The organism is Desertivirga xinjiangensis (assembly GCF_024436435.1).
Taxonomy (GTDB): Bacteria; Bacteroidota; Bacteroidia; order Sphingobacteriales; family Sphingobacteriaceae; genus Desertivirga; species Desertivirga xinjiangensis.
The window spans coordinates 230,686-461,371 of record NZ_JAFMZP010000001.1 but is presented as its reverse complement, the minus strand read 5'-3'; the positions used below and the strand labels follow the sequence as shown (position 1 = coordinate 461,371).

Annotated in this window: 200 protein-coding genes and 1 other RNA gene (2 of these 201 running past the window's edge); 89 read left to right on the top strand and 112 right to left on the bottom strand. The window is 43.0% G+C overall.

Annotation, left to right across the window (positions count from 1 at the left end; genetic code table 11):
• The 3 genes from J3P37_RS01980 to J3P37_RS01970 form a co-directional block, all read left to right on the top strand.
• A protein-coding gene (locus tag J3P37_RS01980; protein WP_256009313.1) for a sensor histidine kinase crosses the window boundary here: on the top strand, positions 1–376 show its end. The gene continues 992 nt to the left of window position 1, outside the view; only the last 376 of its 1,368 coding nucleotides appear in the window; its start codon lies beyond the left edge, outside the window; it ends in the stop codon at positions 374–376.
• A 235-nt stretch (positions 377–611) separates the two neighbouring features.
• A complete protein-coding gene (locus J3P37_RS01975; RefSeq protein ID WP_256009312.1) occupies positions 612–1,100 on the top strand; it encodes a hypothetical protein in 489 nt (162 codons plus the stop codon).
• 26 nt (positions 1,101–1,126) lie between these two features.
• On the top strand, positions 1,127–2,044 hold the full coding sequence (locus J3P37_RS01970; RefSeq protein WP_256009311.1) for a bestrophin family protein: 918 nt from the start codon (positions 1,127–1,129) through the stop codon (positions 2,042–2,044).
• 63 nt (positions 2,045–2,107) lie between these two features.
• On the opposite strand, the gene J3P37_RS01965 is transcribed toward J3P37_RS01970, so the two are convergent.
• From J3P37_RS01965 to J3P37_RS01955, 3 genes are all read right to left on the bottom strand, one after another.
• Complete coding sequence (locus J3P37_RS01965) at positions 2,108–3,109, bottom strand: multidrug resistance efflux transporter family protein (RefSeq protein ID WP_256009310.1); 1,002 nt, start codon at positions 3,107–3,109, stop codon at positions 2,108–2,110.
• A gap of 62 nt (positions 3,110–3,171) precedes the next feature.
• Positions 3,172–4,053, bottom strand: coding sequence for a helix-turn-helix domain-containing protein (locus tag J3P37_RS01960; RefSeq protein ID WP_256009309.1), 882 nt, complete (start codon positions 4,051–4,053; stop codon positions 3,172–3,174).
• 14 nt (positions 4,054–4,067) lie between these two features.
• Positions 4,068–5,408 (bottom strand): deoxyguanosinetriphosphate triphosphohydrolase, encoded by a 1,341-nt coding sequence (locus J3P37_RS01955; protein ID WP_256009308.1) that lies wholly within the window; start codon positions 5,406–5,408, stop codon positions 4,068–4,070.
• Positions 5,409–5,516: 108 nt separating this feature from the next.
• Between J3P37_RS01955 and J3P37_RS01950 the strand changes: the two genes are divergently transcribed.
• Positions 5,517–6,152, top strand: a complete 636-nt coding sequence (locus J3P37_RS01950) for a hypothetical protein (RefSeq protein WP_256009307.1) — start codon at positions 5,517–5,519, stop codon at positions 6,150–6,152.
• Between the two features lie 69 nt (positions 6,153–6,221).
• Here J3P37_RS01950 and J3P37_RS01945 read toward each other — a convergent pair whose 3' ends face one another.
• On the bottom strand, positions 6,222–8,162 hold the full coding sequence (locus J3P37_RS01945) for a KUP/HAK/KT family potassium transporter (RefSeq protein WP_256009306.1): 1,941 nt from the start codon (positions 8,160–8,162) through the stop codon (positions 6,222–6,224).
• Positions 8,163–8,423: 261 nt separating this feature from the next.
• Here J3P37_RS01945 and J3P37_RS01940 point away from each other — a divergent pair, with 261 nt between their 5' ends.
• The 4 genes from J3P37_RS01940 to bcp are packed head-to-tail and all read left to right on the top strand — an operon-like array spanning position 8,424 to position 11,856.
• The gene (locus tag J3P37_RS01940) at positions 8,424–8,984 is read left to right on the top strand and encodes a T9SS type A sorting domain-containing protein (protein WP_256009305.1); all 561 of its coding nucleotides are present in this window, start codon (positions 8,424–8,426) and stop codon (positions 8,982–8,984) included.
• A 58-nt stretch (positions 8,985–9,042) separates the two neighbouring features.
• Positions 9,043–9,654: a fumarylacetoacetate hydrolase family protein gene (locus tag J3P37_RS01935; RefSeq protein WP_256009304.1), complete on the top strand. Its 612-nt coding sequence runs from the start codon at positions 9,043–9,045 to the stop codon at positions 9,652–9,654.
• The gene (locus J3P37_RS01930; RefSeq protein WP_256009303.1) at positions 9,641–11,389 is read left to right on the top strand and encodes a M23 family metallopeptidase; all 1,749 of its coding nucleotides are present in this window, start codon (positions 9,641–9,643) and stop codon (positions 11,387–11,389) included. The genes J3P37_RS01935 and J3P37_RS01930 overlap by 14 nt, the downstream gene beginning before the upstream one ends.
• 2 nt (positions 11,390–11,391) lie before the next feature.
• A complete protein-coding gene (gene bcp, locus J3P37_RS01925) occupies positions 11,392–11,856 on the top strand; it encodes a thioredoxin-dependent thiol peroxidase (RefSeq protein ID WP_256009302.1) in 465 nt (154 codons plus the stop codon).
• Positions 11,857–11,949: 93 nt separating this feature from the next.
• Here bcp and J3P37_RS01920 read toward each other — a convergent pair whose 3' ends face one another.
• From J3P37_RS01920 to J3P37_RS01905, 4 genes are read right to left on the bottom strand one after another with little or no spacing between them, the layout of a single operon-like run.
• Positions 11,950–13,917 (bottom strand): OmpA family protein, encoded by a 1,968-nt coding sequence (locus tag J3P37_RS01920; protein ID WP_256009301.1) that lies wholly within the window; start codon positions 13,915–13,917, stop codon positions 11,950–11,952.
• A 10-nt stretch (positions 13,918–13,927) separates the two neighbouring features.
• Positions 13,928–14,902, bottom strand: a complete 975-nt coding sequence (locus tag J3P37_RS01915) for a PorP/SprF family type IX secretion system membrane protein (protein WP_256009300.1) — start codon at positions 14,900–14,902, stop codon at positions 13,928–13,930.
• 1 nt (position 14,903) lies between these two features.
• Positions 14,904–16,112 (bottom strand): T9SS type B sorting domain-containing protein, encoded by a 1,209-nt coding sequence (locus J3P37_RS01910; protein WP_256009299.1) that lies wholly within the window; start codon positions 16,110–16,112, stop codon positions 14,904–14,906.
• Positions 16,113–18,623, bottom strand: a complete 2,511-nt coding sequence (locus J3P37_RS01905; RefSeq protein ID WP_256009298.1) for a phage tail-like protein — start codon at positions 18,621–18,623, stop codon at positions 16,113–16,115.
• 200 nt (positions 18,624–18,823) lie between these two features.
• Here J3P37_RS01905 and J3P37_RS01900 point away from each other — a divergent pair, with 200 nt between their 5' ends.
• Entirely contained in the window at positions 18,824–19,669 is an 846-nt protein-coding gene (locus tag J3P37_RS01900) for a transketolase (protein ID WP_256009297.1), read from the top strand.
• Between the two features lie 97 nt (positions 19,670–19,766).
• Positions 19,767–20,723, top strand: coding sequence for a transketolase family protein (locus J3P37_RS01895; RefSeq protein ID WP_256009296.1), 957 nt, complete (start codon positions 19,767–19,769; stop codon positions 20,721–20,723).
• Between the two features lie 159 nt (positions 20,724–20,882).
• On the opposite strand, the gene J3P37_RS01890 is transcribed toward J3P37_RS01895, so the two are convergent.
• On the bottom strand, positions 20,883–21,539 hold the full coding sequence (locus J3P37_RS01890) for a phosphatase PAP2-related protein (RefSeq protein WP_256009295.1): 657 nt from the start codon (positions 21,537–21,539) through the stop codon (positions 20,883–20,885).
• A gap of 180 nt (positions 21,540–21,719) precedes the next feature.
• Here J3P37_RS01890 and mazG point away from each other — a divergent pair, with 180 nt between their 5' ends.
• The 4 genes from mazG to J3P37_RS01870 all read left to right on the top strand — a co-directional run bounded on the left by mazG (position 21,720) and on the right by J3P37_RS01870 (position 25,136).
• The gene (gene mazG, locus J3P37_RS01885; RefSeq protein ID WP_256009294.1) at positions 21,720–22,526 is read left to right on the top strand and encodes a nucleoside triphosphate pyrophosphohydrolase; all 807 of its coding nucleotides are present in this window, start codon (positions 21,720–21,722) and stop codon (positions 22,524–22,526) included.
• An 88-nt stretch (positions 22,527–22,614) separates the two neighbouring features.
• A complete protein-coding gene (locus J3P37_RS01880) occupies positions 22,615–23,181 on the top strand; it encodes an RNA polymerase sigma factor (RefSeq protein ID WP_256009293.1) in 567 nt (188 codons plus the stop codon).
• A complete protein-coding gene (locus J3P37_RS01875) occupies positions 23,165–24,544 on the top strand; it encodes a hypothetical protein (protein ID WP_256009292.1) in 1,380 nt (459 codons plus the stop codon). The genes J3P37_RS01880 and J3P37_RS01875 overlap by 17 nt, the downstream gene beginning before the upstream one ends.
• Positions 24,545–24,698: 154 nt before the next feature.
• On the top strand, positions 24,699–25,136 hold the full coding sequence (locus tag J3P37_RS01870) for a hypothetical protein (RefSeq protein ID WP_256009291.1): 438 nt from the start codon (positions 24,699–24,701) through the stop codon (positions 25,134–25,136).
• Positions 25,137–25,188: 52 nt separating this feature from the next.
• On the opposite strand, the gene J3P37_RS01865 is transcribed toward J3P37_RS01870, so the two are convergent.
• Positions 25,189–26,409: an ABC transporter permease gene (locus tag J3P37_RS01865; protein ID WP_256009290.1), complete on the bottom strand. Its 1,221-nt coding sequence runs from the start codon at positions 26,407–26,409 to the stop codon at positions 25,189–25,191.
• A gap of 151 nt (positions 26,410–26,560) precedes the next feature.
• Between J3P37_RS01865 and J3P37_RS01860 the strand changes: the two genes are divergently transcribed.
• The gene (locus J3P37_RS01860) at positions 26,561–27,718 is read left to right on the top strand and encodes an exo-beta-N-acetylmuramidase NamZ family protein (protein WP_256009289.1); all 1,158 of its coding nucleotides are present in this window, start codon (positions 26,561–26,563) and stop codon (positions 27,716–27,718) included.
• Between the two features lie 30 nt (positions 27,719–27,748).
• On the top strand, positions 27,749–28,669 hold the full coding sequence (fmt, locus tag J3P37_RS01855) for a methionyl-tRNA formyltransferase (RefSeq protein WP_256009288.1): 921 nt from the start codon (positions 27,749–27,751) through the stop codon (positions 28,667–28,669).
• 99 nt (positions 28,670–28,768) lie between these two features.
• Here fmt and J3P37_RS01850 read toward each other — a convergent pair whose 3' ends face one another.
• Entirely contained in the window at positions 28,769–31,177 is a 2,409-nt protein-coding gene (locus J3P37_RS01850) for an alpha-ketoacid dehydrogenase subunit alpha/beta (RefSeq protein ID WP_256009287.1), read from the bottom strand.
• 140 nt (positions 31,178–31,317) lie between these two features.
• Here J3P37_RS01850 and J3P37_RS01845 point away from each other — a divergent pair, with 140 nt between their 5' ends.
• The 3 genes from J3P37_RS01845 to ssrA all read left to right on the top strand — a co-directional run bounded on the left by J3P37_RS01845 (position 31,318) and on the right by ssrA (position 33,443).
• A complete protein-coding gene (locus J3P37_RS01845; protein WP_256009286.1) occupies positions 31,318–31,710 on the top strand; it encodes a DUF1573 domain-containing protein in 393 nt (130 codons plus the stop codon).
• A gap of 67 nt (positions 31,711–31,777) precedes the next feature.
• Positions 31,778–33,007: a pyridoxal phosphate-dependent aminotransferase gene (locus J3P37_RS01840; protein ID WP_256009285.1), complete on the top strand. Its 1,230-nt coding sequence runs from the start codon at positions 31,778–31,780 to the stop codon at positions 33,005–33,007.
• A gap of 37 nt (positions 33,008–33,044) precedes the next feature.
• Positions 33,045–33,443: a transfer-messenger RNA gene (gene ssrA, locus J3P37_RS01835) on the top strand.
• Between the two features lie 50 nt (positions 33,444–33,493).
• Here ssrA and pdxA read toward each other — a convergent pair.
• Positions 33,494–34,549 carry a 4-hydroxythreonine-4-phosphate dehydrogenase PdxA gene (gene pdxA / locus J3P37_RS01830; protein ID WP_256009284.1) on the bottom strand — a complete coding sequence of 352 codons (1,056 nt, stop codon included), beginning with the start codon at positions 34,547–34,549 and terminating at the stop codon, positions 33,494–33,496.
• A 233-nt stretch (positions 34,550–34,782) separates the two neighbouring features.
• On the opposite strand from pdxA, the gene rsmA reads away from it, so the two are divergent.
• Together rsmA and J3P37_RS01820 are read left to right on the top strand one after the other, a co-directional pair.
• A complete protein-coding gene (rsmA, locus tag J3P37_RS01825; RefSeq protein ID WP_256009283.1) occupies positions 34,783–35,562 on the top strand; it encodes a 16S rRNA (adenine(1518)-N(6)/adenine(1519)-N(6))-dimethyltransferase RsmA in 780 nt (259 codons plus the stop codon).
• Positions 35,563–35,625: 63 nt separating this feature from the next.
• Positions 35,626–36,564, top strand: a complete 939-nt coding sequence (locus J3P37_RS01820) for an NAD(P)-dependent oxidoreductase (protein ID WP_256009282.1) — start codon at positions 35,626–35,628, stop codon at positions 36,562–36,564.
• A 43-nt stretch (positions 36,565–36,607) separates the two neighbouring features.
• Here J3P37_RS01820 and J3P37_RS01815 read toward each other — a convergent pair whose 3' ends face one another.
• The gene (locus J3P37_RS01815) at positions 36,608–36,895 is read right to left on the bottom strand and encodes a hypothetical protein (RefSeq protein WP_256009281.1); all 288 of its coding nucleotides are present in this window, start codon (positions 36,893–36,895) and stop codon (positions 36,608–36,610) included.
• Positions 36,896–37,230: 335 nt separating this feature from the next.
• On the opposite strand from J3P37_RS01815, the gene J3P37_RS01810 reads away from it, so the two are divergent.
• Positions 37,231–39,444: a bifunctional alpha,alpha-trehalose-phosphate synthase (UDP-forming)/trehalose-phosphatase gene (locus J3P37_RS01810; RefSeq protein ID WP_256009280.1), complete on the top strand. Its 2,214-nt coding sequence runs from the start codon at positions 37,231–37,233 to the stop codon at positions 39,442–39,444.
• On the opposite strand, the gene J3P37_RS01805 is transcribed toward J3P37_RS01810, so the two are convergent.
• The 5 genes from J3P37_RS01805 to mnmL form a co-directional block, all read right to left on the bottom strand.
• Positions 39,429–40,331: a ComEA family DNA-binding protein gene (locus tag J3P37_RS01805; protein WP_256009279.1), complete on the bottom strand. Its 903-nt coding sequence runs from the start codon at positions 40,329–40,331 to the stop codon at positions 39,429–39,431. The genes J3P37_RS01810 and J3P37_RS01805 overlap by 16 nt on opposite strands.
• A 165-nt stretch (positions 40,332–40,496) precedes the next feature.
• Positions 40,497–41,711 carry a Na+/H+ antiporter NhaA gene (gene nhaA / locus J3P37_RS01800; RefSeq protein ID WP_256009278.1) on the bottom strand — a complete coding sequence of 405 codons (1,215 nt, stop codon included), beginning with the start codon at positions 41,709–41,711 and terminating at the stop codon, positions 40,497–40,499.
• A 73-nt stretch (positions 41,712–41,784) separates the two neighbouring features.
• Positions 41,785–42,831 carry a porin gene (locus tag J3P37_RS01795; protein WP_256009277.1) on the bottom strand — a complete coding sequence of 349 codons (1,047 nt, stop codon included), beginning with the start codon at positions 42,829–42,831 and terminating at the stop codon, positions 41,785–41,787.
• A 72-nt stretch (positions 42,832–42,903) separates the two neighbouring features.
• Positions 42,904–44,262, bottom strand: coding sequence for an ammonium transporter (locus tag J3P37_RS01790; protein WP_256009276.1), 1,359 nt, complete (start codon positions 44,260–44,262; stop codon positions 42,904–42,906).
• A 404-nt stretch (positions 44,263–44,666) separates the two neighbouring features.
• The gene (mnmL, locus tag J3P37_RS01785) at positions 44,667–45,623 is read right to left on the bottom strand and encodes a tRNA modification radical SAM protein MnmL/YtqA (RefSeq protein ID WP_256009275.1); all 957 of its coding nucleotides are present in this window, start codon (positions 45,621–45,623) and stop codon (positions 44,667–44,669) included.
• 137 nt (positions 45,624–45,760) lie between these two features.
• Between mnmL and corA the strand changes: the two genes are divergently transcribed.
• From corA to J3P37_RS01770, 3 genes are all read left to right on the top strand, one after another.
• Positions 45,761–46,714 carry a magnesium/cobalt transporter CorA gene (corA, locus tag J3P37_RS01780; RefSeq protein ID WP_256009274.1) on the top strand — a complete coding sequence of 318 codons (954 nt, stop codon included), beginning with the start codon at positions 45,761–45,763 and terminating at the stop codon, positions 46,712–46,714.
• A 48-nt stretch (positions 46,715–46,762) separates the two neighbouring features.
• Positions 46,763–47,497, top strand: coding sequence for a DUF72 domain-containing protein (locus tag J3P37_RS01775; protein WP_256009273.1), 735 nt, complete (start codon positions 46,763–46,765; stop codon positions 47,495–47,497).
• A gap of 131 nt (positions 47,498–47,628) precedes the next feature.
• Positions 47,629–48,510: a manganese catalase family protein gene (locus J3P37_RS01770; RefSeq protein WP_256009272.1), complete on the top strand. Its 882-nt coding sequence runs from the start codon at positions 47,629–47,631 to the stop codon at positions 48,508–48,510.
• Between the two features lie 98 nt (positions 48,511–48,608).
• On the opposite strand, the gene J3P37_RS01765 is transcribed toward J3P37_RS01770, so the two are convergent.
• From J3P37_RS01765 to J3P37_RS01700, 14 genes are all read right to left on the bottom strand, one after another.
• Entirely contained in the window at positions 48,609–49,142 is a 534-nt protein-coding gene (locus J3P37_RS01765) for a hypothetical protein (RefSeq protein WP_256009271.1), read from the bottom strand.
• 66 nt (positions 49,143–49,208) lie between these two features.
• On the bottom strand, positions 49,209–50,132 hold the full coding sequence (locus J3P37_RS01760) for a DUF58 domain-containing protein (RefSeq protein WP_256009270.1): 924 nt from the start codon (positions 50,130–50,132) through the stop codon (positions 49,209–49,211).
• Between the two features lie 110 nt (positions 50,133–50,242).
• A complete protein-coding gene (gene trxA / locus J3P37_RS01755; RefSeq protein WP_256009269.1) occupies positions 50,243–50,563 on the bottom strand; it encodes a thioredoxin in 321 nt (106 codons plus the stop codon).
• Positions 50,564–50,648: 85 nt separating this feature from the next.
• Positions 50,649–51,269, bottom strand: a complete 621-nt coding sequence (locus J3P37_RS01750) for a hypothetical protein (protein ID WP_256009268.1) — start codon at positions 51,267–51,269, stop codon at positions 50,649–50,651.
• 134 nt (positions 51,270–51,403) lie between these two features.
• Positions 51,404–54,979, bottom strand: a complete 3,576-nt coding sequence (gene dnaE, locus J3P37_RS01745; RefSeq protein WP_256009267.1) for a DNA polymerase III subunit alpha — start codon at positions 54,977–54,979, stop codon at positions 51,404–51,406.
• Positions 54,980–55,125: 146 nt separating this feature from the next.
• Positions 55,126–56,487 carry a GH1 family beta-glucosidase gene (locus tag J3P37_RS01740; RefSeq protein ID WP_256009266.1) on the bottom strand — a complete coding sequence of 454 codons (1,362 nt, stop codon included), beginning with the start codon at positions 56,485–56,487 and terminating at the stop codon, positions 55,126–55,128.
• Between the two features lie 317 nt (positions 56,488–56,804).
• The gene (locus J3P37_RS01735) at positions 56,805–57,524 is read right to left on the bottom strand and encodes a DUF4198 domain-containing protein (protein WP_256009265.1); all 720 of its coding nucleotides are present in this window, start codon (positions 57,522–57,524) and stop codon (positions 56,805–56,807) included.
• Positions 57,525–57,554: 30 nt separating this feature from the next.
• Complete coding sequence (locus J3P37_RS01730) at positions 57,555–58,835, bottom strand: PepSY-associated TM helix domain-containing protein (RefSeq protein ID WP_256009264.1); 1,281 nt, start codon at positions 58,833–58,835, stop codon at positions 57,555–57,557.
• A 98-nt stretch (positions 58,836–58,933) separates the two neighbouring features.
• The gene (locus J3P37_RS01725; protein ID WP_256009263.1) at positions 58,934–59,572 is read right to left on the bottom strand and encodes a carotenoid biosynthesis protein; all 639 of its coding nucleotides are present in this window, start codon (positions 59,570–59,572) and stop codon (positions 58,934–58,936) included.
• Positions 59,573–59,793: 221 nt separating this feature from the next.
• Positions 59,794–60,909, bottom strand: coding sequence for a hypothetical protein (locus J3P37_RS01720; RefSeq protein WP_256009261.1), 1,116 nt, complete (start codon positions 60,907–60,909; stop codon positions 59,794–59,796).
• A gap of 29 nt (positions 60,910–60,938) precedes the next feature.
• Positions 60,939–62,519, bottom strand: coding sequence for a DUF4397 domain-containing protein (locus J3P37_RS01715; RefSeq protein ID WP_256009260.1), 1,581 nt, complete (start codon positions 62,517–62,519; stop codon positions 60,939–60,941).
• A gap of 3 nt (positions 62,520–62,522) precedes the next feature.
• Positions 62,523–65,891: a carboxypeptidase-like regulatory domain-containing protein gene (locus J3P37_RS01710; RefSeq protein WP_256009259.1), complete on the bottom strand. Its 3,369-nt coding sequence runs from the start codon at positions 65,889–65,891 to the stop codon at positions 62,523–62,525.
• A 157-nt stretch (positions 65,892–66,048) separates the two neighbouring features.
• A complete protein-coding gene (locus J3P37_RS01705; RefSeq protein ID WP_256009258.1) occupies positions 66,049–67,059 on the bottom strand; it encodes a FecR family protein in 1,011 nt (336 codons plus the stop codon).
• A 77-nt stretch (positions 67,060–67,136) separates the two neighbouring features.
• Positions 67,137–67,715 (bottom strand): RNA polymerase sigma-70 factor, encoded by a 579-nt coding sequence (locus J3P37_RS01700; RefSeq protein WP_256009257.1) that lies wholly within the window; start codon positions 67,713–67,715, stop codon positions 67,137–67,139.
• Between the two features lie 145 nt (positions 67,716–67,860).
• Here J3P37_RS01700 and J3P37_RS01695 point away from each other — a divergent pair, with 145 nt between their 5' ends.
• The 5 genes from J3P37_RS01695 (at position 67,861) to J3P37_RS01675 (ending at position 77,530) form a co-directional block, all read left to right on the top strand.
• Positions 67,861–68,463 carry an RNA polymerase sigma-70 factor gene (locus tag J3P37_RS01695; RefSeq protein WP_256009256.1) on the top strand — a complete coding sequence of 201 codons (603 nt, stop codon included), beginning with the start codon at positions 67,861–67,863 and terminating at the stop codon, positions 68,461–68,463.
• 101 nt (positions 68,464–68,564) lie between these two features.
• Entirely contained in the window at positions 68,565–69,611 is a 1,047-nt protein-coding gene (locus J3P37_RS01690; protein ID WP_256009255.1) for a FecR family protein, read from the top strand.
• A 140-nt stretch (positions 69,612–69,751) separates the two neighbouring features.
• Positions 69,752–73,111, top strand: coding sequence for a SusC/RagA family TonB-linked outer membrane protein (locus tag J3P37_RS01685; protein ID WP_256009254.1), 3,360 nt, complete (start codon positions 69,752–69,754; stop codon positions 73,109–73,111).
• Positions 73,112–73,161: 50 nt separating this feature from the next.
• The gene (locus J3P37_RS01680; RefSeq protein ID WP_256009253.1) at positions 73,162–74,946 is read left to right on the top strand and encodes a RagB/SusD family nutrient uptake outer membrane protein; all 1,785 of its coding nucleotides are present in this window, start codon (positions 73,162–73,164) and stop codon (positions 74,944–74,946) included.
• Between the two features lie 52 nt (positions 74,947–74,998).
• Positions 74,999–77,530 carry a CehA/McbA family metallohydrolase gene (locus J3P37_RS01675; RefSeq protein WP_256009252.1) on the top strand — a complete coding sequence of 844 codons (2,532 nt, stop codon included), beginning with the start codon at positions 74,999–75,001 and terminating at the stop codon, positions 77,528–77,530.
• Between the two features lie 60 nt (positions 77,531–77,590).
• Here the strand turns inward: J3P37_RS01675 and J3P37_RS01670 are convergent, their stop codons facing one another.
• The 11 genes from J3P37_RS01670 to J3P37_RS01620 form a co-directional block, all read right to left on the bottom strand.
• Positions 77,591–79,006 (bottom strand): alpha-L-arabinofuranosidase family protein, encoded by a 1,416-nt coding sequence (locus tag J3P37_RS01670; RefSeq protein WP_256009251.1) that lies wholly within the window; start codon positions 79,004–79,006, stop codon positions 77,591–77,593.
• 29 nt (positions 79,007–79,035) lie between these two features.
• Positions 79,036–80,049, bottom strand: coding sequence for a metallophosphoesterase family protein (locus J3P37_RS01665; protein ID WP_256009250.1), 1,014 nt, complete (start codon positions 80,047–80,049; stop codon positions 79,036–79,038).
• A 178-nt stretch (positions 80,050–80,227) separates the two neighbouring features.
• Entirely contained in the window at positions 80,228–82,000 is a 1,773-nt protein-coding gene (locus J3P37_RS01660) for a RagB/SusD family nutrient uptake outer membrane protein (protein WP_256009249.1), read from the bottom strand.
• Between the two features lie 3 nt (positions 82,001–82,003).
• Positions 82,004–85,144, bottom strand: a complete 3,141-nt coding sequence (locus J3P37_RS01655) for a SusC/RagA family TonB-linked outer membrane protein (protein WP_256009248.1) — start codon at positions 85,142–85,144, stop codon at positions 82,004–82,006.
• Positions 85,145–85,162: 18 nt separating this feature from the next.
• Positions 85,163–86,830: a RagB/SusD family nutrient uptake outer membrane protein gene (locus J3P37_RS01650; protein WP_256009247.1), complete on the bottom strand. Its 1,668-nt coding sequence runs from the start codon at positions 86,828–86,830 to the stop codon at positions 85,163–85,165.
• A 12-nt stretch (positions 86,831–86,842) separates the two neighbouring features.
• Positions 86,843–89,665, bottom strand: coding sequence for a SusC/RagA family TonB-linked outer membrane protein (locus J3P37_RS01645; protein WP_256009246.1), 2,823 nt, complete (start codon positions 89,663–89,665; stop codon positions 86,843–86,845).
• Positions 89,662–89,904 (bottom strand): hypothetical protein, encoded by a 243-nt coding sequence (locus J3P37_RS01640; protein ID WP_256009245.1) that lies wholly within the window; start codon positions 89,902–89,904, stop codon positions 89,662–89,664. The genes J3P37_RS01645 and J3P37_RS01640 overlap by 4 nt, the downstream gene beginning before the upstream one ends.
• Before the next feature lie 63 nt (positions 89,905–89,967).
• Entirely contained in the window at positions 89,968–90,459 is a 492-nt protein-coding gene (locus J3P37_RS01635) for an SRPBCC family protein (RefSeq protein ID WP_256009244.1), read from the bottom strand.
• 2 nt (positions 90,460–90,461) lie between these two features.
• A complete protein-coding gene (locus tag J3P37_RS01630; protein WP_256009243.1) occupies positions 90,462–90,779 on the bottom strand; it encodes an ArsR/SmtB family transcription factor in 318 nt (105 codons plus the stop codon).
• 170 nt (positions 90,780–90,949) lie between these two features.
• Entirely contained in the window at positions 90,950–92,074 is a 1,125-nt protein-coding gene (locus J3P37_RS01625) for an acyltransferase family protein (protein WP_256009242.1), read from the bottom strand.
• 26 nt (positions 92,075–92,100) lie between these two features.
• Positions 92,101–92,937, bottom strand: a complete 837-nt coding sequence (locus tag J3P37_RS01620; RefSeq protein ID WP_256009241.1) for a VOC family protein — start codon at positions 92,935–92,937, stop codon at positions 92,101–92,103.
• Positions 92,938–93,127: 190 nt separating this feature from the next.
• Here J3P37_RS01620 and J3P37_RS01615 point away from each other — a divergent pair, with 190 nt between their 5' ends.
• Together J3P37_RS01615 and J3P37_RS01610 are read left to right on the top strand one after the other, a co-directional pair.
• Positions 93,128–94,789: a pectate lyase family protein gene (locus J3P37_RS01615; protein ID WP_256009240.1), complete on the top strand. Its 1,662-nt coding sequence runs from the start codon at positions 93,128–93,130 to the stop codon at positions 94,787–94,789.
• Between the two features lie 135 nt (positions 94,790–94,924).
• Positions 94,925–97,540, top strand: coding sequence for an outer membrane beta-barrel family protein (locus J3P37_RS01610; RefSeq protein WP_256009239.1), 2,616 nt, complete (start codon positions 94,925–94,927; stop codon positions 97,538–97,540).
• Positions 97,541–97,543: 3 nt separating this feature from the next.
• On the opposite strand, the gene J3P37_RS01605 is transcribed toward J3P37_RS01610, so the two are convergent.
• From J3P37_RS01605 to J3P37_RS01590, 4 genes are all read right to left on the bottom strand, one after another.
• Positions 97,544–98,332, bottom strand: coding sequence for a LytR/AlgR family response regulator transcription factor (locus J3P37_RS01605; RefSeq protein WP_256009238.1), 789 nt, complete (start codon positions 98,330–98,332; stop codon positions 97,544–97,546).
• A 26-nt stretch (positions 98,333–98,358) separates the two neighbouring features.
• Positions 98,359–99,426 carry a sensor histidine kinase gene (locus tag J3P37_RS01600; RefSeq protein WP_256009237.1) on the bottom strand — a complete coding sequence of 356 codons (1,068 nt, stop codon included), beginning with the start codon at positions 99,424–99,426 and terminating at the stop codon, positions 98,359–98,361.
• 34 nt (positions 99,427–99,460) lie between these two features.
• A complete protein-coding gene (locus J3P37_RS01595) occupies positions 99,461–100,696 on the bottom strand; it encodes a hypothetical protein (RefSeq protein WP_256009236.1) in 1,236 nt (411 codons plus the stop codon).
• A 185-nt stretch (positions 100,697–100,881) separates the two neighbouring features.
• Positions 100,882–101,463, bottom strand: a complete 582-nt coding sequence (locus tag J3P37_RS01590) for a superoxide dismutase family protein (protein ID WP_256009235.1) — start codon at positions 101,461–101,463, stop codon at positions 100,882–100,884.
• Between the two features lie 119 nt (positions 101,464–101,582).
• Between J3P37_RS01590 and xth the strand changes: the two genes are divergently transcribed.
• Positions 101,583–102,359, top strand: coding sequence for an exodeoxyribonuclease III (gene xth, locus J3P37_RS01585; protein WP_256009234.1), 777 nt, complete (start codon positions 101,583–101,585; stop codon positions 102,357–102,359).
• 360 nt (positions 102,360–102,719) lie between these two features.
• Positions 102,720–103,178 carry a GNAT family N-acetyltransferase gene (locus tag J3P37_RS01580; RefSeq protein ID WP_256009233.1) on the top strand — a complete coding sequence of 153 codons (459 nt, stop codon included), beginning with the start codon at positions 102,720–102,722 and terminating at the stop codon, positions 103,176–103,178.
• A gap of 34 nt (positions 103,179–103,212) precedes the next feature.
• Here J3P37_RS01580 and J3P37_RS01575 read toward each other — a convergent pair whose 3' ends face one another.
• Positions 103,213–103,437, bottom strand: coding sequence for a hypothetical protein (locus J3P37_RS01575; RefSeq protein ID WP_369414040.1), 225 nt, complete (start codon positions 103,435–103,437; stop codon positions 103,213–103,215).
• Between the two features lie 123 nt (positions 103,438–103,560).
• Here J3P37_RS01575 and J3P37_RS01570 point away from each other — a divergent pair, with 123 nt between their 5' ends.
• Entirely contained in the window at positions 103,561–104,280 is a 720-nt protein-coding gene (locus tag J3P37_RS01570; protein ID WP_256009232.1) for a phytanoyl-CoA dioxygenase family protein, read from the top strand.
• A 15-nt stretch (positions 104,281–104,295) separates the two neighbouring features.
• Here J3P37_RS01570 and ispG read toward each other — a convergent pair whose 3' ends face one another.
• From ispG to J3P37_RS01550, 4 genes are all read right to left on the bottom strand, one after another.
• Positions 104,296–106,293, bottom strand: coding sequence for a (E)-4-hydroxy-3-methylbut-2-enyl-diphosphate synthase (ispG, locus tag J3P37_RS01565; RefSeq protein ID WP_256009231.1), 1,998 nt, complete (start codon positions 106,291–106,293; stop codon positions 104,296–104,298).
• An 85-nt stretch (positions 106,294–106,378) separates the two neighbouring features.
• Positions 106,379–107,311 carry a toast rack family protein gene (locus tag J3P37_RS01560; protein WP_256009230.1) on the bottom strand — a complete coding sequence of 311 codons (933 nt, stop codon included), beginning with the start codon at positions 107,309–107,311 and terminating at the stop codon, positions 106,379–106,381.
• A gap of 32 nt (positions 107,312–107,343) precedes the next feature.
• Positions 107,344–107,862: a PspC domain-containing protein gene (locus J3P37_RS01555; protein ID WP_256009229.1), complete on the bottom strand. Its 519-nt coding sequence runs from the start codon at positions 107,860–107,862 to the stop codon at positions 107,344–107,346.
• An 11-nt stretch (positions 107,863–107,873) separates the two neighbouring features.
• Positions 107,874–108,575, bottom strand: coding sequence for an SDR family oxidoreductase (locus J3P37_RS01550; RefSeq protein ID WP_256009228.1), 702 nt, complete (start codon positions 108,573–108,575; stop codon positions 107,874–107,876).
• 56 nt (positions 108,576–108,631) lie between these two features.
• Between J3P37_RS01550 and J3P37_RS01545 the strand changes: the two genes are divergently transcribed.
• From J3P37_RS01545 to msrA, 5 genes are all read left to right on the top strand, one after another.
• Complete coding sequence (locus J3P37_RS01545; RefSeq protein ID WP_256009227.1) at positions 108,632–109,366, top strand: MlaE family ABC transporter permease; 735 nt, start codon at positions 108,632–108,634, stop codon at positions 109,364–109,366.
• On the top strand, positions 109,363–110,115 hold the full coding sequence (locus tag J3P37_RS01540; protein WP_256009226.1) for an ABC transporter ATP-binding protein: 753 nt from the start codon (positions 109,363–109,365) through the stop codon (positions 110,113–110,115). Before J3P37_RS01545 ends, J3P37_RS01540 begins: the two co-directional genes overlap by 4 nt.
• Before the next feature lie 106 nt (positions 110,116–110,221).
• Entirely contained in the window at positions 110,222–111,106 is an 885-nt protein-coding gene (locus J3P37_RS01535; protein ID WP_256009225.1) for a class I SAM-dependent methyltransferase, read from the top strand.
• A 15-nt stretch (positions 111,107–111,121) separates the two neighbouring features.
• Positions 111,122–112,171: a hypothetical protein gene (locus J3P37_RS01530; protein WP_256009224.1), complete on the top strand. Its 1,050-nt coding sequence runs from the start codon at positions 111,122–111,124 to the stop codon at positions 112,169–112,171.
• A gap of 39 nt (positions 112,172–112,210) precedes the next feature.
• Positions 112,211–112,759, top strand: a complete 549-nt coding sequence (gene msrA, locus J3P37_RS01525) for a peptide-methionine (S)-S-oxide reductase MsrA (protein ID WP_256009223.1) — start codon at positions 112,211–112,213, stop codon at positions 112,757–112,759.
• Positions 112,760–112,880: 121 nt separating this feature from the next.
• Here the strand turns inward: msrA and J3P37_RS01520 are convergent, their stop codons facing one another.
• Both J3P37_RS01520 and J3P37_RS01515 read right to left on the bottom strand, forming a co-directional pair.
• The gene (locus J3P37_RS01520; RefSeq protein ID WP_256009222.1) at positions 112,881–115,604 is read right to left on the bottom strand and encodes a DNA gyrase/topoisomerase IV subunit A; all 2,724 of its coding nucleotides are present in this window, start codon (positions 115,602–115,604) and stop codon (positions 112,881–112,883) included.
• Between the two features lie 113 nt (positions 115,605–115,717).
• Positions 115,718–118,252: an ATP-dependent Clp protease ATP-binding subunit gene (locus tag J3P37_RS01515; RefSeq protein WP_256009221.1), complete on the bottom strand. Its 2,535-nt coding sequence runs from the start codon at positions 118,250–118,252 to the stop codon at positions 115,718–115,720.
• 189 nt (positions 118,253–118,441) lie between these two features.
• Here J3P37_RS01515 and ettA point away from each other — a divergent pair, with 189 nt between their 5' ends.
• On the top strand, positions 118,442–120,124 hold the full coding sequence (ettA, locus tag J3P37_RS01510; RefSeq protein WP_256009220.1) for an energy-dependent translational throttle protein EttA: 1,683 nt from the start codon (positions 118,442–118,444) through the stop codon (positions 120,122–120,124).
• A gap of 30 nt (positions 120,125–120,154) precedes the next feature.
• On the opposite strand, the gene J3P37_RS01505 is transcribed toward ettA, so the two are convergent.
• The gene (locus J3P37_RS01505) at positions 120,155–120,976 is read right to left on the bottom strand and encodes an ion transporter (protein WP_256009219.1); all 822 of its coding nucleotides are present in this window, start codon (positions 120,974–120,976) and stop codon (positions 120,155–120,157) included.
• A 79-nt stretch (positions 120,977–121,055) separates the two neighbouring features.
• Here J3P37_RS01505 and J3P37_RS01500 point away from each other — a divergent pair, with 79 nt between their 5' ends.
• Positions 121,056–122,393, top strand: a complete 1,338-nt coding sequence (locus tag J3P37_RS01500) for a Gfo/Idh/MocA family protein (protein ID WP_256009218.1) — start codon at positions 121,056–121,058, stop codon at positions 122,391–122,393.
• A gap of 403 nt (positions 122,394–122,796) precedes the next feature.
• On the opposite strand, the gene J3P37_RS01495 is transcribed toward J3P37_RS01500, so the two are convergent.
• Complete coding sequence (locus J3P37_RS01495; RefSeq protein ID WP_256009217.1) at positions 122,797–123,669, bottom strand: prolyl oligopeptidase family serine peptidase; 873 nt, start codon at positions 123,667–123,669, stop codon at positions 122,797–122,799.
• A gap of 145 nt (positions 123,670–123,814) precedes the next feature.
• Here J3P37_RS01495 and J3P37_RS01490 point away from each other — a divergent pair, with 145 nt between their 5' ends.
• Together J3P37_RS01490 and J3P37_RS01485 are read left to right on the top strand one after the other, a co-directional pair.
• A complete protein-coding gene (locus J3P37_RS01490) occupies positions 123,815–124,288 on the top strand; it encodes a ribonuclease H-like YkuK family protein (RefSeq protein WP_256009216.1) in 474 nt (157 codons plus the stop codon).
• 122 nt (positions 124,289–124,410) lie between these two features.
• On the top strand, positions 124,411–126,585 hold the full coding sequence (locus J3P37_RS01485) for a S46 family peptidase (RefSeq protein WP_256009215.1): 2,175 nt from the start codon (positions 124,411–124,413) through the stop codon (positions 126,583–126,585).
• A 262-nt stretch (positions 126,586–126,847) separates the two neighbouring features.
• Here the strand turns inward: J3P37_RS01485 and J3P37_RS01480 are convergent, their stop codons facing one another.
• The 4 genes from J3P37_RS01480 to J3P37_RS01465 all read right to left on the bottom strand — a co-directional run bounded on the left by J3P37_RS01480 (position 126,848) and on the right by J3P37_RS01465 (position 130,181).
• On the bottom strand, positions 126,848–127,327 hold the full coding sequence (locus J3P37_RS01480) for a hypothetical protein (RefSeq protein ID WP_256009214.1): 480 nt from the start codon (positions 127,325–127,327) through the stop codon (positions 126,848–126,850).
• A 40-nt stretch (positions 127,328–127,367) separates the two neighbouring features.
• A complete protein-coding gene (cysM, locus tag J3P37_RS01475; RefSeq protein ID WP_256009213.1) occupies positions 127,368–128,240 on the bottom strand; it encodes a cysteine synthase CysM in 873 nt (290 codons plus the stop codon).
• A 15-nt stretch (positions 128,241–128,255) separates the two neighbouring features.
• The gene (gene epsC / locus J3P37_RS01470; RefSeq protein WP_256009212.1) at positions 128,256–129,068 is read right to left on the bottom strand and encodes a serine O-acetyltransferase EpsC; all 813 of its coding nucleotides are present in this window, start codon (positions 129,066–129,068) and stop codon (positions 128,256–128,258) included.
• Between the two features lie 90 nt (positions 129,069–129,158).
• On the bottom strand, positions 129,159–130,181 hold the full coding sequence (locus J3P37_RS01465; protein WP_256009211.1) for a threonine aldolase family protein: 1,023 nt from the start codon (positions 130,179–130,181) through the stop codon (positions 129,159–129,161).
• A gap of 129 nt (positions 130,182–130,310) precedes the next feature.
• Between J3P37_RS01465 and J3P37_RS01460 the strand changes: the two genes are divergently transcribed.
• Positions 130,311–131,165 carry an N-acetylglucosamine kinase gene (locus J3P37_RS01460; protein ID WP_256009210.1) on the top strand — a complete coding sequence of 285 codons (855 nt, stop codon included), beginning with the start codon at positions 130,311–130,313 and terminating at the stop codon, positions 131,163–131,165.
• A gap of 59 nt (positions 131,166–131,224) precedes the next feature.
• Here the strand turns inward: J3P37_RS01460 and J3P37_RS01455 are convergent, their stop codons facing one another.
• Entirely contained in the window at positions 131,225–131,923 is a 699-nt protein-coding gene (locus J3P37_RS01455) for an NUDIX hydrolase (protein ID WP_256009209.1), read from the bottom strand.
• A gap of 124 nt (positions 131,924–132,047) precedes the next feature.
• Between J3P37_RS01455 and pfkA the strand changes: the two genes are divergently transcribed.
• From pfkA to gap (J3P37_RS01440), 3 genes are read left to right on the top strand one after another with little or no spacing between them, the layout of a single operon-like run.
• Entirely contained in the window at positions 132,048–133,031 is a 984-nt protein-coding gene (pfkA, locus tag J3P37_RS01450) for a 6-phosphofructokinase (RefSeq protein ID WP_256009208.1), read from the top strand.
• Between the two features lie 5 nt (positions 133,032–133,036).
• Positions 133,037–133,885, top strand: a complete 849-nt coding sequence (locus tag J3P37_RS01445) for a hypothetical protein (protein WP_256009207.1) — start codon at positions 133,037–133,039, stop codon at positions 133,883–133,885.
• 4 nt (positions 133,886–133,889) lie between these two features.
• Positions 133,890–134,888 (top strand): type I glyceraldehyde-3-phosphate dehydrogenase, encoded by a 999-nt coding sequence (gap, locus tag J3P37_RS01440; protein WP_256009206.1) that lies wholly within the window; start codon positions 133,890–133,892, stop codon positions 134,886–134,888.
• A gap of 362 nt (positions 134,889–135,250) precedes the next feature.
• Here gap (J3P37_RS01440) and J3P37_RS01435 read toward each other — a convergent pair whose 3' ends face one another.
• The 4 genes from J3P37_RS01435 to J3P37_RS01420 are packed head-to-tail and all read right to left on the bottom strand — an operon-like array spanning position 135,251 to position 139,642.
• Positions 135,251–135,436, bottom strand: a complete 186-nt coding sequence (locus J3P37_RS01435) for a CsbD family protein (protein WP_256009205.1) — start codon at positions 135,434–135,436, stop codon at positions 135,251–135,253.
• Positions 135,437–135,488: 52 nt separating this feature from the next.
• On the bottom strand, positions 135,489–137,396 hold the full coding sequence (acs, locus tag J3P37_RS01430; RefSeq protein WP_256009204.1) for an acetate--CoA ligase: 1,908 nt from the start codon (positions 137,394–137,396) through the stop codon (positions 135,489–135,491).
• 24 nt (positions 137,397–137,420) lie between these two features.
• A complete protein-coding gene (locus tag J3P37_RS01425) occupies positions 137,421–139,361 on the bottom strand; it encodes a sodium/solute symporter (RefSeq protein WP_256009203.1) in 1,941 nt (646 codons plus the stop codon).
• On the bottom strand, positions 139,358–139,642 hold the full coding sequence (locus tag J3P37_RS01420) for a DUF485 domain-containing protein (protein WP_256009202.1): 285 nt from the start codon (positions 139,640–139,642) through the stop codon (positions 139,358–139,360). The genes J3P37_RS01425 and J3P37_RS01420 overlap by 4 nt, the downstream gene beginning before the upstream one ends.
• A gap of 301 nt (positions 139,643–139,943) precedes the next feature.
• Here J3P37_RS01420 and rpmB point away from each other — a divergent pair, with 301 nt between their 5' ends.
• From rpmB to J3P37_RS01385, 7 genes are all read left to right on the top strand, one after another.
• Positions 139,944–140,177 (top strand): 50S ribosomal protein L28, encoded by a 234-nt coding sequence (rpmB, locus tag J3P37_RS01415; protein ID WP_256009201.1) that lies wholly within the window; start codon positions 139,944–139,946, stop codon positions 140,175–140,177.
• Between the two features lie 22 nt (positions 140,178–140,199).
• On the top strand, positions 140,200–140,382 hold the full coding sequence (rpmG, locus tag J3P37_RS01410) for a 50S ribosomal protein L33 (protein ID WP_256009200.1): 183 nt from the start codon (positions 140,200–140,202) through the stop codon (positions 140,380–140,382).
• An 82-nt stretch (positions 140,383–140,464) separates the two neighbouring features.
• Complete coding sequence (locus tag J3P37_RS01405) at positions 140,465–140,632, top strand: DUF4295 domain-containing protein (protein ID WP_256009199.1); 168 nt, start codon at positions 140,465–140,467, stop codon at positions 140,630–140,632.
• Between the two features lie 120 nt (positions 140,633–140,752).
• Positions 140,753–141,715 carry a signal recognition particle-docking protein FtsY gene (gene ftsY, locus J3P37_RS01400; protein ID WP_256009198.1) on the top strand — a complete coding sequence of 321 codons (963 nt, stop codon included), beginning with the start codon at positions 140,753–140,755 and terminating at the stop codon, positions 141,713–141,715.
• A gap of 18 nt (positions 141,716–141,733) precedes the next feature.
• On the top strand, positions 141,734–143,065 hold the full coding sequence (rimO, locus tag J3P37_RS01395) for a 30S ribosomal protein S12 methylthiotransferase RimO (RefSeq protein ID WP_256009197.1): 1,332 nt from the start codon (positions 141,734–141,736) through the stop codon (positions 143,063–143,065).
• A gap of 49 nt (positions 143,066–143,114) precedes the next feature.
• A complete protein-coding gene (bshC, locus tag J3P37_RS01390; RefSeq protein ID WP_256009196.1) occupies positions 143,115–144,707 on the top strand; it encodes a bacillithiol biosynthesis cysteine-adding enzyme BshC in 1,593 nt (530 codons plus the stop codon).
• A 1-nt stretch (position 144,708) separates the two neighbouring features.
• Positions 144,709–145,791, top strand: coding sequence for an Ldh family oxidoreductase (locus J3P37_RS01385; protein ID WP_256009195.1), 1,083 nt, complete (start codon positions 144,709–144,711; stop codon positions 145,789–145,791).
• Between the two features lie 95 nt (positions 145,792–145,886).
• Here J3P37_RS01385 and glgB read toward each other — a convergent pair whose 3' ends face one another.
• Together glgB and J3P37_RS01375 are read right to left on the bottom strand one after the other, a co-directional pair.
• Positions 145,887–147,866, bottom strand: coding sequence for a 1,4-alpha-glucan branching protein GlgB (gene glgB, locus J3P37_RS01380; protein WP_256009194.1), 1,980 nt, complete (start codon positions 147,864–147,866; stop codon positions 145,887–145,889).
• Positions 147,867–147,881: 15 nt separating this feature from the next.
• Entirely contained in the window at positions 147,882–150,344 is a 2,463-nt protein-coding gene (locus J3P37_RS01375) for a glycoside hydrolase family 31 protein (RefSeq protein ID WP_256009193.1), read from the bottom strand.
• A gap of 354 nt (positions 150,345–150,698) precedes the next feature.
• Between J3P37_RS01375 and J3P37_RS01370 the strand changes: the two genes are divergently transcribed.
• Entirely contained in the window at positions 150,699–151,664 is a 966-nt protein-coding gene (locus tag J3P37_RS01370) for a LuxE/PaaK family acyltransferase (RefSeq protein ID WP_256009882.1), read from the top strand.
• A 43-nt stretch (positions 151,665–151,707) separates the two neighbouring features.
• Here the strand turns inward: J3P37_RS01370 and tyrS are convergent, their stop codons facing one another.
• Positions 151,708–152,994 (bottom strand): tyrosine--tRNA ligase, encoded by a 1,287-nt coding sequence (tyrS, locus tag J3P37_RS01365; RefSeq protein WP_256009192.1) that lies wholly within the window; start codon positions 152,992–152,994, stop codon positions 151,708–151,710.
• A gap of 236 nt (positions 152,995–153,230) precedes the next feature.
• Between tyrS and J3P37_RS01360 the strand changes: the two genes are divergently transcribed.
• The 6 genes from J3P37_RS01360 to dapA all read left to right on the top strand — a co-directional run bounded on the left by J3P37_RS01360 (position 153,231) and on the right by dapA (position 159,761).
• Positions 153,231–153,800, top strand: a complete 570-nt coding sequence (locus J3P37_RS01360) for an NUDIX domain-containing protein (protein WP_256009191.1) — start codon at positions 153,231–153,233, stop codon at positions 153,798–153,800.
• A gap of 59 nt (positions 153,801–153,859) precedes the next feature.
• Positions 153,860–154,534, top strand: a complete 675-nt coding sequence (locus J3P37_RS01355; RefSeq protein ID WP_256009190.1) for an ACP phosphodiesterase — start codon at positions 153,860–153,862, stop codon at positions 154,532–154,534.
• Positions 154,534–155,628 (top strand): putative type IX sorting system protein PorV2, encoded by a 1,095-nt coding sequence (locus J3P37_RS01350; RefSeq protein WP_256009189.1) that lies wholly within the window; start codon positions 154,534–154,536, stop codon positions 155,626–155,628. Before J3P37_RS01355 ends, J3P37_RS01350 begins: the two co-directional genes overlap by 1 nt.
• 3 nt (positions 155,629–155,631) lie before the next feature.
• Complete coding sequence (locus J3P37_RS01345) at positions 155,632–156,633, top strand: MBL fold metallo-hydrolase (RefSeq protein ID WP_256009188.1); 1,002 nt, start codon at positions 155,632–155,634, stop codon at positions 156,631–156,633.
• Between the two features lie 82 nt (positions 156,634–156,715).
• On the top strand, positions 156,716–158,728 hold the full coding sequence (gene ligA, locus J3P37_RS01340) for an NAD-dependent DNA ligase LigA (protein WP_256009187.1): 2,013 nt from the start codon (positions 156,716–156,718) through the stop codon (positions 158,726–158,728).
• A 160-nt stretch (positions 158,729–158,888) separates the two neighbouring features.
• A complete protein-coding gene (gene dapA, locus J3P37_RS01335; RefSeq protein ID WP_256009186.1) occupies positions 158,889–159,761 on the top strand; it encodes a 4-hydroxy-tetrahydrodipicolinate synthase in 873 nt (290 codons plus the stop codon).
• Between the two features lie 87 nt (positions 159,762–159,848).
• Here the strand turns inward: dapA and J3P37_RS01330 are convergent, their stop codons facing one another.
• The 17 genes from J3P37_RS01330 to gap (J3P37_RS01250) form a co-directional block, all read right to left on the bottom strand.
• A complete protein-coding gene (locus J3P37_RS01330) occupies positions 159,849–160,043 on the bottom strand; it encodes a BF3379 family histone-like protein (protein WP_256009185.1) in 195 nt (64 codons plus the stop codon).
• A gap of 284 nt (positions 160,044–160,327) precedes the next feature.
• Positions 160,328–161,569 carry an aminotransferase class I/II-fold pyridoxal phosphate-dependent enzyme gene (locus tag J3P37_RS01325; RefSeq protein ID WP_256009184.1) on the bottom strand — a complete coding sequence of 414 codons (1,242 nt, stop codon included), beginning with the start codon at positions 161,567–161,569 and terminating at the stop codon, positions 160,328–160,330.
• A 192-nt stretch (positions 161,570–161,761) separates the two neighbouring features.
• The gene (gene ftsZ / locus J3P37_RS01320) at positions 161,762–163,423 is read right to left on the bottom strand and encodes a cell division protein FtsZ (RefSeq protein WP_256009183.1); all 1,662 of its coding nucleotides are present in this window, start codon (positions 163,421–163,423) and stop codon (positions 161,762–161,764) included.
• A 125-nt stretch (positions 163,424–163,548) separates the two neighbouring features.
• Complete coding sequence (gene ftsA / locus J3P37_RS01315) at positions 163,549–164,898, bottom strand: cell division protein FtsA (protein WP_256009182.1); 1,350 nt, start codon at positions 164,896–164,898, stop codon at positions 163,549–163,551.
• A gap of 4 nt (positions 164,899–164,902) precedes the next feature.
• Complete coding sequence (locus J3P37_RS01310; RefSeq protein WP_256009181.1) at positions 164,903–165,778, bottom strand: cell division protein FtsQ/DivIB; 876 nt, start codon at positions 165,776–165,778, stop codon at positions 164,903–164,905.
• Positions 165,771–167,129, bottom strand: a complete 1,359-nt coding sequence (gene murC / locus J3P37_RS01305) for a UDP-N-acetylmuramate--L-alanine ligase (protein ID WP_256009180.1) — start codon at positions 167,127–167,129, stop codon at positions 165,771–165,773. Before murC ends, J3P37_RS01310 begins: the two co-directional genes overlap by 8 nt.
• 61 nt (positions 167,130–167,190) lie before the next feature.
• Positions 167,191–168,300: an undecaprenyldiphospho-muramoylpentapeptide beta-N-acetylglucosaminyltransferase gene (murG, locus tag J3P37_RS01300; protein WP_256009179.1), complete on the bottom strand. Its 1,110-nt coding sequence runs from the start codon at positions 168,298–168,300 to the stop codon at positions 167,191–167,193.
• A gap of 36 nt (positions 168,301–168,336) precedes the next feature.
• On the bottom strand, positions 168,337–169,515 hold the full coding sequence (locus tag J3P37_RS01295; RefSeq protein WP_256009178.1) for an FtsW/RodA/SpoVE family cell cycle protein: 1,179 nt from the start codon (positions 169,513–169,515) through the stop codon (positions 168,337–168,339).
• A gap of 40 nt (positions 169,516–169,555) precedes the next feature.
• Complete coding sequence (murD, locus tag J3P37_RS01290) at positions 169,556–170,947, bottom strand: UDP-N-acetylmuramoyl-L-alanine--D-glutamate ligase (protein WP_256009177.1); 1,392 nt, start codon at positions 170,945–170,947, stop codon at positions 169,556–169,558.
• An 11-nt stretch (positions 170,948–170,958) separates the two neighbouring features.
• Entirely contained in the window at positions 170,959–172,200 is a 1,242-nt protein-coding gene (mraY, locus tag J3P37_RS01285; RefSeq protein WP_256009176.1) for a phospho-N-acetylmuramoyl-pentapeptide-transferase, read from the bottom strand.
• Between the two features lie 47 nt (positions 172,201–172,247).
• Positions 172,248–173,711 carry a UDP-N-acetylmuramoyl-L-alanyl-D-glutamate--2,6-diaminopimelate ligase gene (locus J3P37_RS01280; protein ID WP_256009175.1) on the bottom strand — a complete coding sequence of 488 codons (1,464 nt, stop codon included), beginning with the start codon at positions 173,709–173,711 and terminating at the stop codon, positions 172,248–172,250.
• Positions 173,712–175,832 (bottom strand): PASTA domain-containing penicillin-binding protein, encoded by a 2,121-nt coding sequence (locus J3P37_RS01275; protein WP_256009174.1) that lies wholly within the window; start codon positions 175,830–175,832, stop codon positions 173,712–173,714.
• A gap of 28 nt (positions 175,833–175,860) precedes the next feature.
• The gene (locus J3P37_RS01270; RefSeq protein ID WP_256009173.1) at positions 175,861–176,262 is read right to left on the bottom strand and encodes an FtsL-like putative cell division protein; all 402 of its coding nucleotides are present in this window, start codon (positions 176,260–176,262) and stop codon (positions 175,861–175,863) included.
• Positions 176,263–176,315: 53 nt separating this feature from the next.
• Positions 176,316–177,221 (bottom strand): 16S rRNA (cytosine(1402)-N(4))-methyltransferase RsmH, encoded by a 906-nt coding sequence (gene rsmH, locus J3P37_RS01265; RefSeq protein ID WP_256009881.1) that lies wholly within the window; start codon positions 177,219–177,221, stop codon positions 176,316–176,318.
• Entirely contained in the window at positions 177,211–177,675 is a 465-nt protein-coding gene (gene mraZ, locus J3P37_RS01260; RefSeq protein ID WP_256009172.1) for a division/cell wall cluster transcriptional repressor MraZ, read from the bottom strand. Before mraZ ends, rsmH begins: the two co-directional genes overlap by 11 nt.
• Positions 177,676–177,854: 179 nt before the next feature.
• Positions 177,855–179,045, bottom strand: coding sequence for a phosphoglycerate kinase (locus J3P37_RS01255; RefSeq protein WP_256009171.1), 1,191 nt, complete (start codon positions 179,043–179,045; stop codon positions 177,855–177,857).
• A gap of 160 nt (positions 179,046–179,205) precedes the next feature.
• Positions 179,206–180,204 carry a type I glyceraldehyde-3-phosphate dehydrogenase gene (gap, locus tag J3P37_RS01250; protein WP_256009170.1) on the bottom strand — a complete coding sequence of 333 codons (999 nt, stop codon included), beginning with the start codon at positions 180,202–180,204 and terminating at the stop codon, positions 179,206–179,208.
• 126 nt (positions 180,205–180,330) lie between these two features.
• On the opposite strand from gap (J3P37_RS01250), the gene J3P37_RS01245 reads away from it, so the two are divergent.
• The gene (locus tag J3P37_RS01245; protein ID WP_256009169.1) at positions 180,331–180,558 is read left to right on the top strand and encodes a hypothetical protein; all 228 of its coding nucleotides are present in this window, start codon (positions 180,331–180,333) and stop codon (positions 180,556–180,558) included.
• 104 nt (positions 180,559–180,662) lie between these two features.
• Positions 180,663–180,878, top strand: a complete 216-nt coding sequence (locus tag J3P37_RS01240; RefSeq protein WP_256009168.1) for a hypothetical protein — start codon at positions 180,663–180,665, stop codon at positions 180,876–180,878.
• A 280-nt stretch (positions 180,879–181,158) separates the two neighbouring features.
• On the opposite strand, the gene lepB is transcribed toward J3P37_RS01240, so the two are convergent.
• The 5 genes from lepB to J3P37_RS01215 all read right to left on the bottom strand — a co-directional run bounded on the left by lepB (position 181,159) and on the right by J3P37_RS01215 (position 185,897).
• Positions 181,159–182,682, bottom strand: a complete 1,524-nt coding sequence (gene lepB / locus J3P37_RS01235; protein ID WP_256009167.1) for a signal peptidase I — start codon at positions 182,680–182,682, stop codon at positions 181,159–181,161.
• 3 nt (positions 182,683–182,685) lie between these two features.
• Positions 182,686–183,432, bottom strand: a complete 747-nt coding sequence (gene dapB / locus J3P37_RS01230) for a 4-hydroxy-tetrahydrodipicolinate reductase (protein ID WP_256009166.1) — start codon at positions 183,430–183,432, stop codon at positions 182,686–182,688.
• Between the two features lie 64 nt (positions 183,433–183,496).
• Entirely contained in the window at positions 183,497–184,180 is a 684-nt protein-coding gene (locus J3P37_RS01225; RefSeq protein ID WP_256009165.1) for a DUF5683 domain-containing protein, read from the bottom strand.
• Positions 184,180–185,094: a ParB/RepB/Spo0J family partition protein gene (locus J3P37_RS01220; protein ID WP_256009164.1), complete on the bottom strand. Its 915-nt coding sequence runs from the start codon at positions 185,092–185,094 to the stop codon at positions 184,180–184,182. Before J3P37_RS01220 ends, J3P37_RS01225 begins: the two co-directional genes overlap by 1 nt.
• Positions 185,091–185,897 carry a ParA family protein gene (locus tag J3P37_RS01215; protein ID WP_256009163.1) on the bottom strand — a complete coding sequence of 269 codons (807 nt, stop codon included), beginning with the start codon at positions 185,895–185,897 and terminating at the stop codon, positions 185,091–185,093. The genes J3P37_RS01220 and J3P37_RS01215 overlap by 4 nt, the downstream gene beginning before the upstream one ends.
• A gap of 172 nt (positions 185,898–186,069) precedes the next feature.
• On the opposite strand from J3P37_RS01215, the gene J3P37_RS01210 reads away from it, so the two are divergent.
• Positions 186,070–186,594: an NADPH-dependent FMN reductase gene (locus tag J3P37_RS01210; protein ID WP_256009162.1), complete on the top strand. Its 525-nt coding sequence runs from the start codon at positions 186,070–186,072 to the stop codon at positions 186,592–186,594.
• A 142-nt stretch (positions 186,595–186,736) separates the two neighbouring features.
• Here J3P37_RS01210 and J3P37_RS01205 read toward each other — a convergent pair whose 3' ends face one another.
• From J3P37_RS01205 to J3P37_RS01195, 3 genes are read right to left on the bottom strand one after another with little or no spacing between them, the layout of a single operon-like run.
• Positions 186,737–187,474, bottom strand: a complete 738-nt coding sequence (locus tag J3P37_RS01205) for a LytR/AlgR family response regulator transcription factor (RefSeq protein WP_256009161.1) — start codon at positions 187,472–187,474, stop codon at positions 186,737–186,739.
• Positions 187,471–188,511: a sensor histidine kinase gene (locus tag J3P37_RS01200; RefSeq protein WP_256009160.1), complete on the bottom strand. Its 1,041-nt coding sequence runs from the start codon at positions 188,509–188,511 to the stop codon at positions 187,471–187,473. Before J3P37_RS01200 ends, J3P37_RS01205 begins: the two co-directional genes overlap by 4 nt.
• A 13-nt stretch (positions 188,512–188,524) precedes the next feature.
• Entirely contained in the window at positions 188,525–189,466 is a 942-nt protein-coding gene (locus tag J3P37_RS01195; RefSeq protein ID WP_256009159.1) for a LiaF transmembrane domain-containing protein, read from the bottom strand.
• A gap of 221 nt (positions 189,467–189,687) precedes the next feature.
• On the opposite strand from J3P37_RS01195, the gene J3P37_RS01190 reads away from it, so the two are divergent.
• From J3P37_RS01190 to J3P37_RS01170, 5 genes are all read left to right on the top strand, one after another.
• Positions 189,688–190,914 carry a PAS domain S-box protein gene (locus tag J3P37_RS01190; protein ID WP_256009158.1) on the top strand — a complete coding sequence of 409 codons (1,227 nt, stop codon included), beginning with the start codon at positions 189,688–189,690 and terminating at the stop codon, positions 190,912–190,914.
• A 149-nt stretch (positions 190,915–191,063) separates the two neighbouring features.
• Positions 191,064–191,714: a response regulator transcription factor gene (locus tag J3P37_RS01185; RefSeq protein ID WP_256009157.1), complete on the top strand. Its 651-nt coding sequence runs from the start codon at positions 191,064–191,066 to the stop codon at positions 191,712–191,714.
• Between the two features lie 240 nt (positions 191,715–191,954).
• Positions 191,955–192,335, top strand: coding sequence for a response regulator (locus J3P37_RS01180; protein ID WP_256009156.1), 381 nt, complete (start codon positions 191,955–191,957; stop codon positions 192,333–192,335).
• Positions 192,328–192,609 (top strand): hypothetical protein, encoded by a 282-nt coding sequence (locus J3P37_RS01175; RefSeq protein WP_256009155.1) that lies wholly within the window; start codon positions 192,328–192,330, stop codon positions 192,607–192,609. The genes J3P37_RS01180 and J3P37_RS01175 overlap by 8 nt, the downstream gene beginning before the upstream one ends.
• Before the next feature lie 212 nt (positions 192,610–192,821).
• Entirely contained in the window at positions 192,822–193,340 is a 519-nt protein-coding gene (locus J3P37_RS01170) for a DUF4142 domain-containing protein (protein WP_256009154.1), read from the top strand.
• Positions 193,341–193,497: 157 nt separating this feature from the next.
• Here the strand turns inward: J3P37_RS01170 and J3P37_RS01165 are convergent, their stop codons facing one another.
• The 3 genes from J3P37_RS01165 to J3P37_RS01155 form a co-directional block, all read right to left on the bottom strand.
• On the bottom strand, positions 193,498–194,199 hold the full coding sequence (locus tag J3P37_RS01165) for a DUF421 domain-containing protein (RefSeq protein ID WP_256009153.1): 702 nt from the start codon (positions 194,197–194,199) through the stop codon (positions 193,498–193,500).
• Positions 194,200–194,306: 107 nt separating this feature from the next.
• Entirely contained in the window at positions 194,307–194,999 is a 693-nt protein-coding gene (locus J3P37_RS01160; protein ID WP_256009152.1) for a DUF421 domain-containing protein, read from the bottom strand.
• 52 nt (positions 195,000–195,051) lie between these two features.
• Positions 195,052–195,765: a YqjF family protein gene (locus J3P37_RS01155; RefSeq protein WP_256009151.1), complete on the bottom strand. Its 714-nt coding sequence runs from the start codon at positions 195,763–195,765 to the stop codon at positions 195,052–195,054.
• 154 nt (positions 195,766–195,919) lie between these two features.
• Between J3P37_RS01155 and J3P37_RS01150 the strand changes: the two genes are divergently transcribed.
• From J3P37_RS01150 to J3P37_RS01105, 10 genes are all read left to right on the top strand, one after another.
• Positions 195,920–196,777 (top strand): cyanophycinase, encoded by an 858-nt coding sequence (locus J3P37_RS01150; protein WP_256009150.1) that lies wholly within the window; start codon positions 195,920–195,922, stop codon positions 196,775–196,777.
• A 249-nt stretch (positions 196,778–197,026) separates the two neighbouring features.
• Positions 197,027–197,809 (top strand): SGNH/GDSL hydrolase family protein, encoded by a 783-nt coding sequence (locus J3P37_RS01145; protein ID WP_256009149.1) that lies wholly within the window; start codon positions 197,027–197,029, stop codon positions 197,807–197,809.
• 195 nt (positions 197,810–198,004) lie between these two features.
• Positions 198,005–199,714 carry a sensor histidine kinase gene (locus tag J3P37_RS01140; protein WP_256009148.1) on the top strand — a complete coding sequence of 570 codons (1,710 nt, stop codon included), beginning with the start codon at positions 198,005–198,007 and terminating at the stop codon, positions 199,712–199,714.
• A gap of 311 nt (positions 199,715–200,025) precedes the next feature.
• Complete coding sequence (locus J3P37_RS01135; RefSeq protein ID WP_256009147.1) at positions 200,026–200,601, top strand: RNA polymerase sigma factor; 576 nt, start codon at positions 200,026–200,028, stop codon at positions 200,599–200,601.
• A 136-nt stretch (positions 200,602–200,737) separates the two neighbouring features.
• Positions 200,738–201,946, top strand: coding sequence for a FecR family protein (locus tag J3P37_RS22990; RefSeq protein ID WP_256009146.1), 1,209 nt, complete (start codon positions 200,738–200,740; stop codon positions 201,944–201,946).
• 201 nt (positions 201,947–202,147) lie between these two features.
• Complete coding sequence (locus J3P37_RS01125) at positions 202,148–205,531, top strand: TonB-dependent receptor (RefSeq protein ID WP_256009145.1); 3,384 nt, start codon at positions 202,148–202,150, stop codon at positions 205,529–205,531.
• Between the two features lie 21 nt (positions 205,532–205,552).
• Positions 205,553–207,124, top strand: coding sequence for a RagB/SusD family nutrient uptake outer membrane protein (locus J3P37_RS01120; protein ID WP_256009144.1), 1,572 nt, complete (start codon positions 205,553–205,555; stop codon positions 207,122–207,124).
• A gap of 63 nt (positions 207,125–207,187) precedes the next feature.
• Positions 207,188–208,852, top strand: coding sequence for a hypothetical protein (locus J3P37_RS01115; protein WP_256009143.1), 1,665 nt, complete (start codon positions 207,188–207,190; stop codon positions 208,850–208,852).
• Positions 208,853–208,894: 42 nt separating this feature from the next.
• Positions 208,895–209,911 (top strand): glycosyl hydrolase family 18 protein, encoded by a 1,017-nt coding sequence (locus J3P37_RS01110; protein ID WP_256009142.1) that lies wholly within the window; start codon positions 208,895–208,897, stop codon positions 209,909–209,911.
• Position 209,912: 1 nt separating this feature from the next.
• Positions 209,913–211,463: a beta-N-acetylhexosaminidase gene (locus J3P37_RS01105; RefSeq protein WP_256009141.1), complete on the top strand. Its 1,551-nt coding sequence runs from the start codon at positions 209,913–209,915 to the stop codon at positions 211,461–211,463.
• 195 nt (positions 211,464–211,658) lie between these two features.
• Here J3P37_RS01105 and J3P37_RS01100 read toward each other — a convergent pair whose 3' ends face one another.
• Genes J3P37_RS01100 through J3P37_RS01090 form a run of 3 tightly spaced genes read right to left on the bottom strand, consistent with a single transcriptional unit; the run spans position 211,659 to position 213,177 of the window.
• Positions 211,659–212,627 (bottom strand): HipA domain-containing protein, encoded by a 969-nt coding sequence (locus tag J3P37_RS01100; protein WP_256009140.1) that lies wholly within the window; start codon positions 212,625–212,627, stop codon positions 211,659–211,661.
• Positions 212,620–212,952: a HipA N-terminal domain-containing protein gene (locus tag J3P37_RS01095; RefSeq protein WP_256009139.1), complete on the bottom strand. Its 333-nt coding sequence runs from the start codon at positions 212,950–212,952 to the stop codon at positions 212,620–212,622. Before J3P37_RS01095 ends, J3P37_RS01100 begins: the two co-directional genes overlap by 8 nt.
• Positions 212,953–212,958: 6 nt before the next feature.
• Positions 212,959–213,177, bottom strand: coding sequence for a type II toxin-antitoxin system Y4mF family antitoxin (locus J3P37_RS01090; protein ID WP_256009138.1), 219 nt, complete (start codon positions 213,175–213,177; stop codon positions 212,959–212,961).
• Between the two features lie 178 nt (positions 213,178–213,355).
• Here J3P37_RS01090 and J3P37_RS01085 point away from each other — a divergent pair, with 178 nt between their 5' ends.
• The 4 genes from J3P37_RS01085 (at position 213,356) to J3P37_RS01070 (ending at position 216,504) form a co-directional block, all read left to right on the top strand.
• Positions 213,356–213,832, top strand: a complete 477-nt coding sequence (locus J3P37_RS01085; RefSeq protein WP_256009137.1) for a cupin domain-containing protein — start codon at positions 213,356–213,358, stop codon at positions 213,830–213,832.
• Positions 213,833–213,862: 30 nt separating this feature from the next.
• Entirely contained in the window at positions 213,863–214,297 is a 435-nt protein-coding gene (locus tag J3P37_RS01080) for an FYVE zinc finger domain-containing protein (protein ID WP_256009136.1), read from the top strand.
• 107 nt (positions 214,298–214,404) lie between these two features.
• Positions 214,405–215,772, top strand: coding sequence for an amidohydrolase family protein (locus J3P37_RS01075; RefSeq protein ID WP_256009135.1), 1,368 nt, complete (start codon positions 214,405–214,407; stop codon positions 215,770–215,772).
• Between the two features lie 165 nt (positions 215,773–215,937).
• Positions 215,938–216,504 (top strand): Crp/Fnr family transcriptional regulator, encoded by a 567-nt coding sequence (locus tag J3P37_RS01070; RefSeq protein ID WP_256009134.1) that lies wholly within the window; start codon positions 215,938–215,940, stop codon positions 216,502–216,504.
• Positions 216,505–216,588: 84 nt separating this feature from the next.
• Here J3P37_RS01070 and J3P37_RS01065 read toward each other — a convergent pair whose 3' ends face one another.
• From J3P37_RS01065 to J3P37_RS01030, 8 genes are all read right to left on the bottom strand, one after another.
• The gene (locus J3P37_RS01065; protein ID WP_256009133.1) at positions 216,589–217,152 is read right to left on the bottom strand and encodes a dihydrofolate reductase family protein; all 564 of its coding nucleotides are present in this window, start codon (positions 217,150–217,152) and stop codon (positions 216,589–216,591) included.
• A 15-nt stretch (positions 217,153–217,167) separates the two neighbouring features.
• The gene (locus tag J3P37_RS01060) at positions 217,168–217,695 is read right to left on the bottom strand and encodes a hypothetical protein (protein ID WP_256009132.1); all 528 of its coding nucleotides are present in this window, start codon (positions 217,693–217,695) and stop codon (positions 217,168–217,170) included.
• Between the two features lie 216 nt (positions 217,696–217,911).
• Positions 217,912–218,487: a hypothetical protein gene (locus J3P37_RS01055; RefSeq protein WP_256009131.1), complete on the bottom strand. Its 576-nt coding sequence runs from the start codon at positions 218,485–218,487 to the stop codon at positions 217,912–217,914.
• Complete coding sequence (locus tag J3P37_RS01050) at positions 218,484–219,137, bottom strand: CHAP domain-containing protein (RefSeq protein WP_256009130.1); 654 nt, start codon at positions 219,135–219,137, stop codon at positions 218,484–218,486. The genes J3P37_RS01055 and J3P37_RS01050 overlap by 4 nt, the downstream gene beginning before the upstream one ends.
• On the bottom strand, positions 219,056–219,421 hold the full coding sequence (locus J3P37_RS01045; protein ID WP_256009129.1) for a hypothetical protein: 366 nt from the start codon (positions 219,419–219,421) through the stop codon (positions 219,056–219,058). Before J3P37_RS01045 ends, J3P37_RS01050 begins: the two co-directional genes overlap by 82 nt.
• Before the next feature lie 229 nt (positions 219,422–219,650).
• A complete protein-coding gene (locus J3P37_RS01040; RefSeq protein ID WP_256009128.1) occupies positions 219,651–220,268 on the bottom strand; it encodes a DUF6266 family protein in 618 nt (205 codons plus the stop codon).
• A gap of 92 nt (positions 220,269–220,360) precedes the next feature.
• Positions 220,361–220,996 carry a DUF6266 family protein gene (locus J3P37_RS01035; protein ID WP_256009127.1) on the bottom strand — a complete coding sequence of 212 codons (636 nt, stop codon included), beginning with the start codon at positions 220,994–220,996 and terminating at the stop codon, positions 220,361–220,363.
• Between the two features lie 767 nt (positions 220,997–221,763).
• Positions 221,764–221,961: a hypothetical protein gene (locus tag J3P37_RS01030; protein WP_256009126.1), complete on the bottom strand. Its 198-nt coding sequence runs from the start codon at positions 221,959–221,961 to the stop codon at positions 221,764–221,766.
• 245 nt (positions 221,962–222,206) lie between these two features.
• Between J3P37_RS01030 and J3P37_RS01025 the strand changes: the two genes are divergently transcribed.
• The 4 genes from J3P37_RS01025 to J3P37_RS01010 all read left to right on the top strand — a co-directional run bounded on the left by J3P37_RS01025 (position 222,207) and on the right by J3P37_RS01010 (position 224,515).
• A complete protein-coding gene (locus J3P37_RS01025; protein ID WP_256009125.1) occupies positions 222,207–223,097 on the top strand; it encodes a LytR/AlgR family response regulator transcription factor in 891 nt (296 codons plus the stop codon).
• A gap of 270 nt (positions 223,098–223,367) precedes the next feature.
• Complete coding sequence (locus J3P37_RS01020) at positions 223,368–223,577, top strand: hypothetical protein (RefSeq protein WP_256009124.1); 210 nt, start codon at positions 223,368–223,370, stop codon at positions 223,575–223,577.
• Between the two features lie 83 nt (positions 223,578–223,660).
• Positions 223,661–224,116 carry a MauE/DoxX family redox-associated membrane protein gene (locus J3P37_RS01015; protein WP_256009123.1) on the top strand — a complete coding sequence of 152 codons (456 nt, stop codon included), beginning with the start codon at positions 223,661–223,663 and terminating at the stop codon, positions 224,114–224,116.
• A gap of 99 nt (positions 224,117–224,215) precedes the next feature.
• Positions 224,216–224,515: a hypothetical protein gene (locus tag J3P37_RS01010; protein WP_256009122.1), complete on the top strand. Its 300-nt coding sequence runs from the start codon at positions 224,216–224,218 to the stop codon at positions 224,513–224,515.
• Between the two features lie 60 nt (positions 224,516–224,575).
• Here the strand turns inward: J3P37_RS01010 and J3P37_RS01005 are convergent, their stop codons facing one another.
• The gene (locus J3P37_RS01005) at positions 224,576–225,052 is read right to left on the bottom strand and encodes a hypothetical protein (RefSeq protein ID WP_256009121.1); all 477 of its coding nucleotides are present in this window, start codon (positions 225,050–225,052) and stop codon (positions 224,576–224,578) included.
• A 294-nt stretch (positions 225,053–225,346) separates the two neighbouring features.
• Positions 225,347–225,682, bottom strand: a complete 336-nt coding sequence (locus tag J3P37_RS01000) for a hypothetical protein (RefSeq protein ID WP_256009120.1) — start codon at positions 225,680–225,682, stop codon at positions 225,347–225,349.
• A gap of 156 nt (positions 225,683–225,838) precedes the next feature.
• Here J3P37_RS01000 and J3P37_RS00995 point away from each other — a divergent pair, with 156 nt between their 5' ends.
• The gene (locus J3P37_RS00995; protein ID WP_256009119.1) at positions 225,839–226,078 is read left to right on the top strand and encodes a hypothetical protein; all 240 of its coding nucleotides are present in this window, start codon (positions 225,839–225,841) and stop codon (positions 226,076–226,078) included.
• On the opposite strand, the gene J3P37_RS00990 is transcribed toward J3P37_RS00995, so the two are convergent.
• The 3 genes from J3P37_RS00990 to J3P37_RS00980 all read right to left on the bottom strand — a co-directional run.
• Positions 226,075–226,326 carry a hypothetical protein gene (locus J3P37_RS00990; protein ID WP_256009118.1) on the bottom strand — a complete coding sequence of 84 codons (252 nt, stop codon included), beginning with the start codon at positions 226,324–226,326 and terminating at the stop codon, positions 226,075–226,077. The two genes, J3P37_RS00995 and J3P37_RS00990, sit on opposite strands and share 4 nt — an antisense overlap.
• Before the next feature lie 151 nt (positions 226,327–226,477).
• Positions 226,478–227,842 carry a RagB/SusD family nutrient uptake outer membrane protein gene (locus J3P37_RS00985; RefSeq protein ID WP_256009117.1) on the bottom strand — a complete coding sequence of 455 codons (1,365 nt, stop codon included), beginning with the start codon at positions 227,840–227,842 and terminating at the stop codon, positions 226,478–226,480.
• 33 nt (positions 227,843–227,875) lie between these two features.
• Positions 227,876–230,686: the 3' portion of a SusC/RagA family TonB-linked outer membrane protein gene (locus tag J3P37_RS00980; RefSeq protein WP_256009116.1), read on the bottom strand. 447 nt of this gene lie beyond the right edge of the window; 2,811 of the gene's 3,258 nt are visible here — the last part of the coding sequence; its start codon lies beyond the right edge, outside the window — the gene reads right to left on this strand; its stop codon occupies positions 227,876–227,878.

The window sequence follows — 230,686 nt, the reverse complement described above, 5'->3', positions numbered from 1 at the left end:
GCTTCCACAAAATGAAGCTCATATGTGTACCGAGGGAAATACGAACCTCTTGCATCTGGCAATCAGCAATATCGTGTTGAACGCATGCAAATATTCGAATAATCAATTGGTAACTATAAAACTAAGTTCTGAGAATGGTAGAATATTACTTTCTGTAACAGACAAGGGCATTGGTATTCCGGAGCAGGAACAACAGCATATATTCGAGCCATTTTTCCGAGCCTCTAATACCTCAGAATTCGAAGGCTACGGTATCGGCCTGCCACTTACTCTTAATATCATACGGCTTCACAAAGGTTCTATTGGCATTCGCTCGGAAGAACGAGTAGGAACTGAAATGATGATTTTACTGCCCGTACTTCAAGAAAAAGCTTAATCTTCCCGATTAAATTCCACACACACCTCTTTATTTTCTAAGAACTTTCTAATAAGTATTATTTTAATACCTTATTATTCCAAAAATCCATCAATTTTACCTGTATAATGCAAAATACAACCTGCTAAACTCTAATAATTCTAATGAAATTCTAATATTCATCTTAAAAGTCCTTAATGAACCGGCGGTAATATTGTATCAAACAAAATTAATTTAAAAATTTATTTTTTTGATCATGAAAAACATACTTATCCCAACTGATTTCAGCGCTAATGCCTTTGACTGTATTCCCTCCTTATGTTCACAGTTTAAAGGGCAGGACTTGCACCTATGCTTCATACACCTTTTCAAGCTCTCCGACTCCATTAATGAACTGTTACTTCTAAGCAGGAGAAGTAAAGAATACGAACATGTAAAAGATAGCTTCTATACAGAATGTGAAAAGTTAAAAAAGGAATATCAAGAAATACGGTCAATAAAGATTGATTTTTTCTATGGTAGTACTCTGGGACAGTTTAAAAATTACCTGGCAGCAAACGAGATAGATTTCATTCTTCATCCTGCAGATTGTTCTACCTCAAAGCTAAATAAAACGAGTATCGATCCTTCAATTCTAACCGATCGCTGCGACACTCCTCTGTTGAGGGTGCAGAAGGAAAAACAACTAGTACACACTCTGCAAACTGAAAAAACCAGCGAGGTGGAGATCCTGGCAGAAGCTTAATGAGGTTTATTTAAAGAAAAACAGCTATGCTATTAAAAGAAAACATTCCAATCAGCTACATTTTCGGTAAGATCCGAAAAGAGATTATCATGGTAACAATATATGCTGTATTGATAGCCATTTGCTATAATACGTTTCATTTTACCAGAATTTCGATTCCAATTGCCGTACCAACGATCCTTGGTACTGTTATTTCTCTTTTGTTAGCGTTCAAGTCAAATCAGGCATATGACCGGTGGTGGGAAGCGAGAACAATCTGGGGAGCTATCGTTAATGATTCCCGGTCATTGACCAGGCAGTTACTTACATTTGTTGATACCCATATGGGAGCAACGGAAGAGAGGATCTTTTGCGAGAGATTTGCTAAGAGACAGATTGCCTGGTGCTATTGCTTAAGCAGGCATTTGAGGAGAGAAGATCCCCTGGAAGGTTTAGAGAATCTTATTTCCAGTGAAGATCTGGAGTATATCAAAAATTACAGTAATGCCCCGCTTGCCCTGCTTGAATTGCAAGGGTCAGATCTGCGTAATGCCTTTAAGCTTGGATGGATAAACGAATATCAGCAAGTTGAGATCGACAAAACGCTGACGCGGTTTTCAAACCACATGGGGGGCTGCGAACGAATTAAGAACACTGTATTTCCTGCTACTTACAGTGTTTACATCCATTTTGCGCTTGTGCTTTTTGTAATTCTCTTACCCTTCGGACTTATTGAATTTTTCGGGGTTGTAGAGGTTCCCCTGGTTCTGGCAATTGCATCGTCATTCTTCCTGATAGAAAAGATGGCAATCCATCTTCAGGATCCTTTTGAGAATAAGCCTACTGATACGCCCACTACGACAATTTCAAAAACAATAGAACGGGATATCAGACAGATGCTGAAGGAAAACTATAAAACAGAAGAAAAATCGTCAGTTTCTGCGAAGGTGTTTTACATCCTTTAAATTGTAACGATAATACTGGTACCTCTTTAAAAAACCAGTATTATTGTTCTTATTTTCATTCCATCACGGTGTTTTGAACGCCGGAATTAATTTGTTGATCTTGCTGAATGCTGCAACACTAGTTCCCCGTAGGATGTTTATGAAGTGAACGCCTATACCCAGAAGCACAACCAGCATTCCAAGCACACCATAAAATCCTGGAAAGGATGCTCCAGTCAGCATCATCTCCCCGATAAGAGCAAAAAAGATTTCGAAAACCTGGGTAGCCTCAACTGCAGCAAGCGCCGCAGGCTGATTTTTCACCATTTGAGTGGCATGATAGAATCCTACGCCACCTAAAAATCCGGAAAACAAAGCAGAATAAAAGGATGCCTCACACTGACTAAAAGCAGGCAGTCCGGCTTTTGCAAAACCCAATAAGCTTAGTGCTAACAACAAAGGCAGGCTTCCCATGGTCATCCCGAAAACCCTTTGTGTAGCATCAAGACGGATACCATTCTTTTCCAGATCAACGAGAAGCTTTCGATTTCCAACAGGCCAAACCACCGCTCCCGCCAATACCAGTATAAAACTAAGGACGGCAGCCTGAGCTGAATGAACTTGATTAAGTTTTTCAAGTTGCATAATAAATACACCGGTGACAATTAATGCAGAGATTAGAAGCGGTTTTTTGGGAACATTTCTGCGGTGATCGGTATAAATGTAAGGAGACAAAAGCATCCCAGCCAAAATGTTTATCTGGAATACAGCTGCTACCATCCAGCCGGGAGAAAAGAAGGATGCGAGCGCCAATGAGGTGTATAAGACTCCGAATCCCAGAATCCCCCACCGGATAAAAATCATTGGTTGTATCCTTATGACAGCTAGTAGTGGCTTAAGTTTCCCCGAAAAGAGAAGCACTACCCCAAGTATGGGGATAAGGAACAAGCTCCTCAATACAGCTGTCCAGGCCCAATAACCGCCAGAGTCAGCAAGTACACTATTAATGATAAAAGTTGATGATAAAAATAAAGAAGCTATAATTCCGCATCCAACAGCTCTCAGAGCATTTTTCTGTTTGTTCATTTTAATGCAAAATTAGCGCCGCCTCATTTTGCATTATGGTACATTTCAGGTAGTTTTCGGTATTATAGTAAACGGTTCTGCCTGAAAGCTGCAGGACTTATGTTAACATGGTTTCTGAAGAAACGCCCGAAAAAAGCGGGATCGTTAAACCCAAGCTGATAACTTATTTCCTTAACAGAAAGATGGGAAGTCTGGAGAAGGATCTTACTTTCGGTAAGTAAACGTTCCTGCAATAGCTTATATACTGTAAATCCGGTTGCCTGCATGCAAACCTTATTAAGCACTTTGATATCTGTGCGCAGGCTTTCAGCATAAAACGAAGCCTGATGGTGTTCTCTATAGCTCTGTTCTATAAGCCTTTTAAGTGAGTGCAGCAGTTCTTTTTGTTTTGGTGAAACAAACTGCACAGGGTGCTGGGTCACATGTGCCCTGTTGGCATGTAACAGCAATAATGAGCAGTAGTGAAGCAGAATTTCGGCATCAGGTTTCTCAGATTGAAGCTCCAGCTTAGCCTGATTGATTATAAAGTTAAAAAGCTCCAATAATCTTTCTGAAAGATCTGCATAAGGAGTTGGAGAATAAGAATCCAGAATTCCGTATTCATCTTCGTTTGGATGAAGGTTTAAAAAGCGCTTAAATAATTCTTCACCAAACAACACCAACCATCCATCCCTTTCAAAGTCTTCTATAAGGTGCACCTGACCAGGGTGTAAAAAGAACGCTCTGCCCGGGATGAGTTCATATGATTTAAAATTTATAGAATGCTGGCCCTGGCCCGATCTGACGATCATCAGTTCATAATGGTCATGCCGGTGAGGAACAACCGAAAGACTGTTAAGATCTTTATGCAAGCGGTATATCCGGAAGTATTCGCCTTCCAGTAAGGCTTGTACGGGTACTTTCTTAGTTTTCTTTCGCTTAAGCTGCACTCCTTGCACTTTCATCCGGATACCTGAGTTTAGCTGATGGAAGGAAAAGATATGCCCTTAATTTTCCTGAACAGTTCTACTGCATAAATATCAGTCATTCCTGATACAAAGTCCAATACCGATAAGATCTTAAGATAGGTGTCTGAACTTTCTGTTAAAAACTGCCGCGGGATAAGTTCCACTAGTTTTTTATGATACTTGGAATCGTATCTAAGGTAGGCTGGTATAAACTCTTCCAATAAACCGCCAATAACTTTGTATCCTGCAACCTCGATCTGGGCAACTGACGAATAATTATAAATACGCTTTATGGATACCTCTTCTATTTTTTTCCAGGCGTCATACAATTGCGCCGGTAAGGCGTCTGTAAGCGACTTGTTAAAATCTCCGCTTAAAAGAGCTGCCTGTTCCTTATAAAAGATTTCCGAGCAGGCCTTTACCATAGCTCCAATGGATCGTGCTCTAAGCAGTCCCAGACGAGCATCCCCGTCCTCAATCTCATTTAAGCGTGCAGGGAGATTCTCACTGTAACATAAAGGCAACAATAGATCTTCAACCTCCTGGTAAGAAAGGATCTTGAGGCGATGAGCATCTTCGAGATCAATTATATTATAGCAGATGTCATCAGCCGCTTCAACCAGGTAAACGAGAGGATGACGCTTATAAATCAATGGATCATCCTGAACCTTAGCCAGTTCAAGTTCTTCTGCAATTTTGATGAAGGTCTCCTGTTCTGACTGAAAAAAGCCATATTTTTTGGTGTGGATATTTGCTTTATTATGGCCGACCGCTGAAGCACAAGGATATTTGACAATAGATGCCAGCGTTGAATAGGTCAGTGCAAAACTTCCATTCCCTTTACCCGAAAAGGAATGAGTGAGGATACGCAAGGCGTTAGTATTTCCTTCAAAATTAATCAGATCGTGCCACTGGCTCTCAGTAACCTGTCCCTTAAAGACGCGACCCTCACCCTCCCTGAAATAATGAGAGATGGCCGACTCGCCCGAATGGCCAAAAGCCGGATTACCCATATCATGAGCTAGAGCTGCAGCTGCAACAATGTCGCCAACCTGACTCATCAGGGGCAGACGGTCGTCGATGCCCGGATCATCTTTTTTAAGCCTGTTGTAAAATATGGTACCCAAAGATCTTCCCACACTGGCCACTTCGAGGCTATGGGTAAGCCGGTTATGGACAAAAACGCTGCCCGGAAGAGGGAATACCTGTGTTTTGTTCTGCAGACGCCGGAAAGGAGAAGAAAAGATCAGGCGGTCGTAGTCTATTTGAAACTCAGATCTGGCATCCTCCTGAGTAAGAACTTTCTCTTTAGAACCCCAGCGCTTTGCTGAGAGTAATTTTTCCCATTGCATGCTGCAAAGTAAACCAATGTTAAGAAGATTTTAATGACTGGTGAAAATTAAATCGAAAATAGACATAGCAGAATTTTATCTAAGTTTGTGCAGAAATTTTTGCAGACAATGGACTTAGAATCGCTGATAAGAGTTATAGTACAAGATAATGATGTGCATTGCCGCTGGTTAAACACTCTTTCGATCATGGAGAATACCGGCGCCCGTAAAATATCGGCTTGCGAACATAAAACAGATGTAACTCTGATTATACTTAAACATGCAGCTGAAGAGCACCGGCATGCTTACTATCTGAAAAAGCAGATCAGTAAATTATCAGAGACCGGATACTTAACCTACGCAGATGATGCACTTTTAGCTCCTGGAGATAGCCGGTTTTACCTGAATAAGCTGGATGTTGAGGTATGTAAGTACCTAAAGACTGAGCTAAGTTTGTCGGGTTATGATCTGAAATTTGCCGCATACCTGCTGGTGACCTATGCCATAGAAGTGAGAGCTGATGAGCTTTATCCAGTTTACCAGGCGGCACTGGATGAGGTAAAGAGTAAGGTCAATGTAAAATCAATTATCCTTGAAGAAGAAGGTCACCTGGAAGAGATGCTGGCCCAGCTAAAGAATTTTTCTCCGGACTGGGAGCAACATGCGAAGAAAGCTGTAGAGATCGAGTCTGGATTATTTAATAACTGGGTTGATGCACTTGAAACGCAGCTTCAGGTCTCTGGTAACCTTGCGGAACAGAGATAATAATTTGTCATACTGCTTCAGCTGGACCTTTAAATTAAAAACCGGCAGGAAATCCTGCCGGTTTTTAATTTACTGAATTCTTTTCAGTTTAATATCCTCCGGAGGGGTAACGATAAGCGGAACCTTTTCTACTGTTACGAAGCTAAGATCCAAACCAAACCCTCGCTCTTCAGATAAGCTGAATCGCTTCAAAATAAAATAGTAGGCCATTACCAGCCTATCTCTAAAGCTAAGGTTATTAGACCTGGAAAGCACTTTTTCCAAGATGATAAACCTAAAATCACCGATGATCTTGTGCTTGTTCAGGGAGGTGTATTTACTGGTGATGTCTACTTCTCCTTTTCTAACGAGCTCTTCGACAACTAGTCTGTACAAAACGTTAATACGTTGTTCGATGCGGAAACCCAGTTTGAAATCGATACGAATGAGTTTTCCTGGAACAAGAAAGTCGACTTTGTATTCTGTTGTATAAGGTTCATCGGTAACATCAACATGGACGAGCCAGTAAACGTCTGCCCGCTTAGGCTGTTTCTGGAGGATAGAGTACATTATTTTTGACTCTATTTCTGAATTGAAATTAGAACTTGTTAAATAGATGAGCTGTGAAGCGTACTTTGGAACAGAAGAGTCTTCAGTAAGCTCGCTGATTATGGGGAAATAGTCCTCAATCTCTACAAATTTTACGTAGCGGTTCTTGATTCTGCGAGCACGGGCCCATGACCACATCACGGAAAAAATTATACAAGACAATAACATGGTAAACCAGCCGCCATGTAAAAACTTGGCCATATTACCGAAGAGAAATGTTATTTCGAGTAAGCCGTAAATTGAAGCGAAAGTTACTATAAGGTACGTTGGAAATTTCTTTCGCTGCAGATAAACACACACTAAAATAGTGGTCATCATGAAAGTAAGCGTAATAGCAAGACCATAAGCTCCTTCCATTGCCTGCGATCTCTGAAAGATAAGGATTACCACGATACATCCTATCCACAATAACCAGTTGATAGAGGGTACATACAACTGCCCTTTCTGGTTCGATGGATAATTAATTTTAACCTTTGGCCATAGATTCAGGCGGACAGCCTCCGAGATCAGGGTAAACGATCCGGTAATCATTGCCTGGCTTGCGATAACAGCCGCCATAGTTGCAATACAAATTCCCGGGATCAGGAACCACTCAGGCATGATGAGGAAAAAAGGATTCTGATCGGCATTTAAAGTTTGGCCCATATGCTGCCATAACCAAACACCTTGTCCGAAATAATTAAGCAATAAACAGCTTTTAACGTATATCCAGCTGATCCGGATGTTAGATCGTCCGCAATGACCCAGATCCGAGTACAGGGCTTCTGCTCCTGTAGTACACAGAAACACTGCACCTATAATAAAAAGGGCATTAGGGTTGGTTACCAGGATATGGTAGGCATAATAGGGATTAATAGCTTTTAAGATCTCAGGAAACTGAAAGACCCAGCTGGCTCCCAACACGGCCATCATGCTAAACCAGACAGACATAATAGGTCCGAAAGCCTTACCAACAAGCGATGTTCCAAATTGCTGAATAATAAAGAGCAGGGAAATGATGACCATCACGATCGGCACTGTTGGCAGATTCTCATCAAAAATCTGAAGCGCTTCTATCGCTGCTGAAACTGTAATGGGCGGTGTGATCATCCCGTCGGCAAGCAGAGAAGCTCCTCCTACCATCGCGGGAATAACCAGCCATTTGGCTCGCCTTTTTACCAGCGAATACAAGGAAAAGATTCCTCCCTCCCCCCTGTTATCCGCTCTGAGCGTTATAATTACATATTTTATTGTAGTTTGGAGCGTAAGTGTCCAGAAGATACATGAAAGCCCTCCTAAAATGAGGTCAGGAGTAATACTCCAGTTGCCCACGATTGCTTTAAAAACATACAATGGGGAAGTTCCAATATCACCGTAAATGATTCCCAGACTGATTAGTAACCCTGCTGCTGACAGCTTGTGTAGATCTTTTGGATGTGCCACTTATCTTGTTGTAAACGGCGACAAATGTACATTTTGATTAACACATTAGCAACGTTGTTTTTTCCGGGAAATATCAAGGGCAAGTATATTTAAATCAGTCAATTAAAAAAATTATCATTTCAGGGTGATTTGTAAAAAAAAGCGCCCGGTACAGCAACAGGTGGCTCTATTTTTGTTAAATTTTGTTAAATACCACCAGACAATTATTCGACGATAAAGTATTACGGTCTTTTATACATAAATTTGTTTAATCACACTTGAATGAATAAACTTTACTCAATAGCACTCATCTTCTGTTTTCTGCTTGTCAATGCACAAGCGTACACCTCGGCTTATGTTTTTTGGGTAAGGAGCCCTGAGAAAACCGATACGACAAAAAAGCAAGCTAGCCGTCCTGCGAAAATTACAGACACCCGGAGGGAGAAACCTGCTTACCTGAAAAATGGTGTTAACGTCACAATAACCCCCTTTAAGCCCGGTTCTGGGACTAAGCAGGCAGACGCCGGAGGCTCTTCTGCCGCAGCGGTATCGTCGAAAGCAGTACAACCGCAAGAGATCAAGGTTTTAAGTAATGTAAAAGTTTATCCTAATCCTGTAGGCGAAGAATTAAATCTTTCCTATTTTGTTAATAAGGATTCGAACGTTACTATTAAGATTATGGACGTCCTGGGTAATGAGATTGCTACTCTCCTTTCGCAGCGAATTCCTGCCGGAGAACAGACCAATACATTCTCTATAGCATCAAAACTTAGCAGCGGTTTTTATTTCATCCGTCTGATTGCTGGCAATGAGACTGTCGTTAAGCGGGTTTCCATCCTTTAATTCGTGGTTAATGTTCCGTTATTAATATCTTCGCGTATTAATAACATATAAATATCCAATGAAGATTATAGCGGTTGGACGTAACTATTCAGAACATGCTAAAGAATTAAATAATCCGGTACCTGCCAGTCCGGTTATATTTCTCAAACCTGATACTGCTGTTCTAAAAGATAATAAACCCTTTTACTATCCTGATTTTTCCACGGATATACAATACGAGCTCGAGGTCATTCTGAAAATATCGAAAGAAGGCAAGCATATTTCTGAGAAGTTTGCAAGAACTTATTTTGATGAAATTGGCCTGGGTATTGATTTTACAGCCAGAGACATACAGCAGAAGCATAAAGAGAAAGGATTACCCTGGGAACTTGCGAAGGGATTTGATAATTCGGCTCCTGTCAGCAGATTCATTCCTAAAACTAGTTTCGCCGATCTTTATAACCTGAATTTTCGCCTTGAACTGAACGAAAAAAGAGTTCAGGAAGGAAACACAAAAGATGTACTTTTTTCGTTTGAGAAACTGATTGCCTACGTTTCACAATATATAACCCTTAAAAAAGGTGACATTATCTTTACAGGTACACCTTATGGTGTTGGTAAAGTTAACATTGGAGACAGGCTCTGCGGATATTTGGAGAACGAAAAATTACTCGACTTTGAGATTAAATAGAACAACTAGTACTTTAACCTATTTTATTGCTTTCTTATCGGGCACCGTCCTGTTTTTATTTAGCACAAAAGCTCTTTCACAAAGTTTGTCAGCGGATAATACTACCTATCCGTCCGATTTCTTCAGGCCTCCACTTGATCTACCTCCAGCTTTAGCGGGATCTTTCGGAGAGATCAGAGGCAACCATTTTCATTCCGGACTTGATTACCGGACCAATCAGAGAGAAGGGTATCCGGTGTATGCCGTTGCCGATGGTTATATTTCAAGGCTGAGGGTGCAAATAGGCGGCTTTGGAAACGCGCTGTATATAACCCATCCTAACGGCTTTACGTCTGTATATGCCCATTTACAGAGGTTTAACGACAGGATAACTCAAACGCTAAGGGATCTTCAATACAGGAAACAAACCTATGATGTAGATTTCCCTCTTCTGCCCATTGAGATCCCGGTTAAGAAGGGCGAGATCATTGCCTGGTCGGGTAACACTGGCAGTTCTGGCGGGCCACATCTTCATTTTGAAATAAGAGATACGCAAACCGAAGAAACGATTAATCCTCAATTATTCGGAATTGATATTCCAGATAAGGTGAAACCACAGATCACTAGTCTGGTAATCTATCAGTTGAATGGCATCCCTTTTAATCCCGGCACATCGAAAAGATCGTTGGCGGTGAGCGGGTCGAACGGAAATTATCAGCTATCTGTGCCTGTGATTCACATTAATGGGGAAACAGGCTTTGGTATTGTCACCTACGATCAGCAGTTTAGCGGAGGCAATAAAAATGGAGTCTATTCTATTGAACTGGAACTAGACGGCCAGCTCATTTATGCTTCTGTCCTTGAACGTTTCGCCTTTAGTAATTCCCGGGCAATTAATTCGCATATAGATTATCCTGCACTCTTACTGAGCCGGAGTACTATACAGAAAAGCTTTATAGAGCCGGGAAATCCTCTAGGCATTTACAAAAAGGAAATAAACAGGGGCGTTATACATTTAACCGATGATGCTATCCATGAGATGCGGTACATCATTAAGGATGTTAAAGGGAATACCAGTGTACTGGAATTCAGAGTTAAGAACGATCCAGACTTGATAATAAAGTCAAAGGAAGCGCCTGGCGTGAAAAAGTTTTCGTATAACACTGATAATGAATTTATTGGGGAAACCATAAAACTGCGGATTCCTAAAGGCTTACTTTACAATGATATCAATTTTGCCTATTCTAAAACAAGCCATAGTCCGGGCTTTTCAGACCGGCACACGCTGCATTCAAGGCTGACACCTTTACACTCCAATTTTAATCTTTGGATCAAACCCACTAAAGAGATCCCGGCACACTTGAAAAACAAAGTCTTACTGCTTAACACCAGCGGCGGAGCATCGGTTGGCGTTTACGAAGACGGTTATGTTAAGGCTAGTCCGAGGGCTTTTGGCACTTATTACATTGCCCTGGATACTATTGCTCCAAGGATCACTCCTTTGAACATCAGTGATGGTAAGCAAATGACCGGAATCAGTAAAATGTCATTTAAGATATCGGATAACCTGTCAGGCATTCAGACCTTTCGGGGCACTGTGGACGGCCAGTGGATATTGATGGAATATGATTTGAAAACTTCTACCTTATGGCATACCTTTGATTACCGGACGGCACCAGGTAAGCACCTTTTACAGCTAACGGTAATTGACCGGCAGGAAAACACAAGAACATATACCGCATCATTTTATAAATAATTATGGCACAATTGAAAGAAGGCGATAAAGCTCCCGGCTTTAGCGCTAAAGACCAGCATGGAAACACGGTTTCGCTTAGCGACTTTATCGGTAAAGAACTTATTTTGTATTTCTACCCGAAAGACGACACCCCGGGATGTACGGCTGAAGCCTGCGATTTCAGAGATAATTATCAATCCTTACAAGTGAAAGGTTTCACTGTAATCGGTGTAAGTACTGACGATGAACAGTCGCACTCGAAGTTTGTCAGCAAATATCAATTACCTTTTACACTGATCTCTGATACTGAAAAAGAGATCGTTGAGGCTTATGGTGTGTGGGTTGAAAAAAACATGTATGGTAAAACTTATATGGGAACTGCCAGGAAAACCTTTATCATCGATGCAGAAGGCAATATCAAAAAGATCATTGATAAAGTTGATACTAAGGAATCATCTAAACAGGTTTTAGAAGTTCTGGGATTATAAAAATATATTGCCTATAGCTTACTTAGGCAAGAGCTCTCCGGTTCTTGGCACACGCGGCACGCGTGTGCCAAATACTTTTTGACCCTATTTCTTTTACTTAGTATTTATCCTCACGATCTTGAATTCAGTACGCCGGTTTAACCTGTGCTCCTTCACCGAACATTTTATCCCATCCCTGCACCGGTTAAGTAATTCGGTTTCTCCCAGCCCAACAGCACTCAACCGAGCTTGTGCTACCCCTTTCCTAACCAGATAATTTACCGCTGATTGTGCTCTTTTTTGTGATAACCACTTGTTGTATATCGCTTTGCCTCTGGAATCAGTATGTGAACGGAGCTGAATGCTGGATGCAGGCACCGTTTTGAGGAACGAAACAACCTTATTCAACTGTAATGCAGCATCGGGCCGGATATTCCATTTATCAAAGTCATAATAAATATTATTAAGGCGAACGATGTAGGAGTTGTCTGACCTTTCAAGTTCAAACTTAACCGAGAAGATAGTGGATTGCTTTAAGCCTATTGTCGAAATGACTGCTTCTTGCCGGGAGATAAACTTCTTTCTGTCTCCACTGATCACATACTCTGTTTCTGGTTGTAACGTAAAACCAAAATTACCTAGCGAATCAGAAATAGACACAGATTGTTCTCCTGTTTTTTTATTTAAAAGGATCACCTCCGTGTTACTCAAAATCTTTCCTGTGGATTTTTCTACCACCTGCCCTTCTATCGCAAATATGAGTACTTCCGGTGACCTTATAGATTCCGTTTCTTCAAGCGGCTTAATGCTGAAGTTGTAAATATCGTCCAATCCTTTTCCTCCATTTCTGTTTGATGACAGGTATCCATTCATATCATCCTTAAAAGATATGCCAAAATCGTCTTTCGAGGAATTCAGTGGTGCTTTTAAGTTTTCAGGAAGAGAGAAAGAGTCGAATGATCCTTCGCATGTGAAAATATCCAATCCTCCCATGCCGATATGGCCTTTTGACACAAAATAAAAGCGACCGTCGGCTCTGACTGAAGGAAATACGTCGTCCTCATCGGTATTAACATTAGGCCCGCAATTAACGGGCTGTCCCCATGAGCCGCCAGCTTGCTTTTTTGATGCATAAATATCCATCCCACCAAAACCTCCGGGCATATTTGAAGCAAAGTATAAGATCGAGCCATCAGGTGAAAGTGCCGGGTGCTGAACGGAATAGGAAGCGCTATTCAGGTTCAGGGGCAGAGGGGTCGACCAGTCCTGTCCGTTTTTTACCGCATAGAAAATCTTTTTGCTGATAAAAGGGAGTTTTTTATTCTTCCCTTTAGGCGCTTCTGTACGGGTAAAAAATATAGTATCCCCTTTGGGACTGAAAGCTGCCGGTCCATTGTGATACTGCTGGTTGATCACACCGGATAACAATTCGATGGTTGCAGAGGCGTCCTCTCCCTTAACATAATACAGTTTGAGGAAGGGATTGCCGGTCCAGCCAAATACATCATTTTTCTTATTAGATGCAGACCTTGTTGCAACAAACCAGCGATCGGATGTAAAAACCATCCCGTCCAAATACTTAACTGGCGAAAAATCAGAATTCGAGCTATTAATAAAATCCAGATTTGTAAGCCGAACGTTGTCATCCGGATTCTCACTCCACATTTTTGCGACGTCGCTGGCATTTGCCAGCTTCAGAGCCTCGTCTGAACGGGCTGGCAAACTTTGTCCGTATAAAAGGTAATTGGCCCTGGCCTCATCAAATTTGCCATTCTGTTTTAAGGCATCAGCATAGTATTTGTAATTGAGGGGATCAAAGCCAGGAAATGAAAGTACACGGTAGTAGGCTTTTTCAGCCCCTTCGGTATCGTTAATAAAACGATAACAGTTAGCGAGCTTCTGAGCAACCTCCAGGCTGGGGCGTTTTTGCATCACCTTTTCGTAGATGTCTAGAGCCAGCTTATAATCGTATTTTTCGTAATACTTGTCAGCCTTCTTGACATTATCTGAAAAGATATTTCCCGGAATCAAAAAAGAAAGAGAAAAGAATACAGCAGTAAGCAGAAACTTTTTATAATTCATTAAGCAAACGTTAAAAGTATCGGGGCGTAAGCAGCGCCGTACTTTTCCTGTTGCCATTTAATATCATACCTAAAGATATCTCATGTGTTCCGTTAGTATTATTACCCAATTTGGTTAGCGAATAATCGTAAGCATATCCTAACCGGAACTTGTCAAGAAAAAACGTCTCTACCACACCCACCAACGAATTTTGCTTAAATGATCCGGTATTCAAATTACTTTTTTTCCACAAATTAACACCAGTGCGATAAGAGGCCCCCAACCATAGGGATTGTTTTAGCAGGAAGAATGAATTTATATCTAAGCTGGTAGGCCCCTTTGTATCTTCTTTGAAAAGAAAGGAAGGTTTAAACTTCAAATCCGGATTAAGGTCAACAAGGTAGCCGGCAGTGACAAAAAAGTGCCTTCCCTGCCTCGCAATTGTGTTTTTCCCGACCTGGTTATAGTTTATTGACCTGGACAGAAGGTTCGTCACCGAAGCACCTGCATAAAGTTTATCGTTACTAAAGTGCAATCCGAACCGTGCATCAGGGACAAAATATGTTCTTCTGTCTTGAAAATTTGGATCATCCAAATCTCCGATACTGGCATCAGAAGTGTTCAAAACAAATTGGGCAACGCCGAGGGATAAGCCAAATGAGAGCCTTGCATTCTCGGCGCCAACAGGTAAACGATACGCATAATTTGCATGTGCGGATGATTGGCGCTGCAAACCGATCTTGTCGTTTACAATAGACAGGCCCAGCCCGACACGGTTATCCGTTCCTAAAGCACCATCAATCACCACAGACTGAGTTTTAGGAGCGCCTTCAAAGCCAGACCATTGGTCGCGGTGTAACATACTCACATTCAAAGCCTCCCGGTATCCCGCATATGCAGGATTAATGACCAGGCTGTTGAACATATACTGGCTGTACTGAGCATCTTGCTGGGAGTAGGCTTTAGCGAACAGCAAAAGAAATATCAGAGGCAGATAGAATTTCATTTTAATTTCCTTTAACCATGGTTATAAACCCTTTGAAGGTTTGTTTATCCCCGTTAACATTTACATTTAACACATAAAAATAAGTACCTGACTGCAGCCCGCTTCCATCCCATGGCCTGGCATTAGAATAGGAACTTGCTTTGAAGACCTCATCTCCCCACCTGTTAAAAATGGTGAGATTGTTATCAGGATAAAGATCAATATCAGGAATCAGCCATGTATCGTTTCTGCCATCTCCATCCGGAGAAAAGGCATTGTAAAATTTCAGGGGCTGTGCAGTTGTGGCCACACTTGCGAACGTTACCGGAAGATCGCGTATCCCGGCACCGAAATTATGAGAAAGTACGCGATTGAAACCGTTGAACATTCCGTCCTGAAGATCGGTAGATAATTTTTCCCATACAGACAGCGTTCTGTTCCAATCCACAATTGCTGTATTGTTTTCAACCGCAGTGTTCTGGTAAAAATTCACTTTCGCCTTTGAGATACCCGACACCTGACTGAGAACAAAAAAATACCTGTCCGACACGTTCTTAAGGCTACTGCCCAGATTATTTCTTGAAAATTCAGCGTTAGGATCATAGTTGTTAAGGCTTGCCGCGAAAGTATTATTCCGGGAATCTTCCGGTACAAAACTTAGGGGCCTGAACAATGGATTCGTATTTGGGTAAAGAGGATTCGCTTCTGTAGACCCTAACGGGAACATATAAGTTTGAGCCGAATTGGTATTTCTTAGAAGAAATCCCCGGTCGTCCGTGGTAATAAAGCCTGATCCACGGCTGATCGCATTCACATCCGGGCTCAATACAGATAATGAATACCTGCGTACATGCAGGTTAAGGTCGTTGAGAGATAAAGAGCCTGAGATTTCTGTATCGGTACCCAGAGACTTGTCTGCAGAACCAGAAATGCGTAAGTTAGGGAACGCTGTTTTGGTTCCGTTTATAGACTGTGATCCTCCCACAAAGGACACTGTCACTGTTCCTGCCCGGAGAAAGACTTTATCTGACGACGAATTGGTCCAGTCGCCGGTTAGTTTAATATCACCTTCACCTAAAATTAAGCCGGATTTATGCACATAATTACCGTCGATGTATAGTAATCCATCATTCTCAACATGAATAAGCTGGTTGTTATTTACCAGTTGTGCCTTCAACCCCAAAACGGAAGAAGAGCTTATCACCAGAAAGATAAATACTAACTTTTTCATTTACTGAACTACGGTAAAATTGAAATTTATAGCAGGGGCATCCACGGGAGAGCCTTTGACATTAAAAAACTTGATCTCCACGGTATTAGTTGCAGATATCCTTGAATAAGAAACCATTATCCCATCCGGAAGTTCTGCCGCAGGGGTCACAGTCACCGTACCTCCTACATTAAAGCTTGCTGAAGTACTGGTCGGAGGACTGTAAATCAACTGATGTTTGTATGCAGTACCGCCAGCCAGAGAAGGTAGATCGATCGTGCCGGTATGACGGATTATTTGATTAAGGATTGTGCCTCCCTGACCTAAAACGAAATTACCATTTACATCCAGCTTCGCGCGGGGAGTATTTGTTGCTATACCAATATCACCTGAACTTGCCCTAACCCTAATTCTTTCTGCCTTGAATGTTCCAATTACAAGATCTTTATTATCACTCGTTCCCAGGAAAGAACCGGTAGTTCCTGCAATAGCCGGATTAGTTCCCGAGTTTCCGTTTAATTTCCAGATATCTGAAGGCATTAGGTTAGCAATAGGATCTCCCCAACCAGTGCTTTGTTTGACGTATACATCACCAGTAAGGTTATCTAAATAAAGATCATCAACTTCACCAACGTTCGGAGCAGGGGAATTGCTGCCTACATGCCATTTGGAGCCATTAGTACCATCTACTCCCGGCTCACCTTTTGTTCCCTGAGGACCTGTGGCTCCCTGAGGACCTACAGGACCAACCGGCCCTTGCGGACCAACCGCCCCGGTTTCACCTTTTGCACCCTGCAAGCCCTGAGGGCCTGTATCTCCTTTTGGCCCGGTCAATCCTGGCTCGCCTTTCACGCCCTGTGGGCCTATCGGACCGGCATCGCCTTTGGGCCCCTGAGGACCTGTTAAACCAGTGGCCCCAGTTGCTCCCTTCTCACCTGTTGGCCCCTGTTGCCCTGTTGAACCCTGAGGACCGGCAGGACCGATATCACCCTTTTCACCTTTATCTCCTTTTAAGCCCTGAGGACCGATTGGACCAGCATCGCCTTTCTCGCCACGGGGACCAGTAGCTCCCTGAGGACCGGTACTCCCTGTCGGACCAACGGGACCAATCGGACCGGTTAAACCTTGAGGCCCCGCGGGGCCGGTATCGCCCTTTTCACCTTTATCTCCTTTATCTCCTTTTAAGCCCTGAGGACCTGCGGCGCCGGTATCCCCTTTTTCACCCCGGGATCCCGTAGCTCCCTGAGGCCCGGTATTTCCTGTCGGACCAACAGGACCAATCGGACCGGTTAGACCTTGAGGGCCCGCGGGACCAGTATCACCCTTTTCACCTTTATCACCTTTTAAACCCTGGGGACCTGCTGCGCCGGTATCTCCTTTTACACCACGGGGGCCGGTAGCACCCTGAGGCCCGGTAGGTCCTGTTTGACCAATAGGACCGATAGGACCAGGTGCACCTTGTGGACCGGCAGGACCAGTCTCACCTCTCGTCCCCTGAGGACCTGTAAGTCCGATAGGCCCCATGGGACCTACATCGCCTTTTTCACCTGCATCCCCCTTAAGTCCAGTCAGTCCCTGGGCCCCTTGAGGACCAACAGCTCCCTGAGGTCCCTGCGGCCCCTGTGGACCAGTTGGACCGGCAGGACCGGTTAATCCGGCTGGCCCAGCGGGCCCCACTGGGCCAGCCGGCCCCATAATGCCTGTAGTTAGGTTGGCAATAGAAGTCCAGGTACCATCCGAATTTCTTTTATATACCGAACCTGTATTAGTATTAAGATACATATCACCCGCCTTTGAGTCCGTTGGTTCAGAGGGAGCCAAAGGCGGATTAAGCGCTCCGCTATACCACTGTGCACCTGCAGGCCCTACAGGACCAACCACTCCGGTGGTCAAGTTAGCAACTTGCGACCAGGAGCCATTGGCACCTTTTTTGAAAACTTTTCCGTTGTTATTATTTAAGTAAAGATCTCCCTCGCGGACACCTGCCGGCTCAGTGGAAGCTGCGGGGCCGTCTAAGGTTCCACTGAACCACACTGCGCCTTTCTCACCCGGAACGCCCTGAAGGCCCTGAAGACCGTTAACGCCCTGAGGGCCCTGTTCGCCCTGTACCCCCTGAATACCCTGCGGTCCTTGAGGCCCGGTTGTGCCTGGTTCTCCCTGAGGACCTCTTGGTCCCGGAGCTCCTGCTGGCCCGGGTATACCCTGTGATCCCGTCCCTTCAATAGGATTCCACTTATTATCTAACCAAAAATTAAACTTGTTTGTCGTTTTATTATAAATCAGTAGGCCGTTTATCTGAGAATTAAAGACTCCATCCTGCTGAAGCTGGTTCCTCTGCGCCTCATCTAGTCTGGGAATGAGGAGTCCTTTGTTATCTGACTGAATATCAAGGATCGCTTTTGCATTAGGACTAGATGTGCCAATTCCCACAGATCCGGTCTGAGCATTGGATTCAACAAAGACCATTAGTAAAGCTGCGATGGGAATTAAGGTTCGTTGTATCTTAAGCGGTTTAAGTAATGTTTTTATCATAATTCAACATATAACACGTTTAACAGAGCAAAACGGCGATTGTTAATAAAAAAGTTTTTCTTTTCTGGTAAAAAATTGTCCCTTTTTTACGGATAGATTTTTGAAAGGTTTCAGTTATTCACATGTGATTGTTAATAATTTTAAAACCTAAATCTGTGGTATCCAATTGAAATAATTATTTTTGGACCTTTGACAATAAAATGAGCATAGAGATCAATAACTTACAGGATATCGCTACCCAGGTTCGCCGCGATATTGTACGCATGGTGCATCAATGCCAGTCGGGACATCCCGGGGGGTCTTTGGGCTGTACCGACTACCTGGTAGCTTTATATTTCCATGTTATGAACCACAAACCTGAGTTCAATATGGATGGCAAGGGAGAAGATCTGTTCTTTCTCTCCAATGGACACATTTCTCCGGTATTTTACAGTGTACTTGCCCGTTCAGGATATTTTGATGTGGCAGAACTCGCTACCTTCCGTAAACTGAACTCCCGGTTACAGGGGCATCCTACCACCCATGAAGGCTTACCAGGGGTTCGTATTGCATCAGGTTCTTTAGGACAAGGTATGTCGGTAGCTATCGGTGCTGCACAGGCTAAAAAGCTTAACGGCGATAAATCACTGGTATTCTCTCTTCACGGAGATGGAGAATTACAGGAGGGTCAGATCTGGGAAGCTGCCATGTATGCTCCGCATAATAAAGTAGATAACCTGATCTCAACCATCGACTTCAACGGTCAGCAGATCGACGGGCCTACAGAAAAAGTTCTTTCTTTAGGAAACCTTCGTGCTAAATGGGAAGCATTTGGATGGGACGTAATGGAAGCGGATGGCAATGATCTTCAAAACATAATTGCTGCTTTGGAAGAAGCGAAATCAAGAGCTTTCCAAGGCAAACCGATCATGATCCTGATGAAAACTAACATGGGGCATGGAGTGGATTTCATGATGGGATCGCACAAATGGCATGGTGTTGCTCCGAATGATGAGCAGTTACAACAGGCATTGGATCAATTGCAGTCAAGTTTAGCCGATTATTAATCGCAGATCCTGAAGAAACAAAACGATGGAAACCTGCATGAGGTCGGCACAGAAGCCGACGTTTGTGCAAGCTTCATCCCTAAAACAGATTATTCTAATGAAGAAATACACTTTTACAGAAAAGAAAGATACACGTTCAGGATTCGGCGCAGGCTTACTGGAAGCTGGAAGAAATAATCCTGAAGTTGTTGCACTATGTGCCGACCTGGTAGGCTCCCTGAAAATGGAAGCCTTTATCAAGGAGTTCCCAGAGCGTTTCTTCCAGATCGGTATTGCAGAAGCAAACATGATGGGAATTGCAGCAGGAATGACTATCGGCGGAAAAATTCCTTTTACAGGAACTTTCGCCAACTTTTCAACCGGCCGAGTTTACGATCAAATCCGTCAGTCTATTGCTTATTCAGATAAGAACGTAAAGATCTGTGCTTCGCACGCAGGTTTAACCCTGGGAGAGGACGGCGCAACCCACCAGATCCTGGAAGATATCGGTTTGATGAAAATGCTTCCCGGTATGACAGTGATCAATCCCTGTGATTATAACCAAACCAAAGCTGCTACCATCGCTATTGCCGAACATCATGGTCCGGTATACCTGCGTTTTGGACGCCCGGTGGTTCCTATCTTTACAGATGCTGATCAAAAATTCGAAATAGGTAAAGCATGGATGGTGAACGAAGGTGCCGATGTAAGTATTTTTGCAACAGGCCACCTGGTTTGGGAAGCTATTCAGGCAGGAGAGAAACTGGCTGAACTGGGCATTGATGCAGAGATCATCAACATCCACACCATTAAACCTCTGGATGCAGAGGCGGTATTGAAGTCGGTAGCTAAAACACGCTGTGTAGTCACTGCTGAAGAACATAACCGCTTAGGTGGTTTGGGCGACAGCATAGCTCAATTACTTGCTCAGAACAATCCTACTCCTCAGGAATATGTTGCGGTAAATGACTCCTTCGGTGAAAGCGGAAAACCTGCCGAACTGATGACTAAATATGGTCTGGATGCGGATCATATTGTGAAAGCAGCGCAGAAAGTGATTGCTAGAAAAGGATAGGAAACTTTGCCCAGGAAAGGCTTGGAACACGCGGCACGCGTGCGCGCCAGCAAGAGCAGCGAGAGATTGGCTCTTTTTCATCTAGGGACAGTATATACGAAAAAAGGCTTCTGCTATCGCAGAAGCCTTTTTTCGTATATGGAACTATGATATATCGATTTATATATTTATCGGTGATCTAACAAACCTTCTGGCTATTACATAGCATATGTAAGCAAAAAACGGCGCACAAACCACATCTATGGTGAAATGCACATGCTGGATCAACACCAGAATACCCATGGCTATCGTTCCAAATAAAGCCATAGCTTTTTCGGACTTTTTATTAAGGACCAGGTAAAAAAGAAACTGTGTTGCTGTATGTCCGGAAAAGAAAAGATCCTTGGTAACGTAACTTTTACCGTAAAAAAGATTACTTATAGGATCTGAAATCGGGATCAGCCCATGGGGCGGATCAAAAGGCACTAGCCCTATTGTGAAAAATCTTACCACATTAATGGTTATAAACCCATACATAAACACGATAAACATTTCAGGTTTTTGCAGGGCCCTGACAATGGTCAGTACCCCCATTATCCAGGTGATAATAAATATCGGCATTGATACGTCAATAGCGGGCAAAAGATGCAATACCGCATCATGTTGATCATAGCCATTCCGCGACTGTATAAACTGATAAAAGATCGGGAAGACCGGTAGCAAAGTAGCGAACAGACCGGCACCTAATAAAAACTTTTGTTTAAAATGCGTATCTTGCCAGGCAAGTTCCCATCTACCTACCGAAGCGCTTATTATTTTAACTCTGCTGTTACTCATTTACAAAAAGATAACCTAAACTTTACGTTGTATTTAAGGCGGTGCAAATATATTGTATTATCTAATTGTTTTTTAATCTTTCTTTAAGATTTGGCAGAACTACGGTTAATACATTAGCATTTAAGCAGTCAATTTTAGCAATCAGCAGATAAACAGTATTTTTACAAAAATTTCTAGAGAATGCCACAAAATATTGCTCCCGATACGGCTTATAGTTCAAGTGCCGCTTTTGAACGTCTTCTTACTATAATGAATACACTAAGAGAGCAATGCCCATGGGATAAAAAACAGACCATGGAAAGTTTACGGCACTTAACCATTGAGGAAACCTATGAGCTGTCGGATGCTATACTCGAAGGAGACACTTCTGAAATTAAAAAGGAATTAGGCGACATTATGCTACATCTGGTATTTTACGCCAGGATCGGGTCTGAAACGAATGATTTCACGATTACTGATGTGTTGAATGGGATCTGTGACAAATTAATTTCCCGGCATCCGCATATTTACGGCGAAACTGAGGTAAATGACGAACAAGATGTAAAGCGTAATTGGGAACAACTAAAACTCAAGGAAGGAAATAAATCAGTTTTAAGTGGCGTACCGGTGTCTCTGCCAGCATTAGTTAAGGCTTCCAGGATACAGGAAAAGGCCAGGGGCGTAGGATTCGACTGGGAAGAAAAAGAACAGGTCTGGGAAAAAGTCGAAGAGGAAATGCGGGAGTTCAAAGAAGAATTCGACGCCGTTGATGAGCGGTTTATTGATAAAGAAAGAGCTGAGAGTGAATTTGGAGATTTATTGTTTTCGCTCATTAATTATGCCCGGTTCATTGACATCAATCCCGAAGATGCCCTCGAAAAGACCAATAAAAAGTTTATTAAACGCTTCCAATATCTGGAGAATAAGGCAGCCTCGCAGGGAAAAAACTTAAAAGATATGACCCTGAGCGAGATGGACATCTACTGGAATGAAGCAAAAAAAATATAATAGCAGTTTTTTGTAGCGTCAACGGTTGTTATTCCGTAATAGAAGAAAAGAATTATAAATCTAAGCTCTAATTAAAATAGATTTTTAAATGTTTAAGAAGCCTCCCCTTTCTGAAACAGAATTGGTTCAGAAATGCAAATCCGGCGATTTAAAGGCTCAGGAAAAGCTATATAAGCATTTCTATGGATACGCTATGGGGGTAGGTATGCGATACCTGTCGGACAAAGACGATGTTCTGGAAGTAGTGAATGACTCTTTCATCAAGGTATTTAAAGCTATCCAGTTTTATAAAGATAACCAGCCTTTCCGGGCGTGGTTGCGTAGAATTGTGGTCAATACAGCGATAGACCAGCAAAGAAAGAATTTAAAGTATCAGAACAATGTAGATATTGAAGAAGCAGTTTATGTAGGTAAGCCTGCCGAAGCCGTAGATCATTTGTCAGCAAAAGATATATTAAAGCTGCTTGACAAATTACCGGAAATACACCGCATGGTATTCAACCTTTATGAAATTGATGGTTACAGCCATGACGAAATTGCTGAAATGCTGGCCATTCCGGTAAGTACTTCGCGCGTATACCTTAGCCGCGCAAAAGAAAAATTGAGAAAATACTTGAACCAACAAGAGGATATAAGCTATGTACGATCAGTTTGATGATAAGCTTAGTGGTAGAATAAAGGACGTGTTCGAGAATTTCGAAGATGACACTGCCGACTATGGCTGGACCGAACTAAGAAAGAGATTTCCGGGAGAGGAGAAGCGACGCGCTATACCAATTTGGTGGTGGCAGTCGGCTGCCGCAGTGTTATTAATAACCCTAGGAACTTTTGCTTACTATTGGAGAGATTCTGAAAAGGTTTATCTTACTGGCAAGAATCTGAAACCACATACCGAATCAGAAATGGTACAGAAAGCAGTACCTTCCGACTATCCGGATACAAGGCCCTTAAAAGAGCTCAATGCAGCTGGCACTGAAGCTGCTTTAATTAGCAGGGCCAGACATAACGGTACAGCTAAAGCCCGGTACCATACTATTTCAGGGGAAGATATACATCAACAGCCAGCATTTACAACACCCGAACCGAACGCTGTATCAGACAGCAGTTCAGCAAAATTCAAGGAGCTGGCCAGTTCTCTCGCGTTTCAGGAAGAACAACGCGTGGTATCTGTAACTTCAGAACAAGAAAAGCCTGCTGCAACAGTAATAAATGAGAGTAGCAGCAATGCCCTTGAGAGGGCCGTTGTGGCCGATATGCTTATGCAAAGGAATAATTCGCAGGCCTCGGCACTTGCCTCAATTGAACAAACACCGGATGCGCCTAAAAAAGAATCAAAGAAATCCAGGCAACTAACAATAGGTATTTTTGCAGGCAGTTATTTTAACTACTCTGATGGAAGCGAATCCGGAATGAATACAGGAGTTGGACTTTCTTCTGAAATTAGCATTTCCAAGAGACTTAAGATTTCAACCGGCATATCCCTTGCTCAAAACACACTTAAATATAGCGACGCAATTCCGCAAAGCGCGGCTGCTGATTTTAAATCTGTTGCTGCTTCGTTTGACGATGCAAATACCACTTTGAAGTCAGAAATGGCCAGCATGGTACCTGCTATTCAAACCACATATAATATAAACAATTACAATGCTTCGCTTTTAGGCCTCGATATCCCGGTAAACCTTAAATACACCGTTTTGCAAAGCCAAAACGAACTCTATGTCAGTGCTGGTTTAAGCTCAAACTTCTTTATTGAGGAATCTTATTCTTACTCGTATGAGTTAAACAGAGGGGCAGGTTCAACCACTTCTACTCAGGAAGATAATAATGCTACTTCAAAATTCCAGAACTTTGACCTGGCCAGAATACTCAATGTTTCTATTGGATTCGGCCATCCGGTAGGAAAACAAAGCCGGCTTTCTTTTGAGCCGTTTGTCAAATACCCTCTTGGAGGACAAGGCGCCAGGGATCTGCGCTTTGGAGCTGCAGGCATGAACCTTAAACTGAATTTTGGAATGTAAATCAAAACTGGCTCGTTTGTAAAACAGTTTCTGTTCAAAAATCACTAATATTGCTTTTGCTTTTGTGAATAAACATCTGCCATGACGGTTTTTCCAAAGCATTAATATGTCGGACCAAGTTGGCCTTCATTTTTAATAACCAGAACCTGAGTTCATGAAGTCTATTATTTGTGTATTCTTTTTAGGGATACTTACATTATCCTGTAAAAAGGAAGATACAGCGGGATTAAAAGAATATTCTTTTAATATGCCTGCATTTGCTAAAGCGACTGAAAAAATCCTTGTCAAAGACACTGAAGCGGCTATTACTGTTGAACTAATATCCGTTCTTGATTCAAGATGCCCGGCTGCAACCAACTGCGATGATCCGGGTAACTGTATTGTCAAAATAAAAATATCAAATATAAATCACTCCTGGAGCGAATCAATTCTTAGCATCGGAGATACAGAAAGCAATAACAAGGACGAGGTATTTGTTGTTATGGGAAAAATGATCTACCAGATCCGCCTGATCAATGTGAACCCAAAGCCTGGTGAAAATGCCGGCACAGAAAAAGTTGCCGAATTTATTGTAAGCAGGGAAGATTTTTAGTTTGGTTTGTAAGTTATAAGTTGAACTACCCGTTGCAGATTACTTAATATCATTATTTAAAGGTTATTGTTTTCACTGGTGAGATCCGTGTTACCAGCATAGAAGGAATAAACAATACCATAAGGCAAACCGATAGTGTTCCTATGTTTAAAAAAATAATTTCAGATACGCTAAGCTCTACAGGAACAAAGGACATATAATACGACGCCTGATCGAGCTGAAAGAACTGCGTATGTACCTGTAACAAACCAAGGCCGATTCCAACTAGATTGCCTAATAATAAGCCAAGGCCAATAAGGTAGGCGGCATTATTTAAGAATATCTTTTGAATATCCCAATTACTGCTGCCAAGAGCCTTTAGAATACCAATCATATTGGTACGTTCAAGTATAATTATCAGCAAGGCAGAGATCATATTGATAACAGCTACTGCCATCATCAGCACCAGGATCACCTCAGTGTTTACATCCAGCAGGGAAAGCCATTGAAAAATGGCAGGATGCCACTCTTTAACAGAGTAAGTTCTAATAGCTACAGCCATATTGTTATTCACCTCTGCGGTGACGGCCTCAAGCTTGTTAAAATCCTTAACCCGAAGTTCATAACCACCAACCTGGTCAGGCTGCCACTTATTTAGCCTTCTTATCACGGAAATATCGCCAATAATAAAGGTCTTATCTACTTCTTCTACACCTAGGTTATAAATCCCCACAATCTCAAATTTTCTTTTTAGCAAGGATTGCTGAATAAAGTACATGAGAAAATCGTCGCCCACCTTCAGTTTTAAGCGGTCGGCTAAAAACCTTGAAATGAGTATTTGTTTTGTTGCCTTAACCGAATCAGAAAAATCAATAACCTTTCCCGCGACCAGTATGTTCTGGAAATAAGCCCAATCGTAATTTTTGTCAACACCCTTCATTACCACGCCTTCTACTTCATCGTTGGTGTTAATGATGCCGGTTTTTGTTGCGTATGGTTGTGCGTGACTTATTCCAGGTAAAGAGCTCAGTAGTTCCAAGGTATCTTTGCTAATTCTGAAGGGGGAATTATCATATGAGGAATTTAAGTCATATTTCATCAATATAACATCTCCGGAGAAGCCTCTTACCTTTTCTCTGATCTCGGTTTTAAAGCCTCTAACAACAGCTAATGCGAGAATCATTACTGCCAGACTCAACATTATTCCTATTATTGCAATACGAACACTCAATTTCGAAAATGTTCGTTTGGAATTAAAAGTAATTCTCTTGGCTATAAAAGCTGGCAGATTCAAGTGCGTCTAAATTTGTGTTAACAAATATGCAAAAAATTCCGCCGGTTGATCAAAACGTAATTAAGCACATTCTATGAATAAGTATTTAATAACCCTATTGTTTCCTCTGCTTAGTGGTTTTAGCTGCAGCTCTTGCAACAAATCAATAACAATGCCTGCCAAAACTGTAACGACAGCCGAAATAGCTCCAAAGGCGGGATTTAAAACCGGTGCCGACCAAACCGAACAATACCTCGGTTACCTGAAGGACAAAAAAGTGGGAATGGTTGTCAACCAAACCTCTATAATTGGCAATAAGTTAAGCGTAGACAGTTTAAAGAAATTAGGTGTTAATATCACAAAAGTATTTGGTCCGGAACATGGTTTCAGAGGTCAGGCAAGTGCTGGAGCCAAAGTTCACAGCAACATCGACCCGAAAACAGGCATAAGAGTAGTTTCTTTATATGGCTCTAACTACAAACCGTCAAAAGAAGATTTACAAAACGTCGATCTGGTAGTATTTGACATTCAAGATGTTGGAGCGCGGTTTTACACTTACATCTCAACTTTACATTATGTTATGGAAGCTTGTGCTGAAAGTGGTATTGAAATGCTGATCCTCGACCGTCCTAATCCAAACCCTTACGTTGACGGACCGGTACTTGAGGCAAAACATAAATCTTTTATAGGCATGCACCCTATTCCCATTGTTCATGGAATGACAATAGCCGAGTATGCGCAAATGATCAATGGAGAGGGATGGTTAAAAAACAAGGTCAGATGTAAAACTAAAATCGTCAAGATGCTTGATTACAAACATTCAATGCCTTATACTTTACCGGTCAAACCTTCACCGAACCTAAACACACAGCAATCAATATTGCTCTACCCCTCTCTATGCCTGTTTGAGGGAACGATCATCAGTCAGGGACGGGGAACCTATTTTCCATTTCAGGTTCTTGGTGCCCCCAGGTTAGCCGGCAAGTATACATTTAACTTTACACCAGTGAGTATCAAAGGCATGAGCGAAAGCCCCCTGCATCAGGATCAAAAATGCTATGGCCTGGACCTAAGAACATACGATACCGCTAAATTGAAAAAACAAATAAACCTGGGATGGTTAATAGAACTCTATAGGACATATCCCGACAAGGAAAGATTCTTTGATCAAAAGCAAAGCAAACAGATCAACAACTTTGACCGCTTAGCGGGGAATGAATCGCTAAGGCAGCAAATCATCGCAGGTAAAACAGAAGACGAAATCAGAAAGAGCTGGAAACCTGCCTTGTCTGATTTTAAATTTATGAGAAAGAAATATTTACTTTATTAATCTTTTATCTTTTTAATCTAAACGATAACAATGCGTATAATCTTCATGGGAACACCTGACTTCGCCGTAGCATCGCTTGATGCTTTAGTGCAGGCAGGTTTTGAGATAGTGGCTGTGGTAACGGCTCCGGACAAACCTGCAGGCAGGGGTCAGAAGCTCAGTGAATCAGCGGTAAAAAAATATGCGACCGATCATGATTTACCAGTACTTCAGCCTGTTAGATTAAAAGATCAGACTTTTCTCGATCAACTGAGGTCCTATAAGGCAGATTTGCAGGTTGTAGTCGCATTCAGAATGCTTCCAGTAGCTGTTTGGGATATGCCAGCCAAAGGAACGATCAATCTCCATGCTTCGCTGCTGCCGGCTTATCGCGGCGCCGCCCCTATCAACTGGGCTGTAATAAACGGGGAAAAACAAACTGGTGTAAGCACCTTCTTTTTACAGCATGAGATTGATACCGGCAACCTGATCTTTTCCGAAAGTATACCTATCGGCGATAACGATACGGCGGGGGAAGTTCACGATAAATTGATGGTCACCGGTGCGAAACTTCTTGTTAAAACTGTTAGAGCGATTGAGGAGGGAAACTACACCGAAACTCCCCAGGACGAAATTTCGGGCAGTACAATAACCCATGCACCTAAAATATTTAAAGAGGATTGCCTGATCAATTGGTCCTGTCCCGTTCATCAAGTATATAATCATATCAGGGGATTGAGTCCGTACCCTGCAGCTTATACCATCTTCAAAGACAAGACTTTTAAAATCTTTTCAGCCGACCTATCCGCTGAAAAGCCGGAAAAGCAGCCCTCGGAATTCCTAAGTGATGGAAAAACGTTTTTAAAGTTCGCCTGCCAGGATGGATGGATATCAGTAAAAGATGTGCAGCTTGAAGGCAAAAAGAGAATGAGTGTAGAAGAGTTTTTAAGGGGTTTCCGTATTTCAGAGTAAAATTTAGAGATTACCTGGTCGCAATCTCTAAATTTTTAACGCTTAGTAAACCCTGCAGGCGCACGCGTGCCGCATGTACTAAGAACGCATTCTGAAACCTTAGTAAAAAGACGGGTATTTTGATGGATTAGTTTCATTCATCATTTCATACACAGTTTCTATAACATCATCCGGAGACGGCTTGGTAAAATAGTCCCCATCCGTACCGTATGGAGGGCGGTGTTCTTTCGCTGTTATGGTGCGCGGAGCGCTATCAAGGAGATAATACCCTTTTTGCCTTTCAATAATTTGTTGTAAGATATAGGCTGTAGCGCCGCCTGGCACGTCCTCGTCGACCACAAGCAGCTTATTCGTTTTCTTTAAAGACTTAAGGCATACCTGGTTCAGATCAAAAGGATGGAGCGTTTGCGGATCAACTATTTCAACCGAAATGCCCAGATCCTCAAGCTCCTGGGCCGCCTCTTCCACCACCCGCAAAGTAGAGCCATAAGAAACTATGGTAATATCTGTACCTTCTTTTATTACTTCAGCCATCCCTAGAGGTACGGTGAATTCGCCAACATTTGATGGAACTCGCTCTTTCAAACGGTAGCCATTTAAGCACTCTATCACGATAGCCGGTTCATCAGCACGTAAAAGTGTATTGTAGAGCCCGGCCGCTTGTGTCATATTCCGGGGTACACAAATATGGACTCCGCGCATTGCGCCTAAAATTGTAGCCATGGGAGACCCAGAATGCCATATCCCTTCAAGCCGGTGTCCCCTGGTTCTGATAATTACCGGGGATTTCTGCCCCCCCTTGGTTCGATAACTAAGGCTTGCTAAGTCATCACTTATAACATTGATGCAATACAACAGATAGTCAACATATTGAATTTCAGCTATAGGTTTCAAGCCTCTGAGAGACAAGCCAATTCCCTGGCCCATAATGGTACTTTCCCGAATGCCCGTATCAGCTACACGAAGCTGTCCGTATTTGGATTGGAGGCCTGCAAATCCCTGATTAACATCACCGATGCTGCCTACATCTTCACCAAAAGCGATTATCCTGGGGTCCCGGGCTATGTTTTCGTCGAAACATGCATTTAGTATCTCACGTCCGTCAATCCACTTTGCGTCATCCTGATAAACAGCAGGCACAACAGGTACAGCCGAAGGAGAATCAATTCCATCTGTAAACAATTTTGAATTATATCGCTCGCTGTTTAATTCAAACTCTCTTTTGTACCAGGTTAACAGGTTTGACTTTGCTTCCGACGGTTTCGTAATGCGAATCGCCTTGCGAATAGCAACAAACAGGTCGCGTCTTGAAAGCTCGGAGGAAGATAAAAGGGATGAAGCCATTTTATCCAATTCCTCAATTCCAAAATCCTTTAACAGTTGAGCCACTTCCCGGGTTTCGGACTTTAGTTTGTCTTGCACTGTAGTCCAGGCCACCTTCTGACACTCGCGCACATACGATTTTGCGCTTGCTTCGATTTCTACAAGCTCATCCTCGGTGCAAATGGCTGAATCCAGGATCCATTTGCGCATTTGTACTAAACAGTCGTATTCTGCTTCCCAGTCTAAGCGCTCTTTGTTTTTATACCTCTCATGCGAACCAGAGGTTGAATGTCCCTGGGGCTGAGTCATTTCACAGACATGGATCAATGCGGGGATATGTTTCTCCCTGCAGATCTGTATGGCTTTTTCATATATTTCGCACAAGCCGGGGTAATCCCAACCTTTCACCTTGAAAATTTCAAAGCCCTCTCCTTTTTCATCTCTTTGAAAGCCTTTTAGTATTTCCGAGATATCCATTTTGGTAGTTTGGAGCTCCGAAGGTACGGAGATTGCATAACCGTCATCCCAAACCGATATTGCCATTGGAATCTGCAGCACTCCAGCGGCATTCATTGCTTCAAAGAAAACCCCTTCTGAAGTTGAACCATTTCCAATGGTGCCAAAGGCGACTTCGTTTCCTTTCACCGAAAAATCGCTAAGGTATTCAAGATCTGGGTTCTGCCGGTAGAGTTTAGAAGCCCATGCCAGACCGACCAATCGGGCCATCTGTCCGCCGGTGGTTGAAATATCCGCTGAGGTATTTTTCTGATCAGTATGACTTTTCCAGGAACCGTCTTGGTTTAGGATACGCGTTGCAAAATGAGCATTCATTTGTCTTCCGCCCGAAAAAGGATCAAATTCGATATCAGTATTCCCATATAACTGAGAGAAAAACTCCGTTATGGTCGCCATCCCGGCGGCAAACATAAACGTTTGGTCACGATAATATCCCGCCCGCCAGTCGCCTTTCTTAAAGGCTTTTGCCATAGCCACCTGGGCAACTTCCTTACCGTCGCCAAAAATGCCGAACTTGGCTTTGCCTGTAAGTACTTCTTTCCGGCCTATTAAACTGACCTGCCTGCTCTCAAAACATATCCGGTAATCTTTCAGGACAATATTTTTAAAGTCGTTAAAGCTTAGCTCGGAAACATCAAATTGGTTAGTAACATTCATTTCTTCTGGCATATCCTCAAAGTCAAACCTTCCAAAAATATGTAAAATATTAGGTGTTATGAAACCTTAAGATTTTTGTTACGTACAACTGGTATGTTTTTTGAACATAAAATCTTACTTTTACCTTTGTAGACAAACTTCGAGATTTAGAAATGAAAAAGCTATTAACAATATGTGCAGTTATTTTAGGTTTCGCCTTCTTCACTGCCATGCGGGCGGATGTTGCCGGTGAATTCAAATTCGAAAAAGAAACTAACGACTTTGGGAAGATTCCTCAGGGCAAGCCTGTGAGTTTTGATTTCAAGTTTACGAATATTGGCGACCAGCCTTTAATTATAACAAATGTTGAGTCAACCTGCGGATGCACTGTTCCTAAGTACACCACTACTCCAATCAAAAAAGGTGAGGTAGGAGTTATTTCGGTTACATACAATGCAGCGGCCGTCGGCTCATTTACAAAACCGCTGACTATTAAGTCAAACGCCAAAACACCGGTAAAATATCTTTACATTAAAGGTGAAGTTGTAAGCGGCACATCGAAATAAAAAATAAACAGCTTAAAAGATTTAAAACCTCTCTGTAAGCAGAGAGGTTTTTTTATTTTTGCGCACTATGCCACAAATTTCAAATAAGGGGAAGCTGATGCCGGCCTCTCCTATAAGAAAGCTCACTCCTTTTGCTGAAGGAGCAAAACAACAGGGAAAGAAGGTGTATCATTTAAATATCGGGCAACCAGATATTGAAACGCCAGAAGTGATGCTTAATGCAATAAAGAATATTGATTTCAAGGTTTGGGCCTATACCCAGTCTGAGGGAACATTATCATACCGTAAAAAACTGGTCGAATATTATAATCGTGCAAATTATAATGTAACAGTCGACGACATCTTGGTAACTACAGGTGCATCAGAGGCTATCACAATAGCTATGCAAACCTGTTTGGACTCTGACGACGAGGTGATCATTCCGGAACCTTTCTATGCTAATTACAATGCTTTTGCATGGATGAGCAGTGTGAAAATTAAACCGGTTCTCTCTCATATCGAAAATGGCTTTGCATTGCCGCCTATCAGCGAATTTGAGAAACTGATCACAACGAAGACCAGGGCGATCTTCATTTGCAATCCGAATAACCCGACCGGCTATTTATACTCGTATGAGGAAATGGTTGAATTAAAAAACCTTTGCCTTAAATACGATCTGTATTTATTTGCGGATGAAGCCTACAGGGAGTTTTGTTACGATGGCAGTAAGTTTTACTCGCCCATGCATCTCGACGGTTTAGACGAACACGTTATTGTATTCGATAGCGTATCAAAAAGATATAGTGCCTGCGGAGCCCGCTTAGGTTGCTTTATAACCAAAAACAGGAAGGTAATTGAAACCGCCTTAAAGTTTGCACAAGCCAGGTTAAGTCCGGGAATGGTGGCTCAACTAGCCGGGGAAGCTGCAGTTGACACACCTCAATCTTACTTTGACAATGTTAACAAAGAATACACCGAAAGAAGGAACATGCTGGTTTCATCACTAAATAAGATGGAAGGTGTATATTGTCCAAATCCTGGTGGCGCATTTTATGTGGTTGCAAAGTTCCCGGTCGATGATTGCGAAGCTTTCTGCCAGTGGATGCTGGAGGAGTTTGACTATGACAATCAGACAGTAATGATGGCACCTGCGGCCGGATTCTACAGTTCTGAGGACGCTGGCAGAGATGAGATCAGGTTGGCATATGTTTTGAATAAAGAAGATTTAGCTAACGCGATGATCTGTCTCGAAAAAGCTTTAAAGGAGTATCCGGGCAGAAAAACGGTTGGCAGTTTGCAAATTGGTGTAGAAAGCTAATTATTTAGCTTAAATTTGTAAGCGCAATACAACACTTGGGCCCGACCGGAATTGACAGGATGGATGATAAGTGTGTAAGCATGCAGCGCATTGAGAATACAGCGCTATAATCAGGGTTCTCAAACAACAACAGGCGAAAATAACTACGCTCTTGCTGCTTAATCTTAACGGAGTTAAGATTTGCCTTTGTTACACTTTAGAAGTGTAAGCGAGATGTTTCCCGGGAGCCAGGTCTGGCGGCACCCGATCCGGAAGCACGGAAAAGCCGGAATAAGGATAAAGGAGCTTTGACTTTATCTCGAAAACCAAAGAAGCTAAGGATTGAGCAGGATGTTTGCGGCCAACTCAATCTCTAAAACCAAACGCAAAATAAGCATGTAGAAAGCGCATCTGGTCCCATGTTTGGACGAGAGTTCGAATCTCTCCGGGTCCACATTTTAAAAGCCGCCATTAAGGTGGCTTTTTTTATATCATACTTTTCTTTTTTTAATCCCTGTCTTTCGATAGCTTCGTAATTTTCAACGGATTTGACGTAAGTTCAGCCATTTCCCTGCGGCGTTTAACAACATTAATCGCAGTGAATAAAGCTTCCCGGAAAGAATTCTCAGATGCCAGATTTTTTCCGGCAATATCGTAACCTGTTCCATGATCCGGCGAAGTGCGCACCACGGGTAAACCGGCCGTGAAATTCACCCCATTATGAAAGGCAATATATTTAAATGGAATCAGGCCCTGATCATGATACATCGCTAGCACAGCATCAAATTTGAGGTGAGAGCCATTAGCGAAAAATCCGTCAGCCGGGTAAGGGCCAAAGGCAAATATTCCTTTTTCTTTGGCCTCCTCAATTGCAGGAACGATAATTTCATTCTCTTCCTTCCCTATTAGACCATTGTCTCCCGCATGCGGATTAAGCCCCAAAACAGCGATCCGCGGTTTTTGAATCCAAAAATCACTTTTCAGACTACTCTTCATCAACTCGAGCTTCGATACTATGCTTTCCTTAGTAATGCTCATCGCGATCTCTCCTACCGGGATATGTCCCGTAACCACTCCGGTTTTAAAATCCTCACTTACGAGAAACATCAGAGAGTCTGCAGCGTTGGTCCGATGCTGAATGTATTCAGTATGACCGGGAAAACTGAAGTTATCACTTTGGATATTATGTTTATTTATTGGGGCTGTAACCAGGGCATCGATGCTACCAGCCAGCAGATCGGTAACCGATTTTTCGAGTGAGATAAAAGCATATTTACCACCCGCTTCAGTTACCACGCCAGGCTCAATTTTAACATCCTCCTCCCAGCAATTGATCATATTCGCCCGTTTAGCGTTTGCCTGGTTCGGATGGCTGATGACATTGAAACTGAAGTCATTTATAGATAATGCTTTGCGATAAAATGAAGCAACTTTTGTATTTCCATAAACAACAGGAGTACAATAATCCAAAATCTTATGATCAGACAAGGTTTTAATGATCACTTCCAATCCGATGCCGTTTATATCCCCTACAGAAATTCCTACTTTTATTTTATCGCTCATATTATCTAAAGATGCCCTTACCAAATTTCATATATTTATACAAACTTATATAAAAGTTCATATGCATTATGGATTTATGTTAAAAATATAAAATGTTATATAAAACTTAGCCTGCAAATTTTACATTCTTCATATATGAGATATGGATAAAGAACCTTCGAAATAAATGCACCGGGCGGTACCAACCTTTAAGCCCATCTTTTTTACGTAATTTTGCCCGAAAATAAGCGTTGATGAGTTCTGTTAGAGCAAAGAAGCACCTGGGTCAGCATTTCCTGACCGATAAAAATATCGCTGCAAAGATCGTAAATAGCCTTCGGCCCGAGGGTAAATACACTGAAGTACTGGAAGTAGGGCCAGGCATGGGCGTCTTATCAGACTTTTTATTGCAAAAGACAGAGTACCAAACTTCCCTGATAGACCTCGACGTGGAATCGTATCAGTTTCTTCAAAAGCAATATCCACAGCTGGGCAAGCGGCTGATAAACGGCGATTTTTTAAAGCTGGACTTTAAAGATGCCATTTCCGGGCAGTTTGCCATTATCGGAAACTTCCCATACAATATATCATCTCAAATACTATTTAAAATTTTGGACAATAGGGAGCTCATTCCCGAGATGGTTGGCATGTTCCAGAAAGAAGTGGCTGAACGATGCACTGCTGAAGCGGGCAATAAAGAATATGGCATTCTAAGCGTTCTTGTGCAGGCCTACTACAATGTAGAATACCTTTTTACAGTTAAAGCCGGAGTATTTAATCCCCCGCCGAAAGTGCTGTCAGCTGTAATACGGTTAACGCGAAAAGAACAACTACAACTTGATTGTGATGAAAAATTATTTTGGCGGGTAGTAAAGGCAGGCTTCAATCAAAGGAGAAAAACCCTTCGCAATGCCTTGTCAGCAGTAATACCAAAAGAAAAAATGACGGAAGACCCTGTACTTGATCTAAGGGCCGAGCGGTTGAGTGTTGAAGACTTTGTAAACCTGACTAAATGGGTATCCCGGCGGCTTTGAAATGCGAAGATTACATTTGAATGTAATTGCTTTATTTAATTTTGGCAAAAGATTTACCGTTTGATGCAGAACAAAAAGATTCTTATAGTAGATAGATTACATCATGTTTTTAAAGAAGAAGCGTTTAAACTTGGTTATCAAGTTGATGATCTCCCTGATCTTACAAGGGAACAGACGCTCGAAGTTTTACCTGAATACCATGGCATCGCTGTACGGACAAAATTCAAGATCGACCGGGAATTACTTGACAGGGGATTAAACCTAAAGTTTGTTGCGAGAGCTGGTGCAGGTCTGGATAATATTGATGTAGATTACGCTAAAAAAAAAGGCTTAGCTCTTTTAAATGCTCCTGAAGGTAACCGCGACGCGGTAGCAGAACATGCGATAGGAATGTTGTTATCGCTGCTAAATAATTTACGAAGGAGTGATATCGAAGTAAGGAATGGCTTATGGAATCGCGAAGGAAACCGCGGCCTTGAACTGAAGGGTCGTACAGTGGGTATAGTTGGTTATGGATTTATGGGCCAATGTTTTGCCAAAAAACTGAAAAGCTTCGACGTGAATGTTATTGCGTACGACAAATATAAAACGGGATTTACTGACGAGTTCGCTTCTGAGGTTAGCATGGAGCAGATCGTTCGGCAATCGGATATACTTAGTTTACACATCCCACTAACCCGTGAAACACGGCAATTAGTTGACGATGAATATCTGTTTCATTTCAGAAAACCTATCTTCTTTCTTAATACAGCGCGGGGTGAAATAGTGAATACAATGTCCATTCTAAAAGCTATTAGAGAAGGTAAAATACTTGGGGCCGGCCTGGATGTACTGGAAATTGAAAAGTTTCCGGCCCTGAGTCAGCAAGATTGGTTCTCAGATCTTATTAAAGAAGGCCGCGTACTGCTCAGTCCTCATGTAGCAGGCTGGAGTGTTGAATCTTTTCAACGTATTTCAGAAGTACTTGCAGAGAAATTAAAAGGGATCGCCGAAAAACCATAGGTCCGACGGAAAGTTAATCTTATCCGCCGGACGAACTTAGTATTCACGCTAAATTCGGCAACACATTGGGATTATAATTTAAAAATTCTTCGTAAGCTTTGCTTAGATCGTTTACAGAGTTTACTTCAATATTATCACCCCAGGGAGTCCAGGAAATAAACTTTTCTTTCTTTTCCGCATTTTTGGGCGAAATTTCTTCATAAATTCCAAAATTACCCAGGGTATAATACTTGATTTTCCTGGTACGGCGATCAAGAAGATGGGATTTCGTAAGTTGGAACCCCATATTTTTAATCCAGTTCCTGATAGATAAAGCCCTGTTCCGTGTCATGACAATTCTGTTTTTTTAGTTTTTCATTCGGTTTTTTAAATAATCAATTTTCGAACACCGGTCCAATTACACTGATTAACAACTTTTTAACACCCTCTTTCCCACAGTGTTCTCAAAAAATTAACTTTTTATTCATATTATGTGGATAACTTGTGTGGATAAACAAGAGCAAAGCCAGTGAAGAAACGGACCTATAGTCATTATTATTTCCCTTAAAAATAATAAAGTCTTACATTTGGGTGTCTGCCTAAGCCAGCCTTCATTCTGAAGTTCACAATTTCAAAACACTAATACCCCTATTTGCCTTTTATAAATGGCCTAACAAGGAAAAAACTATGAGTAAAACCATCATTATATCAAACAGACTGCCGGTAAAGATCACCAAAGACCATGAAGAGTTTATCCTTAAACAAAGTGAAGGAGGCTTGGCAACCGGGTTGGGTTCGATATACCGTCAGGGGAATAATGTTTGGATTGGCTGGCCTGGAGTAGAATGTTCGTCGGTGGAAGAAGAAAAACTAATATCAGAAAAACTGTCTGAGATCAACCTTCTTCCCGTTTTTCTGACTCAGGAAGACATCAATCTGTACTATGAAGGTTTCTCAAATGAAATACTCTGGCCCGTGTTCCATTATCATCCAACGTATGCTGTCTATGAACAATCATACTGGGATAGCTATGTAAGTGTAAATAACAAATTCAAAGATGCAGTGCTGGCAATTTCAGAACCGGGTGATATTATTTGGATCCATGATTATCAGTTACTGCTACTCCCCGGATTGATCAGAGCAGAGCAGCCTGACCTAACTATCGGTTTTTTCCAACACATCCCCTTCCCTTCTCATGAACTGTTCAGGTTAATACCATGGAGAAAAGAAATCCTGGAAAACATGCTTGGAGCAGATCTTATAGGTTTTCATACTTTTGATGATGCCCGGCACTTTCTAAGTGCCGCTACCAGGGTGCTTCCCGTACAGTCATCGGCTAACGTGTTAAGCTATAATGAAAGACAAATAGTGATTGAATCATTCCCAATGGGAATCGATAATAATAAGTTCGAACAACTTACATACGAACAACTGGTACAGGACAATATTGAGAAGCTGAAAAAAAGCTTTCAATACTCAAAAGTGATATTGTCTATTGATCGCCTTGATTATAGCAAAGGCATCCTGAACCGTTTGCAGACTTACCAGATGCTACTGCAAAAGAATCCTGAATACATCGGCAAGGTGGTTCTATACATGATCATAGTTCCATCCAGGGATACGGTAAAACAGTATAAAGAACTGAGGGATGAAATTGATAAAGTGGTCGGCAACATAAATGCACAATACCGGACGCTTAACTGGCTGCCAGTGCATTACTATTACAGGTCATTTGAAATCGAGATGCTCGCTGCCCTGTATAACCTTGCAGACATCTGCCTGGTAACACCTATGCGCGATGGCATGAACCTGGTGAGCAAAGAATATATTGCCTGCCGGACAAACAATACCGGGGTGCTTATCCTCAGTGAGATGGCGGGTGCCGCCAAAGAGCTTATCGACTCGATCATTGTGAATCCGAATAATATAGGAGAAATGTACAGGGCCATTATAGAAGGCCTGGACATGCCCGAGCCGGAACAACAGCGACGAATGACCCAAATGCGAGATATTGTTTCAAAATTCAATATCAGACACTGGGTAAAAATTTATATGGACAGGCTACAAGAGGTGAAACTCATGCAGGCTTCGCTCCAGGCGAAACATATCGGCTCCCAAAGGCGTCACATTATAGAAAAAGAATACTCAGCTGCTTCTAACAGGATTTTATTCCTCGACTATGATGGCACCCTGGTTGGATTTGATACAAATATCAACAAAGCATCTCCGGATACTGAACTAATGAGCATCCTTCATCAGCTAAGCTCTGATCCATCCAACACGGTAGTGATCATTAGTGGAAGAAAACACGAGAATCTGGAAGAGTGGTTTGGACACCTACCTATCGACATCATTGCAGAGCATGGTGCATGGCAAAAGAAACATAGAACCGAATGGGTGGAGCAACCCGGACTATCAAATCACTGGAAACAGGATATTTTCCCTATACTGGAAACTTTCACAGACAGAACACCCGGTTCCTTCATTGAAGAGAAAACCTATTCCCTTGTCTGGCATTACAGAAAAGCAGAAAAAGATCTTGGAGAACTGAGAGCTAATGACCTCATGGCAAATTTACGATACATCACAGCAGACAAAGGCCTCCATATGCTCCCTGGAAATAAAGTTGTAGAAGTAAAGAACATGGAAGTTAACAAGGGAAAAGTGGCACTTACCTGGCTTAGTAATGACTCGTATGATTTTGTGATGGCCTTGGGTGACGATCATACAGATGAAGATATGTTCAAAGCATTTTCTCATGACTCGGTTACTATAAAAGTGGGCAGCAACATTTCTGCAGCCAGGTTTTACCTCAATGACTACAAAGAGGTAAGGCAGCTCCTACGTACACTGGCGGAGAAAAATGATGTGGAATCGACTGAAAATCAAAATTCTAAGTAAGGAGATAACCTGTTAATAAGGTCTTCGTTTAATAAAACGACGTTCTTCAGGTCGGCCGCAGACTTGTATAAGCCATGCTGTGTCCTGTATTGAATAATTGCATTGATCTGCTTGTATTTAAGGAATGGATATCTTTTCAGATCGTCAAAATCTGCGGCATTGATGTTCAGCTTCCTAATGGCCTGACCGTTGACCGTGACCTGGTTTTTCAGTCCTGCAAATCTCGAGGAATCAAGACCGTATACCTCCATTAATTGCTCTTTTCTGTAAAAGCCACCAACCCGGTCCCTATACTTCACTATACGACTGGCAAAAGCAGGACCGATTCCCTTCAGAGATTCAAGCTGGGCTGAGTCGGCACTATTCAGCTCTATCATGATCATCTCTTTTTTTCCTGTGAAGCCGGTTCTCTTTTTCTCCCAGGCACCAGCATAGCTTTTTGGAGGAATGTTTATATATGGCTTCAGACGCAAATAATCGTTAAGGCTTATAGAATATATTTTCTTTAGATCCTCTTTCTCGTAAAATCTTCCGCCTTTGGATCTGTAGTTATTAATAACCCTGATTTGCTTGTCGCTTAGCCCCAGTTTTTTCCATGACTGTTCAGGCAGATTATTTGGATCAAATTTGAAATATACAGGCTTAGATACTGTTTCGTTCTTTTTCTTAGAATACCCAGGATAAGACCTGTGAGAATTTTCACGCGCAGATTCTTTGAAAGCATTTACCTCTTTTTCAAACTCGTCATACCTATAAACCTGTGGAGGATTGAAATAAGCATATATGTAGGGAGCGAGGGCAATAAGTAAGAGCAGAAAACAGAAAATTATCAATCCGTTAAGCTCTTTCTTGGTAAAACTTAGGAATTCTTTTAACGACTCTTTCATAACAAATTGTGATGAAAGTAAGACATTGTTCTGGCACTGCCTATGACCAAGGTCATCTTGAGAGTCTTTGATCCAGCGCAAAAAAAGGAAGAGGGCTGCTTACGCAAAACCCTCTTCACAACACTAAACCAAAATTAGTTTTTTTATATAGAGAACTTCAGATGATTAAGCCGTTCTTAACGTTAGTTCAGCAGGTGATTGGTCGAGCGACACCTTTTTTGCTGAACTGGATTTTTTTTCGATCAAAGCGAACATCGCCCAAGCTATGGCAACTGAACAGATCATACCGAACAGAATGGCTATTTTAGCGCTATCCTTAGCAGCTTCACTGGTAAAAGCGAGATTCGTTGTAAAGATGGACATGGTGAAACCTATTCCGGCAAGCGTTCCCATACTAAACACCTGGTTCCAGCTAATATTTTTTGGTAATGAAGCGACTTTCAGAAGAACCAGGATACGGCTGAAAAGATAAATTCCTATTGGCTTACCTGCTACCAAACCCAGTATTACTCCTAGACTCAAGGTACTACCTAAAGATCCTAAAATATCAGAGGGAAGCAGTATTGCGGTATTTGCAAGAGCAAACAGCGGCAGTACCAAAAAATTAACCGGTTTGTGAATTTCCTTTTCGATAGCTGGAAGTGTTTTAACGGGCATGGCAAACGCAATTAATACACCCGCAATACTTGCTTCAATTCCCGCTTTAAACACAGTAAACCACAATATTAAAGATAGGATGACCTGAAGCGGTGCAAAGTTAACCTTGCGGGACGATGCTACTAAAAGCATCATGTAAACTACCACACTTAAGCTTAAAAACAACCAGCTTACATTGCCGCCATAAAACAGGGCGACAATCATTATAGCACCCAGATCATCAATAATAGCAAGGGCCATAAGAAATATTTTCAGGCCAGTTGGAACTCGCTTACCAAAAAGAGAAGCAATTCCAAGCGAAAAAGCAATATCTGTAGCTGTTGGAATACCCCAACCACTTTGGTAAGCAGAATTTAAGTTAAAAAGCACAAAAATAAGTGCAGGAATCACCATTCCCCCCAAGGCTGCACCTACAGGCAGGATTGCCTTTTTAAAGGAAGAAAGTTCACCACTTACCAACTCCCGCTTAATCTCCATTCCAGCCAAAAGGAAAAAGAAAGACATCAGGAAGCTATTGATCCATTCAAAGAAATTAGCAGGCAATGATAACTCATGCAGAGAATGACTCTCGAAATGCCAGAAATGCCTGTAGGTTACCCCACTCGAAGAGTTTGCCAAAAGTATAGAGATACAGGTGGACAATATTAGCAGAACACCAACGGTCCTGGTATCCTCGATTAAAGCTTTTAATGGATTAAAGGTTCTTCTAATAATCTTTTTCATTTCCTCTAAATCAAATCAGGTCTCTGGATATAGGTAAAGACCAAAACGAGCTGGTCTCTACCTTAAGAAGTTTTTAGAATGCGTAAACTACAGCAAGTGAAAACTGAGAAGCGGATTTAGTATCTGCTCCCATACTTGTTTTCTTCTTCATAAACACATCTTCAGAAGCATTATCTAATCTTAGTTCGGGAATAAATGTTAATCCACCGGCTTTAAGATTTGCAGAAAGAGTCAACGATGTTATTGATTCATCTGGACTTACAAAGATGGCTCCTGCCGCATCATCTTTTTTGACTTTGAAATACTCGCCTCTTAGTCCTAATGCGAAGTTGTCGCTTAAGCTATACTGAGGATATAGTGCAACGCCAGTGTAACCTCCGCCATCACTAGGCATAGTGCGATCTGCAGCATTAAGACCTAACTTAAATGCATCTGTCAACTGATATGTTGTTGTTAAATCAATTATTGTTCCTGATGGATAGCCTGTTAAAAAGTTGATGTATGCATTCCATCCTTCAACAGGAGCCAGTGAAAGCTGAGCACCAAAATCAGAAACACCATTCAGATCCTGATAAGTATTCCAGTCATTGAATAATCCAACCATAACTCCTACTTTATCCGACACAGCATAGTTAGCCTTAATACCAGCATTCTGGAAAGGACCGGCACCAAACAGATAAGATGTAGAATAATTGAAGTTAGCGACAGGAGAAATCACTTCGTATCCTACAAAAGTTCCCATATAACCGGCAGTCATACTGAACTTGTCAGTGAATGCATAGTTCACATACAAGTTTTGGATATGGAATGTATTTGAAGGATCAGTGTCATCACCGGTAGGAATAGACTGATATTGTCCACGCGGGCCAAACGACAACTCACCAACAAATGAAGCCTTCCCTGTTGACTTTTTAAGAGCGACATCGATCATTCCTAATGATATAGAATTCTGATCACTGTTAAAGTATGTAGGAATATTACCCACTCCCGAAAAATCATACTTATAATAAGTGTCAACAGATCCGGATATTTCTAAAGGTGAAGAAGTAGATGTAGTGTCTTGAGCATGGGCATAAGACGTCCCAGCAATTGCAACAATGGCTAATAATTTTTTAATCATGTGATTTTGTTTGTTAAATAAGGTTGTTGTTGATTTTATTTCAGTTAATAGTGTTGTTTGATTAATAGTGATCTAGGCAAACACTTCTTTTTCAGATTCAGTAGCTGAAGCCTCAAGGGACAATACTGCAGGAATAGAATAAGCATCGATACCGTGTTCGTAGATATCCAGACCTTCCACTTCTTCCTTTTCAGAAACTCTCAAACCGATGGTGTATTTCAATATGGCAAATATTGCGAAGGCAGAAACAAAAGCAGCAACGCCGTAGATAGCTACACCCTGAAGCTGGGCAATGAACGACTTACCTTCTCCAAAAATCCCTACAGCAAGTGTACCCCATATACCACAGAATAAGTGAACAGGCACGGCACCTACAACGTCATCTAATTTTAAAGCGTCAAGCAACTTAACACCCAATACAACTAGCACACCTGCAACCAGTCCGATGATAATCGATTCCATAGGAGTAATTACGTCAGCACCTGCTGTGATACCAACCAAACCAGCAAGAATTCCATTTAATGTCATGCCGAAATCGTAAGTTTTGTTGACGAAATACGCCGCAAGAGCTGCAGCTACTGCGCCGCCGCAAGCACCTAAGGTTGTAGTAACCAGTACTAATGAAGTCATGCCGGGATCCGCTGAAAGCACAGAGCCTCCGTTAAATCCAAACCAGCCCAACCAAAGAAGAAAAGTACCAGCAGTTGCCAACGGAAGATTAGATGCTGCAAAGGTTTTCACTTTGCCGTTTGCATATTTTCCTTTACGTGCTCCTAATAGCATAATACCTGCTAGAGCTCCCCAGCCGCCCACAGAGTGAACCAGGGTTGAACCTGCAAAATCATGGAAACCCATATCATTTAATGCTCCGTACCCCCATTTCCAGCTACCTAGAATCGGGTAGATCAACCCGGCAAATACCACTGTAAAGGCGATATATGCACCGAATTTAATACGTTCGGCTACTGCTCCTGATACAATAGTTGCACAAGTTGCGGCAAACATTGCCTGGAATAAGAAATCGGTCCAGTAAGTATACCCGCCACTAGCATAATCAGCGGTAATACCGTTTTCTGGTGCTGCAATTCCGGTTCCTGAAAAACCAAACCAGCTGTAAGAACCTTCAGCAAAACCAGGATACATTAAATTAAATCCTACCAGTGCATAAATGAGGATACCGAGGACTGGAGTAATAGTATTCTTAAATAAAATATTTACCGTGTTTTTGGTTTGAGAAAATCCTGCTTCAACACTTGCGAATCCAAGGTGCATAATAAATACAAGTGCAGTAGACAACATCATCCAGATATTGTTACTTGTCAGCATGGCATTCGCAATTTCTGACGCTACTCCTGCTTCTTCTACAACAGCCAGGACATTCATCATTGGCAGATGGCTTGACATTTCAATAACTGCGTTAAAATTTTCCATAATCTTTTGGTTTTAGCTGTTAAATATTCGTTTGTTTATTATTTTTTAATCTTTCGTACGATTTGATGATAAAATTAGTAACAAAAATCAATATTTCAAGTACTTTTTTAAAAAAAGTATTAAAAAAATCATAAAATGCGGTGGATTGTCTAAAAAACAAGCAAATAAAAACCAACAAAACGAAAATACAGGCCAAAACAATCACTGAATTCGAATAATTAAGAATAAAATAGACTCAAACACAACACTGACAATCTATTATTCTGAAAAAACCGAGCAAGACACTAGAAGAAATTAGCCAAGAGCATTAACAAAACATTAGAAATAAAAAAAAACGCAGTAAAGCAAACCACTTCACTGCGTTATTCTATTTTAAAACTGACTTGGGGGGGTACTCGAAGAAATTATATTATTGCGAGATACTCTGATCCCTGCACAACACCTTTAGACTCGAGTCTTTTATCGATATAGGTTTGAATCTGCGATTTTTTCATCCCCCAATTAGGAGCTATCAGCAGATCGTAGTCGGCAAGGCCGAATAAACGCTGCACAACAATATCAGGGCGCAACAAAGGAATAAACTCAGCAAGAAAGTCAGTGTATTCTTCAATTGAAAACACTTTAAATGGATTGCGTTTATATTGCACTCCCATTATGGAACCTTCTACAATATGCAAATGGTGAAGTTTAACGAATTTAATCTGAGGAAAACGGTTGATCTCATCAGCATATTTCAACATCATTTCCTTACTTTCCCATGGAAAGCCAAAAATAGTGTGAACACATATATCAAGCCGCGAGTTCTCAACGAGATTAAGCGCCTGTACTAATTCTTCATGACTGCACCCCCGATTAATCTGATTGAGCGTATCATTATAGATAGACTCCATACCCATTTCAAGATCGACATGAAGGCCGCGATCTACGTAACTTTCGAGCAGGGCGACTTTTTCAGCATCAATACAGTCCGGGCGGGTTCCCACCGATAGCCCCACCACATTTTCTGGCGCTATACTCAAAGCTTCATTATACATCATTTTTAAAAAATGTGCTGGAGCATAGGTATTCGTGTTCGGCTGGAAGTAAATGATAAATTTCTCGGCTGCATATCCCTTAACCGCCCTTTCAATCCCCTTTTCGATCTGCTCTCGAATCACAGGTGTTTTCCGGGAAAGTTCTGGCGTAAACGAGTCGACGTTACAGTATGAGCATCCACCGTATCCCTTACTACCATCCCGGTTCGGACAAGTAAATCCTCCATCCACAATAATCTTAAACACACGCTTGCCGTCATATTTATTTTTCAAATATGCACCGTAATGATTGTAACTTCTTTGGCCGAAATCTACCGGAGTACCCATTATATAGCTTAGTTTTATAAACTGTATTTAGTTAAACCCTTAAATCCACTCAAAATACCGTTTTTTATATTTAACTTTTTACTTTTAAAACTTCTGCAAAGGTAACAATAAGGCTTGGTAAAATTTAACTGAATTAAATGCTGCGTATATATTATAAAAAAGACCGGAGACTAGCCAAGGAGACCGACCTTGACGAGCTCCGCGAAATTCCAATGGAAAGCATGATCTGGGTCGACCTTCAAAACCCAACAGCTAAAGAAAAAGCAACCATTGAAACGTACTTCGATATTAAATATTCATCCGAAGAACAGTCCCAGGAAATTGAAAGCTCCTCGCGTTTTAGTGAAATGGAAGATGAGCTGATCATTAATTCCAATTTCTTGTCAATACGTGAAAAAGGATTTGTGTACTGTCCGGTTTCCATTATAGTTGAAAAAGGAATTCTATTCACCTATCGGGATGACGATTTAAAAACCTTCGGTGAATCTGTGAAAAAGATAAAAGCCAGTCCGGCATCATACAGTAATGGGTTTCAGATCTTCCTTACCATCCTTGAAACTTCTATTGATCAGGACGCGGACCTTATTGAGAGCCTGGCAAAACGAATCGCCGAACTGAACCAACAGCTTACGCTGCGAAAAGTGAGTCCTGATGAGGAGATCCTGATTCAGATTTCATCGTTTCAGAATGAAACCATGTCGCTAAGAGAAAACATCATCGACAAACAACGCCTTATATCTGCCTTAATGAAAAGCAGTATTTTCCCAGAGGAATACATGGGTGTTTTGAGGATCATGATTAAGGACATTAGTTCTCTCCTGGAACATAACAAATTCTCTTTTGAACGTCTGGAATACCTCCAGGACACCTTTATGGGTTTTGTGAACATTGAACAAAATCGTATTATTAAAATTTTCACCGTTGCAACCGTCGCCTTTATGCCGCCTACGCTTATTGCTAGTATTTATGGTATGAATTACAAGGTAATGCCCGAACTGGACTGGGAATATGGTTATCTTTTTGCTATAACATTAATGTTCATTTCGTCAGCAGGAACACTTATATACTTTAAGAAGAAAAATTGGTTATAGCAATTTTAAACTAAGCAGCTTTATCCGTGTTCCTGAAAGAAAAGCAATATGATAAAGTGGCATATCGGGTGCTCAGGATTTTACTATAAACATTGGAAAGGTAGTTTTTATCCTGAAGGGTTGGCTCAAAGCAAATGGTTTGACTATTACTGTAAGCATTTTAATACTCTTGAATTAAATGTCACATTCTACCGGTTTCCCCGGATTTCTTTACTGCAGAGCTGGTACGGCAAGAGCCCGGCAGACTTTCGCTTCGCTGTAAAGGCGCCAAGGGCCATCACGCACTTCAAACAATTTATAGGTGTAACCGATATGCTTGCTGATTTTTATTCCACTGCAGCTGAAGGGCTACAGGAAAAACTAGGCTGCGTCCTTTTTCAGATGGGTCCGAGGTTTGTTTACAAACCAGAACGACTTGAGCGTATCCTTACCAACCTGGATAGCTCATTCCTTAATGTGGTTGAATTCAGGGATCCCAGTTGGTGGCAGGAAGACGTTTTTAAACAATTGCGCAGTAAAAACATCAGCTTTTGCGGAATGAGCCATCCCACCCTACCCAAAGATATCGTAATAAATGCCCCGCTTTTATATTACCGGTTGCATGGAGAAGGAGAATTGTACGCATCTGATTACAAAGAGGAGCAACTCCAGGCGCTCGTTGACGTTGTAAAGAATGAAAACCGGACCGAAGATGCCTACATCTTCTTTAATAATGATATCCATACCTATGCCGTATACAATGCCCTCTCATTACAGAAACTCACTTCTGGGCTAAATACTTAAGCCATTTCACTTAAACGACTCTTCGTTTTCTGAAAATCGCTTTCTTCAGATTACAATTTCAAAAACCTTAAACATCGCTTTTCATAACATGTTAGGTTTTAGACAGTTATTAACATTAAATCATCTACACTATGTTTTATCATGACAAAAGACTGCAGTACCAAGTACGCGTCGACAAACCAGATCCACAATTTGCAAGATTATTGCAACAAGCAATTGGCGGTATTGAAGGAGAAATCCGGGTGTGCCTTCAATACCTATTTCAGGCTTGGGGATGCCGCGGCCCCGTGAAATACCGCGACATGCTACTGGAAACAGGCACCGAAGAAATCTCGCATATTGAAATGCTTTCAACGGCTGTTGCCTTGAATCTCGAAGGAGCTTCGGGCAATATGGTAGAGAAAATGGTGAAAGAAAACCCTGTGGTCGGTGAGATCATGGGAGGAATGGACCCTCGCCATTATTTGTCAGCCGGCCTGGCAGCAATGGCCACAGATGCGAACGGAGTCCCCTTTAATGGCTCCTGGGTAGTTGCCAGCGGTAACCTTGCAGCCGACATGTATGCAAATGTCATGGCAGAATCTACAGGCCGGGTACTGGCTACCCGCTTATGGAAATCCACCAACGACCCTGGCATGAAAGACATGCTTTCCTTTTTAATTGCCAGAGATACCATGCACCAAAACCAATGGCTGGCTGTAATAGAGGAGTTAGGTGGTAAGGAAGCTGTTCATCCTATCCCGAATACCTTTCCCCAAACAGAAGAAAACACCAACGTCAACTATTCCTTTGTTTCTACCAACATTGGCACTGATCCTCTTACGTACGAAGGGGCACGCTGGACGACAGGAACATCTGTGGATGGTAAAGGTCAGTTTAGTGTGGTCACTGCTGAGCCTATGGGAGAAGAACCGAAACTAGCTCCACCGGCGCCCGAAGGGTTTGCACAAAAAGAGCAAATGGCAGATACTAACGGCATACTGGGCACCTTAAGTGACATGGTAAGTAAGTAAGTGTCTTATTATTATAAAAGAAGAGTTCTTTAGAGAACACTTCTTTTATAACAACAGAGACGTTCGGGGCCGAATGTCTTTATGTCTCTATTGAAATGTTATTTCTTCCAGGCATCCAAAACTGGCCCGTTTTCACCGAAAACAGGATCCGTGGATGGCAAAGGCACTTTTGCTATATTCTCCAGAACCTGAGGCCGCTCTTCTGCTTTTCCATAATTCATATCGTAGTCCGCCCCATCCGGATAAGCGCTGACGCACAAAAAGTCCTGGCTCGACTTTAGATTTTTATGAGCCACACCTGCGGGGATAACCACAATATCCCCCCTGTGAATTTCAACACAGGTTCCTTCCGGCCCGCCCAATTGAACATCAGCAGTTCCACAAAACACTCCAAGAACTTCATGTGTAGTGCTATGATAGTGGTGATAATCTAATATCCCATCCTTCCACGCATTGGTCCAGTTATTTTTCTTAAAAAGTTCAACGATACAGTCGGCATCGTCATCCGGATGCAAATGTAAGGCACCTTTTATTACAAGTGCAGGGAGATGCGGATTGTTGGGAAAACTTCCATCGTCTTCAAAAATATGAGTAGCAAGATGACCATGGAGTACATCTGATATATTATTCATAAGCTGTTGATAAGAATACAGAGAACTAACAAGTAAATGGCCATTCGGATTTTACGAATTGTATTTTTAAGCTACTTTATTTCTTTTGATAAGATAAGAATGCAGGATCTGATAAAAACCAGCGTTTATATCAGCATCGATCAGATCAATGGAGTATTGCGCGCATTTTAGCTTTAACTCTTTTCTGAATGCATTCACAGAGGCCGTATATTGTTCCTTAACCTGCGAAGGATGCACTTTCAACTCCTCTCCGCTTTCCATATCCACAAACTGATACGGTCGATTTTCAAAGTCAAATTCCAGCTCATGTTTAAAATCGAGCACATTAAATATTATGATCTCATGCTTATTATATTTCAGGTGCTGCAAAGCGGCGAAAATATCAGAAAGCTTCTTTTCGTCAGCACCCGGATCTAGCATGTCACTAAAAATAATCACTAAAGAACGCTTATGAACAAGTTCTGCAATTTCATGCAGGGCCGAGGCAACTGACGTAGCTTTACCTTTGCTTTCACGGCTCAATAAAATTTCGAGTTCATTAAAAAGGAATTTTTGATGGACCGCTGTCGATTTACAAGGCGTTGAAAGTTCCAGTTTATCAGAAAAAAGGCTTAGTCCAAAGGCATCCCTTTGTTTTTTAAACAGATACATTAAAGAAGCGGCAGAGTAGATGGAGAATAGCAACTTATTATTTTCCTTATGGGGATAATACATAGAAGAGGACACATCCAATACTAACTGACACCTCAGGTTTGTTTCTTCTTCGAAGCGCTTTACGAACATCTTTTCTGTGCGTCCATAAAGCTTCCAGTCAATATTCTTAATAGAATCGCCGCTGTTGTACAAGCGGTGTTCGGCAAACTCCACCGAAAAGCCGTGAAACGGACTTTTATGCAATCCCGTTATAAAACCTTCCACAACCTGCCTGGCCAGCAGCTCAAGGTTGCCAAAGTCCTGTAAGTCCTTGTATGTATTTAAATCGGGTTGCATAAGGGCAATTTACAATTTTAAAGATAGCGGTTTACTATTTACCGGCTTTCTATAAACAAAAAATCCATCCGCATTTCTACGGATGGATCGCAATATAAAATATTAATTGTTTATGCTATTTGTTTGCTAAGCTTATCTGCCAAAACAGATTTAGGCACAGCTCCAATTTGCTTATCAACAATTTCTCCGTTTTTGAAAAATAACAAAGCAGGGATATTGCGGATACCAAATTTCATTGATACACCAGGATTGTGGTCAACATTTACTTTACCAACAATCGCTTTGCCTTCATATTCTTTTGAAAGTTCTTCGACTACTGGACCAACCATACGGCAAGGGCCGCACCATTCTGCCCAAAAATCTATAAGAACTGGTTTATCTGATTTCAGCACCACTTCGTCAAAGTTTGCATCTGTAATTTCTAAAGCCATAATTTTAATGTTATTGAATTCAAATGTACTAATACAATTATCTTACCACAAAATTCACAAGACAATCTGACAGGGCTATGATTAATCAGAAAAGGAAGTAAATACTGAAACCAAGATCATTAATGGCGCCAGTGCTTGATATATTCAAATTAGTCTGAGTTGATTTCAATCCCAAATTATTATATGTTGATTTAGAATAGCTAAAGTCTGCCGATAAAAGCTGCACCTCAAACGCAAACCTTTTTGATAAAAAGAAAGCAGCACCTCCGTATGCCCCAATCCCATAGAAATTACTTTCCATTGAAATCTCACTTGAGTTCTCACTTTCAGATTTATCTTTTGAATACATATACCTACCTCTACCCCCAGCAAATGCATAAAACTTCTTAAACAGTGGATAGTATTTCTGATAATGCAAGGCACCTCCGTATCCTTCACTTTTCGTTTCCAATCCGGAATATTCGGAGCTTCCATCCGAGTGAAACGCAGTCACGCCTATACGCGCATTCTCATTAATAAAATGTCCGTATGTCAGAGAATATCTTGTGGATTTTTGTTCGCTATTGATCATGCTGCTTGATTCGTTCTCATTTTTTGTAGTTTGAGAAGAAACTCCAAATCCAATAACGTTGGTCCCTGTTGTTTGTGATTGGGCAGTCCAGGTACAGGCGGTCAGCAATAGCGCCGCAATTAGGTAAGTTTTCATAAATTTTTTCTTTCTAGATTAGAAACTAAGTGTGTTTAATGGAAGCATTTTAACAATTACTTCAACCAGCCCAAGTAAAAAGAAAAAAATTATGATATTTTAACAACTATTTAACTGTTACTATCCGAGTCAACTCAATTCAGCTTATAATGAAAGTTATGCTCTTTTAACTTCTCAAGAAACTCATTACTTGGAAAGATCTTAAAGCTTTTTGAAGGCATCTCAATAGCTATAGTCTCTTCCTTTTCCCTGTCAAAAACAGTAAACTTTAGCTGACAATTCCGGTTAGGATTTTGTTCAGCGTTCGATCTGAACAATTCATCCAGCTCGTCAATCATTTTTGATGAGACCTCCTGCAAAGGCAATTGAATGGTCAGACTTTTTGACATCTTGTCCCGCAGATCAGACAACAGGGTTATTGAAGTAATCTTAAACTCCCAGTTATCTTTTTGTCTGAACCGCTCAGAAACAGTACCACGGATCTGAAGGAAGTATCCATCAGTAAAAAACTGTTTAAGTTTAACATAATCCTCTCCGAAAAGAACGAGTTCAAAAGCCTCGTTATAATCTTCGAACATCATCGCACCAAAAGGTTTACCCATTTTAGTGGTCCGATGCTGTACATTGGAAGCCAATCCACCTATCACCAACTCCCTGTTTTTTATCTTATTAAACTCTTCTGCATCTGCTTCAGCCATCTCTCCGCTTTTTGCTTTATTTATTAATGAGAGATGGCGCACCTGATGTGTACAGAAATGATCCATTTCAAACTTATAGTTATCCAGCGGATGTCCGGTCAGATAAATCCCAATCATATCCTTTTCATATTTCAACCTTTCGATCAGTCCCCATTCCGGACAATCGGATAGCTGTGGTTCAGAAATATCAGCATCAGACGTCCCACCGAAGAGCGAAGCCTGGGAGGTATTCAGACTATTCTGATAATCACTATTATATTTTATCAGGCGCTCAATTCCATTGTACTGAGAACCTTCCGGGCGGAAAAAGAACTGAGCCCGGTGAAAGCCAAAACAATCAAAAGCTCCGCTGTATACCAGGTTCTCATACACTTTTTTATTCACTGTCCGGGAGTTCACCCGTTTGGCGAAATCGGTAATGTCAGCATAAGGACCATTGATCCGGCGTTCATCGATAATGCTCTCCACCGCCTTTTCACCCACTCCTTTAATTCCCGACATTCCGAAACGTATCTCACCTTTCTTGTTGACGCCAAAACTCAATTGCGACTCATTAATATCCGGACCGAGTACTGCCAGGTCCATTTTACGACACTCTTCCATAAAAAGAGAAATCTTCTCAATATTTCCTTGGTTATTCAATACCGCAGCCATGTATTCAGAAGGATAATGAGCCTTCAGATACGCGGTTTGATAGGCAACTAATGCATAACAAGTGGAATGCGATTTATTGAAGGCATAGGATGCAAAAGCTTCCCAGTCGGTCCATACCTTCTCAAGTACTTTGCCGTCATGCCCCTTAAGTTTCGCGTTTTCAATAAACTGAGGTTTCAGCTTATCCAGGGTTTTACGATCCTTCTTACCCATCGCTTTACGCAAAACGTCGGCATCACCCTTGGTAAAGTTCGCCAGTTTCTGCGAAAGAAGCATCACCTGCTCCTGGTATACGGTGATCCCGAAAGTATCCGCCAGATATTCTTCCATATCCGCCAGATCGTAATTCACTACTTCGCGCCCGTGTTTACGGGCAATAAAGGTTGGAATGTACTCTATTGGCCCGGGACGATACAGGGCGTTCATCGCAATCAAGTCTTCAAACTTATCCGGCTTTAGCTCCCGGAGATACATCTGCATTCCGTCACTTTCAAACTGGAAGGTACCGTTAGTATCACCCCGCTGATAAAGCTCAAAAGTTTTTTCGTCCGTAAGCGGGATATAGTCTATGTCGATTTCAACACCATGGTTCTGTTTAATTAAACGCAGGGCATCCTTTATAATGGTAAGGGTTTTAAGCCCCAGGAAGTCCATTTTGATTACACCAGCATCTTCGATCACACGACCATCGAACTGCGTAACCAGCAAGTCTGAATCCTTGGCCGTAGCCACCGGGATAATATTGGTAAGGTCCTCTGGCGCAATGATGATACCAGCAGCATGTATACCGGTATTTCGTACCGAGCCCTCTAGCTTTTCAGCTTCCTGCAGCACCTTTGCCCGGACGTCATTACCTTTTAGTATCTCTTTTAATTCGGGGACCTGATCAAAGGCATCTTTTAGGGTAATTCCCAATGTTTCGGGAACTAGCTTTTTCAGGGCACTTACTTCGGCCAGAGGAACATCAAGCACCCTGGCAACATCCTGAATACTGGTTCGCGCAGCCATAGAACCATAAGTAATGATCTGCGCAACCTGGTTTTTTCCATACTTATCTACCACATAGTCGATCACCTTTTGCCGACCCTCGTCGTCAAAGTCGGTATCAATATCGGGCATTGACTTTCTGTCGGGATTCAGGAAACGCTCAAACAGGAGATTATATTTAATCGGGTCAATGTTAGTGATCCCGATACAGTAAGCCACTGCAGAACCCGCAGCAGAACCCCGGCCTGGTCCAACGAATACTCCCAGATCCCTGCCGGCCATAATGAAGTCGGATACAATAAGGAAGTACCCGGCGAAACCCATGATCTTAATGGTGTTCAATTCGAAATCAAGGCGTTCCTGGATGTCGGGAGTGATTTCTTTATAGCGCTCCCTGGCGCCAGTCATGGTAAGGTGACGCAGGTACTCCCACTGGTTTAAAACGTCGTCTGCATGGAGCCTGAACTCAGGAGGAATAGGAAAGTTAGGGAGCATGATATCCCTCTTCAACTTTAGGTGCTCTACCTTATCAACGATCTCGTTAGTGTTGTCGAGAGCTTCAGGCAGATCATGAAAGAGTTGAGCCATTTCTGCCTGCGTTTTGAAATAGAACTGATCGTTCGGGAATCCAAAGCGATAACCCTTCCCTCCCTCTTCATCCGTAGCGATAGGAGTACTTTGCATATCCCCTGTATTTACGCAGAGTAAAATGTCGTGGGCGTTTGCATCCTGCTGATCCACATAATGCGAATCATTAGAACAAATAATTTTAACGTTATATTTTTTAGCGAACTTAAGGAGAACATTATTTATCACCGCCTGCTCGGGGATTTCATGCCGCTGAAGCTCGATATAATAATCCTCACCGAATATATCCAGCCACCATTTGAATTCGATTTCCGCTTCTTCTTCGCCTTTTTTAAGAATTGCCTGCGGAACGGAAGCACCGATGCAGCAGGTAGTTGCAATTAAGCCTTCATGATGTTTAAGGATCAGCTCCTTGTCGATTCGCGGCCACTTACTGTAGAGCCCCTCCATAAATCCATAGGAGCATAACTTCACCAGATTTTGATACCCCTTAGGATTTTTAGCCAGGAAGAGCTGATGGCAGCGAATATCTTTGTTCTCTTTTGTGAATTGTTTTTTGTGCCGGTCTTCCACTACATAGAACTCGCATCCTACAATTGGCTTAACATTGTGTTTTGCTGCCTCGGCCACAAACTTAAACACCCCGAACATGTTTCCATGATCGGTAATAGCAAGGGCCTTCATCCCATCCGCCGCTGCTTTCTTGTAAAGTTTTGATATATCGGCTGCTCCGTCGAGCAACGAAAACTGTGTATGTACGTGTAAATGAGAAAATTCCGGCATCGCTGATCGTTCAAAAAGACAATTCCGAATTTAAGGAAATATTGTGATTTGGAAGGGATGAATTTTAAACAGTTGTATTAGTAACCACAGAGTACACGGAGGAGGCACAGAGGTTCATAGACGAGAATTCTCTGTGCCCTCTGTGGTTATAACCCTTCTTTTAGGAAATCCCTATACCACTTTCCAGAATCCTTCACTATCCTCTTCTGGGTTTCAAAATCCACGTGAATTAAGCCGAATCGTGGATGATAACCTTCAGCCCATTCAAAGTTGTCTGTTAAGGTCCATACAAAATAGCCGGCCACTTTACATCCATCGTTTTTAGCACGAAGTACCTGGCTAATATGATCTTGTAGATACTGCACCCTCATATTGTCATGCACCTCATTATTTTCCACCTGGTCTGAAAATGCAGCACCATTCTCAGTAATGATGATCTTTTTAATTTGCGGATAGGCGTCAAATTTCCTGATAATATTATATATCGCTTCAGGGTAGACCTCCCAGCCCATGGTAGTCAGCGGTACTTTTCTCTTTTCAGCCTTTACCAAACTAGCGCCGATGTAAGGAGTAAAAAAAGATGATTTTACGATCTCGCGGGTATAATTTTGAAGCCCTATGAAGTCAAAGTCGAATACCATACTTTCCTCATCCCCCGGCTTCATATATTTTTCAAGTTTTCTTAAAACCGGAAGATCTGCAGCTGGATATCCTAAACCCAGTACCGGCTCTATAAACATCCTGTTAAGTAAGGCATCTGCTCTTTTTGCTGCAGCCTGGTCTTTTAATGATGGTGAATACGGTTCTACATGAGAGCATGAAAAGGTAGTACCAATCTCCGCTTGGGGAAGCATTTCTCTTAATACCCTGCCTCCTTCTGCCATACAAAGTGTAGCATGATGTATAGCCGGAAGAAAATTGCCCATACCTCTTCTTCCGGGTGCATGGATTCCTAAAAAATAACCAGCACCGGTAAAGACCGCCGGCTCATTCATCACCATCCAATGTTTTACCCGGTCGCCGAAATGTTTTGCACAAAGTTCAGTAAAGTCAGAGAACCAGCCTACAATGTCGCGGTTGGTCCAGCCCCCTTTTTGCTCAAGTGCATAAGGTAAATCCCAGTGATAGAGCGTTAGCCAGGGGTTTATTTGATTTTCAAGGCAAAAATCGATTACCCGGCTATAATAATCAAGGCCTGATCGGTTGACAGGGCCTTGTCCTGAAGGCATGAGACGCGACCAGCTGACAGAAAATCTAAAGTCAGGAATATGGAGCTGTTTGATCAGCTCTATGTCGCCTTTAAAACAATTGTAAAAATTGCAGGCCACCTGGCCGTGATGGCGACTTTTAATTTTCCCTCTTCGGGAAGTGAAAACATCCCAAATTGAAAGGCCTTTACCTTCCACATCAAAAGCACCCTCAATCTGATAAGCGGCGGTAGATACGCCCCAGCGAAATTCCGCACCAAATTGCGCTTTGAGTAGACCTGCTCTATCTGTTTCTTCCATTAAGGCATTAATATATTCAGCCAATATCGGCAAAGAAATAAATTAATGACGAAAAGATGAACGCATGGCTTTCAGAAACAGCCATTCTTTGAAAGATGTCAATATTTGAAAGAGACCGAATTTCATACCGTTGATTATTAAATGTTGATGCAATATCACTATTTAATGTTCCCCCTGGATGTATTGGACATTATGAAATCGTTAAGTATGAGGGAGATCGTGAGAGTAAAGCCTGACTTTATTGCTAAAGCTCAAGATAATTAGTGCCTGTATTACCCGCAAACTAACCAAAGCGAGCGGGTAAACAGGACTTAATATTATTTGCTTACTTCAAAACTGGAGGTAGCCCCCTGCCATGAAGCACTGTATGCTTTACCGTTATGATCTCCTGAGACTTTTTCGAAGTTGCTTACTTCCAGAACATACCTCCCGGGCCATATAGGGTTGAAGCTTATATTGCCATTTTCATCTGTAGTATACTCTTTGCTCCATCCTTCAGGAGAAAAAACCGACACATGTTTTTTAGCCAGAGGTTTGCCATTAAGCAAGGCTTTTATTTGTACCGGCGCGTTCGTTTTATAGATCTTAGCTTCATTTGCAGAAACTTTAAGTGAATTGGTAACAGGACTAAGATCTATTGCATTCGCTTTTCCAACAGCAACCGAAGCCACTGATAAAAACTCATACTTAGTAGTGCCTCCCAGTTCCTTTGCAACATGACTCACAGTAAGGTGATATAAACCATCCTTTTCAGGTGTAAATGTGGCCGAGTAAAAATTCTCGCCCGGAACTGTGGTTAACTTTATCTTCTCTTTTCCTGGGGTCGTAAGCCAAAGAGTAAAGTCTTTTACATCCGAATACCATTTGCCAGTCTCCTCACGCTCATTGGTAGCATACTCGCCATAAAATACTTTTACTTCCTGTGCTTGCCCTACTTTCCCGGTCGACTTCGCTTCAATCCAAAGCGCATGCGCCATAAGCTGGCTTGCACTTAAAAAAAACAATGCAGTAAGCACTGCTAACCTTAATTTATTCATCTTGATCATTTTGATTTGCAATGTTGTAATTTATTCGCCCTTAGGCGACTGCACATGAACGGTATTTAGTACTAGCTCAGGTTTCGCAATAGTGCCTGTACGCGCAGGAATTTTAACAGGAACGATTGGGCCAGTCGCCTCCATGTGCCCCGACTTATCTCCGCTTTTAACTCTTTTATTTTTTCCGAACTTCCGGCCCCACCAGATAAGGAAACCTGTAACCGGCAATGACGCTCCAATTAAGGTTACTAAGAAAGCCAGCACCTTGCCGGGGAAGCCTAAAATGCTGCCAACATGAATATCATAATTCATTTTCCGAAGCTTGGCACCGAAGGGTGCCTCCTCGAAAGAGGCTTCATACACGTCCCCGCTCTTGAGCTCCTTTAAAGTATGTTGATCGAACTTATAACTCTTACTGTTATAAAACTGCCCTTTACTTGGGTATATCGACACGAATATAATTGATTTGGGCTTTGACGTGTCCGGAAAAGAATAGTAGAATCCCTGTGCCTCCGGATGTTTACTGATCACTTTTTCAAATGCCAGATCCATCGCCTGTTCGGGCTTGTACAAGGTATTTATCATCAGAGAGTCCGACTCGAGCCTCCCACGTTCTATAAGTGATTGTCCACCAGAAGTTACCCAATATAATCCCTTACTGTACCATTCAATTCCCCACACCATCCCGGTTAAAGCAATGGCTAACAGGAACAGCAGTGAATAAAAACCAAGGACATTGTGGAGATCAAGATTTACCCTCTTAAAGGAAGCGCCCCATTTAATTTTGAAACTCTTTTGACGCGTGGTTTTGTTCCATCTTTTGGGCCACCACCAGATGAGACCGGTTATCAGAAGAATAACGAAAACCAGTGTTGCATAATTTACAATTGGGCGGCCTATCTCGTAAGGCAGCCATAAGGCACGATGACCATTTAGTATAAACCTAAAGAAGTCAACCTCACCTTTTTTACTTTCTGTTTTATTTACCAGTTCTCCGGTGTAAGGATTAAGCTGTAAAGTTACGCCATCTTTTCTCCTGTCGCCTAAACCAACATAAGCTGTTCTCCCCTGCTGATAAGTAACATAAGCTACACTTAGATTAGGAAAATGCTTACGGGCAGCATCCTGTAATTGAGAAGGAGTCATTACCGGCCTGTTTTGACTTTCAATACTGGTTTCAGGATGTAACATGGCTGTAATCTCCTCATTAAATACCCAAATGCAGCCAGTTAAACATACCACGAAGACAATTATCCCTGAAATAAGTCCCAGCCATAAATGCAGCCAGTTATTGATTTTTTTGAAAGTCATACCTTCGTTATTTAGACTGGTTAAAAACAGTGCGAAGATAAAGACTCAAAACAGATTTCCAAAGATTATTTAGAATTAATCCGAATAACGGTAAAGCATCAGAGAATAACCAGATTTAAAACCAGGAAAAAGAAAAACTGCGCAATAAATAAAACGGACGCAACAGAATTTCTTTTATTAAAGTCGAGCTTATTAAAAAGCAATAACATCAGGAAAGAAAAAACAAGCCAGGCAACATAGTTTTGAATGGGTATTACCTCCCCCGACCAGGACCAGTAATCGTGAAGAACTGCCACCGGTTCTATTAATAAATCGAGGATCACGACAAGCAGCGCAGCCAGCCCGGCACGGACTAAAGGTTTCTTCAAGGGCAAAGTGTTTACGAAGCAACCAACAGTAAATAAGATTAAGATCCAGTTAACTCCGATCAGAAGGGGAACTTCCGCCAGCTTAAAGCCCAGGGTAGTTTCATATTGGTAAGAACCGAAAATGTATCCGGTATGCACCCCCAGTAATTCTATTCCATAACCGAAGATGTAAGTTAAAACCATAAATTTCCAGAAGTCCGAATTCTTGCCGGTTTGACTTACCAGGAGGATAACGAACATAATTAGCAGATGAAAAGGAACCAGATCTCGCCAGAGTTTTGACAATGATGGAATCGCAAAGCCAGCCAAACCTATGATATGGAACAAGATAACCAGAATGCTAAGAGGTTTGACTTTAGTGCTGTTCATCGCGTAAAATTAACCATTCTCTTAACTTTCGGAAACTTTGATGTGTAAGACCTCTTGTAAAGCGAGCCTGAAGAGCCGGGCAATTAACTGCAACAACAAAGCAGGCTACTATTGTAACCTGCTATATCAACGCATCAACGATAATCTTAATATTCTGCCTGGCTAAAAAATCTTACAAGACAGATTGCCTAATTCAGCTTCCTGTCTTGTTTTTTTAATTATTACCTGCGAATTATTCTCTTAACTCCATGGGCATAAAATCGAATGTCCGAAACGGGTGCTCCCCAGGAATAATACCGGAAATTACATAGTTGAATTTTTCTGATATCTCCACCAATCAACTCAGGCAGACCATTGTTAAACGGAGCGCCTGCATAGAAGCTGTTCCATCTCATAAGAGGAGTATGTCCTCCGGCTTTACTTTCTCCTTTCCTATAAATTGTAAACACACTAAAAGGCTTTCTTCTGATTTCACCGGCAGGAGAAATATTATAAAACATTGCAGGATAATCAAGAGGTACCCAAGCAGACTGATTATCTTCATCCTGGGAGAAACGCGAATTCAGAGTTGTTACAAATTCCTCAGTCGAAATCACTTCCTTGTAGCGACTGTTAACGACTCCAGGGTTTAAATACTGAACATACCAATAGGAATGATAAATATCGACCTCCGATGCTGGTAACGCTGCGGGGTCGGTCATCGCACTAAAAAAAGACATATAGATCTTTGTACTATCACTAAAATCCTGCGACATATTCTCCTTAAGCACCTGAAGCCGGTATTTAGTATGATCTTCCATATCGATGCTTGCAGACTGCAGGGTGTAATACTGACCAGCGTCCAGGTTTAACACCGTATCGAGTACAACAGCGGCCTTTTTATACCGGTACGGCCTTTGCGATTCGTCGTATTGAAGAAAAGTGATGCGATGCTTTCCAGGTTCTATTTGCATCCAGGCGCTTAGATCGGCCTCTTTTATAACCGGCCCTACGGGCTTGAAGGTCTTGTTTCCCGGAAACTCGGTTGTTGATGTTCCTGAATAACGGTAATAACCGGCTTGAAAATTGCTTCGTGGCCATAGAACCTCTGCGAAACTTCCACCGAAGGGATGCTGATCCTGAACTGAGAAATCTGCATCGATAATAAAATAGAGTTTTGGGTTGCCGGTCGGGATACCTGTAGCCCCCATCGGCCCTTCGCCGGGACCAAAATTCGTTTGGCCTTGAAATGCCCGTATATATGCAGCATTAGGGAGAGGTTTTAGATCATCCTTCTTACAGGAAGCAAAAAGTAATACTGCAACTATCTGGCTAAGTAAATATAAATTCTGTTTCATCGTAGTTCGTTTTAATGGTATAATCATCATCACTTATTTGAATGAGGGATAACAATAATCCTTGCTTTATCCTCTGGTAACGTGGAGTTCGTTCTGCCCACCAGAAACACAGAATAAATATCCGGATCAGCTTTGTCAGGCCCCATGTGCGTATAGTTGAAGGGATATTCCAACTCCACTCCATTAACCTTCGTACCCGGCAGAGGTGCATTTATTGACGTATTGAGAAAAACGGAGAGCCTGACGGGGAAATAATCACTCCAAGGCTCGAAGTCGAAGCTTGAATACTCCACGAACCAATCATCAATCTGTTTCTGTTCCTTAAGTGTTTTGCCCTGCTGCAGGTAAGTACTCTTAGTATCCGACGGTTCCCACTGGGTATTCGTGATCGCTTCATCGTTGTTCTTCCTGAAGGTGATCATCGGAGCATCTGAAAAATTAAAATACTGAGTTTTAACTCCAGCGAGTTCTGAACCTGGTTTAAGGACATTCTGAATAACCTTTAAGGCAGGCTTTCGATCTTTTTCATAGAGCACTAAGCTTAAATTATCACCGGGCTTAAGTTGAACTTTTTCTTCAACGATAGTGACACCGCCTGCTTTAACTGAAATCGAATGTTCTCCGGCTACTAATGTTGCATATCGAGAATAGCTGCCAAAAGTAACAAGTCCGGTTTGAGTTGTACCTAAAACCATTTCCGCTCCTGAAGAAGAGGGCAAGGCATTAAGAAACAGAACCTTGCCATACTGATCCTGTGGAAATATTTTATCTTCGATAATATCGAACATGTGGTAACCTTGCGTATAACTAGATACCGAAATACATACCACGGTATAATTTCCACCAGGTTTGAAGTATACTGGAGTCGTTGCTGCTCTGCCCCCTGCAATTTCGGGTAAAAAACTGCTTAATACCTGCGACCTGATATTTCCGTCATTATCTGTTACAGACAAACGGTAAGTACCATAAGGAAGTTCAATATAATCAGACCGTGAGCCCAGAGCCACGTCCTTTATTAGTTCACGCCCATCGCTCAGTTTCAAAGTACAAAATTGCGCAGGGGCCGCTGTCACCGGAAATGTAGAGCCATAATCAAGATTCAAAAGTCTGATCTTAAATTTACCCGGAGCCGGCATTTCATTCTGTTTTTGAAATTCTTTCAGGTCATAGGATGCTGAACGAGAGTTATTGTGTGTAACACGCCCGCCTGAGGCGTAATAGTAGATATCTTTTTCTCCCTTAGACACGAGATGATTGACTACAGGAACACCGGTTTGAAAAATGCGAAGGCGCAACGTATCGTTAATGAATGCAGCACCGGGAATATTAACAGGGTTACCGGGTTTGACCGACAGCTGATTTGAAGAGGCTATTCCAGTGCTTTCATTCCACATCCCGATCTGGAAGTCAGTGTGCAGCCTGGGTTTTCCCGTAAGCGGATCTTCTTCGTAATTGACACGGTGAATGCCCTCGTTCTCGCCTTTTGCTACATTATACAGGGTTACGCCGGACTTTTCAATATCTCGCACTTCAAAAAGATCTTTTGACTTTTTACAGGAAAGAAGGGAAGCGACCGCGATGAATATTATCAGTAAAAAAAATCTTTTCATAAATTAAAAATTATAGTTCAGGCCAAGCATAAATTCAGCTCCCCTGCGGTATTTCCTCCTCACATATTCTTCGTTGTAGGTACCATACCTGCCACCCCTCCCGGGCTTGGCATACACCCGTTTGAAATCAGGATCCAGGATATTCTTAGCAAAGCCCGTTAATTGCAGTCCTTTAAAAATCTTTTGCTTAATTACAGCATCTAATACGCCCGCTGGCTGCTCATATACATCCGGGCCCCCGTTTAGCTGTACTTCCACCAGGCGTTCTCCTATCTGATTAAATTGAAGGTTGAATACGGAACCCAACTTTTTATTGTCATAAGACACACTGGTATTGATCACATATGGAGGCTGCTCAAATACAGGACTTTTGTCAGGAGCATAACGATCTATCAACCTGGCTGAGTTCAGACGGTCCTTATTTAGTTTTACAGAACTGTTCGCCAGCATTAACGACGCGTTGATACTGAAATTTCGCATTCCTCTCCCTAACAGACCCAGGTTTTTCTGAACCTCAAATTCAAATCCCATAACCCTGCCGGTTTCGGTATTGTTCTGATAAGATATCGAGGGAGTGAATGCCGGGCCATTGGCCGCTACGCCGGCAGGTCCGCTGAAAACTTTTTCCAGTTGGTTCTCAATCTTTTTGTAAAATACCGATATAGACAATACATCTGAAAGGGAGGGAAACCATTCCCATCTGAAATCGAGATTCTGAGCAGAGGAGTTTATAAGCTCACGATTTCCTTTAACAAAAGCATTTTCGAAAGCATCAAATTGAGTGGTTGGCACAAACTCCCGGATCTCGGGCCGCTGTAAGGTTCTGGAATAAGCCGCCCGGAAATTCATCTTTGCGTTATGACGATAAATAAAAGTTCCAGACCAGAACGGTTTGAAACCGGTGTTGTACAAACTTCCAGAAAGGGAATCCTTCTGTAATTTACTGAAATTGGTTTGATCAATACCAATACCCACCGTATCCACATCGCCACGCATCAGCGTTTGTTCAAATCGTACCCCTCCTACCAGCTGAAACTTATCCAAATATCTCAGATCTATCATTTGATACATGGCATCCACTTTCTGCGAACCGGTGTAATTGTTTCTTGTGGGTTTTATATTGTACAGATGCGCAGTTTCTAGTGATGTACCTTCAGCTCCCTGAGCACCTTCCCTGATCCCGATATTGCCAGGAGATACCAATGCATTTAAATCACCATTCAGATACATTAGCTGACCTGCATCTGGCAACCCTAATACCTGTTCATTATAGTTTCTCGAGCGCTTTAAAAAGAAATAACCGAATTTGAGATTGATCTGTAAATCGTTGTTAACTTTGAATTCGCGCGAGAGATCAGCAAAATAATTCCTGTTCTTTTCCTTCATGTTCCTGAAATACCGGCCGCTAAGTTCATCACCATCCGGAAAACTGTATTCAGGATAAGTTGTCCTGTTCACTTCATAAATCTGATTAGTATCAATTACTAGATTAACACTTCTGAAGTCGGGGTCATTTTGGAGAGCATTGGATCCACTGGCATTCCAGTTGAACCTCCAGGCAGATGCTCCCTTCCCTAATTTATGTTCTCCTTTAAGCTGAAGGGTGTGGAAATCACGTTCCGTAGTTCTTAGATTGTAAATTTGGTTACCTATACTGAACTTCTTCTCCGATATAAGGTTAGACGAAGGATATCCACCGATCATATTCATTCCCGTTGCTTCGGCCCCCTTGGTTCCGACATAGTGGGCGCTAACTTCGTGCTGTTCAGAAATTTTATATGCTAGAGCTGCGAGACCGCCATACGTTACCTGCTGTGTCCCGCTATGTTCCTTGTAACTTTGATACGGCAGTAGTTTTATATTGTTCGGTGTTATAAAATCAGGTATTTCAGTACTGGTGTTATACCCTCCTGTTGCAGCACCGCCATAGAAAGAATAGGTATTAAATTCACCTCCCTGATTGGCATCTGTACGGCTGAAATAATTAGCTCCTAGTATTACACCTAGCTTTCTATCAAGTACTGTATAGTTGTTTCCTATCGTGAAAGAATAAAGCTGGTTTGCCTCTGCCTTTTTCAAAGAGGTAGTGAGCACCGGGTCAAAATCTTCCATCAGACGATTAATTCTCAGGGCCTCCTGAAAATCGCCCGGACTATTGGCGCTGTTCTTAAAAGCCGATTGAATTCCACCTTCCACGTTCATATACTGATAGCGCAGATCTTTAAACTCGCCGGGAAGATTCCTCTTACCTGCGAGTTGACCAAAGCTTCCCAGGTCACTACCTTCAAATGAGGTGTAACTTCCACCGGCGCCTATTCTGTTATTAAGACCGCTTGAAGCAATAATATTTATGGTTAATCGCTCAGGAATCGACTTAGTCTTTAACTCAACCACCCCAGCTGTGGCATCAGCCGGTTTGTCTGGAGTAAGGGTCTTTATCACCGAGATATTATCCAGGAGCGTTGCTGGTATCAGGTCCAGAGGAACAGCACTTCTATCCGCATTAGCCGTGGAAAGTCGCGCGCCGTTCAATTGAGCAACAATATTCCGGTCGCTCAAACCCCGGATCGCTACGTATTTTCCATCCGATACCGAAACCCCGACAACTCTTTGCAAAGCTTCCGAGGTATTTATACTGCCGGCTTTTGCAATACCTTCTGAACTTATGCCATCCTGAACAGCTGTCGACTTTCTCCTGTCGGATAAAAGGGCAACATCTGATGCACTTGAGCGACGTCCGTGAATCACAACTTCCTTCAATCCCTGATTAGACTCTTTAAGTTGTACAATAATCTGTTGCTCACCTGAATAGGTTAAAACCCGCGTCTCAAAGCCAAGAAACTGGAACACCAGCTTATCACCGAGCTCTGCAGGAATAGAAAAAAGTCCGTTAATATCCGTAACGGTGGACCGTAATTTACCCTCTGACTTTATCGAAACACCTGGAAGCGAACTTCCTTTAAGATCGGTTACTTTGCCTTTAAGCACTTTCGGGGGCTGTACCGGTATTTTTTCTTCAATCACCACATAATCTCTTACCAGTTTATAGTCAAGATTGGTTCTATCCAGGATCAGTCGTAAAACACCCCCTACAGTAATCCCCTTCTGATCGATACTAACTTTTTTCTTCTCCTTAGACACTAACTGATTCAGGAAAGAGATCTGTACGCCACTTTGTCGTTCAAGTGCCAAAAATGACTGAGCGATACTGGCATCCCGGATCACAAAATCTATTTTAATCTTATCGATATTTTGTTCATTGAAGGAATTTGCATACAGCAAAGACGAGCATTTAAAAAATAAAAACAGGACAAGCACCAGCTTGCTCCTAATAAAACGAATACTATTGTACTGATCTAGTACTTTTTGCATATTTTTGATATTGTAACGGGACTATAATTTGAAACTGTTATATCTGAAGTTTCCTTCAGGTCAAAAGCTGGCTTAACCCGAGGCTGTCAATCCGTTGGTTAAGCAAGGCATCTCCGTCCGCTTCTATGCGGACGGTTTATTTGTATTTTTTCTTAACTCATTTTCCTCCTTCTTTTTGAATCAAAACTGTTTTATTGCCGCTTATTGAATAATTAATATTTGCAGTACTCGCTATAATTTCCATAACATGGCCTAGTGGCTGCATGGCATTTACTGACAACGTGAACCTGTACTTCTCCAGCTCAGCATCATTTACGAGAATTTTTACACCATACCAGTACTGCAGTTGTTCGGCGATAGATTTAAGTGGTGTATTATTGAAAAAGATTTTACCCTCTTTCCAGGCAACTAGTTCATATGGCGCAACAGTGTCTCCGATGCTTACCCGGCTTAATTGATTAAACGAAATTCTGCTACCAGGCAGCAGCTCTGCAAGAGGAGTGGTTTTAGTGCCATCTGTTACACTTACACGCACCTTCCCTGTTGCAACAGACACAATTACATCACGTTCCCTGGAATCAACCTTAAACGATGTTCCCAAAACCCTTGTTCGTACCCTGCCAGTGTGTACCGTGAACGGCCGCTTAACATCTTTTCTAACTTCAAAAAATGCCTCGCCTTCCAGGCTCAGCTCCCTTTTGCTCTCGTTGAATTCTTCCGGAAAGGAAAGGCAGCTTGCGGGACCAAGATAGACTACGGAGCTGTCCGGAAGCAGGATCTTTGATCGCTGTCCTGCAGGATTATATTTTTCAATTAATTTAACTGACTTTGTTTCAGAGTATCTATTTACTTTGCTCTGCCAGAACAAGGTAAAGCAGGCAAGCACAACACACGCAGCAGCTGCATAAGATATAAAGGAGTAAAGGTTTTTACTTTTGAAACGCTCGTTGAGACGCTTCTGATAAAAAAAGCGGGATTTCCAGCGTATCAATGTTTCATCGGCTGTTTCTGAGTCAGAGAAGCCTGCCCAATCTTCATCCAGTAATCTTTCAAGCTCCGCTTTACCTGATCGTCGCTTTAGCAACTGCCGGACTACCTTAAGTTCTGCTGAACTACATTGCTGATTTATATATTTTTTAAGTATTTTCCTTCTATTGTTTTCTGTCATAATCTGGCTGGTCTTCGTACCAGCATTCATCATGACGAAAAAAGAAAGGGAAGCCCCCAATAACTTCTCGTTTTTTTTTACTTAAGCAGGAAAAGGAAGAAACTGGCAATGCCGATCTTTTTGAGATGTTGTCTTAAAAAGTTCAGTGCAGCAGTCATATGATTTTCCACAGTCTTAGGAGAAATGTCTAGACGTTCAGCCACTTCAGAAACAGACAAGTGCTCATGCCTGCGCAACTCAAATACCCGTCGGCGCTGCTCACTTAATTGACCGATCCCCTGCAGGTAGGCATCCCTGGTCTCCTTAAGTTGTGTATATGCATCAGTACTGTCGCAGGCGCTCAACGAACTAATCGCTTCTTCAATAGGCTCCGTCAGCAAAACCTTTTTCCGATAGTGATCTGCGATTTTATTTTTCACGCTTCGGTACAGAAAAGCATCTATATTATCAATGGTAATAAGCTTTTCTCTTTTTTCCCAAAAGGAAAGGATTACATCCATTAATAGGTCCTCTGCGAGATGATCGTCGCGAAGATGTTTCCGCGCAAAAAGAAACAATTTATGAAAGTACTTCCTAAAAAGAAGATCGAAAGCTTTACTCTCGTCCTCTTTCAGATACTTTAAAATCAACTCTCCTGAACTATCTTTTACTGACATACCAATTCTCAGCCAAACTATAATATTAGCTTTGCTAATACATTAAGTTAAGGTTAAAATTTAGCGTACTAGTTCAATTGGCCTCTGTTGGGTACATTGATGTTCTAAACTGGAATTCTTCACCTTATATCAACGTTCTATTAACATGCAAGACCTTCCTTTGCAGAAGGATTTCACGAAATATCACACATTGAAACAGAATTTGAGCGATCTGGTCGGGCAGAAAGATTACAGAAAAGTTTATCGTTATCTGTGGGATGAATACTTTAGCACTCTCTCCGGTTTCGCTGAATCTTACATAAAGTCTAAGGAGACTGCCGAAGAAATTGTCTCAGATGTCCTTTTCCAGGTTTGGAGCAAAAAGGAAGACCTCGAGACAATACAGCATCTAAAAGTATATCTTTTTACTGCGGTTAGACATAAGTGCTTCCGGCATCTTTCGAAGCAAAAGAAACAAGAGGAAGTTTTATTATATACTGATGAACCGGCTGAAAATTTATCACAGGATACCGCTGCTGATCCGGAAACACAACTGCTCTCGGCTGAACTCAAAAAGATCATAGCATCTGTCGTTGACAACCTGCCTCCCAGGTGCAAACTGATCTACCAGTTAATACGCGAACAGGGACACAGAAATAAAGATGTGGCTGTCAGGTTAAAAATTTCAGTTAATACGATTGATGCACAACTTGCTATCGCAATAAAAAAGATAAGTTCTGCAATAGCTTTATATGGCCTCGAAAAATAATTTCACAGAACTTAGTATATTGTCGGCCCAAACGACTCTATTAATAAAAGTGCGTTTCAGCAGCATGTCTGATATTGCCTGAAACAACCCTAAACCTTTAAATGGCTGACGATAACAGAATCTGGCTTCTGATAAGTAAAAAGCTATCAGGTACTTTAACCTCTCCTGAGGGGGATGAGCTGGATTCTCTGTTTAAAAGCCATCCGGATGCCTGGTATACATTCGAGGTGCTTTCTGCTATTGGTCCTGGAGAGCAGGTTCCTGAACATTTGCTCGAAGAGATCCGGGCGATGCTTAATACTGTACCTACAGATGCTGATACCGTAACTGAGAATACCTATGAGCTTCCGGATCAGAAAAAGAAACAGCGATTTAATTATAAACTGCCGGTTTTTGCAGCCTTAATCGCCCTCGTTATGGCTGGAGGACTTTACTTCCTGCTAAAGGGCAGTCGTGGAATCACATCCCTTAACAAGATCTACGCAGGAAAAGGCAAAAGTACAGAAGTGACCTTGCCGGATGGATCACGCGTTAAATTAAACTCAGGATCTTACCTGACATATCCTTCCGATTTTTCTTCTTCGAATACCCGTGAAGTAAATTTGGAGGGCGAAGCCTTTTTCATTGTGGACCATGATGAGGAACGTCCTTTTATCATTCACACCAGGGACCTGGATATAAAAGACCTTGGAACTACTTTTAATGTCCGATCGTATCCCGCTGAGAACATCACTGAAACAGCATTGATAGAAGGTGCCGTAGAAGTTGTAATCAAAGGCAACCCGGCAACAAAAAGAATCTCCCTGAAGCCGGCTGAAAAGCTTATTTATTATCATGAGGCCAAAGCCGGACAGAAAAAATTTGAAGTAATGGACATGGATCCCGGTAGCGGCACGAACGACTTTTCCGAAATTGCCTGGATATCAGACAAACTGATTTTCAAAGCTGAAAGACTGGAAGATCTGGCTGGTAAACTGGAGCGACGATATGACGTGGCGATATCCATACATGATGAAAGCTTAAAAAACAGCCGTATAACCGGCGCTTTTGCTCAGGAGACACTGACAGAAGCTATGGATGAACTAAAGCAAATGATCCCTTTCAACTACTGGATATCCGGAAACAGAGTGTTGATTACGCCTAAATAGACTTTTTCTACATAAGCTGGAATTGATCAGAACTACTCCATCATCATGGGCTTAATATTATATTCATCTTATCCTAATCAAGTGTTCAATCCGGATCCTGAAATTGCGGTATTTAATCCCGGTTCCGGTTCGACAGGCATATGAAGGAGAATTTTATCTTCCTGGTTCTATTATTTTTAATTCCTTTCAGCTCCCACCCGCAGTCTTCAGATCGAATGCACTTCAATCTTCGGAGAAAAACAATACCCGAGATACTTGAAATAATACAAAGCAATACAGGCTACCGTTTCTTTTATGGGCCCGATTTATTTCCTCCCGGTAAAAAAGCAGACCTTATCACCAGCCCGCATACAAGCATTAATACTATCATGGAGAAACTCCTCGGCAACCTCGATCTGACCTGGCAGATAACGGACAAAGGCGCGGTTTTCATAAAGGCCTTAGCTAAAAAAGATATTGATATTACTGTTAGCGGTACCGTCTTTGACCCAAGCGGCCAGCCGGTTCCTGCCGCAACAGTTGTTGTCAAGGGAGAGAAGTCAGGCTCAACCTTGACGGACAGTAATGGTTCTTACCAGATAAACTCAAAAAAAAACGCTATGTTGATTTTCAGCCACATTGGTTTTAAAAATGTAGAGATACCGGTTGACAACTTGCAGACAGATGTACATTTTGAAGGAGAAAGCAAGACACTTTCAGAAGTGGTGGTAGTGGGTTACGGAAAACAAAAAGAAATAACACGGATCGGTTCAATCAGCTCGTTAAATCATCAGGAGATTGAGGCCACACCATCAGCAAGTCTCCAAAACATGCTTTCAGGAAAAATAACCGGTTTATTTTCACAACAACAGAGTGGAATGCCCGGAAAAGATGCTACAAAAATGTATGTCAGAGGGATAAGCACCTTTACGGGTAACGTTTCTCCTCTGGTTCTTGTAGACAACTTTGAATACCCTTATGAAAAGCTTTCCCTACTTGATCCAGGGGAAGTGGAAAATGTAACTGTGCTGAAAGATGCCGTTTCAACTGCAATCTATGGTGTTCGGGCTGCTAACGGAGTTATTCTGGTAACCACCCGGAGAGGTAAAAAATCCGCACCTGTGTTTGAGTTCAGATCAGAATATGGAATCCAGCAACCAACGCACGTTCCCGAATTTCTCAACGCTTATGAAACCGCATTGCTGTTAAATGAATCTATTGCAAACGATAATCTAACCCGGGGAACATCAGTTGCTCCTGAATTTTCGCAGGCTGACCTGAACCTTTTCAGGAACGGGCTTGACCCATACGCTCATCCCGATATCAATTGGTATAAAACACTCTTCAGATCTTTCGCCCCTGTATTCAAAAACAGGCTTGGAATTTCCGGCGGAACTGAGCAAGTGAAATACTATTTGCTGATGGGGTTTCTGAATCAGCAGGGGATGCTCAGGAACTTCTCTCCGGAAAACGATGTCAACACCAACTACTTCAACAACAGGTATAACTTCCGGTCGAATATAGACCTGAAAGCAAGCAAATCCCTTTCGTTCAAGTTTGACTTTTCGGGAACCCTTAGTACCAGAAATAACCCTTATTTTGATGGTGCTTCCGGGGCCGGCGAAGTGGCCGCTTTTGCCGAAGTATTCAGCTATGAACATTTAAGTCCATATATGTATGCTATCCGTAATCCAGACCAAAGCTTTGCTTATTCTTCGCCCTCAAGGGCTCCCTCAGGGTCAAAGCCGAACATCATTGGTCGCCTGACTTACGGGGGGTATCGCCGGACAAAAGAAAACACGCTTAATCTTAATACCGTTGTTACTCAAAAACTGAACGATATTATCAGAGGTCTTGAAGTAAGCGGTGCTTTCTCGATACTTAGTATGAATAGTGCCGAAAAGGAACTTGTACGGAGAAATTTTCCTTCTTTTTTCTTTGATCCTACTACCGGCATTTATCATCCACGCGATCCGAATATTTTCAGAGTAGATCCCTGGTCAAAATCTTATCAGCCCGGGTCGCCGGCTTATCAGCTAAACCTGCGGACGAGTGCCACCTACACAACAAGGTTAAAAAAGCATTTCTTCCAATTTCTGGCCTTGTACAATCAATCATCATTCACTGGCCCTGCTATAAATTTAGCCGATAACTATATACCTTCTAATTTCAGGGGACTTACCTTCCGGTCGGAATATAATTTCGATGAACGGTATCTGTTGGAGATTTCAGGCGCATTGAACGGTACCGACCGCTTTGCCCCGGGCAGACGGTATGGCCTCTTCCCGGCCTTCGCTGCAGGATGGAATATAGCCTCTGAGAAGTTCTTCCAAAACACTTTCCCTTCGGTCTCAAAACTAAAAATCCGCAGTTCTTTTGGAATCACAGGAAGTGAAGATCCCGGCAGCGGAAACTATTATTTATACAGGGATAGCTACGTACGCACTTCGCAATATTCATTCGGAGAAACCCATCAGGCTTATACAGGTATTGCAGAAGGATCTACCGGAAATAAAGGCCTCACTTGGCAAAAAGAGCGAAAACTGAATATAGGTGTTGATATAGCTGTTGCGGATGGCAAAATTTCCGGAACGGCCGAATACTTCAATAATTTTCGATATGATATACTAACGGTAAGAAGCACCATTGCACCGCACTCCGGTATTACCGCAATTCCCTCGGCCAACATAGGAAAAGTGAGTAATCATGGGCTTGAGCTGCAGTTAAACTATATTTTAAAAGCAGGCAAAACGCTCATCACGCCGAAGGCATCGTACAGCTATGCAGCAAACGAGATCAGGGAAATTGACGAACCTCAGGTAAGCTATTTCTGGCAGCGGCAAACAGGAAAGTCTGTGGGATTAATAAAACAATGGATATTTGAGGGCTTTTATCAGCCGGAGGAAATCAGCGATCCGGATGTAGCACGGCCCGCCGGCCAGGTTGGGGCAGGTTATCTGAAATACCGGGATTTGAATGAGGATGGTAAAATTGATTTCGACGACATGGCCTACCTTGGAAACCCCGGCCTACCTACTCACCGCTTCAGTCTGGGCCTGGGCTTTAAATGGAAAAACTTTTCGGCCGATCTGCTTCTGCAGGCCGATACCGGCTTTGATTTTCACGTAGGACAAGATTTGTCCACTCCGTGGAAGGTGAACCTTCAAACCTTTCATTTAAACCGCTGGACCACCGAAAATCAAGCCTATGCGGAATTTCCGGCACTTACTAAAAATTTCGCCGGTTCTTATATGTCGTCCGACAACCCTTCTACATTTTGGGCCATACCAGGAGACTACCTGCGTCTCCGCTCTTTTCAGATTAATTATTCTTTTCCGGAAAGATGGGTCACAAAGGCAGGCCTCAATAAAGCCAGTTTCTTCATAAACGGCTATAATATATTCAGCTGGTCCGCATCCTTCAAGCGCTTCCAGCTTGATCCGGAAGTAGCCAGCGGAAGCAACAATGGCACCTATCCGCAGCAGCGGATCTTCAACACCGGAGTGATTATCAACTGGTAAATAAAATCAGGCGCGCTTAGTAGAATCATTAAATTTCGGACTCTTAATTAATGAACATTTTTACAAAGACCATGCAGAATTTTCCTGCTTTCAATACCAGAAGAGGCAAATGTCACTTTATACCCGCTGTGCTGGTCGCGCTCCTTTGTTTCTGTTCCTGCCGCAAGGACGGCTTCCTGGATAATAAATCAGAAGAGGAACTCGACGAAACACACGTTTTCTCTGACAGTAGCAGGACTATGGATTTTCTGGCCAACGTATATATCGGCTGCGACTACAATATCCAGTTGGGAATCGTCCATAATACCAGCGACTTTGAAAAGCTTACGGATCTCGCCGAAGGCCGTTATCCCGCAGCCGGAAATTTCGACAAACAAGTTACACTGGGTATTTTCAATCAAAACTTTTACACCAAGATCAATGATGACTGGAAGTTTCTCTACAATAAAATAAGGCAGGCAAATATCTTTCTTAAGAATATTAACCATACCCCACTTTCCCACGCGATGAAACTTCGTACCTCAGCAGAAATACGTTTTCTACGCGCCTGGTATTACCATTTCCTGATGAAATATTTTGGTGGGGTACCGCTCGTGTATGGTCAGATCCTCAGTACTGAAATGCAGCCGGATACCCGGCGAAATTCATACCAGGAATGTGTAGAATACATGGTGAGCGAACTTGACCACATAGCGCCGATACTTCCCGCACTGCAAACAGGCCGTGACTATGGCAGGGTAAGCAGGGGCGCAGCGCTGGCCTTGAAATCACGAATACTCATCACTGCCGCCAGTCCCCTTTTCAACGGCGGAAGCACTTCAGATAATCCTGATCTTATCATGCTGACGTCGTATCCTGTTTATGATAAAAATCGCTGGAAAGAGGCCTATCTCGCGGCTAAAGAGGTGATGGAGATGAATTTGTATGCACTGATGACCGATAATAACACACGCCCCGGAAATGGCTTTTATAAAGTTTTTCTGACAAGGGTGAATAACGAGTTTATCTTCTTCAGATCCTATCCCCCAGGTAAAATCATGGAACTGGCCCATAACCCAAAATCCAGGGGAGGTGCATGGTACTTCGACTATCCCACCCAGCAGCTTGTTGATATGTTTCCGATGAGAAACGGGAAAGCAATAGGCGACCCTGATTCAGGTTACGACCCGAAAGATCCTTATACCAACCGGGATCCGCGTCTTGGATATACAGTCATGTATAACGGAAGCCTGTACTATCTCAATAGTACTAAAACACTTTCACCGGTATATACATATGAGGGGCAGACGGACGGGATAATACCCTCTACCTCCAATTCTGGAACAACAACGGGTTACTATCACCGGAAAATGTGTGATGAGCTTGCTGCCGTATCCGGAGGAGGAAATGTAGACAGGGCCGTTCCGTTGATCCGTTATGCGGAGATCCTGTTGAACTACGCAGAAGCGGCTAATGAAACGGGGCTGACCAGGGAGGCGCTGGAACAGTTAAAGATCCTTCGCGCGAGAGCGGGAATTATCCCCGGAGAGAATAAAAACTATGGATTGCCACAATCCCCTTCCCAGCAAGAACTGAGAGAACTGATCAGAAATGAACGGGCAATAGAACTGGCCTTTGAAGGTCTCTGGTTTTGGGATCTTTGCCGTTCGAAGACCGGAACTAGGCTCGACGGCAAGTATACAGAAGGAATGCACATAACCTTAACGGGCTCTGAATTTAAGTATTCAAGAATACCGCTAAGAAAACGCTATTTCAAAGAGAACCTTTATCTCCTGCCCATTCCGGATTTGGAATTAAGCCTGAATACCACGATGCTTCAAAATCCCGGATGGTAAATGACCCTTCTGATCACACAATTAATATCCTTTTAATCAACGTTTAAAACCAATGAAAATTTACAAATCTATTTTTTGCTTAGTAGTAATCCTTCTCAGCTGCCGCTTTGCAGGTTATGCAGGAGAGATCATTCGGCTTAGCAAATCAACCATTCATCTGGCACCTAAAGGTAAGGAAAGAGACGCCTTGATCGGCGACTGGCTTATCCGTAATTCAAAAGTTTCAGCGGTTATTGGAAATGCATCTCCCGACAGGGAGGCGAACCAGATGGTTTCTTCTATACAGGGAGCTGTTATCGACTTTAGCCTCCGCAGCACCAATAATGACCAGCTGGTGGTTTATTACCCCCACGGCGCAAGGGTCGATGTAAGATCTGCTGATACGATCATTGTTTTAAAAGCAACAGGCACTGCTGTAAGCTTAAAAGCAGTAAGGTTTCCCACCCCGGCAGAGCCGTTGCGTACTGAAACGACTTATACCCTGAAAGATAACGAGAGCAGCTTGATCGTGCAAACTGCGTATACAAATCCTACGAAAACACCGCTTAAAGTGGTTCTGTACGATATGCTACGCGGAGAGAACGGGAATAAGGACATTAGCAGTGAAGGCAAAAGCCGGATGGTCTTTATGAACAATAAGTGGAATAATTGTGCCTATGGAGTTATCACTTCCCAGGGCCATATCACCACAGTTGCCCCCACCGGGAAAGCCGGCCTTGTGGCCCAGGGCTACCGCTTTTACTATGGCTCCGGACCGAAAGATTCAGTGTCTGTGGCTGGAGGAAAGACACTTTCCATTGAGCGCCGACTCATTACAGCCGAAGATATAAACGGATTAAAAGAACAGGAAACAGGAATAAAATGGGAGAAAGTGCCTGTACTTATTCAGGATGCCGTGCAAAAAAAACTCGGTGATGTATTCCTGGATATTTACAATGAAGCAGATGAACTGATCTCTTCGGCTATTACCGGCCCGTCCGGAAAGTTGGACCTGTTGCTTTCAGCAGGCACCTATAAGCTCTATGCGTCTAAAGTTGGCCATGACACCATCCAGCAGACTATTAGAGTCCCCTTTACCGGTATGCTGAACCTGAAGATGAAACAAGAATCTGCTGTTTCGTTTCACATCAATACCAAAGATGCCATGGGCAACACTTTCCCTGTGAAAGTTGAGTTTAAAGGTATAAAAGGCAGCAGGAATCCGGTGCTCGGGCCGCCAACCAGGGCCAATGGGAACAGTAATCTTTACTATTCAAAAAGTACCGACTTCAGGGTATCTCTTCCTGAGGGAAGCTATGAAGCGATCTTTTCGCATGGCCCGGAGTTCAACACCGAAGTGATTGCTTTTAGTGTAACTCCGGGAAAGTACCAAACCATTAGTGTAAATCTTAACAGGGCCTTTTCGACACCTGGTTACCTTATCGGAGATCTTCACAACCACACCACCAACAGCGGAGATTCTAACGCAGATGTGGAAGATCGTGTGATCAATATGGCGGCGGCTGGCGTTGAATTTGCTCCGGCCACTGAACATAATCGCATTTCCACGTATTCAAACGAGATTAGAAAACTGGGTCTCACTAACTTTATATCGTCTTCCACAGGCATTGAGCTAAGCGGGCGTCCGGGTCCTGGAAGTATCAATCACCAAAATAGTTTCCCTTTGCGCATCCAGGAAGACAAAAGAGGATACGGGGCACCGGTAACAGACAAAAACCCTTTTGTACAAATGAAGCGTCTTTACGATTATGATAACGGCGCTTTCAAGCTAATGCAGCAAAATCATCCTGATATCTCTCAGCTTTATTTCGACCGGGATAATGATGGTATAGCTGACGGAGGATTCGGAACGGAAAAGATTACAGATGTTATGGAGATCCGTGAAACAATGCAAGGTTTACCGTCTGCTCTTGCAGGAGGGAAACGTAATATACGGTCCTTTCAATGGCTACAGATGCTGAACCTGGGGTATAGGATCTACGGCACGGCTAACTCTGATAACCATGCTGTAGGGCATGCAACCGGCGGCCTGTTTAATTATATCATGACCGACCGAGACACTCCGGCGAAGGCTGATTCTACAGACCTTGCTATGCAGGTAAAGAAAGGTCGTGTTATTATGAGTAACGGTCCTTTTTTAGAAGTTAACATTAACAACGCTAATCCGGGAGATGATCTGGCTGCGCCCGGTGGCAAAGTTGCAGTATCTGTACGCACCCTTCAGGCTAACTGGTATAAAATTAACAAAGTAGTTCTGATTGTTAACGGGAAGGCAGATAGCGCACATACATTCTCTAAAAAGCTGCACCCGCGATTATTCGATGAGGCGTCAGGAAATTTCAAGCATTCCTTTCCGCTGACATTAAGAGAGGACGCTCATCTTATAGTGCTTGCCTACGGAGAAAATGAAATTATAGGGATGGTTACTGGTGGTAATATGAAGCGCCATATGCCCATGGCAATATCAAACCCCATATTTGTAGATATAGATGCTAACGGATTCAAGGTAAACAAGGATCTTCTGGGTGAGCCTTTACCCTTAAAACCAGAGAGAAGAAGCGGCAAAGACGCAGATGGGGAATAGTGTCTTTAGTATAAGAATAAAAAGCAAGCTTGTTCATCCAGGCTTGCCTTTTATTTTATGCTAATTGTGCAGACTAAGCTTAACAAAAGAGTTGACCGGAATCGTGAGGCTGACAGCCTCCTTATTTTCTTCTGTTATCAGATCTTTCTTTGAAAGTTCCTTTCCTGAACTGCTGAAACCTTTCGCTTCAACCGTTTTCATCAGAAAGTTCTTCATATCTAAAACAACCTTACTTGCAGGCTGGTCCTGATTCTTGTTAACCAGGTAAACCCAAACCGTTTTCCCGTCATTACTTTTTATGCCCAGACCGATCAGCCTGTCCCGGTTTATTGTACACATCACCTGCTGATTACCAGGAATCTCACTGAATTCAGAAAACATTTTATACATTCTGCCCGGGTTATATTCCTGCCTTTCAGGAAAAAGAGCACGGGTGGTTTCTGCCGGATCACGGGGCCAGGACAAAGGCCAGAAACAAGACATATATAAACCTGAACGGATATACTGGATGAACTGCTCAGAAGCCATAAGCGCAGCCTCCGCTTCTTTAGGGATTGCCTGGCCTGCCGACGGACCGATATTCCACTCCAATACGACAAGCCTTACGGAAGGAAATCCCTCTTCAGCAAAAACGCCCTCCCACAGCTTCCGTTGCTGCTCGTAACTTCGCTTATCCTGATGTAGCATCAGCGGTTCATCCTTCCAGTTGGCAAACGTGGCATTCTTCCATTTCCAGTACATGTGCACATCTACATAATCAATGTTTTTTCCGGCCTTCTGTAAGAGCGGCCGGATGTACTGATCCGGTCTTGGGTGAGTGTTAACGATGATCTTTATATCGGGATCCACTTTTTTCATTTCCGGTACAAAGCGATTGACCATGTCGCCATATTGTTCTGCGGTATACGTAAAATTAGCATCGTGCTGATAAGGCTCATTGTCAAGATAGTAGTATTTTACCTCTACACCAGATTTTTTGCAGTGCTGCATAAGCCGAACCGCTTCGGCAAGCGATTCTTCAACGTTTCCGTGCTTCATCCCGGAGCCCATATTAATTCCGACCAGCGGCTCTATCTTTAGTCTCTTAACCAGCTGCAGATATTCGTCCACATCCATAAAAGTACCTGGTGAGGTATTCTTCGAGGGATCGAAATCAGGGTCCCAGCTATCTTTCCATCCTTGCCCTGTGGGATTCTCCCAATGGAACTTAGTAACTACCGTTCCGCCCGGGTAACGCAGCTGTCCCGGATTGAGTCCTTTCATTAATCCTGCTACCTTGCCTTTCCCGGCGTCCCACATCTTATCCCCCTCATAGCAATAGACAATATTAAAGCCCATTATTCCCGGGCTTACTTTACCGATCTCTGTTTTCGGATCAATTTTAACATGATACTCGTTCCCTGGCTTTGCACTATCATCGCCAGTATTAAAATGAAAAAGTGCTGTTGCCAGCACTATGCTTACTATCGATTTCATTAAATTTATATTAATAATTGGAGAACTATCTAGTGTTGTCCGAGATAAGGAGAAAACGTTCTCAGGCTATTGGAATCTGTACGTGTATTAATTCTCATTGTTCTCATTTTGCCATTACCCCCGTTCTTTTCGCTTTGATAATCTGTCAGGTAAGTGCGAATAACATGCCCATTATAAACGTCCCTCCTGAAACCCTCGCCGCTGATATGCCCGCACAACATTGCAATAATGTTTGTATTGCCTTTCAAAGCCTCATAAATCCGTTTTCCCTGCCGACTCCAGGCATTTTGTCCCTTATCATTCTCGAGGGTAAGCATGCTGTGACTCACAATGAAAGCTTTCGACAGAGGGTTGGCTTTTAAAACAGAGTCCGCCCATGATGTCATGAGCCCCTGTTTATCTTCGCCGTTTCCGATATCATCAAAGGGAAGAAAGACGACAATATACTTTTGTCCAGCCACTGTGAATTTATCGAAATGGCAGTCATTGTTATTCTTGCCAGCAATGTTTGCGTGGCCCCCGTACCATGGTTTGTTTTTGAAATGCTCTACACCAAAATAGTGATTGTAATATCTTGTAGTGTTTCTCGGCGGGTTAAGGCCTGGAAGATGATGATAGCGCGGATCTCCAAATTTAAGATTTTCATCGGCCTCATCATGGTTTCCAATGGCCAGGCCATAAGGGATTCCGGGGGCAGGCTCTTCAAGGGCATAATATCCTCCGTTATGTACGGCGTTCTCCCACTGCTTTTCCACCGGGTCTCCTTTTCCATAATCGTCAACAATATCCCCCATACCTGCAACATAAGCAATAGAGGAATCCCTGTGGTACTTCTTTATCCAGCTGATCTGAGCCCGGAACATGTCGACGGTGGCGTTACGGGTTTGAGCTGTATAGTACTGGGTATCCGGAATCAGAACAATCCTGAACTCCGCTTCTTTCTCCTTATCTTTCCGGGAGATGAAACACCCGGTCAGCAATACTTCGATCAAAGCTATTAGCAGAGCAGGAGAGCAGATTCTGATGCCTGAGTTTTCTATCATAATGTAAGTTTTAAAAGATGGTATCCAAAAAGTTTACTTAGCACACGCGGTACACGTGCGCTAGCACCCGCCAGTTAATTAGCATACTAGACCTGTCCGCAGACTCCGCTTCGCTCAAGTCTACGGCCAGCACTATCTACGAACAGCTAGTAACCGACAACTACATACCTCACCTGAACTAATACCCTGGATTCTGAAGTAATGCGGGATTAAGAGTAACTTCATCCTTTGGAATCGGGAAATAGTAATATATATCTTTGAAATAACGCGTGCGTACATCAATGACCTGATAGCTATAAGAAGAGCCGCTTTTCGTAATCCTCATTCCATGTACATATTTACCGTCAAGTGTTGGCCCGTCTTTCCATCGCCTGATATCCCATAACCTATGCTGCTCGAAAGCAAGTTCTATGGCACGTTCGTTTTTAATCAGCTCGCTTGCTTCGTCTTTCAACGGTGAGGCAGGCAATCCATACATTCCATCGGGTCCAGGGTTAATTCCGGCGCGGATTCTTAATTCTTTAAGGATCTCCATGGCTTCAGAGCTGTTATCAAGTTCATTGGTAGCCTCAGCATAATTGAGTAGGATTTCAGCATAGCGGATAATAGGGAGCCCCCGCTCTACATTGCTGCCTCCTGTCATTGCGGCGTACTCGTCGCACATCTTGCGCGAGTAATAACCGGTGATGGTGGCCGTATTCTTTGAAACTTCCACCAGGCCATCACTTGGTGCACCTACATAGGTATTTACTTCCGACAGAGCTTTTGTGCTGTTTAGAAAAAACTTACTCCCGTTATAAATCACCGTAGCGCTGAGCCGCGGGTCGCGGTTAGCGTAAGGATTGGATACATCGTACCCCTGTGGGTTGGACATAGATTTTACATCGCTGCTTATGGATTTCCCATTGATGGTTGGAAACTTATCCACCATCTCCTGGGTGGGATAAAAATAGAAATTAGCACCTCCCCGGGAACGTGGCAGGCTTCCCTGCTCAACTTGCTTGCCATTAGGCAAAAGTCTTGACAATATAAATTCATTATTTACCCTGGTAATAAACACCTCGTAGAAGCCCTGGCCCTTTCCTGTCGCCGATCCCGACCATGGAGTGGAATTATCAGTGTACAGGTCATAAATATGGAGATTCATTACTGCCTCCGCAGCCCGTCGTGCAGCTTCCCAACGGTTGCGGTCTGCTGTAGGATAACTGAGCAGTTTCTGAAGTTCGGGTTTATCTGAAGTACCTCCCCCATTGTACAAAGGACTGGCAGCATACAACAATATCCTGGATTTTAATGCAAGGGCGGCTCCATTGGTAATCCTTCCATAATCCAGGCCGGTATAGTTTGGCGGAAGATCGTTCGCACAAGCATCCAATTCGCTTACCATATAATTTACGCATTCTTCCCAGGTGTTCCTTACAAGGGTACCTACAGCGTTCGTATCAAATACCTCATCCTGAACTATAGGTACGCCTCCGAAAGCCCGTGTAAGGTAGTGGTAATAGAGAACTCTCAGAAAACGAGCTTCAGCAATAATACGTTTCTTCTTAGCTTCGGATAATGGAACCCTGTCCATATTTCTCAAAAGGATATTCGCTTTGCGAATATTGCCGTAAAACGTCAGCCAGTCTGCAGCATAGTTATTAAAATAGGTATTGGCAAAAGTTCCCTGGGTAAATATCTTATCAAAGTTACCTCCCGCCGGGTAACGGCCTTCCCCTTCGTCAGTAATTTTACTCGTCTCACGCTGGTTGTGAGCGGGAGTGATTTGGAAGTAATAACTCATGTCGACATACAGCCCTGCCAGGAAATCCATGGTGTTGGTACTATCGGCAAACGTTATCTCTTCGTTCAGACTGGCGGTAGTTTTAGTGTCCAGGAAGCTCTCCTTCTTACAGGATATCGTTAGTACTGTTACAAAAAGAGCGATTAACAAAAATATCTTTTTCATCTTTTATTTAATGGATAGATTAAGCCCCAGGTTAAAAATTGCTGAATTCGGATAAATTGAAGGATAAGTTGAATTAGAAGGGTCTCCCCGCACCACTTCAGGATCAACGCCGAAACGTTCGAAAGATCTTGACCATGTATACAGGTTATAACCGTTCGCAAAAATGCTTGCTGATCTCATACCCACTTTATTTGCCCACTTAGCTGGTAGTCTCCAGGCTAGCTCTACTGATTTAATTCGCAGAAAGTCTCCGCTTACTGCCCAGAAATCGGAGTTGCTTCCCGTGGTCATATATGTTCCGTGAAAATTACTTACCAGCGACGGAAATTCGGCCGTTGCAGCAGTTTCAGGCGTCCATCTCTTCATGTGGATTGACTGAAGGTTTCCCTTAAATGGTACCGAAATAGCATATCCCACCTGGACACTGTAGTTCAACGACGACTGAAGCATTACATTCAGGGAAAGTGATTTGTAGGTGAATCCTGTTCCGAAACCAATAGTAGTATTGGGAAGGTTGGGCTCTCCAAAATAACCACGATCGTCATCAGAAATTACACCGTCACCGTTCAGATCGCGATATTTAAGAAAGCCGGGTAAGGTTGTCCCCTCTCCTCCTTCAGGAGTTGTAGATCCTATGTATTTAGGAACGGAAGGATCAGCTGCTTCTTCAACAGAATAAAATCCATCCCAGATGTATCCCATAAAAGAACCCACAGGCTGACCGGTCTGAATTTTCCAGGGATAAGCAGGATTTACTTCATCTATTTCAAGGATCTTGTTTTTGGCAAATGAATAATTTGCATTCAAGCTGACACTAAAGTCTTTACTGAGCTTCGTACTGTAATTCAGCTCCATTTCGAAGCCCCGGTTACCTACTTTCCCGAGATTAAGCGGCGGTAATTGTCCGCCCGGTATACCGAAGTAAGATGGAACAGTTTGTCGTGGGGCCAGAATATCATATCGCTCGTTAAAAAACAGCTCTGCAGATCCGGATAAGTGGTTGTTGAAAAAGCCGAAATCAATCCCGGCATTCGCCTTCCGTTCCTTTGACCAGGTAACCTCTTTATTTGCCAGCGACAATGGAACAATAGTCGGATTGTTGGTATTCGATTCTCCGAACGAGTAGCTACCAGAACGTTCATAATTTTCCTCGTAAGCATTTTTATAATCTCCAAGATCATCATCTCCAACAACACCTAACGAGCCACGTATTTTAAGCAGGTTTACAAAGCTGATGTTATCTTTGAAGAAACCTTCTTCAGAAATTACCCAACCTGCCGAGGCTGCCGGAAAGAATCCAAAGCGCTTTTCTGCAGCAAACTTATCAGAACCGTTATAACTCCCGTTAAATTCAATGAGGTATCTATTCTTGTAATTGTACCTTACACGGCCTGTAAAACCTCTGAAATTTTCCGGGATATAGCTGCTTTCAGTCTCCTCATCATCTTCAAAACTGGCAAGAAGCTTGGTGTTCTGGTTGTATAAAGCCAAGACACTCAGATTGTGAGTATTTGCGAAAGTACGGTCGTAATTCAAGCTCGCCTGCAATGTGGATTGCCGCCTGGGCCTGCCCGATTGATATTGTAAAGAATATGGATCTACACGGAAAACGTTGACGTCCCTTGGCGTATACTTTTCCGTTTCCGGATCATAAGAGAATGAAGGAAAATTAGAGCTGGAAAGCGAACGTCGTGACGAGGTTTGATTACTGATAGAAGCAGCTACCCTGGCTTGCAGCCCACTGGCAAGGAAATCCAGCTTTTGAGTAGCTGAAACATTCAGATTTAGCAGGTTTTGCCGGTCACGATCGTAACCGCCATGTTTAATGCGTCCCACAATGTTATTAGCAGCAGTTGCCGAAGAACCGAAACTTCCGTCAGGATTATAAACAGGATAGCTATAAGGAGGAAGTTCCTCGTAATCCATCACCTGGCGAAAAGCACCATCACCAATTTGGGGTTGATTTGTTACGGTGTTGTTTCCGGATAGATCAAGTCGTAAACTCAATGAACTGGTTGCCTTAACATCCAGGTTGGTCCTGAAATTATAGCGGTTAAAACTGTAGTTATTGTTCACATCATCCGCTTTGAAATTCCTTAATAAGCCATCCTGAGTTTGATACCCAAGGGAAACAAAGTAATTTAAACGCTCAGAGCCTCCAGACAGATCTAGATTAGATTTTGAGATGGGAGCACTCTTTCTAAATAAAGTATTATACCAGTCTACATTGGGGTGCCCGTAAGGATCACTTCCATTTCGAAAAAGCTCAATATCTTCTTCAGTAAATTCTGGTGTACCATTTCCGATTCCAAGTATTCCATCGTTTTTCAGTGCCTCATTTCGCAGCATGGCCATGTCGACAGAATTGAGAACTTCAGGAACGTTGGTAGGCATTTGCAGTCCGAATTCAGACCTGAAGTTTATTTGAGGGGATCCGGTTTTACCTCTTCTGGTAGTAACCAGAATTACACCGTTAGCGCCTTTAACTCCATAAACCGCGGTGGTAGCAGCATCCTTCAAAACACTGATGCTCTGCACTTCGTTCGCATCGATATTCTGAAAGTCCTCATAAGTAGATTCAATATCATCCACAAGAATGAGCGGACTTTGTTTGCGCCCCGCAAACGTGCTGACTCCACGAACGAAGAATTCCGCCCCGTCTGCACCAGGACGACCACCACGTTGCTGAGAGAAAAACCCCGGTAACTTTCCTGTTAAGGCGTTCTGCAAGCTCGCAGAAGGTGTTTGCTGGATTTCCTCCCGGTTCACCATGCTTACAGAACCGGTAACACTGACTTTCTTTTGGGTTCCGTAACCAATAACCACTACTTCGTTCAGGCCCTTCGACTCTGTTTGCAGGCGCACATTCAGGGTTGTAATACCCCCAACATTGATCTCACGTATCTCATAACCCATTCCCCGGAAAACGAGGATATTTCCTTTTCCTTTGAGGGCGATCCTAAACCGCCCATTGGCATCAGTGCCCGTGCCATTATTACTGACACCTTTTTCAAGAACAGCAATACCAGGAACAGCTCCGAATTCGTCGCTAACCACACCACTGATCACCCGGTTTTGTGCGTATACCGATATCGCAGCAAAAGCCAGAAAAAAAGTAAAAACGATTTTATATAAACTCTTCATAATTTGTCTTTGCGTAACTTACCATCCGGGGTTTTGAATTAATGCCTTATTTGCCTGAAGCTCTGCGAAAGGAATCGGATACCGGTACATCTGCGGTGCCTGAAACACCAGTGACTCAACAGCTTCCACATGATAACTGAAGCTTCCGTCAGCAGTCTTAGTGATCCTTATGCCCCTGAGCATTTTGTTAAACTCCGTTTCAGCAGTCATCCAACGGCGCACATCCCAGAAACGATGTTCTTCAAAGGCCAGTTCCAACCTTCTTTCCAGCCGTATAGCTTCCCGCATCTCATCTTGCGTCATATTTCCTTTCAGGCCATAAAGAGAACCATCTCCGGCAGTAATTTTTGCTCGTCCACGAATTGCCTTAAGCTGGGCATAGGCGATATCGCGATTGGCAACAGCATCTGCAGCTTCATTGATCGCTTCCGCATAGTTCAGTAAAACTTCTGCATACCTGAAGATGATGAAATTGTGATCGGCAGCCGGGTAATTGCTCGCGCTGGAGAGATCCGGGAGAAACTTCCTGAGATAATAGCCTGTTTTTGTTTGGATCAATGCTGTACCCGGACGATCCTTCCCTCCGTCGAATGTCTCCACCGGCCTGCCCAGCCATTCCTGTCCATTGTAAAACACGGTAGCTTCCAGACGCGGATCGCGACCGGTGTACGGATCCTGCTCGTCATAACCTGAGCCGTTTTCATGGATACCGCGCCCGTTCAGCATAGGGAATGCTTCAACCAGGTTTTGAGTAGGACTGGTTGTGCCATTTGATTTGTAGAGATCTGAATAGTAACCCACGGGTGAGTTAGCCTGCTCAAGACTGGAAGACTTTGCAGACTGAACTGAGAGTATAGCTTCTTTCACATTTCTTGTGGTGAATATTCCACTAAAGCTGGAATTCAGGTTGAAATAATTGAGGTCAATTATTGCCTTAGCCGCATCGGCTGCTTCCTGCCATCTACCAGCATCATTTGCGGAATTATTTAAGGGACTTGCAGCATAAAGCAGTGTTCGTGCCTTCAGGGCAAGTGCTGCGCCCTGGGTTATCCGCCCCAATTCATTCGCTGGAACAAGTGCTGCATCTTTTCTCAATAAACCGCTGACGGCATCGCACTCAGCAGTGATATATTGTGCGCACTCGGCAAAACTGTTTCGCGGCAGGGAAATCTTGTCTTCCATTTCAAATATATCTTCGCCTACGAGCGGCACTCCCCCATAGCGCTTAATGAGTTCGAAATAAAACATAGCGCGCAGAAACCTTGCCTCTGCTTTCCAGTACTGCTTGAATGTTTCGGACACAGGCACCACATCGATTTTGGACAAAAAGAGATTTGCCCTGGAAATCCCGGTATAATTGTGAGCGAATACTTCGTCCACTACCTCAAACTGGTTTTGGTACCCCTTAGCGAGGATATGAATATCCCCTGATAACTGAGAACTTACCGCGTCGTCAGTAGCCGCATCCAGAAAAGCGCCGTTTATCCGGTTAAAGCCTTTAGGTAAAAACGTATAAAGATTGGTGAGGGCTTGTTCGGCAAGTTGACCGTTGATATCCATCTGATCGTAAATCAGTTCTTCCGTTCTCACCTCCAGGGGAAATTCCTCAGCCTCTTGACAGGCAGTGTACGACATGCACAGGCAGGCCAGTACAGCATATAATTTATATGATCTTTTTGAAAACATTGCTGGGATATATTAAAGTTTAAGTGACAGTCCGCCGTTAATTACACGCTGAATCGGGTAAAGCCCGGTATAGTTCTCCGGATCAGCATCTTTAAACTTAGAGAAGGTTAGAAGATTTTGGCCGTTTACGAAGACCCGGATCTTTTTGACAGTGTTGAGCGGCAGAAAACCGGCTTTAAACGTATAGCCGATCTCTGTATTTTTAAGACGCAGGTAATTGCCGTTCCGGACATAGAGTGAAGAGGAAACAGAATTATTCGGATTTGAACCAATAGTTACACGCGGGAGGACAGCGCTGCCTGCGGTTGCCGGTGTCCAACGGTTCAGATTATGTTCATACGCCTGTCCTAGTCCGTCGTTACCAAACGCGAACTGGTAATCACCATTAGTCAATATATCCCGGTTTGCAACTCCCTGAACTAGCATGCTGAAGTCAAAACCAGCGTAGCGTAAAGCTGTCGAAACACCGTAAAAAACTAAAGGATGGTTATTTCCTATCACTGTTCTGTCGTATCCATTAATAATACCATCATTGTTGAGATCCGTATACTTTATATCGCCGGGTTGTGGTGTATACCCTTGAACAGAGGCATCGCCAAGATTGTCCGGCCCGAAGAACCCCTCTGCAACATAGCCCCTTATCTGGTTGACGGCATGTCCCATAGAACTCATCCATGGATAAATCTGCTCCGGCTCGTCATTGTCGATCACCTTACTTGCAACAGTCGATAAGTTTCCTGAAACCGAGTACTTAAGCCGGCCTGAACCAGCAGCCCAGCCGGTGGTGATTTCAATCCCGGAAAAACGGTTCCGGCCGAGGTTCTCAAGCGGATACTCCTGTCCAAACAGACCAGTATTATTGCCGCGTACCTGAAGAAGATCATACTGGCGGTTATTATAAAAATCAAAACTAAACCAGCCACGCTGTTTCGCGTAAGCGATATCAAAGCCGACATTGAGTTTTTCTGATTTTTCAGCATCGCGGTTATGGGCAGGAGTGCCGCGATAGTAGGATCCGGCAGATGTCGCGCCAGTACCGAAGAAGTAACCAGAACCACTGACATAGCCCTGGCGAAAGAGAAAATATCCGGGATCAGCATTCCCTACCCGGGCCCAGGAAGCCCTAAGCTTAAGTTCGTTAAGGAAAGTAAAATTGCGCAGGAAAGGCTCTTTATGTGCGTTCCAGCTTAAACCGGCTCCGGGATAAAAACCATATTGATGCCCTGCTGCAAACCAGTTGTTGCCACTATAGGCTCCAGCCAGTTCGAAGCTAAAGCGCTGATCATATGAATAACTGATCCGGCCACTGATATTTTTGAACTGCTGGTTTAGCTGCATATTACTCTGGTCACTCTCGTAACTACCTAGCAGCAAAACCGATAAGCCGTTCGCCTTCCACTGCTGATCGTATCCTGCCGACAGTTCGAGATAAGTTTGCTGCAGACGGCCGATTACAGATGAAGCATTATTTTGATCGGTTATTGAATTCACACGGGTGTATACAGAGGTATCGCCCGTAACCGGGAAATTATACGCATTATATCCTTTTGAACGGTCAATTTTTTGTTCGTAAGAAGGACTGTAAGATACAAGAGCTTTAATCCAGCTTCCTTTTATAACATCGCTCAGATCCTTTCGGAGGCTTAAAGTGGCTGAAGCTGCCTGAAGATTATTCTTAAGATACCCGGAGGCAACTGCGTCAGCATACGGGTTTCGCGGATAACGCCGGTTACCGGCAAATGATCCCTGAAAATTTGTGACAGGGCTTGCATTTTGAGGAACAGTTTGCAGCGAGTGGAACAGGTTTTCAAAGCCGACCCCAGGCTGAATATAATCGTGAATTGTTCCTGTGACATTCAAATTTGCATCAAGGCTACTACTGACTTTGAGATCTACGTTCGAACGGAAAATGTACCTGTCAAATTTGATATTTGTACCGTAGTCTGCAGCTGGATCTTCTTTAAATAATCCGTTTTGGGACTGATAGTCCAGCGAAACAAAGTAGCCTACGTTTTTATGATCTCCTCCGGCATTCAGCGTGTAACGCTGTAATGGAGCATTATTTCTCAGTGTTTCGTCTCTCCAGTTTACGTTAGGAAAATGGTAGGGATCAGTGCCGCTCCTGTATTTTTCGAGATCATCCTGGGAATACACAGGAGAATAACCTGAATTACTTAAGGCCTCATTGTAAAGACTGGCATAGTCAAATGCGGAAAGCGGCTTTCTCATTCCAAGCGGAGTTTGTAAGCCTGCCTGTCCGGTGATAGAAATGCTTGAGCCTGGTTCCTGTCCTCTGTTTCTGGTGGTGATCATTAACACACCATCCATCCCCCTGTTTCCAAGCATTACTGTCGACAATCCGTCTTTAAGAAGCGTGACTGACTCAACTTGCTCGGGATTTATTGCCAGCACGTCAAAAAGCGGGGCTCCGTCAACCAAGTTATACCGTGGCACTCCATCAATAACCACCAGGGGTGATCTGCCCCGGATACTGAGCTGAGAATTGTCAAATCTGGGAGCGCCATTTGTCTGCACAGAATACAAACCTGCAAGTCTTCCGGTAAGGGCATTGCTAAGTAAATTAACCGGAGAGCTTTCCAGAGTCTTCCCGTTGAGATAGCTTAGCGATTGCACCAACTGATCCCGACGAACCGTACCAAACAGCTGAGGTACCTTTTCAGGACTTGCAATCAGCACCGTATCCTGCTGATCCGGTGCTGATTGTTTTTTTCTGCCCTGCGCAAATGCACCTGACCAGGCAGCAGGAAAAAGGATTCCTGATGAAATAAGTAAGAGTGTAATTTTTTTTGAGCGTGAGTGTAGTGTTTTTCTCATACAAATCTCCTGTAATCAGAGGACCCTGTTACCGCCGGAGATTTCTCCCGACTATCAAGATCCTCTTGTCTATTTACAGAAGAGAGCCATTTAGGCCACCTATCTACTAAGCCCTTAAAATCAGAAAATGCTGACTGGCGGAGATAAAATGCGTTTACAGTAGCTCCAAACTCAATCCTAATATTAAACCCTATTTTTGATAACAAAATCTTAACACCGTTAGATGCTGTATCCTTCATCAATGGCTTGCTTGAGAAGATTCAGGTGATCATCAATTTCTGTCGATTCAACCAGTGCCTATCTCAGCTTTTGTCTATGCTGTTGATTAGAATCGAATTCAACCTGTCAAACATCTTGATCCAGCTCTGGTAGGCACCGGTTTTCTTTGCCTCTTCTTCCAGAACCGTTTGGTGGATAGAAACCTTGGTCCTTTCTCCGACAGGTTCAAATATAACCGTGGTGAGCAATTCTTCCGGCCAGTCATCGGCCTTTCCGGCCTCGACTGAACGAACAGAGTTTCCGTCTTTATCAGATAGCACCATGGAGAATACTAATTTTTCAGGTGCAGAAACTTCTGAGTACACTCCCTTTATCCAGCACTCGCCGTGCACCGGATCATAGATACAGGAATGAAAACTTCCTCCTTGCCTAACGTCAATGGACTTGAATTCGATAGTGCAGCCGTCAGGCGCATACCAATGCTTCAGCAGCTCTGGATCTGTCCAGGCTTCAAATACCCTTTCTCTTGGAGCATCAAACAGGTGCGTAATTAAGAGTTCTTTTTGCGTTTCCATATTTATTTTTTTGTTTCTTTTAGGAATTTATCCAGTTTGTCAAAGCGGTAGTTCCATAATTTACGAGACTCATTCACCCAATCTGTAATCTCATTTAACTGCTCCAGCCTGGCTTCGCAAAATCGTTCACGCCCTTTTTGAGTGATTTCGATCATGCCACATTCATTCAAAACTTTAATATGTTTGGCAATGGCCTGCCTGCTAATACCAAAGTCTTCACCAATGGTGGCCAGGTTCAATGGTTCACGGGCAAGTTTTTGTATGATCATTCTCCTGGTAGGATCTGCTATAGCCTGAAATACGTCTCTTCTTTCAATCATTATTCAACCAAATGGTTGCCAAATATAAAAACAACCATTTGGTTGCGCAAATATTATTGTGATTACTTTTTAGACGGATAATTTAACACAGAGCCCACGGAGATGACACAGAGGTACACAGGGTTTTTAAATAGTTAACTCTGTTTATCTTTCTTATATTAAAAGGAAAACTAACCCTGTTCAACAGGTTCAACAGCGGAAAATGAAGTTCTCCGCTTGGTCAGGAAACGACTTCTTAGATAATTCCGCACTGGCTCATCATAGAATACCATCGCAGCATAGGCTATTGCAATTAAGACAAGTGTGCCCCCAATAACGATGATAAAGAGCTCCGCTCCGGCAGGCTTGTGATTAATAAAGTAATTGCCAAATATCCATATGGCTGCATAATGAGTCATATAAAGTGGATATGATATCTTTCCCGAAAAGAGGCAAATCTTTTTGAGACCTTCTGATAAAGCAGCTCCGCCACCTAAAGAAATAAGCAATGGAAAATAGACTGCAACAACCAGGAATTCCGCCAGCCAGTTCCATTTGAACAGGGGCATTCCAAAAGCGAGAGCTAACAATACAGTAAGTCCCGCGAAACCCAAACGGTTTTTGATGATCCAGTTGAACCGGAAGATCAGCATCCCCATCAGAAAGGAATAAGAAATACGGGCACATCCATCCCAGAAGGTTGGACCTGACCAGCCCCCTACCAGATTCCCTGCGCGGAAGGCAACGAAACCAAGTACCGCAGCCGATAGTATAGTTAAAATGCCGAGGTAACGCCGGCTGATCTTATAGAGAACAAGAACATAAAAAATATTCGCCACGTACTCCCAAAAAAGGGACCATGCAGGCGCATTAAAACTGAAAAGGTTAAATGCACGCTCTTCCATTGCCGGATACGGTATCAACAATGCAGCAGACAACAATGACAGCAGTACTTTCCCCAGGTCATGTCCTTCGGCTCGAACGACGAAAGGATCAAACAAGAACCCTAACAAGCCTAAAACGGCCCCCAGGATAACCAGCGGGTGCAGCCTTATAAACCTGGTTTTTAAAAATTTTAAGATCCCCATATCCCCCACACGATCATCATAAGCGTATGCGATGACAAACCCGGATAAACAGAAAAAAAAGTCGACAGCCATATAGCCGTGGCCTATAAAATTTTTACTAAAGTCTGGTTGAATCCACTCCATGAAGTGAAATATCACTACAGCTAATGCTGCTATTCCTCTCAGACCGTCAAGAATTTCGAAATGCTGTTTGGTATTGAGAACATTGTTTTGGTGATTGACGTTCATTTCTGTATTGCTATCCCCCCATCATTTCAGGCCTTTATCAAAGTTTCGATGTCGAACTTCTTCATTTGCAAGAAAGCTTGCATCACCCTGCCTCCTCTCTCCCGGTCGCTCATCAATTCTTCCAGTATGGATGGAACGATCTGCCAGGAAACTCCAAATTTATCTTTCAGCCATCCACACATGCTTTCCTCTCCACCTTCAGTAAGCTTTGACCAGTAATGATCGATCTGTTCCTGGTTTTCACAGCTTACTACCATTGAGACAGCCTCATTAAATGAAAAAGGGTGAGGCAATGAACTATCCATAGCCATCATCACATAACCATTTAAACGGAATTGCGCATGCACTACAGATCTCCCGCTTTCGTCGTCTGGTGTATCGTACAAAATGCCCGTTACAGTAGAGTCCTTAAATATGGATGTATAAAACTGGACGGCTTGTTCAGCTTTTCCAAACTGGTCGCCAGCAAACATCAATGTGGGAGTATATTTCTGTCCCACATCTTCCATTTTCCCAAAAGATATCTGCCAGCTTATGCCGAAGCGGTCTTGGACCCAGCCATACAAGTCACTCCAGTCATATTTGTCGAGGGGCATCAAAGCCCTTCCTCCTTCCATAAGCTTGGTCCAAACCTCTTTAGTTTCAGCCTCCGTTTCACAAACTACAAAAAAGGAAACAGAGGGATTGACCTTAAACTGGGGCCCTCCGTTTAAGGCCATAAATCTCTGACCGCTTAATTCAAAGGTTACTACTACAGGGTTTTCTGTCTTTATTTTTCCATCCTCAAAAACAGAGCAATAAAAATCTGCTACGGCTTTTGCGTTTCCATCGCACCAGATACAGGGATACATGTTGTTTTCCATAGTGTTCAATTGACGTAGTCTAATATCTGAAAAAGATTTCGTTATTGCTTATCAAAACACCGTGCAGACAATTATTTCCAGCCCGAAATTATCCTGACTCAGGAGTAAAATATCTACATACGTCGCATTTACCTTTTTTTTGACACTTTAAAATCCTCTCTTAGATAGATAAATCGAAAATCCTTTTTCAATGAAAACTAATCACCATAAGCTATTCAAAAGTTTTTTATGCTTTGTAGCTGTTTTAATCACGCAAACGTCCAGAGCGCAGTATCCGCAAATACCGGAAGACGTGGGCAGAGCATCGAATGCGCTAATGGCCGAAGCCCGGAAACAGTCTGACATAGCCTGGCAAAAAGCACTTCCAATAATAGAGCAACAGGCAAAAGAAGGTAAGCCCTTTATTCCATGGGCGGCCCGCCCCAGTGATCTTCCTCAGGCCGAGATCGTCGCTTTCCCGGGAGCGGAAGGCGGAGGTGCTTATTCATTCGGCGGACGCGGCGGAAAAGTATACGTAGTTACAAGCCTTGCTGATAGCGGTCCGGGTACGCTGCGTGAAGCTTGCGAACAGGGTGGAGCCCGTACAGTGGTCTTCAACGTTGCAGGCATCATCCGTCTTAAAAGTCCGCTGATTATTCGTGCACCTTATATTACCATAGCCGGGCAAACCGCTCCTGGCGACGGTGTTTGTGTTGCAGGTGAATCTGTCTGGATCAATACCCACGACGTGATTATCCGCTATATGCGTTTCCGCAGAGGAGAAACGAATGTAGGCAGGCGCGACGATGCTATCGGAGGAAATCCAATAGGTAATATCATGATCGACCATGTTTCTGCCAGCTGGGGTCTTGATGAGAATATGTCGATGTACAGGCATATGTATAACGACAGCACGGGTAAAAAAGAGGAGAAGTTCGGAACGGTAAACCTTACGATTCAGAACTCGATTTTTTCTGAAGCTTTAGATACCTGGAACCATGCCTTTGGAAGCACTTTAGGTGGTGAGAATGCGACTTTTATGCGTAATCTCTGGGCAAACAACGCCGGAAGAAATCCTTCTATCGGTTGGAACGGAACGTTTAACTTCGCCAACAACGTGGTATTTAACTGGGTTCACCGCTCAACAGACGGCGGAGACTATAAAGCCACATACAACATCATCAATAATTACTACAGGCCAGGGCCTTTAACGCCTCAGACTCCCCTTGCCTATCGTATTCTGAAACCGGAGTCTGGCCGCAGCAAACTTCCCTACGTGGTGTTTGGAAGGGCTTATGTGACCGGAAATATTGTACACGGCAATCAGAAAGTAACGGCCGACAATTGGCATGGAGGAATACAGGTTGAGGGTAAAGACGGCGAGCTGATGGACTTCAATTCAGCGAAACAATACTTTGCTGCAATGAAAGTGAATAAGCCGTTTCCAATGGCTAACATCTCTTTACTACCGGCAGATCAGGCTTTTAACTATGTGTTGAATAATGCCGGTGCTTCTCTTCCCAAGAGAGATCCGGTGGACACCCGTATTACTGAACAAGTTAGAACAGGCAACATCAATCCGCTTAAGAATGTAAAAGTACCAGCCACACAGTTTAAACACCGCAGGCTGCCTATTGATTCTTATAAAGGGGGCATTATAACGGACATCAGCCAGGTAGGCGGATACCCTGAATATAAGGGAACTCCTTATAAGGATACGGATAGTGATGGGATGCCTGATAGTTGGGAAACCAAAAATGGCCTGAATCCAAAAGATGCCTCGGATGCTAGTGCTGACAAGAACAATGATGGCTATACTAATATGGAGGACTACTTAAACAGCGTAGTTACCCTAGCCACAGTAAAGCCCTAAACACATACTAATAGATAAAGCATGAGGGAGTCGCGCGCTAGCACACGCATAATCGCTTGCTAGCGCGCGTGTGTCACGTGTGCTAAGAAACTGAATTTTGAACACCCTCATAGCTTTATTTCAAATAAAATTCTGATGAAAAGACTACTCCTTTCCCTTTCTTATGTTCTTTTATCCTGCCTGGCACTATATGCCCAAGATAAAAGGATCATACAAGGAACTGTTCGCGATTCTCTTGGTATCCTGCCAGGAACCTCAGTGAAGCTGACTTCAGCTTCTGATAGCCTGTCGGCTATTACCGACATGAAAGGAAGCTTTAGCTTTTCATCAGTAAGATCTCATCAATTTAAACTTACCGTTACTTCCATCGGGTTCAAACCTTTCATTAAATCATATTCGGTTGATCCTATAAACCCAGTAATTAAATTGCCTGCAATCATCCTGAAAGACAATTTCAATCAATTGAACGAAGTGGTGATCAATGCACTTATTCCGGTACGGGTTAAAGAAGATACCGTTGAATTTGACGCGCGGGCATACAAGGTCCGCGAAGGCGACGCCGTGGAAGAGATGGTGAAAAAGTTGCCAGGTATGGAGGTCAGCAAAGATGGAAGTATCACCACCCAGGGACAGGCGATCACCAAAGTAAGGCTTAATGGGAAAGACTTCTTTGGCGATGATGCTCAAGCGGCCATACAAAACCTGCCGGCTGATATTGTACAGAACCTCCAGGTAATTGACGACTACGGCGTTCAGGCAAACCTCAGCGGAATTAAAAGCGGCGAACCCCAGAAGATCTTAAACATTAACACCAAACCCGACAAGAAAAATGGCTATTTCAGCAAGGCAGAAGCTGGAATGGGGACAGAAGACCGTTATGCGGGAAGGTTTCGTGCCAACAAATTTAGCGGCGATCAACAACTAGCCTTCGACGGAGTAATGGACAATACAAGAGGTTCATCCGCAGGTACCACCGACTCGAAATCTCTGAAATTTAACTACCGGGATAAATGGGGTGACAAACTGGAATCTTACGGAAGCTACCGGTTCAATAACAGCAACAACAATACCTTCGAGACGGTTTACAGCCAGAATATTTTCCAGGACTATACCCGTTTTGATGATGAAAACAATGCCATTAACAAAATCGAAAGTACGCACAGGCTCTCCTGGAACTTTGAATACCAGATAGATAAAAACAATTACATCAAAGTTGAGCCGGACATCTCCTATAACCCTTCAAAATCGAGCAACAGCGGCTTAACTCTTACCCGCCTGTTATCGTCTTCATCAAGCAGGCAAAACAGCTCTTTTAATAAATCGCTTTCGTCTGATCTGGGCACAGAAATTTTCTACAATCATAAATTCGGTCGTGAGGGACGAAACTTTAGCCTGAATGCTGACCTTGGTTACTCCAGGGGAGACCAGGACCGGGATGTTAACAATGAGTATGTTCTGACAGATTCCCTGAACAACAGCACTTACGAAGCGCAGTATCAGCTGAGCGAGATAGATAATATCAATAAGAAAACGAGGCTTCGGCTTTCGTATACTGAACCGCTTTCGAAATTTTCCTTTCTTGAACTAAACTACGACTGGAACCGCTCTCACACAGAAAGTGCACGGAGTACTGACGACATTAATCCCGTTGATGGCTCACAAACCAGGAATTTACAGCTTAGCAATAATTACAACTATGACTTTACCACTAATCGCATTGGCCTGACCTACCGGGTTACTAAAAACAATCTCAATTATATTGTAGGGCTGTCAGCAGAGCCCGCCTTACTTAGGGGCGAAGATATCAGCCGCAGCATCAGCACGTCTAAACATACTTTTAATTGGGTTCCCGCGGCGCGCCTTGCTTATAAGTTTTCAAAAAAGCATTCCATTGTTGCACGGTATTATGGCCGTAATAATCAGCCGGGATTTTCTCAACTGCAGCCCATTACTGATAATTCAAACCTGCAAAATACTATCACGGGAAATCCTGATCTCAAACCTGAGTTCATCCATAACTTCGGAGTGGAATACCGGCAATCCGACTGGGGAACCGGATATACGATGTTCACTAATTTAGTGCTCAGCCAAACCCAGAACAAAATAGTGAGCAGCAGGGTGATCCTTCCTGAAAGTTTGAGGCAGCAGACCAGCTACATCAATGCTAATGGCTTTTATAATGCTAAAGCCTCCTATACCTTCTCTAAACCATTTGCGGAACGAAAGCTTACACTGAGCTATTCTGGCTCAGCAGATTACAGCAATAACATTGCCTATACCAACAATGAGCGTAACGTGGGTAAAAACATGGTAATAAGTCAGGGGCTTAAATTCCGGTTCGACCTTGAAGATATTATAGATACTGAACTGAACACGTCTTACGCACATACCAATACCAGTTATTCTTCTGCTTCGTTTTCTGACCGCAAGCTGAACCGTTACTTTATAGGATTGTCCGGAAGGAATTACTTTTTTAAGGACCTCACACTAGGTTACGACCTGTCGCAAACTATCAACAAAGGGTATAATTCAGATAATGCTAATCCAACCTTACTAAGTTTATATCTTGAGCACCGCTTCCTTAAAGGAAATAAAGGGACGATCCGTCTACAGGCTTTCGACTTGTTTAATCAAAACACGGGGATTTCACGTGATGTATTCGACAATGAAATTATTGACCGTCAGAACAATCGCCTGGCACGGTACTTCCTGCTATCTTTTAACTTCCGCATGCAGAAGTTTGGAATCTAATGATTATTGATCCAGCCATGTTTTAAACAGAGGGGTCTTTTGGCTACTGATAATGACCTCTTCATCCAGTATAGGTTCCAGCACAAGCTTTAACCGGCCTTTAAAATATGGATGTATCTCTTTTGCGGAGTCGATATGTATGATCAGCTTACGGTTAACATGGAAAAAGATCTGGGGATTCAGCATCTGGATCAGTTCGTCGAGCGAATAATCTACGGGATAGCTGTGTCCGTCTTTTGTTACCAGCAGGTTTAATTTATCATGAGAATGGAAGTAGGCGATATCTTCAGTTTTTACAGCTCTGATCCTTGCTCCGGATCTCACCATAAACCTCGACTTATACGAAACCGGCTCCCGGGATTTAATCATATCTACAATTTCATTGATCTGATTTTCGGATACCCCAGGATTTTCTAAAGTTGCTGAAGTTCCCGTGGGGAGCATGTCTTTCATCTTTTGTAAACTCTGTTCCAGTTTTGCATACTGTACCGGCTTTAGCAGGTAATCAATACTATGCAGCTGAAAAGCCCTGAGTGCATACTGATCATATGCCGTGCAAAAGATTACAGGGCATTTTACCTGCACTTGCTTGAAGATGTCAAAACACAAGCCGTCGGCAAGATGAATGTCCAGCAGGATTAGATCAGGAAGATCATTATTCTTAAGCCAGGAAACAGCCGTATCTACTGAAGGGATCGTTTCCAATATGCTGATATTTTGATCGTATTCAAATAAAAGCTTGATAAGCTTTTCAGCTGCCAGAGGTTCGTCTTCAATGATTAAAACTCGCATCAGGATAGTTTAAAACTGGTAATTTATTAAAATAGCTCCAACAAAGGCAAACGTACAGTAAAATAAGTCTCATCATTGGTGATGATTACTTCCGAATCGGAAAGATAGCGGTAGCGTTTTCTGATGTTCTCCAGACCGGTTTGTTTCAATGACGACTCTTGTTGGGGCTTAGGCTGAAAGGTGTTTCGTACGATAAGACTTCCGATGCCCTTAGTTTCCTCTTCGATATAGATATCAATACAGAGTGGATTTACTTCAGAAATTTTATTGTGTTTGATAGCATTTTCTATCAGGAGCTGCAAAGACAAAGGCGGAATACATATGGTATCGCGCAGATCAGGAGGTATAGAAATACTAACCTGTAACTGCTCACCAAAACGCTGACTTAACAAATAAATATAAGCCTGTATAAACTCAGCCTCCACATTGAGAGGGATTAACTCTTCATTTTTATATTGTAGAACGTAGCGATATACATCGGCAAACCGGTCCAGAAAATCCTGGGCGGTCTTGGGCTCACGTTCAATCAAAGCAGACAAAACATTCAGATTATTGAACAGGAAATGCGGGTCGAGCTGCATCTTTATTGACTCCAGCTGGGTGCGAAGATTTTCCTGTTTCAATTTATCAGATTGCTGATGCGCCATTTTCCACTGGTTCATAAAGTAAATACCAAAGCTTATAGACAGCACAGGGATAATAAACAGCAGTCCGTAAATATTCAGCACAAATACCTGGGACAGATCAGGCGGTGTTTGCGTGATTTGGAACTTAAAGAAATAGTAGGTGCTGTTAATGCAAAGGAGGGAATAGACCGCACTTAAAAAAAACTGCAAAAAAAACCTCTTATTGGTGTTTTGAGCCCATGGCACCCTGGCGTCTAAAACCTGCAGAATAAACTTATTGCCAAACCATAAAAGTACGATCACAGATATGATCCAGATTAAAGCGACAACATAAAAAAGCTCCACATTAGCCTGGTATGCCCTGTAACTAAAAGCCAGCGTCACCAGGATAAGGAAACTCAACAGAGCAACAAGGGGCCTGCTGTAGTTCTTTCTTTTTATTTTGCTCTCATCCGAACTATATATCATCTTAACTATACATCGTCTTAACTATATTATCTGGTTATCTGAAAACAATTTCATCTACCTTATTCCATGGGAGATACTGGTATTTTGAATCTGCAAGCCATACGATAAGCCCCCAGTTTTTATCCGTGATGTCATTGTGCCTGCCCAAAATCAGAACTTTATTATTCTTCAGCACTACTTTCGACTCATCAGCGCCAAGCGGACTTATTTTGCTCACCTGACTAAAGGGAACCTGAAAATGAACATTGCTGCTGCTCCCTTCAAGTAACTCCATATCCCAGTCTTCGTCCAGATCAAACGTACAGTTACCCTTATATATTTTCCCCTCGGTTGTACGAACCGTTGCATAGATTCGTCTAGGCTTAGGATACTCATCATAACCTAAATTTTCCGGAACTTCCTTAAAGCGCAGGGAGCGAAATGCGTCCCATTCCACTATTGCCCTCCCCCAGTGCGGGTGCATCACCACAATTCCCCGGTTTGAGCGATTTACATCACGATTGTTCTTCAAAAACACCTTTTGGTCTGACCGAAACTTTACCAAAGCACCTATATCTCTTTTTTCGATAGCCTCAATACTTTCAAATTCATATTTAGAATTCTCCTGGCTATTATTTAGTTTGCCCTGGAGCTTCTGACTGGTAAGGAACTTGATTTTGTCCCATTGTATAAATCCTGTGAGTTCGCCTGCAGAAGTAGAAACGGTTCCATAGAGCAATTTGCCATCAAAAGGTTTAAAGTTAGGAGGACTCGCCTGGAAGATCACCTTACTGATGTTAGCCCATTTCAGTTTTCTTAATTTTCCATCGTATATCAGAAGATCTTTCCCTAAGTGCCTGTTTTCAGCTTCATTGGTTGCGACCCGTATTTTTGACCCACTTTTCAGGAAGATCTGCGCCTGGGCTGCGCCAGTAATATGAATAAAAGATATATCACCAAATCTGCACAAGAGCTCATGCTGTCGTTCGGGTAATTTATCTTTCCATAAGTTCATAAATTGCCAGTCGAGACCTTCACCGGCATTTTTATCATTGAGCTCGCTGAGCTGCCTCTTATTTAAATAATTAAGTATATAACTATTTTGCTTTGAAACAAGCAAGATATCACTCCATAACATCTGCCCGCCACTCCACTTTATCGGGCCGGTTAAAGTGGTTTTATCTTTCAGCACAATCTTACCGTAAATTATTCCTTCGTATTGAGCCGAAACGGGTATGGCTGTGATGCTAAAAAAAATGAAGAGAATTAATACCCGCAGAAAAACACACATAGGCTCGATTCAAATATAAAACCAGCTACAAATTATAGATTACCACTATACTGCGCAAGTAAGATAAACTGAATCAGGATAAAAATATTTTGAATCAGGATATTAGGTTGTTCAATTGTCCGGATAAATTTATAGCAGGTACAGCCTGGGAGGCTCCTGCTATAAATTCTTTCTTTTGATTGATATTATTTTATTACGCCACAGCCAATACGGCTTCCTGAGTTTCCTGAAGGTTGAGTTTTATAATCGTCAACTCCGGAGTGAACAATTATTGCCCTGTCAAGGATATTGGTTTTCTCATCACCACCTATACTCCAGCGGTCAGATTCAAGGGTAACTTCACCGCGTCCGTTCTGATCAAGTTGTATATTTCCAATATCTCCTGAATGGTATTCGCCTTCCCCCCATTTTCCGTGTTTCTCATTCGTCGGATTCCAATGTCCGTGTGCTCCTTCGCCGTCGTCACTGCAATCGCCATGTTCGTGAAAATGCACGGCCACTGTTTGGTTAGCCTTTGCCGGAAAATTGAGTACCAGTTTCATTTCAACTTTGCCATCTTTAGCAGTAAAGTCAGCAGTACCTCTTCCGGAGGTATCTGATTTGGTGCCACTGATGTCTGCATGGGCTATAGTCGCTGTAGTTGCTGTGGTATCCACAGCAGCTGTAGCCACGGTATCAGACTCTCCTCCTGATTTACCAGCATTGTTACAAGCTAACAAAACGAGAAGGCTAAGCGCCGGGACTAATCTTAAACTCTTAAATTTCATCTCTTAAAAAATTTAATGATAAATTACTTTTTGTATTCACAAAATACTGTCGTAAATGTTTTAAATTAAACCAGAACTTTTAGCTTATATCAACAAAATTACAACAATTAATTAACACGATGAAGATAGCTACCTATAACGTTAATGGAGTTAATGGCCGGTTACCCGTTTTACTCCGCTGGCTGGAAGAAACCACGCCCGACATTGTATGCCTGCAGGAGTTAAAAGCACCTCAGGAAAAATTCCCTGAACAGGCGATACTCGAGGCAGGGTATCATGCCATATGGCATGGGCAAAAAAGCTGGAATGGTGTTGCTATCCTTTCACGAAATGCAGAGATCAAAGAAGTGAGACGGGCTTTGCCTGGCGATCTTGAAGATGAACACAGCCGTTACATTGAGGCCATGGTAAATGGGATCCTCATTGGATGCCTTTATCTTCCTAATGGAAATCCGGCACCGGGACCAAAGTTCGACTATAAATTGCGATGGTTTGAGCGTCTTACAGCACATGCCGCCGAGCTCCTGGCTTCAGGTATCCCTACCGTGTTAACGGGCGACTATAATGTGATGCCGACCGAAATGGATGTTTACAAACCGGAACGCTGGGTTGATGATGCCTTATTCAGACCTGAAACGCGCGAGGCGTTCCGAACCCTTGTTGATCAGGGATGGACTGACGCCCTCCGGAAATTACATCCGGACGAAAAGATCTATACTTTCTGGGATTATTTTCGCAATGCTTATGGCCGGGATGCAGGACTTCGTATCGATCACTTTTTACTGAGCCCCAGCATTAGTCACCGCTTGCAACATGCAGGGGTAGACCGGCATGTTCGGGGATGGGAGAAAACCAGTGACCATGCTCCGGTATGGGTAGAACTGCGGGATATATGACCTGCTGATACGTTGGTTATAAAACAATCATAAAATAGAGCTTTTATCAGTATGTTAATTTTAATTATTTACAATTAACACTACAATTAAATTCAAAACTCTTAAATCTTTCTAAATTATTTTAAATTATTGACAAGAGCCTTATATTTGTATCGGTTTATAATTGGTTAGTTAAAAGGTCTTCATCCTCCCCGTTTGAAGACCTTTTTTTATGGGATATTCCGTGCTAACTTGGCGTATGCTGGCGGCACGCGTGCCGAGTGTGCCAATAAATAGGATACAAAAAAAATTTCTTAACAACATCCCCCAACTTTTACGCTTGATCCATCTTTACGTATTTTTGCTGAAATAGAAGAATCAATGGATTTTACATTTGTCTCGAAGTCATTTCAGGATCTAAGCAACGTGGAACTTTATGAGATGCTGAAGTTTAGACAAGAGGTATTTATTTTGGAGCAAAACTGCGTCTACCTGGATGCTGATGGTAAAGACCTGCAATGCCAGCATCTGTTAATGTACAGCGAAGGCAAACTTGTAGCCTGTGCCCGGCTGATTCCCGCTGGCTTATCGTACGCTGAAGTATCTCTCGGTCGGATCGCCACCAGCAAAGTTGTGCGGGGCAGCGGCGCCGGAAGATTGCTTATGAACAGAGCAATTGAAGAATGTAGTAAAATATTTGGCAGTGTCCCCATCCGTATCAGCGCACAATACTACGCCAAAGCTTTTTATGAAAACTTTGGCTTCGTTGCGCACGGTAAAATCTATGACGAAGATGGGATTGATCATATAGAAATGCTCAGAACTCCTCCAGGACACTGAGCAGTTTCCGGGCAGTCAGTAATCAGTAAGCTAATCAACTTCTTAAATACCGACTCGTAAGCGAATTTTCAGCTCCCAAAAGCTCCCTGGGTGTTCCTTCGAACATTGCCCGGCCGCCTTTGTTCCCACCCTCCGGGCCCATATCAATGATCCAGTCCGCGTTCTTAATGATGTCCAGGTTATGTTCAATTACGATTACGGTATTACCAGCATCTACCAAACGGTTCATCATATCCAACAAGTGGCTGATGTCCGACATATGCAGCCCTGTTGTGGGTTCGTCTTTCCCATTTTCGCCGGCAAATATACTTTCTATCTTTTTTGAGGTAGAGCATCAATAGAATGTCTTAAATTTATTTTCCGATAATAAGTAATATTGTCTATGGAAACAGTATATGGTACTGCTCAATCTGTTGAAGAATTGAAAATACAGGGCTTCTCATTGCAGGAAAACTGGTTTGACAGTCAGGAAATGGCTGCGCTTGAAACAGCTCTTAATGCAGCTAAAGCTTTTGATTACTCATCAGGACACGACCCGGGTAATTTGCTGAAAACATCTGGCTATGTGGCAGAATTAGCAAGCTTAAATAAACTAACTAACCTTATTCCAAATTTTACTACTGCAGGCATGATGCCTGTAAAAGCTATTTTACTTGATAAAACAAAAGCGTTTAACTGGATGATTCCATGGCATCAGGATCTGAAAATCTCATTAAAAAACAAAGTAGAATCTGCTGGTTACACTAATTGGAGCATTGAAGCGGGAATCCACCATGTTGAGCCGCCTTTGTTCTTACTAGAAAACCTCACTACGATCCGGATACACCTGGACGATTGTGATGAACAGAATGGAGCTATGATGGTCATCCCTGGATCTCATTCTATTGGTAGGTTATCGCAAGATGAGATCGATTCTCTTACTACTGATAAAGCAGCGAGCGGCTATACAAGCTGTACAATTGACAGGGGAGGAATCATGGTGTTTAAACCACTGCTTTTACATTACTCTCCACTATCACAGGTTATGCGACCGCGGCGAATTCTGCAGCTGGAATTTGCGCCAAAAGATATGTTAGCTAAAGGTTTGGAATGGTGTATTTAATCTTCAAACGCTATACTACGCCGGCTCTATCCAGTTGCCATCTTCCCTGATAATATCAATCAGCTCATCTAATGCATTCTCTGTGTTAACACTTTTTTTCACCACTTCTCTTCCCCTGTAAAGCGTTATTTTACCGGGGCCTGTTCCTACATAACCATAGTCTGCATCTGCCATTTCTCCGGGACCGTTTACAATACAGCCCATGATCCCGATCTTTAAACCCTTTAAATGACTCGTTCTGCTACGGATCATCTGGGTGGTTTCCTGCAGATCAAAAAGGGTACGACCGCAGCTTGGACAGGAGATATATTCGGTTTTAGATATCCGCGAACGCGTTGCCTGAAGAATCCCAAAAGAGGTACTCACCAGGCTTTTTGTATCCATATCGGGCGCATCAAGCCATATTCCATCGCCGAGACCATCAACCAGCAAGGCACCCATATCGGTGGCTGAATATAACTGGAGATTAGAAACTACCGATTCGGCATCGGCAGCCAACATCTCTTTGGTGTAAGACCTTCTTATAATAACAGGAACCTGTATGCCTGCTTCAGACAAGGAGAAAAAGAACTGTCGCTGATCCGCCATACCATGCTCCTGATCGGTTTCAAGTACAAAAACCAGGGTATCGTTAATTTCCAGTTTACGGAAGTCCTCCGTTTTCAGATCCGCGTTTGAAATTTTCACAAGATTTAAAAACCCATCTTTCTGATCTGCTTTTATATAATCTGTAAAAGTATACAGGGGATGAGTGTTTTTTCTATTGGCTATTTCTCTCCAGGTGCTGTAATCGTAAAGTTGCTTCAAATTGCCTGGCATATTAAACGAAGGCAACTGATCTGCCAGGTAAACAAAATCGACCGACTGATCGCCCATATGGTACTTATCCAGTAATTCTGAAAAATTATATCCGGCACCGGCAAGGATCTTGGGATCCTTTAAATTTTTATTCGACAGATCAACAATTACCCGTGGTACCTGGTGGCCACCGATAAAAGTGTTCAGTTCTGCACTCGCTCTTTTTTTGTATTCGTAAGGGGAAAAACCATCCGGCAGCTGCAGCCTTTCAGATGATCTAACATCTTCTCCCGTTTCACTACTTCTTCTTTTTTCATACCGTTTTGCTAATGCCCTGGCTACAGGAGCCTCATATTCCGGTTCCTCTGTCAAAGAAACGCGGATAGTATCACCTAATCCATCTTCCAGTAAGGTCCCGATCCCTACAGCCGATTTAATCCTGCCATCTTCTCCATCCCCCGCTTCGGTAACGCCCAGATGCAAAGGGTAGTTCATGCCCTCATTCTTCATCGTTTCTACCAGCAAGCGGTAAGCCTGAACCATTACCTGCGGATTACTCGATTTCATAGAGATCACCAGATTATGATAATCCAGGGCTTCGCACATGCGCATGAATTCCATAGCGGATTCAACCATCCCCCGCGGAGTATCACCATAATAACTCATGATACGGTCTGACAGGGAACCATGGTTTGTGCCTATCCGCATAGCTGTACCATACTCTTTGCAGATCTTTACCAGGGGAGCGAATTTCGAATATATCCTGTCAAGCTCGGCCTGGTATTCAGCCGGTGTATAATCTAACTGGTCAAACCGTTTTTTATCAGCATAATTCCCCGGGTTGATACGTACCTTCTCCACTATCCTTGCTGCTACTTCGGCTGCATTGGGAGTAAAATGAATATCTGCAACCAGAGGAACATTATACCCCCGAAGGCGCAGCTCTTTCTTAATTTCTGCCAGGTTCTGTGCTTCCTTAATGCTTGGAGCCGTAATACGCACATACTCGCAACCTGCTTCCACCATACGGATAGTTTGTTCTACTGTAGCTATGGTATTCAAAGTATCCGTAGTGGTCATACTTTGAATACGAATAGGGTGGCTACCGCCCATAGGAATATCACCAATGGCAACTTCCCTCGTCACAAAACGGGAATATTGAGTCAGAGAATTACAGTAGTCACCTTTCAGCACAGAAGTCGTATCAGAGATCATTTTGTTTTTATCTGATACAAAAATAGAAAAAAAGACTTTAAGCTCCCTGTACTTATAAATACAACTTATTACTCATAACATTACCCTAATATCTGCGGACTTCAAACTTAGACAATCCACCCTCCAGATCTATGATGATCTTCTTTGATGCGAAATTAAAGTTAGGGGTGATATAAGTTCCGTCGGTCTGCCTTGTAAATCCTTCGAAATCGTTTGAAGAAAGCCCCGACTCGAGCCTGATCTGGCAGGCGGCAGCTTCAGGAACCATAATCTCAATTTCAGACACACCGGTTTCACAGCGTACTGTACTCGTTGCTGCAGGAACACCAAGCTTGAGTTTAAGCGAAGCTGCACCACCTTCAAAGCTGACATTTCTGATTTTAAAGGCGCTGAGATCAAAATTGAGTTTTCCTGCTCCTACTTCCAGGTTTACATCCCATAAAGGCTGGGTATTCAGTTTTAATACGGCTTTATTGCCTCGAATCTTGTTACTTTCCCACTTCTTCTTGCCAGTCATGTTAAAGTTCAGCACTTCTACACTGTCTCTTGATGTCCTGAACAGGGAATAATTGCCCATATGCCTTCTTACCTCCGCCTGAAAAAGTTCAGCTGTGGTATCCTCTAACGTGTACTGGGTGGCGCCACCTTTAATATTTAGCTCGGCTCTGCTGATACCCGGGCTCATAGTTTCGGCAAACACATTATCGCGGAATTTGCCCTCCCCAACCTGATCGTCGTGATAGTCAGGACCGATCCATGCATCGCGTGAATGCTGGGGTTGTACCCCCTGGTAAGCAATGAAAACAAGCGCCAGAAAAGTTACTATTATAGATACACTGCCTGCCCATACCCGGTCTTCCCTCGAAAAGATCATGTTTGCACCAACAATGATGAGGATGACAGGCCAGAATCGCCAGATGACATGCCAATGAAAGTTTATGACGTCAAAGTTGTCCAGCAGTAAAACGCCGCCTATAAACAAGAATATGAGTCCCCATATAATTCGTTCCGTTTTCATGGTTCTGAAATTTTGATTTGAGAATTGTGACACTAAATATCGGAGTCTTCGGCAGGAGCTTTAGGCTCAGTCCTTTCAGCAGGAGGATTGTCCTGAGATTTATTGAATTCCACATTTTTCCTTCCCGGCTTTAACAGGATGATCAAGCCTATCGCTACAAAAGCCAGGGGCCATAACTTGGAAAGAGACAGCCATTCAGGCAGGTCAACAAACTCATTTACTAACAGACAGATCCCAAGTACCATCAGAATAGATCCGGTAATTAACCGTCCCGCCCTCCTGCTTTCAGGTTGAGGGAAAGGGGGATAATATTCAGCACCGGTTTTCTGTTCGGGCATTCGATATTCTGCCTCAGAAACAGGCCAGACGGGTTTTGCAGGAACGGCAATCCAAAGGATCAGGTATATCCAAACTCCTGTAAATCCGAAAAAAGCAAGGATTAGAAACAAGACCCGTATCCAGGTTACCTCCATATTGAGATAGCCGGCAAGCCCTGCTGCCACACCGGCGAGCATTTTGTTCGATTGATCGCGTTCTAATCTCTTTTCCATTTTATTTTCCTCTAAAGATTTCCGTTCAAGGGAGTGATAACCAATTGGTCGGGATTAGCACCCGCGCTCATTGATAAACAGGCTAATACAGAACTTGCAACGTCCTCGGCCGCGATAAACCGTTCGGCAGGTATTGAGGTTCCTTCCCAGGAGCTTGTAAGTGTTGACCCCGGAAGAATTGCAGTAACTTTGACGCTATGTTTCATCAGTTCAAGCCTTAGTACTTTGGTTAGACTCAGTAATGCCGCTTTTGTTACAGTATAGGATCCAGCTTCAACCACCGGGTTGATGGCTGCTATGGAACAAATATTAATGATATGTCCCTTTTGTGCATCCCGCATTTGCTTCCCAAAGGTTTTACAGAAGGTATAGGCTGCCAGGAAATTAATTTGCATTTGCAGGTCCAGTACATGCTCATCTTCATCCAGGATCGAGGCAGGTATATAAGTTCCCACATTATTTATTAAAACATCAACAGTCTGAAAGTGTTGTTGTACAAAGTTACAAAACTGGTTAACCTCTAAAGGATTTGAGCAATCGGTTTGAAGGCCGGAAACGCTGACAGCAGGATGTTTTATCACAAGCTCCTGACTCAACAAGTCAATTTCTGCCTGATTTCTTGAACAAATGATCAGGTTGTACCCTGCCTGGGCCAGCTTCAGGGCGATAGATTTGCCCATGCCTTTAGTTGCTCCGGTAATTACAGCATTCATACGTAAAAGTAAATTAAAGTAATGTTAAAAAAAGTTATTTTTAGCCAAAAATAGATATGATCTTTTATCCTCTGGGAAAATACATACTGCTTTTGAAAGCTGTTTTCAGAAGGCCCGAAAAGTGGGACATCTACAGAAGAGAAATTTTCAGAGAGATGGTTTCTATCGGTGTGGGCTCTGTATGGATAATTTCTATCATTTCAGTATTTCTTGGAATGGTGACCACGGTTCAGACAGCCTATCAGCTGGTCAGCGACCTTATTCCGAAATCTATTATCGGCAGCATTGTAAGAGATTCAACCATCCTTGAACTAAGTCCAACCATCTCGGCAATAGTGCTCGCCGGAAAAGTCGGCTCTAGTGTGGCTTCCCAAATTGGCACCATGCGGGTTACCGAACAAATTGACGCCCTTGAGATCATGGGAATCAATTCTCCTGGCTACCTTATTCTTCCGAAAATCGTGGCAGCAGTAATTACAATACCTATGTTGGTAACCCTGTCAATAGGCTTGAGTATATTGGGTGGTTACTTATCGGGCACTTTGTCGGGCGCCGTAACAGCCAATGATTTTATAATGGGGCTTACTGAAGGATTTAGAGGCTTTACAGTTACAGTATCGATGGTAAAGGCTATAATATTTGCGTTTATAATAACATCAGTTTCAGCATACCAGGGATTCTATACTTCCGGGGGCGCACTCGAAGTGGGAGTTTCAAGTACCAGAGGTGTTGTTATCAGTTGCATCATGATCTTATTTGCCGACTACATGGTAGCACAGCTTTTATTATGATAGAAATCAAAGACATCCATAAAACATTCGGTGATAATTACGTTCTGAAAGGAATTTCATCAGAATTTAGAGAAGGAATGAACAACCTGATCATCGGTGGTTCGGGATCAGGAAAAACTACACTGCTGAAGTGTATGGTTGGCCTGCATGAACCGGATGGAGGCTCTGTGATATACGACGGTCGCGATTTTACTAAGATGACCTTTGAGGAGAGGATCGATATCCGTAAAGAAATAGGCATGCTCTTTCAAAGTTCTGCGCTCTTTGACTCCATGACAGTGGAAGAAAACATTATGTTTCCTCTAAACATGTTTACCACGCAGTCAAGAAAAGAGAAGCTGGAACGTGTAAATTTCTGTTTGCAAAGAGTTAATCTGGAAGGAAAAAACAAACTATTTCCGGCCGAGCTGTCTGGCGGAATGAAAAAACGTGTGGGCATTGCCAGGGCGATTTCTATGCAGCCGAAATATTTATTTGTGGATGAGCCCAATTCTGGACTTGACCCTAAGACTTCGATCGTGATCGACGAGCTGATCAATGAAATAACCGAGGAATATAAGATAACAACCGTAGTGGTTACCCATGACATGAACTCGGTGATGGGTATTGGCGACAATATTATATTTCTGTTCGACGGCCGCAAAGAGTGGGAAGGTTCAAATAAAGAAATTGCAAAGACTGATAACAAGGAATTAAATGATTTTGTATTTGCCAGTAAGTTTACGCAGGCAGCAAAAGAGAAGTTATAATCCGGCTCATTAAATCTGTCTGTATCTGTATACTTCAACAATTTGATTATTTTTGTGATATTACAATTTAATCAGTAGCCTGAGCAGAGCCCATATAAAACGTTAAATGATCCAACTTCTTACCCCGCAACACTGGAATGACTACGAGCTGATTGATTGCGGCAACTTCGAAAAGCTTGAGCGCTTTGGCAACCTGATCCTGATCAGACCTGAGCCCCAGGCTGTCTGGGATAAGCAATTGCCAGAATCAGAGTGGCAAAAACAACACCATATCAAATTTAAAGGGCGTTCGGCCACCACCGGCGAGTGGGTAAGAAAAAACCCCAACGCTCCCGACAGATGGCATATTTCTTATGAAAACAATGAGGTGTCGATAAAACTTCGTTTGGCATTAACTTCTTTTAAACATGTTGGAGTTTTCCCGGAACAGGCAGTCAACTGGGATTATATTTCAGAATCGATAAAAAAATTCAAGACCCCGAATCCAAAAGTACTGAACCTTTTCGCTTACACCGGTGGTGCCTCTGTTGTTGCACGGGCAGCCGGAGCAGACACCACACATGTGGATTCCATCAAACAGGTGGTAACCTGGGCTAATGAGAACCAGGAGATTTCAGGATTAAAAGACATACGCTGGGTAATAGAAGATGCCTTAAAATTTGTAAAAAGAGAATTAAAGCGAGGCAAGAAATACAATGGAATTATTCTGGACCCTCCGGCTTATGGTCATGGTCCTAACGGCGAAAAATGGAAGCTCGAGGATAATATATTAGAAATGATGAAAGATGTTACCCAGCTTCTGGATGAAGAGGAGCATTTCCTGATCCTTAATACTTACTCTCTCGGGTTTTCATCTGTAATTGTGGAAAATCTATTGAGAGCAAGCATCCAAGACCCTCAGAATCTTGAAATCGGTGAGCTATATTTACAAGCCACTGCAGGCAACAAACTGCCCCTCGGTGTTTTTGGAAAAGTACGTAAAATCAAATAAGAATAGCAAAAATCTATGACGAGTATAAACAAACATCTGTTAACATTTGGACTTGCGATCAGCATTGCAACTATTGCATGCAGCGAAAGTACTACCACCTCCGGAAATACAACTTCCTTAAAAGATAGCACTGCTAAAGCTGACAGTACTGCTACAGCACCGGAAACCAGCGCTGTGACGGCTATTGACACAGCCGCATACAATAAGAAGCTTCAGGAACTGACAAACGGGGACACAACCGGCAAATGGCCAGTAAAAAACCAGCCGTATCCTCTCGCCGGAGCTATTCTTCCCTCTAAACGGATAGTGGTTTATTATGGAAATATGCATTCCAAGAAAATGGGCGCGTTAGGTGAATATGCTCCAAAAGAAATGTGGCGCAAACTAAATGCTGAAGCTAAAAGATGGGAAAAAGCAGACCCTAAAACTCCGGTACAAAAAGGTATCCATTATATTGCAACCGTAGCAAGCGGTACGCCGGGTAAAGACGGGGCCTATGTAAACCGTATGCCCGAAAAGCAGATAGATTCTGCCCTGGCGATTGCTAAGATGGAGAATGCTATTGTATTTTTGGATCTTCAGGTTGGATTAAGCACTATCCAGAAAGAGCTACCCCGGATCGAAAAATATCTTAAGTTACCACATGTGCATTTAGGTATTGACCCCGAGTTCTCTATGAAGGGAGGAGTAATACCAGGTAAAAAAATAGGCACCTATGATGCTTCCGAAATCAATTATTGCACAGAGTTTTTGGCGAAACTGGTCCGAGAAAATAATCTTCCTCCCAAGGTATTTGTACTGCACCGCTTTACTCAGAAAATGGTGACCAACTATCAGAATATTAAATTACGTCCCGAAGTTCAGTTTGTAGTCCATATGGATGGATGGGGAGAGCCTGAACTTAAAAAAGGCACCTATCGCCACTTCATTCACAAGGAACCTGTGCAGTTTACCGGCTTTAAAATATTCTACAAGAATGACTTGAAAAAGGCACCGCACCGTTTAATGACTCCCGAAGAGCTCCTTAAATTGAAACCGCAGCCGATATATATTCAATATCAGTAGTAATTAAAACCGCAGTGGCTAATTAAAGTTATAAATAGTATGGCAATAGAAACAGCAACATTTGGCGCAGGCTGCTTTTGGTGCACAGAGGCAGTATTTCAATCTCTGAAGGGAGTATCTGGCGTCCGTTCAGGCTATATGGGTGGACATACAGTTAATCCCAGTTACGAGGATGTATGTGGCGGCAATACAGGTCATGCAGAAGTGATCCAGCTTGATTTCGATCCCGGGATCATTTCTTTCGAAGAACTTTTGCTTGTTTTCTTCAAAACGCATAACCCTACCACACTAAACAGGCAGGGAAATGATATTGGCACCCAATACCGATCGGTGATCTTTTACCACTCGCAGGAACAGAAGCAGAAAGCTAATGAAATGATAGATCAACTTACCAGGGAACTGGTATTTGATAAACCTATTGTTACGGAGATAACTCCTATATCTGAGTTTTACCAGGCTGAAGACTATCACCAGAATTATTTTAAATACAACAGCGATAAGCCCTATTGTGCTTTTGTTATACAGCCTAAGCTGGCAAAATTCACAAAAGACTTCCAGGATAAGATTGAGGGTGTCCAAAAAGGTTAATTTTTTTCGTCATCCTGAACTTGTTTCAGGATCTCTTGCCTAAGAAAATGCTTCATACATTATTCAAGAGATGCCGAAATGAACTCGGCATGACGACCTCCAACTTTTGGACACCCCAAAATTAAAACAACCCTAACTGCCCCTTATCATCTATATCCACATCCTCGGGATTGGTAATCTCAAGCTTGATTTCTTTTTTAGGGGCGTCACTTTTAGAAGCATCATTTTTAGGAATATCAGTCTTTTCAACCACTTCCTTTTCGGCTTCCTCATCCAGTTTCTCTGCCTCCACTATTTCCTCCAGCGACTCCTCTGGAACCGGGTCAGGCACATCTTCCGGATCATCATGTTCTGCCATTAACTCAATACTTTTGATCTCATGAGGCGAAAGCCGGTTACCCTGTGCTTTCATCCCTTTCACATCAATAGCATCTGCTAAGTTGATCTCTATCGTTTCAGGGGTCAAAGTTTTCCCCTTCAGCAAGTCAACCTGAACAATGGGTTGGGCAGCTCCCGAAATAAGCACCAGCTTAGAGCCAGGTTCCTCGTTGATGATACTGGTTTGTCTGCCTACCGCTGTATCTTCAAATACAAATCGTTTGATATAATAATTCTTTGACTTACCATCCAAATGGATAACAGAATAAACCTTTTCGGGATCATACTTCTCGATCAGGATCATTTTATCATCAAAATGATTCGTCAGATCAAATGACGTTAACTCGAAAATACCATTGCTTAAAACTGTAAGGATCTTATCTGGTCCGTCAAATTCACCCAGGTACTTTCCTCTTCCATCCACGTTCAAACGTTTAAGAATATCATCGAACCAGATCTTTCTTCCCGCCAGAGTTGATACACCTTTAGATTTCAGCGTGACCTTTTTCACAGGATACTTGGTCACCGTATTACCCATAGAACCCCGGCCTTTTATAGCTATTTCAGCAAAATCAAGGTCCATTTGTAACTTCCTTAATTTGGAATGAGGTTTAAGCGCAATACTTACCACTTCGGCCTCTCCATTCGGGTTAGCAGTAAAATACAATACTTTTGAACCCTTCGTCCCCTTGGTTAGATCATATTCTTTGTCGCGGGTAACCCCTATCACGTTGAAACGTTTTATGTAAGACGCGCCGCTTCCTCCATCCTTATAGATCATGTTGTACACCGTGCGCTCATCCCCTTTCTTAAACACACCTACATGCAAAATATCTTTTCCTACAAACACCTTATCCTGCACTTTGGTCACCAGGCACCGGCCATCCTCTCTAAATACTATAATTTCATCAAGGTCTGAACAATCACAAACAAACTCATCTTTACGCAGACCACTGCCAATAAAACCATCTGTACGGTTTACATATAGTTTCACGTTTGCCAAAGCAACCTGAGCGGCTTCCACTTTTTCAAATGTTCTTAACTCAGTTTTACGTCCCCGGTCTTTACCATACTTATCCCGTATCTTTTGAAACCAGGCTATGGCGTAATCAGTCAGGTGTTTCAAATGATGATTTACTTCTTTGATCTCGTCTTCCAGGGTTTTCATTTGCTCATCCGCTTTCTTAACATCAAAGCGGGTGATACTGCTCATCGGTTTATCAATTAGCTTTTTGTAATCCTCCGGAAGGATAGTACGATAAAACTTCGGAAAAAATGGTTCAAAAAGCTTATCAAGCACCTTGATCACCACCTCGAAGTTACCCGAGTTTTCATATTCAGGATGTTTGTACATCCCTTCCTGGATAAATATTTTGAGCAGCGAGCTAAAGAAGATCTTCTCTTTTAATTCTGCCAGTCTTATTTCCAGTTCCTGCTTCAGTAAACTTTTAGTGTGCTGAGTATTCTCAGTGAGAATATCATTTACACTCATAAAGTGAGGTTTATCCCCCTTAATTACACAGGTGTTCGGAGAAATAGAAACCTCGCAATCAGTAAAAGCATAAAGAGCATCTATGGTAACATCCGGTGAAATACCGGGTGCCAGATGGACAATGATCTCTACATTCTGAGCGGTATTGTCCTCTATCTTCCTGATCTTAATTTTACCCTTATCGTTGGCAGAAATAATACTGTCTATCAGGCTGCCTGTAGTGGTGGTAAAGGGAACCTCAGTAATAGCAAGGGTCTTTTTATCTTTTTCGATAATTCTTGCCCTAACCCTAACCTTTCCGCCTCTTTGACCTTCGTTGTAATTTGAGCAATCTGCCATTCCTCCGGTAGGAAAATCAGGCACCAGGTCCGGGCGATTTCCTTTAAGCACCTCAATAGAAGCATCTATCAACTCAATGAAGTTGTGTGGAAGTATTTTTGTTGCCAGTCCCACAGCAATACCTTCGGCACCCTGAGCAAGCAGCAGGGGAAACTTAACCGGTAAGGTAATGGGTTCACGGTTACGACCATCATAACTGAGTTGCCAGTCCGTGGTATCCGGGTTGAACACTACGTCGAGCGCAAATTTTGAAAGACGGGCTTCGATATAACGGGGAGCAGCTGCTGAGTCTCCGGTCATCGGATCGCCCCAGTTTCCCTGGGTATCGATCAGTAAGTTTTTTTGTCCAATCTGGACCATGGCATCCCCGATAGAAGCATCTCCATGGGGATGATACTTCATGGTATTACCGATAACGTTGGCTGCTTTATTAAACCGTCCGTCGTCCAGTTCTTTAAGGGAATGGAGGATACGGCGCTGCACTGGTTTCAAGCCATCATTTATATGAGGAACAGCCCGGTCAAGGATTACGTACGAAGCATAATCCAGAAACCAGTTTTCATACAGCCCATTAATTGAAGTAACGTTATGTAATTTTTCGTCGTTATTGTGATTGTTTACAGGTTCTTCACTCATCCTATTCTAAAAAACTCTTGATCGAGTAAATATAGGAGTTTTGTTTTTAAGAGAATAAAAAAAGCCCCGGAAGCTTTAACACTTCCGGGGCTCGGTAATTAGAATCTATTCAATTATTCTTCTTTCTTTTCTTCTTTTTTCTTCTTTCCAGGAGTCTTGCCCGAGACCTTAATTTCTTCAGTTTCTTTGATGTAATCAATTTCCATTACATCACCTTCAACCAATTCGCCTTTAAGGATCTCTTCAGCAATCGGATCTTCAAGATACTTTTGGATTGCACGTTTTAGAGGACGGGCACCAAAGTTTGAATCGTAGCCCTTTTCGGCGATAAATTCCTTGGCAGCGTCTGTTAAAGCGATGTCGTATCCAAGACTATGAACTCTCGAGAATAGAGCCTGAAGCTCGATGTCGATGATTTTGAAGATATCCTCTTTTGAAAGAGAATTAAACACGATCACATCATCGATACGATTTAAGAACTCAGGAGCAAAGGCACGTTTTAAAGCATTTTCGATCACACCTCTTGAATGAGAATCGGCCTGAACAGCTTTCGCCGAGGTAGTGAAACCTACGCCTTGTCCGAAGTCTTTCAACTGACGCGCTCCAATATTAGATGTCATGATCACAATAGTATTACGGAAGTCTACCTTTCTTCCCAAACTATCGGTAAGCTGACCTTCGTCTAACACCTGTAGCAAGATATTGAACACATCAGGGTGAGCTTTCTCGATTTCATCTAAAAGCACAACAGAGTAAGGCTTCCGACGAACTTTTTCAGTCAGTTGACCACCTTCCTCATACCCTACGTATCCCGGAGGCGCACCTACCAGTCTTGATACCGCGAATTTCTCCATATACTCGCTCATGTCGATCTGGATTAGCGAATCCTCGCTGTCGAACATGAAACGGGCAAGTTCTTTAGCTAACTCAGTTTTACCAACCCCTGTAGGACCTAAGAAGATAAAAGAACCAATTGGTTTCTTAGGATCTTTCAGTCCCGCACGTGTCCGTTGAATTGCTTTAGTCAATTTCTTGATCGCATCTTCCTGACCAATGATCTTTCCCGACATCAGCTCTGGCATTGCCAATAATTTTTGACTATCGGTTTGACCTACACGCTGAACCGGAATGCCGGTCATCATGGATACCACCTCTGCAACATTGTCTTCAGATACGGTGTAACGTTTAGTACGTGTTTCTGCTTCCCATGCAGTTTTAGCTTTATCCAGCTCTTCAAGTAAGTTCTTCTCGGTATCACGAAGCTTTGCAGCTTCCTCATATTTCTGACTACGAACTACCTTATTTTTCTCTACCTTGATCTCTTCGATCTTTTGCTCAATATCAATAATTTCCTGAGGAACATGGATATTGGTCAGGTGAACGCGTGAACCCGCTTCGTCTAAAGCGTCAATAGCCTTATCTGGTAAGAAACGATCAGTAATGTAGCGGGATGTTAAACTAACGCAGGCATTAATCGCTTCCGGAGTATAAGTTACCGCGTGATGCTCTTCGTATTTCTCTTTGATCCGGTTAAGGATCTCAATAGTCTCGTCCGGTGTAGCAGGCTCAACCATTACCTTTTGGAAACGACGGTCTAATGCACCATCTTTTTCAATGTACTGACGATACTCATCCAGAGTAGTAGCCCCGATGCACTGTATCTCTCCTCTGGCTAATGCAGGCTTAAACATATTAGATGCATCCAAAGACCCGGAAGCACCGCCTGCACCAACAATAGTATGGATCTCGTCGATAAAGAGTATCACGTCAGGAGATTTCTCCAGTTCGTTCATCACTGCTTTCATCCGCTCTTCAAACTGGCCACGGTATTTGGTACCGGCCACTAAAGAAGCAAGATCAAGTGTAACTACCCGTTTATTGAATAAAACTCTCGATACCTTTCTTTGAACAATTCTTAAAGCAAGACCTTCCGCTATCGCAGATTTACCAACGCCCGGCTCTCCAATAAGGATAGGATTGTTCTTTTTACGACGCGAAAGGATCTGAGAAACACGCTCAATCTCTTTTTCACGACCAACAATCGGATCCAGTTTACCGTCTTCGGCAGCCTTGGTTAAATCACGACCGAAATTATCAAGAACAGGAGTCTTTGATTTAATATCTGATACTTTTTTCGGCTGGCTGAATGAAGGATCTTCTTCCCGAAAATCGTCATCGCCTGCGGCCGAGCCAGGCATTTCATCTCTGAAACCCTCTTTATTCTGTTCTACTTCTGCTTTAAACACGTCGTAATTTACATTATACTGTAATAAAATCTGTGAAGCGATGTTGTCATCATCGCGTAGAATCGAAAGCAGCAAATGCTCTGTGCCAATTACATCGCTTTTGAAGATCTTAGCCTCCAGGTATGTAATCTTAAGAACTTTTTCTGCCTGTTTGGTCAAGGGAATATTCCCAAGATTTACTGTAGTGCCGGATGTGCCTTTAACCGCATCCTCAATAGAGCGACGCAAACGTACTGTATCAACACCTAACGCTTTTAGTACCTTGATGGCCATACCATCGCCTTCGCGAATAAGCCCCAGTAATAAATGTTCGGTGCCAATGTAATCATGTCCTAACCGCAACGCTTCTTCCCTGCTATATGATATTACGTCTTTGACACGAGGTGAAAATTTAGCTTCCATTATAAAACCTTTCTGTGTGTTGAACGCCCTAATCTATCAAAATGTTTCATAAATCAAAGGGCGGGATGTGTAAAAAATTTATCAACAATTACGCCAAAGGTGTAAAAGCGAACCATAAGACTCTAATATAACAAAAATTACTCTTAGCTACGTTATTTGTCGATATTTGGCTCTCATTTTCAAGAAAAAATGGCAGACGAAAAAATAATCTTTTCGATGGCTGGTGTAAATAAGATTTACCCTCCTCAGAAACAAGTACTTAAAAACATATACTTATCCTTTTTTTACGGTGCAAAGATCGGAGTGATCGGCTTAAATGGGTCCGGAAAATCTTCTCTTTTGAAGATCATCGCCGGGCTTGACAAAACCTATCAGGGCGAAGTTGTATTCTCGGCAGGTTACAGCGTAGGGTATTTAGCTCAGGAACCTGAACTGGATCCTGAAAAAACTGTACGTGAAATTGTCGAAGAGGGAGTAGCCGAAATCACAGCTATATTAAAGGAATACGAAGAAATTAACGAAAAATTTGGCTTGCCGGAAGTGTATGAAGATGCTGATGCTATGGATAAGCTTATGGCCAGACAAGGAGAGCTTCAGGATAAAATTGATGCAACGGGAGCGTGGGAGCTTGACTCGAAACTTGAGAGGGCCATGGATGCATTGCGCACACCAGATCCAGAAAGCAAAATTGCCACTTTGTCAGGAGGAGAGCGCCGCCGTGTAGCATTATGTCGCTTATTACTACAACAACCAGATGTATTACTACTGGATGAGCCTACCAACCACCTCGATGCTGAATCAATCGACTGGTTAGAGCAACACCTGCAGCAGTACGAAGGAACGGTGATTGCGGTAACGCACGACCGGTACTTCCTGGACAACGTTGCCGGATGGATACTCGAGCTGGACCGTGGTGAAGGTATTCCATGGAAAGGAAATTACTCTTCATGGCTTGACCAGAAATCTAAACGTTTGGCTCAGGAAGAAAAAACTGAAAGCAAACGCCAGAAAACACTTGAGCGGGAGCTTGAGTGGGTGCGCATGGCACCTAAAGCCCGTCATGCAAAATCCAAGGCCCGTTTGGCGAATTACGAAAAAATGGCTTCAGAAGAAGGAAAGGAAAGAGAAGACAAACTGGAGCTCTTTATTCCACCAGGCCCCCGTTTAGGGAATATTGTTATTGAAGCCCAGAATGTGTCAAAGGCTTATGGTGACAAGATCCTTTTCGACAACCTGAGCTTTTCATTACCTCCCGCAGGTATTGTGGGTATTATCGGGCCAAATGGTGCGGGTAAAACAACTTTATTCCGGTTAATTACAGGCCAGGAGACTCCGGATGCCGGAACTTTCCGCGTAGGCGAAACGGTTGCTCTGGGTTATGTTGACCAAATGCATAATGACCTCGATCACGAAAAATCCGTTTGGGAGAACATCACCGGCGGAAATGAAACGATATTGTTAGGTAACCGTCCAGTAAATTCAAGAGCTTATGTTTCCAAATTCAACTTTAATGGCGCCGACCAGCAAAAAAAGGTTGGAGTATTGTCGGGAGGGGAGAGAAACCGGGCTCACCTCGCCATAACTTTGAAGAAAGACTCCAACGTACTATTACTGGATGAGCCAACCAACGATATCGACGTAAATACTTTACGAGCCTTGGAAGAAGGTTTGGAGAACTTTGCCGGTTGTGCCGTGATTATATCACACGACAGATGGTTCCTTGACCGAATCTGTACGCATATCCTCGCATTTGAGGGCGACTCCCAGGTCTATTTCTTTGAAGGTAATTACTCTGAATACGAAGAGAACAAAAAGAAACGGCTTGGAGATACCGGTCCTAAACGGATCAAGTACAAAAAGCTAATTGCTTAAAATGCAACAAACAGCTAGCAGACTCAACTGTTAGCTGTTTGTACTTTCATTTAAACTGACTCCGCAATAACTGCAAAAATTCGCCCCAAAACGATCTATCGGATTTTTACAACTAGGACACTGATTCCCCGGTAAACTTGCTTTCGCCATCTCTACGGAAACGATTCCGGTAGGCACCGCAATGATTCCGTATCCCGTGATCATTAATAAGCTGGCAATAAACTGGCCTAATGGAGTAACCGGTGATATATCACCATAGCCTACAGTGGTTACCGTTACAATAGCCCAATAAATGCTCATCGGTATACTTGTAAAACCGCTATTTTCTCCCTCAATAACATACATCAGCGTTCCTACAATAGTTACAAGAGCAACTACAGCCGAAAGAAATACCGTTATTTTATACAAGCTGGCCTTCAGTGCTGTTTTAAGAACGTTTCCTTCATACAGATACCTCGTCAGTTTTAATATCCGGAAAACACGCAACAGTCGTATTGACCTCAGAACAATAAAGTACTGCCCTCCTTGCAGCACCAGACTCATGTAACCGGGTAATAAGGCAAGAAGATCGACTATCCCGTAAAAACTAAAAATATACCTGAGCCTGTTTTTTGAGCTATAGATGCGCAACAGGTATTCAATAGTGAAAGCTATAGTGAATCCCCATTCGGCTAACCGAAGCGCCCTGGGGTAACTTTGCCGGACGCTGTTTATGCTCTCCGTAAATACCAGGAAAATACTTAAGACGATTAGCCACAGAAGTATAATATCAAATAATTTACCGGCTTTGGTATCTGATCTGAAAATTATAGTATATAGTTTCTGTTTAAAGGAATCTGTTGCGTTACTCATATTACAAAGAGAACTAAATTATTCAAATCATTGCTTAGTAAACTGAAAACAGCTAGCTTTATCAGTAAACTAACCAAAAATGCATCGTAGAAAATTCATACAACAAACAGGCACTGTTATAGCCGGATCCCTGCTCTCTGAGAGCGTATTAGCATCGGCTTTGCCGGAAAATAAAAAAAGGATTGCCATGGTAGGTACCGGTCACCGGGGAACGGGAATGTGGGGTGTCGAAGTCCTTAAAGATTTTGGCCATCTCGTCGAATTTGTTGGCTTATGCGACAAGAATTCCGGGCGAGTAAAAACAGCAAAAGAAATGCTGAAACTTAGCTGCCCTACCTACACCGACATTGATGTGATGCTGAAGGAAACCAAACCAGAAATCCTCATTGTGACTACCATGGACAGCACACACCATGAGCAGATCATCAAAGGCCTCGAGGCGGGAGCAGACATCATTACTGAGAAGCCGATGACTACCGACGAAAAAAAGTGCCAGGCGATTCTTGATGCCGAGAAAAAAACGGGTAGGAAAGTCCATGTCACCTTTAATTATCGCTATTCGCCACATCGCCAAAAGATCTATGAGTTATTAAACAGCGGGGCTATAGGAAAAGTAACTTCAGTAGATTTTCATTGGTATCTCGACACGTCACACGGAGCTGATTACTTCCGCAGATGGCACCGCAAAAGGGAGTTTGGCGGTACTTTATTGGTGCATAAATCTACTCACCACTTCGATTTGCTGAACTGGTGGCTTGATTCTGATCCGCAGGAAGTATTTGCCTATGGTTCCCTAGAGCATTATGGTAAAAATAATCCTTTCAGGCATACACACTGCCGTCCCTGCCCGCATAAAGATAAATGCAAATTTTACTGGGATATCAATAAAGACCCACGCCTGGTTAAATTGTATGTTGAGAATGAAAAGTACGATGGGTATCACCGGGATGGTTGTGTATGGAAAGAAGATATTGATATTTTCGATAAAATGGCCGTCCAGATTAAATATGCGAATAATGTACAGGTAAGTTACTCACTTACCACCTATTCGCCTTACGAAGGATACCGGATCTCCTTTAACGGAACGGAGGGAAAACTGGATGCCTGGATTCATGAAAGGCAGCCCTGGGAGGTCGAAAAATACGATGAGCTACAATTGACCAAAAATTTCGGCAAAACTGAATATATCCGGATTGACAATACAGAAGCAGGTCATGGAGGAGGTGATCTTCGATTGAGGAAACAACTCTTTAATCCGGGTGAAGATAAATGGAAACAGGCTGCCGGAAGCCGGGATGGAGCCATGTCGATTCTGGTTGGAATAGCAGCCCGTGAGAGTATTGATAAAGGAAAGCCAGTTAAAATTGAAAGCCTCACGTCTTTGAAGCCATTGGCCAAAAAGCCTGTTAACTCTTAGTCTGGCCTTTGACAGGTTTAATGTCTGCTTAGCGCTGTCCTTAGTCTGTAGCCTGGGCTCAAGCGAGCCAGGGGACTAAGGATTATCCCAAAAAGAGAGTCTCAGACTCGTTAGGCGTTAAACATAGCGCTTTTGCGAGTCGGAGACTCTTTCTTATTTCTGAATCCTTAGTGATCCTGCGGAACACGAAGGACAGATTATAATAACAGTATAGTAACCGGGAGGGGAAGATTGTGGCAGCTAAGCCCACTTCAACAGCAGCTGAACCCGACTTCCACCGCACCTTGACCGCTCGAATGCGATTAAACTGCGATTTCAGTCCGGCTAATCTGGCCCTTAGCTCACCTTAATTATTAGAAACTTCCCGGATATATCCCAAGTTTCTCCTGGTACTATTACTATTTTACTTAATATTTGCCTTTAACCAGGTTTCCACCTCTGTTAAAAAGCCGGCAGCATTTTCCTGGCTTAAAACCTCATGTCCTGTGTTTTCATAGACCACAAGCTTGCTTGCAACATTAAACTGGTCAAGCTTTGCTTTTAAATCGATCGACTGCTGAACAGGGACGATGACATCTTTTTTCCCGTGGAAGATAAGGGTTGGCCTGGTAGAGCTATTGACTTTATTGATCGGGCTGGCATCCAGAAATGCCTGAATGTTTGTAAGAAAAGATGCGCCAACCAGTCGCTCAACACCTGCTGCCAATTGAAGGTTCACATTTCTGGTATCTGTTAAATTAGCAGGACCAGCCAGTGAAATAACTGTCTTAACTTTGCCATCAGCATTATTCGAATAAGTATACAACAAGGCAAGATGGCCTCCTGCACTGGCGCCTAACAAGCCAATTTGGTTTGATACCCCCCATTCTGAAGCCCTGGAGTAGGCATAGTTCACAGCAGCCTTTAGATCATTCTGCTGATCGATCAATTCAACAGTCCCATTGGCATTCACAAGACGGTAATTTAAATTGACAACAGCAAAGCCCTTTCTTCTTAAAAGTGAGGGATACTCGGTGAATTCGCTTTTATCACCGCTTGTCCAATATCCCCCATGGATCAAAAATACAATTTTAGTATCTTCAGAACGGTTCGCAGGCAGATAAACATCCATGGTATTGTTAGCATCGCTACCATAAGACACATTCAAAAGCTCTTCTGATTCGAATGTTTTTTCGATCAGGTTTTCTACTTTATCACACGAAGCAGTAAAAAGTGCAAAAAATAAAAGCAAGGCAAAAATTGGTTTTCCCATCATAATCGTTTTCTCTTTTTTCATAAGATTTAAACGTTGTACGAATTGATTGTTAATATGTTAACAAAAAATAAACATTTTTTTCACCTTTTTTAGTTTACCTTTAGTAAACCTCATCACGGAGCTTCGAAGCAAATATATAATCGATTTCATCACTTAAATCAAATATATGGCCTGGAAAAAATTCAGCGGAGAACTAATTCAAAACCCAATTATGGATGAAGTTGAGCGGGCAATCGAAAGAGAATATCATTTGGGGAACAAACTAAAGGTATGTATTGGCACTGACTCGCAGGTCAAAGGCAATATCATAGACTTTGCAACTGTTATCGTTTTCCTTCGGGAGAAGAAAGGCGCCTTCATGTTTATTCAGCAGGAACGCAGTACAAAAAAGATGAGCATTAAAGAACGTATGCTTTCTGAGGTACAAAAATCTATTGAAACAGCGTATTCCCTGTGCGATCTGCTTGATCTGTACGATGTAGATCTGGAAGTTCATGCGGATATTAATACAAACCCCATGTTTAAATCGAATCAGGCATTACACGAAGCGATGGGGTATATTCTGAGTATGGGCTTTGTGTTTAAGGCTAAACCCGAAGCCTTTGCAAGTTCAACCTGCGCAAACAAGATGGTGCAATAAGATTACGAACCTCAAACGGCTCAGAAAGATATTTTGTTAATCTGTAAAATCTTTTGGCTATTCATCCGAAAGCTTGTTCTGTATTTTTATTTTTGGGGGAAATTATACTAGATAAAAATACAATGTTTAAATTTTCCAACAAACACACTGGTAAGAGCTGCAGGATTTTCGTGTTGGTATTGATGCTTTTTAGCCTTAACCTGAGCGTTAAGGCCGATGAAGGCATGTGGATACCGATGCTGATCGGAAAAAACTATGACCAAATGAAAAAGCAGGGCTTCAAGCTCAGTGCTAAAGACCTTTACAATATTAATAAAGCAAGCATTAAGGACGCAATTGTTTCTTTTGGCGGGTTTTGCACCGGAGAGATTGTTTCCAAAAATGGATTGGTTTTTACTAACCATCATTGCGGATATGATGCAGTTGCATCCAATTCCACTCCTCAGAATAACATTCTCGACAACGGCTTCTGGGCTAAATCATATAGCGAGGAGAAGCCTATTCCCGGGCTCTTTGTGAACTTTCTGGTCAGAATGGACGATGTCACCGCAAAAGTGAACCAGGCGCTTTTGGCAGTTCCCCCGGACGAGCAGGCAAAGGCGCTCGCCGGTATCACACAGAAGATTGCTGAAGAATCCGTTAAGGGCACTCATTACGAAGCCGTTGTTAAGGACTTCTACAAGGGCAATCAGTATTTTCTATATATTTATGAGAGATACACCGATGTCAGATTGGTTGGCACTCCTCCTCAATCGATTGGCAAGTTTGGTGGAGATACCGATAACTGGATCTGGCCAAGACATACGGGCGACTTCTCTGTTTTCAGAGTGTATGCTGGAAAAGATAACAAACCTGCTTTGTACTCAGCAGAAAACAAACCTTTCACTCCGAAAAAACATCTTCCGGTATCTTTAAAAGGCATTGAAAACACCGACTTTGCAATGATCTTTGGCTATCCGGGACGTACGGATCGCTTCTTAACTTCGCATGGAGTGAAACTCGCTACAGAGAACGTGTCGCCAACAATTGTTAAACTTCGTGATATCCGCTTAAAAGCCTGGCGCGAAGAGATGGACAAGGATGTGGCATTAAGGTTAAAGCTTTCCTCTAAGTACGCCCGGATTGCAAATTACTGGAAATACTATATCGGGCAAACCGAACAGCTAAAAGATCACCATGTATTTGAGGAGAAACAAAAACAGGAAGCAGATTTTGTGCAGTGGGCCGCCACCAATCCGGAATACCGGGATCTGATGAACAACTATCGGAAAGTTTATGCTGCATATGAGCCCTGGGCGAAGCATCGTACTTATTTTAACGAAGGTTTTATGGCCACCGACTGGGTAAGTAAGGTGCAACAAATTAGGTCTGCTCTGGCTTCAGAGAACGATAAAGCGGATAAAACCAAGATATCTGCTGCATTGACGGATCTGATAAACAGTTACGAGGAGACTTATAACCAAACGGCAGATAAGAAGATCTTTACCCGGATATTAGTTTCATTCTACGAAGACATTCCTAAGAATCAGCATCCCAAGTTTTTTGAAGAGATTACTGAGAAATACTGGAAGGGAAGTGCAGAACCGACTTTTAGTGCCTATACCGACTTCCTCTGGAATAACTCGGAGCTTATCAGGCCTGAAAAACTGAAATCTTTTGCGGCTAAGCCTTCATTAGAGCGACTGGAAAAAGACCCGGCCTATCAATATGCCAGGCACCTTGTAGCCCCGTCCTATGTAAAAGAAAACCTTTATCCTTACTTAAGCGATTTCGATAAGGAAAAAGCCAGCCTGGATAAAGTATACCTGAAGGCACTGCTCGAAAAGAACAAAGGCGCTCTGATCTACCCGGATGCTAATTCTACCATGCGTATTTCTTACGGAACGGTTAAAGAATATTCGCCCAAAGACGGAATAACCTACAATGTGAGCACTACCATCGATGGCATGATGGATAAATACATTCCCGGCGATACTGAGTTTGACCTCCCTGCCAATTTAGTGGAGGCGTATAGGAATAAAAATTACGGAAGATATGGGAGTGACGGGAGCCTGGTAGTGGGTTTTATCACAAATAATGACATAACCGGTGGTAATTCAGGATCGCCGGTGATGAATGCAAAAGGAGAACTGATAGGTATTGCGTTCGATGGTAACTGGGAGGCGATGTCGGGTGATATTGCATTCGACCGTAATTTTAAACGCACGATCTGCGTTGATATCCGCTTTGTACTTTGGTGTATAGATGTTTTAGGCGGTGCACAAAACATCATTCAGGAACTGGACATAAAGAAGTAAGCAACAAAACATTTTACAACACAAAAGGCAGCAATTTAATCGCTGCCTTTTGTGTAAATAATTTTCTAACTAGCCATATCTGTTCGCGAGAGTTAGCGCAGCTCTCTCCGGATTCTCCCATTAAAAAGAGTCTCCGACTCGCTAAAGCGGTTTATATTAGACGCCTTTCGAGTCGGAGATCTCATTTATTTATTAATCCGTAGTCTGCAGCCGCACATTACTTATCACAAAACTACGGGCAGACCCCGAATTAATTCTCAATTTACACCCACAGCTGTGGATGATGTTCAACCTTACGGTCTTTTTTGCGTTCAATAGCTTTCGACACAACCGAGGCCACCAAACCACCTGCAAGATAGAAGCCGGTGGTCAACAGCTGCGTTTTTAACGTTTTGTTGCTATGCCTTGGGTTAAGGCCAATTTGTTTCGGTAAGAACAAGGCACCCAAACCAGCAGCTAAGCCCAGCATGGTTCCTTTCGGAAATACATATTTTTTGTTGCCTGCGGCAGCAAGACTGTAATAAAAAGTATTACTGATGATATCTCCTGCAAAAGTAAGTGCATATAAACTGTTATGATCGGGCACGTTCTGACCGGTTTTTGTAAGGCCTTTGGCTATGGCATCCATACCCAGTAAATCCATTCTCGGAGCATCTTCATCTACTCTTCGAACTATTTCATGTAATAAAGTGAGGGCAAAAGCACCTGCTAATCCACCTCCAATAGCTGACAATACTCTCATAAATACTATTAAAGTATTATCCGCGAAAATTGTTCTTTATTTACCCAAATAAATCACTGCTCAGATACCTGTCGCCTCTGTCGCAAACGATGAATACGATCACCCCCTCTTCTATTTCTGAAGCGAGTCTGATAGCTGCAGAAGCCGCACCGCCACTGCTCATTCCAGCAAAAATCCCTTCCACTTTAGCAAGTTTTCGTGTAACTTCTGTAGCTGCCTGCTGCGAAATATCCATCACCCTGTCTACCCTGCTTGCATCGAAAATTGCCGGCAGATACTCCTCTGGCCAGCGTCTGATGCCTGGAATAGACGATTCTTCTGTCGGCTGGCAACCCACGATCTGAATGTCAGGATTTTTTTCTTTCAGATACCTGGAAACTCCCATGATGGTACCGGTGGTCCCCATAGCACTAACAAAGTGTGTGATTTTGCCATGGGTATCGTCCCAAATTTCTGGTCCTGTACTTTTGTAATGAGCCAGGTAATTATCGGGGTTACCGAACTGGTTTAACACGAAATACTCTCCACCAACTCCTTTTTCCTCTGCATAATCGCGACAAGCTTCTATACTTTCTAGCAGCGTTACCTTTGCGCCAAAAGCCTCCATAATCAAGGTACGCTCGCGGGTGGAGTTCGAAGGCATCACCAGTTCAATTTCAAGATCAAAAAGCCGTGCTATCATCGCCAGGGCTATTCCGGTGTTGCCGCTGGTAGCTTCAATCAGCCGGGTTCCTGCTTTAATATCGCCGCGCTGTAAAGCGCTTTGAATCATATTTAATGCCGGGCGGTCTTTAACGCTTCCTCCTGGATTGTTACCTTCCAGCTTGGCATATATCTTAACTTTGGGATTTGGGTTTAACTTTTGAAGTTCTACAAGTGGTGTTTTCCCCACTAAATCTATAATACCTGCCATCGAATAATCTCTTATCTAATCTCTTATTTGCCTTTCTACCACTTTTATCCTGGATTCGTGGTACACGGTAGAATGGGCCGGAACACTTTTAGTAAGCCATACATTTCCTCCGATGATACTGTGCTCTCCTATAACCGTTTCGCCTCCTAAAATAGTAGCTCCCGAATAAATAACCACATGATCTTCAACTGTTGGATGACGCTTCATAGACGCCATCTGTTTTTCTACACTCAGGGCACCTAATGTAACTCCCTGGTAAAGCTTCACATATTTACCTATTTTGGTGGTTTCACCTATTACAATACCGGTTCCATGATCAATATGCAGGTACTCCCCTATGTCGGCGCCAGGATGTATGTCAATCCCTGTTTTAGAATGTGCATATTCAGTAAGGATACGAGGTAACAAGGGAATGTCTAATTTGTACAGGATATGTGCCATCCGGTAAAAAGAAATAGCGTAAAAACCCGGGTAGGCCCGGATAACTTCGAACTCACTTTTTGCTGCCGGATCCCCGTCTAATATGGCCCTTACATCAGTATTTAATATCCTGTATAATTCAGGTAGCTGGCAGAAGAAATCTTTTGCTTTTTGAGCATTATCACAATCCCGGCATGCTGTAGTAGCATCCATTACTTTCGCTAATTCAACCTCAAGCGTTTGTATCTGCAATTCGATCTCCTGCAAAGAAGAAAAAATTGTCTTTGATTGCTCAGGATATAACAGGCGGATAACTTTCAGTGCCCATGCAGCAATATCCTTGTTGGATGGCACTGCCTCAATATGCTGATGCTTATCAAAGATATACTGGTAAAATTTCTCGTTCATACCAAAAATATTAAGCCAGAAACCCGAAAGGAAAAAGGCTATGCAATTTTAGGAAAAAGAATCTTGTTTGATTGTAAAAAAGATGTACTGCTAATGCAATTCCTTTTTTATCCAGGTCACTGCGTAGTCAATCATATTTTCATCAATTCCTAAATGAGTCACAAAACGAACCATATGATTACCAAAAGCCGCACATTTAATGCCATGATCTGCTAAATGATCTACAAAAGATTCAGCAGAAATATGCCTGTCTAATTCCGCTATTACAATGTTGGTGTCTACAGGGAGAATATTTTGGACTGAAGCACTGCTTCTAAGGGTCTCGGCGATCATCCTTGCATGTTTATGATCATCTTTTAGCCGCTTAATATGGTTATCTAAAGCATAAATGCCGGCAGCAGCCAGGTAACCGGCCTGACGCATTCCTCCACCCAGCACTTTCCTTATACGTCTGGCCTTCTGGATCATGTCTATACTACCTAACAAGACTGAACCCACCGGGGCGCCGAGCCCTTTGGACAGGCAGACTGAAATGGAATCAAACAGATGACCGTAATTTTTAGCGTGGTCGCCCGTTTCAGCAAGCGCATTAAATATACGTGCCCCGTCCAGGTGAAGAGATAGCTTTTTAAGCTGGCAAAGATGGTAAATGGGTTCTATGTCGTCCAGGGTATAAAAGCTTCCACCTCCCCTGTTGGAAGTGTTTTCAAGAACAACCAGACGAGTTTCGGGGTGATGTATATTATGCGGATTGATATTAGCCTCAATCAGCTCGGCAGTTAAACGCCCGCGATCGCCCTTCAGGGTCCTCACAGAAGCACCTGAGTTAAAAGCAATACCGCCACCCTCATACTGGTAAACATGCGATGACAGATCGCAAATAACCTCATCAAGCGGATGGGTTAAGCATTTAATAGCGATCTGGTTGGTCATAGTACCGGAAGGACAAAATAAACCAGCCTGCATCCCGAACATATTCGCCAGCTTTTCTTCCAGTGCATTAACCGTTTCATCTTCATGATACACATCGTCGCCGGTTTTCGCCTCAAACATTGCGTTAAGCATCCCGGGGGTCGGCTGTGTCACTGTATCGCTTCGAAAGTCTACTATCATAATTTAAACATAACAATTTATATTGATTTTATATTTCTTGTACGTTAACGAAATTTAAAACAATAAAGCTTTTTATAAATTTAAGTTTCAGGTTTTTTCTACATTAGCCTTAAAAATAAATACAACCGAATGATAATTATAGCTGATGGCGGTTCAACCAAAACAAATTGGTGCCTGCTAAACGAAGAAAATAAAAAGGTTTATTTTAATACGGAAGGGTATAATCCATACTTTGTAACCCTTGAGTACATTATTGACTCTTTGCAAAAGAACCTGCCGAAAGATCTTCAGTTCGATAAAATTACTGAGGTAAACTTTTATGGTGCAGGTGTGCATAATGCCGAAAAAGCTGAAATTGTAAGGGAGGGTTTAAAGACGGCATTCCCTTCGAGCAAGATCTTTGTTGGTCACGACTTACTTGCTGCGGCACGTGCGCTTCTGGGAGATCAGCCAGGTTTTGCTGCCATTCTTGGAACCGGTACCAATACCTGTATTTATGACGGGAATGATATCACCCGGCAAATTGATTCCGGAGCGTATATCCTAGGCGATGAAGGCAGCGGTTGCCATATTGGTAAAAAGTTACTGATCGATTATCTTCGAGGCTACATGCCCGAAAGCGTGCGCGAAAGCTTCTGGAACACATTTAAGCTGACACCAGACGACGTTCAGGACAATGTTTACACCAAACCACTTGCAAATCGCTTTTGTGCCAGCTTCAGTAAGTTTGTTTATGAAGAAACATCCGACCGTCAATACACCCGAAATCTGGTAAAAACTGCCTTTACGGAGTTCTTTGGCAACCTGGTTAGCCATTATCCAAATTATAAAGACTTTAAGTTTAACTGCATAGGTTCTGTGGGTTACAGTTTCAGAGATATCCTGGAAGAAACAGCGAACGAATACGGAATGGAACTGGGCAAACTTGTTCGGTCTCCGATAGATGAACTTGTTCAATACCATATCGAACATCAGGCTGACTAGGTAGTAATTCCTGATCAATAAGGCGCTCTAACAAAACCTTATTGATCAGGAATTCATTTTTAATCCTTCATAAAGGAAAGTTCTTTTTGAAACAGTTTGGCATACTTCCGTCTGTCAAACTTATACAATGCAGCCGCTCTGAATGATACCCCCCGCTGTTTTTCGTCAAGTTCTTTTAGTATTCCATAATTGAGCATCTTCTTTCTGAAATTTCTTTTATCAAGCTTTTTATTAAGAATCGCTTCGTAAACATTCTGCAATTGTGTTAGCGTAAACTTCTCCGGAAGAAGTTCAAAAGCTATGGGTTGATAACTGATCTTACGTTTGATCTTATCCAGGCTCTTTTCAAAGATCTCAGTATGGTCAAAACCCAACTTGGGAAGGTCTGCTATAGGGTGCCAGAAAGCTTTTTTGACAATATTACTTGTTGGATGCAACTCATTTTTACCGCTCAAGCGGATCATGGCATAATATGCCACCGTAATAACCCGGCCTTCAGGGTGCCGGTTCACATCTCCAAACGTATACAACTGCTCCATGTATATATCGCGTAAGCCCGTAAGCTCATAAAGGATTCGCTCAGCAGCATAGTCAATACCTTCATCATGTTGCACAAAGAATCCCGGAAGAGCCCACCAACCGTTAAATGGCTCCTCATTCCGCTCAACTAATAGAATTTTCAACACGCCGTCTTCAAAGCCGAATACGACACAGTCAACAGAAAATATAGAATGAAATTTTGGAAGCCCAGTTTGCAAAACAAATAATTAATTAAGGAAATCTTCAAATAATGATTGTCATCACAAAAGTGGAAAAAAATATTATATTATTCGCTTAGTGTAATAAATACACCCTATATTCGTCGAATAAAATAAATCGAGCGTGGCAACAATCAAAAAAATTGGTGTGTTTACTTCAGGAGGAGACGCACCAGGGATGAATGCCTGTATTCGTGCAGTTGTTCGTACAGGTATTTACTTAGGCAAAGAAATGGTTGGTATCCAGCAAGGATATCAGGGCATGATCGACAAAAAGTTCATTAACATGGACGCACGTTCTGTTCGCCACATTATCCAAATGGGTGGCACTATATTAAAAACAGCCCGTTGCATGGATTTCAGAACTCCTGAAGGACGTGCTTTTGCATATAAAAATTTAAGAGAAGAAGGTATTGATGCCCTGGTTCCAATTGGCGGTGACGGTACTTTTACGGGTGCGGAATTACTTTCGAGAGAATACGACATCCCGGTTATTTGTGTCCCTGGTACTATAGACAATGACCTGTATGGATCTGACTTTACGCTGGGTTATGATACGGCAACAAATACAGTGATCGAAGCTATTGACAAGATCAGAGATACTGCAGCATCGCATGATCGTCTGTTTTTTGTTGAGGTAATGGGGCGCGACTCTGGATGCATTGCTTTACATGCCGGTATTGCAGGCGGCGCTGAGGCTATCCTCCTCCCGGAAAAAGAAACCGCTATAGCCGATCTCATCCACAAGCTGGAAGAAGGCGCCGATAGTAATAAATCATCCAGCATAGTTATTATAGCTGAAGGCGATAAAAATGGGGGAGCTTACAATGTTGCGAAGCATGTGAAAGAAAAATTCAACTTTTACGATGTTAAAGTAACCATTCTGGGGCATTTACAAAGAGGAGGTTCACCAAGCGCCTTTGACAGGGTTTTGGGTGGCCGTTTAGGTTATGCAGCGGTGAAAGCTCTTCTTGCTGGCGAGAACCGTAAAATGGTAGGTCTCAGAGGAAATAAAATTGAGTTAACTGAACTGGAAGAGGCGATACACAACCACTCGTTTAAGCTTGAAGATGATTTGATGGAAATGGCTCATATTTTATCAATTTAATATTAATGATTGCTGTAATCTATAGCGGTTCGAGAAATGCAGATTGGAAACTTTCAGATAAAGGTGAAATAATCTCTGAATTCAGAACAGTCGGCATTAACCCTTACCTTACGGATAAAAAAGCCATCAGCAATCTTTTAAATAAAAACAACGAATTGATTAACTACGCTGAAGAAATAAAAAAAATTTATTTTTTCGGTGCAGGTGCTTCCTCAAAAGAGCGCAAAGAAATAATTACAAGTGCTTTCACCAAATTTTTCAGGTATGCAAGGGTCATTGTAGATCACGACCTGAGCGCTTCTGCTTTAGCAACCGCAGGGCACAATCCGGGAATAATATGTGTACTGGGCAGTGGAGCCAATGCCGCATACTATAACGGAAAAAAAGTTAGAGAGAACAATTTTGGCTTGGGGTATATCCTGGCAGATGAGGGTTCGGCAAACTGGTTAGGGCGTCAGCTCTTAAAAGATTACCTAACTCATACAATGCCTAAAAAATTTGAAAGTATTTTTGTTCAGAAATACAACCCGGAACGAAAACAGATTCTGGATAAAGTTTACCGGCATTCGCAGCCTGTATTATACCTCACCTCATTTACCGAATTTCTTGGTGAGCACAAAGATTCAGAATATGTTGATACACTGGTAAAACGTGGGCTGAAAATATATTTTGAAACATATATACTTCCACTTGCAAAAAAACACCCAAATTTGCCGCTGTATTTTACAGGTGCTGTAGCTGATATTTTTCAGAGGATCCTGAAACAAACGGCTTCAGATTACGGATTTGAAGTTGCGGCGATAGTAAGGAAGCCTATTTTTAATATTTTGAATTATTACACGAATAAAAATTAATAAAATGAAAGTTGGAATTAACGGATTCGGTCGTATCGGCCGGTTAGCATTCAGGGCCGCTGCAGAACGCAGTGATATTGAAATTGTAGGTATCAACGACCTTGTTGAACCAGATTACATGGCCTACATGCTGAAATATGATTCAACACACGGAAAGTTCAATGGTACAATTGAGGTTAAAGATGGTAACCTTGTTGTTAACGGAAAAACTATCCGCGTAACTGCAGAGAAAGACCCTGCAAACCTTAAATGGGATGAAGTGGGTGCTGAAGTTGTTATTGAATCGACTGGTTTGTTCTTAACCCAGGAAACTGCTGGTAAACATATTCAGGCAGGCGCTAAAAAAGTAGTGATGTCTGCTCCTGCAAAAGACGATACCCCTACTTTTGTAATGGGTGTTAACCACAAATTATTAAGAGCAGATCAAACTATCGTTTCAAATGCTTCTTGTACTACAAACTGCCTTGCACCGATTGCAAAAGTATTGAACGACAAATTCGGAATCCTGGAAGGATTGATGAGTACTATTCACGCTGTTACTGCTACTCAAAAAACAGTTGACGGTCCTTCAGCTAAAGACTGGAGAGGTGGCCGCGGAGCTTACCAAAACATCATCCCTTCTTCAACTGGTGCCGCAAAAGCTGTAGCATTGGTTATTCCTGAATTAAAAGGAAAGTTAACCGGTATGTCTTTCCGCGTACCTGTACCTGATGTTTCTGTAGTGGATCTAACTGTTCGCTTAGAGAAACCAGCGTCGTACGATGCTATTAAAGCGGCTATGAAAGAAGCATCCGAAGGTGAATTAAAAGGAATTTTAGGATATACTGAAGATGAAGTTGTTTCTCAGGATTTCTTAACTGACCCTCGTACTTCTATATTCGATGCTAAAGCAGGAATTGCACTTAACGATAACTTCGTAAAAGTGGTTTCATGGTATGATAACGAGTGGGGTTATTCAAACAAGATCATTGACCTTGTTCAATTGATCGGTACTTTGAAATAAGATCACAATATTATTTTTAAAAGCCCTGCAATTCTAATTGCGGGGCTTTTTTGTATAAAGGATCTAATAGATTTAATAAACTACCAGAAGTATTTACGCTATTCTATTGCTTTAGCCCAGAGCTCACGCGGCACGCGTGCGCTAGCCTGAGCTAACATATGCTAGCGCACGTGTGCCGTGTGTGCTTATTTCATAAAAAAACTGCCGGGAAGATTCCCGGCAGTACGATTTTTAATCAAACAGTGTGTATTTAAGGTTAACCTGTTTCCTGGTCAAAACCAAATATAGTAATTTAAGCGCTACAAAAAAAAGCCCGGCCATCAAAACTGACAGTCGGGCTTTTTAGATTGATGTATTATATACTATAAACTTCTCAACCAGCTTATTACCTCGTCGCGGGTTTTACCGGTTTTAGTTTGAAGGCGTCCGTAAAGTTCATCTTCCTGGCCTTCTTCATATTTCAAATCGTCGTCGGTAAGGTCCGCATAGGCTTGTTTTGCTTTGCCTTTTAATTCGTTCCACTTACCTTTTAATTCTAGTTTATCCATTTTCTGTGGTTTTACTTATAAAAACGTAAAACCTGAAAAATTGTTCTTTTGCTTACAGGGCTCCTGTTTTTATTTCGTCCACTACCGCCGGATCCAGAAGAGTGCTTGTATCGCCAAGGTTTGCAGTTTCTCCTTCGGCTATTTTCCTTAATATCCTGCGCATAATTTTCCCGGAACGGGTTTTCGGTAAACCAGACACAAACTGAATTTTATCCGGCTTAGCAATAGCACCAATGATCCGGGTGACTGTTTGTAAAATATTTTTACGCGTTAACTCCGGATCATGCTCTGATTGCCCGAGTATAACATATGCATAAACACCCTGACCTTTTATTTCATGCGGATAACCTACAACCGCGCTTTCAACTACATCTGAGTGCATGTTAATCGCATTTTCAACTTCTGCAGTGCCGATACGGTGCCCAGAAACATTCAATACATCATCTACCCTGCCTGTAATCCGGTAATAACCATCTTCATCCCTCAAACAACCATCTCCAGTGAAATACATATTTTCATATGTTGAAAAATAAGTCTGACGGCACCGCTCATGATCTCCATAGGTAGTCCTGAGCATTCCTGGCCATGGAAACTTTATACACAGGTTCCCTGAAACATCATTGCCCTCCAGCTCTTTTCCGTTTTCATCTACCAACACAGGCTGAATGCCTGGTAAAGGCAAAGTTGCATATCCGGGCTTTGTAGGCGTTACTCCTGCAATAGGTGAAATCATGATCCCTCCGTTTTCGGTCTGCCACCAGGTATCGGCTATTGGCGCTTTTTTGTCACCGATCTTTTCATCAAACCAGTGCCATGCTTCTTCATTGATAGGCTCTCCTACTGAACCTAACTTTTTTATGGAACTAAAATCTTTCCCTTTTAAAGGTTCATCTCCAAAACTCATCAATGAGCGTATAGCCGTCGGAGCCGTATAAAGTATGTTCACTTTGTATTTCTCAACGATATCCCAAAAACGACTTGGAGTTGGATAGGTAGGGATTCCTTCAAACATTAATGTAGTAGCTCCCTGGGATAAAGGTCCGTAAACAATATAGGAATGACCTGTGATCCAGCCTATATCAGCAGTACAGAAATATACTTCTCCTGGTTGATACTGAAATACATTGGCAAAGGTATATCCTGCATACACCATATATCCTGCAGTGGTATGTACCACACCTTTCGGTTTTCCCGTCGAACCTGATGTGTACAGAATGAAAAGTACGTCTTCAGCATCCATTTCCTCAGCAGGACAAACAGGGTTGCCCAGTGTCTCCACTTTCCTAATTTCATCTTCCCACCACACATCGCGGCCCTTGATCATCGATACAGGAGTCCGGCTTCTTGTCAGCACTATTACCTTGTTCACACTCTGACATTGAACAAGCGCATCGTCAATGATAGCTTTTAAAGGAATATCTTTATTTCCTCTGAAACCTCCGTCGGCCGTAATAACCAGCTTACAGGAAGCATCGTTTATACGATCTGCGATCGACTGTGCCGAAAAACCTCCGAATACAACGGAATGGATAGCTCCAATACGTGCACAAGCCAGTACTGAAATTGCAAGCTCGGGTACCATCGGAAGGTAGATACAAACACGATCGCCTTTTTCAATACCGTTATTCTTTAAAACATTGGCAAACTGACAAACTTTATCATGCAACTGTTTATAAGTGAGAACGCGGTGTGATTCTTCAGGATCATTCGGTTCCCATATAATAGCAGGCTTTTCGCCAAGCGTATTTAGATGACGATCGATACAATTTTCAGTGATATTCAACTTAGCACCCTGAAACCATTTAATGTCCGGATCTTTGAAGTTCCATTCAAGAACTTTATCCCATTTTTTCCGCCACTGAAAATTTTCTGCTATATCAGCCCAAAAGTGCTCAGGCTCTTTTACACTATAATCGTAAACTCGTTTGTAATTGTCGAATGATTTGATTTGTAAGCTCATTTTATATTTAATACATATCTGCCATCAGGCATCCACTTGTTCTAAATTAATTTGTTGTATATTTTTATGATTGTCCGTCTGAGTTATTAACGATACCACGTAAGCAACAATTATCGCCATTGGAAAGGAAATAATAGCCGGATTATCTAACTTATGAATTGCCGTTGCCGGATCCAGGCCATACCGGTCCCACATAGTTGGCGATGTTAAAATAATAAAAAGTGACGACAATACACCTGTTGCGATCGACCAGGCAATTCCTTTCGCTGTAGTCTTCTTCCAGAAAAGCAAAAATAAAATAGCGGGAAGGTTTGCTGAGGCTGCTATAGAAAAGGCCCAGCCCACCAGGAAGGAAACATTCATTCCCTTGAAAAGTATACCTAAGATGATGGCAAAGACCCCTACGACAAACGCGGAGATCTTACCCGCACGCACCTTTTTCACGTCGCTTAAACCAAGCTTAAAGTAATTGTCTAGTAAATCGTGAGCAATGGCTCCTGATGAAGCGATGATCAGCCCGGCAACTGTACCCAAAATAGTAGCAAAAGCAACGGCTGATATCACAGAAAATAATATCACACCAAATGCGCGAGCCAGTAAGGGTGCAGCCATATTACTTGACTCTACATCCAGTACCCCATTTACCGCAGCACCAAGTCCCATAAACATAGTTAGTACATAAAACATCCCTATAGCGCCGATAGCTAAAATCGTCGATTTTCGCGCATCTCTTTGTGATTTTACAGTATAATACCTGATAAGAATGTGGGGAAGCGCAGCGGTACCCAGAAATAATGCAAGCATTAAAGAGATAAAGTCGAGCCGGCTCCAAATACTTGCCCCTTTGCCGATTTTATATTTAAGGCCAGGTAACATAAAATCCTTTCCTGAAGTGACATTCTGATAGTATACAGTAACCTTTTTGCCTTCATCCGAAAATTTAGCTTCAGCGAAACGGACAATCTCACTTTTTTCGATAGTCGACAAAAACTCAAAGGGGCCAACGGGGCCTGTTTTTTCAACTTCTTTGCCATCCACTATGATCTTACTCATGTGCCCTACCTGAAAAAATTTGGCATTTTCTTTTGGTAAGCCGTTATAAAGCAGGGATCCCTTTCCGCTTTCAGCTATAGACAAAGCTTCTTTTAAGATATAAGCACCATCCTTTTCCACGAGATTAAACCAGCGTTCTACACCATCTTTTTCCAGTTTCACAAATGACTTCCCTTTTACTTCCTGCTGTGAAACAACGTTCCAGTCTCCCGCGCTTACCACTTTATTATTTTCAACTGAAGGAGCCAGTGTGATAAACTGGTGGTATGACTGACCATTCTGTCCGGGGTTCAGTGTAAACCCATTCTTTAATATGTAGAAAGTCAGGATTAACGAAAGAAGCAGCAACAATCCGCCCTTTATAAACTGCACATAGGTTGTAGAGGTCATGCCGGCGCTGGCGACAATAAAGATCACCACTATACCTACTAAAACTACCCCGACCCAATGAGGAAAGCCCAATAAAGGAGTAACCAGGTCTCCTGCCCCTACCATTTGCGGTATCAGGTAAAAAACCGATACTATCAGAGTGCTTATTGCAGCTGTTAAGGTAATTGCCCTCGATTTAAATGTAGAGTTCAACGCATCGGTGAAGGTATATTTACCTAAACGCTTGAGAGGTTCTGCTATCAGAAATAATGCTACTATCCAGCCGGCAAGAAATCCGATGGAATATAAAAAACCGTCGAAGCCAAATGTTGCGATCATGCCACATATCCCCAGAAAAGAGGCCGCCGACAAATAATCACCCGCAAAGGCAATCCCGTTTACAGCCCAATGGATCTGCCCCCCAGCAGCATAATAAGAAGAAGCTGATTTGGTTTTTCGCGCAAAATAAAAGGAGAGCCCCAATACCAGGCCAACAAATAATACGAAAAAGAATAACGCAATATAAGATATGCCGTAAATCATACTGTCTTCTCCTCCTTATTCATCTCATCTTCAAAACGTGAGCAATAATTATTGTAAAGAATACCAAGCAAAACTGCAAAAACGATTAAGCCGATACCGTAAAATAAAGCCAGATTAAGGCCGGCTACGATCTCCTGGCTGAGTAGTTCGTAGTTTAATACCCCGATTGCGACAAATCCTCCGTAGAAAAAAAGGTATAAAAAGAAAAACCAGACGCCTAACCGGGCTTTCTTTTTGGAAGCATTGTCAACACCTAGTTCAACTGCAGGTCCATGATGCATAATCTTGATCAGTTTAGTTATTAATTTGGTTATGTTAGTATTTTTGACCAGTCATATTTAGAGCTTTCAAAAATCACATCCTGTTTCAAACAGGCTATTGTTACTCGTATTGGTTATCCAATATTTACGGCTGTTAAATTAGAAATATTTCTAAACAAATGCTTTTAAATTTTTCAAATGGGCGCATTTCAGTCCTGAAAATAAATAAATAAAATATTATTGCGATTATGGTTTGAAATGTAGATATTTGCAAACTCTTTAAGAGACTGAGTTTTACTACAACAAGATACACTACATAGTCATGTCGAGAATTTGTGATTTAACAGGGAAAGCGCCAATGAATGGTCACAACGTTTCTAATTCAAACGTTAAGACGAAGCGTAAATTTTACCCAAACCTGAAAGTAAAGAAATTTTACATTCCGGAAGAAGGTCGCTGGATAACATTGAAAGTTTCTACTTCAGCGGTAAAAACTATCAATAAAAATGGCATCAGCGCCGTAATTAATAAATTCCTTAAAAAAGGATACGTTTAATCTTTAAATAGAGAAATAGAAAATGGCAAAGAAAGGTAACAGAGTTCAGGTTATATTAGAATGTACTGAACAAAAAGAAAGTGGCGTACCTGGGATGTCTCGTTATATCACCAACAAAAACAAAAAGAACACTACTGAGCGTTTAGAGTTGAAAAAATACAACCCTTACCTTAAAAAAGTAACTGTTCATAAAGAAATAAAATAATTGAAGGATAGGATTGTGGAAGATTGATAAGGCAATCGTCCATTAAAATTCAGTCAATCATCAATTTAATCATTAAAATAAGATGGCAAAGAAAGTAGTTGCAACCCTGAAAACCGGAAAAGGTAAAGAATACTCTAAAGTAATTACCATGGTGAAATCACCAAAAACCGGCGCTTACTCTTTTAAAGAGATTATTGCTCACAATGATCACGTTAAAGACGCTATTGCTGAAGCTAAAAACGCTCAGTAGTTCTTTTCTTTAAAATAATATATAGCCGTCCCGATGTATATCAGGAGGGCTTTTTTTGTAGATAGGCAGTCCAGGTATAAATGCCGCCTGTTTTTCTTAGCATATTAAATCTTCACATTAATGGGACTATTTGATTTTTTCAAAAAGAAGGAAGCTCCGAAAGAAGAGCTGGAAGCCCTTGATAAAGGTTTGGAAAAAACCAAGGAAGGTCTCTTCTCTAAACTTACCAAAGCGGTTGTCGGTAAATCAACGGTTGATGATGAGGTTCTTGACGAATTGGAAGAGATCCTTGTGACTTCTGACGTTGGTGTTACTACCACGCTGAAGATCATTGAACGTATAGAAAATCGTGTTTCGCGCGACAAATATGTCAACACCAGCGAGCTGAGCGGCATCTTAAGAGAAGAAATACAGCAACTTCTCACCGAGAATAACAGCGACGATTTTGAAAACTTTGAGTATGGAAATCATAAGCCTTATGTGATTATGGTAGTTGGTGTTAATGGCGTGGGTAAAACCACTACTATTGGTAAACTGGCACATAAATTAAAGCAGGCTGGTAATAAAGTGGTGCTTGGTGCAGCCGATACATTCAGGGCTGCTGCTGTAGATCAGCTTAAATTATGGGGGGAACGTGTAGGGGTTCGCGTAGTTGCCCAGCCAATGGGATCTGATCCTGCCTCGGTAGCCTTCGACACTCTTCAATCAGCTGTTGCTAATAATGAAGATGTCGCCATCATTGATACTGCCGGAAGGCTGCACAATAAAGTGGCTTTGATGAATGAGCTTACCAAGATCAAGAACGTGATGCAAAAGGTCATCCCCGGTGCACCTCATGAGATTCTCCTTGTTCTTGATGCTTCCACAGGGCAAAATGCTATCGAACAATGTAAACAGTTTACCCAGGCAACCGATGTAAACGCTTTGGCTTTAACTAAGCTGGATGGTACCGCCAAAGGGGGGGTTGTAATTGGTATTTCTGATCAGTTTAAGATCCCGGTAAAATACATTGGTGTTGGTGAATCAGTCAACGACTTACAGCTTTTTAATAAAAAGGATTTTGTTGAGTCCTTATTTAAATAATATAATTGGAGGGAAGGAATGAGAACTAAGATTGCGGCAACGGACTCAATTAAAAAACCAAGGGTTAATGTTATAACTCTGGGTTGCTCTAAAAATGTCTATGATTCTGAAGTGCTGATGGGGCAGCTTAAAGGCAACCAGATGGACGTAGTCCACGAAGCTGATAAAGTCTCCAAAGATGATATCATTGTGATCAATACCTGCGGCTTTATTGATAATGCCAAGCAAGAATCAATAGATACGATATTACAGTACAGTGAACTTAAGGATCAGGGGAAAGTTGGAAAAGTTATTGTAACGGGATGCCTTTCTGAACGCTACAAACCTGAACTTCAGGCAGAGATAACAAATGTTGATGCTTACTTTGGCACCAACGATCTGCAAAATATCCTGAGCTCAATAGGAGCCGATTACAAATATGAATTGATTGGCGAGCGGCTGTTAACTACTCCTTCGCATTTCGCATACTTCAAAATTGCCGAAGGATGTAACAGGCCTTGTTCGTTCTGCGCCATTCCGCTGATGCGCGGAAAGCATGCTTCGAAATCAATTGAAGATCTGGTTAAGGAGGCAAAAGGCCTGGTAAGGAACGGAACCAAAGAACTTATCCTGATAGCCCAGGATCTCACTTATTATGGACTTGATCTTTACGGCAAGCGCAGGCTTGATGATCTGCTCCGTAATCTGTCTGATGTGAACGGGGTAGAATGGATCCGTCTGCAATATGCATATCCTTCCGGTTTTCCTATGGAGATCCTGGATGTGATGAATGAGCGTGATAACATTTGCAAATACCTCGACATGCCTCTTCAACATATTTCAGACAATATGTTAAAATCCATGCGCAGAGGTATCACCAAGCAAAAGACTACTGAACTTGTACAGGAGATCCGCAACAAGGTGCCTGACATTGCTCTCCGGACAACATTGATCTGTGGTTATCCTGGAGAAACAGAGCAAGACTTTCACGAAATGGCAGATTGGGTAGAAGAAACTAAGTTCGATCGTTTGGGTTGCTTCACTTATTCGCATGAGGAAAAAACCCATGCCCATACTCTTATCGATGATGTACCGCAAGAGGTAAAAGAACAGCGCGTGGAAGATATTATGGAGATCCAGCAAGCTATTTCCTTCGATAAGAACCAGGAAAAAGTTGGAAAAACATTTAAAGTCCTCATTGATAAAAAAGAAGGTGATTATTTTGTTGGCCGTACTGAGTTCGATTCTCCTGAAGTTGACAATGAAGTTTTGCTGCATGCCAGTACTAACTACGCTACAACAGGAAGCTTCGTCAGCGCTAAAATAGAGCGGGCGGAAGACTTCGACCTCTATGGACAGATTGTCAAATAAATGATAAACTAAAGAGGAATTCGTGAAATTCCTCTATTTTCGTTTATTCATGAAAGCCTCTTATATAGATTATAACGACACGCTGAGTTTTTCACCTGCTGTAATAAGTTACCTTGCGCATGATCCCCGGCTTAAACCCTTTGTTTACGACTTTCCAGGTTTAGATAAGTTCGAAAAGCTGATCCAGGATAAAAAAGTCCTGGCTGACAGGGACAATTTAGTCAGTGTATTAGAAAAACAATATTCGCGGCTGAAGTGTCCGGTATCTGATAAAGTCGCCCGCAGTATTGATCTGCTCCGTTCTGAAAACACCTATACCATAACAACCGGGCATCAGCTCAATCTCTTCACGGGCCCTCTTTACTTCATATATAAGATAGTTACCGCTGTTAATCTGGCAAATGAGCTTAAGGACGCGTATCCCGACAGGAACTTTGTGCCAGTTTATTGGATGGCCACAGAAGATCATGATTTTGCGGAGATCAATCACACCAGCGTGCATGGTAAAAAAATAGCATGGGAAAGAGCCGCGTCAGGTGCAACAGGGAGGCTGGACACTCAAACAGTTGTGGAAGCTGTCAGAGTTTATCAAAATGCGCTGGGAATCTCCGAAAACTCAAAGGTTTTATGCGAGGCCATCGAGACTGCGTATTTAGAACATGACAGACTTGCGGATGCAACGCGCTACCTTGTAAATTTTCTCTTTAAAGATTTCGGATTAGTAATAATCGATGCGGATGATATTCAGCTGAAACAGCAATTTGCTCCGGTCATTGAAAAAGACATCATTGAGCAGCTAAGCTTTAAAGCAATAAATGAAAGCAGTGAGGAGCTGAAGAAAGCCGGCTTCAATACTCAGGTAAATTCAAGGGAGATCAATTTCTTTTATATGAAAGATGATCTGCGCGAACGCATCACTTTTGAAAATGGCCTTTATTACGTATTAAATACTAATATTAAATTTAACACTGAAGAACTTAAAACTGAGATCAGGAGTTTTCCTGATAGATTCAGCCCGAATGTCGTTATGCGACCGGTTTACCAGGAAATTATCCTGCCAAACCTTGCTTATATCGGAGGGGGGGCAGAACTGGTTTACAGGCTGCAACTGAAAAAGAGCTTTTCCTGTCACCAGGTCGACTTCCCTATCCTGGTTCTCCGAAATTCTGCCTTGCTTACACAGCACGGTTTCAGCAGTAAGCTTTGCCATCTCCATATCGACACCAAAGATCTGTTCAAACCGGTTGAACGTATAAAAAGCGACTGGGTGCTGGCTCATTCAGACCACGTCCTGCATTTGTCGGACGAGTGGAACGAACTGAACAGTATCTTTGAAAAGATCAAACTCAGAACCTATAAAATTGACCCTACCCTTGCTCCTAGCTCTGAAGCCATCAAAGCCCGCCTAAAAAAAGCGATGGGTAACCTGGAAAAAAAACTTCTTAAAGCCGATAAGCGGAATCATCAAACAGTTTTAGAACAAATTGATAATCTGAAAAACAAGCATTTCCCTGGTGGAGGTTTACAGGAACGGTCCGAAAACTTTGGAAAATACTACGTAACGCACGGGCCTGGCCTTATTCAATCCCTTGTTGACAACTTCAAACCATTAGAGGCAAAATTCACAATCTTAGAACCATAATATGAATTTCCCGATATTTCCTGAAAAAGCTATCAGAAGCTTTACAGAATCTGTCTTTATAAAAATGGGCTGCAGCGAAGAGCACGCTGTGTTAGCAGCCGATGTGCTTCTAGCCTCAGATCTTAGAGGCATTGATTCTCATGGAGTGGCACGCTTAAGCGGATATGTACGTTTGTGGGAAAAGCAAAGGATAAATACCAGCCCCAACATCAGGGTTGTTCATGAAACGGCCACAACAGCTACAGTGGACGGCGACCGGGGACTTGGCCTGGTAGTAGCTCCTTTTGCCATGAAACTGGCTATTGAAAAAGCCCGGCAATATGGTTCTGGATGGGTATCAGTACGGAATTCAAATCATTTCGGAATAGCCGGTTACCATGCCACCGAGGCTGTGAAATATGATATGATCGGTTTTGCCATGACCAATGCCAGCCCATTGGTGGCACCCACTTTCACCACGGAGAGACTGTTGGGTACTAACCCCATGTGTTACGCTTTCCCTGCCGGAAAACACGCCCCGGTGGTAGTGGATATGGCTACTGCTGCTGCTGCAAACGGCAAGCTGGAGATAGCTCAAAGAGCAGGAAAAGCTATACCCGAAGGATGGGTGCAGACTAAGACCGGTGAAAGTACCAGTGATGCTCATGCACTGAAGACCGGTGGCTCATTGCTTACTTTAGGAAGCGACAGGGAACATGGAAGTCATAAAGGTTTTGGATTAAGCGCCACCGTCGACATTCTTTCGGCTGTTCTTTCAGGAGCAAATTACGGACCCTGGGTACCTCCTTTTGTTGCGTTTCTGGATCCCCTGCCTGACCTTCCGGGAGAGGGTATCGGGCATTTTGTGGGAGCGATGCGTGTTGATGGTTTCCGCCCGGTGGATGAATTTAAGAGTCACCTCGACAACTGGATAGAGCGGTTTAAATCAGCTAAGCCTATCGATCCTGAGCAACCTGTTGTTATTCCTGGAGAGCCTGAATTTGAAGCTGAAAAAGAAAGGAAGTTAAACGGGATCCCGTTGGATGAATCTGTGGTAAAAGATCTTAAGGAGCTAGCTCGGAGGTTTGGTATTGAAGGTTTATAAGCAAGTTTGGCACACGCGGCACGTGTGCTTAGAAACCAGAGTAAGATATTAGACAATAAAAGCCTGCTGGAAGCAGGCTTTTATTGTCTAATATCTTACCAGAACTTGGCTGTACGATTGAACCGTTTCAGAACCAGGGCTGATAAGGGAGGCAGATCAAGCAATGCCGATTGTGAGCGACCGTGCCAGTGAAGTCTTTCAGCAGTTATTTCTTCTTTAAGCTTGAAGCCGCTGCCATAGAACTGCTCATCATCAGAATTAAATATGATATCCCAGTCGCCATGATGTGGCAGACCAACTCTGTAATCATATCTCGGAACAGGCGTTAAATTTAACACCACCACCAGCTTACTGTCTTCCGCATTTCCTTTGCGACAATAAGCCAGCACTGAGTTTTCAGCATCCCCTACTTCGATCCATTCAAAGCCATCCCATTCAAAATTCTTCTCGTAAAGGCCTGTTTCCGTTTTGTAAAGTGCATTTAATCCTTTTACAAGGTTATTCAATCCCTTATGTGGCGCAAAGTCCAGGAGATGCCAGTCAAGAGACTGCTCTGCATTCCATTCTGCGGTCTGTCCGAACTCGCAGCCCATGAAAAGCAACTTAGAACCTGGATGTGTAAACATATAGGTATACAAGAGACGAAGATTGGCGAATTTCTGCCATTCATCTCCCGGCATCTTATAGATAAGCGATTTTTTACCATGTACTACTTCATCGTGAGACAGTGGCAGCATGAAGTTCTCTGTAAAGGCGTAAACAGTGCTAAAAGTGATCTGTCCATGATGGTGCTTGCGATTGATCGGATCCTGCTCGAAGTAACTCAGGGTATCGTTCATCCAGCCCATCATCCACTTCATCCCAAAACCCAGACCACCGCTAAATACAGGCCGGCTTACTCCGGGGAAGGCAGTGGACTCCTCAGCGATGGTTTGAACATCCGGAAAATGGCTGTAAACCGCAATATTAAGCTCCTTTAAAAAGCTGATTGCTTCAAGATTTTCACGTCCTCCATACTGATTTGGCACCCATTGTCCTTCTTTTCTGGAGTAATCCCGGTATAACATAGACGCCACAGCATCTACTCTCAATCCGTCTACGTGGAAACGCTCCAGCCAGAAAATAGCATTGCTTATAAGAAATGAACGTATTTCATTACGCCCGTAATTGAATATATACGATTTCCAATCAGGGTGAAAGCCCTCCTTTTCATCTGCATGTTCGTACAAATGCGTGCCATCAAACCGGAACAAACCATGCTGGTCGCCCGGGAAATGCGAAGGCACCCAGTCGAAAATTACGCCAATTCCATTTAAATGAAACTGCTCTATAAGATACATCAGGTCCTGAGGCGTGCCATAAATGGAAGAAGCCGCGAAGTATCCGGTGATCTGGTAGCCCCAGGAAGGATAAAAAGGGTGTTCCATAAGCGGCATAAACTCTACATGCGTAAAGCCCATTTCTTTTACATATGGAACAATTTTATCCGCCATGAGACGATAGCTCAGATACTTCTCAGGATCATCCGGACTTCGCATCCAGGATCCAAAATGCACCTCATAAACAGAATAAGGCTTATTTAAGCTATTATGTTCGTAACGGTGGTGCATCCAGTCGTTATCAACCCATTCATACCAGGTATCCCATATTATTGAAGCCGTTCTGGGAGGTTCCTCCCAGCGTAAAGCATAAGGATCAGATTTCTCGAGCTGCTCTCCGGTGTTTGAATGAATGGCAAACTTATACACCTCACCGTTTCCGACGTCCGGAATAAAACCTTCCCAGATCCCTGAGCTGTCCCAGCGGGCAAACAGGTGATGTGATGTTTTATTCCATCCGTTGAAATTTCCGATAACAGAAACCTGCATTGCATTTGGAGCCCAGACAGCAAAGTAGGTTCCCCGCCGGCCTTCAACCTGCATTACGTGAGATCCAAGCTTTTCATAAAGCTTATAGTGTTTACCCGCTTTGAATAAGTGTATATCGAAGTCGGTGAACCTTGAAAAAGGCCTTACATGGTTTGTTGAAGGAACCGCTGGTATTGCCTCAGGCTTCTTTTTCGATAGTTTACTCATACTGTTTTCCAATCATTATTTGAAGATCTCGATGTTTCTAAAATTCTTATTGGCATGAATAATTACTCTCTTAAGTTCGTCAAACTTAAGGTCCTGATTTTGTTCTTTGCCATCGATATATACTTTAGAAGGAATGAAAGGCAAACCTATTAATTTTAATTCATAAGTTTCGTAACGAGGAGTATACAATCCTTCGGAAAACTGTTTAATGTTGAGCATTGTTGCGTCGCCCTTTACAACAAACTTTTTCTCAGTATAAATATCCTGTTCATATGCGAAAGTATCTCCGTGATCTTCAAAATAGAAGGAGTTAACTTCATAGTCTGAATAATAGATCTGGAACTTGATCTCATCCGGTTCAAACTCACCAACGTATTGCATTAAAGGCCACTCAGGTATCACTGAACCTGCTTTAACAAAGATAGGCATACTGTCCAGAGGAGTTGCAACGGTATGTTCCATTCCACCCTCAAACGGCTCGTGAGTCCAGTAGTCATACCATTTACCTGCCGGCAGGTAAAGCACTTTTGACGTTTGACCCGGTTCCATTACCGGCGAGATCAGGATCTTATCACCAAATGTAAACTCTTCTTCCCTTACAAGGTTGGTCTTAACATCCTGTTCCACCATTACGATTGGCCTCAAAATAGGGAATCCATAGCGGTGCTGCTCCCAGAATGCGGAATAAATGTAAGGCAATAACCGGTAACGTAATTCTATAAATTTCCTGTTTATATCCTCATATTCCTTACCGAAACTCCATGGCTCCCGCTCGCGGGTATCACCGGCAGAGTGAGCCCTCATGAATGGAGTGAATACGCCTAATTGTATCCATCGGGTAAATAATTCACCATCAGGCTCTCCTGTAAAACCACCAATATCGGTACCACAAAATGAAACGCCGGATACCGACAAGCGCTGGCACTGTAAGGATGCCAGTCTTAAATGCTCCCAGGAAGCGAGGTTATCGCCGGTCCAAACCGAAGAATATCGCTGCACTCCGGAATAACCTGCGCGGGTAATAGTGAAAGGTCTTTTGTTCTTTTGCAGCTTCTTTAAACCATCATATGTAGCGCGCACCATTTGCATTCCGTACACGTTATGGGCTTTCCGGTGTGATCCGCGATGCCCGTCGTACTGATGCCTCACATCGTTAGGAAAGGTGCCTGAACCAAAAACTGCCGGCTCATTCATATCATTCCAAACTCCGGCTACACCAACTTCTACCAGTTCCTTAAAGAGACCTCCCCACCATTGTCTTACCTCCGGGTTAGTATAGTCAGGGAACTGACATCGTCCTGGCCATACGTGTCCTTCCATAAAATAATCATCACTGCGGCGGCAGAAATATTTATTTTCCTTGCCTTCGCGGAACACCCAGTAATTGTCGTCCACTTTAATCCCCGGATCAATGATGACAACGGTTTTAAAACCATCGTTTAACAATTCCTTGATCATTCGTTTAGGATCCGGAAAATACTTTTTGTTCCAGGTGAAACATCTGTAACCATCCATATAGTCGATGTCCAGGTATAAGGCATCGCAAGGGATCTTTCTCTCACGGAAGTTTTTAGCAAGGCTCTTCAATTTGCTCTCAGGATAGTAGCTCCAGCGGCACTGATGATAGCCAAGAGCCCACTGAGGAGGCAAAGGATGTGTTCCGGTTAAGGTATGGTAACGTTTCACCACGTCCATCATATGCGGGCCGTGGATGTAATAATATTGAATTTCACCACCATCAGCCCAGAAGCTAGTTTTGTCATGCTCCTGATGCCCGAAATCGAAATGTGTTTTATAGGTATTATCCAGGAACACGCCATAACTCACCCCTTCTTTAATCCCAATATAAAAAGGAATGGATCTGTAAAGAGGATCCTGGTCTTTAGCAAAAGAATAAGTATCTGTATTCCAGTTTTGAAAACGCTTGCCCCGCAGGTTAAAACCTGTAGGTTTATCTCCCAGGCCATAAAAGTTTTCTTCAGGACTACATTTCTTTGTACAGTATACATAGTATCCGCCAAAATCAGCATTTTCCTCCCAATGCATGGTAGTATAATCTTCATTGGTAACGAGTCCCTGATTATCCTGAAAAGAAATAAGAAAATCTTTTTTGCTAATTAAACAGGTTACTGTATTAGTTTTCACCCAATATTTATCCTCGTCCTCGTCGAAGGAGAACACAGTAACCCGCTGTTCCGGTTTATTTACGGCGTAAGAAAACTCTTCCAGGAAGGTTCCATGAGGGGCAAGCCTCACCCTTATAATCTCATCACTTACTACTCTTACTTCAACTCTAGCTTCGCCATCAGAAAAATAAAAGTTGTTGTTGTTCTGAACATATTCTTTGACAGACTTGAGATAACGTTTCTCAATAGGCATTAAGCCTATTATAGGATTGTTCACATGCTGAACACCCTCCTCTAACTGCTCAATACTGATTTCAGGCAAAGATTCCTTGTTGTTTTCTTTTTCTACCATTTAATTAAAAATAATAATGCTGTTAGCAGCATCAAATACCAACCAGACAATAATAGCGGGGTGTGCCAACCTAAACTATTCTAAGAACAAAATGTTTACACTGCCACCCGATTTTCCCTGCACATATCAATAATGCAGCCATTAAATATAGAGATTCTAGTCAAACTTTTCTAAGGCGACGAAAATTAGTTTGAAAATTTTTCAACAATTCATCTTATCGCCTGCAATACTTTCATAAAAACACAAATACAATTGCCGGAATTATATTTTTAATGTGTATTTGTAAATATTCTAAACTACTTGATTCAAATTCATCCGTATCTTTGACTTGTGAATATTCCTTTGTCTGATAAAATGTTGTTCAGTTTATCTGAGGCTGATTTTAACACAAAAGCGATACAAGTGTTTAACTATCAGATCAGTTCGAACGACATATATGCTCAATTTTCAAAGAGCTTAGGAGTTGAACCCGCCGAAGTAAGCTCATATACCCAAATACCTTTCCTGCCCATTGAGTTTTTCAAGAACCACAAAGTTGTATGCGGAGCCATTGCTGGCAACGAAACGCTGTTTACCAGCTCAGGCACCACCGGTACCGTCCAGAGCCGGCATATCGTTAAAAATGTCAGCTTATATGAGGAAAGCTTCCGAAGGGGATTTAATTTTTTCTATGGAGATGTAAAGAAATACACTATTCTCGCTCTCCTACCCTCTTACCTGGAGCGCGAAGGATCTTCTTTGATCTATATGGTTGATGCCTTAATCCGTGAAAGCGAAAGTCCTTTGAGCGGCTATTTTTTGTATAACCACAAAGAGCTGTATGAAACCTTGAACCGCCTGAAAGCTGAGCAAAAAAAAGTGATCCTAATTGGTGTCACTTATGCCCTTTTGGATTTTTTAGAGCAATATACTATAGATTTCCCTGAACTGATTGTTATGGAAACCGGCGGCATGAAAGGCAAACGTAAAGAAATGATCAGGGAAGACCTTCATAAACAGCTTAGCAGGGGATTCGGTGTACCTGCTATTCATTCGGAATACGGCATGACGGAGCTCCTTTCACAAGCATATTCAAAGGGCGAGGGGCTGTTTGAATGCCCTCCCTGGATGAAAATATTAATCAGGGACATAAACGATCCTCTTTCTCTTCTTGAGACAGGTAGAACAGGCGGCCTTAACATCATCGATCTGGCAAATATGGAATCCTGTTCTTTCATCGCAACGCAGGATCTGGGACGTATTCACACCAACGGGAGCTTTGAAGTTGCAGGAAGATTCGACAATAGCGACATCCGCGGATGCAACTTACTGGTACAGTGACCATTTCAACCAAAGAAGCGGAAACAGTCACTGTCTCAGCAAACTAACTGGCAATCAAAAGGAAATAGTTCTTCTTTCCTTTTTGCGCAATCAGGTATTTACCGTTGATAAGCAAATCTGCACTAACCACCTGGGTCACATCTGTTAACTTTTGCCGGTTAAGCGAAACTCCTCCCCCTTGAATCATCTTCCTCGCCTCTCCTTTTGACGGGAAAACAGCAGCTTTTTCTGCGAGTAAATCAGTTACAATAATCCCGCTCTCCAATTCCGTTTTAGAAATATTGAATTGCTGAACACCTTCAAAAACCTCAAGAACGCCCTCGTCATCCAATTGATGTAAGAAATCCACAGAACCGGTCCCGAACAAAAATTCGGATGTTTTAAGTGCCGTGTGCAATGCTTCTTCAGAATGGGTACGAATGGTGATCTCTTCAGCAAGCGCCTTTTGTAATATCCGCAGATGCGCAGCCCCATCATGTTCTTTTTCCAGGGCTTCGATCTCTTCTTTTGATTTTAATGAAAAGATCCGGATCCAGTTCTTTGCATCATCATCTGCAGCATTTAGCCAAAACTGATAGAATTTATATGGGGAAGTTTTTTTCGCATCAAGCCATACCGCGCCGCTTTCGGTTTTTCCGAACTTCGTACCATCCGACTTCTTAATCAACTGTGTAGTCAAAGCGAATGCAGATCCAGATCCTATCCGTCGGATCAGTTCTGTCCCGGTTACAATATTTCCCCACTGATCAGATCCACCCATCTGGATCAGGCAGTTTTTATTTTTCCATAACCAGTAAAAATCATACCCCTGCACCAGCTGGTAACTGAACTCGGTAAAAGACATACCCGTTTCTCCTTCAAGACGCTTCCTGACAGAGTCTTTTGCCATCATATAGTTCACAGTAAGATGTTTACCAACATCTCGTATAAAATCGAGAAAGCTAAAGTTTTTGAACCAATCGTAGTTATTCACCATCTCTGCACTGTTCGGTGCATCACTTTCGAAATCAAGGAACTTCGATAGCTGGCTTTTCAAAGACGCAACGTTCGTGTTCTGTGTCTCTTCCGATAAGAGATTCCGTTCTGCCGATTTTCCAGAGGGATCTCCTACCATTCCTGTTGCTCCCCCAACCAATGCTACCGGTTTATGACCCGCTTTTTGGAAATGGATCAATGTCATTATCTGGGTAAGATGCCCTACATGCAGCGAATCAGCTGTTGGATCGAAACCAATATATCCTGATACTATGCCCTTATTCAGTTCTTCCTCTGTTCCCGGCATTATATCGTGCAGCATGCCCCGCCAACGCAATTCTTCTACAAAATTCATATTATGTACATTATTAAGATGCGCAAAGATAGGGGAATTGACAAATTATCCGAATGGCCCCGCTTCTCAATTCCTGCGCAAATAATTCCGGGCCGGATACAATGGTCCATCACACCTTGCAGTAAATAAAACCCGGAACGAACAGAATTGAGCCCCTATTAGCATTCAACCGCAATGACAATTAACTCAAATAAAAATTTAAAAAACCTAGCATTTGATACGAATGTTAGCTAAGTATGCCAAACATCAAAATCCTTGAAAGACAGACCCTAGCAAACAAGCGATCACGACTCGAACAGATTAGGTTTGAGAAAACAGACTCAGGAGTTACCAAAATCCAGGAACGTGAGTTATTCCACCGGCCCCAGGCAGCATCCATTTTATTGTATGATCCAGACAGAAAAACGGTGATCCTGACCCGGCAATTCCGTCTTCCGGTTTATCTTGACAAAAAAGAAGCACTGCTGGAGGCTTGTGCAGGACTTCTGGATGAAGGTGAATTTCCTGAACATGCAATAATCCGTGAAGTGGAAGAAGAAACAGGATTCCGTATCTCGGAAATAGAAAAAATTGCCGAGGGATATTCTTCTCCGTCTTCTTTTACTGAATATGTACACTTTTTTGTAGGCAAATACTCTCCTGATATGAAAGTTAATGAAGGAGGAGGGCTCGAAGAAGAAGGCGAAGATATCGAGGTTTTAGAATTTCCGGCTGCAGCGATCAGAGAAGAACTCATCAGGGGCCATATTAAGGATATTAAAACCTTAGTACTTCTGCAATACGCTTTGCTGCATAACTTAATATAATCCGCAGATTTTTCGTATATTGTTACTGCTCTGCCATTACAGGCGGTTAATATTATCGTATGAACTTTTTATCGCATTTTTATTTTGACAGGCATACTACAGACCCCGACAGGGTTATCGGAGTAGTATTACCGGATCTGGTTAAAAATGCAAAGAAAGAATGGAGTTTCCGGCCAGAAAAACAGGAGTCTGCAATACTCCAGAACACCAGCTTGAAATCAATCTTCACGGGTTGGAAACGCCATATAGAGGTCGATAAACATTTCCATTCTTCCGATTTCTTCTGCCAGCACACCCAACGCATTAAAAACCTTATTGCTCCAATATTAGTAAGCTCGCCGGTGAGGCCCTCCTTCGTTGCTCATATTTCTTTGGAGCTGATGCTTGATGCGCTACTTCTTACAAATTCAAAGATTGAGGCCGAACCTTTCTATGCCCGTATCGCCGAAGCAAGCAGACCCGCATTAAGTAATTTCCTTGAACTCAACAAGGTCGACGATACCAGTCTCTTTTTTAATTTCCTGGACGAATTTATTGAAGCTTCATACCTCAACAGCTACCGCGAAGCCGAAAATATCATGTATGCCTTGTCCAGGATCTGTATGAGATTATGGGATGACCCATTTAACGAGACCCAGAAGCTGCAGATGACTGCCGTTTTAATTGATTATCAACACGATTTACAAAGCGATTTTATGCTTATATTTGAGGAGATTGATAGTATTGTGAACTGATGCGAAAGCACTTTAGATTTTTCCTCCTGGGCTTCTTATTTTCTCCGGCTGCTGTTTTTGCCCAGCAGAAATACAGTAATGAGTTTTTGAATATAGGCGTAGGATCCCGTGCTTTCGGAATGTCCCAGTCTGTAGTCTCCTCTGTTGACGATGTTACCTCAGGTTACTGGAACCCGGCGGGCCTGACACGTCTTGAAGGACCGGTTCAGGCGAGTTTAATGCATTCGAAATATTTTGCCGGACTAGCCCGGTATGACTATGGAGGAATAGCTGCTTCGGTTGCCGACAATACAGCAGTCATGGCGTTTTCGGTAGTACGTTTTGGAGTTGACGACATCCCCGATACATCCGAACTGATCGACCTGGACGGAAATATAAATTACGACAGGGTGAAATCTTTTTCAGCAGCTGATTACGCCTTCATATTATCCTATGCACGTAATTCGAAGAGAAGAAATCAGTCAGACAAGGAATCTCCCACCGGCCTCAGTTATGGCGCCAATGTTAAAGTGATCCACAGAAAAGTTGGTGAATATGGTAAATCCTTTGGTTTCGGTCTCGATTTCGGAGTACAATATTTGTTTAAGCACTGGTCTTTTGGAGCTATGGGCCGTGATATTACCACCACATACAACTCCTGGACCTATAATGCAAATAAGCTAAGTTCTGTTTACACTGCCACTGGTAACGAAATACCGAAAAATTCAACAGAACTGACTTATCCAAGGGTAGTCCTTGGTGCTGCTTATTCCAACAGACTAAATCAGAACTTTGGATTTACCGGCGAAGCCAATTTAAATCTGACCACCGACGGACAAAGGAATGTACTGATCTCTGCTGACCCGGTAAGTGTTGATCCTACCATAGGCGTTGAAGCGGATTTCAAAAAAACAGCCTTCCTTCGCGCCGGCTTAGGAAACATCCAGAAAGCTACCGACTTTGAGGGAAAACAAGCATATACCTACCAGCCAAATATGGGAGTTGGCATCCGGATCAAGAACTTCTGTGTAGACTATGCACTAACAGATATCGGTAACTCCTCTGATGCACTTTACAGCAATGTATTCTCTGTAAGATTGATATTCACCAAGTAATAAATGAGTTCTTTTAATTCCCCAAATTTCAACGGAAAAATATTTTTAAATACCATTCCTACTGTTGTTACCAAACAGGGCGCATTCTTAAAAATACTTCGCGAAAACTTTTTTGATAAAAACAAACATTTAAGAGAGCCGAAAACTCCCCTGGGCCCTTTCAGATCTAACCTGGAGCTCCTGAATGATCTTCCTCCGGAAACATTAAGGGTTACATGGCTCGGTCATTCCACCGTCCTTTTTGAGATCGATGGAAAAAGGTTCCTCACAGATCCTGTATGGGCCTCCAGAGTTTCCCCGTTCAGCTTTATTGGGCCTAAACGTTTTTTTGATACGCCTATAGGTCTGGACGAACTTCCTCCGCTTGATGGCGTCATCATTTCCCACAATCACTATGATCATCTCGATGCAGAAACGGTAAAATATCTTGGGACTAAGAGTATCCGTTTTTTCTGTCCTCTGGGTGTTGGTGCATGGCTTAACCGCTATGGTGTTCAACAGGTTAATATCACCGAATTTGACTGGTGGGATGAGATAGAATTTGAGGGCTTTACTATTGCCGCCACCCCTGCCCGCCATTTCTCGGGAAGATGGCTTAACGACAGGTTTAAAACATTGTGGGCCTCATGGGCTATCATTGGCCCTAAACACCGCGTGTTCTTTGGCGCTGATTCCGGGATGTTTCCTGCCTTTAAAGATATTGGTGACAAATATGGCCCGTTCGATTTAACAGCCCTGGAAATTGGCGCCGCTAATGACGACTGGGAAGACATCCACATGGGTCCTCTTAAAGCCATACAAGCGCAGCTGATGTTAAATAGCAGCCTTATGTTACCCATCCATTGGGCTACATTTAACCTTGCTACCCATCCCTGGGAAGAACCTATTGAAAGTCTCATCCCCGATGCCATGGAAAAAGGTATTAACTTATTGATTCCTGAGCCCGGTGAAACAGTTGAAGTTAAAGCCGCATACAACTCCTGGTGGTGGAAAAGATATAAATAACAGCAGGGTGCCAAAGGGTGTCTTTGCTGCCCCCGCCCTCATTTTTATCGCGCAATAAAACCAAATTCTTATCTTCGTTCCCATGTCGCTTTCTGATATTAAACAACGGATGGATGCGCTGGTGAAAGAACTTAATCAGCACAATTACAACTACTATGTTTTGGCACAACCAAGCATCTCTGATTTTGAATTTGATCAAAAACTGAAGGAATTAGCTGATCTTGAAACCCAATATCCTGATCTCCAGGATAGCGACTCACCTACGCAGAAAGTTGGCGGAGATATTACCAAAGAGTTTCAAACGGTGAAGCATCGCTGGCCAATGCTCTCCCTGGGCAATACCTATAGCGAACAGGACCTCAGGGACTTTGACGAACGGATCCGCAAAGCTATTGGCAACGACTTCCAGTATGTATGCGAATTAAAGTTCGATGGCCTGTCCATGAGCCTCACGTATGAAAACGGAAAGCTGGCAAGAGCTGTTACCCGCGGCGACGGCACCCGCGGTGACGACGTTACCTCGAACATAAAAACGATTAACCGTATACCTAAAAATCTCAGGAGCACCGGTTTCCCGGAATCTTTTGAGATCAGAGGAGAGGTTTTCATGCACCGTGCAGCGTTCGACCGGCTCAACAATGACAGGATTGAAAAAGGTGAAGTTCCTTATGCGAATCCAAGGAATTTTGCTGCCGGAACAGTTAAACTACAAGACTCGGGCGAAGTAGCAAAACGCCCCCTCGATTGCTTTCTTTATTTCCTTTATACCGACAAACCCCTGTTTAAAACCCATTGGGAAAGCCTGCAGGCGGTGGCTGACTGGGGTTTTCATGTTTGCGAACATAACAAATTATGCGCAAGCATTGATGATGCTATAGCCTTTATCCATTACTGGGGCGAAAATCGCTTCAATCTGAGTTACGATATCGATGGCATAGTACTTAAGGTGAACAATTATGCGCAGCAGCATGAGCTTGGATTTACCGCTAAATCTCCCCGCTGGGCTATTTCCTACAAATATAAAGCCGAGGAAGTCGAAACAGTACTTCAAAATGTAAGTTACCAGGTTGGGCGCACTGGTGCCGTTACTCCTGTTGCCAACCTTAAACCTGTCCTACTCGCGGGCACCACGGTGAAGAGGGCTACTCTTCATAATGCTAACGAGATCGAACGTCTTGGGCTACATGTGGGAGACTCCGTTTTTGTTGAAAAAGGCGGAGAGATCATTCCCAAGGTCATTTCGGTCAATACCCTTAAACGAACGCCGAATGCAGAAAAGGTAATCTACCCAACCGTCTGTCCTGAATGCGGAAGTAACCTCTTGCGTAAAGAGGGTGAGGCTGTACACTATTGTCCTAACGATGAAGGCTGCCCACCGCAGATCGTCGGCAAAATACAGCATTTCATCAGCCGTAAAGCCATGAACATTGACGGACTTGGAGATGAAACCATAGAAGCGCTTTATCGCAAAGGTCTAGTAGAACATATCAGCGACCTGTACACGCTATACGAGAAAGCAGACGAACTGAATCAAATGGAGCGCTTCGGTCAGAAGTCGATCAGCAATATGCTTGATGGAATTGAACGATCAAAGCAGATGCCCTTTGAAAAAGTACTTTTCGGCTTAGGGATTCGGTATGTTGGGGAAACAGTTGCACGGAAAGTCGCCGCCTACTTTAAAAATATTGACAGCCTGATCAATGCATCTTACGATGAGCTGATTTCTGTGGACGAAATTGGAGGAAGGATTGCTGAAAGCCTTATCGACTACTTTGAGGAGCCAAGACACCTCGAGCAAATTGAAAAACTGCGTCTTGCAGGTCTGCAGTTTGTAGCAGAAGAAAGAGAACTTGCACTGGCCAGCGACAAACTATCAGGCAAGACCTTTGTCATTTCCGGTGTCTTTGAAGACCTTAGCAGGGATGAACTGGCTAACATCATTGAATCAAACGGAGGAAAAATACTAAGCAGCATTTCCGGAAAACTCAACTACCTGGTTGCCGGCGACAATATGGGGCCATCAAAACTGGAGAAAGCTACCAAACTAAATATCCCCATCATTTCGGACAAGGATCTGCTCAATATGCTTGCATAAACACAGAACAACACCGTATACAGAATGAAAAAAACGATAGAATCAAAATCATTCTTTTAATTTGTGAAATACGGGTGTTAAATTAGCAGATTAATTCAGGCGAGCAAGGAACGATACTATTTAAGGATCAAATCATTTGATCCATTACTTATTCATATAAATGAACAAATTTTACGGAACAGGGGTAGCTATGGTTACTCCTTTCAATTCAGACAGGGAAGTTGATTTCAAGGGATTGGAAAGTCTTATTGATCATCTTATTGAAGGAGGTGTTGAATACCTGGTTTCGCTGGGTACAACCGGAGAAACAGCAACGCTGTCGGAAGACGAAAAGAAGGCCATATGGGAATTTACCACTGAAAAAGTGAATGGCCGGGTTCCTTTGGTTGCGGGCATCGGAGGTAACGATACAAGAGAGATATGTGCCAAAGTGAAAGAGTTTCAAATCCCCGGATACGATGCCATACTTTCCGTGAGTCCTTATTACAACAAGCCTGTGCAAGAGGGCATTTACCAGCATTATAAGGCTATAGCCGAAGAATCCCATTTGCCGGTTATCCTGTATAATGTACCGGGCAGAACTGCCAGCACCGTTTCTGCTGAAACTACCCTGCGCCTGGCTCACGATTGTAAGAACATCATAGGTATCAAAGAAGCATCAGGAAACTTTGACCTGTTCAATCAGATACTAAAAGATAAACCGGACGATTTTTTATTCATCTCGGGAGACGACGGTGTTACTCTGCCGATGATCGCCATGGGTGGCTGTGGGATCATCTCCGTAGTAGCGAATGCTATCCCCCGGCAGTTTTCTGACATGGTTCGCCTTTGTCTGGAAGGAAGATTTAAAGAAGCACAATCCCTGCATTATAGATTGATTGACTTTACAAACCTGATGTTTGTTGAAGGAAATCCGGCAGGTGTGAAGGCAGCCTTGAAACAGATCAAAATTTGCGGCGACGAACTGAGGTTGCCTCTTGTTGGTGTAAGCCAGGCGGTAGCCGACAAAATTAAAGAAATATACCCAGATTAAGGATATACGGACAGAACATCTATAACATTGTTTAAACAAAAACCCGTACGATAATATCATACGGGTTTTTCTATTGCAGGAAACGAACTACTTTGCAGCAGTTGCGTTTTTTGATTCCTGAATTTCTAAACGGATCGACTGAGCCAGGTTTTTAACATCCTGTAATCCTTTTCTTACCCGTGTGCCTGCAGCGCTATTTCCTTTGTTATAGAACTTGTCTGCGTCAGCCTCTAAGCCTGAGATTAGATCCTTAAGCTCAGAAAATCTTTCAAATTTTGCCATTGTAATGCTTAGTTTAGTTTTTAATAAGTTAAATATTTTAATAAGCTAAGCGAATGTAAATCCTTTTTTCATAAAAAAAAATATTTTGGAAAATATATCTGCGCAAAGAATCGCTTTTTTTTCCACATCGCAGGGATTTACACTTAAAAAACTGACACTATTGACTTTAGTGATTTTTTTTACACATTTATACACGCCTGTTTACAGCAAAAAAGCACTTCAGGTGAAGTGCTTTTTCGTTAAGTATACTGGTCTTTTGAAGCCCCCCGCTTGTTAATAAGCTGTTAAACCTGAACAGGCTTGTTCTCTTTGTAGACACCTTGCTGAAGCTTTTCGTATACTTCTGAAAACGCATCCAGTGTACGCTGTACATCTTCAAGTGAGTGCGCCGCAGTAGGAATGATCCGTAACTCTAGCAAGCCTTTCGGGATCACCGGATAAGCTACAATAGAGCAAAAGATACCGTAATTTTCACGCAGATCCATGGTGATCGCAGTAGCCTCTGATAGCTCGCCTTTCAAAAACACTGGTGTTACCATGGTATTCGTTACACCCAAGTCGAAACCACGCTCCCGCAAGCCGTTTTGAAGGGCTGTAGCAATCTGCCATAGCTTTTCCCGCAGTTCCGGTTTTGTACGAAGCAATTCAAGCCTTTTACGTAATCCTATAACCATTGGCATGGGAAGTGCTTTGGCGAAGGTCTGCGAACGCATATTATACCTCAGATAATTAACGATATCTTCGGATGATGCTACGAAAGCACCAATACCTGCCATGGATTTTGCGAAAGTACCAAAGTACACATCGATACCATCCATACACTCCTGCGCTTCATGAGTACCTGCGCCCGTTTTTCCCATAGTACCGAAACCATGAGCATCGTCAATCAGCAAGCGGAAATTAAATTCTTTTTTCAGGTCAACGATTTCTTTAAGCTTGCCCTGCGCTCCTGACATTCCAAACACACCTTCAGTGATCACAAGAATACCTCCGCCTGTTGTTTCGGTAAGCCTGGTAGCTCTTTCCAATTGTTTTCTGAAACTTTCAATATCGTTATGCTGATAAACATAGCGCTTACCCATATGCAAACGCACGCCATCGATGATGCACGCATGCGATTCGGCATCATAAACAATTACATCGTTCCGGTCTACCAGCGTGTCAATGATCGATACCATCCCCTGATAACCGTAGTTCAGCAGGAATGCATCCTGAAACCCTGCAAACTCAGCCAGGTCTTTCTCAAGAGCTTCATGATGGTTCGAGTTACCCGACATCATCCTTGCACCCATAGGGTAAGCCAGTCCATATTCAGCAGCGCCCTGTGCATCGGCCTCGCGCACTTCCGGATGATTTGCAAGTCCCAGATAATTGTTCAGACTCCAGACCAGATGTTCTTTACCCCGGAACTTCATATGAGGAGCTATCTCACCTTCCAGTTTTGGAAATGCGAAATACCCATGCGCCATTTTCTGATGCTGGCCAAGCGGCCCCATGTTTTTAGATATTTTATCAAATAAGTCCAATGTGTTAATATAATTTAAAATTACTATTCAGATAAAGCTACAAAGTTAAGGTTTAATGGCTTATAAACAATTAAAATGAATATCAATGGTTTTCAGCCGACAAATACCAGGCTATTAAACTTGCAGGCGCAAGGGTAAAATAAGCCCTAAATAAAAAAGCCTTTATCCGGAAATAAAGGCTTTTTGTTTATTTTAATCTACGTTATCGTGCAGAAATGAATTATTAGGTCTGATCTCCGTTCCTCCGTCTTCATTAGAAAGGGTAAACCTCGATACCTGTGATTCTGAAGAATGTGGTACTTGTTGAAGCGCCATCTGTTTACGTTTGTACGCTGGCTCACTTTCCAGCTCCTGTAATCCATTAGCTGTGCGGAGCTTCATGCTCAGATCCTTTAACCTGAGGATACGCTCACGTGACTTCCGAAGTTGTTCCTCAATAGATTCATCCGTTTTATGCTCATCTGGATTATAAACTTCCGGCTGAGTTTGCGCAACAGGCTGAACCGGAACCTCAGGCGCCTTAACTGGTTCAGGAGTGCTTACTTCTTCAGATGTATTATTGAAATGAAACTCAGAATCAGCAACCTTTAATCCAAACTCAAAAGGAGATGGCTCCACAGACTTTGCAGCCGGTTCCTCTTCATGAAGCGTGTGGCGAACTATTTTAGGCTCTGCAGGTACAGGTCTTCTTTCTTCAACAGGTTTCTGTGCAAAAAAGCCTCCGAAAAGATCAGATTGCAAGTCGGCAGAGGCCGGATTTACAGTTTCAGGTTTAACAGCCGGTTGCGGAGCCTGCTCAATGAAGGAATTAACATTCACTGGTCTCACCAGCGGAGCGTTCTCAGGTGTTAACAATGATACCTTCTTTTGCTGGCTCTTTTCTACTTCGCGTTCTTCCTTGGTTTGGAAACCTGTAGCAATAATTGTAACCAGTATTTTGTCTCCCAATGTTTCATCCACACAGTTACCCCAGATCAGATCTGCCGACAAACCTGCTTCCTCCTGGATGTAGTCGGTAATAATACTTACTTCATCCATGGAAACCTCTTTAGAGCCTGAGCTGATATTTAAGAGGATGTACCTGGCACCTTCAATCTCATTGTCTTTTAACAGTGGAGAAGCCAAAGCGCCTTCTACTGCACGATGTGCACGGTTTTCTCCCTCAGCAGCACAACTACCCATGATAGCAACGCCGCTATTATGCATAACCGTACGAACGTCTTTGAAGTCGACGTTTATATATCCCGGAATAGTGATTATTTCGGCAATTCCCTTGGCAGCTGTAGTTAAGATATTATCAGCTTCAGCAAATGCTGCGCTTAAGGTGAGATTACCAAAAATTTCCCTCAAACGGTCATTTGAAATTACAAGGTAAGAGTCTACGTATTTTTTAAACTCCTCCAAACCTTCTTCCGCCTGCAGCTTACGGCGCTTTCCTTCAAAAGAAAAAGGCGTCGTGATAATGCCTACCGTTAAAATATCGAGTTCCTTGGCAGCTTTTGCTATGATCGGACTGGCTCCGGTTCCGGTGCCACCACCCATACCTGCTGTGATAAACAACATCTTAGTGTTGCTGCCAAGCATACGTTTTATATCTTCTATATTCTCAATAGCAGAATTTTTACCAACTTCAGGTATCGAGCCCGCACCCATACCTTCCGTCAGACTGGCGCCCAACTGAACTTTGTTAGGAATAGGGCTCAGCTCCAAAGCTTGCGCATCGGTATTACAAATGATGAAGTCAACACCTGTAATCCCTTGCCTGTACATGTGGTTAACAGCATTGCCACCACCGCCACCAACACCAATTACTTTGATGATCGATGATTTTTCTTTTAACATTTCAAACTGCATATCGTTGTTAATCAGTTTTGTAGATTCTTATTCTTATCCTAATTCCTAATTGTAATAATAAATATTTTTACACAAACGTTTTCCACAACTGTTGACTATGTGGAAAACTCCCGCGATGTGGAAAATTATTTAATATAGTCTTCATCCTTGATATCGTCTTTTATAAACTTCGCCCCTGTCTGGAGGAGTTTATCAAACAGACCAAATGACTTTTTACCTTTTTCCGGCTGTGGCTTTTCCGACACAACTCCTGGCTTCCTGGTCGATTCAGCAAGTTCCTCTGCTTTTTGAATACCTTTAATCAGCAATCCTATACCTGTAGCAAACAGGGGACTTTTCAAGTCGTCATAGATATTCTTCGGAAGTACCTCATTTTTTGCAAGATGCTCATTCGGATACCCCACACGGCAATCAAGTCCCGTTACATATTCAACCAACTGCGATAAATGTTTAAGCTGTGCACCACCACCGGTGATTACGATACCGGCAATAAGACGCTTTTCGTATCCGGATGATTTAATTTCGTAATAAACGTGCTCCAGGATCTCTTCCATTCTCGCCTGAATTACATACGCCAGATTTTTAACAGAGATCTCTTTCGGCTCACGGCCACGCAATCCGGGAACACAGATAATTTCGTTCTCCTTATTTTCATCAGCCAGAGCAGAACCAAACCTGGTTTTTAACAATTCGGCCTGGTTACGCATAACGGCACAACCTTCACGTATATCTTCGGTTATGCTGTTTCCTCCAAATGGAATCACTGCAGTATGCCTGATGATACCCTCATGGAAAATTGCCAGGTCGGTGGTACCACCACCTATGTCAACCAAAACAACACCAGCCTCTTTTTCTTCATCACTCAGAACTGATTCTGAAGATGCCAAAGGTTCTAGGATCAGCTCCTGGGTCTCCAGTCCGGCATTAGCCACGCACTTCAGAATGTTTTTAACAGCACTAACATGTCCGGAAATGATATGGAAATTAGCTTCAAGCCTTACACCTGCCATTCCGATCGGGTCTTTGATCCCCGGCTCATTGTCGACGGTGAATTCTTGCGGAAGCACATGAATGATCTCCTCTCCCGGCGGCATCACCAGCTTGTACATGTCTTCGATCAGCTTTTCTATGTCTTTGCGCTGGATCTCATTATTCAGATCTTTCCTGGTAAAAATACCACGATGCTGCAGGCTTTTGATATGTTGTCCGGCGATACCAACGTTCACAATCTTAACATCTACGTTCGATTGAGAACTGGCTTCCTCGACAGCAAGAAGAATCCCCTGAACCGTCTTTTGAATATTAGATACAACACCACGGGTTACACCAGCCGATTCTGCCTTCCCAATACCCAGTATTTCTATTTTTCCGTGACCGCTTCTTCGGCCAACTATTACACAAATCTTCGTTGTCCCTATGTCTAAGCCTACTACAATAGGAGAACTTTTAGTTGATGTAGAAGTACCTTTTTCCATATATTTAATGCGTTGCTGTTGTTAAAGTATCCTGATCTATTATTTCCACCGTATCTGCTGCTGGTTTTTTAGCTTGCGGAGCCCTGACCACTAAGGCACTGTCAACGGCGCTTTTAACACAGACAATCTGGTTGGTGTATTTTATATTTATCGTTTTATAAGCATCCCAGCCTACATGCGGCATCGCTTTCTTATAAAACACAAGTAAATTTTTAAACTTAGTTTCAAGAGAATCAGCCGATCCCAGGACAACCTTATGATTGCCCACCCGTGGGATCAATTCTATCTCTCTGTAATCATTTACAAAAAGCTGCTCTATCTGCTCATTCCACAAAGTATCCTTTTTTATGAAAAGCGCAGTTTGATATAAGCCCTTTGCCAGCCTGGTTTGCAGCGTATCAACTTTTCCTGTAAAACCCTCCAGTATAAAGCCATTAGCGACTAACACATGAGGTGTAAAATTGGCTGACACAGGCATCTTCAATCCTGCACGGTCAACATAAAAGTCCATTCCGGCTACATTTAATATCCGGAGAACCGGTTCCCGTTGTTCTACACGGATATTTATCACTCCGTTCATGTCTGCATAAACCTTGGCCGACTGTATATACGGGTTGGCCTTCAGCGCATTTTCCAGCTTGTGTATATCCACCGCATTCAACTTCCTCCCAATCAAGGAACCAGCAGTTTTGGTGATAATTGCATCAACTTCGTCGCGGTCAATAAAGCTTTCGATACCCGGAATGATCACCTTGATATCATTGCACTTTGCCTCGTCTTTCTTAACACCGATAAAACTCATGAGCACTATTAGTCCACCCAGACTTATTAGCCAGGCAAACAAATAAAATACCCTTGTCCAGTTTATCCGTTTAAACATTCTCCAGTATTTCTTTTAAAGGCCGTATTAACGTATCTATATCTCCCGCACCTACTGTTAGCAGAAGTTCAGGTTTACTATTTTTTACAATTTCCAGCGCTTCGTCTTTTCCACAGATCTCTTTGTTGTCCAGGATCATTTTGCCCGAGATAATCTCAGAACTTACACCTGGTATAGGCAGCTCCCTGGCCGGATAAATATCCAGCAGGATCAGGTGGTCAGCCGTATCCAATACCTCCGCAAAACCTTCAGCAAAATCACGGGTACGGCTGTACAAATGAGGCTGAAATAGCACGGTCAATTTCTTATCAGGATATAAGCGTCTCACCCCTGCAATACAGGCACGCAGTTCCTCCGGATGATGAGCGTAATCATCAATAAAAACGGTATTCCCTGTTTTCAAAATGTATTCAAACCGCCTCTTAACTCCGCGGAAATCCTTCAGGGCTGCCTTAATCTTTTCCGGGTCAATATCCAGCAGCAATGCAGCCTGAATTGCTGCCGTAGCATTTTCTATATTATGCAAACCAGGCAAGCCAAACTCAATATCCTGGATATGATGTTCTGCATTTACAAAATCGAAAAAGAAAGTACCTTCTTTAATCTGAACATTGGTAGCCTGCACTTCGGCAGTCTGACCCGCCGAATATTTAAAATCCCCAGATTCCAGTGGCAAGCCTTGTTTATGAATAAGCCGCCCCCCCTTTTTCAGCTGTGCTGCGAATAAACGGAAGGACTCTTTCACATGTTCATCATCGCCGTAAATATCCAGATGATCAGCATCCATAGAGGTGATTATGGCAATATCAGGGTGTAAGCGAAGAAAAGAACGATCATACTCATCCGCTTCAACTACCATCACATCATTGTCCCCAAACAGAATATTAGAATTATAGTTCGACGCAATACCTCCAAGAAAGGCAGTACAATCAAATTTACTATGCTTCAAAATGTGAGCAACTATCGTGGAAGTGGTAGTTTTGCCATGCGTTCCCGCCACAGCAATCGTAAACATTCCTTTACTGATGATACCCAGCACCTCCGAACGCTTTTTCAGTTCAAAGCCCTTATCTGCGAAATAATTTAAAATAGCGGAGTCACGCGGAATTGCGGGTGTATAGATCACTAATAGAGAAGGATCTTTTTCCCTGAAACGAACAGGAATTTCCTCTGCCGAATCTGTAAATGTGATAGCTATCCCCTCAGCTTCAAGCGCATCGGTCAGGGCTGTACGCGTACGGTCGTAGCCACAAACTTCGCATCCCCTTTTTTGGAAATAACGTGCCAGTCCGCTCATGCCGATTCCGCCAATGCCTACCAGATAAACTTGTTTAATTGTGCTTAATTCCATTTTATTTTTAGGTGAAAGTTTCAAGCCGAAAGTGTGCTTATAAACACCTTCTGAATTTACCTTATACCTTTCTCCTTTCTGTCATTTTTAATACTTCATTTGCGATGACTTCATCTGCATCAGGTAAAGCCAGCAGACCGATCTTCTCACTCAGATCAGCGCATTTTTCTTCGTTCACTAGAAGGTTCAGAGCGATGTCAGTCAACTCGTTTTCAGCCACCGTATCGCCAACCAGTATTGCCGCGTTGTTCTTTACCAGGGCAATGGCATTTTTCGTCTGATGATCTTCAGCCACATTAGGCGAAGGAACAAGGATCACAGGCTTCCTGATCACACAGAGTTCAGCGATCGTTCCTGCTCCGGCGCGCGAAATGATCAGGTCGGCAGCAGCATAGGCAAAGTCCATCCGGTTAAGAAACTCAAGGATACAGATCCGTTCATCCGGCCTGGCTCCCACCTGCTCCACAACAGACTGATAGTAGTATTTCCCTGTTTGCCAGATCAGCTGCACATCAGCAGCCAGAAGCTTTTGCAGGCCTGCAGCCATACTTTTATTTAAGGTACCGGCGCCGAGACTGCCCCCTGTTACCAGGATCGTTTTTTTTGCCGGCGACAGCCCGAAGAAAGCCAGTGCTTCTTCCCGTTTACCAGCAATGTCGACTGAAGTTTTCCTTATCGGGTTGCCGGTCAGCATTACTTTCGAAGCCGGGAAAAACTTGTCCATCCCTTCAAACGCCACACAAATCTTTTCGGCTTTCCCGCCTAGTCGCTTATTGGTGATACCAGCATAAGAGTTTTGCTCCTGTATCAGGTAAGGGATCTTTAACTGCCCTGCTGCGTATAAAAGGGGACCAGATGCATAACCGCCAACACCAACAGCTGCATCAGGCTTAAACTCTTTGATGATAGACCGCGCCTTCAGTACACTCTTCAAAATTTTTAGAGGCAGAAGCAGATTCTTCCACAGCGATCTTCGCTGAAAGCCCTGTATGTCTAAGCCGATGATCTCATAGCCCGCTGCAGGAACCTTTTCCATTTCCATCCTTCCGTTGGCTCCAACGAAAAGTATGGCAATGTCAGGGTCTATACGCTTCAGGGCATTTGCAATTGCAACTGCCGGGAAGATATGACCTCCTGTTCCGCCTCCGCTTATAATGATCCTTTTAGACATTTATATTTTATTCAGTCAAAAACTTTAAAAGTTTAGCTATTCTTCAATTTCTCCTATAATTACTTTCGCCTCTTTCGTATTTTTTGTATCTCTTTCCATGCTCTTTTCTTCCACATCACGACTAACGCTAAGTATGATCCCAAACGCTACACTGGTGAACAAAATAGACGTTCCACCCATACTGACTAATGGAAGCGGAACTCCCGTCACCGGCCCCAAACCCACGGCCACAGCCATATTAGCGAAAGCCTGAATGGTCAGCGTGAAACTCAAACCTGCGGCGAGCAATGCCCCAAAAGCCTTGGGACTAGCCGTCACAATAAGTATGCACCGGTATAAGAAGACCAGGTAGAGCAGTACTAACCCAACCCCTCCCACCAGGCCGTACTCTTCGATAATAAGAGCAAATACAAAATCTGAGTATGGATGGGGCAAGAAATTCCTTTGGGTACTGTTCCCGGGACCTTTTCCAAAAACACCACCTGTTGCTATGGCAATCTTCGATTGATTCGACTGGAACGCTTTATCCGGATCCGCTTTTTCCGGATGCAGGTAGGTGTCTATACGCGAAATATAAGTCGCCCGCCTCGGACCAAGAAACACAACCCCTGTCAGCAAGATCAAACCGCCCAGGCACACCAATGAAATTTGCTTGATACTGATCCGGCCTATGATCAGCAACAAAATACTAACCCCGAACAGCATTAAAGCTGTTGATAAATTTGCCAGGGCAATAAGTATAAACACTGCGCATACTGAGCCCATGATCGGAAGGAATGCGCTTTTCACATCTTTAATATTCTCCTGCTTCCTTGTCAGTGTCCTGGCAAGAAAAGTGATCAGGGCCAGCTTGGCCATGTCCGACGTTTGGAAGGTCTGATTGATGATTGGGATGGTTACCCAGCGACTGGCATCATTCACCGTATTTCCAAATACCAATGTATAAAACAATAAAGGGATAGTAATTACCATGAGGATCTTGGAGATCCCTGCATAGTACCTGTAATCCAGCAGGTGCGAAAAGTACATCAGCGCGATTCCACCAACAATAAAGATCAGATGCTTCATTAAGAACGCTTCTGTGCCCATTCCTTTTTTATAAGCAAGCGTTCCTGTGGCACTGTATACCGCTAATAATGACCATACCGAAAGCAGTATCACAATCAGCCATATCCAGCGATCACCTTTTGTTTTACTTAGTATAAGATTCATCATTACAGTATGATTGATGATAATTATTTATAATTATGTGATATTACAGTTCCCGAATTGCATCTTTAAACTGATTTCCCCTGTCTTCGTAATTTTTGAAGAGGTCAAAACTTGCACAGGCAGGCGACAATAAAACCGTATCACCCTTTTTCGCCAAATGATAAGCTATCTGTACAGCTTCAGCAGCAGAGAAGGTATTAACAATTACTTCCACATCGTCCTCGAAGGCATCATGGATACGTTTATTGTCTTTACCCAAACAAACTATTGCCTTCACTTTGCTTTTTACAAGATCTTTCAGCATCCCGTAATCATTACCCTTGTCTACTCCCCCCAGGATCAGCACCACATCCGTATTCATGCTTTCCAGGGCATACCAGGTAGAATTAACATTCGTGGCCTTTGAATCATTGATAAAGTCAATTCCCGAAATACGTCCGGCATGTTCGAGCCTGTGTTCAATGTTCTTAAAATCACCCATGCTTTCGCGGATAATTTCGTTACGAAGCTCAAGTACTTTACCTACAATACCAGAGGCCATTGAATTGTAAGTGTTGTGTTTTCCTTGTAAAGCTAAATCGGTGATAGACATATTAAATGAGTCTTGATTGTACAGGTTTATATTAATTTGGTTGTTTGAAACATAAGCGCCTTCGGGCAATTCTGTTTGTATTGAAAATGGAAGCACCCGCGCAACTACAGCATGTTGCTGAAGCCCGCGTAAGGTCTCTTCATCATCCGCACAGTAAATAAAATAATCATCCTTCGTTTGATTTTGAATGATGCGGAACTTTGAGTTCACATAATTCTCCATCTTATACTCGTAGCGGTCCAGATGATCAGGAGTTATATTTAACAGCACCGCTATGTCTGCCTTAAAATCATACATATCGTCAAGCATGAAGCTACTGATCTCCAACACATAATAGTCGAAGCTTTCATAAGCTACCTGCCGGGCAAAGCTTTTACCTATATTGCCGGCCAGGCCTGTGTTCAGTCCTGCCTTTTTAAGCATATGGTAGGTAAGCATCGTTGTGGTCGATTTTCCGTTCGAACCCGTGATGCATATCTTTTTTGCGTCAGTGTATCTGCCGGCGAACTCAATTTCCGAAATAACCGGGATACCGCTTTCTTTTATCTTTTTAATAAGCGGAGCCTTATCCGGGATTCCCGGGCTTTTTATGATCTCCACCGCTTTCAGTATCCTTTCTTCCGAATGATGATTTTCCTCGAACGCTATGGACAGGTCGCTTAACTCTTTCTTATAATGATCTGCTATCGGCCCAAGATCCGATACATAAACCTCGTACCCCTCCTTTTGTGCAAGGATAGCTGCACCCGTTCCACTCTCTCCGGCACCCAAAATCACTAAAAGCTTCCCCGAATTGTCTGCAGTGGAAGCTTGCCTTTCGTCTATGTATCTGTTATCATCCATATCGAAATACCTTAGCGAAGTTTAAGTGTTACAATTGTGAGCACCGCCAGGATGATCCCGATGATCCAAAAGCGGGTTACAATTTTAGCTTCGTGATAACCTCTTTTCTGGTAGTGATGATGAAGAGGCGACATCAGGAAAATCCTGCGTCCTTCACCAAATTTCTTCCTCGTATACTTAAAATAGGAAACCTGCATGATCACTGACAAGTTCTCTACCAGGAAGATACCGCAGAGAATAGGAATAAGCATCTCTTTCCTGATCATAATAGCAAAAGCAGCGATTATCCCTCCGATAGCGAGACTTCCTGTATCACCCATAAACACCTGCGCCGGGTATGAATTATACCATAAGAAACCAACACATGCTCCAACAAAGGCAGCTGCAAATATTACCAGTTCACCCGAGTTCGGAATATACATGATGTTCAGGTAATTCGCCGTTATGGTATTACCTGATACATAGGCCAGTATAGCAAGAGTGATCGCTATGACAGCCGATGTTCCAGTCGCCAGGCCATCAATCCCATCCGTTATATTGGCTCCATTGGATACCGCCGTAATAATTACGATCACAAATAAAAGAAAAACTACAAGCGTATATTTCTCATATCCGGGACCCAAAAAGTTAAGGAACTTGGCGTAATCAAATTCATTGTTCTTATAAAAAGGGATGTTTGTTTTTGTCGATTTTAAGTTCTGGGTGTAGTAGTACTCATTCCCTCTCTGATGCACTTCTAGCGGAGAAACGTTGGTAGTCGGCAGGGTAACCTGTTGCCTCACTACGATATCCGGATGAAAGTACATCGTCCATCCGACAATTAGTGCAAGTCCAACCTGGCCCATTATCTTAAAACGGCCGGCAAGCCCCTCTTTGTCCCTCTTAAAAACCTTTATATAATCATCAACAAATCCAATGATCCCCATCCATAGCGTGGTTACGACCATCAGGATGATGTATATATTCTCCAGCTTTGCAAACAAGAACGTTGGCACCAGGATCCCCAGAAGGATAATTATCCCACCCATTGTAGGAGTACCCTGTTTCTGCATCTGACCTTCCAGGCCCAGGTTCCTGACAGTTTCTCCAACCTGCTTTGCGCGAAGGATCCTGATCAGACGATTACCATAGATAGTGGTAAATAAAAGAGAGAAAATAATAGACATAGAAGCACGGAAAGAAATGTACTGAAACACTCCCGCGCCTGGAATATCATATTCTCTGTCTAACCAAGTGAATAAATAATATAGCATTTTGCTTTATTTACGAATTTCAATTTCTATTATGGGTTTGCCTTTGATCATTTTCCGGCTTCCTCCAAACTGCTTGTCAATATTTGCTTGTCATCAAAAGGATATTTGGTCCCTTTAATTTCCTGGTATTTCTCATGTCCTTTTCCGGCCAGGAGAATAATATCTCCGGGGTTCGCCAGGTGGCAGGCAGTCCGTATGGCCTCTTTCCTGTCGAGGATCACCAGCGTCTTTTTCCGGTTTTTTAATAAAAGGCCTGCTTCCATCTCCTTAACAATCTGTTCAGGGTCTTCAGACCGGGGATTATCAGAGGTCAGTATCACTTTATCGCTCCATTCGCTCGCTACCTGCGCCATCACCGGCCGTTTTGCTTTATCCCTGTCTCCTCCGCATCCTAAAATGGTGATCACCTTCTCCCTGCCCTTGCGAATGTCATGAATCGTGTTCAGAACATTCTGCACAGCATCAGGCGTATGGGCATAATCCACTATGCCAATTATCCCATTTGCTGAACTTACATAGTCGAATCTTCCCTCTGCACCGCTAAGACGGCTCAGAAGAGTTAATACTTTGGTACTGTCCTGCTCTAACAATACAGCGGTACCATAAACAGCCAGTAAATTATAAGCATTGAACTGACCAACAAGCTTAAACCATACTTCCTGGCCATCTATATTCAAGAGCAATCCGCCGAACTGATTCTCTATTATCTTTGCCTTAAAATCAGCGAGACTTTTGAGACTGTAGAATTTTTTACTGGCTTTGGTGTTTTGCAACATTACCCGGCCATTCTTGTCGTCTCCATTGCTCAACGAAAAGGCAGACTTGCTTAAGCCATCAAAGAAGGCCTTTTTGGCTTTCAGATAAGAATCAAAGGTTTTATGAAAATCAAGATGATCGTGGCTGAGATTGGTAAATACCCCTCCTGCAAAATTCAAACCAGCTATCCGGTATTGAGCCACAGCATGCGAACTAACCTCCATGAAGCAATAGTCACAGCCCACAGCTACCATATCATCTAATAACTTATTTAAGGCTATCGGATCAGGAGTAGTATGTGTTGATGCCACCACGCTTGTATGAATATGATTCTCTACGGTCGATATCAAGCCCGTTTTATATCCCAGGTCCTCAAACAATTTATAAAGAAGGGTCGCAACGGTGGTCTTTCCATTGGTCCCGGTAATACCCACCAGCTTTAACTTATCCGAAGGATTATTATAAAAGTTCGAAGCGATAATACCTAAAGCCTTAGCAGATTCAGCGCATTGTATATATAACACATTTTCGCTTAATACATCAGGCAGGGATTCGCATATAATGACACGGGCGCCAAGCGACTCAGCTTTACTGATGTACTCATGGCCGTCGGTCTGAGTGCCGCGAACAGCCACAAACAGGGAATCTTTTATAGCTAAACGCGAATCGAAGCAAATAGTCGATATATCCTCAACTCCTGAGCCTTTTTGGTCAAGAACATCCACTCCGTTTAGTAGTTCGCTTAACTTCTTCATTTAGTTTAATTCAATAGTAACAGGGTATCCTCTACGCGCAAATACTCCCGGTTCTACAGATTGTTTTATCACCCTGCCGCTACCTTTTACAACAGGCTTCAGGCCTGCGTTCGAAAGTAAAAAAACTGCATCCTTAAGTCCCATTCCGGTTACATCAGGCACTGTCTTTGTCGTCGCCTTTACCTCCTTCACATTAATACCTTTATTAGTGTCAACCATATTCACAAAATCACTGTTTCCTGCCAGGTATGTCTTTACACCCAATGCTTTATATACCTTCAGGGTAGATTGTTTATCTCCAGCCTTCGATTCCGGCATTTTTGTGTTGCCCACATATTTTAGCTGCTGAACAGGATTATACATCTCCACATCGTTAGAGTATATCTTGTCTGCCACTTCCCTGAAAACCGGACCGGCAACCAAAGCAGCATAATATACTCCCTTTGGATTCGTCAGTACCACGATCATCGAATACTTCGGTTTATCAGCCGGAAAATAACCGCAGAAAGACGCCTGATATGAGCGTTTTCCCCTGTACCCGCGGGAGCCGTCAGCCACCTGGGCAGTACCTGTTTTTCCTGCAATCTTATACGATGGGTTTTTAATAATATCTTTTCCTGTTCCCTCTTCTACCACTCCTAAAAGCATATCCTGAAGTTTCCCTAAAGTAGCATCCGAGCAAATCTTGTTTTCTATCACCCGGGGACTGAACTGTTCTATGGTACTTCCTAATCTTCTGATCTCCCGCACAAACTGAGGCGCAACCATCTTCCCGTTGTTTGCTACAGCATTATAGAACGTCAGCATTTGCAAGGGCGTCATCTTCATCTCATACCCATACGCCATCTGCGCAAGACTTAAACCTTTGTACCAATAACTGCTCTCTGGTGTTTTAATTAACGGTGCTCCTTCGCCGGGGATCTGCAATCCGGCCTTTTCATGCAAATGCAGGTCGTACAAATGATCGGTGAACTGCTTACCGTCCGACAGGTAATGCTGGTAAACCAGCTTAGCTATCGCAGCATTCGACGACTCCTGGAACGCCTTTTTTACGGTAATGACCTTTAATCCCTCATGCGAATCACGGACCGTCTTCACCAGGCGTTTTTTATTATAGACCTTAAAGAAGCCGTTCTCGCAGTCAACTAAGGTGTTTGTATCTACTTTGCCGTCTTCCAGCAGGGCCAGATAAGAAGCTAATTTAAATGTTGACCCAGGTTCGGCACTCTGAGCGATAGCATAGTTAAACTTCTCCTCATACCGTCCTTCTTCTACTTTCGTAAAATTGGCTATGGCCCTGATCTCCCCCGTGGCAACCTCCATAAGCAGCACGCAGCCATGATCGGCATCGCTTTTTATCAACTGCTTACGCAACGCGTTCTGCGCCACATCCTGCATGTTGATATCGATAGTCGAAATGATGTCGGCACCATCTTTTGGCGCGATCTCAATATCTTTATTCACCGGCATCCAAACACCGCCCGAAATACGCTGCACCAGCCTTCTGCCGCTTTCTCCATCAATATAACTGGCATAAGCTCCTTCCAGACCTACAGGCTGAACATTCTCATTCTTATAGCCAATAGTTCTTTTCGCCAGGGTTCTGAAGGGTAAAATTCTTTTATTTTGCTGTATGGCTATCAAGCCGCCTTTGTAACGACCCAGCTTGAAGATCGGAAACTTACGAACAACATTAAGTTCCTGGTGAGTTACATCCCTTTTAATAAGGAGGTACCGTGCCCCTTCCCGCCGAGCTTCACGCAGCATTTTAGAATATTCACGACGACTCTTATCACCGAAATAAGAGGAAAGCTTCTCAGCAAGAGAATCTACTTTTTCATAAAATATCTCGTCCTTTTCAATTCCTCCCGCCAGCATGTCCATCCGCAATTCGTACTCCGGAACCGAAGTTGCCAGAAGGCTTCCATCAACCGAATAAATATTTCCCCTTACCGCTTCTACATCAATATATTTCGTCGATAAGCTGTCTGCCATTGCCCTCCACTTTTCACCTTCAGCAATCTGGAGGTGAAACAATTTGAACAATACTGCAAACGCAAGCAATACGATCAGCCCGAAAGCAATGTATACACGCAGCAATATATCTGTTCTGATATTCATTTTTATAATCCCTTTGGGATGAAAACTTTTATTCTTCTACTGTTACAACAATCTTTTTCGGCGGATCAACCGGCTCCTTTAGTCCGAGGGTATCCACCTGCCTGGCCACTTCTGTCTGGGTGCTTTTAAGCATCAGATCAGCTTTAAGAGTTTTATAGTCCCAGCTAAGCTCCTTCACTTCTTTACTCAGCTTATCGATACCTCTTATGTTCTTTTCAGCAAAATGCCTGTTTGCAATGTAAACCATACCCAGCATGCTGATGAATATTATAAAAGGCATCATTTCAGTTGCCGCTTCTTTTGATATCACCCCTTCTGTCAGAAGGCTGGTAAAGAAATTTTTCGGCAGCTCAGCTTTTTCCTCTTTTTTTCCTTCAGCCACTTCCTGCTCCGGCTCCTCTGCAATGTCAGTTCGTAAACGATTAGTCATGGAGAATTAAAATTAAAAGTTCAATAAACCTGTATAATATAATACACCCACAATCACACCTTCACAGCAATCCTTAACTTTGCACTTCTAGCCCGGTTATTTTCTGCAATTTCTTCATCGGAAGCAGTCACCGCTTTTCGCGATACCGGCTCCAGGGGTTTTATCTCATTTCCAAAAAAGTCTTTTTCAACTTCTCCTTTAAATTTCCCCTTGGCTATGAAATTTTTAACCAGCCTGTCTTCCAAAGAGTGGTAAGACATCACCACTAAACGCCCTCCCGGCTTCAACACCTCCGTAGCCTGCAGCAAAAACTCCTGCAGGGCTACCAGCTCCTGATTTACTTCAATACGTAATGCCTGGAAGACCTGTGCGAGATATTTATTTTCCTTACCTTTCGGAATAAGCCTGCCGATAGCGGCTTTTAGTTCCGCAATAGTATTAATAGCGCCATTTAACCTGGCAGTAACAATCACCCTTGCCAAAGATTTAGCATTCTGAATCTCACCATACATCCCAAAGATCCTGTGCAGGTCATCCTCCTGATACGAATTGATGATCTCTTTTGCAGTTAAAGTTCCGCTCTGATCCATCCGCATATCCAGGTCTGCATCAAAACGAGTAGAAAACCCCCGCTCTGGCTGATCAAACTGATGAGATGAAACACCCAGATCAGCCAGAATACCATCAACCGGCAGAGCGCCATACAAGCGGCAGTAGTTTTTTAAAAAGCGGAAGTTTTGATCAACAAAGGTTAACCGATCATCGTCTGGCACATTTACCTGTGCATCAACATCCTGGTCAAATGCAACTAGTCGTCCATTTTCACCAAGATGTTTTAATATTTCTTTCGAATGCCCGCCCCCACCAAAAGTCACATCTACGTATATGCCGTCCTTTTTTATATCGAGCGCTTCGATACATTCCCGCAGCATCACCGGCACATGATACTTAGTCATCAAGCCTCCTTCCCAAGCCACCCATCACTTCTTCAGCCAGGTTAGCAAAGTTTTCAGGTTCGTTATCCATCTGCGAGTCATAGGCATCTTTGGCCCATACTTCTATTTTATTAAATTGGGACGACAGCACCACATCAGCACCTATTCCGGCATAATCCAGGAGTGATTTAGGAAACAAAACACGACCGGAAGCATCGAGTGTTAGCTCGGTAGCCCCCCGTGTGAAGTAGCGAATGAACTCTCTGGTCCTTTTTTCGTACTGATTAAGTTTACTTAAATCCTCCATAATCTTATCCCACTCCTTACGGCTATACACCACCAAATGCTTCTCAAACCCACGATTCACAACCAACCCATCCTTCTCAGCTTCAGGCATTTGCTTACGCAAACCTGAGGGCACCATAAGTCTGCCCTTAGCATCAAGTTTACATTCAAATTCTCCTAAAAAATGAGACATCCGGGTTTTACACTTTTAAGTAGAGTAAAAGTAAAAAGCTTTTACCACTTTTTACCACTTTAACCCACAAAAAGTTTTCAACAAGAATTTTTTTTTCTTTTATGATGATTTTTTAGGCTGTCCTAAAACAAAAAAGCCCGGCACCTGTCTTAGGGCCGGGCTCCAAAATCCGGATTCTCTTATTCGTTGATCGCCTTTACACCTGGCAAAACTTTACCTTCCATATATTCTAACAGCGCACCACCGCCGGTAGATACATAACTCACTTCCTCTTCAAAGCCAAACTTCGCAACAGCTGCTGCAGAGTCGCCACCGCCTATCAGAGAAAATGCACCATTCTTAGTTGCTTCAACCACAGCTTCTGCAACAGCTTTGGTTCCGGCTTCAAACTTTTCCATTTCAAAAACACCCATTGGGCCGTTCCATAAAATAGTTTTAGAAGAAGCTACCACTTCTTTATATTGCTCAACCGACTCCGGACCGATATCTAAGCCCATCCAGCCCTCTTTTATATTATCATTCTTTGCCACATCCGTATTGGCGTCAGCAGCGAAATTGTCTGCAATAACCGAATCCAGCGGCAGGATCAGATTTACACCCTTGCCCTTTGCTTTTTCGATCAGACTTAAAGCAAGCTCCAGTTTATCCTCTTCAACCAATGATTTTCCAATATTACCACCCTGGGCTTTTGCGAAGGTATAAGCCATACCGCCGCCGATCAGCAAGTTATCTACTTTTTCAAGAAGCTTCTCAATCAGCAGGATCTTGTCAGAAACTTTAGCACCACCCATAATGGCAGTGAAAGGCTTTTCCGCATTATTCAAAACCTTCTCAGCATTAGCCAGCTCTCCTGCCATCAAATAACCGAAATATTTGGCATCAGGGAAGAATTTCGCAATAACAGCAGTAGAAGCATGAGCACGGTGAGCTGTTCCAAACGCGTCGTTCACATAAACATCCCCAAGCTTACTTAATTTTTCTGCAAAAGCTTCATCACCTTTTTCTTCTTCTTTATAAAAACGAAGGTTCTCTAAAAGCAGCACTTCACCATCTTTCAGCGCTGCAGCCTTTTCAGTTGCCTGTTGTCCGATACAATCGTCAGCAAACTGCACCTCCCTGCCAAGTACAGACGATAAATGGGCAACTAAATGTTTAAGTGAGTACTTTTCAGCAGGTCCTTCTTTAGGTCTGCCCAGGTGCGACATTAATATTACCGTCCCACCATCGTTTAATATTTTTGTGATGGTCGGCAATGCGCCCTGAATACGGTTATCATCGGTAATTTTGAAATCATTGTCTAATGGAACATTAAAATCTACACGGATAAGTGCTTTTTTACCTGAAAAGCTAAGATTGTCTATTGTTTTCATCTGATTATTTTTATATTTTTTGTTAGAAGCCTGTGGGAAAAGATTTTCCGTTATCTGCCCTGATACATGCCGGCCTCACGTGGGGTAAAACTACATGATTTAGAATTAAAATAAAAGTGTATTCAGCACACTAAGCTTAATTAGGAGATGACCTGCATCACTAGTTACACTGTTTTTGTATCCTTTCTATCAGATCCGCAAGACGGCTGGAGTAGCCGAACTCGTTATCATACCAGCCCACAACTTTCGTCAATCCGCCCACAACCGAAGTTAATTGGGAATCAAAGACGCAGGAATGCGGATTGCCGAGGATATCCACCGACACAATAGGATCCGAAGTATAATACATAATGCCTTTCAGGAATCCATCTGCCGCTTCTTTGAAAGCTGCATTGATCTCTTCAACAGCCGGCTGCTTTTTCAGGATGCAGGTAAAATCGGTCAGGGACCCGTTTAGAACAGGCACGCGGATGCCCGCGCCACCTAATTTTCCCTCCAGGTGAGGAAATATATTGGTAATAGCTTTTGCCGCCCCGGTGCTTGTCGGAATGATCGAAGCTGAGGCAGCCCTGGCTCTGCGAAGATCTTTATGAGGTGCGTCGTGGAGATTTTGGTCACCCGTCATAGAATGCACTGTCGTAATATACCCGTTAACAATACCCCAGTTGTCTTCAAGCACTTTAATCATAGGTGCTATATTATTGGTGGTGCAGGATGCGTTGGACAATACCGGCGATCGAAGATCAGTTTCATGATCGTTTACGCCTAATACTATTGTAGGAACATCCTTTGCTGAAGGCGGTGCAGAAATTATCACTTGTTTTGCCCCGGCTTTAAGATGAAGTGCAGCTTTATCATAACTGGTAAACTTACCGGTCGATTCGATCACCAGATCAATGTTCAGATCAGCCCAGGGTAGAATACCCGGATCAGACTCTTTGTACGCGGGGATACGATTGCCATTAATAACAATCACATTCTCCTCCGCACTTACCGTTCCATCAAAGCCGCGGTGAACGGTATCGTATTTTACCAGGTGGGCAAGAGTCCCGGGATCAGCTAAATCATTTATTGCTGCTATATCTATCTCTCCTTTGGCAAGGATGGTTCTCAGAACCGTGCGGCCGATCCTTCCAAAACCGTTTATTGCTACTCTCATGATTCTGCAAATTAAGGCAATTTTAAATCTTCTGAAGGTAAAATATGCCGGGTCTGCGCACAATGAAAAAATTACAAACATTGTAACCAATTGAGCATTTAATCATTAAACAATTCTGCCGGGCATATGGAAAGTTTTTCAGTTAACGCAATTATTGAAAACAGAGAGGTGACGATTCTAATAATTCCAGACGACTCTATAGATACCAGCATTTTTCATCTTGTAGCAAACGGTGAGGAAATATCGAAAATCCGGTATACCGATTCAGAAAACTGGAAGGTTATCGACGGACAAACCTTCAGCGAACCAGATCTGAAAGAAATTTGCAGCAAAATTGAAGAACATTTTTTTTAAACGACATGTTATGCAGGTACACTACCAGAACGCACCACCTAGGAACGAATAAATTAACTAGTGGGAAAACAATTTAAAAGAGCAACTGTTATACTATTAAACCAATGATTAATAACCAAAGTAACGAACCTGAAGAACTGGAACCTAAAGATTCTGAACGCAAACATATTAAGCATCCTGAAAACGATGAAGAGGCTGTTTTAAAACCAGGAGATAAGAAATACAAGAAAAAAGATCCTGCTTTTAAAAGCCCCGCAAAAGTTAAAGAAGAAAGCGAGCAACCAGTACATCCGATAAAGAAAGCACCGAAGGATGTTTAAAGATTATATTGAAAGAGGTTGTTTTGAAATTAGTTTCTTAGCACGCATGCGATAGCAAGGGTCTTGTCATCCTGAACTTGTTTCAGGATCTCTTGTCTAAGTACGACTTCTACACTTCGTTCAAGAGGTGCCGAAATAAATTCGGCATAACGACCGCATCATCATCGCTGGTCACTGTGTGTCCGCGCAAAAAAGACATTAAGATTTTATCCTGCAAAGGATAAGTTTTTCATAGGTAGATGTAACGGCCGGTTTATCCGGCCGTTATTAATATAAACCCTTAATGAATCCCTTTAAACAAGCGGTTCCAGCGAACCTTACTCAAGAAACTGCCATTTTCATCAAGGCTCATCCAGATAAATAAAGCCTTTCCAACGATATGATCCTGTGGCACAAAACCCCAGAACCGTGAATCAAGCGAGTTATCCCTGTTGTCTCCCATCATCCAGAAATAATCCATTCTAAAGGTATAGCTGGCGGAAGCCTTGCCATTAATGATCAGCTGACCGCCTTTTTCTTCCACAGTATTTCCTTCGTAAACCTGGATCGCCCGTTTATATACAGGGATGGTCATACTATCGAGCTTAACAGTCCAGCCCTTTTTCGGAATGATCAGTGGACCAAAATTATCCTGGTTCCATTTAAAATTCGGATTTTGAGGAAAAACTGAAGGATCGTAATCACCTTCAAGCTTTATCAAAGGAATTACCTCCTTCACATTAGCCCACTTCCTGATATCCGCCGCCTGGGCAGCAGTCATGTTAAAATGATACTCATCTGCACTTACCTGGCTGAAACTTATGTTCATATCCTGCAGCGTTTGCGGGTTAAAATCGGTGCCGTTGGACTTAACGTAGTGCATTTTCTGCCCTTCAACAGGGTTCTCTGCGGCTTTACCGTTAACAAAGACCTGTGCATTAACGATTTTTACAGTATCACCGGCAATAGCCACGCAACGTTTTATATAATTCTCGCGTTTATCAACCGGACGTTCAACAATCGTAAAGTTTGGATTTGAGCGCACAGCATCCCTGCCCATTTGCCGCACCAGCTGGTAATAACTTGCCTCTGCCTGAGTCTCCAGTACAACAGTGTCTCCCTCCGGATAGTTAAACACCACAACATCGCCTCTTTCGATCTCCTCGAGTCCAGGCAACCTGCGATATTTTAGCTGTACGCCATCCCAGTAAGCTTTAGTACCTGTAAGCGGCATGGTATGGTGGGCAAAAGGAAAAGCAACCGGTGTCATTGGAACACGACCACCGTAATTTACCTTACTCACGAATAAAAAATCGCCTATCAGTAAGGATTTTTCCATCGACCCGGTAGGTATTGTATAAGCTTCCAGTAAAAAGCTACGGATTAAAGTAGCCGCAACTACTGCAAACACAATGGCGTCAGCCCATTCCCTACCGGCACCCTTCTTATATGGGTTCGCTTTTCTGAACTCTTCAGTGGCCGAAAGACCTAAGTAACGGGTGTCCTTATCAAATCCCCATAGCGGAAACATTACAAACGGGAATATAATGGTCCCTGCATGCTCCCAAAAACCAAACTTTCCAAAGCTCTTCGCAAAATCCAGCATCAAGGCAATTCCTGCGATCACATTGATCACCGGAATAAAGAACAAGATCAGCCACCAGGATGGTCTTCCTGTAAGCTTGATCATAATGTATACGTTATAAAAAGGGACCAGCGCTTCCCAGCCCTTTCTGCCGGCCTTTTCAAATAATTTCCATAACCCGGCAAAGTACAATGCCAGTACAGGCACCAGGTATACCAGCCATCCGTTTTCTGATGTCATTAATTAGTTTATATTAAAATCGAACATATCTTTTACTGAGTAAAAGCCTTTTTTATCTTGTAACCATTCAGCTGCCAATACCGCACCCAGGGCAAAGCCCGCCCGGCTATGCGCGGTATGTTTGAATTCAATATCATCCACTTCCGAACTATAGATCACCGTATGAGTTCCGGGAACTTCTTCAATCCGGTGCGACTCAATAAGCAGCTGCTCAGGTTTTGCAACAACATCTTCACCTTCGCCTACCAGGTCATTTACCCACTCCTTTTTGCTATCCAATCCTTCCAGTATCCCCTCTGCAATGGTAATGGCCGTTCCGCTTGGCGAATCAAGTTTGTGTGTGTGATGAATCTCCTCCACCAGCACATCATACTGCGAATACTTGTTCATGATCTTCGCCAAAACTTTGTTCACCATGAAAAAGACATTAACACCGATACTGAAGTTAGAGCCATAGAGCAAAGTTTTGTTACCACTTTCGCAAGTATTCTTAACAGATTCCAGTTCATCATACCAGCCTGTAGTTCCCACTACAACCGGCAGGTCAGCCTCAAAACACTTACTGATATTATTAAGTACGGAATGCGGAGTGCTGAAGTCTATGGCGGCGTCAGCCTTCTTAAGATTTTCTACTGTTAATTGTCCAAGGGTATTTTCGTCAATTTTAAGAACGATTTCGTGACCGCGATCTATTGCAAATTTTTCAATAATGCGGCCCATTTTTCCATAACCTAAAAGGGCTAATTTCATTGTATGAGCTGATATGAAGTTTGAGTCATTAAATATGAGGCTTTCTCCTGAAATTCAATGGCTCTCATAAAGACAATTTTAGTTTTATCACCGGCATCGGCGAAATATACGCATAAGAAACCTGTGGCTGTACGGATGGATATACTTTTATAGCCAGATCATCACTAACATCAAACCTGAAGAACTTCGCATCAACATACGCGTCGATCAGGTTGATAGCATATAAGGCGCCGCATCCCAGGATACTCAGATCGCGGTTTCGCCTGTAAAAATCTTTAGCTGAAATTAAAGCCTGTTCTTCAAACGGCTCATAATCGGGATTAAGCTTCTCACCATTGTTGGTTCGCCGGTGCTGAAGTTCGCTCAGGATATCCCTATAATACCTTTGGTTAAAGTCAATAGCCAGTGCCAAACTCACAAAACCACCATAAATGATAGGAACTTTCCACCATCGGCCATTCTTTATTTGCCCTAAGCCTGGCAAAATTGCCGACCGCATCACTGCTTGCCTGGGCAGGCGCTCTAAAGCCAGTCGCGCAGAATCTTTAACCACAGCTGGTTTAGCCTCTACTTTTTTTACAGCATTTACCTTAACGGTCGTATCTTTCTTCGGTAAAAATGCTGAATCTGTTTTTAGATCAGGATTTGACATTGCCGAATCCACCTTAACTACCTTCGGGTCTGTTTGTGCAAAAACAGGCAGGTAACCAAAAGCTATCAAAAACAGAATTATACGTAGAGTATACATTACCAGTCTAATAGTTCGAGAATGCGGCTCAAATCTTCTTCCGACATAAACGGAATCTCTATTGCGCCTTTCCCTTTACCCTGCACCTTTAGTTTTACCCGGGTGGCAAACTTTGAAGCAAGATCATCCTGTATCTTTTGATATTGGAAAGACACACTTTCATTTTTCGCCGGGGTGTTTTTCTTGAGTCCAAATTGCTGGATCTCTCGAACCAGCTCTTCAGCCTTACGCACTGATAGTCCTAGCTTAATAATTTCATCGTGAACAAACAGCTGCTTATCCACATCTTCCAGACCTAAAATAGCTTTGGCATGTCCCATAGTGATCTGGGCATCCCTGATAGAAGCCTGAATTGCCGGGGGAAGCTTCAAAAGCCGTAAATAATTTGTCACCGTTGAACGGTTCTTACTTACCCTGTCGCCCAGCTCTTCCTGTTTCAGGTTACACTCATCGATCATACGCTGAAAACTCAAAGCAACTTCTATGGAGTTAAGGTTTTCACGCTGAATATTTTCAATAAGGGCCATCTCCAGCATCTGCTGGTCGTTAGCTGTGCGGATATATGCCGGGATCTCAGTAACACCGGCCAGCTTAGACGCCCTTAACCTTCTCTCTCCGGAGATCAACTGAAAAGAGTTATCACCAACCTTTCTTACGGTGATCGGCTGAATTAAACCCTGAAGTTTTATAGACTCCGAAAGTTCTCTTAAAGCTTCCTGATCAAACTCGGTTCTTGGTTGAAATGGATTTACTTCAACCTGATTTACATTAATATGGCTGATATTGCCAGGAGATACGGAACTTTCTTTTTGAGCCTGTGGCCTTGGAGCTACTGCTGTCTGAACATTTTCCGAGTCATCCAACAACGCACTTAACCCTCTTCCTAATCCTGTTTTTTTCTGGTACGTCGTCATGAATTAACTACCTCTTTATTGCTTTCGTCTTCTTTCACCAATCCATTCTTACGAATGATCTCCCTGGCTAAATTTAAATAGTTGATTGATCCTTTACAATTAGCATCATGCATGATCACCGACACACCGAAGCTCGGAGCCTCACTTAAACGGGTATTCCGCTGAATGATCGTATCAAATACAAGATCCTGAAAATGGGTTTTCACCTCTTCAACCACCTGGTTTGATAAGCGCAAACGCACATCATACATGGTTAATAAGATACCCTCGACTTCCAGATCAGTATTTAAACGGCTTTGAACGATCTTAATTGTGTTTAATAATTTCCCTAATCCCTCCAGCGCAAAGTATTCGCACTGTACCGGGATGATAACCGAGTTGGCTGCCGTTAATGCATTAATGGTAATTAAACCCAAAGATGGAGAGCAATCTATAATTATAAAATCATAATCATCCTTCACCTTATTCAAAACAGCACGCATCTTATATTCCCGGTCAGTCAGGTTGATCATCTCGATCTCGGCACCCACCAGATCAATATGAGCGGGTAACAGGTCGAGGTTTGGAGTATCTGTTTTTTGAATTGCCTCCCTTGGATCAACCTCATTTATGATACACTCATAGATGCTTTCCTTTATCGTCCGCGGATCGAAGCCTATACCGGAGGTTGAATTGGCCTGCGGATCTGCATCAACCAGCAAAGTGCGAAATTCAAGCACAGCCAGACTGGCTGCAAGATTGATGGATGATGTGGTTTTTCCAACTCCGCCCTTTTGGTTGGCTAACGCGATAATCTTACTCATTCCTTATCTCTAATTTTAAACGAACCCTTATTCAGCCGCATTCTTGAACAATTTTAGCTGAATAAATTGCTATTTTTGCTATTCTGAAAGCTTTTTAACAATCGACTAAGATACAAACTTTATATAAATAATCTGAGGCACCCTCTGGGCGTTTTGAACATATTATCCACAAATGACTACAATTATTGCGAGTACGAACAGACCAGGAAGCTATACCTTAAAGCTAGCGGAATACTACCAGCGCAAGCTTGCTAGCTCCGGCGATGTCTCTGAAATACTGTCGCTTGCCGACCTTCCTGAAGGTTTGATACATCCTGAAATGTACGAGAAACACAAGCTGGCAAGCTGGGAACCGATACAGGAGCTGGTATCAGCAACCAACAAGTTCCTATTTATCATCCCTGAATATAACGGCAGCTATCCCGGCATCTTGAAACTCTTTGTTGATGCCTGCAAATATCCTGAAAGCTTCAGCGGTAAAAAAGCAGCCCTGGTAGGAGTATCCACCGGAAAATACGGCAACATAAGAGGCGTTGAACATTTTACAGGAGTTTGCCACTATGTTAACCTCTACGTAATGCCCCTCCGCATCCATATCCCCGCAATCCATAAAGAGTTTGATGAAGACGGGAACCTGTTTCAGCCCGATACGCTGAAATTTACGAACCAGCAGATCGAGAAATTTAAAGAGTTTTGATGGAGGGGGTGTTGAAATACGAGAGTTGAATTATGAGTTATGAATAATGAATAATGAATAATGAACCATGCTCTCCCTGCTCTTCGGAAATTGCATTTCCGAAGCCCTATCGTAGGTTCTCCGAACCGACGACACCACTACTCTAAATCTGTAACAACTGCTTTAACTTCCCATACCCGGTTTTACTTACCGGAAGACTTTCCCCAACCTTTAAAGCAACCTTGTAAGAGTCCTTTTCATACGGGCTTAATCCCGTAATCTGCGCCACCTGCACAATAAACGAACGGTGTACCCGCACAAACTGACCGGCATTCAGGCTCTTTTCAAAGAACTGCATGGTTCTATTCTTTAAAAAGACGCCGCCGGCAGTATGGATCTTTACGTAATCATCGTAGGCCTCCAGATAAAGAACATCTGCCACCGGGATAATTTTTATGGTGCTGCCCGACTTAACCACGATCCTTTCAATCTGAGCCGGACTAGAAGTTTCGAGCAATGCTTCTACCTGCTGTTTCACTTCAACCAGGTTCTTTTGTTGCAGCCACCTCTCAAACGCCTTCCTGAAACGCTCCCTGCCGAAAGGCTTCAACAGATAATCAACAGCATAAGCTTCAAAGGCTTTGATCGCATATTCATCAAAAGCAGATGTAAAAACAACTGCGGGACGGGGATCGATCAGTTCGAGCATTTCGAACCCGGAGATCTTAGGCATCTGGATATCCAGGAAGATTAAGTCTGGTTGATGCAGGGCGATCGCCTTCACCCCTTCGAAACCGTCGCCGCATTCTGCTACCACTTGTATCTCCGGAAAGTCCTCCAGGTATTCCTTCAGAACCTCCCTGGCCAGCGGCTCGTCGTCGATTAGAATTGCCCTTGTCATATTAGCTGAGGTATTTTTACAGAAGTAGTAAAAATACCACTTTCTCCATTAGTTTCAATCAGATCTGTGCGTGCAAATAAAAGATACAACCTCCTCCTGATACCAGCAAGTCCAAATCCCGTCCCGCTGTGAGGGCGGATAGTACTTGCGTCATAAGGATTTCGTATTTCAAGCACCAAATAACCTTTAATACATTTAGCAGAAACAGTAATAACTACCTGGCCCGTGGTATCATACAAGCCGAATTTAATGGCATTTTCCACGATGGGCTGAAGAAGCATTGCCGGCAGTTTCATAACATCGCAGCCATCCTCCTTCGACACTTCCGTGGCAAGCCGGTGTCCAAACCTTACACGCTCTATATCAAGATACAGCTGCAGATGTGCAAGCTCATCCGCCAGGCTTACAAATTCATTTTCTTCCTTTTTAAGAGTACCTCTCAAAAAATCTGAAAGCTGATAGATCATTGTACGAGCTTCTTCAGGCCTCCGGCCTATCAATGCACTGATGGAGTTCAGGCTGTTAAACAGGAAATGAGGCTGTAGTTGCTGGCGTAAGTTGTATAGTTCAGCTTCGCGGGCCAATCGTTCTGCATCCGTTTTACGACGTTCATTATCTTTCTGATCCTGTAAGGTATACCAGAGCATACTTAGTAATGCAATTCCGCCTATAAGAAGAAAACCTACACAAAACCGGATGATGATCGACTTTTCAAATACTCCGTAATAAGCAGCGTCGCCTTTAAACAGGTACAGCAAACAAAAACGGCTGATAAAAACCGACATCGCCGATAGCAGGATACACCAGGCAGCGATGTTTATGTACCGCCCCCGGCCCGGCTGATAGAACCGCAGCGTATTACTCACTATTAAGGAGGCCAGTATCAAAGTTCCCCCTGAGATCAGCGCATCCGCCAGGGCAATCTCCCAACCAAATCCCAGCCAATACAGGGTTGCCGCATGCATTGACATCCACACCAGCCAGGCTGTTGCGTAAACACCGATTACCCTGTACGAAGAAAAAGGAGATGCAGCCACTGTTCTTCTTTATTTAGTAACTCCGGATATCAATTCCTCCAAAAATGGAAGTTCCCTTTATAACCAACACCTTCTCATCCGAGGGGATGGCTCCGGGCATTACAGGCCGCCTGTCTTCAATCCCCCCAAATAAAGCAACCATTTCGGCTGATATCTTCCATTGCTGAGGAACAATGATCTTTGTACCTCCGAAAAGCTGGGTAACGTCTAATATCACTGTTCCATGTATATCCGACTGGATCAGGTTAATTTCTGCCCCGCCCATGATGGTTGTTATTTCGCCTCCGCGGAAGTTTTTGGAAACGATGTTTTTCTTCACGCCGCCAAATACTGATACCGTATCCAGGTAATCTTCCGGTCCTGGATACCCTTCATAACCCGTATAACCTTTATAACGATCATGTTGATCATCATGATCTGATTTCCCGGTAGTATTTCCAGTCGCATCACCAGTTACATTTTCAGTATCAGCCTGTTCAAAATCAAATGCCCTTCCCTCATCCGAAGCTTTAGGTTCGGCGTTAATGCTCATCGTGTCATCCTTGTCGTCATACACGCGCTTGTCCCATTCCTGCTGGTCGGCCTTGTGCTGACCCTTAGGGCCTCCGTTAACAGGCTTGAAATTGTGATGTCTTTTACCCACTATAAGATACAAGCCGATGGCCATGATCACCAGTGGCCAGGCAAAATCATTGAGTTCTATATTTTCGAAAATTTCATCGAGGAGAAATATACCGCCCACCAGTAATAAAATAAATGAGCCGGGGTTTCTAAACCGGTGCTTGCTCCCTGTGATGAGTCCGATCACAATCAGCGCCATTGGCCAGCTGATCACCCAGTCAGGTACAAAAACACCTAACTGCCTCGACAACATAATGAAACCAATAAATAAAAAAATAATCCCTACCCACTTTTTCCCTGATCGCGCTCGCTTCATATGTTCATTTTTGTTCATGTCCGAAATTTAAACCCAAATGTATACGGACTTTGCTTAGCTAACAATAGCAATTAGGCATGAAGGAGCCAAAACCCGGTGAACGCCGGTTTTTCGCCGGTAAAACACTTAGAGGGGATTAGTTGTAGATATTAATATACCTTAAGTATTTCCTAAATATACCTTTGTAACCTGTTCATAAGTTTTTACGTATTGATTAAATTCTTTACACTTTTTCCATCGTGATTAAGAGCCCGCTTAAATATGTATATCTGTATATCTTTATTGGTATATGCTGGATATTAACCAGTGATCAGCTGGTGACATGGCTCGCGGAGTCTACCGGCTTCAAACCCGCTGTTTTACAGGCAGGCAAAGGAGTTTTCTTTGTCCTTTTTACCGGCGCATTGTTGTATTTTGGAGCTCAACGGCAGCAAAAACAATTAAGCCAATCAGAGAAAGAATATAAAAGCCTGTTTTACTCTAATCCTACCCCTCTCTGGATATACGACCAACAAACCTTAGAATTCATTGGTGTAAATGATGCTGCAATTCATGCTTACGGTTATTCGCGCAAAGAGTTTACACAGATGACGGCCGGCGACCACCGCTTGTCGGATGAACCGCTAAAAGGCACCAGTCACTCATATCACGAATCGACCTCTCGGCAGCACATAAAAAAGAATGGTGAGACCATCACCGTTTTGATCACCTCCTATAAATTTCATTTCAAAGGCAGGGAAGCCGTAATGGTTATGCCTGTTGATATCACCGCAACGATTTTACAAGAACAGAAGCTGCAACACGCCTTTCAAACAGAAAAGGATCTGAGGGAGCAACTGCAAGAGAACATGCATATCATAAGCACTTCACTCGAAGAAAAACGAAAGCTGGCGGAAGTGGTGGCCAGGATTAACAACATGGTAGTTATCACTGATCCCTATGGAATGATCGCCTGGGTCAACCAGGCATTTGAAAACTTTACCGGGTATAGCTTGACTGAAGTCATAGGGAGAACACCTGATTTCCTTCATGGCCCTGACACCGATCCCTCCACGCAGGCCTATCTAATGGAGAGTTTGCAAAGAAACGAATTTCCTGTTATTGAAATTATAAATTACACCAAAAGTGGGCATCAGTATTGGGTGGAAATAAGCATCTCGCCGGTTTATAACGAAAACGGAGTTATTGAGCAATATATCTCCATTCAAAACATCATCACGGACCGGAAAGCTAGGGAAAACAAGTTCGCCAGGCAAAACGAGGCACTTAGGAAACTGGCCTGGACCCACTCGCATGCCCTCAGGAAGCCCGTCGCATCTATCTTAGGGCTGGTAGAATTATGCCAAACCACTAACCACGACGAACAGATAAAAGAACTAAACGCTATGATCGGTATTTGTTCCCGCGAGCTGGACTACGTTGTAAAGCAGATCAGCCAGGAAATAAATACCATAGAAAGATCGTAACACTCTGTGCAAAAACTCCACAAGCAAATACAGATTTTGAAAAAAACGCACTTGTCGCAACTCAATTGCGTATTTATACGTAGGCCCCGCAATCTTTTTAAGAAGATATTTGTTCCTTTAAATTAAGAACACCCTAATTATTCCGAATTTTGATTAAAGTAATATTAGCCGAGGACCATATCATTGTCAGGAATGGGATAAAAGCGCTCCTGGAAAGAGATCCTGAGATTGAAGTAATAGCAGAAGCTTCAACGGGAAAGGAGACCCTCGAGAAGATCTCGACCGGATTACAGGCTGATATTATACTTTCGGATGTCAACATGCCCGACCTGGATGGCATCCTGCTAATCCAGGAACTTAAAAAAGTTAAACCCACCTGTAAAATCATCATCCTTTCCATGCTGGATCAGGACAATTATGTACAACAAGCATTCTTATACGGAGCAAGCGGTTACCTGCTGAAAAAGGCGAGTGAAGAAGAGCTGATCTTTGCGATTAAACACGTGATGGCCGGTAATTATTATATCTGCTCCGAAATTTCTATGCGATCCATGGGCCTGGTACCCAATACTGATCCCAAGCCGGAAAGGTCTGACGAGTTAACTTTCGAGATTTCCCAAAGGGAATCTGAAGTTCTGAAACTAATAGCTGAAGGCCTTACAAACAGCGAGATCGGCGAAAAGCTGTTCACCAGCAAGAGGACAGTTGAAGGCTACCGCCAAAGCTTATTGGAAAAAACTGGTGCTAACAATACTGCTACCTTGATTCGTATTGCCATGCAGAAACGAATTATTCAGTAAAGAGCAAGCAGGTAATCGCAACCTGGCTGCTATGTGAGCAAGTACCCGGTACTTCTCCTTACAATTTCCCGTATTTATCCCCTTTACACCCTGTTTTTAAGTAGCTATCTTTGCTTTTCAAATCTATACCATATGAAGACCAATAAGCCAAATTTTGCCGCTTGCTTTCGGGCAGCTGCATGCCCCAAAACGAAACACCCGCTTAAATAATAAACCATTCATCTATCAATAAACAACGCTATGGCAAAGAGAATTTTAGTCGTGGATGACGACATATCTGTTTTGGAAGTGATTGAAGCTGCCCTTAGCTATGAGCACTTCGATGTAAAAACTTTGGGTAGGACCTACAATATCATGAAAACGATAGAAGAATATAAACCTGATATTATCTTGCTCGACTACCTTCTGGATGATATAAACGGAGGAGAATATTGTCACCAGATAAAATCCCATCCGGCTTCAAAACATCTGCCTGTCATAATTATTTCCGCCTATCCCCAGGTATTTGAGTCACTCGGCAACTATGGTTGCGACAGCTTTATTGCCAAGCCATTTGATCTGTCTATCCTCGTTCAAACGATTAATACCTGTTTAGACAAAAAGCAGATCGATTATGCGTAGAGAGGAAAATTATCTTTTACTCAGTTACAGGGATATCCCCGATGTTGATTTCATCTGCCAGTGCGAAACCGGGATGCGCATTAAAGTTTCAGTGAAAGACCGGAATAACGTGTACTTTCTTTCAGCCGGTACTCTTTATGGCATTGCCGAACGTTTTGTCTTTATTTTTGAAAACGTTAGCGCCAGCTTCAGAGAAACCGAAGAAATGCTCAAAGCGATTAACTGGTACCGAAGCTTCAAGGGCTTATACCGCATGGAGATTATGTGTCTTTAGCTAAATTTTATATTAGCTAAAGACACAAGTGGATAGTTTAAGTAACAGAAGTGCCCTTTATTCAACACTTGCAGGCTTCTTTCAACACTCAAATCAGGTTTTTTTAAGCTGCGGCCAACTACAACCTTCTTAAACCCGCTTTTTTGCAGGGTTCACTTCATCGCTGGCAAGGTTTTTTCATAGTCCCTGTTTATAAATCTAAAATCTACAAAATGAAAAAATGGAGTATTGCAGTGATGTTGCTTGCGGGCAGCATCCTGGTTCAATCGTGCAAGGACGATGATGATGACGATTTCAGTATGGACAGACAAATGTTTGTGACACAAGCGTCGAGCGGCAACATGCTGGAGATCCAGGCAGGGCAGCTTGCGATCGAGCAAGGATCTCACCAGGAAGTTAAGAACTACGGACAACATATGGTCACCGATCATACCGCCGCAGGTGCCGAGCTAGCTACATTGGCTTCTGCCAAAAACCTTTCGGTGTCCATGCAGTTGATGGCCAATCATCAACAACAGTTTAACGTGTTGACGCCGCTTACGGGCCCCGCCTTCGATATGGCTTTTGCCGATCTTATGGTAAAGTCTCATCAGGAACAGGTAAACCTGTTTGACATGGCCTCTAAAGAAGTTAATGATGCCGATCTAAGGGATTTTGCCAGGGAGAAACTTCCGGTGCTTAAAGCGCACCTTGAAGAAGCACAGGAATTGAAAGTTACAGTAACACCCTAGTGCTAGAACACCAGTCCTGGGTCAAAGCGCTACGGCTGCTTAACCTTCCAGAACAGTTTTGACACACGCGGCACGCGTGCGCCAGCATGCAAATAAAAACGCTTGCCAGCGCACGCGTGCCGCGTGTGCTAAGACCGCTAACTTGAAATCGTTAAAATCACTCTTCTCTCTCCTCTATAACAGCCTTTTCAAACTCCTCCCCGCCACAATTCGGGCACTTGCTACCATGCTCTTCAGGCTTGCCGCATACCATACAAACAGTAAAATCTGCCACTTTCAGTTCCCTCACAAACTCCTCATCCCAGGGAGGAAGGATACAGACCCCAGGTTTAACCTCTTCCCTGACATCTTCCCTTCTAACGACACTAAAAAAACCGTTTGCCTCCATATAAACACGGCTAACGCTGCCAAGGTGTTTAATACCCTCTGAACGAAGCTGCGCAAACAACCGGTCGCGTGTGATCCTTGTCCGCTGCATAGCATCCATCTTAAGCACCGAATCTTCCAGCAAAATATCCACATCATCCTGTGTCACCTGTTCGAATTTTTGGTTTCTGGAAGCAAAATAGGAGATCAGGCGTTCTACTGATACTACTACAATAGCGATAACCACTGCCGGGAGTATTCCCCTGTCGGGAACCTGTATTGGCACCCCTATAGCCCCAGCAAGGGAGACCATCGCAGCCATTTCAATCCGGCTTAACTGAGAGGCCATCCGGCGCCCCATCAGCCGCATGGATACCAGTAAAATAGCTATGATGATGAGCGTACGGATCAGTATCTCAAAAAAGAACGTTGGCGGAGCCTCACCAAACACAATACGCTGCCAGTCTTCCAGGTGAATCAAATATTTTTTCATCAGGTTTTTTAAATTTATTGAGCACTTTTCAAGAGCTTATCACGAGTTTATCAAAAGCTTATCACAAAAGCTTATCAAAAGTGCTTGTCACAAGGGCTTGTCAAAGTTTATATAATAGCTTTTGCCCACTCATTACCATCACACGATTTGCAATGGTCCGCTTCGTCCGGGTCGCTTTTGGTATAGCCGCAAAGACAACAAGTCATTAAATCACTTTGACCATTCTTTTGCATGGAATCATATTTAGAAGCGTCTGCAGGAGGGAAAACAGATAAGCCCGGCCGCTCCTCATCATAGCGGTAAATACTAAACAACCCGCAGGCTTCATGGTACATCCTTTTAACCGTTCCCAGGTTGTAAATTTCATTTTTTCGAAGTTCTGAAAACACCTGCTGTTTCGAGATCCTTGAACGCTTCATGTTTTTCAGGTTAAGCATCCCATCCTCAACAAGCACGGTGATATCTCCTTGTGTTAACTTTTCGACTTTCTTATGCTTGAATTCCAGAAGGTTCAAACCTCGTTGCACAAGAAGTACAAAAATCAAAATCACAATTCCCTGAAGTATCCCCCTGTCTGGCATCTGCATCGGAACCGACAATATTGCACCGAGGGTTAGCATAACTGCAAGCTCCGAAATGGTTAACACACCTCCCATCCGCTTGCCGATCAAACGGAGGAACACTAATAAAGCCAGGAAGACCACGAGTGTACGAATCAAAACTTCCAGCAAAAACTCGGGCGGTGCCTCGCCAAAAAGGATGCGCTCTATATCACCTAACTTTATATCTTTTTTATCCATTTGGCAAAATTTTATTTATCAACTTTTTACAAAAACATTGACAGATCAAGTATTACATCAAATTTGAGGGGCTTAACCTTACCGGCGAACCTTCAATAAATTGCACCGAATGTGCCTTAGCGTATAAATACGGGACAAAGCTTTTCGGATAAACGTCTTCAAAACGAATAGCGGTATGAAAGGATAAAACCTTGTAACGCTTCCAGCGGGGGTGATCGAGTTTGTATTCCAGAGTCCTCCCGGCATACCACTTATTATATCCCCAATAGTGTTCGGCGATAAATTCATCCAGACTACCTGGCAAGATATCCTCTGCAAACCTTTCGCTCAGCACAGAAGCAGAATTCCATCGATTTTTACACTTAAAACCGTAATCAGCTTTAAGACGCTCCTTGCTTGTAATGCAGGTATGCTTCATGGGCAGACTGGCGTACTTCTCCCTCATCACAGTGTTAGCCAGCGCTTTAAAAAAGGACTTATTTACAAATTCACTGATAAACACTACTCCTCTTTTCCTGGTGTGATTTTCCTCCCTAACCACGTAGAACCGCAGATTGAACTCCTCAAAATACTGATGAAAAGGTAAGGGTATTCCTGAAAGCCTCGTATTCAGGAACTGAAATCCTGCCAGGCTAACCAGGCATTCACCGTCAAACAGATCCAGTTTAGTTCCCCGGGGAATATAAGGCGCTAAGATATCTTCAGGCACCCTGTAATTTACAAACAGTATCTTAAGCCACTCTGCAGAAAGAAACACAGGATTCATGATCATTAAAAACACAACAGCCTGTCTATAGTTCTGTTCTTGCCGATATTTTATCAGGTATTTACCGTAAACCCACGCGAATAATTACGGTATTCCATAATTCGGAAATCAAAACAAAACCGCCGCTTGTATCTCTAACAGAACTAACACTATTATGAAGACAAAACCAGTTAATGAATGTCCGGTTCCTAAAGGAACACTCGTAATTATCGGTGGGAAAGAGGATAAGACACAGAAATCTAAGAATGAAACCTCTGACCCGGCAGAAGTTCTGTCTGCTTTCGTTTCGGCGATTAAAAAAGAAAAATCCATTTTAGAAATAATAACCACTGCCAGCAACGAAGGAGATGAGCTATTCAAGGATTACGTACCTGTTTTTGATTCGCTTGGGGTAAAAGAGATCAATCATATCCACCATAACGAAAGAGGTGATGTCAGGAAAGACCCATCGCTTATAGATCGTCTGAACAAAGCTGACGCGGTATTTTTTACAGGGGGAGATCAGCTGAAGCTCACTACCATTTACGGGGGTACGGAAATGTTGTTCTTACTTAAGCAAAGGTATATCAAAGAGCACTTTGTTATTGGCGGTACAAGTGCCGGTGCTATGGCCCTGTCAACCCCGATGATCTATGCCGGCAATGAGAAAGTGCAGCAGATAAGTGGTGAAGTTAAAGTTACGATGGGGCTTGAATTCCTTAAAGATGTGTGCATTGACACTCACTTTGTTGACCGCAGCCGTATGGTAAGGATGGCCCAGGTGATTGCTACCAATCCCACCTCCATTGGCATCGGTATAGAAGAAAACACAGCGCTGATTGTAAGAAACGGCCTCGAAGCAGAGATCTGCGGCAGTGGTGTGATCATCGTTCTCGACGGCAGGGATATCGTCAACTCAAATATCCTGAACTTCGGCACCGAAACTCCTCTTTCCATCCAGGGCCTGAAGATCGACATTCTCTCCAAAGAAAACACCTTCATAATCCCTCAAATCAACCCGCCGCACATCTAAGCGCCAGTAACTTAACTCCGGTTTGACTGCCGTCAAAACTCTACTCTTCGAAAATTGTCTGCTCTACTGCTCTTTGGAATTTCTAACGCTCTGAATAAGGTTCGTCAAAACCAATAATGACTTCAGATATAAGATTTAAGGGACAAGTTTAATCAGCGCAAGTAGGTGTTAACGTTTTGTAAACCCAAACAAAACCTCTAGGTTTGATAAGGTCTACTACATAAATCAAATCTATACCTCAAATTCATTATGAACACTACACGCCGAAAATTTTTACAGCTTGGTTCGCTCCTTATGGTAGCAAGCATATTGGATGCAGAAAATGCGTATGCCACCAGCTCAACTTCCGAAAACCTGCATTTACCCGAAAAGAACTTACGATTTCTGTTTCAGGGAGATTCAATTACTGATGGCAATCGAGGAAGAAACAATGACCCTAATCATATTATGGGACATGGATATGCTAACCTGATTGCCAGCCGTATCGCCGCTGATTTCCCTAAGAATGCTTTTTCATTTTTCAACAGAGGCATCAGCGGCAACAAAGTCCCCGACCTTCAGGCCCGGTGGCAAACAGATACGCTGGACTTAAAGCCGGATGTTCTTAGTTTGCTCGTTGGCATAAACGACGTGGGTGCAATGGTAAATAAGCCGGAGAGTGCGAAAACGACTGAACAATTTGAAAGTGGCTACAGGGATTTATTACAGCAAGTTAGAACGCTTAACAATAATACACTCCTGGTTTTAGGATTGCCTTTTGTTTACCCCCTGGGCAATGTTAAAGCCAAATTTGACATTTGGAAGCCTGAAGTAGAGCGGAGAAAGCTTGTTGTAAAAAAACTCGCTTCCGAGTTTGACGCCGTATTAGTAGACTTCCCATCCGTCTTTGAAAAAGCATTTAAAGACAGAGCAGCAGAATACTGGGTATGGGACGGGGTTCATCCTACCATTGCCGGCCACGAACTTATGGCCAGGGAGTGGATTAGGCAAGTAGCTAAAAGATTGTTTTTTTTAAAAAAGTATGGTTATTAGGTAGGTGGGATGGATAAGTAAGTGAAACTGAGGCGCCTGGCGCGGTTATCGGATCGGAGCTCCTTTGATATGGCTTCGAAACTGGAAGTTCCGAAGAGCTGATTCCAAAGAGCTGAGCTAAACGTAATTTGTCTCATCTCACATCAGGTAAAACATTCGTCAATATGTTTTGTAATTTAGCCCTTAGAGGACTTTATGAATAATTTACTTGCTGACCCACTTTTTCAAGCCCTTTTCAATTCACCGGTTCCACGAATTATTGTGGAAGCGAATGCTCCTTTCTTTACCATTGTTACAAACAACGATGCACATGCAATAGCTACCAACCTGGTTGGAAAAGATATTGCAGGCAAATCCGTATGGGAGATCTTCGCCCCTTCGGAAGCAGGCGGTAATGGAGGAGAACTGTTATTGAAGGCCTTAAAAAAGGCGCAGGAAAGTAATGAAACTGTTTTGATGCCGCCGTTCAGGTATGATATGTCTGCCAGAGAGAAAGAGGGCATGGAGGAGAAATGGTGGCAACTCGAAATCGTGCCGGTTGGAGGACAGAACGGAAAGCCTTATTATTTGCTTACAACAACCAACGACATCACCGACCAGGTGTTGAAACAACAGGAAATTGAAAATAGCCGGACCAAAGAACGGGAACTAGCAGCAAAAGCAAAACAAGCACAGAATTTAGAAATATTATTATCTATTGGAGAATCCTTAACCGGCGACCTTGACCTGCAATCGGTCTTGCAAAAAATAACAGATGCTACAACACAATTGTGCGGCGCAGAATTTGGAGCTTTCTTTTATAATACTCACAATGCTACCGGCGAAGCGATGACGTTCTACACCATTTCGGGTGCTCCGAGAGAGGCCTTCGAACGTTTTGGTATGCCCAGAAGTACTGAAATATTTCGCCCGACGCTTGCTTTAGCAAACATAGTACGTATAGACGATGTAACGCAAGACCCCCGCTATGGAAAAAATGCTCCCTATCACGGATTGCCGAAGGGTCATTTACCTGTAACCAGTTATATGGCTGTACCCGTTATCTCAAAAGAGAAAGTAGTTCTGGGGAGTTTGTTCTTCGGGCATAAAGAAGCTGCCGTTTTTACCGCGGAGTCTGAGAAGCTGGTTCTTTCAGTTAGCAGACAAGCCGCTATCGCCCTCGACAATGCCAGCCTGTTTACTGAAAAACAGGAATTATTGAAACTTGCCCAGGAGCAAAGTTTTAAAAAGGATGAATTTTTGAGTGTGGCTTCTCACGAACTAAAAACGCCCGTAACAAGCATGAAGGCTTATTTGCAAGTATTGGAAAAGGAACTGCAAAAAAGCGATAACTTCATGCATTATAAACTTGTCACTAGTGCGGTAACACAGGTAGACAAAATTATACGTTTGATTGGCGATCTCCTGAATTTCTCCCAGCTCGCTTCCGGGCAAATGACATATCATTCCACCCATTTCAGCCTAAAGGAGGTTATTGATGACTGTATAAGTTCCGTGATGTCCCTTAGAACCACACACTCAATAAAAGTATTCGGCGACATAGAAAGTATCATTTACGGGGATAAAATACGGATTGAACAGGTTCTTATCAATCTGGTTGACAATGCCATTAAGTACTCTCCAAAGTCAACCCAGGTATACATAGGGGCATCTAATAAGGCAGGTATTCTGAAAGTTGAAGTACGCGATTTCGGTCAGGGTATAGACGAATCTAAGGTTAAGAGGGTCTTTGACAGGTTTTACAGGGGAGAAGAAAATTCTTTTTCCAGCTCTGGATTAGGCCTCGGGTTATATATCTCTTTAGAAATAATTAAAAAACACCAGGGAGAAATGGGAGTTGAAACCAAGGCGGGCAGCGGATCCACATTTTGGTTTACTATCCCGGTAAGATCTCAGGGAAATTAGTGAGGAATAGCATATGCTCTCCGCCCTTCCGGTGCTAAAACGTACGTTTATATGTCAAACAGTTGAATTTCCAGCTAAATAAGTGTATCTTAACACTTCTTAAAAATTGAATTTTCTCTTGTTTTGTATATTGTTTTAAACAATTTGATAATGAGACACCTGCTGGCTTTCAAGCATAGAGATCTGGCATAATAGTGAGCCTGTTTTAAAATGATATTTAATTACAAAGGTCCCTGGTCGTATTTGTGCCAACTACGGTTTTCAAATTAGAATAATAACATTACACTTGAAATCACCCGATCGTTATTTTTGTGCACGATACTGTAAGTAAAAAAGATATAGAAGAGCTAGTTAAAGGAAATGAGTCTGCCTTTAATAAAATTTATGACTGTTATGGTAATAAAGTTTACCGCCTTGCATTTCGTTTTTTAAAAGACGCTGAACAAAGTGAAGAAATAGTTCAGGAAACATTTATTAAACTTTGGTTGAATAAGGAATGTCTTGATGCCGGGGGCAACATGTGGCTTTACCTGTATGTAATCACCAAGCGATTGTGTTTGAATGCACTTCGTAAAATACACCAGTCGGCTGATTTATTTGAGAAGTTATTGATCAGCATAAAAGAAGCAGATAATAAGACGGAAGAGGAAATTCTGGCTGCCGATATGGAACGATTTACTCAAAAAGTACTCAGCAGTTTACCGAAGCAACAGCAACTGGTTTTTAAATTGAGCAGAGTTGACGGAATGTCTCACAAGGAAATTGCAGAGCAACTCCATATTTCCAAAAATACTGTCAAAAATCATTTGGTGCAGGCATTGAAGACCATTAAATCTAAGATAAATCAAACAAATTTCATCTATATTTTACCCTTACTGCTGCTATAGTAGCATCTTTTGTGATTTTTTTGATCGCCACGCTTTAAATCAGTATTTTTTTTAAAATATTTCACTTATTGGACTAGTCCTATGAACCAGCAGTGGTGTTCTATAATTAAAAGCTCATCAAATATTAATTGATAACGTGAATAAAACTAAATTTTATCGTTTACTGGATAAGTATTTCGAAAATACGATCAATGCAGTAGAATGTGATGAGTTATTAACTTACCTCACTCAAACCGACCTGGATAAAATTGATGTTTATCTTGATAGCAGGTTGATGCATCCTGATGAGGGACCGTCAATGAAAGAAGATCAGGCAACTAGAATTCTCGCAAGTATTAAAGCTGACATCAGATTTAAGACGGCTCCGGGTAACAAACATAACCCAATCTTATTGAGATGGCACCAGCAGACCTGGTTACGCGTTGCGGCTGTATTAGTGGTATTGATCTCCGTAAGTTTTTATTTTATAACATCACTGAACAAAAACAATAAAACCGATAAAGCTGGTATGGCGGAGCTGCGGCATAAATCACCTGTTGTTCCAGGTGGTAAGCATGCATTTTTAACCTTGGCTGATGGCAAAAGAATTGTTTTGGACGATGCCAGGGTGGGAGAACTCGGACAGCAGGAAAATGTCACTATCAGAAAAACCAAAAATGGACAGCTGATATACGACCTTTCAGCCAAGCCCGGTGCTTCTATTGATCAAACTCAGTCAATGAATACCATTGAAACACCTAAAGGCGGAGAATACCAGGTGATCTTGCCCGATGGGACCAAAGTTTGGTTAAACTCTGCTTCCGTTTTAACTTTTCCGGCACGGTTTACATTAAAGAACAGAAGTGTAAAACTAATTGGAGAAGCGTATTTTGAAGTTGCGAAGGATAAACAACGACCTTTTCAGGTCAATCTGGGAAGGACGACTGTGGAAGTTTTGGGTACCCATTTCAATATTGCTGCCTATCATGATGATCCGGAAATTAAAACCACCCTATTGGAAGGTTCGGTTAAAATCTCCGGATTTAGTAAAAAAGTAGTTCTTCAGCCGGGAGAACAGGCATCAGTGGCCAATGATGATATCTCGGTTTCTCATCCAAAACTGACAGAGGTGATGGCATGGAAAAATGGTTACTTCTCCTTTAACAATGAGGACATCAAAAGTATAATGAAGAAAGTTTCTCGCTGGTATGATGTTGACGTAGAATTTGTTGGAAACATCAGCAGTCAGCAATTTGGCGGAACATTTAATCGCTCAAAGACTGTAGAAGAATTGTTGGCGCACCTGGAGGTGCTTGGGACAATAAAATTCAAAATGAAAGGAAGGAGAATAATAGTTATGAACTAATTAATAACTATGCCCAAAAAAATTTCCAAAAATGCCGGAAGCGTTGCACCGCTTCCAGCTAAGCCAGCTAAGGCTGCATTAGGAAATTCATTATTGCTTGTAACAATACGTTATCGTTAACCTAATTATCAAATGTATAAAAATTTTACCGGATTGCTCCGCAGGGACAGATTGTGCGCCTTGCAAAAAACTCTGCTCATCATGAAACTTACCCTCGTTTTATTGATCACAACCTTCCTGCAGCTACAAGCGAATGTCCTTGCTCAAAATGTGACATTGAAAGTGAGAAATGCCAACCTTCTTGACGTCTTTGAAAAGATTCAAGGTCAGACAGGGTACGACTTTCTATATAGTGCTGACGATATAACGAAGGCGAAGCCAGTAACTTTAAATATCGTACAAGCCCCTGTAAAACTAGCTCTTGAAAAGTGCTTTATCGGGCAGGACCTTGTGTACACTATTAGCAAGACAACAGTTTTAATTAAGAAAAAACCTTTAAATAGAATTTCCAGTTGGATAAAGGTCTCAGGAAAAGTGGTTGACGCCAAAAATCAGCCCCTGCCTGGGGTAACTATCCGCGAAAAAGGAACTGACCTTTTGTCGATATCAGACAAGGATGGAAATTACAGCATTAACGCCAGCAATTTAGAAGCTACACTGGTTTATTCTTACCTGGGTTTCGATAGTCAGGAAGTCGCCATTGGAGGTAGAAATATAATCAATATAACCTTAAAGGAAAAAAATACCGGCTTAGAGCAAATTGTTGTCGTAGGATATGGAACAGTTAATAAAAAAGATCTGACGGGCTCAGTAGGCCAGGTGGAAGTTAAAGACCTGGTCAAAGCACCGGTAGCTTCCTTTGATGATGCACTGGCAGGCAGGGTAGCCGGAGTACAGGTCTCATCAGCACAAGGACAACCCGGAAATGCGCCAAACATTGTTATCAGAGGGGCAAACTCCCTTACACAAAGTAATTCTCCATTGTATGTAATTGACGGGTTTCCCATCGAAGACCCAACTAATGCGGCGATCAATCCCCAGGACATCCAGTCTATCGATATCCTGAAGGACGCATCAGCCACAGCAATCTACGGTTCCAGGGGTGCCAACGGAGTGATTGTGATAGAAACAAAGAAAGGAAAGGCTGGCAAGACCGCTATTGCATTTAATACTTCCCAAGGAGCTCAAACAGTGACCAAAACATTGGACTTAATGAATCCTTATCAATTTATACAATTGCAAAGAGAGGTTGACCAGGATTTGGCAGACTCAAGGTACTTAACCGACAGAACATTAGAGTCTTATCTAAATGAGCCTGGATATAATTGGCAAAAAGAACTGTTCAGGACTGCACCAATGCATACCTACAACTTATCCCTTACCGGAGGCAATGCCCAAACCAAATATGCCTTATCCGGATCAATTTTCAACCAGGATGGCGTGATCACCAATTCCGGTTTGGACAGATACCAGGGCAGAATTTCATTGGACCATAATGTGAACGATAAGCTTTCAATCGGATTGAACAGCAATTACAGCTCGATCAAAAATTATGGCAGAATTGCATCTGATGTAGGTACCAGCGGTTCAGCTTCCAGTTACCTCATGTTCAGCATTTGGGGCTACAGACCTATAGCCGGCAACGGAATTGATCTGCTGGATAATTTGACAGATTCCGATATCGCCAGCAACAGCGACTTCAGGGTTAATCCCCTGATATCCACAGAAAATGAATTGATTGCAGCAAACAACAGAAACTTAACAGCAAATGCTTTTGCTTCCTATAAAATAAACAAAGATCTTGTTTTAAAAGTTACCGGCGGCATGTACAGCCGGATACTAAGGGAAGAAAGTTTCTTCAATTCATTGACGTCAAGAGGAACTACCCTTATTCCTACTAACACGAGGGGTGTGAATGGCAGTATTGCTTATACCGAAACCAATACCTGGGTAAATGAGAACACGCTCCGTTATAAAAAAGAACTGAAACGTCATGTATTTGATCTTTTAGGGGGTATCACATTACAGGGAACCGCACGCAATATGAGTGGTTTCCTGGCCCAGCAAGTACCCAATGAAACTTTGGGACTTAGTGGTCTGGACGAAGGTACGCCATTGCAGAATTTCTCTTTACGAAGCGACAATAAACTATTATCCTTTCTGGGAAGGGCCAATTACAATTACAGGTATAAGTACTATGTCACCGCAAACTTCAGGGCTGACGGATCTTCTAAATTTTACACAGGAAACAGATGGGGATATTTCCCGTCCGGTTCGGTTGCCTGGAGAATGGACCGGGAAGAATTCATGAAGAAACTGCCATTTGTATCGGATGCTAAGCTGCGCGTCAGCTATGGCATAACCGGTAATAACAGGATAGATGATTATGCTCCTTATGCCTCACTAAGCTTTAATCCGGTTTATAGCCCGTATCAATTAACCCACTATTCGTTTTTTAATCAAACTCCCGGAAAAGGACTTGTTCCCTCCAGCTTGCCTAACCAGGACCTGAAATGGGAGACCACTTCGCAAGTGGATATCGGTTATGACCTGGGTTTATTTAACAGCAGGATCACCTTAACTGCAGATGTCTATCGAAAAACTACGAGCGACCTTTTGTTAAACGCTAATATGCCCTACGCCACAGGTTATAACAGAGCTTTTTTAAACATTGGCAAGATTCAAAACCAGGGACTTGAACTTACGGTTAATTCCGTTAACGTAAACGGTGAAGCTTTTAAGTGGAACAGCAATATCAACATCAGTTTCAACCGCAACAAAGTTCTGGCCCTTAATGGCATTGAAAGAGATATATACACGGTATTACCCTGGGAAACCTTGTATTCTGCAGCGCCGTTATACAAAACATCAGTCGACCAGCCAATCTCTCAGTTCTTTGGTTATCGATGGGATGGCGTATATCAGTATTCAGATTTTGACCTGATCAATGAGGCTTATGTGCTAAAAACTGGCATTACGAAAAACGGAACCACCACTGTTCAGCCGGGAGACATCAAGTACAGAGACCTCGACGGTGATCTGCAGATCACGGATGCCGACCGTACAGTAATAGGTAACCCTTTACCTAAACATACCGGGGGATTCTCAAATAATTTCTCTTATAAGGGATTTGATCTGAACGTCCTATTTCAATGGTCTTATGGTAATGAAATTATGAATGCCAATCGCATAATACTGGAAGGCAACGCATTGAACTATACCAGCCTTAACCAGTTTGCAAGTTACCTGGACAGGTGGACGCCTGACAATCCGAGCAACACGCTGGCTCGTGTGGGCGGACAAGGACCACGAGGAGTATATTCTTCCAGAACGATCGAAGATGGCTCTTTCTTAAGATTGAAGACTATTTCACTTGGCTATAACTTACCTGCAGGTTGGGTCGAAAGAATGAAACTGGGAGCCGTCAATGTGTCTGCGTCGGCACAAAACCTGGCCACCTGGACTAAGTACACCGGCATGGATCCAGAGGTTTCCGTAAGATATTCGGCTTTAACCCAGGGGTTCGATTATTCAGCCTATCCTCGTGCCCGCACATTAACATTTGATCTAAAAGTTACTTTTTAACCCGTTTATTTAAGAGAAGAAATGAAAAATAACATAAGAATCTTTTATTCTGTTCCAGTGTTCCTTGCCTGCTTCTTTTTAAGCGCTTGTGAAAAATTCCTGGAAAGCAAACCAAAAGATTTTCTTTCACCTGAAAACTATTATAACACTGAAGAACAGATCAATTTTGCCCTAAACGGCGTGTATGATGTTTTAGGTCAACGTGGAATGTATGGAGATGCCCTGATCAGCAGGATGGGTACCGAGGCTGATGAAGGTTTTTATGCCGTAAGTACCTTTAGGGGCCCGCAGGTATATGATTTTTCGACCTCCGATACTTATGTTACCACGTTATGGCAGTTATTGTATGATGGGATCAACAGGGCAAATATGCTCATTGAAAACATAGATAAGCCTGATATGACCGATGAGAGCCGGGCAGATATATTGGGGCAGGCAAAATTCCTTAGAGCATATTACTATTTCCTACTGGTCAGTAATTGGGGTGACGTGCCTTTAATACTCAAGGCAACCTCTTCTGCAAATAATTCCGCCGTACCAAGAACTCCCGCAAAAGAGGTGTATGCGATCATCATTAGAGAAATGGAAGAAGCAGAAGGAATGGTAAAAGATGCGGCCACTCTAGGATTTGGCGGTCGTATCAGCAAATCTGCTGTTCAGGGTATCCTGGCCCGGGTTTGCCTGTATGCAGCAGGTAACCCGGTTAATGATAAGTCGAAATATAACGACGTAATTAAATGGACGGAGAAGATCATCAAATCAGACTACCATAAACTTAACCCTTCATTTGAAAATGTCTTCATCAATTATGCGTCTGACAAGTATGACATGAGAGAAAGCATTTGGGAAGTTGAATTTTGGGGAAATACGGCTGGAGCCTACAGGGAAGGCGGACGTGTGGGAATAAATACCGGGATAGCCAATCCAAACAGCGCCCTGGGCTACTCTTATGGTTTTATTCAAACCACGGCCAGGTTGTACAACTCCTATCAGGCTGAAGACAAAAGAAGAGACTGGGCAATTGCGCCATTCAGATACGTTACCAATGGAACCGTTAAATTAAACTGGACCGCTACCCAGATCTATCAGCGGTTTGCTGGGAAATGGAGAAGGGAGTATGAGGTGGTAACACCAAAGTCCACTAATGATTCTCCGCAAAACTTTCCGCTGTTAAGGTTTTCTGATGTACTGCTCATGTACGCCGAAGCTGTAAATGAAATTAATGACGGTCCGAATGCCGAAGCTTATACTGCTATCAACCGGGTGCGGAGAAGAGGTTTTGGTTTTGACGAAATGACGGCTAATAGCCTAAGTGATTTGAGCGGACTGGACTATTTAACTTTCCAGGACCAGATAAAAGCGGAAAGATCGCGAGAGCTATGCTTCGAGGGCCTCAGAAAAAATGATTTAATAAGATGGGGTGTTTTTAAAAGCACTATGCAGGCCGTTGCCGATGAACTTGCTGTAAGCCCTTATCCTTATGCTGCTCGTGCTGGCAACAATATCACGGAACCAAAACATTTACTTTTTCCATTACCGGCCTATGAGAGGGGGTTAAACCCTTTATTGAGCCCTCAAAACACTGACTGGTAATAACCTGATAACAATTATCGGGCGGTTTAACTACTCTATCAACCCATTTAAAGATAAATAAGTATGAAAAAAGTTCTACTACTAAGTTGTCTTCTGGCCAAGCTATGCTCTGTGAAGGCACAATCATTCATTCCCGGTAACCTCGTTGTCTCCCGTTATGGGGATGGCGCCGCTGCGCTGGCAGACAAAACCGTTGCTGTATTTCTGGATGAATATCAACCTACTGCAAGCTTGCCGGGCATCGCGGCTAAAGTCCAGACCAGGGCACTTCCAACCACAACTGTTGGAACAAATTACAGACTGACAGGTTTGCCCAGAGGTGCCACCAATTATGTGATCGAAGGCTATACTACACTTTCTGCGGATGGACAATACCTGGTCGTTATGGGACATGATCAGGCCACAAACTCAGCCGCAACAAGCAGTGTAAATAAAGTAATCGGCAGGGTCGATGCTGCGGGCAATATCTTAACCTCGACTTACCTTCCTGCTAGCGAAGTCTCAGCCGCAAGAGGAGCCGTGACCAACGACGGTACAGGTTTTTGGGTGTCTCCGCCCACCGCGGGAACGGGAGTGCGTTATGTCGGTTTCGGAAACAGTTCCACAACGGCAACTGTGGCATCCACTGCAACAAGCGTAAGGACTTTAACTATTTTTGGCGGACAGCTATATGGGGCATCAGGCTCAAATACCTTTTATACCATAGGTACGGGGCTTCCAACCACTGCGGGCAACACTGCTGCAGCCACTGCCCTGCCCTCCACTATAGCCAACAGCCAGATGGTGTTCTTTGATCTCGATGCTGAAATTGCAGGTCCGGATGTGATCTATGCCGTGGATGACAACGGTGGAACAGACGCAAACGCAACCGGAGCAACACTGAGAAAGTTTAAATACAATGGAACAAGCTGGACCGCAGCAGGGACCGTTTCCTCAACAGCAACGACCAATTTAAAATCGATCACAGGTACCCTGGTTGGTAATGATGTGCTGCTTTACGGTGTCACCTGGGGATTAACAAGCGGTTCAACTTCTTCCCTGCTGAAGTTTGACGACAAAGGCGCCTGGACATCAACCATTAGTAATGCGGCAACTTCACCATTTTTATTAGCTTCGGCACCAGCCAATACCCAGTTCAGAGGAGTAACTTTTACGCCTGGTACTAAAGTAAATACTACCTTACCTGTTGAATTAACTTCACTTCAGGTTAAACCACAAGCCGGAGGTATAAGATTGAGTTGGGCTACACTTTCAGAGCAAAATAACTCTCATTTTGAGGTCTTAAGATCCAGCGATCGAAATCATTTTATCAGCCTGGGAACGATAAAGGGAAATGGAACTACTTCGACACGTAAAAACTATACTTTCCTGGATGAAAATCCGATAGCCGGATACAATTACTATCAGTTAGTCCAGTTCGATTTCGATGGCAGATCAACTAAGTCTGACATTGTTAGTGCCAACTTCTTGCTAAAAAAACAAGCCGGACTTGCAGTTAGTCAATTGAACGCCAATTCGCTTCGCCTGAATGTAAACGGTTTGGTTGAAGGGGCCGCAGATCTTAAAATCATTAATATCTCGGGCCAGGTTGTTCAGCAGGGCACACTGATCTTGGAAAATGGCCATAACGTAATCGACGTTGACAAAACGTTTGCTGCTACAGGTCTCTTTATCACCGTTCTTAGCCAGGGCCGCGAAGTCTTAAAAAGCAAGTTCATTTTAAACTAAACAACAAGCCCGCAAATTATACAATTGATCAACAAATAAAACATGAACCACAAACAGATTGCAAGGAAATTTTTATTTGCCTTTTATCTCCTGGTTATATTACCATTAATTAGCACTGCTTCCTGTAAAAAAAACAATTTGAATGCAGATGATAAAGAAAAAAAGGAGAGCTTCAGGATCATCGGGTATTTCAAGGGAGATTTAGTACAGGATTTGAGCAGGGTTAACTTTTCCGCTATGACCCATGTTAACATTGCTTTTTTAAATCCTGACTCCACAGGCAAATTTGAAGCGGTATCCGGGCTGAAGGAATTCGTTACTAAAGCCCACCAGCACAAAGTAAAGGTCCTGGTTTCATTGGGCGGAGGCAAAGCACCCGGTTACTACAAAACACTGATCAGTGCTGAGCAAAGGTCAATGTTCATTGAGCAGATCAAATCATTTGCCCTGAAATATAAGCTTGATGGTATTGATGTAGATCTTGAAGGAGGAATGATCACAGCCGACTATCCGCTTTTTATCGCCGGCCTTTCCCAGGCTATCAAGCCAACTATGCTGCTAACCGCCGCCATAGCTACTGAATACGGCAAGCAGGTACCTCAGCAGGCACTGGAATTACTGGACTTCGTTAATATTATGGCTTACGATAAAACCGGTCCCTGGCGCCCCTCGAAACCGGGACAACATTCTCCCTACGAAATGGTAGTGGAAGACTTCGAATACTGGCATACAGTAAGGGGACTAGCCAAACAGAAATTAAATATGGGTTTACCATTTTACGGCTATAGCTTCAATGGTGATAAGACCGGTAGTTTTACCTACAACAGGCTGATCACAGATTATCCTGGGGCAGAATATAAAGATGAATTTCAAATGAAGGATGGCGCTATGGTTTATTACAATGGGATATCAACCATCAGAAAAAAGACTGCCTTTGCCCTGATGAACACGGGTGGGGTAATGATCTGGCAAATACTACAAGATGCCAATGGCGATAAATCTTTATTGACACTCATTAAAGATATTGTTGAAACAGCCGCTGCAAATAGTAAAAAATAACATGAAAATTGCTCTCTATACGTACCTTATTTTAGCCGGGCTTGAACTTGGCCACCTTAAGGGCTTTGCTCAAATTCAACAACCAACTGAAAATGGGTTTAAGATTAAAGGCTTTCATCTTGATTTACGGATTCAGGTGATGCGAATGCCTGTTCTGAAGCAATTTGCGTTAAAGCTGAGTAAGAATGGCATCAATACCTTAGTGATGGAGTGGGAAGCAAGTTATCCTTATGAAAAACACACTGTTATCAGCGGTTCACATGCATATAGCAGGGCAGAAATTAAGTCATTCATAGCTTACTGCGATACCCTGAATATTGATGTCATTCCCTTGCAGCAAAGTTTTGGTCATGTAGAGTACATACTCAAACACTACCGCTACCGGGCGATCAGAGAGGATGAAAAAGATTATTCCCAGGTCAACCCGATAAGGGAAGAAGAGTGTAAAGCTTTGTTTACCGATCTGTATAAAGATTTGATAAAAACGCACCATTCTAAATATGTGCATATCGGAGGGGATGAAACTTATCTCCTGGGACATGGCGAAGAATCGAAAAAGAAAGTGGCCGCAGTAGGTAAAGGCAGGCTCTATGGCGACTATATTAAAATGATTTGTGAGCTTGTAGTAGGGCTAGGCAAGACACCAGTACTGTGGGCTGATATTGCCTTACATTACCCTGAGGCCTTGAAAGGACTGCCCAAACAAACCATCTTCGTGGATTGGAACTATGGTTGGGATCTAAATCGTTTTGGAGATCATGATCAACTTGTAAAAAGTGGATTTGAGATTTGGGGCTCTCCAGCTATACGCAGTGCCAATGACAACTACTTTCTTGTAGACTGGAACAAGCATCTTGAAAATATCAGGTCCTTTATACCACAAGCTAAACAATTAGGTTATAAGGGTATAGTAATGACTTCCTGGTCTACTTCGGGTATATACAATAATATTTTCGAATCTGGCAGTGATTTGGTCGGCATGCATGCCATTAGAAGGGTCTACCCCATTTCTGGCTTTAACTTATTGATCGATGGTTATTTTAAGGCACTTAATACCGACCAGCCATTAAATGTGGATTCGCTTGTGACACAATACAGCCAGGAAAAATATGGGTTTAATAAAGCTCAGTCCCGATTGTTTTGGAATGCGCTTAAAAGAACGCCGGCAGAAGTCAATCAAGGTAAGGTAAGCCAGCCAAACTTAACTATAGCTAATCTCCTGGATAGTGCCCTTCAAAGCGCAAAGGAACTAAAGTCATTAAAGCCCTCGTGGAATAAAAAGGAATACAAACACTATGTGCTGCTGAGCGATATCCGAATATATTATCTGGTCTGCATCAAGATCGAGAACGAGATGAACGCCAGTAACTATACAATCAACCAGATTAAATCATTACGGCAAGAGCTTCAAGTACTGCGGCCTGAAAAACTTGATAAGCGCTTTAGCAAGTTAAATAAGCATCTGCTTTTTCAAGACGAAATTGCCTTGGAAAATAATTTGAGGAATATGCGATTCAAGCAATTAAAAGCTAAATTAGGATATAAAAATTAAAGTATTTAAGGCGTTTTAAAACTTTGGATCTGCGATCCGCTCAAAAACACAGCAACTTCTTGACCACCTGCAGCATTTTATTAGAACTATTTGGTTAAAACAAAGGCTGATTGTTCTGAGTAAGCGGATCTCAGATCCTTTAACATGGCTTCGGAACTGCAAGTTCCGAAGAGCATAAAGGAAACTTTATTATCCTCACCTGTAATTACCGGAAGTTTCAATTCTCGCATATCTCTCCTCCAACAAACATCTGTACTTCTCCTTGTATTCTTCAGACAAAAATGAATTGTTAATCCATTCAAAAGCAAGCACCTTGTTTTTCTGAAAACGCTTTGCAATACCGTTGATCTGTTTTTTGTTCAGCCCCAGCGTCGTACCTAATCTTTCAAAATGCTGCCATTGCAACTTTCTTTTTTTCCCTTCCAACGTTAAGGCCAGTTCCTCAGTATCTTCTGGATTTACTATCGCCACATTCAGCAGATCATAGGCTGGAGCCAAGGTCCATCTGTCTCCCCTATTTATCATCGAGAAATTTTTCAGGTGCATATCGTTGTTTCCGGTCAGGAAGCTGAAAACGGCCAATTCCAGGAAATAGACTTTGTCAAGCAGTGTATTGTCTGAATACTCATTGAGTGCCTTGCCAATCTTTTCCATTGAACTTTTATATTTATCAAAAGCTTCCGTAATCTGGAACATGTCCAGCATATGTATTTTTTCTCCGGCATCGGTTCTGTCTATCCGTTTGGTAATGTAGGATAGTTCTCCGGATTTCAGCCGGATTAAGCTCGATTTGACAACATTTATCCCAAAGGCCTCAGCAATGCGCATCGTGACATGTTCATTTTCAGGCATCTCCGGAAAATAATCCGATGGTGGTTTGAAAATATAATTACCACCCAAAGTACCAACAATGGTCAAACGTCCTTTGTTCCCATCCTGAAGGACATTATTTACTAGTGACAGGGAAAGTTTAGGCTGTACACCAGGAACAGCGATACTTCTTTCCACAACATTCTTTGCCAGTTCAGTCATCTGCTCACGGGAATGTTCAAACAAGGGCTGTTGTTTAGTCCCAAAGAAGTCGAGGCAGCATTGTTCGTGGAAATCACCTGCCGTATTTTCCTCCAATGCGCTATAACAGTACAGACATTTTCTGTTACTCATCTGCTTGCGATATTGCTTGAACACTTACAGCACCGATACAGTTTCGGCAGCAAACCAAAAGCAGACCCATGCGGTCGTTCTGATTTATTTTCCAATTTTTTGAAGCTATATCTAATAACCAGCCTTCGGGAATCAGCCCTTCAAAAAAAGGAAACAAACGTTTGTCTGTATGAGGCTTTTTTGTTACAGGCATCGTAAACGACAGAAACTGGTTCGGATATCCCTTGATATACTCATCCTCATATTGAAAAATATATTCACCCTCATCGGTTTCAGTCAGCGTTCCCGCTCTAAGATCTTTATAATATATGACAGCCTTTCTCATAAGCCTTTACGTGTTGGTGCTAAAGAATTCTCTGGAATTGACTGGTGCCAGGGTGTGCCCAAACATTTTCAGGATCTGGTTTACCTTTTCCAGATTAAGGTTTTCTTTGCCTTGCTCTATCTTTCGGATAACAGTGAGTGCTACACCTGCACGCTCAGCAAACTCTTCCTGTGTAAGATTGACTTCCTTTCGTTTCTGTTTTACAAAATCTGCTAGCCTTATCATAATTATATGCTTTCGCAACGAATTTAGGCAAAAATAATAAATTTATATGCAAGAACATATAACGCCCGTTCATTTTGAGGAACTATATGCTTCTGAATATAAATTTCTGAATTTGATTTGAATCAAATGCCCAAAGCGTCTGCTCAACGTTACTTTGTGCTATCAAAACACAGAGTACATGAATAAAGTCAATCACTTTAAAGAGAATCGCGAGCAGCTTGTGGTCCTCTCCATTCTTATCACATTTTTAATTCCTAAATCGGCTACCGGCGGAAAGTACTCTGTTTGGGAAGAAACCGTACCTCCGCTGGCCGGCCCCCCTCCGCATAGCCACACAGATGAAGAAGTATTTTACGTATTGGAAGGTGAATTTGAATTTATGCTGAATGGCGCAATGATTCCGGCGCAACCAGGCAGTGTGATCCACGTACCATCGAACGATTTGCATACGTACCGGAATACCGGCAATTGTGCGGGCAAATTGTTAACCATGACTAACCCGGGCAAACTGGAAGATTATTTCCGCGCAGTTGGTAAGGCTGTAACATTAGCTGCTGACATTCCCGATCTGAATGTGGCGCCCGATCTTGCTAAACTTGATGCCGCAAAGGCGATTGCACTGGCGCCGGAATATGGCATCACCTTTCATTTGTAATTTCTTAATTTAGTCAATCATTCAATAACCGTGACCACTGTAGAAAAATTCAGGAACCAGGCAGTAGACGTTTATGCCGTATTAAGTTACGAGCCTATTAAAAATTATTTACTCATGAAATGGATAGGTTTTTCTACGGAAGAGGAAGTGAAGCATGCATCAACAGCGATGATGCAATGGCAAAAAAATGAAGGTCAGGCTAAGCAGTGCCGGTTTCATGTGCACGACACTAAAGAGATACAAGGCGCCTGGATGGGTGTGGTAGACTGGATCAGGGATGAGATGTGGCCATTTTGCTACCAATGCGGTTTACGATATAACCTGAGCGTTACCTCGCCCGATCTGTTTTCAAAGATGTCGTCGGTAGCGCTTAAAAAACAAGATTCCCGGCAGGTTACCACTGTGCTTTTCGAAACCCTCGCCGCAGCAGAAAACTGGCTGACAGAAAAATACAAGACAATGTAATTTCACCAAACACTTCAATCAAAACTGATCCTTAGGATTCAGCAAGCATCGTTATGCCCATAATTTTGAAAATGAATGCAAGAAAATCCTCATTAACCCTTTGAAAAATGAACAATAAAAAAACCCTCATAAAAGCCGGCACGATCATCACTCAGGATGAAAAACAAAACATATTTCAGCATACCGATCTGCTGATCACCGGCGACCAGATCACTGCTATAGGCAAAAACATAACAGTAGATGATGCAGAAGTGATTGATGCATCGGAGATGATCGTGATGCCCGGTCTTATTGATACTCACCGGCACGTCTGGGAAAGCGTGCTCCGTGGTGCGGCAGCCAATTTTTCGCTGATTGAATATTTGCAGCAGGTGTTGGGTACTCTCGCACCGGCTTTCCGCGCAGAAGATGTTTATACAGCCAACCTGTTAGGTGCCCTGGAAGCACTGGAAAATGGCATCACTACGGTAATGGACTGGTCGCACATTATGAACAGTCCTGCACACGCGGACGCTGCAATTAATGGTTTGAAAGATGCAGGTATCCGGGCCGTATTTGGCTATGGAACACCGGGCACCTCGGTTTGGGAATGGTTTTATGAAAGCCCCCGTCCCCATCCCCTGGATATTGAGCGCATATTAAAAGAACACTTTAACAGCACAGATCAATTAGTTACCCCTGCTCTAGCTATTCGTGGCCCTGAATATTCGTTATTTGATGTAGCAAAACAGGATATAGAGCTGGCACGTAAATATGAACTGCCCATTTCAATGCACGCGGGCTGCGGTACGTTTGCCGATAAATACAAGGCGGTACAGCAGCTGGCAATAGCGAATCTATTAGGCCCGGATATGAATTTTGCACACTGCAACCTGCTAATATCTGATGACTTTAAGTTGCTGGCGGATAATGGATGTTCCGTATCGGTAACGCCGGAAGTGGAGATGCAGATGGGCTTAGGTTTTCCGGCGACGGGCAAAGCCATTGCGGCTGGAATTGCGCCAGCTTTGGGCGTAGATGTAGTGACAGGCGTGGGCGGCGATCTGTTTACTCAAATGCGTGTAGCCTTACAAACTGAACGTTCCTTAGTTAACCAACAGTCGCTGGATGCGGGAGAGATGCCGCAAACTACCAGCCTGACTGCTGCCGACGCACTGAGCTGGGCGACTTCAAACGGCGCTAAAGCCCTGAAATTAGATAAAAAGACAGGTTCTCTGATCCCGGGAAAACAAGCTGATCTTATTCTTTTGCGTACTGATTTGCTGAACATCACGCCTGTATTTGGCAATCCTGTCAATGCACTTGTTTCGCAGTGCAGCTCAGCCAATATTGATTCGGTATTCGTAGCGGGAAAAGCGCTCAAACGTGCCGGAAAGCTATTGCACCCTGACCTACAAGCCTTGCGGTCGGCAGCAAAGCGTACGTCCACTTACGTTTATGAAAAAGCATTAATTGCAGGTATCCACTCTGGGTAAGGTTGGACATTCACACTTAATATCCAGAAATAAAAACAAAAAAATAACGCTACTTTCGAAAATGTAAAGCATGGTTGCCCGCTCCGGATGCATTGATTTTTTGGCTGGAAGCAAACGGCCCTAATCTGTCATATCGTATTGAGCAATTTGACATGAAGAAGCTACATGAGGGTACTTTATAATATAGAAAAATTGATTGGCCCCTCGCCCGAGGAGAAACAGGCGCTGGAGAGCATAGTCAAAAGGAGACTGCTGAAAAAGAATGAGCATTTTTTGCATGAGGGCGACCAGTGCGAATCTCTTGCGTTCATTGAAAAAGGCAGCGTACGGTACTATTATCAGTTAGAAGACCGGCAGGTTTGCAAAGACTTCCTCCTGGAAAACGGTTTGATCTGTTCTTTCGGTAGCCTGTTCTCCCAGGAGCCATCCTCCATTTTTATCCAGGCAATGGAAGACACGGAGATCCTGGAAATGCAGTACGAGGATGTGCTCAGTCTTTGTGAGAGGTATCCGGTTTGGCAGCAGCTTTCTCGTATCATCCTTCAGGAGCAAATAGTCAGGGCCGAAAAGCGTGAAGGCTCATTTCTGAAAGACCTTCCCGAAACGCGATTTAAGGCCCTGATTGCCGGGCATCCCACTATTTTTAAAAGGGTACCATTACAGTATATAGCCAGTTACCTGGGCATCACCAGGGAGACATTGAGCCGCTACCGGAAAAGGGCAGGCAAATAAATGCCTTTGAACAAACCTTTATAATTGAAAGAACCTTCCTAATCCGGGTCCGGACAAGTATAGCCCTCATGAGGGATCATTCTTTCATAGACTGTAATGCAGTGCAACTTCCCCATTCGATATTACCTTTGTATCTATCAGCTGAAGCCTTGTCTTTTTGCCACTTGCTGAAAACAGGGGAATTCCGGATCTGAAGAAGACGGGGTTTATAAAAATCCAATATTCGTCAATCAGGTTGAGATCGGTCAGCAATTGGCCAACAGCGGGACTCCCGAAAAGGACAATGTCCTTCCCCTCTCCGCTCTTTATTTCCTGCAGCGTCTCTGGTACCGCATGGTTGATTACCGTAGTATTTTCGGTAGTTACACTTTCCAGGGATCTGGAAAGCACGATCTTTTTTGCGCCGTCGTACCATGTGGCAAACTTAACTTCAGTAGCTGAAGAATTTACATCGTCCTTAGCCAGTGGCCAGTAACTATTGAACATTTCAAAAGTAGTTCTGCCAAATAAGGTAGTATCCGAGCTTTCCACAAGTTCGTTGACAAACTGGAGATGCTCCCCTGCATTTTCAAACCAGTCGAGTTCCCCATTCGGACCTGCTACAAAACCATCAATAGAGGTATGGACAATTTGGATAATTTTTCTCATATGCGATTTATTTGGTTACTCAGCAGACAATTTTGCCTTTATTTTTTGTAATTCGTAAATCAGCCAGTATTGCAATTTTTTATCATGACGACAATCAAGGATCAGATTGCTTTGATTGCGAAAATACAGGCAAATGGTACTGGTGTGGTTTACATCAGAATAAATTCCTTTGGTGTCCTGCCAGTCACCAAAAGCTCTTAAACGTTCTTTTTTACGTTTAAATATGGATCCGGTTTGTACAATTTTTTCAGCACTGATAACCAGCGTTTCATTATAAAAGATGAAATAGACTCCTCCCATAAGCAGGGCAGCACCAAACAACAGAAGGAATAAGGCAGCAAGGAAGCCGTTGGTTTCAAGGTAGACATAAAGCGCTGCCGCAATGTTAAAAAGGCCAACAGCTGAAACCAGAATAGTATACAGCGCGAATCTTCCCGGAGGAAAAGTAATGATATAATAATGATCACCTTTCTTCAAGCTGACTTTGATATGCGTTGGCTTAGTAATCTGAACTGTATCAGAGGGTAAAGAAAAGCTTTCCATCTTTCAAAGTTATAAAAAAGCGGAAACCGCGGAATAGGAGATGGCTTCGGTGATTAGGGGCTCCTGGTGATACTGCATACATTGCTCAGGATAGCAAGCGGATCACAGATCCTATGATAGGGCTTCGGAACTGCAAGTTCCGAAGAGCAAAAAAGTTCCCAAAAGCAAAGCTGCAAGTTCCGAAGAGCAAAGAACTTTCGTAAGCCCATCTTTTCTTTATTGGATATCACATTTTGTGATTTCCAATCTTCTACCTGCAAACACAGACTTCCTGAAGATAAAAACCACGGTCAATACCAGTATAACTCCCAAAGCAATGCCCCAGCTCATCGCTTTGCCTTGTGCTTTTTCGGTCATTTTCGTTTTTACTTTTTCTCTTGATTGAAGTGATCTATTGGAGGTAGAATCTGATGCCAGGGTTGAGAGTTTTTCAGCGGAAGCGACTGCAGAGTACCAGTTTTCCTTATTACCCCGGATCTGAAGTGATTTACCTTTGCCGGTAAAACCCTTCCCGGGAGAATAAGTAAACTCCCCTTCGGGGATGATCCTGATCCAGTAAGAGTCTTTCAGAGAATCGGAATGAGCGGAATTTAGCACTTCTGTTTGCTTGTGCTTTATGGTTACTTCAGCTATGTACTGCTCCTTCTTGAGCAGTAGGCTATCTGTTCTGGCAAGCGTTCGGTTTTTAATTAAAGAGCAAGCTGTAAGCTGAGACGATATCATAAATAAGAGGATAATAGCAGCAGGACAATAGATCCTGCATACTATAATTTGTGAGGCACCTGGTTTCATAAGTGCTGAGATTTAGTTGTGATAAAAGACGATACCTTGTAAATAGAGGCTGTTAGTCTGCGTTTCCGGTACACGCCGTCGCCTTCGCGGCTGCCTGCTGAATTGGTGTTGGCTTCAACTGTGATGATCCAGGAATCGTCCCATTTTTCAATAAAACCAACATGGGCTATTCGTTTCTTTTCCGGGAAATAGATCCCAAACACATCGCCGGATTGAGGTGTATATTTGGGTCCGGTTAAACCGGCTGGACCAGGAGAAGCTGATAAACTCCGGCTTCTTTCCCACACCACTTTGTCAGCCGGAAAAAGCGAAGGGCTCCAGCCGGTGCGAGGGTTAGGAATCCCGGCTTTGCCCATACACCATGAGGCAAAAGCGGCGCAATACGGCTCACCTTTGGAGAGATCCACATATTTAAGATACTCTTCCACTCTGGCCCCATCGTTCCGGCCTGTCTTTTCCCGCACCCCTATCTCAGCAGTATAGATCTTCCGGAGGGTTTCACGACTGTCTGCTACAGGATCAGTCCTCACTAAAGAAAACCGCTCCCAAACCTCAGTACCGGGATTCTCTACACCAGCGCTGAAAGCGTCAATACAAAAGAGAATAACACCAGCAAATAAAAACTTAAATAGATACTTACTTTCCAACATGGCGCTAAAGAATTAAAATTGTGCTCGAAACTGTACTCTGAGTAAATGGCCATAGCAGGCCACAGTGTCCGGATGAGCCACCAGGTAAGGGCCTTAAAGATGAGTAAAGCCGCTACTGCTATGATAATTGCGCTGAGAGCCCCGGGATCTATAGGTGCTGAAGTAACATCCAGGTACCTGGCGATAACCGGATAATAAATGAAGACCAGGAGGCTGATCAAAATAGCCAGGTGTTCTTTCCTGAGCCGGATCACCGGCAACAGGTATTGTTTAATTGTTTCCATGATAATTTTGATTTAAAGAGGGCGTCCAAAAAATTCTGTTTGTTAAGTTGGGCACACGCGTGCCAGCAAGCTTTTTATTTCTACAGGCGCTGTCCTTAGTCTGTAGCCTGGGCTTCAGTGTGCCGGGGACTAAGGATTAACCAATAAATGAGAGTCTCTGACTCGTTACCTACAGCTTTCCGGACACCCCCGGTGAAAAATGTCGTTTAATTAATCTCTACTACTAAAATCATTTATTAAAAGCCCCCAGGTACCAGGTATCTGAAACAGCTCTCGACTTCTGGTCGAGGAAATAGATATAGCCATGCAGCTCTTTGCCCAACATATACCGGGGAATGACCATCCCACCCATACCGTCTTCTACGGAATAGTTAGTGATTGCAGAATGCCAGCGATTCCCGTCCGGACAATACATCAGCATCACTGCCACTTCGTTGCCCCTGGTACGATACCTGAACGACTGCCATTTCACAAACAGCTGCCCCGGTTCAAGCAAAATGCTTTCAAGGATGTATATTCCCGTTAATTTACCCTTGCTAAGGCGCACTTTACTGTAATCTATCTTTGCTTCAGCCCCCTCAGCTACAAGAGCTTCCTTGAGATTCAGCTTCATGGTGGTGCTGTACCAGCTTCCGGCAAAGTGCATTTTTAGCAGTTCTGCCAGAGGTTTGACCAGGGCAGACACAAGCTTAAAGCCATTCTGCCTGAACAGTTGTTTTTCGGTAGGAGCCTTAGTGCTCTTAGCAGGCAAGCGCCGTATATATTGTGTTTTCCCAAGACAGTAGTACACTAAACCGCCCAGTTGTCCGGATACTTGTCCAAATATTCCGCCTGTTAACTTTGCCATGACTTTAAATTTTTCGATTAATTAAACTGATTTTTAAACTTTACATAGGGAGCCGGTCTGCAACCAGCTCCCGGATGTGAATGCCAAAGGCTTTAGACGACTATCTGACCAGCGTAAAGGCTCTCAGAATTCTTCGAACCATCCCTGTTGGTAAAGAAGAGGAACACGTGTAAGGTGTCACCATCAAAATCTTCAGGGATATCCAGCTGCAATTCACCGTCGGCGCGGGTTGAACCCTCGGCCGGTAAATAGATGTTCTTTGCCGGATTGTAAACCAGTACTATTGCCTCATCATCACTGAAAGCCCCGTACTTTGAAAGAAGCACGCTCCAGGTGATCGTTAAACTGCCGGCATCAGCAGCCAGGGTCACACTGGCAGGTTTAGTAAGGCTGCCCTTGCTGATCAGCATGTTTTTGTAGTCAACTGTAAAGGCAGGGTAAGCTCCTGTGATTGCATGACTGAGAAAATGCTGCAAGGCCATATTGTAACCCGTGGCTTTGCCACTGTTTTGGCCCTTAAATCCCTCGCTGAGCAGGGAGGTAATGGGCTGCAAAACTTTAACAGCCAAAGCAAAACGAGCCTGCTGCTCCAGCTGCGACTGGCTTGCCGGCTTGCTGCTCTTTTTTGGTAAACCCTTGATGTAGTCGATATCTTTCCAACTACTTCCGACAACGGAACCCGCTTTGCCGGAAAATCCGCCGTTGGCTCCTTTTTTAATAATTCCCATTGTTTTAAAAATTTAAAAGATTAAACATTCTGTTAAGGATGCGTTACGTAACTGATCCGAAACAAACATAGGGAGGATAAAAATGGGGCTGCGTTTTTTACGGCGTTTACGGCAATTGCGTTTAATTAAGTTGTTTTTCGGTGTTTTCGTTGTTTTTTGTTGTTTTCGTTGTTTACGGCGTTTTCGATTCTTTACACGCTTTTCAACTCTTTACGTCGTTTTAAGATGTTTGCGGCATTTACGGTAATTTTAACCATCTGCGCTGTTTACGATATTTGCGTTATTTTACCGGCTTCTGGTAACGGGGCGTTTTTGTTCGATAGTATCTGAGAAGAGCTATCCCTAAATACCGGAAAAGTTCGGGAAAGCAGGCCGGGCGCTTCAGTCTTTTCCGAAGGTTTCCCGAAGCGGCTTCGCTATTTTCCGAAGCCTTCCCGAACACTTCCCGAAGAAAGGGTAGGTTTTTCCGAAGCCTTCCCGAAGAAACCCCGAAGGCTTCCGCTACTTAGGGATAATCCTTTCCGAACCTTTTCGGTAGCGCTCTGCATGGTTTTGGGAAGGATTTCCGGAGATTGTTTGAGACTGCTCGAGTCAGTTCAAAAAAATGTTATACGGAATAAGCTTGACATCAGCGAAGAGAAGCGAATGCTTTACTGAATAGGCTTGACAAATGTAAAAATCACATCCAGGGGTTGTAGTAAGGGAGGTGTGCTGCAGACTACGGACTGCTTAACCGGGCCAGTCGCCCGGTTCAAATCTTTAAATTCCTATAAAAACTTCTCAATATCTTCCCTTCTCAGCCCCATATACTCACAAAATTGATCGACTGTTATGCCCTGGTATTTCTTCCTGCCGTAACAAACACAAATGTCTTTGTAAGTTTTCTGGGCATAGGTACGTTTTCTGCCTGTAATATTCTCTATATCCTTGGCACAGAGAATAATCCTTGTTACATCTACTTTCATTATTAATTGTTTTTAATGAAGCTCTGATGAATTCTGCCAGGTCACTCTTAATTAATCGGACATCTTGATTTTTTCTGGTAAAAACACCGGTTACTTCGTATGAAAAAAAATTTTCTTCAAGATTCAGCTATTTGAAAGGTTTTTTCCAAAAAAATTCCATGAAATGATCTATATCATATGTGAAACGTACCTGCCAAATTAACTTAGTGTTAAAAATCAATCCACCCTTTAAGAAAATTTACCCCATGAACACTTACCCTAAGCCCATTAGTAACCCCATTAATCAACCTATTGATCATGATCCCGCTAATCCCCTGAGTAAATCCCTTAACAAGCCCCTTTTTCATATTGCCTTCTGGCTGATTTTTATGCTGTATGAACTATTAATCCTCCACTTCACTGGAGGTTCTTTCTACTTTTTTCCGGATATTGTTTGCAATTATCTCATCAATATTGCTTTCTGTTATACCACTATCTACTGCGTTTTCCGCCCCTGCTGGCGTAAGAAATCAGCGTCGCTATTCTTTCTATTGATCATTCTGGAGTTCGTCATTTATATCCTGCTTAGGAGAAGTTTGGCACTCATTTTTGAAGCTGCCAATTTGCCCTACTACTCTGCTGGTAAGGATCTGCCCGCTTTTACGGCATTCATATTTTACCGGGGAGGGATCTTCTTTACCATGGGATTTATTTACTGGTTATTCAGTAGATACAATGTTACCCTCAGCAAGCTGAATGAACTTACCACCCTGATCAGTACCAAATCGAAGCCGCGTACGCGCATGCTCGAATCGGGGGATACGATTTGTTATATTAAAAATGGCACCAAGCGCGAACGGATTGACCTTAGTCTGCTGATATATATCGAGGGAGAGGAAAACTATGTATCCCTGGTGTTTTCTGACGGGACAAAGAAACTAATCCTTACCAGCATGGGCGCTATTCTGGAAGAACTTCCTGAGAACTTTTTCAGGATCCAGAAAAGCTATATCATCAACCTCAGGTATATTAAGTTGGCAGATGTAGGGAGCGTGGTCCTGGATGGCGGAGTAAAGATAAATATCGGTGCAGCCTACAAGCAAGAGCTCTCCGAGATTATTGATGGCCGGACACTGTTGCTGGGTAAGCGCAAGTAAACCGGAATTGTGTGATATGATCAGGCTGTTGAGTTACCGGAGTCGAAGACTCCGGTTTTCTATTTCATCCCACTAAACACTGTATTTCAAAGAGAAGCCAAAGGCTTTGATGGAAAATATTGAAAGCTGCCCTCTCTCTTTATTATCTTGTAAACGTTAAGCTCCTAATCTATTTCTGAAACATCATGCACGTACGGACTAAACAACATTGACGGGGACATATTTTGGCCCCTCCAATGTTTTCTTTTGACTAAAAATATTTTCACGCCCATGGATTACTTTACCTACGAGGAACGATTGAAATATTTGCATGAGATGGCATTAAAAGGAAGGTTGATTTCAGTTAGCGAAGCTGCCCGAAAGATGGATTGCAGCAGCCGGACTATCAAGCGTATGCTGAGCCACCTTCGTCTTAAGGGACATGATATCCGGTATTCTTACACACTTAAGCGGTTTGTGCTGAAGATAGAGCGGGAGTAGTATGTCCTTTAATCTGTCTAAAAAATTTTTGTCTAAAATCCTTCAGGCCATTCTTTGGCCCCTGAAGCATTTTTCTTTGGGGCATGCTAAAGGATCTCCATAAGAAAAACAGCTTAAGTTTAATCATCTTCCTGTTGGTGCTGCTATGGACCTATGCCGCCATGGCAAAGCTGCTTGACTTTGAAAGTAGCAAGAACCAGATGCTTAGCCAGGTATTTCCAAAGAACATCTCCATAGCGCTTGCCTGGCTGGTACCTCTGACAGAATTGATCACCGCAGCCTTGTTGTGCTTTACAAGAACCGTAAAAGCCGGGCTTATCATCTCCCTCGGACTCATCAGCGCCTTCAGCATCTATATCCTCCTCATTATAACTGGCCTGTTTGGGCAAGTACCCTGCAGTTGTGGGGGCATTATCGAAAAGTTGAGCTGGGGCCAGCACCTGGTTTTTAACCTGTTCTTTACAGGAATATCCATCGCAGGAATACTACTGACTTCAGCAAAGATCAGGCATCCGGAGCCTCATGAGGTTCCCTTATAAAAATATTGTTGCAACAACGCCCGGGGCACCGGACAACAGGGATCGCCGAAAACCTGCAGAAAAGAGTAGGCATACACAAAACAAACAAATTCTATTACAATGAAGAAGATCAACATGAATGTTTTAGCCCTCGTCCTGGGACTAACATTTGCCATTTCAACCGCTGCCACCGTTAGAGATTCAGACCAATGGGTGTACAACCCCGCTCTTGGATCTGAAACCGATGCTGACAGCTATGTGGCCGGAACCGTAGGCTCTTGTGCTACTGGAAGTAACATTTGTGGCATCGTAGCTGAGGAGGATCCCCTAAACATGGGACACCCGCAATTCAGCGAAGGACAACAAAGCCGCATTGAAAACAGGGAAACCAATCAGGCCGATGTTTTCCTTAAAAACTAATTTCTTCTAATTTTATGGGGGCTACATGACCCCATAAAATTAGCTCCTTTAATGCAAAGCTTATTTTCTTCCCACTACATTCTGAAAGTATTCTTGAATAGGCCTGTAATTTATGTAGAACTTATTCAAATTTTCTAAAATTGAAGCTTCTAACCTTTCAGCATCCGTTTTGGTCATATGTGATTCCTCCGGCAGGGCCCATTTAAATAATAGATTGTCTGGGTTATACTTATAGGCTAATTTCAAATATTTATCACCAATGTCATCAGATTCTAAATTGAAATGCCAGGGACTTATCTTTATCATCCAACCTTGAAGAAATAACAACTCAGGTTTTTTTGAATAAAACTTATTGATAAGCACCATGTTTCTATTTAAAAGCTGTTGAAGATAGTCTTCTTCAATGTCAGTATTTCCTTCAACCAGTAAGTACCAAATTATAAATGTCTGCTTAATCAAGGCGGCACTATCTGGTGATTTTGCTTCTTTAATTTCAGTTTGTAATTCCTGAATTTCCTTAGTGTAATCTATTCTCATTTTTTTGAAACTATAGGGAAAACTGCTACCCCAAGTGAAACCGCCGCTTCTATGGTAACAAATACTTATAGGAGTGTTTATCTTTCTCCTGTTAGTAGTAAGTCTCCGACTTACCTTCCCCTCTGACTTTAAGCCAATCCCCGCTAAGCTGCTTTAACTGTATAATTACCTATATGGCCGTATATAAACCTACAAAAGGTAAGAAGTACCATAGAATATCGATGTTCCTTCGGATTCTGATATCCAAATAATAAAAAGAATATACAGTTTCCAATCTTTCAGCAGTTTATTTTGTCATTTCTGCCAGCAAGAAATACAGAATACAATACCTAAGTCTCCGATACCTTTAGTAATACTCGCAGCAAACTCCATGTTACATTGCTGCTCGTATTCATACATGTACCAAAAACTTATGTGATCTGGAGAAACATCAATTTCTCTCAATTCATTAAGATTCCTTGATATTAAATCAATAAAAATATCAAGTGCTTTCGTAAAATTGGGCGAGTCTTCCTCAAATATCAGACTCCATCCTATAGCTGGATCTTCATTTGACACTCCCAACAAGTGGTCAATCTTTTCCCTCTTTTGTCGGTCACATTCGATTAATAGTTTATAAAAACTGCCCATTTTTGTTGAACTGAATACTCTGGAGCTGTAGGAAGTTAAGCTTTCTTCGCATTTTGTAAATGTATCATTAATACGAAAGGAGTTGAGAGGTAACCTTAAACAACTAAACCTGACCACCAACTCCTGAATTTGTATATTTGGTATAGCTTAAATCTTATGAAAGCGCCAGGTAAAGTTGAGAAAATACTCCAAAATTTAAACAACCTTCATGAGTTTGGAAGGCAACGAGCATTTGAATTAGGAAACCCCTACTATTCTAAACAAAGCAGTGACGGAGGATACCTTCGTAAAGAGCTTCCAACCGGTGAAGTATTTCTTGCTTTGGTAGAATATCGTTACGATGACAACGGATATCCAATCGAAGTGATAGATACCTATCTTGAACCAATTAACTAATGCACACGCCGGCGCTTATCTGCGTCATCAACCTCATCCACAGCCTGTTCCAGTTCATGTAATTGTTCGATAAAGTCAGCAAACTCCTGGATATCCTCAGGGAACCGGACAAAACCAGCTATAGTGTAAAAAGAAATCCAATTCGAGAGTATTCGTTCTGCCTTTTCAGGCGGATATCTCCTGAAAAACTTCTCCATTAACTCTAAAACCTCTAAAGATCTTTCGGGACTTGATATGTTAGTTTCCATAATAATTGATCAAAGTATTTATAGTGGAGTTTCTAAACGAAACTCCACTGATACGCCTTCCGGCACCTTCTAGCCTATGCTCGACCGCTGTTCGGAGTTTCCGAACTCCGAACTCATATCTTCGAGTCTCCAGACTCGCGATCAACCAACCCTATCGCTCATTCTGCCCCACCCCAGTCTCCGTCACTACCACCTCCGGGATCAGGAACGCATACCGCTTATGCCCCGGTCCCAGCACATACTCCTTCCCATCCAGCACCCTTCTCAGCGTCACCGCAAACCTGGCATCCCGGTTCAGTCGCCTCAGATCCATCCAGCGCAGCCCGCTCCTGAACACCAGCTCCTTCCGCCGCTCCTGTAGGATCAGCCCCAGTGCCTCTTCCGCAGTAGCGGCAGTAAAAGGTACAAAGCTGCTTGCCCTCCTCCGCTTGATCAGCAGCTTATTCAGCCATTCCAGTGCTTCCTCCTTCTTCCCCTCCCTGGCATAACACTCTGCCCGCATCAGGTACATTTCACTGGTGGTGATCCCGGCAAACAAACTCCCGTTGTTCTTCCCGGCATAATCTCCCTTAAAGAACACACCCTGGTCTGCTCCTACCGTAAAAAACAAGCCCTTCCGCAAGTCATCCCCATCATAAGCAGCATACAGCTCCCTGTCAACCCTGGCTACATTAGCTACAAATACCCCCGAGTTACCCTTATTGATCGCATGAAAGATCACTTCCTGATTAAACAGCGTAAAAGGATTGGCGGCCGAAGCACTCAGCAGGTTGTAATCCAGCAAACTGCTTTGCAGCGCCAGGCAGGAATCCGCCCAGCGGCCTGCCGCGGCATAATCCTCCAGCACCAGGTTCAGCCTGGCCAGTACCGCAAAAGCCGCTGCCCCTGCCGGCCGGGTTTTATACGCGCTGCTTACAGGCAGCAAGCCTGCCGCCTGTTCCAGGTCGTTCCTGATCTGGTTGTAGGTTTGCTCCAAGCTGGATCGCACCGTCTTATCGTTGAAATCCGAGCTCAGTCTCAAAGGCAATCCCGCTGTAGCGGCAGCTGTAGCCTTATCATAAGGCAGGGTAAACACCTGGGCCAGCTGAAAATGACTCAGCCCCCGGAAAAACAGCGCCGAGCCTTTCAGGATATTGTGCTGCTCTCCGGTAGCCGCCTTATCCACCAGGTCGAGCACCGCATTAGCGTTAAAGATGGTGTAATAACCGTTGCTCCAGTCCTGGGTAGCCTGGGCATCACCTTCCCAGGTATAGGTTTTCCGGTCGTCGATAAAAAACAGCTTGCCCCAGTCGGCAGCGTTCAGGATCAGGTTATCCGAAGCGATATCCCCGGCTGCCGGGTAATTGGTGTTCATCGCCGTTTCGTTATCCAGCAGGGCCTGCAGGTCTCCGGCGGTAGCCGGCACTGAAAGCGTCTTATTGGGTTTCAGATCCAGGTACTTCTCGCAGGAAGCCAGCAGCAGTGAAACTGCTAAAATCATTAATGCAATCGATCTTGCTATATATGTCTTCTTCATCGTATTGTCTTTTCTTTATGTCTTTCCTGTTCTTTAAAAGTTTGCCCGTATTCCTGCCGAAAGGCTCTTTGCTGCCGGGATATTGTTTCCGTAATCCGGATCAAGCCCGGCTTTGTTCTTCCGCCAAAGGATACCCAGGTTATTAGCATACAAAAACAGATCGAGCTGCCGGAAAGGAAGCTTATTCCGGTCACTCCTTTTAAAGCTGCCTGGCTTTAGCGAATACCCCAGGTTAATATCCTGCAGCCGGATATGATCTCCCCGCTCTACCGTCACTTCACTCTGGCTGTACACCCTTTCCCGCTGCGCATTGGCAGGATAGATCATCGAGGGAACCGTGGTATTCAGCTCATCGCCGGGCTGCTGCCAGCGTTTATCATAGTCGGGATGCCCCACCCAGGAGACCATCAGGTTGGCATAGTTGATCGTGCTCCTGCGGAAGTAATAGGCAAACCTTCCACTGATGTTGAACGACAAACTGATATTGCCATAGCTGAAGCTCTGCCGCAGCGAGCCGTACACCGGGGGCACCGCATCGCCATGAAAAACCAGGTCCTCCAGGGTGGTTTTGCCGGTGATGGCTGTATAGTCCTGGCTGGGCTGACCGTTCAGGAAGGCTATGGGATTGCCGGTGGCCGGATCCAGCCCTGCCCAGCGGTAGCTCACCACGTTATAGGCAGGTTGCCCTTCCAGGGGCGAGATGCCCGTGCCCTCCCCTACATAAAAGCTGAAGGAGCTGGGTTTGCTGTAGTATTTAGTCACCTTGTTCTTTGAGTACGAATACAGGGCAGCAGCTTCCCAGCGGAACCTTCCGGGAAGGATCAGGGTGTTCAGGCTGATATCTGCGCCGCGGGTGCGCATAGCGGCACTGTTGCGGGTCAGGGTGCTGAAGCCGCTGGTGATATCGGATGCTACCAGGCTGAGCAGGTCGCTGGCCCGCTTGTTATAGAGCTCCAGGCTGCCCTGCAGGCGGTTGCCCTTACTTGCAAAGTCCAGTCCCACATTGAACATCCGCACTTTCTCCCAGCGCAGCTCAGGGTTGGGCGGGTTCTGCACCTGGGCATAGGGCAGCCCGGTGGAGGAGTTGAACAGGGGCTGCCGGTAGGCAATGGTGGTCAGGGCCGACAAGCTGTTATCGACATTGCCGCTGTAACCGTAGCTGGCCCGCAGCTTAATAAAGGGCAGCAGGTCCTGAATGGTGCCAGTGTAAAAGCTTTCGCGGGAAAGGTTCCAGGCCAGGCCTGCCGACCACAGGGGCACCCCTCTCTGGTTGGTGGCTACTCCCAACAGGTTGGAGGCGTCTTTGCGGATGCTGGACGAAAGGATATAGCGGTTCTTTAGTGTATACGCGGCATTGCCGAACAGGGACACAAAGCGGCTGGTGACATCGGAAAAGGCATTATTTGCCGGTACCTGGGTATTAGCCAACAGGTTAGCATAGATGGGATAACTATTTACCAGGTCCGTCTGCTTAAAGCTCATAAAGTTATCATTATAACCATAGCTGCGGCCCGAGGAGGAATAGCTCCTGCGCTGCCGGATCTCGGCTCCGGCCAGGGCTTCCAGCTGGTGTTGCCCTCCCAGGTGACCCGAGTAGTTGATCTGGCCCCGGGCCACATGGGCATCGAGCACCTGTTCGGCCAGGTCCAGGATCCCTCCGTCGGGGATGATCGTGGTACGGCTAGTAGCGGAGAGCTGGGTATAGCGGTTCACCAGGTCGCGGGCAAAGTAAGTGTCTTTGCTGTAATGCTCCCTGCTGCTGGTGGTTGCACGCTCGTACTGGTAGCGCAGCTCGGTATGGAGTTCTGTTCTCTGGCTTTTAAGGAGCTGGTAGCGGCTTCCCAGGTTCAGCACCATGTCATGGATCCGGCTGGCATTATCAGCAAGCTCCGCTTCCTCCAGGGGACGGTAATGCCAGTCGAGCAGTCTGCCCTTGCCTGCCGTATCTACAAAGGACAGGCGATAGTCTTTTTCCAGGGCCAGGGCATTACCCTCGGCATCGGCCAGGCGGGCATAGGGGTAGATCACTGACTTGCCTCCACCGGGATTGATGGCTGTATTGTAGTTACGCGCCAGGGTGGCCGTATAGCTGAGCCCGGCCTGTAGCTCAAGCTTCTTTACCGGCTTACTGATCACCGTGCTGCGCAGGGTGGTCCTTTGGTAGTCGTTGCTTAGCTGGCTCTGCAGGTTCCGGTCGTATCCGCCCGAAAGGGTATAGTGCAGGCTGCTGCTTCCCCCGCTCAGGTTCAGGGCATACTGCTGGTTTACGCTCTTGCGGTACAGGTACCTGCTGATGTCGTTTCGTACATCATAGCTGGCCAGCTCAGCGATCTGACTATTGAGTTCACCTTCGCTGAGCTGCCCTGCCCGGTGTTTAGCCAGCAGTTCCACCACGGGGGAGATCACCGGCCTTGCCCTAGTATTGGTCAGGGCCGAGTTGTAAAAGCCTTTATCAAAGAGAAAGCGCTCTGCCTCGATAAAGGAGGCGGAGGACATTTGCGGGGCATAGAACACATCGGGCTTCTCGCCGATGGTGACATTGCTTTGCAGGGAAAGCCGGAAGGGCTGGTTATAACCTGCTTTTTTGGTGGTGATCACCACTACCCCGTTTCCTGCTCTTGCTCCCCAGATGGAGGAGGCTGCAGCGTCTTTTAAGATGGTGATCTGCTCCACCTCATTGGGGTTGAGGTTGCGGATATCCCCTTCATAGGGGAAGTTATCGACAATATACAGGGGCTGCCGCTGGGTACTGCTGCCCAGGCTGCTGATACCGCGGATACTGAAGTTCTGGTTAACGGCACTTCCCCTTTTGTCGAAGAGCACCCCGGAGGCGATGGCATCCAG

Coding starts and splice junctions, on each gene's coding strand:
- J3P37_RS01620 (WP_256009241.1), bottom strand. CDS start 92,937: ATGGAAAACAACATGTATCCCTGTATCTGGTGCGATGGAAACGCAAAA.
- J3P37_RS01205 (WP_256009161.1), bottom strand. CDS start 187,474: ATGACAAGGGCAATTCTAATCGACGACGAGCCGCTGGCCAGGGAGGTT.
- J3P37_RS01750 (WP_256009268.1), bottom strand. CDS start 51,269: ATGAAAACTTACCTAATTGCGGCGCTATTGCTGACCGCCTGTACCTGG.
- J3P37_RS01110 (WP_256009142.1), top strand. CDS start 208,895: ATGAACCACAAACAGATTGCAAGGAAATTTTTATTTGCCTTTTATCTC.
- J3P37_RS01245 (WP_256009169.1), top strand. CDS start 180,331: ATGGAAAGTTTTTCAGTTAACGCAATTATTGAAAACAGAGAGGTGACG.
- J3P37_RS01530 (WP_256009224.1), top strand. CDS start 111,122: ATGACGAGTATAAACAAACATCTGTTAACATTTGGACTTGCGATCAGC.
- J3P37_RS01960 (WP_256009309.1), bottom strand. CDS start 4,053: ATGAAAGTGCAAGGAGTGCAGCTTAAGCGAAAGAAAACTAAGAAAGTA.
- J3P37_RS01955 (WP_256009308.1), bottom strand. CDS start 5,408: ATGCAATGGGAAAAATTACTCTCAGCAAAGCGCTGGGGTTCTAAAGAG.
- J3P37_RS01670 (WP_256009251.1), bottom strand. CDS start 79,006: ATGAAATCGATAGTAAGCATAGTGCTGGCAACAGCACTTTTTCATTTT.
- J3P37_RS01270 (WP_256009173.1), bottom strand. CDS start 176,262: ATGACTAATCGTTTACGAACTGACATTGCAGAGGAGCCGGAGCAGGAA.
- J3P37_RS01890 (WP_256009295.1), bottom strand. CDS start 21,539: ATGAGTAACAGCAGAGTTAAAATAATAAGCGCTTCGGTAGGTAGATGG.
- J3P37_RS01535 (WP_256009225.1), top strand. CDS start 110,222: ATGATCCAACTTCTTACCCCGCAACACTGGAATGACTACGAGCTGATT.
- J3P37_RS01330 (WP_256009185.1), bottom strand. CDS start 160,043: ATGGCAAAATTTGAAAGATTTTCTGAGCTTAAGGATCTAATCTCAGGC.
- J3P37_RS01920 (WP_256009301.1), bottom strand. CDS start 13,917: ATGAATTATAAAAAGTTTCTGCTTACTGCTGTATTCTTTTCTCTTTCT.
- J3P37_RS01790 (WP_256009276.1), bottom strand. CDS start 44,262: ATGGAAAATTTTAACGCAGTTATTGAAATGTCAAGCCATCTGCCAATG.
- J3P37_RS01725 (WP_256009263.1), bottom strand. CDS start 59,572: ATGAACAGCACTAAAGTCAAACCTCTTAGCATTCTGGTTATCTTGTTC.
- J3P37_RS01720 (WP_256009261.1), bottom strand. CDS start 60,909: ATGAAACAGAATTTATATTTACTTAGCCAGATAGTTGCAGTATTACTT.
- J3P37_RS01860 (WP_256009289.1), top strand. CDS start 26,561: ATGCCTGCCAAAACTGTAACGACAGCCGAAATAGCTCCAAAGGCGGGA.
- J3P37_RS01195 (WP_256009159.1), bottom strand. CDS start 189,466: ATGAACAAAAATGAACATATGAAGCGAGCGCGATCAGGGAAAAAGTGG.
- J3P37_RS01540 (WP_256009226.1), top strand. CDS start 109,363: ATGATAGAAATCAAAGACATCCATAAAACATTCGGTGATAATTACGTT.
- J3P37_RS01375 (WP_256009193.1), bottom strand. CDS start 150,344: ATGGTAGAAAAAGAAAACAACAAGGAATCTTTGCCTGAAATCAGTATT.
- J3P37_RS01605 (WP_256009238.1), bottom strand. CDS start 98,332: ATGCGAGTTTTAATCATTGAAGACGAACCTCTGGCAGCTGAAAAGCTT.
- J3P37_RS01490 (WP_256009216.1), top strand. CDS start 123,815: ATGGCCTGGAAAAAATTCAGCGGAGAACTAATTCAAAACCCAATTATG.
- J3P37_RS01055 (WP_256009131.1), bottom strand. CDS start 218,487: ATGAAACCAGGTGCCTCACAAATTATAGTATGCAGGATCTATTGTCCT.
- J3P37_RS01180 (WP_256009156.1), top strand. CDS start 191,955: ATGGCAAAGAGAATTTTAGTCGTGGATGACGACATATCTGTTTTGGAA.
- J3P37_RS01015 (WP_256009123.1), top strand. CDS start 223,661: ATGCTAAAGGATCTCCATAAGAAAAACAGCTTAAGTTTAATCATCTTC.
- J3P37_RS01915 (WP_256009300.1), bottom strand. CDS start 14,902: ATGAAATTCTATCTGCCTCTGATATTTCTTTTGCTGTTCGCTAAAGCC.
- J3P37_RS01740 (WP_256009266.1), bottom strand. CDS start 56,487: ATGGAAGAAACAGATAGAGCAGGTCTACTCAAAGCGCAATTTGGTGCG.
- J3P37_RS01070 (WP_256009134.1), top strand. CDS start 215,938: ATGAGGGTACTTTATAATATAGAAAAATTGATTGGCCCCTCGCCCGAG.
- J3P37_RS01850 (WP_256009287.1), bottom strand. CDS start 31,177: ATGCCAGAAGAAATGAATGTTACTAACCAATTTGATGTTTCCGAGCTA.
- J3P37_RS01900 (WP_256009297.1), top strand. CDS start 18,824: ATGAGCATAGAGATCAATAACTTACAGGATATCGCTACCCAGGTTCGC.
- J3P37_RS01765 (WP_256009271.1), bottom strand. CDS start 49,142: ATGAATAATATATCAGATGTACTCCATGGTCATCTTGCTACTCATATT.
- J3P37_RS01600 (WP_256009237.1), bottom strand. CDS start 99,426: ATGATATATAGTTCGGATGAGAGCAAAATAAAAAGAAAGAACTACAGC.
- dapA (WP_256009186.1), top strand. CDS start 158,889: ATGAACAAATTTTACGGAACAGGGGTAGCTATGGTTACTCCTTTCAAT.
- J3P37_RS01760 (WP_256009270.1), bottom strand. CDS start 50,132: ATGCAACCCGATTTAAATACATACAAGGACTTACAGGACTTTGGCAAC.
- J3P37_RS01875 (WP_256009292.1), top strand. CDS start 23,165: ATGTACGATCAGTTTGATGATAAGCTTAGTGGTAGAATAAAGGACGTG.
- J3P37_RS01145 (WP_256009149.1), top strand. CDS start 197,027: ATGAACACTACACGCCGAAAATTTTTACAGCTTGGTTCGCTCCTTATG.
- J3P37_RS01355 (WP_256009190.1), top strand. CDS start 153,860: ATGAACTTTTTATCGCATTTTTATTTTGACAGGCATACTACAGACCCC.
- J3P37_RS01370 (WP_256009882.1), top strand. CDS start 150,699: ATGTTGTTCAGTTTATCTGAGGCTGATTTTAACACAAAAGCGATACAA.
- gap (WP_256009206.1), top strand. CDS start 133,890: ATGAAAGTTGGAATTAACGGATTCGGTCGTATCGGCCGGTTAGCATTC.
- dnaE (WP_256009267.1), bottom strand. CDS start 54,979: ATGCCGGAATTTTCTCATTTACACGTACATACACAGTTTTCGTTGCTC.
- ettA (WP_256009220.1), top strand. CDS start 118,442: ATGGCAGACGAAAAAATAATCTTTTCGATGGCTGGTGTAAATAAGATT.
- nhaA (WP_256009278.1), bottom strand. CDS start 41,711: ATGAAAAAGATTATTAGAAGAACCTTTAATCCATTAAAAGCTTTAATC.
- J3P37_RS01555 (WP_256009229.1), bottom strand. CDS start 107,862: ATGGAAAAGAGATTAGAACGCGATCAATCGAACAAAATGCTCGCCGGT.
- J3P37_RS01595 (WP_256009236.1), bottom strand. CDS start 100,696: ATGTGTGTTTTTCTGCGGGTATTAATTCTCTTCATTTTTTTTAGCATC.
- J3P37_RS01655 (WP_256009248.1), bottom strand. CDS start 85,144: ATGAAGAGTTTATATAAAATCGTTTTTACTTTTTTTCTGGCTTTTGCT.
- J3P37_RS01435 (WP_256009205.1), bottom strand. CDS start 135,436: ATGGATAAACTAGAATTAAAAGGTAAGTGGAACGAATTAAAAGGCAAA.
- ftsY (WP_256009198.1), top strand. CDS start 140,753: ATGGGACTATTTGATTTTTTCAAAAAGAAGGAAGCTCCGAAAGAAGAG.
- J3P37_RS01160 (WP_256009152.1), bottom strand. CDS start 194,999: ATGGATAAAAAAGATATAAAGTTAGGTGATATAGAGCGCATCCTTTTT.
- J3P37_RS01465 (WP_256009211.1), bottom strand. CDS start 130,181: ATGATAGTAGACTTTCGAAGCGATACAGTGACACAGCCGACCCCCGGG.
- J3P37_RS01405 (WP_256009199.1), top strand. CDS start 140,465: ATGGCAAAGAAAGTAGTTGCAACCCTGAAAACCGGAAAAGGTAAAGAA.
- J3P37_RS01975 (WP_256009312.1), top strand. CDS start 612: ATGAAAAACATACTTATCCCAACTGATTTCAGCGCTAATGCCTTTGAC.
- J3P37_RS01505 (WP_256009219.1), bottom strand. CDS start 120,976: ATGAGTAACGCAACAGATTCCTTTAAACAGAAACTATATACTATAATT.
- J3P37_RS01810 (WP_256009280.1), top strand. CDS start 37,231: ATGAGTAAAACCATCATTATATCAAACAGACTGCCGGTAAAGATCACC.
- J3P37_RS00995 (WP_256009119.1), top strand. CDS start 225,839: ATGAAAGCGCCAGGTAAAGTTGAGAAAATACTCCAAAATTTAAACAAC.
- mraZ (WP_256009172.1), bottom strand. CDS start 177,675: ATGTCTCATTTTTTAGGAGAATTTGAATGTAAACTTGATGCTAAGGGC.
- J3P37_RS01615 (WP_256009240.1), top strand. CDS start 93,128: ATGAAAACTAATCACCATAAGCTATTCAAAAGTTTTTTATGCTTTGTA.
- rpmB (WP_256009201.1), top strand. CDS start 139,944: ATGTCGAGAATTTGTGATTTAACAGGGAAAGCGCCAATGAATGGTCAC.
- J3P37_RS01280 (WP_256009175.1), bottom strand. CDS start 173,711: ATGAAGAAGTTAAGCGAACTACTAAACGGAGTGGATGTTCTTGACCAA.
- J3P37_RS01705 (WP_256009258.1), bottom strand. CDS start 67,059: ATGACAGAAAACAATAGAAGGAAAATACTTAAAAAATATATAAATCAG.
- acs (WP_256009204.1), bottom strand. CDS start 137,396: ATGAGCTTACAAATCAAATCATTCGACAATTACAAACGAGTTTACGAT.
- J3P37_RS01255 (WP_256009171.1), bottom strand. CDS start 179,045: ATGAAAACAATAGACAATCTTAGCTTTTCAGGTAAAAAAGCACTTATC.
- J3P37_RS01880 (WP_256009293.1), top strand. CDS start 22,615: ATGTTTAAGAAGCCTCCCCTTTCTGAAACAGAATTGGTTCAGAAATGC.
- J3P37_RS01730 (WP_256009264.1), bottom strand. CDS start 58,835: ATGACTTTCAAAAAAATCAATAACTGGCTGCATTTATGGCTGGGACTT.
- J3P37_RS01700 (WP_256009257.1), bottom strand. CDS start 67,715: ATGTCAGTAAAAGATAGTTCAGGAGAGTTGATTTTAAAGTATCTGAAA.
- gap (WP_256009170.1), bottom strand. CDS start 180,204: ATGAGAGTAGCAATAAACGGTTTTGGAAGGATCGGCCGCACGGTTCTG.
- trxA (WP_256009269.1), bottom strand. CDS start 50,563: ATGGCTTTAGAAATTACAGATGCAAACTTTGACGAAGTGGTGCTGAAA.
- murD (WP_256009177.1), bottom strand. CDS start 170,947: ATGGATGATAACAGATACATAGACGAAAGGCAAGCTTCCACTGCAGAC.
- J3P37_RS01345 (WP_256009188.1), top strand. CDS start 155,632: ATGAGTTCTTTTAATTCCCCAAATTTCAACGGAAAAATATTTTTAAAT.
- J3P37_RS01480 (WP_256009214.1), bottom strand. CDS start 127,327: ATGAGAGTATTGTCAGCTATTGGAGGTGGATTAGCAGGTGCTTTTGCC.
- murG (WP_256009179.1), bottom strand. CDS start 168,300: ATGTCTAAAAGGATCATTATAAGCGGAGGCGGAACAGGAGGTCATATC.
- cysM (WP_256009213.1), bottom strand. CDS start 128,240: ATGGCAGGTATTATAGATTTAGTGGGGAAAACACCACTTGTAGAACTT.
- mnmL (WP_256009275.1), bottom strand. CDS start 45,623: ATGGGTACTCCGGTAGATTTCGGCCAAAGAAGTTACAATCATTACGGT.
- ispG (WP_256009231.1), bottom strand. CDS start 106,293: ATGATCTCTGATACGACTTCTGTGCTGAAAGGTGACTACTGTAATTCT.
- J3P37_RS01695 (WP_256009256.1), top strand. CDS start 67,861: ATGCAAGACCTTCCTTTGCAGAAGGATTTCACGAAATATCACACATTG.
- J3P37_RS01515 (WP_256009221.1), bottom strand. CDS start 118,252: ATGGAAGCTAAATTTTCACCTCGTGTCAAAGACGTAATATCATATAGC.
- J3P37_RS01650 (WP_256009247.1), bottom strand. CDS start 86,830: ATGTTTTCAAAAAGATCATATAAATTATATGCTGTACTGGCCTGCCTG.
- ftsZ (WP_256009183.1), bottom strand. CDS start 163,423: ATGCAGTTTGAAATGTTAAAAGAAAAATCATCGATCATCAAAGTAATT.
- J3P37_RS01895 (WP_256009296.1), top strand. CDS start 19,767: ATGAAGAAATACACTTTTACAGAAAAGAAAGATACACGTTCAGGATTC.
- J3P37_RS01910 (WP_256009299.1), bottom strand. CDS start 16,112: ATGAAAAAGTTAGTATTTATCTTTCTGGTGATAAGCTCTTCTTCCGTT.
- msrA (WP_256009223.1), top strand. CDS start 112,211: ATGGCAATAGAAACAGCAACATTTGGCGCAGGCTGCTTTTGGTGCACA.
- J3P37_RS01225 (WP_256009165.1), bottom strand. CDS start 184,180: ATGTATACTCTACGTATAATTCTGTTTTTGATAGCTTTTGGTTACCTG.
- J3P37_RS01640 (WP_256009245.1), bottom strand. CDS start 89,904: ATGAAGGATACAGCATCTAACGGTGTTAAGATTTTGTTATCAAAAATA.
- fmt (WP_256009288.1), top strand. CDS start 27,749: ATGCGTATAATCTTCATGGGAACACCTGACTTCGCCGTAGCATCGCTT.
- J3P37_RS01820 (WP_256009282.1), top strand. CDS start 35,626: ATGCAGAACAAAAAGATTCTTATAGTAGATAGATTACATCATGTTTTT.
- J3P37_RS01520 (WP_256009222.1), bottom strand. CDS start 115,604: ATGAGTGAAGAACCTGTAAACAATCACAATAACGACGAAAAATTACAT.
- glgB (WP_256009194.1), bottom strand. CDS start 147,866: ATGAGTAAACTATCGAAAAAGAAGCCTGAGGCAATACCAGCGGTTCCT.
- rsmA (WP_256009283.1), top strand. CDS start 34,783: ATGAGTTCTGTTAGAGCAAAGAAGCACCTGGGTCAGCATTTCCTGACC.
- J3P37_RS01065 (WP_256009133.1), bottom strand. CDS start 217,152: ATGAGAAAAATTATCCAAATTGTCCATACCTCTATTGATGGTTTTGTA.
- J3P37_RS01495 (WP_256009217.1), bottom strand. CDS start 123,669: ATGAAAAAAGAGAAAACGATTATGATGGGAAAACCAATTTTTGCCTTG.
- J3P37_RS01550 (WP_256009228.1), bottom strand. CDS start 108,575: ATGAATGCTGTAATTACCGGAGCAACTAAAGGCATGGGCAAATCTATC.
- J3P37_RS01360 (WP_256009191.1), top strand. CDS start 153,231: ATGCCAAACATCAAAATCCTTGAAAGACAGACCCTAGCAAACAAGCGA.
- pdxA (WP_256009284.1), bottom strand. CDS start 34,549: ATGAGCGATAAAATAAAAGTAGGAATTTCTGTAGGGGATATAAACGGC.
- J3P37_RS01675 (WP_256009252.1), top strand. CDS start 74,999: ATGAAAATTTACAAATCTATTTTTTGCTTAGTAGTAATCCTTCTCAGC.
- J3P37_RS01220 (WP_256009164.1), bottom strand. CDS start 185,094: ATGACGACGTACCAGAAAAAAACAGGATTAGGAAGAGGGTTAAGTGCG.
- J3P37_RS01485 (WP_256009215.1), top strand. CDS start 124,411: ATGTTTAAATTTTCCAACAAACACACTGGTAAGAGCTGCAGGATTTTC.
- J3P37_RS01025 (WP_256009125.1), top strand. CDS start 222,207: ATGAACACTTACCCTAAGCCCATTAGTAACCCCATTAATCAACCTATT.
- J3P37_RS01115 (WP_256009143.1), top strand. CDS start 207,188: ATGAAAAAAGTTCTACTACTAAGTTGTCTTCTGGCCAAGCTATGCTCT.
- J3P37_RS01090 (WP_256009138.1), bottom strand. CDS start 213,177: ATGATAAGGCTAGCAGATTTTGTAAAACAGAAACGAAAGGAAGTCAAT.
- J3P37_RS01610 (WP_256009239.1), top strand. CDS start 94,925: ATGAAAAGACTACTCCTTTCCCTTTCTTATGTTCTTTTATCCTGCCTG.
- J3P37_RS01425 (WP_256009203.1), bottom strand. CDS start 139,361: ATGATTTACGGCATATCTTATATTGCGTTATTCTTTTTCGTATTATTT.
- mazG (WP_256009294.1), top strand. CDS start 21,720: ATGCCACAAAATATTGCTCCCGATACGGCTTATAGTTCAAGTGCCGCT.
- J3P37_RS01710 (WP_256009259.1), bottom strand. CDS start 65,891: ATGCAAAAAGTACTAGATCAGTACAATAGTATTCGTTTTATTAGGAGC.
- J3P37_RS01625 (WP_256009242.1), bottom strand. CDS start 92,074: ATGAACGTCAATCACCAAAACAATGTTCTCAATACCAAACAGCATTTC.
- J3P37_RS01580 (WP_256009233.1), top strand. CDS start 102,720: ATGGATTTTACATTTGTCTCGAAGTCATTTCAGGATCTAAGCAACGTG.
- J3P37_RS01215 (WP_256009163.1), bottom strand. CDS start 185,897: ATGAGTAAGATTATCGCGTTAGCCAACCAAAAGGGCGGAGTTGGAAAA.
- J3P37_RS01170 (WP_256009154.1), top strand. CDS start 192,822: ATGAAAAAATGGAGTATTGCAGTGATGTTGCTTGCGGGCAGCATCCTG.
- J3P37_RS01075 (WP_256009135.1), top strand. CDS start 214,405: ATGAACAATAAAAAAACCCTCATAAAAGCCGGCACGATCATCACTCAG.
- dapB (WP_256009166.1), bottom strand. CDS start 183,432: ATGAAATTAGCCCTTTTAGGTTATGGAAAAATGGGCCGCATTATTGAA.
- J3P37_RS01680 (WP_256009253.1), top strand. CDS start 73,162: ATGAACATTTTTACAAAGACCATGCAGAATTTTCCTGCTTTCAATACC.
- J3P37_RS01645 (WP_256009246.1), bottom strand. CDS start 89,665: ATGAGAAAAACACTACACTCACGCTCAAAAAAAATTACACTCTTACTT.
- J3P37_RS01870 (WP_256009291.1), top strand. CDS start 24,699: ATGAAGTCTATTATTTGTGTATTCTTTTTAGGGATACTTACATTATCC.
- J3P37_RS01005 (WP_256009121.1), bottom strand. CDS start 225,052: ATGAGAATAGATTACACTAAGGAAATTCAGGAATTACAAACTGAAATT.
- J3P37_RS01155 (WP_256009151.1), bottom strand. CDS start 195,765: ATGAATCCTGTGTTTCTTTCTGCAGAGTGGCTTAAGATACTGTTTGTA.
- J3P37_RS01165 (WP_256009153.1), bottom strand. CDS start 194,199: ATGAAAAAATATTTGATTCACCTGGAAGACTGGCAGCGTATTGTGTTT.
- J3P37_RS01120 (WP_256009144.1), top strand. CDS start 205,553: ATGAAAAATAACATAAGAATCTTTTATTCTGTTCCAGTGTTCCTTGCC.
- J3P37_RS01275 (WP_256009174.1), bottom strand. CDS start 175,832: ATGAATATCAGAACAGATATATTGCTGCGTGTATACATTGCTTTCGGG.
- J3P37_RS01660 (WP_256009249.1), bottom strand. CDS start 82,000: ATGAAAAAGATATTTTTGTTAATCGCTCTTTTTGTAACAGTACTAACG.
- J3P37_RS01635 (WP_256009244.1), bottom strand. CDS start 90,459: ATGGAAACGCAAAAAGAACTCTTAATTACGCACCTGTTTGATGCTCCA.
- J3P37_RS01060 (WP_256009132.1), bottom strand. CDS start 217,695: ATGGAAAGCTTTTCTTTACCCTCTGATACAGTTCAGATTACTAAGCCA.
- J3P37_RS01125 (WP_256009145.1), top strand. CDS start 202,148: ATGAAACTTACCCTCGTTTTATTGATCACAACCTTCCTGCAGCTACAA.
- mraY (WP_256009176.1), bottom strand. CDS start 172,200: ATGCTATATTATTTATTCACTTGGTTAGACAGAGAATATGATATTCCA.
- J3P37_RS01350 (WP_256009189.1), top strand. CDS start 154,534: ATGCGAAAGCACTTTAGATTTTTCCTCCTGGGCTTCTTATTTTCTCCG.
- J3P37_RS01310 (WP_256009181.1), bottom strand. CDS start 165,778: ATGTTTAAACGGATAAACTGGACAAGGGTATTTTATTTGTTTGCCTGG.
- J3P37_RS01210 (WP_256009162.1), top strand. CDS start 186,070: ATGACTACAATTATTGCGAGTACGAACAGACCAGGAAGCTATACCTTA.
- J3P37_RS01175 (WP_256009155.1), top strand. CDS start 192,328: ATGCGTAGAGAGGAAAATTATCTTTTACTCAGTTACAGGGATATCCCC.
- J3P37_RS01020 (WP_256009124.1), top strand. CDS start 223,368: ATGGATTACTTTACCTACGAGGAACGATTGAAATATTTGCATGAGATG.
- J3P37_RS01840 (WP_256009285.1), top strand. CDS start 31,778: ATGCCACAAATTTCAAATAAGGGGAAGCTGATGCCGGCCTCTCCTATA.
- J3P37_RS01150 (WP_256009150.1), top strand. CDS start 195,920: ATGAAGACAAAACCAGTTAATGAATGTCCGGTTCCTAAAGGAACACTC.
- J3P37_RS01940 (WP_256009305.1), top strand. CDS start 8,424: ATGAATAAACTTTACTCAATAGCACTCATCTTCTGTTTTCTGCTTGTC.
- J3P37_RS01775 (WP_256009273.1), top strand. CDS start 46,763: ATGATAAAGTGGCATATCGGGTGCTCAGGATTTTACTATAAACATTGG.
- J3P37_RS01630 (WP_256009243.1), bottom strand. CDS start 90,779: ATGATTGAAAGAAGAGACGTATTTCAGGCTATAGCAGATCCTACCAGG.
- J3P37_RS00990 (WP_256009118.1), bottom strand. CDS start 226,326: ATGGAAACTAACATATCAAGTCCCGAAAGATCTTTAGAGGTTTTAGAG.
- J3P37_RS01715 (WP_256009260.1), bottom strand. CDS start 62,519: ATGAAAAGATTTTTTTTACTGATAATATTCATCGCGGTCGCTTCCCTT.
- J3P37_RS01735 (WP_256009265.1), bottom strand. CDS start 57,524: ATGAATAAATTAAGGTTAGCAGTGCTTACTGCATTGTTTTTTTTAAGT.
- J3P37_RS01690 (WP_256009255.1), top strand. CDS start 68,565: ATGGCTGACGATAACAGAATCTGGCTTCTGATAAGTAAAAAGCTATCA.
- J3P37_RS01665 (WP_256009250.1), bottom strand. CDS start 80,049: ATGATAGAAAACTCAGGCATCAGAATCTGCTCTCCTGCTCTGCTAATA.
- J3P37_RS01295 (WP_256009178.1), bottom strand. CDS start 169,515: ATGATGAATCTTATACTAAGTAAAACAAAAGGTGATCGCTGGATATGG.
- J3P37_RS01805 (WP_256009279.1), bottom strand. CDS start 40,331: ATGAAAGAGTCGTTAAAAGAATTCCTAAGTTTTACCAAGAAAGAGCTT.
- J3P37_RS01845 (WP_256009286.1), top strand. CDS start 31,318: ATGAAAAAGCTATTAACAATATGTGCAGTTATTTTAGGTTTCGCCTTC.
- J3P37_RS01500 (WP_256009218.1), top strand. CDS start 121,056: ATGCATCGTAGAAAATTCATACAACAAACAGGCACTGTTATAGCCGGA.
- xth (WP_256009234.1), top strand. CDS start 101,583: ATGAAGATAGCTACCTATAACGTTAATGGAGTTAATGGCCGGTTACCC.
- J3P37_RS01815 (WP_256009281.1), bottom strand. CDS start 36,895: ATGACACGGAACAGGGCTTTATCTATCAGGAACTGGATTAAAAATATG.
- J3P37_RS01950 (WP_256009307.1), top strand. CDS start 5,517: ATGGACTTAGAATCGCTGATAAGAGTTATAGTACAAGATAATGATGTG.
- J3P37_RS01570 (WP_256009232.1), top strand. CDS start 103,561: ATGGAAACAGTATATGGTACTGCTCAATCTGTTGAAGAATTGAAAATA.
- epsC (WP_256009212.1), bottom strand. CDS start 129,068: ATGAACGAGAAATTTTACCAGTATATCTTTGATAAGCATCAGCATATT.
- J3P37_RS01590 (WP_256009235.1), bottom strand. CDS start 101,463: ATGAAATTTAAGAGTTTAAGATTAGTCCCGGCGCTTAGCCTTCTCGTT.
- J3P37_RS01905 (WP_256009298.1), bottom strand. CDS start 18,623: ATGATAAAAACATTACTTAAACCGCTTAAGATACAACGAACCTTAATT.
- J3P37_RS01030 (WP_256009126.1), bottom strand. CDS start 221,961: ATGAAAGTAGATGTAACAAGGATTATTCTCTGTGCCAAGGATATAGAG.
- J3P37_RS01010 (WP_256009122.1), top strand. CDS start 224,216: ATGAAGAAGATCAACATGAATGTTTTAGCCCTCGTCCTGGGACTAACA.
- rimO (WP_256009197.1), top strand. CDS start 141,734: ATGAGAACTAAGATTGCGGCAACGGACTCAATTAAAAAACCAAGGGTT.
- J3P37_RS01140 (WP_256009148.1), top strand. CDS start 198,005: ATGAATAATTTACTTGCTGACCCACTTTTTCAAGCCCTTTTCAATTCA.
- J3P37_RS01545 (WP_256009227.1), top strand. CDS start 108,632: ATGATCTTTTATCCTCTGGGAAAATACATACTGCTTTTGAAAGCTGTT.
- J3P37_RS01085 (WP_256009137.1), top strand. CDS start 213,356: ATGAATAAAGTCAATCACTTTAAAGAGAATCGCGAGCAGCTTGTGGTC.
- J3P37_RS01965 (WP_256009310.1), bottom strand. CDS start 3,109: ATGAACAAACAGAAAAATGCTCTGAGAGCTGTTGGATGCGGAATTATA.
- J3P37_RS01000 (WP_256009120.1), bottom strand. CDS start 225,682: ATGGGCAGTTTTTATAAACTATTAATCGAATGTGACCGACAAAAGAGG.
- J3P37_RS01045 (WP_256009129.1), bottom strand. CDS start 219,421: ATGGAAACAATTAAACAATACCTGTTGCCGGTGATCCGGCTCAGGAAA.
- J3P37_RS01035 (WP_256009127.1), bottom strand. CDS start 220,996: ATGGGAATTATTAAAAAAGGAGCCAACGGCGGATTTTCCGGCAAAGCG.
- J3P37_RS01970 (WP_256009311.1), top strand. CDS start 1,127: ATGCTATTAAAAGAAAACATTCCAATCAGCTACATTTTCGGTAAGATC.
- J3P37_RS01105 (WP_256009141.1), top strand. CDS start 209,913: ATGAAAATTGCTCTCTATACGTACCTTATTTTAGCCGGGCTTGAACTT.
- J3P37_RS01100 (WP_256009140.1), bottom strand. CDS start 212,627: ATGAGTAACAGAAAATGTCTGTACTGTTATAGCGCATTGGAGGAAAAT.
- J3P37_RS01040 (WP_256009128.1), bottom strand. CDS start 220,268: ATGGCAAAGTTAACAGGCGGAATATTTGGACAAGTATCCGGACAACTG.
- J3P37_RS01935 (WP_256009304.1), top strand. CDS start 9,043: ATGAAGATTATAGCGGTTGGACGTAACTATTCAGAACATGCTAAAGAA.
- J3P37_RS01560 (WP_256009230.1), bottom strand. CDS start 107,311: ATGAAAACGGAACGAATTATATGGGGACTCATATTCTTGTTTATAGGC.
- J3P37_RS01685 (WP_256009254.1), top strand. CDS start 69,752: ATGAAGGAGAATTTTATCTTCCTGGTTCTATTATTTTTAATTCCTTTC.
- J3P37_RS01445 (WP_256009207.1), top strand. CDS start 133,037: ATGATTGCTGTAATCTATAGCGGTTCGAGAAATGCAGATTGGAAACTT.
- J3P37_RS01095 (WP_256009139.1), bottom strand. CDS start 212,952: ATGAGAAAGGCTGTCATATATTATAAAGATCTTAGAGCGGGAACGCTG.
- J3P37_RS01460 (WP_256009210.1), top strand. CDS start 130,311: ATGATAATTATAGCTGATGGCGGTTCAACCAAAACAAATTGGTGCCTG.
- J3P37_RS01770 (WP_256009272.1), top strand. CDS start 47,629: ATGTTTTATCATGACAAAAGACTGCAGTACCAAGTACGCGTCGACAAA.
- J3P37_RS01795 (WP_256009277.1), bottom strand. CDS start 42,831: ATGATTAAAAAATTATTAGCCATTGTTGCAATTGCTGGGACGTCTTAT.
- J3P37_RS01385 (WP_256009195.1), top strand. CDS start 144,709: ATGAATTTCCCGATATTTCCTGAAAAAGCTATCAGAAGCTTTACAGAA.
- J3P37_RS01240 (WP_256009168.1), top strand. CDS start 180,663: ATGATTAATAACCAAAGTAACGAACCTGAAGAACTGGAACCTAAAGAT.
- tyrS (WP_256009192.1), bottom strand. CDS start 152,994: ATGAATTTTGTAGAAGAATTGCGTTGGCGGGGCATGCTGCACGATATA.
- lepB (WP_256009167.1), bottom strand. CDS start 182,682: ATGACATCAGAAAACGGATGGCTGGTATACCTGGTGCCTGTACTGGCA.
- murC (WP_256009180.1), bottom strand. CDS start 167,129: ATGGAATTAAGCACAATTAAACAAGTTTATCTGGTAGGCATTGGCGGA.
- J3P37_RS01050 (WP_256009130.1), bottom strand. CDS start 219,137: ATGTTGGAAAGTAAGTATCTATTTAAGTTTTTATTTGCTGGTGTTATT.
- ligA (WP_256009187.1), top strand. CDS start 156,716: ATGTCGCTTTCTGATATTAAACAACGGATGGATGCGCTGGTGAAAGAA.
- J3P37_RS00985 (WP_256009117.1), bottom strand. CDS start 227,842: ATGAAGAAGACATATATAGCAAGATCGATTGCATTAATGATTTTAGCA.
- rpmG (WP_256009200.1), top strand. CDS start 140,200: ATGGCAAAGAAAGGTAACAGAGTTCAGGTTATATTAGAATGTACTGAA.
- corA (WP_256009274.1), top strand. CDS start 45,761: ATGCTGCGTATATATTATAAAAAAGACCGGAGACTAGCCAAGGAGACC.
- J3P37_RS01420 (WP_256009202.1), bottom strand. CDS start 139,642: ATGCATCATGGACCTGCAGTTGAACTAGGTGTTGACAATGCTTCCAAA.
- bcp (WP_256009302.1), top strand. CDS start 11,392: ATGGCACAATTGAAAGAAGGCGATAAAGCTCCCGGCTTTAGCGCTAAA.
- bshC (WP_256009196.1), top strand. CDS start 143,115: ATGAAAGCCTCTTATATAGATTATAACGACACGCTGAGTTTTTCACCT.
- J3P37_RS01575 (WP_369414040.1), bottom strand. CDS start 103,437: ATGTCGGACATCAGCCACTTGTTGGATATGATGAACCGTTTGGTAGAT.
- ftsA (WP_256009182.1), bottom strand. CDS start 164,898: ATGGAAAAAGGTACTTCTACATCAACTAAAAGTTCTCCTATTGTAGTA.